Below are 187383 nucleotides of genomic sequence, written 5' to 3'. Positions count from 1 at the left end.
TGGGTTACCTATCTCCAGAGCAGTTTGAAGCTCTGTACAAAAAAAGTATTAGCTAATTGCTCTTATTTAGTGTCCACTTTCTTGACTGAGGTCCATATTTACCACTATTGTTAGGATTTTTGAGGTAGAATGAATGAAATGAAGCCGTTAGAGTGGATGCCTTACGAGACCATTCTAAAAAACTTTAAGGAGGATTCCAGTGAATTCGAAACAGATTGTAATCGGAATTGACGGTGGCGGGACGCATACGCGCGTCATGGTCAGTGACCTTGATGGAAACGTGCTCTCTTACATAGAGCGGGGCTCCGCTTCCATTTACAAAGATGAGCAGGCTACTCAAAATGTACATGAAGCGATCGCCGAAGCGCTGCAAATGGCTGACAGATCATGCGAGCATGCACAAGCTCTTGTAGCTGGTATCGCCGGATACGACGATCCTTCCGATCTGGAATGGATTGCTCCTTTAACGGAGCTCCCCGGACTTACATGTCCGAAATGGCATGTGAATGATGCCGTATCCGCGCATTCCGGTGCATTAATGACAAAACCCGGCATCGTTGTTATTGCGGGAACCGGCTCTATTATTACAGGCATCACAGAGGATGGACAATATATTCGTAACTATGATTTTCACCATTACGCAGCTAGCGCTGCAAGATATATATCGTATGATGCCGTATACGAGACGCTTGCGGGACATACAAACGAAACGGACAGTAAGCTTATACGACTTATGCTGGAGCATTGGAACGTATCATCGATTAACGAATTTACCGCAGCAGCCAAACGGGGATTTACCGAAGATCGAAGAGAACGGGATAAACAATTTGGCGAATTTGCTCCTTTTCTTACGGAAGCGGCGGAGCATGGAAGTTCAGTTGCCGTGCGGGTATGTAATCGGGCGATTGACCAGATGAAGGTCGGTATTGAGCTTATTGCCTCCTCCTTCACAAGCGATGAGGTCGCGGTTACATTCATCGGCAGTGTCGTCAATAGTCCTTATTTCTACCAGGCATTAAGCGGGCAGCTTACCGCCGCCGGGAGCAACAAGCGCTATGCTGTTGTAAAGCCTCAGTTCGCACCGGTTACAGGTTCCGTATTATTAGCGCTGAAAAACCTAAGCATCCCCATTAATGAAGCTATTATCAATAATCTGCGTATAACTGCTCACTCCCTAAATAACAAATAAGGAACTATGATGGGCTCATAGCTCCTGATGAATCCTATGCTTATGATTGCCTAGCTGGGGACTCCTTAACTCAATAACATCACCGAATTGACAAGATAACGGGTTAGCTGGAGTCCCTGTCAAAATAATATCGCCCTTACGTAACGTAGCCATGCTTGAGATATGCGAGACTAGCCAATGTGCCGAAAAAAGCATTTCCGACGTATTATCCTTCTGAATGAGGGAGCCATTCACCCACATTTCCAAATCAACATTGCATGGGTCCTCTATATCTGTCATAGAACCAATGGGTGTCAGCTGATCAAACATTTTGAAGCGGCCGGTGTCAAAATGCGCGCTTGCCGTAATATCGTTGACAATAGCGTATCCGGCAACGATAGACGGTACCTCCTGCTCTGAAACATTTTTGGCTTCTTGACCGATGATGACCGCCATCTCCACCTCGCAAATAAATTCCGTCAAAAGCGGCGATAAATAAATATCCCGCTCAGCCGTTAAACTTTCGGGCGACTTAAAAAATAAGAAAGGATCGTCCGTATGGGTAATCTTTCTCGGCTCGGAAGGCTTTAAAATTCGGACCGACACCGATGATTTTACGCGTTTGCCGCATGTAGTATTGAATATCCATACCCATTTCACCTCCACTTTGCTGCCAGGCTCTAGCCCTTCATCAAAAACTCGTTGCCGTCCTCATCCTTAAACTGGACGAACGTGCCCCATTGCATTTGCTTCGGCTCATCGACAAAAACAACGCCGTTGGCCTTCATTTGCTCGTACGTCGCCAGCACGTCGGCACATTCAAACACTACGGAGGCTTTCATGCTCTCGTGTCCCTGCATCATCGATTTCGGATAAAGGACAAGGCGGGTTTGCGCTTGAGGAGGCGCTACCTCGAGCCAATAAGCGCCAGGCCCCATCGGATGCTCGGCGACAACTTCGAAGCCTGCCTTGCTTGTCCAGAACTGCTTCGCCTTTTGCTGGTCTTCGACATATACTCCGACAGTTGCTACATTTTTGATCACATTTATCGTCTCCTTCGGTGTTTCATATGCCCATATTACCAGAAAGCATCAATGATCATCTTGTAAAAAAACGACATCATGATTCGGGTCCGATGCCCGTTTCATTTTATCCAGCATCCATTTCTTGTATTCAAACGGAGTGAGGCCCAAGCATTAAATAATTGTAAGTATTGACCTTCTCCCAACGGAAAGCTTTACGATAAAGTTCATTCCAAACTAATAAGGAGGAAACAACCATGCCGGATCATTCCGCCATTTATGAGAAAGAAGCGGATCGTTATCATCAATTAATATCGAAGCAGCCGGATCTAATGGAGTGTATCGATGAGCTGCGGCCAATCAGCGGGTTGGAAGTTGTAGACCTTGGAGCAGGTTCGGGGAGGCTGACAGCCGTACTTGCAGCAAAAGCAAAATCTGTTATTGCGCTCGATGCGTCAGATGCCATGCTGCAACTTACTGCGAGGAGATTAAGCCAAGCCGGTCATACCAACTGGACAACACATGTGGCGGATCATCGAAAGCTGCCGCTGGAGGATAATAGCGCGGATTTAGTCGTTTCGGGCTGGAGCATTTGTTATTTAGGCAGCGATGATATTCCAGGCTGGGAACAAAACATTAAAGAAGTCATGAGAGAAATCAAACGAGTGCTTCGCGCTAACGGTACCGTTATTATTTTCGAAACGATGGGTACAGGCTTTGAAACGCCGACACCGCCTGATTTCCTTAAGCCATACTACGCTGCATTGGAGCAGGAATACGGCTTCTCGTACAAATGGATTCGTACGGACTACCAATTCGACAGTGTGGAGCAAGGCGAGCAGCTCACCCGTTTTTTCTTCAGTGATGATCTGGCAGACAAAGTGGCTGAGCAGAAGCTCATTCATCTGCCCGAATGCGCCGGCGTTTGGTGGCTGCAGCTGTAAACGCAACGTTTAGGACAACATCACCCTACGGCTTTCTATATATCCGAATAGTGACCTAACTGGAAAACCTCCCGCTAATTGTGCATTTTGATCGATTTCATCACCATATAAATGGAAAACATCCCGTTAATTTAATGAGATTCGGTCCATTATTATAAAAACCGCTGATTTAGAGGGAGGTTTTCCATTTAGCAGAATTCCTCATGATTTCGAAGACAAATAAACGGGAGGATTTCCCTCTAATAATGCTTTGTTATTAGTGATTGCCGATTTTCATTATTGCGGCGGTCTCCGACATGGATTAAAATAGCCCTCCCAGTCTCTTTAGAGGCTGTGGAGGGCTATTTGTTCTTATTTAAAATTAGAATCTTCTTGCTCCTGCGCCAAGGGACTGTTCTGCAATTTGAATTAAAGTTCTTGTGATGTTTCCACCAATAGTACCTGCATCGCGAGTAGTCATATTCCCATTGTAACCATCTGGAGACCATTGAATTCCAAACTGTTGTGCTACTTCGTATTTCATTTGGTCAAGTGCTGCCTGTGCCTGCGGAACAACTAAACTTCTTCTGCTCATATATGTTCACTCCTTAGTTGGATGTGAAGTTATTTTGTGGAATGTTTTGATATTTATACATCAACTTTTGGAGAAATTTCGAAAATTTTTATTATACTAGCACCATCCACACCCACAGTATGGATATGTGTATAAAACAGCCCAAAATAACAAAACATTCATGCGATTTTCTATCCGAAATACAAAAAAAGATATCCACATGGGGATAAGCAGATTGTCCCGCTTCCGTAGCCGCTATCTATTCGCCTTATGAACCTTCAGCTGCTTGCCCTTAATCGTCGTATTCTTTATGATGTTCAGCACATGCGGCCCTTTTCCGTTCAAAATTTCAACGTACGAGACGTTATCCTGTATCGTAATAATGCCGATATCGTCCGCGGTTACACCTTCCAGCTTAGCGATTGTCCCGACAAAATCGACTGCGCGGAGCTTCTTCTTCTTGCCGCCGTTAAAATACAGCTTCATGATTTGTTTATTTAATTGCTCGCGCTTATCTTTTTTGAGGACCGGTCCCACGTTGATCTTTTGCTCAAATTCGTCTCTCCGTTCTTCAACATCCTCTGCGGACGGGGCGGATGCTCTAGGGATCGCGAACCCGATATACGCTTCAATATCAGCTAACCGTCTGCCGTCATGAGGTGTTACGAACGTAATGGCTTTCCCCGCGTTGCCAGCCCGGCCCGTTCGGCCGGTACGATGTACGTAGCTCTCCTTCTCTAACGGAATATCATAGTTGATCACATGCGTTATATTCGTAATGTCAATGCCTCGAGCGGCTACATCCGTCGCCACTAGATAGCGGAATTGCCCTCTCCGAAAAGCATTCATCACTTCAAACCGCTCATCCTGCTCCATGCCCCCGTGAATGCGGTCACAAGGATATTCGAGCTCGGCTAACTGCCTGAACACCTGATCGACATGCTCCTGCGTCCTACAGAAGATGATGCAGCTATCCGGGTTTTCAATGATGGTCACATCCTGAAGCAAAGCAAACTTATTCGCTTCCTTCACTTCAATAAGAGAATGTTCGATTGCAGCGGTCGTGAGACCGGCAGCCTTAATCTCGATATGTACAGGCTCGTCCATATACTTACGGGATAAGTTAGCGACATCTTCTGGGAACGTAGCGGAAAATAGCATCGTCACTCGCTCGCTCGGAAGCTGTTGAATAATCGCCTGCACTTGCTCAATAAAGCCCATATTGAGCATTTCATCCGCTTCATCGATTACAACGAACTGTATACGCTGCAGAGCCAGCGTCCCTTTCTCTATATGATCCAGCACACGGCCGGGCGTACCAACCACGATATGGGTTCTTTGCTTTAGCTCTGCCTTCTGGATGTGGAAAGGATGCTTGCCATATACAGCAGTCGCTTTGATCCTTTTGAATCGTCCAATATTGGTAATGTCCTCATTCACTTGAACGGCAAGCTCTCTGGTCGGTGTAAGGATTAACGCTTGCGGCTTATTCTCGTTCCAATCCACCAATTCGCATAACGGGATACCATAGGCTGCGGTTTTGCCGCTGCCGGTTTGCGATTTTACGACAAGATCCTTCTTCTCAAGAGCAACAGGTATGACCTCGCGTTGAACCTCGGTTGGCGTTTCATAGGCAAGGCTTTCCAATGCTCTTACGATTTCATCACTTAATGCATAATCTTTAAAAGTCTTTTCACTCATTTATAAACCTCTTCTGCGTCATATTCGTTTATTTATTGATAAACGTTTCCCCGATACTTTAATCGTATACACCAACCATTATACCTGATATTGGATATCCTCAGCTTAGATTGTAACATTATCCACAGGGGGATATAATCATAAGCATTATGATGAATAGAAAAGAGAAAATAAAAGTTATCTTAAAGCTTGCCGTCCCAACGATGATTGAGAACTTTTTATTGACTATGGTTGGATTCGTAGACACTCTCTTCGTATCCAAAATCGGGCTGCACGAGGTTACGGCAGTAGGGATGGTCAATGCCATCATCGCGGTTTATATTGCGGTATTCACCGCTCTCGGCATCGGCACCTCATCGCTTATAGCCCGATCCGTGGGAGCAGGTGAAATCGGTAAAGCGAAAGCAATTGCCAAGCAATCAACCTGGGTTTCCGCCGCAGCAGGACTTTTAATCGGAATGATTACGCTTATTTTTGCCGAGCCGCTGCTGCTTCTCATGGGTACAGAACCGGATATTTTAGCTGATGCTGTTATTTACTTTCAAATTTCGGCCGTTCCTTCCCTGTTTCTCTCGCTGATGACCATTTTCGGGAGTGTGTTGCGTTCTGCAGGGGATAGCCGATCACCAATGATGGTCGGTATCTGGATCAATGTAATCCATATCGGCTTGGATTACATACTGATCTTTGGCGCGGGAGAGTGGGGCGGCTGGGGAATTGCCGGTGCGGCATGGGCAACCACTATTTCTAGAATGATAGGAGCTGCCGCATTGTTCGGATACATAAGCAGGTCTGAGCTGTCTTTTTCCTTGCGTAGAGGCCGTTCCTCTAGCGAATATGTTGTCCCGCTGCTCAAAATCTCAAGCCCTGCGGCTGCCGAACGGCTTATCATGCGGCTTGGACAATTGTTCTACATGGGTCTCATCATTAAAATCGGCACCGACGTCTATGCCGCCCATCTGATTGGCGGAAATATCATTTCTCTCTCCTATCTTCCCGGTTACGGGCTCGGCGTTGCTGCTACCACGCTGGTCGGCCAGCATTTCGGCGCTAACCGGAAACGCGATGCTTATGAGTATGGCGTGTTAACCGCATGGATTGCTGCCGTATTCATGACTACCGTCGGCATTATATTTTTTATATTCTCTCCTATAGCAGCTACTTGGTTCACTGACGACCAAGCAATCGTCGGCATGGTCCGGACGGCTCTTGGGATTGATGCTTTTGCCCAGCCTTTTCTAGCGGTCAGTCTGGTTCTTGCGGGAGCTTTGCAAGGCATAGGGGATACCAAAAGCCCCATGTACAGCACGGCCGTCGGCATTTGGCTCGTCCGCACCACTTTTGTGTATGTGCTGGGCCTGAAGCTCGGAATGGGCATCGCGGGCGTGTGGCTGGCCAATGCCATTGACTTAACGCTTCGTTCTATATATTTAAGCTGGAGATTCAAGAAACAGTTGAAATAGGGTATTCGCTCCTTTCCTCTAGTCCTGTAACTCTCCAAGAACGGTACTACAAAAAGTGAGTACTAGTTGCCTTTTGTACGGGTTATTATAATACAGACATACCTATACGAAAGGCAAGTGAGTGCAATGCTCCGTTTAAATGTTACCCGAGTCGGCTTTCTGATGGGCGTCTCCCTGCTGCTCGCAGCCATTATTTATTTCTTTGCCGCCAACTGGAACGGACTTGGGCGCGCCGACAAAATTCTCGCTTCCGCAGGAATTGTCGTTCTATTCTATGGCGTGTCCTATGCATTTTCCAAAATGAAAATCATGCTCGGCCATCATTCGTTTCTTTCTGCCATCTTTCTCGTGGGGGGCTGCATCTCCTTTGGCGCCGCGGTTGCTCTGCTTAATCAAACCTATAACTCGCACGCGGATAACTATGAGCTATTTCTCGTATGGTCAATCCCGGCACTGCTGCTCGCCTGGATTACCCGATATAATCCGTTCTATCTATTGGCCTATGCACTAGTACATCTAACATTATGGTTATACTTCTTTCCATCATCGATGTATTTCGCTCATAGCGATGAGCGGATCATGCTCATTGGCGGCATGTTCGCTTTACTTAATCTCCTTCTATTCTTCCTCACGGAAACGAATCGTTTAATGTCGATACCGCTGAAGATTGTAAGCTTTATCATTTTCCATGTTGCCTTGCTCGTCTTATCAAACTCATTCGAGTATGAGGACTACGGCGTTTGGATGAATATCCCGATCGTTGCCGCCCTTGCCATCGGATTTTATTATTTTACTCATGTACGTCTGAACAAAACGATGCTCACTCTCAATGCGCTTGCCGCATCCGCCTTTGCCGTAGTTAAGTTTATCGAGCTTGCATCAAGGCATGCTTCAACTTTATTCTTCGTATTTGGACTCGTTTTCGTTGCTCTATTGCTGACGGGAAACGTGCTGTTCTTTCGTTACCTGAACAAGCTTGGCACTGAATCCGCTACTGAGGAAGAGGCTGCCCATGAGCACCAAGGCAAACAGAAGAGCGTTATTGTGGGCAAAATCGTATCCACCATCGTCACGGTAATCGGCGTTTTGATCGGAAGCATCTCTTTAACCGGCTTAGTGTTCATGGCTTCGGGGGATATCGAGCCCCAGCATACGCTGTACGCCTTATCGCTCTTGTTCGTCATTCCCGTAATTTTGCTGCCTCGCGTAAATGCGGTTATTCGTTACACGGTGCTCACGATCGGATACGCGGCAGGGATGATCTCTATTGTATGGATAGACATGGTTAGCTTGTCTCTATTGTTCCTGATCTTAACGGTCGCCGGTTGGTTTCGTTTAAAAGGCCGAGCGCAGCATTTTTTTACGTATGCGCTTTTTAATCTGAACATCGCGATTATTTTGTTCCAGCTGTTCGAATCGGTACGTAATGCCGAGTCATTCATTCTATTTATATTGGGGGCGCTGAATGCTGTCATCTATGCCTCACACTTCCTGCTGCGGGAAAGTTTGATGAGACAGTATGTAAGGGAAAACGGTCTGTTTTTCACCTTGCTGTTCCTGTTATGGTTAACGTTCTTGGATGATTTTTTCCCTTATTCCTATGAAGCGTTTAACTTGCTCAACTTTATCTTTGTAACCATTCTGGTGTTTGTGTTCGTTCGCCGCAACCAAGCGCTGGAGGCCGCCATTAGCTTAGTATTCTGGTTCATCTTCATAGCCTTCAAATATTATGATTTGCTGTGGACACTATTGCACAAGTCGATTACCCTCGCCCTTCTGGGCATGATTGCTATAGCGGTCACATATGTCTATGCCTATCGAACAGGCGCGAGTGAATCTGACAAAACGATCAAGCAATATGGTCTGATGCGCAAAAGACCTCTTTTAATTGCAATCGTAGTCGTGCTGCAGCTGGGTTATGTCGGGTATCATGCAGCCGCAAGCGAATCCTTACTTTCAAACGGAACATCGATCAAGCTTGAGATTGAACCGCTCGATCCGAGATCCTTATTGCAAGGCGATTATGTGACCCTTAATTACAGTATTTCCACTCCGCCAGACTCCATTGCAAATGAGTTGGAATCACGACGGAGCTTGAGCAAGATTAAGGTCGTGCTTCGTCCGGATCAGAGAGGGGTATACATCTTTGATCGCCTGTACAAGAACGGAGAAGCACTAACCGATAAAGAGATTGTCATCAATGGAAAGTTAAGCGGTTGGAACTCCATCTACTACGGCATTGAGACCTACTTTGTCCCTGAGGGCACCGGAACCGAAGTTGAACGTAATGCACGCTTTGCTTATATAAAAGTTAGCGAAGACGGAGATGCGCTGCTGGAACGATTGAGTAACGAATAACAGCGAGAACTTGTATGCACATTCAGCCAATAGGGAATCATATAGCGCGGAGGTGTATATCTTATGCCAAACATCAATTCAAATAATAATTCAAACTTCGATGAAATTTATAACCAATACCGCCAAGAGGGTCAACAACGAGCAGCTCAAGAAATTAGAACGGAGCCGGGTAAAGAACAAATTGTAGCGGTTCGAAAAAATGAAGACGGCGACATCATTGCGATTAAAACGGAATCCGGTAGAGAACTCGATTATGTAACTGCTTTAAACGAAGCGAAAAGTGGAAAATTGGCGCATGTGGATGTATTCCACAAATACGGTCGCGATATCCTTCGCAGTGAACCGGACGGATATGACGGGAACAATTTAGATAACCTTCCCGCTTTTTGATTTTGATTCATATTCAATGTAGAAATCCCGTCGTGAGTAAAAGAAGAGAGTTCTCAGTGTGAGGCTCTCTTTTTTCTTCGGGCTTATACTTGCAAAACCAGTTTGCCGACAGTGTTTTTTGTTCCAAAAGTGTAAGAGCTTCTGCCGCTTTTTCCAGAGGATACACGCCGTGAATCTCAGCATGAATCTCTTTTCTTGCCAGCATGCTTAACGCTTCCCGCGCCGCTTTCCCGGTCTCTGCAGGATTACTTTCGGCGTATCCGCCTAATGTAAAACCAGCGGAACGAAGAACGAGAGCAATAAAACAGCGGCAGGACTTTACTTTCAAGTCCAAGCTGCCGCTGTTCTGATATTTTCTCAATTAGCGAGCTTGCCCAGCTCAGGATACTCTTCCAAATAACCGTTTCTGTAGAGCTCGGATAATGCTTTTCGAATGCTGTGCTCGTCCTCTCCAGACTGATCGGAGAGCATAAGCAGCTCGGCAATCGTAATCTCCTTATGCTCCTTGCAATAGGTGAGTAGTCCTTTGGCGGCCCAAGATAAGCGGTCGTCCTGGAACTCCCCGATCATTTTGCGGAACAATTTATGAGGGATGAGCTGTTGATCCACTAGCGATTGCATCGCTTTAACGGCCTGCTTAGGCGTCATCCGGCCTTTACCGGCTACCTCGGATAGCGTTAGAGAAGCAGAATCTGCGGTGCATGAGCTTAACACTATATAGATCATCTGTGAATAAATATCTAAGCCAGGCTTAAAAAATATTTCGGTGGATACGGTAAAATTGCGTATGCTGCTTGGTGATGTTTCAGTTGTCATATTAATACACTCCCTTCCGATTGTTCTCTACAATCATAAAGGTTCGAATATAGGGTTTCAATTAAGGCTTTATTAAAAATTTATAAGAAATCCTCGCCTTGGATCATTGGATGAAATCGGTATTTCCCCAGGTCGATCCGCCCGTCTTTAGTCGTTTCAATGCCTTCATTGTTTAAGTAGAGTATCTGCATAAACCGGGATTCCTCGTCCTGAAGCGCAATTTCCCCTTTGGCATTCACCACTCTGTGCCAAGGAAGGTTGTGAATGCCGCTTAAAGAATGCAAAATCCTCACGACCTGCCTCGCCCCTCTCGGGCTTCCAGCCAGCTCTGCAATTTGCCCGTAGGTCATCACATAGCCCTCAGGTATTTGCTTGATAATATCAATAACCCTCCGCGTAAACGGCTGCATCCGGTTCCTCCTTTCACTGCCGTTTTAGAGAGATTCGGCTAACGTGATTTTGTTTTTTCCGTTTTTCTTCGATGTATATAGAGCCTTATCTGCCTGTTGGTACAACTCTTCAAACGTCATGCCGTTGCTCTTCGTATAAGCGATTCCACCGCTTACTGTGACGGTAATTTCCTTCTCCTCATTCAACCTCACTTTGCTGTTTTCTATCGTTTCCCGCAATCGTTCGGCAATCGCTTGACTCTCTTCTTCGCTTTTATCTAATAAAAATACTGCAAATTCTTCGCCGCCCACTCTTCCCGCAATTCCTTGACCAGCATAAACTTGCTTCACTATGCTCGAAAATTCAATCAGCACCTGATCTCCCGCTAAATGACCGTGCTCATCGTTAACCTGCTTAAAATCATCGATATCCAGAAGCAGCAGCGAGGTAGCAGCGCTTGTATCATTTAGCTGCTCCCGGACTTTGTCCACGAAGTGTCTGCGATTGTATGCACCCGTTAACCCGTCAATAGTCGCTTGAGCAAACAGCTTTTGTTCCGTTAATCTGGCATCAATGGCTTCCTGGATTTTATGGTCCATCGCTTTCTTCAAACGGTTGAACACATATACGACGGCTATGAGACTGGACATAAAGAGCAGTAAAACAAAGCTATGAATTAACATGGTCGTTGTAAATTGGTTGTATGCCGCTTCTCCTATTTCCAGCTTTTCTACGGAGCTGAGCTTTGCTGCAATGTATACCCCGTTCAGTGTAAATACGCAAGAACATACAATGGTCATAAACCAACGATCAAGATACATACAAAATAGCGTTGCCAATGGAAAAACAAACGTAAATGTAACCGAAGTCGTTGACGTCAGCAATGTAAACAAGTACATGATAAAGAAGCCGCTAAAGGCTGCGTATCTCACGCACCGGGTTAACGGATTTTTTAGGAAGAATACAGTTCCCAGCGCAACAGAAAAAAAACCAACCGATAAGATCGGGAGTACGAAGCTGAGGGCACGGGTTCCTTTAAAATATTCAATCATAAAACCCGCGGATAGGATGAAGATCATCACCCAACAAATGATAACCACAATAAAATTTACAGCGCTTTCATAATGAAAAGCCTTCTGCTGGTTTATCTCTCATGCACCTCTTCGTGGAGTCTGTTATAGCTATATGGTATAAGGAAATACATGACTTGTCACTATTAATCGAAGTACCGCCATATGATTATGCAACACTCGATATAACAAAACACCACCAGGCATCATCAAGTGATGTTCGGTAGTGTTTTGTATTATTAAGTATTACCGAGTATTACTTAGTCTTACCGAAACATGCAGATGATCCTTCACTAAATCCACGCCTCAATATCATCATCGTCGATCTCTTCTTCTGTGGGCGGTTCCGGCTCAAGCTCGGGCTGCCGCCCGGGCTGCTGATCATCCCGACTTCCCGTTGTATCCTCCACAGCTGCCGCCGATTCATGATTCCCTACAGCGTGGGGAACGTATGCGATTTCTTGCGGCATCGCCGCAGAACCTTGCAATACGCTCCTTTCGACCGGGACAAACACCTGCAAATTTCGCACGCCGTTCTGAACAATCTCTCTTTCGATTAGATAACGAAGAGAATCCATGAGATTGGTTTGTGAATTAAGCCATTGCATCACTAACGGATCCTCTGTTTTTTTCGTTTTCAAACTAATATTATCACCGGGCTGCTTTGTCTTTTTCATTCGAATCACCTACCGGAATTCCTTAGATTGCGCGAAAGCATGCTCTCTTAAGCAGGCTGTACCGCTTTATTTTTAAGAGCCTCGTAAATTTTGCCGCGCACAAAGGCATCCAGTCCCATCGCATTTAATTGCACCGCATAGTCAGCCGGTATATACAACAGCTGCATTTCCCGCTCAGCGCATAATTCCTTCAGCTGCGGATATAATACCGAACGCATAAGGATACTTCCTCCTCCGTATACGCAGATCAGGTCAATTTCATTGCGGGCTTTTGTAAGCTGGCGCTTCACGTTTTGAATAATTTGCCTCACTTGGCTCTCGAGCGGCCTTTTCAACGTCTTGAGCGCCCGGGCGTAATATTTGTGCTTAGGATTTTTAATGACGTCGCTGAAAAATTGCCGTGGACTGTCAGGCAAGTGAATCAGGCGATTAAATTCATCCAGTGCTTCCTCGATTGCATATCCCGCTCCATGATGGCTGCCATGCACAAATTGCCGCAAAAATTTATTGCCTTCCGTAATGGGATACTCAGTTGAGCCGTCCCCGATATCGACATGGAGAATTCGTTTCTCCTTAAAATAACTGCCGTTGAATTTCTTCTCGATGCCATAGGACTCAAGGAATTCCTTAAAGATTTCCCCTTCTCTCCAATTACCGTCGCCGTCCTTCTGAAGCGTGAAAATGACGGGTGTCGCTTCCGGCACCACTTTTGCATATGGAAACACGATTTTCACTGCCACACGCAAAATACCTAAATGAACCGTCACATGATGGGAGCCCGTTGTAAACCGTTTCTCGAACTTCGCCGACGTTTCGTCCGTATGCTGCGTGACCGGCAGAGCAGTCGCCATATCTACTTCCACATCGATGTGATCCGGTATCTTCTTCTCTTCCTCGTATGCCTTCTGTACAGCAATAGCCGCAATTTGAGCCAATGTATTTATAACCGGTAAATCCATATCGCTCTTCAAATCGATTCCGATCTGCAGGTTATCTAAAATTTCTCCGCTTTCAAGAGCAAATTTGCCGACATAATACATGCCTGGCCTTGCTGCCGGCGAATCGATCGTTACGACCAATTGGTCCTGAAGGTTTTTGATAAAGCTTTCCGGTGACTGCTCTTCGCTCCATGGGAGCTCGTCCACCGTACAATTGACATTCGGCTGCTGGATCAATTTACCGTCAATAATCAGGTCGTGTTCACTGTTTCCGTTATCGTTGCCTACAAAAAAATGAAAATTCATAATAGCCTTCCTCCTCAAAAGTTTTGTGGGGTTCAAAACTTGCTTCGTAAGCTTATGCTTAAGTTTTGTGGGGTGCAAAACTTGCTTCGTTAGCATAAGCACATTAAAAATGTAACTCTTAGTATTACTTTGCCATACGAAGTGTTAGCCTGCATCCCGCTACAGACCCAGAATTGGGTTAATGTTTTCTCATAAACATGTCGGAATATGCTAGTAAGAATCTTTCAAAAAGTTTACTAAGCGGTTAAAATACTTTATAACCGTTTTCTTTTGGCATGCACAGATGTACATACGGAATAGACTTTCTCAACAAGTCAGAAAGAAGGTGCATGATGGAAAAAAAGAGCCATCCTTATTATTATTTAGGCGGACTTATAGGTTTGGTTTTGGGTTACATAATAGCGAAAATTTATCAAATTTGGGTTGTTGTTTATTTGGGAAGTGATGCGAGCATTGGCGTTTTACCAATGTTTTGGAAAACTGCCTCGACAAATCCGGCTTTGCATACTTTTGGGGTTGTTCTTGTTTTCATGATTATCGGTATTCTATTTGTAAGAATATTATTCAATGTAGCTGAGAAGAAAATTGACAAACTAAAATAGAGCTAATGTCTAGCTCTACTTTGGAAGCTCTGAAGCCAATATTTGTTGTCTTTTTTAATTATAGTGACAGGGGATGAACCGATCATTTTTCTTAATCACTAATTGCTTGTATCAATATAACCTCATAAGAAGCGGCGACGCCTCCAGGAATACTGAACTTATCCTCGTACTTCTTAAACATCTCGGCAAACAATCGCCGGGAACCGAGTCCGCGCGATGCTGCCTCCGATGTGCTTGCTCCAACCGCTTTGACCGAAAGCAGAAAATCCCTTACAGAAGCATGCCTTTCCTGTTCGATAGAACGATCGAAATGTATGCTGCGGAAGCCTGCTTCTCTAAGCATAATTTGCCACTGGGCTGACGGTTGAAAAGAAAGGCCGTGCCGCTGCGGCTCCATCCCGCCGGCACGGTAAGCTTCAGCAAATGACTCATGCAGCTCGCTGAACGTATCCGGCCCGAAAGTCGTGAACGCCAGCATACCTCCAGGGCGGAGCAGACGTCGCAGGAACCCTAGCGTTTCCTTCGGATTTCGGAGCCATTGAAAGCAGGCGTTGGAGACGATGAGGTTGAACGAGGCAGGTGGTGCTTCAGCTGCCCACGTTTCTACATCGGCAGGCAGAAAGCGAACACGGGCCGATTGACCAAAAGAACTGACTCGCTGCTCTGCCGCCTCTATCATTTCCGGGGCAATATCAAGAGCCGTAATGGAAGAACAAGGCCAACCGTTCAGCAAAAGTTCGGTCAAAATACCAGTGCCGCAGCCAATCTCGAGTATGGTGCCCCCGTCCGCTTCACTTTCATCCATCCACCCATGAAGTGACTTTGCAAGCCTGCCTGCCATGCTGCGCTGCACGAGTGCATGGCTATCATACGAGCCCTCTGCGCTTCGATTAAATTGACGTCGGATCGAGTTAATCCTGGTATCCATACCACCATCTCCTTATTTCCCCGGCTATGCCTTCCTCCCTTCCCAGAAACGGCACATGCCCGCATTCCCCGATTGTTATGAGCCTCCCTTGCGGCAGTTGCGCGAGCAGCTCCTCCGCAGCGCCATAAGGACAAATCTTATCCTCGGCTCCATGGATAAGAAGAACCGGACAATGGATTTCCGGCAGGTAGGACAGACACTCCTCCTCGCGCAGTACTTGAAGACCGGCTATTAGTGATGATGTTGTCCAACTGCCGATTGGAGGTAGTACTTCACCGAGCCCTGATTTCCATTCCGCGTCCGTAAACAGCATTTGCCGGAAATTGTTTTCTACGGCATATCGATCCTTTTTAAGTGCTGCGATCATCTGGCGAACATAGACATCCGGCCAACCCCGGTCGTTCTGTTCCTTGGGACTGGTGAAACGGGCGGTTGCAGCTAGCAGTATAAGGCCATCCACAAACCCTTTTGAAGCGAGCCGCAGCGCGAGTAATCCACCTAGCGACCAACCACCGATCAATAACGGGCGTTGCAGCCCCATAAAATCCGAACCAGCAGATACCCGGACTTCCCTTACAGTCGTTTCCGTAATGGCAAGCATCTCAACCATTGAACCGGCTTCACTGTAATTTATAAAACCATGATGAAACTCCGGCAGCAAAGCCTGCAGCTTGTCAAAAACTGAATTGGGCATACTCCATCCCGTAAGCCATAAGATGGTGCCGCTCGTACCCGGCATCGTCATGATTTCAGCACTCCCAGTTTGACACCAATTGTTCGTATAGAAGCTGCCGCATCACTCAGCTCTTCATCGGTGTGGACGGCTGACAAGGAAAAGCGGATGCGCGCTGTACCTTCAGGCACAGTAGGAGGACGAATCGCCACTGCCGCGATGCCTTCCTCAGCAAGAGCACTGCTGAAACGCAGAGCCGTATCGTTATCGCCGACGATAACCGGTACAATAGGTGAATCGCCGGAACCGACTTCAAATCCGGCCTTGCCAAGCAAGGACCGAAACAACCGGCTTGCCGCAATAAGTCGTTCACGGCGCCATTGGTCGGCTTGTACCAAAGCTAATGCTTGTGAAATGCCGCTTACGAGAGAAGGAGGCAGCGCTGTCGAATAGATGAGCGGCCTCGCTTTATTGATTAGCCATCGAATGAGCGTATGGCTGCCGCTGACATAGGCGCCGTAGACTCCAAACGATTTGCTGAACGTTCCCATGTGGACATCCACCTCGTCTGACAGCCCGAGCTTATGGCAAAGTCCCTCGCCTCGCGGGCCATAAATGCCTCCGCTATGTGCCTCATCCACCATCAGCATCGCTCCGTATTCCTGTTTAAGCGCAGCCAATTCATGCAATGGCGCGCAATCGCCGTCCATGGAGAAGATAGTGTCCGTTATAATCAGCTTGCGCCGTTTATCTCGGTGCTTGTTTAACAGCAAGCGTAAATGCTCCATATCGTTATGGCGGTACCGGGCATGCTCTGCGCGGCTCAATGTAATGCCATCCACTATGCTGGCATGGTTGAGCTGATCGCTAAAAACTACATCTCCCCGGCCCGCGAGCGCCTGAATGACACCCACGTTTGCCGCATAGCCGTTGGCGAAAACAAGCGCTGCCTCGCTTTTCTGCCAAGCGGCTAGCGCTTCTTCGAGATGACGGTACGGCAACCGGTTGCCGGTCACAAGACGGGATGCGCCCGAGCCGGCTCCCTCGATGAGCAAAGCCTCACGCATCGCCTCAATAATGACGGGATGCCCGACAAGACCAAGGTAATCATTCGAGGATAAGTTGAGCAGCATACGCTCTCCCCTCATCACATAACCGGGACGCCCCGGAACCGGAGCGCTGGAGGTCAAGGAACGCTCCAGCGCTTGCTCGGCCAATGCCGCAAGTTCTTTCTCCATCCAGTTCATCATTGGTAATACCGCCGCCTTATAGGGCACACATTTCAATCTCAAAGCCCAAATCTTCAATCATCTGATAATCAGCCAATGCTTCTTGGCCTTGAGTCGTCAAGTAATCACCTACAAAAACTGAATTCGCAGCGTACAGAGACAGAGGCTGCAGCGTACGGAGATTAACCTCGCGGCCGCCCGCCACACGGATTTCTTTGGACGGACAAATTAGCCGGAATAAAGCCAATACCTTCAGCGCTTTCATGGCCGGTGTGCGGCCCGCATTTTCCAGAGGCGTCCCCGGTATGGCGTTCAGAAAGTTGATTGGAATCGAATCCGCATCAAGCTCTCTTAGCGCGAATGCCATTTCAACGATTTCCTGGTTCGTCTCGCCCATTCCGATAATGACGCCGGAGCAGGGGGACATGCCGTACGTTTTCACTTTTTCTACCGTTTCCACCCGTTGATCGTATGTATGAGTCGTTGTAATCGATGGATAGTTTGCTTTACTTGTGTTCAAATTGTGGTTGTACCGGTGTACGCCGGCTTCCGCAAGCCGTTTGGCCTGATCATCCTTCAAAATGCCAAGGCATGCGCATATTTTAAGCGGCATCGTATCGGCTATTTCTTTGACCGCTTCGACAACTTGATCAAGCTCTTTATCCGTTGGACCTTTTCCGGCCGCTACGATGCAATAGGTACCTGCTTTGCGCGCCATCGCTTCACGTGCCCCGGCTAATAACGTATCCTTATCGAGCAGCGTGTATTTCTTGACCGGCGCAGTCGACACAATGGATTGTGAGCAGTAACCGCAGTCCTCCGGACAAAGGCCGCTTTTGGCGTTGATAATCATGTTTAGCTTCACTTTTTTACCGTAAAAATGCTGCCGCACCCTATAAACCGCCTGCAGCAGCGGCAGCACCTCATCGTTGTCGGCCTCGAGAACAGCGAGGCCATCCTCTAACGTTAGACATTCTCCGTTCAGCGCTTTTTGGGCTAGAGACAGCCAATCCTTATTTGCGGCAATCGTTATCATCCTAATCAACCTCCCATGTTATGTACGGCAAGCGCCTGTCTAACAGGCCATAATTCAATCGTTTCTCGTACGGCTTGGATTAGCGTTTCCGTATCGGCTGCTTGATGCATGCGCGGGAAACGGCCAAGCACTTTAATACCGCTGTATTGTTCGATCAAATCCGCGTTCGTAGCGATGCTCGGGTCGTCCTGCTGATCTGACAGCTCACCCTCGTTCATGACAATGCCTATGATCGGTATATTACGTTGCCGAAGCATGGACACGGTCAATAGAGTATGATTAATCGTACCGAGCCCGGACCTGGCCACGATTAGAGCTGGTAAACGAAGCTCCGCAATCAAGTCCGCCACCATGGCGTCATCGGTTAGAGGAACGGCGACGCCCCCTGCGCCTTCAACAAACAAGGCATCATAACGTTTCATCAGCGGTTCGCCTGCCGCTAATATTCCTTCCAACGTCAGCTTCACACCAGCCTGCTTGGCGGCGAGCATCGGTGTAAGCGGTTCTGTGAATGTAAATGATGCTACCGTCTCGGGCTGCTCCTCTATACCCGTACTCTGCAGCAAACGTTCGGCATCCGTCATCCCGCTTCCAAGTGACCCGCCTGATTGCACCGGCTTCCAGACACCGACATGCTGCCCCTCGTCCCGAAGCGCAGCGACGATTGCAGCGGTCACAACCGTCTTCCCGACACCGGTATCCGTACCCGTAACGAATATTCCACGAAAGGCCGTTTCGGCTGTCATCCTATTCATGCACCCCAACCATTCTCGGTCACGCTAATGATGGCATCGGCCAAAATATCGGTCATTGCGTCAAGCTCAGCCTCCGTGCTCACGAGCGGGGGAATGAAGACGATAACGTTCCCAAGCGGCCTCGTCAGCATGCCAAGCTCTCTCGCCCGCAGGCTCGTGCGAACGCCGATTCGTTCCGTCCAATCGTATGGCTCGCGCGACACCTTATCTCGTACAAGCTCGATACCCACCATAAGCCCCTTTTGCCGGATATCGCCGACGTGCGGCCTATCTATTAGCGATTTCAGCTTCTGTTCTACAAATGACGCTTTCACCTTCACGCCTTCCACGATGTTTCGCTCTTCAAACAACTCCAAACTGCGCAAAGCAACGGCGCAGCCAAGAGGATTGCCCGTGTAGGAATGGCCGTGGAAGAACGTTTTCTGCTCCTCATAATCCGCATAAAAGGCGTTGTATACCTGATCCGTGGCAAGCGTCGCAGCCACAGGCAAGTAGCCGCCGGTAAGCCCTTTTCCAATGACCATAAGATCAGGTGAAACCTCTTCATGATCGCAAGCAAACATAGCGCCCGTCCGGCCGAACCCGGTGGCCACCTCATCAGCGATGAGCAGTACACCGTGCTTGCGGCACAGCGCAGCCATTTCGCTTAAGCATCCCGGAGGCATGACCATGATGCCGCTTGCCCCCTGAACGATCGGTTCCACAATAAGAGCCGCAATCTCATCGGCTCTCGTCTCGAGCAGAAGCCGCAAGCCGGACAGCGTTTCTTCCATCGCAACCGCTGCGCCTCCTTGACGATAGGCATTAGGATACGGAATGACATGCGAGGGAAACAGCATAGGGCGAAATATCTCATGATACAGCGGAATCGCGCCTACGCTAACAGCTCCAATTGTGTCACCGTGGTACGCCTGTTTCATGGTAATGAACGATGTTTTGCCGCGCACGCCCTGGTTATGCCAATATTGAAAAGCCATTTTCAAAGCAATCTCAACGCCGGTTGCCCCGGCATCGGAATAAAATACCTTATGTAATCCTTCAGGAGCAATTCGTACAAGCTTCTCAGCAAGCTCGATGGCCGGCACGTTGGCCATTCCGAGCAGAGTGGAGTGCGCGACACGCGTCAACTGGTCTGTAATCGCCTGATTAAGCTCCGGTACATTGTGCCCATGAACATTAAGCCAAACCGACGAGAAGCCGTCATAATAAGCACGCCCCTGGATGTCATAGAGCATGATGCCTTCGCCTCGTTCGATGATGAGCGGGTCGGAGCTGTTATAGTCTTTCATCTGCGTGAAAGGATGCCACACATGCGCTTTGTTCATGGCAGCAAGTCGTTCTGAACGCAAAGTCACGAAGTTCCCCCTCCGGTCTTTTTTGTGATATGTTAACCAAAATAATTCTTAATAGGTTAACAATTAGTTGTAGCTATTCTAGCAGACCAAGATCTCCCTGTAAATAAATCAGCTAATAATTTCACGAACATAAAAAAAGAACCTCATTGGATATGAGGTCCTTTACCTGACATGATTAGTTTTCAACTATCGCATTCATTTAAACCGGTCCTGGAATTGCTTGACTATTCCTTCCGTAAGGGTGTCGGCTAGCATAATAATGGTCCTCCCCTTGATCGAAAGCGATAATATCAGCTCCCCAATTTTTGCAATCTTTGCGATACATCTAATTGATCCGAATCACGACCCGCGCCTTCTTCAACATTCATTGTGTAATATTCAGAGATTCCGTACTGGTCGATATCCCAAAAAGAAATAGACTTGTATTACAACATTATTTTTCCTTTAGCAAAGAACGTTCTCTGATGTTTTACGAATTACAAAATAAAATAAATAAATAAATTTGCACAGCCTACAAGAGTACACATTATGCCACCAAAGCGTGTATTCCAAATATAAAGATCTGAGGGCTCAGTACCGTCCTTTGATGTCCAACGTTCTGTTATTTTCCAAAATACTGAGGTCTTAAAAATCATCAATAAACCTCCGATTATAAGAATAACACTCATTAAAATCATTGATATCCGATGCCCCCTACGTCAAATTTATATTTATTACAGCAATTCCTTTACGATTATGAGACTTCACTTTCGAATTTTAGGATAAATGAAGAAAACCACAGACTGTGGTTTTCTTCATTATAATTTATACAATAAAATTCCTGAAAAACGGCAGATATATGACTATGCAGAAAGAACTCTTTGTGCAAGGGTTCAGTACTTTCGAATAATGAATTACATTAGATGCCGAGTTATTGAGGCGTTATGGTTCAGTAGTTAATATCAGAAGAAAACTTAAAAAGATAGTGATGAAAGCAAGTAATTTTCAAAAATATGGCAATGTGTCCTATATCACTGAAATTGCTTATTTAAATAAAAAATTACGTCGTCTGCTCCAAATCTCTCCAAACTTTTCCCGGCAATTGCATGAGCAAATAATAATAGTTTTCCGTTCACAGTAAAATAATCGACATTTAGATAAAAATCTGAGTTGCCAACAATAAAGGGCTCACTTTTATTATCTAAATATGTTGCGACAAACACATGTTTCTCATTATAAAAGTTTTCACCATGGTTTTTCATAATGGACATAGCTGAAGTAGAATATTCACCATTAGTAGGGTTATCGATGACTGATGTCATAGGCTGAATTATCCATTTACCGAATCCTTGTTTCGTAAGGCCAACAATTCCTAATTTATCTCTGTTTGCTAAGAGTATTATTTTAGTTATATGCTCTGCGTCCGAAGAATAACCCTCAACAGTTATAATATCATTTGCTGTGAACCCTTGTCTTTTAAGAACTGAAGAAATACTTGTATTAAACTGGTACCAAACAACTACGCCAATCAAAACTGCAATAACGATGGATACCCCTATTAATCTTCTCTTCATATTAACCTCCTTTGATCCTTGAAATGGGAAAGCAATGTTTCGAAGAGAACTCCGAAACATTGCAAATGAACTTGACGTATATTCAATTAATCGTAATTTGTGTAGGGACTGACGGGTTAAGGACATACGCGGTTATATTTGCTGTTTTATCATGATTATAGAACCTAAAGTAACGAGCAAATGAACTTCTCTGGGTGGAGGTATTAAGGTATGAATCCACAGCTTTATATCCGCTAGAATAATTTTCTGCGTATACCGTGTTATTGGTATCCTTCGAATGAGTAAATGGTAGACCATTCTTAATACCTCGTAAAGTATGCCCTGCAGCAATGGAGAAAGTATTTGAGACGAAGGATAATTTTTGCCAACTATCATCTTTACCAGCTAGCTTTACATATGTAAAGCAAATAGTCGATAGACTACCGTAAGAAATTACGTGGCTATTATTGGTGACATTAGTGTTGTCTTGAAAGAATAATTCCCATGGAGCCCAACCTACCAACGGAACTAAGCTGAATGCGGCACCAACAAATTTTTCTACGTAAATACTACCAACCTCTTTTAAGTTATTTATCGCAATTTGTTTATTAGTATAGAGTGTTGCCCCGTCGCGTGCCACAGATAGGTTGGTATTATAACCAATACCCTGTGCATATAAATCCTGCAAGTCGTAACTTTGATTATTTTTGTAATGCGAATATCTTATCTCATACCATTTAACATTAGCATTAGAATTCGGCACGGTAACCATAGCGCTAACTTCATCGCTATTTGACTGAGAGTAAATAGCCTCAGCTTCACTTTGTGTAAGTTTTTTGACGCCAAGAGCATTCAACTTAGCTTCAAGTTCCATCTCATATCTATCATCGACTAAATTACTGCTAATATCATTTTGTGTCCCCAAACTTCCATCCTGCTTCCGTGCGTTCAGAAGTTTCCTAGTTCTGTATTCAGACAATTGTCTCATTACTTCTTGAATTTCTGCTTTCTTTACCTCAACTTCTTTATTAGCTTTTTCCTGAGCTGCCGTATTTTCTTTTTGATTTTTAGGTGCAGCTGACGTGGAAAATCCAAAAGATAAGACCATTGCAAGTGACAGAATTAAGATTGAAAATTTTTTGATCAAGTTAATCTTCATCCTCTCTTATTTTTCATATTATAATATATTGAACGTTGGCCAGACGATTCAATCTAATTGGCCTATTAGTCTCTCTATGTTATAGTCATAGATGGACTACATCTCTACATGGTAAAGAAGCTAGGCTAAAGGTTGTTATCAGTAGACAGTACAAAGTGAACTAGTAGCAGTTGAATTATTCCATATATTTTCCTCGGTATTCTCAATATTTCATTTCTTCCAGTTTTTTGCAACAAAATCATAATACATGATTTTCCATTGAATGTATATCCATTTTTTTAAAGATAAAATCCTCGAATTTTACGACATCATAGATTTGACTGATAATCAGATTATAAAAGGTAACTTATAACAATAAAAATGGCGTATCAAATTGGTTGTCAATTTGCACGCCATTTTACATGTCAATTTAAATTTTTTACCTCTAAAGTGAACCCATAAATTGGATTTGAGGTTCTTTTCTTCTACAGTATTCATTTAAACCGGTCAGGGAATTGCTTGACTATTCCATCCGTAAGGATGTCTGCCAGCATAATAATGTGGTTCTCCGCTTTATCGAACACCATAATATCGGCTTCCCAATTTTTTGCGAGCCTTGCCGCGACATCGTCTGCAAGTAACTGCAAATGGATGTCCAACTGTTCCTTTAATTGCTTATGCGTCCAGTTTGGGTTGGCGCTGCTAAGAAATTTAGCAATATCATCGGCGTTTTTGTACCATGCTTTATTGAATTTTTCCAAGTCCGCCTGGTTCCCGCTCTTTGCTGCATTTACTATTTTCCCGGCAATGACGATATGGTCCGTTAACAGCTCGGTCAGCTTATTGCCAGCTGCCTCCCCATAATACGGCTTTATTGCATTTCCAATATCCTTCTGGTTCTTCAACAGCCTTGCCAGCACCTGCTCCTGATCCAGCAAGCCTGCAAGATTGCTTACGATGTAACTTCTCGTCCATATCACATGATCGATCCAGAGCTTTCTCATATCGCCCTTTAACTGTACCATGGATGGACTCAAGCATTGCTCATGCGTGTGATTGTGATCATTTTCTGCAGCAACGGCCCTCATTGGAGCCAAGCTCATTATAAGAGTAAGAGCGATACCCAACAAACCTAACTTGAAAAGCTTGCTTTTCATTAATGTATTCTCCTTTTCATGCATGAAATAACCAATCTGTTATATTTTGGACAAATCAATTCATTTCATACACGACGGAGATCCTTTTAAGTTTATATATCGTCTACATGGCTCTTATTTCAAGCAGCTCGTATTTAATGACACCCATAGGAGCGTTAACACTGATAATGCTGCCTACTTTTTTACCGATAAGCTCCTTGCCCAAAGGACTTTCATAGGATATTTTATTTTCGGCGACATCCGCCTCTTCCGTCCCGACAATCTGATATTCGATTTTCTCGGAAAATTCAATGTCATTGAGTATGACAACAGATCCAATGTTGACTTTCGATACATCTAATTGATCGGAATCGACGACACGCGCCTTCTTTAACATTCTTTCGATGGTAAGAATTCTTGTTTCCATGAAGGCCTGATCTTCCTTGGCGGAATGATACTCGCTATTTTCCTTCAAATCGCCAAAACTAATAGCCAGTTTAATGCGGGCGGCTAATTCTCTGCGCTTCACATATTTAAGATCATCCAGTTCAGCTTCTAATTTAGCCAAGCCCTCTTTGGTTAAAATAACTTCATCTTTCGACATATATACAGCTCCTATTTGCTTTGTTACATCCATTTTAACCTATAACCTGCAAACATGCGAAATGCAAAAGCCATTACCGCATGTATTCTTACTTTATTTTACCTATAACGCCCAATCTTAGTTTTGACCTTCTCAAGAATAGGTGCAGCCATAGCCCTTGCCTTTTTAGCACCTTCAAACAGAATATGATCAATTTGTTCTGGTTCTCCCATTAATTCATTGTATTTTTTGCGTGGTTCCTCCAAATAATCATTCATGACCTGAAACAGTTCCTGCTTTGCCTCTCCCCAACTAATGCCGTTTAGATATTTATTCCTTAACTCTTGGATTTGTTCAGGAGTCGCGAATTCCTTATACAATAAGAATACGTTAGATGTGTCAGGATCTCTCGGTTCGTTTGGAGGTGTAGAATCAGTTTTCATTTTATTAATTAACTTTTTAAGATCCTCAGTTGATTCAAAAAGCGGAATCGTATTATTATAACTCTTACTCATTTTTCTACCGTCAAGTCCAGGGATTACAGCGGTATATTCATCAACTACATATTTCGGCAACTTGAAGGTATCCCCAAAATTTCTGTTGAATCCTTCTGCAATATCTCTTGCTATCTCTACATGCTGAATTTGGTCTTTTCCCACTGGAACTTTATCGGATTGAAATAACAATATATCCGCTGCCATCAAAATCGGGTATGTGTACAACCCCATATTAACCCCTGAATCCATATCCACTCCCAATTGTTCATTTTTATCAAGAATTGCTTTATAAGCATGGGCACGGTTCATTAATCCTTTTGGGGTCAGGCATGAAAGTATCCAATTAAGTTCGAATATTTCAGGCACATCCGATTGTCTATAAAAAATCACCCTCTCTGGGTCAAGCCCCATAGCAAGCCACGTCGCAGCAATACCGTATGATAAATGATTATATTCCTCTTTGTCCTGAATGAATGTTAGTCCATGATAATCAGCAATAAAATAAAGTGCTGTACAATCACTGACTATTGCGATTTGGAGAGCGGGTTTTATTGCTGCAATGTAATTCCCAACATGGACTTTCCCCGTGGGCTTAATTCCCGTTAGTACGATTTCTTTATTCATGTTCTCCCTCCTCATGATACATAAAAAAGGGGCTCTCATCCTAGAAAGGACGAGAAAACCCCGTGGTACCACCTTAATTAGCCCGCATTAAACGGACTCACTTAGCGTATCGAAACATACATGATGTTTGAATACGTGTCTCTTGTAACGACGAGACTTTCGCCAAAGCCTACTCAATCTTATTTTTCGGTTTGGATGCTCAGAAGCCCACTTCGGCATAATCTCTACACTGATTCGCACCAACCATCAGCTCTCTGGAGTATTTACTATGCGTACTCTCTTCATCATCGCAAAATTGTTTTTTATTTTATTACTACATTTTTACAACACAAATGGAGGAAAGTCAAATACTCAAGTTATTCCCTTGCATGCAGAGAATGGCCTTCCGATATGTCCACTTCTCGTCACGTGTAGACAAAGGCTTCACGTCTCGGAGCATAAGGATTTTTCCAATTCCTATATTAAGGGGTACACTTCAGTATCGTTGTAAAACTAGATTTTATTTATCATATCGACTATTAACCCTACCCACCCAATCAATGATACCCATAAAGGAATAGATAATGTGGTACCCCAGAATAACCCGATAACTAAACTTCCGTCCTTATTCATAGGCGTCACCTCCTGATTAAGCTGCCGTCCATTTCTTTTCTGTCTGATTAGTTATAGTATATGTAAGCGTTTTATAAAATACAAGTAATTTTTATACTATTCTTAATATTCTGAAAATTTATTCGTAAGTTTAAGAAAATTTAGAATCTCCCATTGGTGGAACGGTTTAAATAACAACTCGGACAAAATCCGGTGTTAAGGGCTGCCGCGATTAGGAATTCGCGCTTTTGCGGCTAGGTGTACGCGGACATAGAATCCGTTATTAATCCGTTTCGCCCCTCTTTTGAGGTACTTGTGGACTATGTCCCCATTCCGCATAAGCATAAGCATGACCTTGATGGCCGGTTTATTCAAGCATAGATTTTTACAACTACCATTAGCTATCTTTCACTACATAAAAGTCCTCCCCTTTTATCCGGCCAGTACTCTATTAACGGCATCAAGAAATCGGTCTATATCAAATGGTTTTACGATAAAATCAGTGGCGCCCGCCTGCATGGCTTGTACAACTAAATGGCCCATCGTTGAGCACATCACGATCTTTGCCTCCGAATCCTCCAGTTTGATCTGAAGAGCTGCCTTAACTCCATCCATAACCGGCATGTTAATATCCATCGTAACCAGATCAGGTTTTAATTGACGGTATTTTTCTACCGCTTCTCTGCCACTGGATGCCTCTCCAATAACCTCATGCCCGCCATTGGCAAGGATAACTTTAATCAAGACTCTCACAGGTACCGCATTATCAACAACAAGTATCTTAGCCATTGTACTTCACCTTTTATTATCAAAATAGGTTTGTCTGCCATAAAGGGTATGGAGATCGGCGGCTTGCCTCCGTTACTCGATGGATGTAGATCTTCAGTGGAAATCGGTTGACAAAGAACTCTCATAAATGACAAGAACTTGACCCTATTTCCTTCCAAAAAACCATCGCCCGGGTTGGGCGATGGTTTTGTTACTTCTACAATTCCTCTATTGCCTCCAGGAATCTGTAAATAATCGATGCAGCCTGATCTCTTTGAGCTAACGTCCCCGGTTCATAGGCAGTCTTACTAACACCATATACTTCCTGATATATATTCTGCGGCTCTTCAGTTGTGATACACGTCAAACTCTGCGACGGACCACCAGTAACCCTCACTGCCGGTGCAGACGACCTTGATGAAGCGAGCTGTCTGCGATGGGAATGTGACCTCTTGGACTGGGCCGCTTCCTGTTACAGAAGTAACCTTGGTCCAGTTGGTTCCATCCGTAGATACGTACACGTCTGAGCTTCGCGCATAGTCATTGCTGCCGCTGCCGGAATCGATCACAATCTTGTTGAAAGTCTCCGATTGCCCCATATCCACTGTAATAGAAAGCCCATTATACTGCCCTATTCCAGAGCTATACCTGGTTGAAGCATTGCCATCCAGCATGTTTCCTGGCACATCGCCCCATGGGCTTACATCCGTAGCCGCTGCGGTCCAACCGGCCCGATAATCAGTATCCTCTGCGTTGTACACGTTAAATTCTGCGACGGACCACCAGTAACCCTCACTGCCGGTGCAGACGACCTTGATGTAGCGAGCTGTCTGCGCCTGGAAGGTGACCTCTTGGACTGGGCCGCTTCCTGTTACAGAAGAAACCTTGGTCCAGTTGGTTCCATCAGTAGATACGAACACGTCTGAGCTTCGCGCATAGTCATTGCTACCGCTGCCGGAATCGATCACAAGCTTGTTGAATGTCTCCGATTGCCCCATATCCACTGTAAATGAAAGACCATCATACTGCCCTGTTCCAGAGCTATACCGGGTTTCAGCATTGCCATCCAGCATGTTTCCTGGCACATCGCCCCACGGACTTACATCCGTAGCCGTTGCGGTCCAACTCGTCCTAGTGTTGTATACGTTAAACTCTGTGATTGACCACCAGGTACCCGCAGTGCCGGTATTGACGACCTTGATGTAGCGAGCAGTCTGCGTTTCTAAGGCAGCCAGTTGGACTTGTTGACCGTCTGAAACTATGGAAGAAACCTTGGTCCAATCGGTTCCATCCGAAGATACGTACACCTCTGAGCTTCGCGAATAGTCACCGGTACTGCTGCCGGAATCCAACATAATCTTGTTGAAAGTCTGCGTTTGCCCCATGTCCACTGTAAACGAAAGACCATTGTACTGCCCTGTTCCGGAGCTATACCGAGTGTTAGTATTGTCATCAATCATGTTTTCGGGATTACCATCGCCCCACGGACTTATGTCTGTAGCCGTTGCGGTCCAACCCGTCTTCGACAGCGCAGCAGGTAGACCTTTGACGTTGAATGAAGATCCGCCTGCATATGATCCATCGCTTCCATACACAGAAACCGCAACCGACCCCGATTGAAGTCCGTCCGGAACGTATGCGCTGATGCTCGAATCTGACCAACTGCTTATGTTGGCCGGGATCGATCCGAAATTGACCGTACCCAGTCTCTGTAAGTCACCGAAGTTAGTACCGTCGATTGTAACCTTATAGCCCACTATGCCTTCGTTCGGCGTCAAACTGCCGAAGGCCGGTGTCGGGAAGCTTGACGAATCCTTAGTTGCGAACATCGCTGAGGTTCCGTCAGGGAGCGTATAGATAAACGAGCTATCAGTGGATATCGGGAAGCTCTGGCTGCTGCCGGTTCCATTGTATACTACGGAAACCTGCGTCCCTTCCGTGCTGGTCCATTTCTGCAGCTGGAGGCCTTTTGATACCTTTGTCGGAGCTGCGATCGAACCGGTTTCAGTCGAAGACCCGTTCACATTGATTTCACCGATGGACCACCAGAAACCGCTTGTTCCGGTACTGACAACGCGAATATACTGTGCCGTCTGCGCGGTTGGCAGTGTGATCGTTATCTTTCCAATGTGGCCGTTGCCGCTTGCAAGCGCGCTGCCCCAATTAACGCCGTCATTTGAAACATATACCTGATATTTAGTAATGTAGTCGAAGGAACTGTTTACGCTGTTATCAAGGACGATTTGATCGAAGCTCGCAGGGCTCCCCAAATCGATCTGATACCAGTCGCCGTTCTTCAGCCCATGCCCGGTGGTCCACCTTGTGTCGAGATCGCCGTCGATAGCGTTCACGGCCGCATCTCCGGTCGCATTCCCGGTCCCATCCCCACCCGAATTCGACGAAGCCGTGACGGTCCACTGGCTACGGTCCAGCAACGTTCCTCCTGTCTGGATAGAAGCTCCGATCGGAAGGGAATATGTGATCAAGCTATTTCCGGTATGGACGGTATTCTGAAAGTCCAGTAATGCCGGATCGTAGGTTATAATCGCCGAATCAGATGCGGATTTCTTCTTCGGCTTAAACCTAAAGTCATAGGTCGCATCCGTGACACCGGCCGCTGCAGGGGTAGTACCGCTCTGCTGAGGTCCCTCCCATTTAAACGTGACGGCATTGCCGGCGTTCAAGGTGTAGTCGAACGATTGTGTTCCGTCTGCAACACTGAAGGTCTTCGAGTCGCTTCCCGAGTTATACGCAATCAGAACCTTCGATCCATCCGGGTTCTGGAACGCAACATTCTCTATGCTGCCTTTCCCAAAGGTATTCGAGTAAATTCGATACGCTCCTGGCTTTACAAACTTGCTGGCATGAGCGAGTGCGTAATAGTCTACATTGTAGGATACTTCTCCGCTATCCGGATCAATAGTAGTCAATCCGCGAACCCAGGCTTCACCATCCGTGTCGCTGTTGAGCGGACCACCATCGGTGTCAAGTGCAATGTTCCATAGAACCACCCCGTCCGCCCAATTGCGCATACCATTGATAATCCAAGTATTAAGTGAATCATAAAACGCTTCCTGAGTGCTTACTTGCCAAATACCACCCGTTGCTTCCGTGATAAAATTGCGTTTACCTGGATAATCGTTGTGGACTAGAGTTTGAGAAATGGGGTCGCCACTATAAATGTGCCATCCAGTTCCATAGGTGTACTCGGTGGCAGAGGGATCGCTAAAAATCTTCTCGGGATACGAAGGTACATCCCAGTTGTGGTCCCAAGCTAAAATCTTCGTGGAAATTTGCTTATCCTCAAATGCCTGGCCGATCTCCTGAATCAACTGGGTTTCCTGGTAAGCGGAGAGGAACATGCCGGGATAGGTAGGAGTGCCCATTGGTTCATTTTGCGGCGTAATATAAGATATTGGCACACCGGCATTATCGAAAGCTTGTACGTACTTTACAAAATAGTTGGCGAGCGCAGAATAGTATTCGCTCTTAAGAGTACCTCCTATCATAGAATCGGAGGTCTTCATCCAACCTGGCGGGCTCCACGGAGTAGCCATGATTTTCATAGAAGGGTTAAGCGAAAGAGCCTCCTTCAATGCCGGAATGATGTACTCCTCATCATGCCCGATAGAGAAGCCCGCCAGCGTCGGATCCGTTTCTCCCGCCGGCATGTCGTCATAGGAGTAGTTCCCGGATGCATTGAAATCCGTGGCGCCCATCGGAGTGCGGAGTAAGCTAAGGCCGATGCCTGACGAGGGATCAAAGAGATTATTCATCAGCTCCGTGCGCTGAGATTCCGACATCTTGTTCCAGATTAGCCAAGCGGAAGAGTCGGTCATGCCCGCACCAAAACCTTGAACTTCTTGATATTTGCGGCTTGCGTCTACATTGATCGTAAGCGGGTTACTCGTTTGCACGGTTTGGAATAACACATCGTTTTGTTGTTCAACCCACTTGTTGCTCGATACGTCTGTCAGCCAAACCTGAACAGAATTGCTTTCTGCAGCCTGGACTGGATAGGATGGTATGAAAACAAAACTCATACACATGACAGATACTAATAGTAGAAGAAAAGATTTTTTTGTTTTGTTCATGTTTGTTCTCCTAACAGTAAGAGATTGTTTGGATATGAATCATAGCCTCAAAGAAATTGAAAACGCTCCCACAGGTCAATGAAAATCGGGAGGCGACGTCCAGATCAAAATATCATCACCCCCAGAACAACTATAATTTAAATATCCTAACTTTATAGGGTAGCTCGTTCTTCCCGTTACAAAAAAATGATAATCCTAATGAGGATGAGGACGGGTAAATTAAATCTGTAATCACGATAAGACCATCGTTCGCAAATACTTCCACCGATGCGCGGTCTACAATAATACGCAGCTGCAGACACTGCATATCTGGCAGCAAGACAGCCTGATGTTTGCCAGTGAAATGCTCATGAAAATCAACGGTTCCCGAACGAGTGCGGTCTACATATAAGGCCGAATCCTTCACGGAATAACCTGCCGCTGTTTCTTCCTGTTCCGAGGTTCTTAATTTAAACCCAAAGGAGTCAATGCCCTCCATAGGCTCAAATTCGGCTACAATTTCATACGTTTCCAGCTGATGGTTCTTCAACAACAAGTTCAACTCGTTTACAGCTTCCCCTTCCGCCTCTACAAGTGGAGTTCTGAACTTTTCCAGTTCCATCACAGGACGTTGAATCAATGCCACTTCACCATTCCTCGATTCCAGTGTAAGCTCTCTTGGAACCGTCATGGCGCCCCTCCAGCTTTCGGTAGGAGTCGATCTCGCATATTTCCAATTACTCATCCAGCCGAGATAAATTCGTCGTCCGTCTTCTTCCGGTATGTCCGACCAACTTACGCCCGCATAATTGTCCCTGCCATAATCAAGCCAGCGAACGGTTTGGGAAGCTTCATCCGGTACGAAGGCACGACCGTCGAAATGTCCGGTGAAGTACTGGGTTCTTGAACCTTCCTTGATGTGAGGCTCGTCTCCAATGCTTACAAGCAAGACCCATTTCCGTTTCGTTCTATCCCCATCAACAGGTAACGCGAACAAATCGGGACATTCCCAGACTGCGTCATGGGAACCGATTCCTTTACCGAATTCGCTGCAAAAGCTCCATTCTTTTAAATCTGGCGAATGGTACAGGCAAACCGTTTGGCCGCAAGCGAGAACCATCACCCATCGCTTCGATTCCTTATGCCAGAAAACCTTCGGATCCCGAAAATCACGATAGGTGTCGGAAGTGACAACCGGATTGCCCTCGTATTTGATCCAGGTCCTGCCACTATCTTTGCTATAGGCAATACTTTGGCTTTCCTTTAGTGCCAGCCCGGGATTATGGTGAGTAAAAATAGCTACAAGGCCAGGCTTTCCGTCGAAAAAACCCGTTGTATCATTCCAATCCACCACAGCGCTGCCCGAAAAAATCATACCCTTCTCATCTGGCGCTAGCGCTATAGGGAGGTGTTCCCATGTCATGAGATCCCTGCTTACCGCATGTCCCCAATGTATAGCCCCAAAGTCCGTTCCGTACGGATGGTGTTGGTAGAAGAGATGGTATTCCCCATCAAAATATACCAGCCCATTCGGGTCATTCATCCATTCAGACGCAGGAGAAAAATGAAACTTGGGACGGTACTTATCAACTTTTATAGTAGACAAAAACTTCTCTCCCTCTCTATCCTTATCGATCATAATACGCTACATTCCAGAATGGCAGGCAAACAATGAGTTCCGTCAAAGACAGAACTCATTGTTACCTATATGGATCTTACTGACCTAACGTGCTTTGAATTTCTTTCGTGATTTTGTCGCCGCCTTCTTTTTTCCACTGCTCTGCAAATGAATCAAAGGTGTCGATCGGTTGCACGCCGACAATGATTTTGGAGAACGTTTCATACTCGAGTTTCTTCAAATTGGCCCAACGTTTATCCATCGTTTCGGTTTTTACATAAGTCAACGTATTGACCCATTTGAACTTTCCACTCACATAAGGCCTCAAGCCTTCGCCAAAGGAATAAACTAATCCGAAATCATTCGCCTTGTCCCCGGAGAAATCCCAGGCCGAGATGTTCGTATTGTCGTACGGCTCTTTTTTGAATGCGATCAACTTGTCGAAGATCGGGTTCGCGCCAGGATCGTAGCTCTCAAAGTTAGCGTGGTGCTCTTCGAGCGTACCCTTGCCATTCTGATAGTCAATCGCTCCCTGCAAGATTAAGGCGGGACCGTCCGCGAGCGAGTACGTCAGGTAGAACGGGTATGGATAATCCGACAAAACCGACCGGTCTTCCTTGGAGACGAATTTATCCAAGCTTTCTGTTTTAATGTTCAGCATTTTAATAATGGCTTCCGGGTTTTTGGCGTCCTTGCTGATGACCGCAAATTGAGAGGCTGCGTTGCCGCCTTTCGCCAGTTGAATACCGTCGGATCCGGGAGCAAAAGTATAAGCCTGCCAGTTGGCGTTATTGTCGTTTCTCCAGCTGTTTCCGATCTCAGTGAAAGGGTTCCACCAAGTACCGAAGAACAACCCCGCTTTGTTATTTGAAGTCAGTTCCTCTGTGTTAGACGTCAATATGCCTTTGGAAATCAACCCTTGTTTGTACATGTCGGCCAACTTCTCAAGAGCCGCCTTTGTTTCGGGCAGAATCGAACCGTAAACCGCTTTGCCGTCGCTTCCATTTGTCCAAAACCCAGGGAAAGCGTTGAAGGCTGAGAAGATTGGATCAAAGTGCAAGCTGAAGTTCTGGTCATCCATATCCTGGTACAGTTTTCCGTCTTTCTTCGGACCTACAAGGCCCACCGTATCCGCTTTGCCGTTGCCGTCCGGATCTTGCTCGACGAACGCTTTCGCCACGGTTGCAAGATCGTCCAGGTTCGTAGGCGCCTTAAGCCCCAATTTATCCAGCCAATCTTGACGAACCCACATGACAGGCAAGAAATCCACAAGCGGTTTGGAGCCAGGAATGCCATACATCTTGCCGTCTTGCTTGACCATGCTGTCGAACAATTCCTTGTTGGAGTCGTATACTTTCTTCACATTCGGGCTTGCGTACTTCTCCCAAACCTCGGAAATGTCCATGGCGAGGCCTGCTTTGACAATCGCTCTGTACTGGCTATAAGTCAGATTCGTTAAGAAATCCGGGATACTCCCGCTTGCGATTGCCAAATCCACTTGCTTCGGATAATCGGATGCGACGAATGCGTTCTGGATCTCAATGTTGTAATCTGACTTAAGCTTCCTTGTGTACGCATTGTCTTCCAAGGATTGGCCGTCAGGGTATTTCGCATCCGGATTCGACCATGTTCCCCTCGTAATAACGGTCAGTTCGGGCTGTTTGCCAAACGGATCCGCTTTCGTATCAGTTGTAGCTGCAGTCTGGTTGTTAGCAGTCTGGTTGTTAGCAGACTTCTCGTTGTCGCCATTACCTGCACATCCCGCGAGCAAGGAAGCGCCAAGCGCCAATGACAAGGCTGCTGCGCTCGCTTTTTTAATAATGATTGATCTCATGCGTTCATTCCCCTTTTTTTTATTATTTATGTCAAAGAATGTTCTCCTCGGACAACAACATCGTGGACACACGGGTTAGCCCTTCACGGACCCAAGTGTAATCCCTTTCACGAAATATCTCTGCAGGAACGGATAGATCAGCAGCACCGGAATCATCGCCACAAAAATCTTGGCCGCATTCAAGGATTCGTTATTCAACTTGGAAATTCGCTCGAGTTCTTCGAGGGTCAAGTTCCCAATATTTGCTTGGTTTGCCGAGGCAACCAACTGTTGAATATAGGTTTGCAACGGATAATTTTCCGCTTGCGTAGACAGGACCATCCCTTGAAAGAATTCATTCCAATGCCCAACCATCGTGAACAATAGCACGGTCGCCAATACGGGTTTCAGGAGCGGCAGCAATACCTGAAACAGTACTCTCCACGGACCGGCCCCATCGATTTTCGCCGCTTCTTCCAGCTCTTCCGGCAGATTCTTGATGAAGTTCGTAATCAGAATCATGTTGAATATCGGAATTCCGCCGGCTAACACCAAGCCCCAGACGCTGTCCAGCAGGTCGTAGTTCCTCATGGTGATATACCAGGGAATCAAACCGCCGTTAAACAACAAGCAGAAGATGAATGCCCACATCAGCAAATTGCGTCCCGGAAATTGCTTGCTTGTTCTGGACAGCGGGTACGCAGCGAGCGACAAGACCAGCATCGTAAACGCCGCTCCAAGAACAACCCGTTGTACCGATACCCAAAACGCTTTAAAGAAATCGAAATCCGACAAAATCGCGTCAAACGAATATAAATTGAAGCCAATCGGATAAAAAGATACAATTCCCGCCTGAACGGCTTCTTTTTCACTAAACGCAATCATCAAGGTATACCAGAACGGCAACAAACACAGCAGTGTCAAGGTAATGAGAAAGATTGAATTGAATGTGTCAAACGCTTTTGATCCCAATGAACGATTCTCGATCACTTTGTTCCCTCCATACTCAGAAAATTCGGTAGCCCAAAAGTTTCTTCGCCAGCCAGTACCCTGAGGTAATGAGAATAAAGCTGACGACCGATTTCAATAAACCAACCGCTGTGCCAAAACTGAAATCCAACCCCTGCAGCCCTGCGCGATAAACAAAAGTATCAATAATATCTCCGGTGCTGTACACGAGCGGATTGTACAAGTTGTATACCTGGTCGAAGCCTGCATCCAGGATGCCTCCAAGCGACAATATGGCTAATAGCGCGATGGTGCTGCGAATGCTTGGCAGCGTTACATGCCACAGTTTTCTCCAGCGGCCCGCCCCGTCCATCACTGCCGCCTCATAGAGCGTGTTGTCAATGCCGGCCAATGCGGCCAAATAAATGATCGCGTTGAAGCCGAAGCCCTTCCACACATCCGATCCGATGATGAAACCCCTGAATAAATCTGCATTTTGAAAAAACAGGAGAGGCTCAAGGCCCATAAATTCCAACAGCTTGTTTATCGGGCCATTAAACGAAAAGATTTGCAGCATAATGCCGGATAAAATAACCCAGGACAAGAAATAAGGCAGGTATACGCTCGTTTGAATCATCTTGACCAAGTACTTTTGCCTTAGCTCATTCAACATCAGCGCGAATACTAACGGAACGAGCAAATTGCCGGTGATTTTGCCAATAGCAATGATCACTGTATTCTTCAAGGCAACTCGAGAATCACTCAACTCGAACATGTATTGGAAATGCTCAAGACCGACAAATTCCGAACGCAGAAACCCGGCCCCCGGGTTGAAATCCTGAAATGCGATCACAATTCCAAACATCGGAACGATTTGAAATAAAATCAACCAAATGAAAGCCGGTACAAGCATGATCAAGTAATGCTTTACATCGGGATTCTTAATCCTGCGCCGCTTTAACCCCACATTTTCATTCTTCAAGTTAGTACTCACTAGCGGGAATCCCTCCACATTCAAAATTCACAAAGTATTGCCACGCTCCCGATAAAACTATTTTATATTTCATTTGTCGCCCCCTAGAGTATAATTCTGTTCTCATTCATGAATATTTATGAATACGTATTACAACAATGGAAGCACTTACAACGAAAGCATAACACTTTGATTTATCAGCTGTCAATACTAATCTAAAGGTTTGAAGTTAAATATCACTGGCATTAACAGGATTGATTTATTCACAATTCAGGAATACGATTTCTAAATTTAAAAAGGTATTCTTGAATATTAAAATTTTTATTCAGAATATATTATTGCACTTGGTTTTATGATATAGTAACTCTGAAAGGAGTTCATCCCGATGGCAAAAATGACAATGAAGGAAATAGCCAAAAAGGCGAAAGTGTCTCAACCGACCGTATCCCGGGTCCTTAATGGCCATAAAGGAGTCAGCGAAGAAATCGTCAATACCGTTATGAAAGTGGTTGAAGAGGTTGGTTATGTTCCCAATAAAGCGGCTCAAACGTTGAAAAGAAGCAGCACGAACATTATTGGCATAAGCACAAGGGAGATCGACAATCCTTATTTTGTGGATATCATTGATTCGCTAGAGCTTGAAGCGAGGAAGAGCGGGTACAATATTTTGTTTCACAACTCTAAATACAATCCGGTGACGGAATGGGAGAATATACAAAACTTTGTTTCCCGGCAGGTGGATGGCATCATCATCGTGCCTTCAAGCGATTTTAACCTTGAGCGGATTTCAAAACTTGATATCCCCACCGTTGTGATAACCAACAATAAAAAAATGCTCGACAGTGTCGGAATCAATCATCTTCAAGCAGGCAAATTGGCCGGCGAAAGCTTCATTCATTCAGGACACAAGACATTTGGATACATTGGATCGATACGAGACGACGAAAAATTTTACGGTTTAGAAAGCGTTTTACAAGAAAACGGCTTTACGTTTGACCCAAATAACTTCCTTCTTGTTGAATCTTCTAATGACAGCTTTATGATTCGCAGATATATCGAAAAATATTTGGATGAGTCGGAAAAGCTTGAATTTACATGTCTTTTCGCGGAAAATGACATCATGGCCCTTGAGTTCATGAAAGCCGCAGAGAAAAGACAAATTCGTGTTCCCGAAGACGTTAGCATCATTGGTTTTGACGATACGTATCTGGCGAAAATCATGGAGATTTCAAGCATTCATCAACCGATTGGGGAAATGGTAAAGACTAGTTTTGAAATACTCCTGAACCGTATCAATCAAGAGGTGCCCTCCAGTTTGGTAAATATTATGATGGAACCCTCCTTGATCGAAAGAAAAAGCTCCAAGTTTAGACGAAGATAATTTACAGTCTAAAAAGCGGTTGTACCGGAGATTATACCGGGACAACCGCTTTGTTATTTGATCGTTGCTTGCACGGCATAGGATACTCGAACTCCTAAGCCTTGGACTGTTCAAGTCTGCTGCGCTCTCTTATACACTCTCTCCGGCCTGCCGACGGTTCCATAGGAGATGTCGGCAACCAATTCACCCTTTGCCACAAAATACTCCAAATACCGCCGGGCGGTCGTGCGGCTAAATCCAGCCCTCTTCCCAAGCTCCTCCGCGGTCAGCACCTCCGGACCGCCATCAATGAAGGTGAGGATCTTCTCGCTCGTTATTTTATCGATCCCTTTGGGGAGATAGGTATCCTTGTCCGCTCTGTCGCTTGCTCCCCAAAGCAGCTGATCGATACCCTCCTGATCCACCTGCTTATTCGCCCCTCCAAGCAGCGCCATTTGGCTATGATACTTTTGATAAGATTTCAGCTTCTCCTGAAAACGTTCAAACACAACCGGTTTGATCATAAAATCATACACGCCGCCGCGGATTGCTTCCCGTACCGTATCAAATTCCTTAGCCGCCGTAATGATGATGACATCCGTTAACGGGTTCTTTTTCTGAATATAATGCAGAAGATCAAGCCCATTCATATCGGGAAAATATAAATCGAGCAGTACGAGATCCGGAGCTAAAATGTCCAAGTGCTCGTGCGCCAGCTGCTCATCCGTTGCAATGCCAACCACTTCGAATCCCTCAATCTTTTCCACAAAACGGCGGTTGATCTGCGCAATTCGAAGATCGTCCTCAATAATGACCACCCGTATCATAGCTCTCTCTCCTTTTCTTTTGGAATAACAACAGTAAATACGGCGCCTTCCTGGGAACGGGAATGGAAGCTGATATGCCCCTGCAGCTGCTGTACAGCCTGTTTAACAATGGAAAGCCCATAACCCCGGTTGCCCTCATGCTTCGTTGAGAAACCAACCTCAAATAGCTGATCGGCCGCTTCATCCGCTATACCGGCCCCATTGTCTTCGATAACGATCATTAAAGCTTTGCCTGCATCGGTCAAATAGACCTTAACTTTTTTATTATCATTGCTTGTAGCGAGAACTGCCTCAAGAGCATTATCGATTAAATTACCGATGATGGTTACGAGATGATTTCTGCTTATGCCGCTCGGAATATCTTTGAACGTACTCTCCGCATCAATTTCTAAACTTACCTTTAGTTCATTCGCACGGTTAAACTTGCCGATTAATATACCGCCAATAATAGGATCCGGAATTTCCTGCAATAAAAAATGGATGAGGTTTTGATGAACGTCTGTTTCATGCGTAATGATATCCATCGCTTCCTGATACGATTCCAGCTGGATGAGCCCGTATATCGTATACAGTTTATTGGAATACTCATGCGTTTGCGAACGAAGCGCTTCGGTATATCGTTTCACTTGCGTAAGCTCCTCCGTTAAACGGAGCAGCTCGGATTTGTTGCGGAAGCTGGATACGGCGCCAACGACCTGATGCTGACGGTCAAAAATCGGCAGACGATTGACCACAACCATACTATCGTTAATGACCATTTCCTGATCCATTTCCGCATTTCCGGATTTGATAACCTCGAGTAAACGGGAATCCGGTATGACGTCCCGTACATGCTTCCCGGTAATCTCCATCCGCTCAAGCGGATCGATCAGCTTTAATGCCGTATGATTGGCGAGTGTAATGGTTCCCTCTGTATTAATAGCGATGATCCCTTCATGTATGGTTTCCAAAATAGCTCTCTTCTCCTGATATAACAAGCCGATTTCCTTAGGCTCGAGACCGTGAATGGACCGTTTAACGCCATTCGCAATCGCGATAGCCCCTGTGCATCCAACCATAAGCGCAATTGCTGCAAAAATAATCATCGCATTCCGGTAGGTCGCGGCCGATTCATGAATGTCTTTTAATAAGATACCCACTGAGACAATACCAATGATTTGATTATGATCATCGTAGATTGGCGTTTTCCCCCGCAGTGAGGGCCCCATCGAGCCGACAGCCTCCGAAATGATCGATTCGCCGTTTAATACCGGTCCGTTGTCTCCGCCGATCATTTCTTTCCCGATCCGGTCCGGCAAGGGATGGGCATAACGAATACCTTCGCGGTTTCCAATGACAATGTATTCGGCATCCGTTTCCATTCTAATTTTTTCAACGATCGGTTGAATGATTTCCGATGGGTTTTCTTCGTCAAAAGCATCCTTTATCACATCCATTAACGCTACCGTCTTTGCTATTTTAAGTGCAGAGGCGCCCACATTCTTTTGCAGCGTAGTCACCAGCATTCTCTCAAAACTAAAGGTTAACGCAATAATAATAATAAACAGCAGCGTTCCAATCAACAAAATAAGTCTGGTTTGTAATCGCATTCAATTACCTCCTTGCAAAGAGAATACCTACCTTACTGAATGGCATTGCCTCTATTGTATTCTACATATTTCCCTGAACATAGCCCCTGAAGCCGATTATGGCCGTAAATTTTATGAACAAAATTCACAATATGATTACTTTTGAACTTATGTCGTTATTCTGGTCAACTCAAATAAGCGATGCTAGTATGAAGCTAATAAGTTGAGTAAGCGCTTTCAACATTTTGCATACGTTTACTTGATTGATACTAAAGGGGGAATTATCGAATGGTTCTCAAAACAAATAATTGGAAAACAATAGTGGCCGCAGCTTTTGTTGCCGTTAGTCTTACAGCTTGTGGAACAGCATCGAATACAGGCGGCTCTGATGCCGCCAAATATCCGGAGAAGCCTATCGTTATCACGGCTCCTTCAGGAGCCGGCGGCGGATGGGATAAAACAGCAAGATCTCTCTCGAAGGTACTCGGTGAAACGAAGCTGGTCGATCAGACGATGACCGTAGAAAACAAACCCGGCGGCGGCGGCACCGTATTTTTGGCTGAATACGTGGCGAAAGACAAGGATGACCCTTACAAGCTGTTTGTAAGCTCACCGCCTATTCTCATTAACAATCTCAAAAAAGAAGGAAACAGCCCGTACGGGTACAAGGATGTCACCCCTCTCGCACAAATAACGAAGGATTACGGCGCAATCGCGGTTGCTGCCGATTCCAAATACAATGACATTCAAGCTCTTATCGACGACATTAAGGCAGACGCTTCCAAGGTTACGCTTGCGGGCGGTTCAGCTCCCGGTTCCATGGACCACTTAATCAGCGTACTGCCGGCCTTCAAGCTGGGCGTCGATCCGAAAACGGTCAAATACCTGTCCTATGATGGCGGAGGCGAAGCCATTGCCGCATTGCTGGGCAAAAATGCCGATGCGATCGGAACCGACATCTCTTCACTCGGCAGTTATTTGAAAGCAGGCAAGATCAAAATTCTTGCGGTTACTTCAAATGAGCGGCTCGGCGGCGACTTTAAGGATGTTCCTACTTTAAAAGAGCTGGGCATTGATGCGGAATTCACGATCTGGCGCGGCGTATTGGGCCCGAAGGGCATGACTGCAGACCAAATCGCATATTGGGACAAAACGTTGAAGGCTCTTTCCGAGAACGAGGCCTGGAACACAGAACTCAAAGCAAACGATTGGGCGAGCGAGTACAAAAATTCCACCGATTTCGCAGCCTTCCTGGCTGAACAAGAAGTTGTTGTTCAAGAGCTGTTAACGGCGCTCGGCATGCAAAAATAAAATGGCCTAGGGAGGGAGCATGTCTCTCTCCCTTTCTTTATTTATTCATTGGAGGTGCAGGACTTTGAACAAAGTATTCGATCGTTACGCCAGTATTATATTTTTCCTTCTAGGAATCGGTTTTATGTGGCAGAGCTCGGCCATTAGTTCTTCGTCATACGGCAGCACCGTAGGTCCTAATATTGCCCCTTTCGGCCTTGGAGCGCTGCTCGTACTTTTAAGTATTCGTTTGTTTTACGAAGTATTGAAATCTAAAGGTCAAAGCAGCAAGGAAGAAAAGCTCGATTACAAAAGGTTTCTTATCATCTTCGCTGCAGCCTTTTTATATGCGTTCTTCTTGGAAACGATCGGTTATATCATCGGGACCTTCCTTTTCCTCCTCGTCAGCTTTCAAGTATTGGAAAGAGGAAAATGGCTGAAGTCGATCGTAATCTCCGGGTTGTTTGCAGTAGGCGTTTATGTCATCTTTGTCGTCATTCTTGAAGGTTCGATGCCGGGCTTTCCGGTATGGCTGTCGTAATAAAAGGAGGTATATGAATGGACACATTACAATTTCTCGCAGACGGTTTTGCGACCGCCTTTCAATGGCATAATCTGCTGTTCGCTTTTATCGGCGTGTTAATTGGAACGGCTGTTGGGGTACTTCCTGGTATAGGTCCCATGAGCGGCGTCGCGCTGCTTATTCCTATAACGGCTTCAATGACCGGCGGATTGCCGCCGGAAGCGGCGGCAACAAGCTCCATTATCCTTCTTGCCGGCGTATATTACGGAGCGATGTACGGCGGGTCAACGACGTCCATCCTGCTCAATACGCCGGGTGAATCCTCTTCCGTCGTGACGACCTTGGACGGCTATCAAATGGCCAAGCAAGGAAGAGCCGGAGCCGCTTTATCGATCTCCGCGATCGGCTCTTTTGCCGCAGGCTTATTTGCCGTCATTGCGCTCATTGTATTAGCTGAACCGTTATCGGAGGTTGCGATTAAGTTCGGGCCCGCGGACTACTTTTCCTTGATGCTCCTTGGACTTTGCGCAGTCAGCGGCTTGGCCGGAAAATCTATTACAAAGGCTCTTATAATGACGGTACTCGGATTGCTTCTTGCTACCATCGGGATGGATACGGTATCGGGTGTCGCCAGGTTTACTTTCGGCATTCCGCTGCTCTATTCGGGCCTCGAGTTTTTGACCGTTGCCGTCGGCCTGTTTGCTTTGGGTGAAGTATTCAAAACGATATTAGAAAAGGACTATTCCGCCGGCAAAACCGCGAAGATCGAACGGATCCTTCCGACAAAGCAAGATTTAAAGGACAGCGCAGGACCGATTGCCCGCGGCTCGGTATTAGGCTTTTTCATCGGCATTCTGCCTGGTGCCGGCGCTACATTGGCTTCTTTCTTCAGCTATATTTTGGAGAAAAAGCTCAGCAAAAATCCTGAATCGTTCGGCAAAGGAAATATCGCCGGCGTAGCTGCTCCGGAATCCGCTAATAACGGGGCATCGGGCGGAGCCATGATCCCTTTGCTTACACTCGGCATACCGGGCTCGGGTACTACAGCTATATTGATGGGCGCCTTAATCATGTATAACATTCAGCCGGGTCCTTTGCTATTCGAGGAGCATCCTCAAGTGGCATGGGGGCTAATTGCCAGCATGCTAATCGGAAATCTCATTTTGCTTGTTCTCAATATGCCCCTTGTAAAAGTGTTTGCTAAAGTCATTCAAACGCCACCGAAATACTTGATCCCGATTATTATCGCTATTTCGATTTTTGGCGTTTACGCCGTACAAGTGCAAATCTTTGATTTAATGCTGCTGCTTGGCTGCGGGGTTGCCGGCTTCCTGCTTGCCCGGAATGATTACCCTTTAGCACCTCTCGTGCTTGGTTTAGTTTTGGGGCCGATGATCGAAAATAATATGCGCAGAGCGTTAACGACTTCCAACGGCGATTTTATGATTTTCCTGCAAAAACCGCTTTCGCTCGTTTTCTTAAGTATCGCGGCACTTTGGATTATCGTTCCCATCTTGTTGAAAAAGAGAGGGAAAGAGGTTGTCGTTAACGAGGAAGGTTAGCAAACAGGTTGTGATAAACCTATCAAATGGAGGTAGCCATGGATAACAATAGACTCGGTGGAAAAAGCGTTATTCTCAGACTCGAGATGAATACGAATGAGGTTCATTTCGGCCAGGTCGCATCCTCCATATTCGAAGCCGGTGGAGATATCGTGGCCATCGACGTCATTCAGACCAGTCAAAATGTGACGGTGCGGGATATTACGATTACCGTAACCGATACGGTCGATATTGGCATTATTACCGAAATGGTTAAGAGCTTAAACGGTGTCCGGCTTGTGAATATTTCGGACCGAACGTTTCTGCTGCATCTTGGCGGCAAAATCGAAACGAAGCTTAAAGCGCCGATTCAGAACCGTGATGATCTCTCACGCGTATATACGCCCGATGTAGCACGCGTATGCATGGCCATTCACGAAGAGCCAAGAAAAGCATTTACATTAACGATCAAGAGAAACACCGTTGCCGTTGTTTCGGACGGAAGCGCCGTCTTAGGGCTTGGCAATATTGGACCTTATGCGGCTATGCCCGTTATGGAAGGAAAATCGATGCTTTTCAAACAGCTGGCAGACGTCGACTCCTTCCCGATCTGCTTGAACACGCAGGATACCGAGCAAATCATTGCCACGATCAAAGCCATCGCCCCCGGCTTTGGCGGGATCAATCTTGAGGATATTTCTTCTCCGAGATGCTTTGAAATCGAACAGAGGCTGCGCGAGGAATTGGATATTCCCGTATTCCATGATGACCAGCACGGCACAGCGGTCGTATTGTATGCCGCTTTAATCAATGCCTTGAAAATCGTAAATAAATCGATTCATGAGATTAAGGTGGTTGTTTGCGGAATAGGAGCGGCCGGTGTGGCTTGCAGTAAAATCCTATTATCCGCAGGAGTTCAAAACATTATCGGCGTGGATCGGCAAGGCGCCCTGGTATCCGGAACCACTTATGACAATGGCATGTGGCAGTGGTATGCGGAGCATACCAATCCGAATCGCGTTCACGGCTCGTTACGGGAAGTGATTCAAGGAGCTGATGTGTTCATCGGTCTTTCCGCGGGCGGACTGCTTCGCCGGGAAGATGTGATGGCAATGGCGGACAACCCGATCGTTTTTGCAATGGCCAATCCGACACCGGAGATTAGGCCAGAGGAAGTGGAGGATATCGTTGGCGTAATCGCCACCGGACGTTCGGATTATCCTAACCAAATTAACAATGTGTTATGTTTCCCGGGTATTTTCCGCGGTGCTTTAGATTGCAGAGCTACGACCATTAATGAGGAAATGAAGCTTGCGGCTGCCGAGGCCATTGCCTCCGCCATCTCCGATGACGAAAGAAGCCGGCATTATATTATTCCGAGCGTCTTCAATCAAGCTGTCGTAAAAGCCATCCGCGATCTCGTCATCAAAGCGGCCATGAAGACGGGAGTCGCCCGAAGAATACCCCGGGAGTATAGATGATTGAGTTTAATGGAATTGAAGTAACAAGTCATGAACGGAGGTTGTTTTATGAAAGCTGAAATTCGATCTATTGTTGACATTAACCAAACGGCAGCCGATTATAAATCAAGCATCGTCCTGCGCATCAGCGATACGAAATTCGTCGACGTCAAAAGCATCCTTGGCCTAAGCATTTCATTATACAAAAACCTTGCGTATAAGCTTGAAATCCATGGTCCCGATGAGGAAGAAGCCAAATCCGCCATGATCGAGGTTTTCAACAAATACCATCTTCAAGTAGAGGTAAACCCTTAGTCGTCTGTTCCTATAATCCAAGAGGTGAGTGGCTTCCCGCTCACCTCTTTCTATTTCTTACACACTTCTCCGGAGCGGCAAGGTCATATGGATCGCGGTACGATTGCTGGGAATCGGGCTATTCAAAGATGTCTAGCTTTTCATAAACTCCATATGTTTGAAACCCCATCCGCACATATCGGTCAAAATAGAACCTAACGTGCAGCCGTACTCAGATATCGAATATTCAACCTTCGGAGGAATCTCCTGATATACCTTGCGCACAATGAGTCCATCCTGCTCCAACTCACGAAGCTGATTGGTCAGCATTCCTTGTGTAATATTGGGAAGCAGACGTCTTAACTCCCCGAACCGCTTGGTTCCATCTTGCAGCAAAATAAACAATATAAGCGGCTTCCATTTTCCCCCGATCGCTTGAAGTGTAGTAAAAATCCCCTGTGTTGCAGGAGATTCATGTATAGCTGTTCGCATACCCTCAACTCCCCGGTTATCTTATTTACATTCCCTTTTCTGATACTTTATCAAAGTATCCCGACTTTAAACAGTACTACACTTTTCCGTACATAGTACGGTTTAACGTACCGCGAAGGAAAAGCAAGCATCGTCTAAGGTTTGTTTTTGAGGACTAAGTATGAATAAAGAGCGTACTTTTCAAGAATGAAAATTCAATTAATAATAGGGGCGTAAACGATGTTTGTTCAAACCGCGGGAGAGGACGATGAAAATGAAAATTATGGTTATAATAGCACATCCGGATCTTAAGCAGTCTCGAGCCAATCAGGCTCTGGCACAAGCGCTTAACGGGCAGACTGACACTTTAGTGCGTGACCTCTATCAGGAATATCCAAATTGGACTATCGATGTGCAAAAGGAACAACAATTGTTGCTGGAATATGACCGGATTGTTTTTCAATTCCCTTTTTATTGGTATAGCTGTCCACCACTCTTAAAAAAGTGGTTTGATGACGTGTTAACGTATGGTTGGGCTTTTGGGCCCGGAGGCGAACATTTGAAAGGGAAAGAATTTGTGGTTGCAATTACAACAGGTGGTCCCGAGAATGGATACCGTTCAGGCGGGGACAATTGGTTCACGATTAGCGAGTTGATAAGACCCATACAAGCTACCCTAGTTAGATGCAACGGTACCTTCCTGCCTATCTTTGTCACCTATAACGCTTCCTTTGGCACGGATGCCTATCTCTCTCAAGAGGCAAGAAGGTACGCGGAACATATTCAAACTTCGTTAATAACGCTTGCCCGTTAAATTTCATAAGCACTTACATGAAAACAAGCATCTGAGCGATTTCGCTTAGATGCTTGTTTAAGTATAAATATGCTTAACCAAAACACTATAAACAGCCTCAGAATAATAGACAAGCCAGCCGAATAGATTCAAGTTATATTAATCCAAATTCTGACTTCTTTGTCTACAAAGGGGGAACCCAGCATGCATCCGGCAAAACAATATGCAGCAACCGTTGATGCTCATACCGTTGCAACTTTCCGGGCGCTTGTCGAAGCGATCGTCCCGAATTCGCCGGCGCTAGCCGTGTATGGAGCGGAGCAGGCGGCGGGAGCTGTAGAGCTGTACGTTCACGAGTATATGATTTGGGAATTGGATCACAGCCTTGCGCTTTTTCTCGGCACACATTTGACCATTGTGCCCTTATCCGCTTCTACCGCCCAATTGCTCAATGCAGGCGCCGTTCAACTCATCGCCTCGGGAAAGACGCAGCATGCTCCGAACCACGCGCTTTGGGGAAGCAGCCCGTTCTCCGCACTTTCACCGGCGGACAGAATACGGACTCTCGCCATGCTGGAAGAGCTCTGTGTAGATCTCGGTTTGCTTCCTCCGCCTTACAAGGACGACGGCGGATTGATCGTATTTATCGTCGATTATTTGAACCGCGGCACCATGTTCGGCTTCTACTCGGAGTGGTCGGCTTACGGAACGACCCGGCTGGCGACCCCAACCGAACGGCGGCTGGAATATTTTCCGATTGGCTGGAAGCAGACGGGATACCCTGGCGTTTCTTTAGGCTATCGCGCTAACCGCGGTTTTTTATTAACCATCGTACGCGAAGGAGGGAAATCCACCATTGTATGATGCAGACGTAATCGTAATCGGATCCGGCGGCGGCGGCGCTGTTGCGGCCAAGGAGCTTGCAGAGAAAGGCCTTAAAGTATTGGTGCTTGAGGCAGGTCCCTTTTATGGAAACAAAAAGTGGCAGAACCCGAACAGCGAGCGCGGCGGAGAGTGGAGCTCCAGTTACAACGATTTGGACGTGGGCATTTATAAGAAGATCTACAATTCGTATGAAAACAACATGAATGATGTAGTGTCAGGCACCTTCCGCTTCGGACCGGCTGATCGCAGGCGCGCGCCTTGGCACCGGGTTATGCGGCAAAAGGGCGATATTTGGCAGGTTTCCGGAGTCGGAGGCACGACACAGCATTACTGGTCGCAATCGCCAAGAGCCTTTCCTGCGGCTATCGATAATGTATGGCCGATCAGTTACCGGGAGCTCGTTCCTTATTACGAGAAAGCCGAAGCCACATTGCCCGTTCAATTTTCACCGACGACTCCCAAGGAAGAGCTTTTTTACTACGGCGCCAAAAAGGCCGGATGGTCGCTGATCCCGACGCTTGATGTCGTTACTCCGGGCTATCGCCCGAACCCCAATGCAATTCTTCGAGCGAACGAACATCTAATGGACCCTAATTATTCCATGGAGCAATTGAGCCATATGGAAGGCTGCACCCTGAGGGGACATTGCGTCAACGGATGCACGACCGGGCCAACCTTAGACAAAATCGCCAAACGAAGTACTCTTGTCAGCTATATCCCGCTTGCTCTCAAAACCGGAAATGTCTCGATCCGGCCCAATTCCTTCACGATCAAAATATTGACCGAGCAGGATCCGAAAGAAGGACTTCGCGCAACCGGCGTGCAGTTTCGGGATACATGGACAGGAGAAATCGGCGAGCTTACGGCCAAAACAGTCGTTATGGCTGCCGGCTGCATCGAATCGCCGCGCCTATGGCTGAATTCAGGACTGCCTCACAACCCGTGGGTGGGAAGAGGACTGACCAATCATTATTTCGATTGGGTAGGAGGCGTATTTGACGAGAAGGATTTGATGAGCATACTGGGAACGCCGTCCGTCTATCCGTATGTCGGACATACGTCAGGGGCCAGAGTCGATATTCCGGGCACAGGCATATTCCAAGTTTCTTGCCTCAGCCCCGGATTAATGGCCTTCCTTACTTACGGCTTCAGCGAAGCTGGATATGACGCCCTTAATCCGCCGGAACCGGGCGAGCCTTGGAATATTCGAGGCAGGGTTGTCGGTCCGGAGCTGAAAGAATTAATGCACAACTACACCCGAACGATGACCATGCTCCTCCTGACCGATGATGAAGTGCGCTTCAGCAACAGAGTCGAGGTCGATCCGCTGCTGAAAGACGAAAACGGGCCGATTCCGATCATTTACTATACGCCAAGCAAAAAAACGCTGCAAAGGCGCGACCGGTTGGCCCGGCATGCATGTGAGACCCTGCAGCATGCCGGCGCCAAAAAAATCATCCGGTCGGATTTGCCTACCGGGTTCCTTCTCCATCTGGAAAGCACGATGCGCATGGGGTTCGTAACGGATACGAACTGCGAAGCCTTTCAAGTTAAGCGGCTTTATATCGCCGATAACAGCGTCCACTTTGACGGGATCGGCGGGCCTAATCCAACCCTTACAACGCAAGCGCTCGCAACGCGCACGGCTGATAAGCTGGCCAATAAGTATTTCGGTCACTCCATTGAAACGGATAAATAAAGTACCGCTCCTGATAAAGCGACAATAAATAAAAAAGCGACAGCCTTTCCAAAACCTTTCATTCCTTCGCACTTCCCTCTGTCTACTATCATTCGATATGCATGTAGCATGCTCGTCAGAAGGAAAACTATTCCTCTGCATGGCTCAAAGCTCACTGGAAGGCAAGCCTGTGAAGGCTTCCTGCCAGTGGGCTTTTGCCTTTTCTAGAATAAATCGGAAAAATAAAGGGAAACTTATCCTCGTATTCATCATGAACCTACTTCACAGGGAGAACCTATATGAATAGAAAAAAAGGCCTTCCAGGACAAATAGACCAAAAGCTGAAGGAATTTGAATATACAATCGATGAAGACATTTCCGACAATTTGGCCGTCAATGAATTGGAGCTGCGGCAAGCCTTTGCCAACTGCAGCGATCTTATCGTACGGAAAATACATGTTTTCGGGTCAAACCTCTGCATGGCGGTTTATCTCGATGTATTGGTTGATGACACCATGTGGGACGATGGTTTGTTAAGGCCATTAGTGAATCAGGAAGCAGTGGATTTCGATAATTCCGCCCAGCTTATCGAGCAGCTGCGGTACAAATTGGCTTCTGCCGTAAAGCCCAGTGTTGTCGAAAATCTGAAAGAAACCATCCAACGCATCGTCAGGGGAGAAGTCGTCCTATTCGTAGAAGCTTCCAAGCAGGCGCTTTCTTTCTGTATCAAGGATCAATTGCACCGTCAATTGGATGAACCGAGCACGGAAGCCGTTATTCGCGGTCCGCGGCTCGGGTTCATCGAGAACCTCCATATCAATATGGCCTTGGTCCGCCAAAGGATCCGAACGCCTCTGCTGAAGATGGAGAAGATCAGCGTAGGCGCGGTTTCCCAGACGGACATGACGCTTGTCTACATTGAGAATAAAGCGCCGCAGACTGTGGTAGAGGAGGTAAAGCAGCGTCTGGCAAAAATCGATATGGACAGCATCCTCGAGTCCGGTTATATCGAAGAGTTGATCAGCGACCATCCCTACACGCCTTTCCCGGTCATGCAGACGACCCAAAGACCCGATTTGGTGGCGGCCTCCCTCATTGAAGGGAAAGTGGCGCTTCTCATAGACGGATCGCCGATTGCGCTGGTCATGCCCATCACATTCTGGTATGCGTTCCAAACCGTTGAAGACTACTATATGAATTTCATATTCGCTACACTGCTGCGCTGGCTGAGGTTTTTGTTTGCCTTTTTGGCGCTGGCCCTTCCATCCATCTATGTAGCCATTACGACCTTTCACTCGGAAATGATCCCGACAAGCTTGACTTTGAGCCTGGCGGCAGCGAGGGAGGTCGTTCCGTTCCCGGCGATGGTGGAAACCTTGATTATGGAGGTTACTTTTGAAGCGCTCCGCGAGGCGGGGGTCCGGCTGCCCCGTCCGGTAGGCCAAACGATCAGTATCGTAGGCGCGCTGGTCATCGGACAAGCCGCGGTTCAGGCCGGCATCATATCTGCCCCCATCATCATCATCGTATCGTTGACGGGAATCGCCTCCTTTCTCATTCCCCACCCGGGCATGAGCCAGGCAGTCAGCATTTTGCGTTTTCCGATGGTGCTGTGCGCCGGAACTTTCGGCCTTTACGGGGTCAGCGCCGCTATGCTCGCTATCTTGATCCATCTGACCAACCTATCTTCCTTCGGCGTTCCTTATTTATCGCCGCTTACACCGCTGGGTCCGTCCGGGCTATGGGACGTATTGATCAGAGCCCCATGGAAGATCATTCATAAGCGGCAGCATCAGATTCGACAAAAAATGGAGTTGGAGAAGAAATGACCCTTAGCCGGATTTTGTATGGGTGCTTGACACTTATCGCCTGCCTTGGTTTACTCACAGGCTGCTGGGACCGTAAGGAGATGGATGATCTTGCACTCGTCATGGCCAGCGGTCTCGATCTTGCGGATGACAACCAAATTGAAGCTACTCTGCAAATTGCTCTTCCAACCGGAATTCCGAGTTCTTTACAGTCCGGGGGGAAAGCGACAAAACCCGTATTGGTTATTTCAGCCAAGGGGAAGGACGGGTTAGATGCATTAGGCAAGCTGCAGCAGCAATTGTCCCGGAGAATCAATCTGGGTCACAGGGGGATAGTCGTGGTCGGCGAAAAATACGCCCGGCACGGCTTTGATCAGATTCTGGATACCTTGATGCGTTCACCGGAAAGCCGGTATAACAGCTATATGTTGACCGCTTATGGAACGACGGCAAAAAAGATCTTAAACGCATCGTACCAAATGGAGATCATACCGGCTATCGGCATCAACAAATTACAATATGAAGACTTTAGCTTATCCGTCAAAATGGACAAATTCGTTGACGCTCTCGCTTCCTTCGGTAAATCACCGGTTAGCGGGGCCATTCGGATCATTAAGCAAAGCTCTGGCGAACAAACCTTCATAATCGATAAAGCGGCGGTATACCAACGCAATAAACTGGTCGGCTTTCTATCTGGTACGGATTTAAAAGCATATCGCTTAATGACAGGAAATATAGACGGTATGAGACTTACCACGCAAATGGAGCCGCCGCAGAATCAATATCATGGAACTATCACGATTCATTTAATGAAGGCCAAGCCGAAAATACGAACCCGCATAAAGAATGGAAAACCGGAAGTATCGGTCTCATTCAAAGCTGCAGGCAGAATCATATCAAACGATACGAGTTTGGATATGAGCAAGGTTATCCCACTCGTTGAAAAGAAATTTTCGGAGGATATAAAGAAAGAAATCGCAAGCACGATCTCGCACACCCAAAAAAAATTCAAATCGGATATTTTCAGTTTTGGCAATCAAATTCATATCGAACACCCTTATGCCTGGAAAACGATAAAGGATCATTGGATTGAGCTCTACCCTAAAGTTCCCGTTCAGGTAAAGACTGAATTCCGGATCGAACGGGTCGGCCGAACGCAAGCCCCCGCACATCAGCAGAAGAAGTAAATGACCGAATGGAGGAGGGTTCAAGATGAAAGTGACCGGCATGCAAGTTTTCTGGATGATCTTCATCATGGATTTGGGAATGACGTTAATCATGACGCTCACGCCAAGCTTGCAGGCCGCTAAACAAGATGTGTGGATTTCCATTCTTGTTGCCGGGTGCATCATCTTGCTGGCCACTGTTTTGGTGACGAACGCGTCCCTTCTCCATCCTGACCAGAATTTAATCCAACTTAGTCAGACCGTTTTGGGGAAATGGATCGGCAAGGTCGTCATTGTCATCTATCTTGTCCAATGGTATACGATCCTTCCGATCGTACTGCGCCAATTTATCGATGTGATTCATACCATGATCCTTCCTGCTACGCCGAAAGCGGCAGTTATGATCATTATGCTCCTATTGATCGTATATGCGACCTATTCGGGAGGGATCGTATCCATCGCCCGCTGCAGCGAGGTTCTTGGACCGATTATTATATTGATGGTTATTCTTGCTCTGGTTGCAAGCCTCAACAATGCGGACTGGAAGTATCTACTGCCGGTATTCGTGGATAGCGGAATGATGGGAGTCATAAATGGTGCGCTTCCCCCCGCTTCTTATCTGGGGCATTCCGTCGAATATCTCATGCTTGCGTCGTTCTTGTATCAGCCCCGCAAAGGAGCGCCTTATGCTTATTGGGGAGTCATTGCCGCCACTTTCTTGGTGCTTATCGCCATGCTGATGGCTACCGTTACGATGGGGACCAATCTCGCCCCAAAAATGTGGTATCCATTTTTCGAAATGTCCCGAAAAATATCCCTTTTCGGTTTCATTGAAAATTTCGACCCGCTTACGATCGTGATCTGGGTAGCCAGCGTATTCATTAAGCTGGCCATATATTTATTCATCACCAGCTATGGTACGGCCCAATTTTTGAAAATCAAAAATTGGAGAACTATGATTTTTTTTATCGCTCCGGTTGTGATGGCGTTTGCCTATTTCCCGAGAAACGTATCGGAGGCAACCGCCAATTATTTGCTTAATTACTGGGTACCGTACGCGCTTCCGATCAATATGATCGGTCTGCCATTGCTCCTGCTCATCGTGGGAAAAATTAGAATGGGGAATACCTAGAGGTGGATGCTATTCATGAACAAATTATTTCAGCTTTTTGTCCGTAAATATCAGGAGATTCCGCAGCAAGGAGAACCGGCAAGTGACAAACCCGAACAAGCTGAATTGCTTTCATGCTGCCTTCAGGAAAATATCGACAGGATCAAATCGCTTACGGGCAACAGCTCGGATTTTATCGTTCGTATGTTTCAAGGGGCAAATGGTTTGTCTATGGCGATCGTTTATATAAACGATCTAACCGATACCGCGGTCATTAACGACAGCATCATTAAGCCAATCCTATCCGGAACGGAAGCAGACACGGCTGAGCAAGGGTCTTTAACCGATTCTTTCAAGGTCACTAACGATATGCTCCTTACCGTTGGCGCCACGAATACCGTAAACAAAATAAATGACTTTGTTTCTGCTCTCTACAACGGAAATACCGTTATTCTCGCAGAGGGCTGGGACCATGCTATATCTGCAAGCACATCCAAATGGCAGATGAGAGGCGTAGAGGAGCCTTCGTCCCAATCCGTTGTCCGAGGTCCCAAAGATGGGTTCACCGAAAATATCAGCACGAATGTCGCGCTGCTCCGGCGCAGGATCAAAAGCCCGAATCTCTGGAAAATAGATCGGAAAATCGGACTCGTAACCCAAACCGACGTTAGCGTTTTGTACCTAAAGGGGACAGCTGATGATTCAGTGGTGAAGGAAGTGCTCAAAAGGCTTGACCGTATTGACACGGACAGCATTTTGGATAGCGGCTATATAGAAGAATTTATCCAGGATCAAACCTTCACCCCGTTTCCCACCATCATTAACTCGGAACGTCCCGATAGTGTTGCGGCCGCCATATTGGAAGGGCAAATTGCCGTTTTGGTGGACGGAACACCGTTTGTTCTAGTGCTTCCTATCACCTTCTTCAAATTTTTTACGGCGAGCGAAGACTATTATCAGCGATTTGATATTTCCACCTTTCTGCGTATTTTGCGCTTCTGCGCGTTTACGATATCTATGATTCTGCCTTCCTTGTATATCGCAATCACGACTTTTCATCAAGAAATGATACCTTCCACCCTGCTGGTCAGTCTTGCCGCGCAAAGGGAGGGGATTCCATTTCCTGCATTCTTTGAAGCATTGCTGATGGAAATCACATTTGAGGTATTAAGGGAAGCAGGAGTTCGGATGCCTAGAGCTATCGGCTCGGCGATTTCCATCGTCGGAGCTCTTGTATTGGGGCAGGCTGCCGTGGAAGCAGGACTTGTATCAGCCGCCATGGTGATCGTGGTAGCCTTTACGGCGATTTCCAGCTTCGTCGTTCCGATGTTTAATATCGCGATTTCCGCCCGGTTGCTTCGTTTTGCATTAATGCTTCTTGCAGCATCCTTGGGCTTGTTCGGGATTATGTCGGGGCTTTTCTTTCTCTTGATCCATATGGCGGCTCTGCGTTCATTCGGCATTCCCTATTTGGCGCCCATAGCGCCCTTTGTACCGAACAACATGAAAGATATCTTCGTTAGGGTACCTTGGTGGATGATGGTTACAAGGCCGCGTCTTTTCGCTAAACAAAATTATATTCGCCAAAAAGTCAATTTGCGTCCGGAACCTTCCGATACAGAAGAGGAGAAATAAGATATGAAACGAGGGCTAATCCTGCTGTTAATCATCGGCCTTTCATTATTTGCAAGCGGTTGTGGGAACCAGACCGAATTGAACAGATTGGGGATTGTCAGCGCAACGGCCTTTGATTTAGACGAAACCAATCAATGGATCCTAACCTTTCAACTCATCAAGCCGCAGTCAACCCAAGGCAAATCCGGCGGGGGCGGCTCCCAATCCCCGGTTATCGTCTTTTCAACGAAAGGAAAAACGATATTGGAGGCGGTTCAAAAGAGTAAATTAGAGTCCTCCCGCCGTCTTTTTTTTTCTCATTCACGGGTCGTTATCATCAGCCAGCGTGTTGCTGAATTTGGTCTTAACCAATTATTGGACTCTTATATAAGAGATAACCAAACGCGGGAGACGGCGAATGTTCTCATTGCGAGCGGAGAGGCAAAGAAAGTGCTGGAGATTCTTACGCCGTTAGAAAACAACCCCGGAATCTCTATTTCCAATTTAATATCTGGACAGGGTGATGGTCAATCCACCTTTATTCCATCCACGGTACATGAATTAATTTTCACAATAACGCAACCTTCCGCGAGCGCCGCCTTGCCGGAAATCAAAATTGCAGGGGATGAGAAAAGACAAACCTCATTAGACGCACTCAAAGAAACCCGCAACCCTGCCGTATTGAAATTGGATAGAGTCGGGGTGTTTAAGCAGGATAAATTCGCAGGCTGGTTAACCCGGAATGAAAGCCTTGGCATTCCTTGGATAACGAATCGCATAAAAAATACGACGGTTGTCTTCCCCTGTGAGGGGGAGAACCGCAAAGATCAGCTATCTTCATTTTTAGTTGAAACGTCCCGCACCAAATTAAAGCCTGCCATTTCGGACGGTAAATTATTGATGACTGTTGATATTCATGCGAAAGGAAATTTGACTGAAACGGCATGTAAGCTGGATATAAAAAAGCCAGAAACGTTAAATAAACTGGAGAAGCATATCCAGGAGCAAATAAAAAAAGATGTGGAGCATTCGTTTCAAGCCTTAAAAAAGCTGAAAGCGGATGCGCTTGGCTTCGGGAACGCTTTCCACAAGGCCTACCCGCAAGCTTGGAAAAAATGGAGCAAAAACTGGGGAAATGAATTTCCAAAGATCAGTATGAACGTTACGGTCAAGGTGACGATCCAGCGGACCGGAATGATTAATGACTCCTTTCCCAAGATATCCGGCAAAACTGAATGAGAATGGAGGCTTCCTATGGAGCGGATAAGTAAATATCAATTGGGAGCGATGATCATCTTATTTCAAATCGGAAGCACTCCATTATTTGAAATAGGGATAAAAGCCAAACAAGACGCCTGGCTGGTGGTCATTGTTAGCATGATAATGGGGCTTCTGCTTCTGCTGCTCTTCTTGGCGATCCAACGCAGGGAACCGGAGAAAAACTTGAGCCAGCTATTGGTTCATTACTTCGGTACATTTGCGGGAAAGATCGTCGTATTGGTCTATGTCCTTTATTTTACTTACGAAGCCTTTCGAAATGTGCGGGACCTTGGGGATCTCACCCTCATGACCATTCTTCCCCGTTCTCCCATTTCCCTAATTATGCTTATTTTGATGAGTTTGTCGGTCTATGCGATATACAAAGGACTTGAAGTCTTCTTTCGCGTGGCTGAATTTATTGTGGTAGGCGTACTGGGTTTTTACTTTATTTTGATTATCATGACCTTTATTTCGGGAATTGTACATTTGGATCGGCTTCTCCCGGTTTTAGAAAATGGAATTAAACCGGTCCTGCAGGAAAGTATGACGGACTTCTGGTTTCCATTCGGACAGATGTTCACTTTTCTTGTGTTTTGGAGCTATTTAAACGAGAAACAAGAAATGACCAAAACGTCGATTCGCTCCTTTTTCATTTCCGGAATGGTCATCCTTCTCACGAATACCATTAACCTTGTCGTACTGGGGCCGCAATTCACGGGCATCAGTACCGTTCCGCTGCTTCAATCCGTTCAGCTGATTCAGGTCGCCGAAGTATTCGAACGTTTTGACGCCCTTGTCATTTTGCTTTTCTACGCCGGGATTTTTATCAGATCAACCCTATGGTATTTAGCCGCCGTACTTGGACTCGCCCAATTATTTCATACCGGTTACCGCAGGTTTGTCCTCCCCGTTGGAGTCGTTGTTTATTCCACTACCTTTCTCCCGCCAAGTTGGCAGTCGCATTTGGAGGTCGGGAAATTGGTAGGAGTAAAATTCATGATGAATCCGATACTCATTGGCATGATTCCAGCTATTCTTTTTATCGTTATGCTGATTCGAGGGAAAGCAAACAAATAACTTTAGCGGCTTGGCCGGCCTTAAGGATATGCCGTTACTCTTTTCAGGAATCTTCATATGCTGGAGGAAGGTGGTTGTCACAATAGATCTCCTCTAGGAGTTCCATAAGGGGGCCGGTTCAACTTGGCGCATCAGCAGAAGGGCGTTTCTATTATTACCTGTACGAAGCGGCAAGACTATATCATGAATCTGTTTAAAAATTACCATAGACAACGATATCCGATAAAAGAGCTTATCATTGTTATAAACAACGACAATATACAAATAGATCTTTATAAAGATATGGCTAAGCAATATAAAAATGTGCAGGTTTACCGGCTGGCGGAGAAAAAGTCTCTTGGAGAATGCTTGAATTACGCTGTAAAAAAATCACAATACAGCTATGTTGCCAAATTTGATGATGATGACTACTACGCACCCTACTACCTCACAGACAGCATACCTGCGTTTGATAAATCAAAAGCGGATATTATCGGGAAACGCGCCCATTTTATGTATTTGCGGGGTTCGAATATGTTGATCCTTCGTTTTCATTTAGACGAGAACCGCTATGTTTCCATACTCCCCGGCGCTACTCTCATTTTTAAACGAAAAATATTTCGCAAGGTTCAATTTGCGGACCAAAGCATTGGGGAGGATACGCAATTTTGTTTGGACAGCATAGCAAAGGGTTACAAAATTTATTCTACCGATAAATACAACTTTGTCGCTGTACGCAGAAAAAATTCCGAAAACCACACATGGGTGATTAACGATAAAGAATTATTAAACTACGTGGAAAATATCAGATACCCTCATGTTTTGGATTATAAAAAATTTGTTCAAAGAAGTCCGGAAGATTCCAACTAATCGATCGACTGACATTTTGATTTCTACTACTGGATTTTTTTTCGAAAGTTCATCGGCGTGGCCCCGTTGACCTTCTTGAACATTGTAATAAAGTGAGATAAATTCATATAACCTAACGATTCAGCGATTTGACTGATTTTCATCTCCGTTTGAACCAATAATCGCTTCGCTTCATTCATTCTTTCCTTCAAAATATAATCGGTAAGCGAAATGCCGGTTTCCTTTTTAAACAGTCTGGATAGGTAAGAGGGATTCAAAAAAACGTATGACGCAATATCCTCCCGGGAAAATTCCTGATGAATATGCTCTGAAATATACTTTTTGGTTTTTATGACGATTTCGGACTCTTCCTTTGCATGAAGCATAAAATGTCCGATTCCTTGCGAAATAACTTTATACATCCACGTACGAAATTGCTCCAGAGTCCGGATGTTAATAGTTGAGTCGATGAGCTGCTTCGACGGAAAGGCCTCGTATACAGACAAGCCCTTTTTATGAAACACGCTGAACAGCAGGAAGAGAATACTGGTGTGCATGGATTCCAAATCCTCCTTGCAAAATCCGCTCTTTTGCTCCATATAAGTACAGCTCTCCGTCATTTGTTCAAGCAATTCCTCTTTTCGTCCAAGCTCAAACAACATAATCCAATCCATGACCGGGAAACTAGTGGCGGAGGAATCAAAAAACGGCCTAACCTGTAACTGTTCATTGGCTAAGATTACCTTGTTGGATGCCGATACATTGTTTCGTTCCATTACCAGCAAATCGCTGTACATTCCAGGTATTTCGGTTATTTTCGTGCTTTCCCCAATATAGCAGGAAAGGCTGCATTTGAAATATTGGTTGCAATACCGAATATATTCCTCACAGATTTTTTGGACTTCATCCCGTATGATAGGATCGGTTGGCTTCACATAGATTAACAGCAGATTTATCCCGTTTCGATCCTGAATAACCGTGCCAGGCCAAGAGGCCAGCATGAGTTCCGAAGCCGTTTTGCGGAGTGCGTATTCCATAATCTCCTCGTCCCTGGCATTGAACTCTTCTTTCCACATCTCTATACTGATTAGAATCGGGAGCACTTGATCGTCTAAAGTAAGCGGAATATTAAGCTGCTGCAGTTTCGCTGCGATTTGCTTAGATTTCGGCAATACCCGCTCACCAAGCAATTCCTGCCAAAACCGTTCGATCAGGTGCGGGAGCTGCTCTTCCCATTGCTGTACATACTGCTTATGCAGCACACTGAATGTTTTTTTCTCCTCATTCTTTTTCCATTGCAGCACGGCCTGCCCGGTAATGTCCTTTAGCTGCTCGTGCTTGACGGGTTTTAAAATATAATCAAAGCTTCCAAGCTGCAGCGCTTTCTGAACATAGGTGAAATCGGCATGCGCCGTCAAAAAAAGCGAAACGGTGTCGGGATAGTGAGTCCTGGTCCATTCCAGCAGTTCAATACCGTTCTGGCCCGGCATTTCGATATCGCAGATCATAATATCGATCTGATGATTGGCAAAGAGCTGTTTGGCCTGCTTTACATTGTATGCCTCTAATATTTCGGTGATCGCGAGGTCAGACCACACAATTCCTTGCTTCATTCCTCTTACTGCAATACTCTCGTCATCAACGATTAGCAAGGTATACATCGTCGCTCACTCCATTCCGGTCGATTTTATAAGGGGATTTTTACAATAACGGCAGCGCCTTGAGGCTCTTCGTTCTGAAACCGAATGGATGCCCGGTTATTGTATTTCATTTGCAATCGGTGGTACACGTTCCACAAACCGATATGTGAATCGGTCGAACCGGTAAAATACGTGATTTGATTCATTAACTCCAATTGATTGCTTGGGAAGCCGATTCCATTATCCGTCACCACGATTTCGAAATAGTGATCCGGATCACTCCTGGATGGCTTCACTTCAATATGAATATGGAGATGCTCGATATCCCCCTTGAACCCGTGAATGATGCAGTTCTCAACAAAAGGCTGTACGATTAACGGCGGCAGGCGATGATCCAAAAATGTTGAATCCATATCAATCGTGTAACTAAGCAATTCCATAAATCTCAGCTTCTGAATCGTCAGGTACCCTTCGACAAACGCAATTTCTTCCTCCAGGCACACCTCATCCCGATTGGTTCGGATACGGAAACGAAAATAATCGGCCAAATGCAAAGATATCGTTTTGACGGTTTCAAAATCTTTAAGAACGGCTGAATTATAAATAATATTCAAGGTATTAAGATAGAAGTGCGGGTTAATCTGTGCTTGCAAATGCTTGAATTCCGCTTCTTGAACTTTGATTCGATCCTCATACATATTAATTTTCAAATCGCGAATATCCGCAACCATCTGATTAAACGTTTTAATAAGAAATGAAAACTCACTGGAATGGTTTTCTTGCAATTTCACCTGGAGATCGCCGCGAACCATTTTTCTCATCCCGGTCAACAAATGATTCATCGGCACGAGCAATATATTTCTCATCATGATGAAATACAGGCAAAGAATAACCAGACAGACGAGCGGAATGATGTAGATCACTTTTTTATAGAATGGAAGCTGGAGAAGCACATTTTTCTCGGGAATGGATATGACCAGATGCAAATCGCTTTTTTCGAGCCTCTTCCACAAGGTTAAACGGTTGACACCCGTATGGGGATCCTTCAAAACTTTATAGGATTGCACATTTTCCCGAAGCGTCTGCTGCAATCGATTCAATCCGGCTTCAGACAATGAGCTGCGCGTGAGCGGTATTCCATCGTTTGAGATCAGGAAAATGTCCCCCTCTTGACCAAAGCGAAACGGCTGAATGATTTCCGTTAAGCTAAGAAGCGGTATCCATGCGCCAATGAACACTTTTGAGTCAAAGGATACGATCTTGGTTAATGCATAATTCGATTCATAAGGAATAATAATCCATGGCGTGTTGAATTCTTTGAAACTCATATGCTGCTTCAATGCGTCCAAGGATTGATAAACGGTTCTATCCCGATAGCTGACAATAAAATGATCCGAATCCTTATGGTATACAAAAAGAGCGCCAGCCACAGGATGATTGTTCAACTCCTGATTCATCTTCTTGATGGTTGATACCTGGGAAAGATCGAATGCCCCGCTCCCGAATTCATATAGGCCAAGCGTTTTAAGATCCGTATCATTCAAAATTTGCTTATATAAGTAACTTGTAATATTGGATATCGATTGATCCATTTGTTGTACATAGGTGGATAACAGGTTTTGATTGGACTGCGCTACTTGAACCCGAACCACATCCATGGAGTATAGCGTTATGTAATACAAAAAAATGATGAGCGGTGCGATAACGAGCGAAAAGGCAGTGACCATCTTCATTTGCAAGGAGTATTTTCGTCTCAGAGCCGCACATCCTTCCCGGCAAGCGTAAACGGCTATCGCTACGCACGAACCGCTAGCTGTGTGAATAAACAGCTCGGTTCTGTGCCGACCTTTGGCGGCAAAAGCTCGTTTCGCGGTGAAATATAAGCCAAATTATTAATGTGAAACTTATAAATTCTTATATTTAAATGTAAACAAATCTGCCCGGCGCTTTCATCCAGACAGACTTGTTTTCACAATGATTTATTTATTTTTCTCTTTGTATAGGACGGTCCAGGCATCCTCAATGGACTTCAGCCCTTGTTTGTCCAGCCTTTTAATGAGGTCATCATACTTGGCAGCGACTTCGTCCCCACTTGCTGCCATAATAATCTGAGTCAGTTCCGTTTCAAGGCTCGCAGAAATATTCGCATAGGCGATTCCTTCTTTCGATTCCCCATCCAGCGTCAAAATACTTAATTGCGTAGCGTCAAAATTAACCGATTCAATGATTGCCCGGTCCGCTTTACGATCCTCGGACTCGGCATCGCGCTCCCAGTTGTATTTTTGGTATTGATTCAAATCCAAGTACCGGACGCCGGTTTTCTTGCCGAAGCCTTCCGCATCCTTTACGATTTCTTCATATACGCCAGGCTTCAACATCGGCTTGCCGCCAACATTCTCCCATGTTTCCCCTTCAATGCCGTAGAAGGACAGGATTTGACCTTCCGGACTCAAATAATAATTGAAAAATTCCATAATTTTTTCAGGATTTTTCGCATTTTTCGTAATAACAGCTACGTTCCAACCCGCTGTATTGTAACCGTCACCATTAGGCTGCACACCGGCAGTACCGGCTGGATGAGGAATGACCTTGTAATAGGAATCAGGATTGGACAGCTTCAAGACCTCGCTTGCTTTCCATAAATCCCAGAAATTCGCTAAAATAATGGCGAATTTGCCCTTTGCGGCCGCTTCATCAAATTGCTCGGATTTATAAGTAAAGTTTTCCGGATCGAGCAATTTTTCCTTATACAGCATATTTAACCATTTCAATGCGCTTAACGTCGTTTCATTCCTGAGGTAATGCTTCACAGTATCTTCATTTGCATCATAATAGCGGCCGCTTGCATTTTGGCTTCCCCAAAGATTGGCGAGGCGCTCAACATTTCCCGTAATGCCTTGGAATCCAATTGGATACATCGCTTTTCCATCATACTTCAAATTGCTTTCTTTCACTTTTCTCAAGAAATTCGTCAAATCATCAATCGTCTTTATTTCAGGGGAGCCCAGCTGGCTGTATAGATCTGCTCTGATGTTGAATGCGCCGCCGACGGCAAACTCGCCCGCTTCGTTAAACCAGTTTGGTATGCCGTAGAAGTGACCGTCAGGCTTCTTCAACGCGTTGATAGCGCTCTCCGGAATGTAATTGCTCGTTATATCCGGGAAATTATATTTCTCCGCAAGCTCATCAATCGAATATAAGGCGCCGGCAGCTATATACTTGTCCAACACCGGCCCTCTATCCATCCACATCACTTCAGGATAATCCTTCGCCAGCAGCATAACGCTTGCTTTTTCGTTTCCGTCGCCGGATATGCCGTTAAATTTGAATTGGACTCCGGTTTTCTCCGTCAATACTTTCGTTACCGGATCGTTGCCCCACTCTTTCGGTTTCCACCATTCGTACATCCAGGAAGCCTGAACGGTAACGGTTGATTGATCCGCGTTCGTTGACTGGTTTGATGTTTCTGTCTGATTTTCTGTCGCTGTGTTCGGTGAACTTGAGCATGCTGCCGCAGCAAAAACCAGAACAATGATGACCAGTACCTTTGGCATTTTTTTGACCAAACTCATCATGAATAGCACCCCGCATATTTTAATTATATTAACGTTTGTCCTCAGAGAGCAACAAACAATAATATCGCTATCAGCCCTTGACGGCTCCCACCATTAAGCCTTTCGTAAAGTACTTTTGAAACATGAGGTAGATTAGTGAAATCGGAATCGCTGTAATCATGACCGCTGCGGCCTTAATCGTCATGTGATTGACCTTCAAGCGATTCATGAGCTGCGATTGAACCGCGTTCGTTTCAGGGGTTTGCGATAAAGCTATAATTTTGAAAAGATAGGTTTGAATCGGCTGCAGGCTTTGCTTATTGTTGAATATATAAGCGTCGAACCAGGAGTTCCATTGATCTACACCCACGAATATACAGATCGTTGCTACGATCGGCATCGAAACCGGCATAATAATACGGTAAAAGGTACTGAAGTAGCCGCACCCGTCAATGATCGCCGATTCCTCCAATTCTTTGGGCAATTGCTCAAAGAACGTCTTCATCAGGATCATGTACCATACGTTTATCATGCCGGGAATCACATATACCAAGAAATTACTGATTAGCCCCAGCTCTTTATAGAGCAGATAAGTCGGTATTAACCCGCCATAAAAAATCATTGAGAAGACACAAATGAGCAAATATCCGTTTCGTCCAATCAAATTTTTCTTAGACAATCCGTACGCGAATATCCCCGTGCAAAATACAGTTAAAATCAGTCCGAGACTCGTTCTTGCCAGCGTAATGAGATAGGCTTGAATGATTGTGGGATCCGAGAACACAACCTCATAGCTGCTCAGAGAAAATTTCCTGGGCCAAAGAAATATGCCCCCGCGCTGCGCATCCAATCCATCACTGAATGAAATGGCAAACGTATTGATGAAAGGGTATAACGTAGTAATACTTAGCAATACCATAATGGTTATATTAACTACATCAAACGATCGTTCCCCAAATGACCTTTTCAACAGCAGCCCTCCTACCAAATCCCCATATTGAATTTTCGTGCAATTTTATTGCATCCCCACACCATTGCAAACCCAATAACACTTTTAAACATCCCAATTGCCGTTGCATATCCGTATCTTCCTTCTTGCAGCCCTGTCTCCAACACGTGAATGTCGATAATATTGGATACATCTTGAATAATGGGGTTTCGAAGCACAAGAATCTGATCAAATCCGGCATCAAGCACATAACCGACCCGGAGGATTAACAGAATGATGATCGTCGTCATGATGGAAGGCAGCGTAATATGGATAATTTGCTTGAATCTGCCCGCACCGTCAATCTTGGAAGCTTCATAGATTTCAGGGTCAATCCCTGCAATGGCAGCCAAATAAATAATAGCCCCCCACCCCATCTCTTTCCAATTCTCCGTAATAAGCAGGATAGGCCAAAAGTATTCTCCCGTTCCCATAAAAAAGACCGGTTCCTGAATGAACCCCATCATCATTAAAATTTGATTCAAGGTTCCATCGTCTTTTCCCAGGACAGTTAATATTAAGCCGCCGACGATAACCCAGGAAAGAAAATGCGGAAGATAGGATATTCCCTGAAATACCGTCTTCAGTCTGCCGGATCGAATTTCATTCATGAGCAGAGCGAAAATAATAGGCAGCGGCGTCAACAGTACGATTTTCAGAAAACTGATCATAATCGTGTTATACATGACATTTGCAAATAATGGCGACTCGAAGAAATCGATGAAATGCTGAAAGCCTACCCAAGGGCTTTGCCATATTCCTTTTGAGACCGACAGTTCCTTGAAAGCGAGCTGCATGCCATATATGGGAACAAATTTGAAAATAATAAGAAACACAATTCCCGGAAGAACCATGAGCTGCAGTTCTTTTTGAGAGAGCAGCCTGGTCCATAGCTTCCGATTGTTTCTAGGATGTACTACCGGCTCCGTTTGCATCAAGTATCAGCCTCCTTTTGAGTGATTAGCTTTCTCTTAGTATGTCATGAGCCTGTTTGCTGTGTCTTTTGTTCTCGTTACATAAAATGTGAGTATTGTGACCTCCTTGATGATTTCAATCGTAGGAACAGAAATAGCCCCAATTCCTTGTAGGGAATTGGGGCTGCTTTGATAAGGCTCATCTGCCAAGGCGGAGAAAGATTAAAAAAAGTAACGAAGATAAACATAAACGCTCGACAGAAGTACGGATAGCAGCATGAGCGGAAACCCGTATTTGATGAACTGGAAAAACCGGATCGGGTAGCCTTCTTTTTCCGACAGACCGGCCACGATCAGATTCGCGCTAGCCCCGATAAGGGTACCATTACCACCCAAGCAAGCTCCGAGCGATAGGCTCCACCATAGAGGCTCCAAATCCGTAATCCCCAAATTCCCCATTTCTTGAATCATCGGGATCATCGTGGCGACAAACGGTATATTGTCAATGAAAGCGGAAGCGATAGCGCTGAGCCATATAATCAGCATGGAAGTGGCTACCGGGTCCCCTCCGGTCCATTCCATGGCTTGTTCGGCCATTTTCGATATGACACCGGTCTCTACAAGTCCCGAGACAGCCACGAACAAGCCTACAAAGAAAAATATGGTCGTCCACTCCACCCTAGAAATCGCCTTCTCCATGGAATGCTCACCGGTCAGAAGAAGGAGAAGGAAAGCCCCAGCTAATGCTACCGTCGCGGATTCCAAATGCAGCATTTGATGAAGGAAGAAGCCCAGAATTGTAAGTCCGAGGATGAAGAGGCTCTTCTTGAGCAACTTTCGATCCGTTATGACCTCTTTTTCGTTCAATTGCATGATGCTTTGTTTCCGTTCCGGTGTTGTCCGGAGTTGCTTGCGGAACAGAAAAATAAATATGGGAATATGTACAGCCAGAATAACGATCACAATAGGCGATAGATTGTTGATGAACGCCATAAACGTCAGTTCCTTGACCGCGCTCCCGATCATGATATTCGGCGGGTCGCCTATAAGTGTAGCCGTACCGCCGATATTGGAAGCCAGAATTTGTGAGAAAAGAAACGGAAACGGGTTAACCTGCAATTGCCGTGTAATGCTGAAGGTTACAGGAATCAAAAGCAGAACCGTCGTTACGTTATCAAGGAATGCCGAAGCAATCGCCGTGATCATGAAAAGCGTGATGAGGATGCGTACAGGATCACCCATTGCTTTCTTGGCGGAGTATATGGCGATATACTTAAAGAGCCCGGTTTCCGCCGTGACATTCACGATTATCATCATACCGATCAGAAGTCCGAGCGTATTGAAGTCGATGTGGTGAATAGCCGTTTCCTGATCAACGATTCCAAGTGTGACCATCAATACACCGCCAAGCATCGCAACAATGGTCCGGTGTATTTTTTCGGCAATGATGAAGCTGTAAATGATCAGAAAAATTCCGATCGCCCAAATAGCTTGCTGTTCCATAAGTTCCTCCTAAGCCGGTTCGAAGCTCGGCTTCTATTCAATTGATTCCAATTATAGCTCAATAGTATACCAGGGGACAAAGGCATATTTCCGAAAAAATACACCTCCTGTTATAATGGGAAACTATTTTCATTTCCGCGCCCATGGTATAATAAACGCGATATATCGACAGAATTATCCAATTTTATTGTAAAGAAAATGTCGAATTTAATGATGGGGGCACCGCATGAAAAGGCTATTCATAACGATTACTCTTGTTATTTTACTAGTATTGCAGACGGGCTGTAGTGAACATACGATGGCTGAGCTGGAAATGCCCGAACCAGCGGAGATTGTAGAAAAACCTAATCTCGATTTGCGGATCGAAATATCCGGCCGAAACGCGACAATTTACGTGACAACCAATATGAAAATAGCGAAAGAACATGTTGGCATGGAGCGTCAATACGGTGAAGGTCACATTCATATGTACGTGGACGACGGGGAGAAAATTTCGGTTAAAGACAACAAATACATGATCCAGAATCTGCTGCCGGGCAAGCACAAGGTGAAGGTATCGCTGCACAATAACGACCACACGCCTTATGACGTTGCCAAGCTGCTAGATTTTGAAATTAAATGACAGGGGTGCGAACATGTTCCGATCCTTCAGCATCCAGTTAAAGCTTATTTTGTTTGTTTCGCTCATTACGGCTGCGATGACGGGCATTATCGTCACCTTTCATGCGCTCAGCCTTGAGCAATCCGTACGCCAAACCTTTTTCAGCCAGCTAACTGCCATAACTACCGCGATAAACGGCAGATACGAGGAGTCGCGTTCTATCGAAGATGTGCAGCAAATATTCGATTATATCCAGCTGCGGAACAGAAAAGTGCTGGGTTTGACCTTACATAAAACGGACGGCAAGGTTTACGCATCTACCGAACGGTCCAAAATCGGCAATGCCTCTCCCTCCTATGTGCAAAGGTCGCTGACGGAGAACAAGGCTTTTGTCGAGCAGCAAACGAAGGAATACGGCATTTCGTCAGTCCGCTTAATGGCTCCGTTGTTCGAGGATGGCGCAACCGTCGGAGTGATCGAGCTTATGTTGGATTCAAGCGGCGAGGATGCGCTTATCCGGGAAAAAGTTCGTACGGACATTGTAACAGCCATCCTTTGCAGCGTGTGCTTTCTGGTCCTGTTCTGGTTCTTTCTCCAAAAGGTGCTGGTCAAACCGCTGTATAAGCTACGCAAGGCTGCGGTTTCAATCCAAATGGGCGGGCGAAGACATAAGGTCAAGATGACTGCTTCTTCCGAGATTACAGAGGTCGCGGATGCGTTTAATGACATGGTCGAAAACTTGGACACGCGTTACATTGAACTGCAGCAAGCTCTTGTGACGCTTCAGACGACGCAGGAGCAGCTCGTACAAGCGGAGAAAATGTCGGCGCTTGGCGGACTGGTTGCGGGCGTCGCGCATGAAATCAACACTCCGATCGGTGTAGGTGTAACGGCTATTTCGTATCTGGAGCAGCGAACGAAAGAATTTTCCGAGCTGTACGGTCAAAATCGCATGAAAAAGTCGGATTTGGAAAGCTTCGTCAAATTGTCGCAGGAGACCGTTGATATGGTTCAAACCAATCTGCGCCGCGCTTCCGAACTGGTCAAAAGCTTTAAACAAGTTTCCGTGGACCAATCAAATGAGGAGAAACGAACATTCCGGTTACTCGATTATATCGAGGATACTTTACGGAGCCTGCAACCGACGATCAAGAAGACAAAGCAGCGGACGGTTGTAATCGGCGATCATGAATTGGAAGTGAACACTTATCCCGGCGCAGTCTCCCAAATCGTCACAAACCTTGTGATGAACTCGCTCATTCATGCTTATGATACCGATACTGAGGGCTATATGATCGTAAACATCCAGCGGAATGAGGACCGTCTCCTTATTCAATACGCGGATGACGGCAAAGGAATGCCGGAAGAAGTGGCGGAAAAGATTTTCGAGCCATTTTTCACGACGAACCGCAGCAGGGGCGGCACTGGACTCGGCATGCATATCGTCTACAATCTTGTTACGCAGAAATTAGGCGGAACAATCCAATGCGCAAGCTTTCCAGGCCGCGGTACAACCTTTTTACTCGAATTCCCTATCAGACAGGAGGAAAATCATGAGCTACAATCCGCATGAGGAAGACGAACTTATTTTTGCCGACGAGGACGGGACCGAATCAGGAAGCCTATCTGAATCGTGGAAGGTCATTATCGTGGATGATGACAAAGAGATTCATCAAGTGACCAAATTGGTCATGAGCGATTTCGAATTTGACGGCAAAGGGATCGAATTTATTAGCGCTTATTCCGCCAGGGAAGCGCGTGAAATACTGCCGCTGCACAAGGACGCTGCATTCATTCTGCTTGATGTTGTCATGGAAGAAGACGATTCAGGCCTTCAATTGGTTAAATACATTCGGGGCGAATTAAAAAACAGCAGCATCCGCATCATGCTCCGCACCGGCCAACCGGGACAAGCGCCCGAGAAAACGGTCATACTTGAATATGACATTAATGATTACAAGGAAAAGACGGAGCTGACCAGCCAGAAGCTGTTTACCATGTTCGTATCTGCATTGCGGGCATATCGCGATATTACCGTCATCGAGAAAAACAAATTAGGACTCGAGGAAATCATCAAATCTTCAGCAAGGCTGTTCGAGCTGCAGTCGCTCGGGAAATTTTCGTCCGGGGTACTGACGCAGCTGACGAGCTTGCTTAATCTGCATCAAAATGCGATCCATGTCGGCAGCATCAGCAGCCTCGCGGCTACGAAAGGCGGCAAGGATATCATCATCATGGCCGCGACAGGCGATTATTCGGGTCTTGTTAACGAGCGGGCCCAGGGCACCATTCCCGCTGATGTCATGCAGGAAATGGAACAAGCCTTCGAAAGCAAGCAGAGTACGTTTAACGATTCGTATTTCGTTGTGTTTTTTGAAAGTAAAACCGGTTCCGAGAACGTTATTTACTTACGCGGTAACAACCGTCTGAGTGAGTGGGACCGTTATTTGATCGAAATCTACTGCGCAAATGTCTCGGTCGCGTTTGAAAATATTTATTTGAACACAGAGATGGAAAATACGCAGAAGGAAATTATTTTTACGATGGGGGAAATTGTTGAGACCCGCTCCCAGGAGACCGGCAATCATGTTAAACGCGTTGCAGAATACTCGAAGCTGTTGGCACTCAAAATTGGGCTGCCGGAAGAGGAAGCCGAACTGCTGCGGCTCGCTTCCCCGATGCACGATGTAGGTAAAGTCGGTATTCCCGATTCCATATTGAATAAGCCGGGCAAGTTGACAGACGAAGAGTTCGAGCTAATAAAAACCCATACGACGATGGGCTACAGCATGCTGAACCATTCGCAAAAGGATATTATACGGACCGCTGCGACTATTGCGCTGCAGCATCACGAGAAGTATGACGGTACCGGCTATCCGAACAGGCTCAAAGGGGACGAGATTCATATCTTTTCACGAATCACGGCAATTGCCGACGTGTTTGATGCGCTTTGCAGCGAACGTGTCTACAAGAAAGCATGGCCGTTCGAGGACGTAATCGACTTGCTCCGTACGGAGCGGGGCCGTCATTTTGATCCGAACCTGGTAGATGTCTTTTTTGCGAATTGGGATGATATATTGGCAATCAGATCCGCCTATGCGGACCGGTAATAAATTTAAACGGCATCATTTATTTTAATATAAAATGAAAAACGAGGCTTATACGAAGCCTCGTTTTTGGTCTTTTGAAAATTTATGAACGGATTTGAAGCGAATAGATATCCGTACGGCGATCCCGGAAAGTCAGCGCATCCTTAGACTTACGATAACGCTGCAAAGTCTCCATATCTACTTCGGCCATGATGACCGTTTCCGTATTTTCACTGCACTCTCCCGCAATACCGTCGCGAGGGAATGAAAAATCAGCAGGTGTATAGATGCCCGACTGAGCGTATTGAATATCCACGTTGTCCACATGAGTCAGGTTACCTACTGTACCTGACGTAACGGTAAACACTTGATTCTCAATGGCGCGCGCTTGCGCACAATACTTGACACGAAGAAAGGTCTGCCGGTCCTCCGCACAAAAGGGCACGAAAATGATTTGCGCCCCTTCCTCTGCGACAATACGGGAAATTTCCGGGTACTCGATATCACTGCTCAATTGAATGGAAATTTTTCCGCAATCCGTATCAAACACTTCCAATTTCGATCCTCCGTTGATGCCCCACCATTTGCGCTCATTCGGGGAAATATGAAGCTTATACTGCTGTGCGATCGTTCCATCCCGGCGGAACAAGTGAGCCACGTTATAGATTCGGTTATTATGCTCTACGAAATGAGAGCCCCCAATTATATTCACGTTATACTTAACGGCTAATTCAGAAAACAATTCGACGTAATCTTTAGTATATGTGCATAATTTTCGGACGGCTAAACTCGGGGAGCGTTCATCCAGAAATGAAAGCAGCTGCATCGTTACATTTTCCGGAAATACGGCGAAGTCCGATTTATAATCGGAAGCTACATCGACATAATGCTCACATTGCGTCGCGAATTCCTCGAAGGAGTCAATCTTTTTCATCATATATTGGATAACGCAGATGCGTACAGGAAATGACATTTTATAATGGGTTTTGTTAATGTTCGGCTTATAGTCAATGTTATTCCATTCCAGTAAGGCAGCATAGTGCATGGAATCTTCATCGTCCGGCAAATAATTGGTAATGATGCGCTTCAGCGTGAAGCCGTTCATCATTTGGAAGGTCAGTACCGAATCGTAAATATTTTGCTGCAATACTTCCTCAGCATAATCCCTAGGCGACATGGAGTCGCTATATTTATGATAACCCGGAATACGCCCTCCGACTATAATACTCTTGAGGTTCAGCTTTTCCGCCAAACGCTTTCGCGCTTCATATAACCGTCTGCCAATTTTCATACGGCGGAAGTTCGGATGAACCATGACCTCCATCCCGTACAAGCTTTCGCCGCGCGGGTTATGATTCCGGATGTAACCCTTATCCGTAATTTCCGAATACGTGTGCTGCTCCAAATAATCGTCAAAATTGACGACCAGACTCGAGCAAGAGCCAATAATCTCTCCATCCAGCTCAACACATATTTGCCCTTCAGGAAAAATACGGATATGACTTTCCAGCTGATCTAATTTCCATGGCTTCATATTCGGAAAGCAGCTATTTTGCAGTTCAATAATCTTATCAAAATCCTCACGTTCGATGTTTCGAATGATCACTTTTTTTTCGAATTGTGAAATTTGATTAGATGTCATAGATTGACTCCTTGTAAAGATGTTTACCCCATCATACGTTTGGAGTTTCATGGTCGTATTAATTAACGTTAGTTGATTTGTAAACTTTTCTTCAAATTCAATTTTTTGATTTATGTTATATAACGTGACACCAAAATGTTGATATACGGCAAAAAGGTCGGTATTGATTATGAGGATGATCAATTTGAAATTTTTATGTTATGTTTCTTGACATGAATGAAAAAGCGAATTATAGTAGCAATATAAGATTTCAACAGCACAACGGCACAATGATGTGCCAGTACCGGCATTGCAGTCTATCCATACAATATTGTAGACGGGTAGGCTTTGTATTCTACATCGATTATTAATAAAGTCAGTCACGACGGCGTGGCTGCAAACGGCAAAGGGGCCGATTAACAGAATTCGCATTTATGCGGTTCTGTCAGTCGGCCTCTTTTTGCCCGATCACTGCCGAGAAATGGAGGGAATACCGAGAATTAAAGAGAGAGGTGTTAAAACAGCACCAGCAACGAACGAACATGAATGATTCCGGCCAAAGCTATGATTTAGCCGGAAAGAAAACCAAGGTTTATTAATTATAGGGGGAATGAAAAATGGAAGCACAAAGTTTTCGTAAGTCTGGCCACTTTCCAAGTTTGTTGTCATCTTTTCTCTATTTTGATGTAAGCTTTATGATTTGGGTATTTTGCGGAGCTTTAGCACTCTTCATTACCAAAGATTTTGGTTTGTCGGATACTCAGAAGGCTACCATGGTAGCAATCCCGATTTTGGGAGGTTCCATTTTCCGGATACCGATGGGGATATTGGCGGACCGTATTGGCGCTAAAAAAGCAGGCCTTATCGGGATGGGGCTTACCACTATTCCTCTTCTCTGGGGTTGGCTCGGCGGAACAAGCCTGGTTCAAGTTCAGTCGATCGGGTTCTTGCTCGGTATCGCGGGTGCAAGCTTTGCCGTCTCGCTTTCCTTGGCCAGCCGCTGGTATCCTCCACAATATCAAGGTCTGGCGATGGGAATTGCCGGAGCAGGCAACAGCGGTACTGCGCTAGCTACATTTTTTGGACCACAGCTAGCGACAGCGTACGGATGGCACACTGTTTTTGGATTGGCACTTATACCTTTGATCGCTATCATGATTATTTATGCAATATTAGCCAAGGATGCTCCGAATGCTCCTGCGCCTAAAACCTTGAAGGATTACCTCAGTGTATTTAAGTTCGCGGACACTTGGTGGTTCTCCCTATTCTACTCAGTTACATTTGGCGGTTTTGTCGGATTTGCGAGCTACTTCAGCATTTTCTTCTACGATGTGTATGGCGATGGCGTAAACCCAGGCGGTTTAACAAAAATACAGGTAGGCTACCTGGTTACTCTTACCGTCATAGCGGGCAGCTTCTTTAGACCCGTAGGCGGTTGGATTGCTGATAAAGTTGGCGGAATGAGATTCTTGACCATATTGTTTAGCGTAGTTACAATCTGCGCGTTTGCGATTGCAACAATGCCTAGTTCATTCCTTGTTATGCTTCTATATACAAGTGTTATGATGGCTTGCCTCGGCATGGGGAACGGATCGGTGTTCCAGATTGTTCCGCAGCGTTTCTCCAAGGAAATCGGAGTTGTTACCGGGATCGTCGGAGCCGCAGGCGGTTTAGGAGGATTTTTGCTTCCTAAATATATTCTTGGTCCATTAAAAGAAACGACAGGCACTCACGTTACCGGATTCCTTGTTATCGGATCAATCGTATTAGTTATGACACTTGTTTTCTACGCAGTATCGCGCTCTTGGAAAAAGTCTTGGGCTACAACAGAATCCGGAGTTAATTTCTAAGTAGACAGAATCTCTTAAGCAAAAAGATAGGGCACCCGGCAGGGTGCCCTTAGCTGTTTCTCATTCTTTACTATCGCTCTATTTCTGGACTTTCACAGTCGTTTCACCGATTACCAGAATACCGTTGACATATCCTCTAAAATGCAGTGTAACCTCGGCAGCCGTCCAATTGAAATCGGAACGTTCGAATTTGAATTGTCCAAGCTTCGCCTGATTGTAGTAGCCATTGTTGCTGGTAAGAGCCTTCACGCCATTTAGAGTTACGGTATTTAGATTGAAGCCTTCAGAACTGTAGCCACTCGGCAAATCTACCCGGACGGTAAACACGCCTTTATTGCCTTTAATGATATTAGGAGTCACCGCTATGGTGGCCGGGATGTATACAACAAATTGTTTTTTCAACGTAGTGCTCAGACCCGCAGCATTAGTAACGGTCACTGTAACGGTATAGACACCCGGCTTGTCCAATACAATCCCGCTGTTTTGCTCTGCTTCCTCGGTTGCTCCGTTTGGACGGGTCACGGTTATCCTATTGGCAACGATACCCGAAAGCGTATCGACTGCCGAGTACGTCAATTGCAGCGTCGACCCTGCCTGATACTCTTCCTTAAGATTCATTGTAATGACCGGTGCGGTCTTGTCGATTTTCACCACAGCCGTATTCGCAGTCTCGATGTTTCCGGCCGAATCAACCGAGTAGAAAGCCACTTTATGAATACCTTCATCACTGACAGTGAACGAACTGCCTTCTTCGTATACTGAACCGTCGATCGAGTAGAACGTTTTGGCTGTGCCGCTTAGCGCATCCATTGCGGTTAATTTAACGGTCACATCTTCTTTCGACCAATCTGCAGGAGCATCCGAATGAGTAACAGGAGCTGTCCGGTCAATCTTCACTTCGATGTCGTGAGCCGCTTCCTTAATACCCGCATGGTCAACCGAATAGAAGCTGACCTTGTTGATACCCTCGTTTTCTACCTTAAACGAGGTGCCTTCCAGATAATCGGAGCCGTTTATCGAATAGTACGTCTTCGCTATACCGCTATGTGCATCCGTTGCGGTTAATTGTACGGCCGCTTCTTTTACCCATAACGCAGGAGCTTCCGAAACAGTCGCCGGAGCCGTCCGGTCGATTTTTACCACAGCCGTATTTGCAGTCTCGATGTTGCCGGCTATATCGGTTGAGTAGAATGTAACTTTATGGATACCTTCTTCACTCACGGTGAACGAACTGCCTTCTGCGTATGCCGATCCGTCGATCGAGTAGAACATTCGGGCTGTACCGCTATGCGTATCTGTTGCAGTTAATTTAACGGTCACATCTTCCTTCGTCCAATCAGCAGGAGCGTCCGAATGAGTAACAGGGGCCGTCCGGTCGATTTTCACTATGATGGCTTGAGCGTCTTCCTTATTGCCTGCTCCGTCAACCGAATAGAAGCTGACTTCGTTAACACCCTCGCCGTCTACTATGAACGAGGTGCCTTCCTGGTAATCAGAGCCGTTAATCGAATAGTACGTCTTCGAAACGCCGCTATGAGCGTCCGTTGCAGTTAATTTTATTGCCGCTTCTTTCACCCATAACGCAGAAGCTTCCGTAACAGTCACTGGGGCCGTCCTGTCAATTTTCACTTCGATGGCCTGAGCTGCTTCCTTGTTGCCGACTTTATCCACCGAGTAGAAGGAAACTTTGTTTACGCCTTCTTTGTCCACCTTAACAGAAGTTCCTGCCGTATATTCGCTGCCGTTCAGGGAATAGAATGTATTCGCGACTCCCGTTTCGTTATCTGTAGCCGATAAGGTGACAATCTGGTTTAGATTCGTCCAGCCGGCGAGTGCCTCCGCTTTCGTTACCGGCGCTTCCGTATCGATAATCAGCTTGGCGAGGACGGTATTTGATGGCTCCGACAGGCCGAACGAGTTGCTGTACGATGTCACAAAGTACTCATGGTTTCTATAAGATAAATCCGTTACCGTGTAGGACAGATTGTTCAGCTTCTCCGTCAGCAAAACTGGTTCTCCGTCTATGATCTCATATACGTTATAGCCGTTAGCGTAGGTTACGAAACTCCAGGATATCCGGGCGCTCGTGCCGCTTAACAGCTTCAAGGTGGCGACCGGAGGCTGCATGACCGGGAACACGATCGTTTCGGTCACACGGTTCGAAGACGCCGATTCGCCGAAACGGGTGCTGAAAGCAGTCACTTCATACTGATGGGTATCCTCTGACAGATTATATACTTTAAAGCTTAAGGCCGTACCCTTATAAATTAATTGCCGGGTACCTCCTGTCAAATCATAAACGCGATATTCGTTTGCCCATGTAACAGCAGGCCAAGACAGCGTAATATTGTTTGCGTTAAAGACGGTCCCTGTCAAAACGGGCGGAACAACAACCGGCCATACAAGCGCAAAATTGGAGGTGCTTCCGATCGGCGATTCACCGAAGCGGTCGCTGTAAGAGTGCACCACGTAACTGTAATCGCCAGCAGGCATATTGACGTAATTAACGGTCGTGCCGGTTAATGTGCTTTTCAGCACTTTTTGCCCATCGACTAATTGGTACACCTTGTAAGCCGTCGCATAAGCTACCGCATTCCATTTCAATGCGATGTCGTTTCCGTTTGAAATGGTCTTCGTTAAATTGCCCGGGGCTAACATCAACGGCCAGAGTAAGGTGAACTTGAGTTCGCTGCCTTCCGGCGAATCACCGAAACGGCTGCTGAAGGAGCGCACCACGTAAGTAAAGTCGCCCTCAGGCTGGTTCGTCAACGTAATACTCGTTGCCGTCTGAGATTTCACCAACACCTCTTTCCCGTCAACAAGCCGATAAAGCTTGTATGCCGTTGCATAGGTTACGGGGTTCCACCTTAAGGTGATGTCATTACCGTTCGCAACGCTTTGAGTAAAGACGCCCGGCGCTTGCATGGTTGGCCAGACTAATGTGAAGTCGAGGTCACTGCTTTCCGGCGATTCGCCGAAACGGTCACTGTAGGAGCGCAACACGTAGTTGTAGTCGCCCTCAGGCTGATTCGGCAACGTAATACTTGTTGCGGTCTGAGATTTCACCAACACCTCTATCCCGTCAACAAGCAGATAAAGCTTGTATGCCGTTGCATAGGTAACGGGGTTCCACCTTAAGGTGATGTCATTACCGTTTGAAACGCTTTGCGTAAAGTTACCCGGTGCCTGCATGTTTGGAATATTAAGCGTAAAAGTCACCTGGCCGCCTTCCGGCGATTCGCCGAAGCGGTTGCTGACGGCATGAACGATATAGGTGTGGGCGCCGCCCGTTATATTCGATTGCGTCGAAGTCAAAGTTGTAACCGAATTCTTCAGAAGCTTCTGACCGTCAACGAGCTCATAGACTTTATAGGAGTTCGCATAAGTAACAGCCCCCCAAGTCAATACGACGTCATTTCCGTTCAAAATTTTGTAGGCAAAATTATTGGGAGCAGCCACCACGGGATGATCCAGTATAAACGTTATTTTTGCACCTTCCGGCGACTCGCCCAAAATGGTCGAAACAGAGTGGATCTCATAGTTTAAAGGACCCTCCGGTTGGTTCGTATAGGTGACGGCCGTGCCGGTTACCGTGCTTTTCAGCATCTTTTGCCCGTCTACCACTTGATAAATCTTGTAGCTGGTTGCGTAAGATACGGCCGTCCATTTTAAGGTAATGTCATTTCCATTAGTTATACTGTATGTCGGATTCAGCGGAGCTTGCATGACTTGTCCGTCAAGCTTCATCGTCAGCTTAGTTCCTTCCGGCGATTCTCCGAAACGGGTTGAAACCGAATGAACTTCATACGTATATTCGCCCGGCGACATGCCGGTATATGTGACGTTTAGGCCGGCTACCGTGCTTTTAAGCACCTTTTGTCCATTTACGATCTGGTAGACTTTATAGCTTGTCGCATAGGCGGAAGCATCCCAGGTCAGGGTAAAGTCCGTCGCGTTTTTAATCGTTTGCACGAGATTGGCCGGCGGTTCCATCGTCGGATAGATCAGCGGGACCAAAACTTGGCTTCCTTCCGGCGATTGACCGAAACGGGTCGAAAACGAATAAACTTCATATGTGTAATTGCCTTGCGGCTGATTCGTATAAGTGACTGTTGTGCCTGCACTCGTGCTTTTCAACACTTTTTGACCGTTCGTGATTTGATAGACTTTATAGCTGTTCGCGTTTGGTGCGGCATCCCAGGTCAGAACGATATCGTTTCCGTTTAACAGTTTATACTGAAAATTGCCTGGCGCAGCCATGATTACGGCCTCCAGCGTCAACGTGACAGAACTGCCTTCCGCCGATTCACCGAAACGAGTCGAGACGGAATGCACCTCATAGACATAATTACCGGCCGGCTGGTTGGTGTAGGTGACCGTAGTGCCGGTTACCGTGCTTTTCAACACTTTTTGCCCATCGATCATTTGATAAACTTTGTAGCTGTTTGCGTTTGCTGAAGTCGCCCAAGTTAAGACGATATCGTTGATGTTCTGCAGCTTGTAAGTTAAGCTGCCCGGAGGCTCCATGGTTACGGCACCTAGCGTAAAGGTGACTTTACTGCCTTCCGGCGATTCACCGAAGCGAGTCGAGACGGAATGCACCTCATAGACATAATTACCGGCAGGCTGGTTGGTGTAGGTGACCGTGGTGCCAGTAACCGTGCTTTTCAACACTTTTTGCCCATCGATCATTTGATAAACTTTGTAGCTGTTTGCGTTTGCTGCAGTCGCCCAAGTTAAGACGATATCGTTAACGTTCTGCACCTTATAGGTTAAGCTGCCCGGAGGCGCCATGATCACGGCATCTAATGCAAAAGTGACTTTACTCCCTTCCGGCGATTCACCGAAACGGTCACTGAACGAGTGAACCTCGTAGGCATAATTACCGGCCGGCTGATTCGTAAACGTAACTGTTGTGCCGGTCACCGTGCTTTTCAACTCTTTTTGGCCGTCGATGACTTGATAGATTTTATAGCTTGTTGCATAAGTCGCGGCAGTCCAAGTCAGGACAATATCATTGACGTTTTGCAGCTTGTACGCCAGATTGGCCGGTGCTGCCATAGCAACAGACCCAACGGTTACCGTGATCCGGCTGCCTTCCGTCGATTCTCCGAAACGGTCGCTGTACGAATATACCTCGTAGACATAATCGCCGGCCGGCAGTTTCGTAAACGCAGCCGTTGTACCGGTCACCGTACTTTTTAAAACCTTTTGTCCGTCAATAATTTGATAAACCTTGTAATTAGTAGCGTAACTGGCGGCATCCCACTTTAGGTTGACGTCGCTGATGTTCGTAATGGTAAAGGTGAAATTTCCGGGTGCCTTCATAGCCGGATAAACAATGACAACTTCAACCGGAGCGGAAAGCGGCGATTCACCAAAAACGGAATTCGATGCGGTAACCGCATACTTGTATGTTCCCGCAGGTGTATTAGTGATCGTATATGTACGTGCCGTCTGCGTTTTGACCAGTGTCGTTTGACCGTCAACCTGGACTTGGTAAAGATTATAGCTTTGGGCATTAGGGGAAGCTCCCCAGCTTAGCATAATATCGTTTCCGTTCTGAATGGCAGAGGCCAAGGTTGGGGCAGTCATATCCGGGTAAGTGATATCCACCGTGATTGGTGCGCATGGACCGGACTCGCCATCCGGGCTTAAGGTTGATACCACATAGGTATACGACCCTTCCGGCAGACTGTTAATGGTAAATGTGGTTGTTGTCGATGTGCCGCGTGTGATGAGCTGGCCGTCCGTAATCTCATAGACCTTATAACCGGTAGCTCCAAATACGGCGCTCCATGTCAGCTTGATATCAGTCGGCGTTAAAGACTGATAAGCCAAATTGCTGGGAGGAAGCATGTTGTTGTTTGTCTCTGCCGCAAATACGCCTGCCGCAGGAGATAAAACCTGAATCAAAAGAAGCAGTGAAACCAGGAAGGAAAGCTTGTTAGCAGCTTGACGTTTTTTCATGTTTGTCCTACCTTTCTTTGTATAAACGGGATATAGGGCAAAAAAAATAAACCTTTGACAAGGTTCATAGTAAACTGCCTATGATTCCTTGTGGCAACCGGCTGCCTTCCACTAAAGCGTGGTTCAGGCCCTTGGCTTTGCGTCTCATGATTTCTCATGATTTGCCTTTTTCACTTGGTTATTTTTAACTGAGACTTTAACTCTATAATAAGCTGTCGAATCTAGTAGTGTGAATAGGTATAAAGAACTAGAATAGGTGATATTGACTATTATTGCGGGGATAAAGGCTTATTTATAACAATAAATCCCCTAAAGCTACAGTGAAAATGTGTTCACTGCAGCTTTAGGGGATTTCTTATGAACCTTTTTAACCATATCGGCCAATCAGTTAATTGTAATATCATCTGCAATTGGCGTTTCCATCATTCTTTTGACCTCTCTGAGATCATTGGTCTTGCCTAACGCCCACATCAATTTAGGAACAATCGCCTCTGTATTCATATCCTTCGATGAAATCATCAGCTCCCCGGCCGTGATTCGCCCTACCTCATAAAGCGTCCGGTCTTCGCCCTCTTCAAGACATTGCGTAGTCATAACGACAGCTACTCCCGATTGGAGAAGCTCATTGATTTTTAGAACAAGGCTTCTCCCTTGGTTTGGCACACCTCCAAGTCCGAAGCCTTCGATGATTACCCCCTTATAATGGTACTTAAGAAAGTCAAAAAGCTCCGGCTTTGTACCCGGGTGCAGTTTCAACAAAAAAACATCCGGGCATAAGGAAACCTCTAATTTCAACTCCGTGCTGCGTACCCTTGAAACGGGTTTATTGTACCTGATTTCGCCCCCTTCAATAAAAGCGGCGTATGGATGATTAATACTTTCAAAGGCATGATAGCTTCGGGTTCTCACTTTTACAGCTCTAGTCCCGTTAATCACCTTGCCGTCAAAAACAATAAATACGCCTCCGATGTCTTCGCAGGCAAAGCGTGCAGCGTCGACAATGTTTTTACCGGCATCGGTATTTTGATAATGAATAGGAACCTGAGAGCCAGTCATGACAACCGGCTTCGCGATATTTTGCAGCATATAGGAAAGGGCTGCAGCTGTATATCCCATCGTATCCGTTCCATGCGTGATGACAAATCCGTCATAATCTCCGTAATTCTCATAGACGGCCTCAGCTATACGCACCCAGCATTCGGGCTGCATATTTGTGCTGTCTATTTCCATCAGCGCTTTACTTTCAATTTTGTACCTGAAATTTTGTTCAAGTAAATAGCTCACTATTTCCGCATCCGTTATGCCCGGAATCAGTCCATTTGCCCCCGAGACCGATGCGATGGTTCCGCCTGTAGTCAGCAAAAGTATTTTTTTCATAAAAGTTTTCCAAGGAATGCTTTCGTACGTTCATGCTTCGGGAAATCAAATATTTCGGAGGGAGTCCCTTCTTCGACAATATATCCCCCATCCATAAAGATTACGCGGTCTGCCACTTCACGGGCGAAGCCCATTTCATGAGTGACGACAATCATCGTGATGCCTTCGCGGGCCAGCTCCTTCATGACCAGCAAAACCTCACCCACCATTTCGGGATCTAAGGCCGAGGTCGGCTCGTCGAACAACATAACACGGGGATTCATTGCTAAGGCTCGAGCAATAGCTACACGCTGCTTTTGTCCACCCGATAAACGGTCAGGGGATTCATCTTTTTTCTCCGCCAAGCCCACTTTTGCCAACAGCTCTACCGCTCTTTTCTCATTGAGCTGCTTATCCATTTTTTTAATGTATTTGGGGGCAAGCATAATATTTTTTAATACGGTTAAGTGGGGAAATAAATTAAAGCTCTGAAACACCATCCCTACATTTTCGCGTAATTTATCAATATTCGTTTTCGTTGAAGTGACTTCCACTTCACCGATCATAACCTTCCCGGACGTTACCTCCTCGAGAAGGTTCAGACACCTGAGGAATGTGCTTTTACCCGATCCTGACGGCCCGATAACGCAAACCACTTCTTTCTCCCGGATCGTTGTGGATATATCCTTGAGCACTTCCAACGAACCATATTTCTTTCTCAGGTTTTGTACAACAATCATTTTAGTTGAACCTCCTCTCAAGCAGACGGAATAAACGGGTTAATATATAGATGATCACGAAGTAAAGAACGCCGACGACACCCCATATTTCAAAAGAGCGAAAATTTGCAGAAATGATAATTTCCCCATTCTGTGTCAATTCCCGGATTCCAATGACAGACAGCAGGGAAGTATCTTTAAGGCTGATAATAAATTGGTTTACAAAAGCTGGGATCATTCGACGTAACGCTTGCGGTAATATAACCAGCCTCATCGTCATAAACCGGCTTAGCCCCAAAGAACGAGACGCTTCCACCTGGCCTTTATCAATGGATATGATACCGCCTCGAACAACTTCCGCAATATATGCGCCTGCATTTAAACTAAGTGCCGCAATTCCCCCAAGCTCTGCCGATATTCTAATGTCCAAAAGAGCGGGTAAGCCCAAATAAATAAAAAAGATCTGAACCAGCAGCGGCGTGCCCCGAATGAGGTCAACATAAAACGTTGCAGCACCTCGAAGGATTTTATTATTGGAGGTATTCATTAATCCTGCAATTAAGCCTATAACAAATGCTATACATAACGAAATGACTGCCAGCTTCAGCGTTATCAGAACACCTTGCAGCAATATCGGTAATGCTTCCAAAATAACTTGCAACGAGGACATCAATATATCCCCCCCTTCTTCTTGTGAATCGGTTATCTATTTTGCCGTTGTTCCTATATAGGTTTTAACAATTTCATCGTATTTCCCGTTTTCTTGCAGCTTTTTCAATCCATCGTTTAATTTTTTCAGCAGCTCTTCATTATCTTTACCGACAGCCATGCCATAAAAATCACCGTTCAACCGGTCTCCGACAACCTTCAAATTAGCATTTGGGTCAACTGCAATCTTGTACGAAATAACCGGGAAATCTTCCAGCGTAACGTCGGCGTTTTTATTGACAACCTCCTGGTACATCGTTGGGCTGTCGTCAAAGTATTTGATATCCGCACCGTATTTTTTCGCCAATTCCTCAGCCATCTTAGCGCCTGATGTTCCTTTTTTAATCGCAATGGTTTTCCCGGCCAAATCTTCCGGACTATTGATCGTCGTGTTGTCGGACCGAACGATAAGCGAAAGTCCCGCCTCGTAATACGGATCAGATAAGCTGACAACCTGTTTGCGCTCTTCTGTAATGCTAATGCCCGCAATAGCGCCATCCAATTGGCCCGCCGTAATAGCCGGGATAATCGCTTTAAAATCCATTGGTTTGAGTTCAACCTCAAAGCCCTCTACCTCGGCAATGGCGTTGATCAAATCGATATCAATGCCGATGTACTTGCCATCCTTTTCAAACTCGAAGGGAGGGTAGGTCGCATCAGTGCCAAACGTATATTTCTTAACCTCTTCCTTATTTGCTGCAGGCTCTGCCGTACCCCCAGATGTGCTTGCAGTGGACTTTTCATTTCCGCAGGCACTAAGCGTTAACGCGATTACGGCCCCCATCAACAGTAAAACGATCTTCTTCATATAACTCCCTCTTCTCTCTTCTTGTTTTTTTGTAAATTCGTTCTCTATCACGTCCTTATAGTACTTCCTCCGCTACAGCAACCTACAGCATCCTACAAAAATGATTACACGAAATGTAAATAAACCTTACACAAAAGCTTAATTTGATCCTCATGACAAAAAAAGAATTCGAACGTTCAATCTGAACCCTGACAGATTGAACATTCGAATTCTTTAATGATGGAATACGAAAAATGATTCAGCTTTTCTTTTTTTCCAGTACCTCTATATAAAAGACCTGCAGAAATTTTTTTATATTTACCTTCCCTTTTTCAGGCTGCTGCTCTTCGTCCATAACCTTCATTTTCATCCGAATATCTTGAAAATCAAAGTAAAGCGGAGCATAATATTCGAACTTCGGGTTACTATAATCAGTTAGACCGATAGAAGCCAAATGATTTAACGCAGCCATTACGGTCCGCCTGATCCGCTGCTCAATCGCTTTACTCTCTTTCTCTATATCGCTCTTGCTTTGTTTATAGGTTCGGGCTATGGACTCATACAATTCTTTTAGCGGCGGAAAGTCGGCAGCCTGCCGGTGTTCAATTAAATATTCCATTAAGGAAATGATATCTTTACTCCCGATTTCACCAATTATTCCGAGATCCATCAGAATAGGCTTCACGACTTCACGGGCTGTCGGTTCTCTACGAACCGGTGTTAATTCTACGGGATCGAACTTCGCTAAAGATTGCTTGATTTCAATAATTTGCCGCTCGTATTTCCGCCGTTCATTGACTTTCAACAAAACAGCTTCCACTTCCAAACGGTTTATCGGCTTATGGATAAAAAATTCAATCCCTCTTTGATAGGCTTGTCCTACCAATTCTTTATTTTCAATTTGCGAAATCATAATAAACTTTCCATTATAGCCTCTATCTTTCAATTGCGTTATCGTCTCGATCCCATCCTGATTAGGCATTAATAAATCAATCAACACAATATCCGGCTTCAGTTCAAGAATGATTTGGGTTCCCTCCATTCCTTCCTCCGCCGTACCTGCAACCTCACCAAGCTTGCAATGCTCAATAATGTTTTGCAGCATCCGCCTGCTAACTGCGTCGTCATCCACGATAACGAAAGATATCGACATCGGCTTCCCCCCCTTTTTGTAAAGCGGTTATTGGAATATGAACGAAAAACCGTGCACCGGCTGACTTCTCCGATGACTCCACTTCGATCTCGCCTCCGAAAGTATGAACAATATCGCGCACATGAGAAAGGCCGATCCCTGTTGCCGCAATTCCCTCTACATTAAATTTTGTCGTAAAACCCGGTTCAAAAATAATAGGAATATCTTTTGCGGAAATGCCTTCCCCTGAATCCGAAACAACAAAAATAAATTCTTTTTCCTTTTCAACAACTTGCACTCTTATTGTACCATGCTTCTCAATGGCTTCTACAGCATTGGATACCAGGTTGTTTAGTACCGTCAATATAGGAATATAATGCGGGGTAAAGAAGTTTGCTTCTACTTCTTTTACGATCACGATTCTTTTCTCCAGCATCTCGCTGTATTTTTGATTTCCTTTTACAACAAAATCGAGAATCTCCGACAGGCTCAGATCAACCACGATTTCAGTGTCATATAATTTCAACAAGCCTGCCAAAATACGCTGGGAGTCCTTCTTCACTTCGTGGATTTGCTGGGCAACCCCTAATGCTTGTCCACTGTAGCCGTTCAAGTTCTCTTCCTTTAATTTGCGTGAAAGATTAAAGCTATTTACGGTAATCGACTCAATCGTGTCCATTGATTTTTTTAAATAAAAGACTTCTCCATATAAACCCGCGCCGATATTTATCATTTGCTCCATCCGTTTTTGCTGCTCTGCGTGAAGGAAACGCATTTGACTAATCGAAATGCTGCTGTACAGTCCGATCACAAAATAACTTCGCACAACCGCTATGGCCAATAATTGAAACCATTCACCCAAATAAAATGCATGTGTATCAAGCAAAACACCTCGTATTAAGAGCTCAGTCACGTTAGAGGCAAAATCAATGACTGAAACAACCGCGCCTAACAGCAGAGGGTGAAACTCGTTTATTCTATTTTGAAACCTGCTCATTCCAAATGCAAAAACGACATAATAAATACCGGCCGCCAAGTTATTTTGTATGCTTTCCAATATAGAAAAAGCATTCGTAGCGATCATCCAATCTGCTGCCTGGAAGACCATACTAAATATTCCTGTCAGGATCCCGATCGTTAAATAAGGCAAGTGGCGCATAAATAGTAAGAAAAATAAAAAGATACTGACACCCAGACCGATACGGAAATAATCGCCGCTGAAGGGGTTAATCTTGAATTGCGCCCCAATCGCCGTAGCCAAAGCTATAACGATCATTTGCAGTCTTTCATTTTTGATAAGATTATTCATCCTTTGATCCGCCCCCGTTGAGAGTCAGACATCAATTCTCTTACATAAACCTATCTTCTTAATAAGATATATTCTAACATAGATTTCACATTTATAGAACAAAAGGACGAACAATAAGCACCTCAATAGAGGTGCCTTAAGTATTTATCTTATCTCTTATAGTTAAATGAATTTAGTCTCAAGCCTTCTTGCAATTAAGGATAACGCATAATTGACCGCGAAATACAGGAAGGCGGCGAGCAGGAGAACCGGGATTACATAATTATAACTTTGCCCGATGACAATTTTCGATTGATTCATCAGCTCCGGCAGTGAGATCACAACGGCCAACGAAGTGTCTTTCAATAAAGAGATAAATTGACTGACCAGCGGCGGCACCATACGCCGAAGCCCCTGCGGCAGCACAATATGCCAAAGGGTGCTTATGTAGCTCAATCCTGAAGAACGCGCCGCTTCGATTTGCCCCTTGTCAATGGAATTCAAGCCGCTGCGGACAATTTCAGATATCATAGCTCCTTCAAATAAGGTCAACGCAACAATCGCCGCGTATACAGGGCCAAGCTGAATACCGATATCCGGCAGCGCGAACCGCGCAAAGAAAATAATAAGGAGCAGCGGCAAATTGCGTAGAATTTCGACGAGTATACCTAGAACCGGCGATAGAACCGGAATCTTCGTATATCGGATGGTTCCGACAATACAACCGAGCACAAAGCTCAAAATAATCGAGATGAAAGCAACTTTTAGCGTCATATAAAAGCCTTCAAGAATAAACCTTAGATTATCGATTGAGAAAGCATTGGCAAAGTCCATCGTCCTCCTCCTTTCTAACCATTTTTAGCCAGTCTCCGTTCCAAATGAAGCGCCATGTAGCTTAATGGAAGCGTCATCACTAAGTAAAATAAAGCAACAAAAATATAGGTATCAAAGGTGGCATACGTTTTGCTGGCGACTTGATCACCAAAATACATGAGATCCAATCCGGCGATAACCCCGAGCACCGATGTATTTTTAACTAAATTGATGAACTGGTTGCTTAGCGGCGGAATGACGATTTTTAACGCTTGCGGAAGAACGACATACCGCATCGTTTGCACATACGTTAAACCGGAAGATTGTGCCGCTTCTGTCTGGCCTTTAGGCACGGACATAATGCCGGCACGGATGGCTTCCGCTATAAAGGTCGCTGTATACACCGTAAGTCCGATCGTTCCGCAGACAAATCCGCTTAATGTAATACCGAGCGAGGGCAGTCCGTAGAAAAAAACAAAGACAACAAGCAGAAGCGGTATGTTTCGGATAAATTCAACATAAACCGTACCCGCCCAGCGCAAAGGCTTAATGGAAGAAATGCGGAAAATCGCAATTAACGTACCCAGCACAAAGCTGCCGATCAAGGCAATAATGCTGGAGTAGATCGTGTTTATAAATCCTTCCATGTACACGTCAAAGTATTCGATTAGGATCGAGAAATCCGGCATGAGTATCCCCCTTGCAGTTCTGACATATAGAAGAAGGGTGGCCTCGGCCACCCGCCCTTATGTTTGGACTGTTTTATTCAGTCGGCGCTTCACCGATCCATTGCTCATAGATCTTAGCGTATTCGCCGCTTGATTTCATCGCTGCGAGCGCTTCATTAACGGCATCCACTAGCGCAGTCTCGCCTTTTTTGATCGCAATGCCGTACGGCTCATCCGTAAACGGTTCACCAACTACTTCGTAGCCGGGATCTTGCGCCATCATTCCGTACAGGATCGCGTTATCCGTTGTTAACGTATCCCCTTGACCCGCTTTAAGCGCGCTGAAAGCATCCTGGTAGTTATCAAACTCGAGCACGGTCGCATCCGGCGCTTTTTCTTTAATGTTATCCACGGAAGTGGAGCCTTTTACAGCCAAAACTTTCGTTCCCTTCGTAATGTCGCCGATACTTTTAATCGCGCTTCCCTTTTTCACAAGCAAAGACTGTCCTGCTTTAAAATACACGTCGGAGAAATCGACTTGTTCCTTCCGCTCTTCCGTAATCGTCATCGTCGCGATAATCAAATCAATCTCATTGTTATTCAACATCGGAATACGGGTTTTGGAGGTAACTTCCTTCAGCTCAACTTTAGTCTCATCTCCAAGAATGGCTTTAGAGAGCGCCTTCGCTATGTCCACGTCAAAGCCTTCGACTTCATTGTTCGCAGGGTTTTTCAGGCCAAACAGCTTGGTGTCGAACTTTACTCCGATAACCAGCTTATCTCTGGTTTTGATTTCATCAAGCAGCGTGGCTGGTGCTGCCGTCTCTTCGCTAGCACCAGCGCCAGCGCCGGAATTACTTTCAGCCGTATTTTTACTGCCGCCCCCGCACCCCGCTAATATAAATACCGACATTACAATCATCATCAAGCTGGCAGTCATCCATTTTTTCAACATCATTCATATCTCCCCTTTTATCTTAATGATTTAATACACGATTTAGAAACAAGCGTGCCCGCTCCTCGCGCGGATTGGAAAAAAATTCAGCTGGCGTTGCCTCCTCAATGATATGTCCTTTATCCATAAATACGACCCGATCGGCTACTTCCCGGGCGAAACCCATCTCGTGAGTCACAACGACCATCGTCATGCCCTCATTCGCCAATGTCTTCATAACGTCCAGCACCTCACCGACCATCTCCGGATCAAGCGCGGAGGTCGGTTCATCAAACAGCATCACTTGCGGCTTCATCGCCAGTCCCCTGGCAATCGCTACGCGCTGCTGCTGTCCTCCCGACAGCTGAGCAGGATACTGGTCCGCCTTTTCACCAATTCCGACCTTCTCCAAATAATACATGGCGGTTTTTTCAGCTTCCTGCTTCGTCAGGCCAAGCACTTTAATAGGGGCTAATGTAATATTGTCGATTACTTTCTTATGGGGATACAAATTGAAATGCTGAAACACCATCCCAATATCCCGCCTGAGCTTGTTAATCTCCGTCTTCTTGTCATTGACCGTAATATTGTTTACGGTCAGCTCACCGCTTGTGATGGTTTCCAAACGGTTAATACATCGCAGCATCGTGCTTTTACCGGAACCGGATGGTCCTACTACGACAACCACTTCCCCCTGCTCAATCTGAAGATTAATATCCTTGAGCACATGAAAATTACCGTAATGCTTCTCTACTTGCCGGAATAAGATCATTGGACCCTCTCCTTCCCCAACAACATCATTGAACTGCTTCGTTAGATATATGTCAGAAAACCTAACTTCAATACTACTGATAAACTACGTAAAACTATAAGATCCTACATTTTTTTAGATATTTTTCTAGCTTCACAAAGAAAAGCGTACCCACATGAATGGATACGCTTCTACTCTATGCCTAAGTTTTTACCCTAATGCTAAATGATTGGATTAAGGTCAAGGTTGTTTTCCTTGGCTTCCTTGATGATCTGTTTGCTTCTTAACTGTCCGCAAGCGGCATCAATGTCTGTCCCGTGCTCCAGGCGGACACTGACGCTAATGCTTTGCTTCTTCAGCGCGTCATAGAAGGCCGTTATGGACTCCTGCTCGCTTCTTTGATATTGGCTGTGCTCATCGACAGGGTTATAGGGGATTAAGTTAACATTGACGAGATCCCTTCTGCCGCTAAGCAGGTCGGCAAGCTCAAGGGCATGCTCCACGCGGTCATTAACATCTTTCAGCAGAATATATTCGATCGTAATTCTGCGCTTCGTCTTCTTCAGATAGTAATCGATGGATTGCATTAATTTCTCGATTGGAATCGCACGGTTTATTTTCATAATCCGCGTCCGAAGCTCATTATTTGGCGCATGCAAGGAGACCGCCAGGTTTACCTGCAAATTCGAATCGGTGAACTCAACGATCTTATCGGCAAGGCCGCTGGTCGATACGGTAATATGCCTTGCGCCAATGGCTAATCCTTTATGGTCTTTGACTACATTCAAGAAGTCGACCATGTTTTTAAAATTATCGAAAGGCTCGCCAATCCCCATCACCACGATGTGACTAACTTTTTCACCTTGCTGCGCTTTATCCAAATGAAGCTGGACCTTCATGATTTGCTCCACAATTTCACCGCTGGATAAATCTCGGCTTTTAGCTAGTAATCCGCTCGCACAGAAGCTGCAGCCGATGTTGCAGCCTACTTGCGTTGTGACGCAAACCGATAAGCCAAATTTATGCCGCATCAATACGGTTTCAATTAAATTGCCATCCTTCAGCTTGAACAAAAACTTATTCGTCCCGTCCACTGACTCCTGCTTCGAGTGCTCAGTTAGCGTTTGGATGGCAAAATGATCCGCTAATAATTGAATGCACTCCTCTTTGACATCAATCATGTCGGAGAATTCCGTTACCCGCTTCCGGTAAAGCCAATCCCACACCTGCAATGCCCGAAATTTCTTATGTCCGCGCTCCATAAGCCACGCTGTCAATTGATCTAATGTTAATCCGTATATGGATTCTTTACTCATTCGTTTTCCTCTTTTCAAAGCTTTTACTTAAGCTGCAGCCGAAGCTAATAATCTGTATCTTATTGTCCCAAAATTTCTTTATTAAAACAAGGGGAGGGGAATTAACGGGAAAACATCCAGCTAATTGATCTAATTGGTCAATATCGAAATCATATTAATGGAAAACATCCCTTTAATTTAATCCGATTCGTTCAATATCATGAAAAACCAAGGATTTACATGGAGGTTTTCCCTTTAAAGGGCACACCACATATTTTTGAAGACAAATGAACAGGAGGATTTCCCTTTAATTAAAGCTAGGGGCGACACCCAACCTATCATAAAGGAGGAGTCCTATCTTCCCTTCGTTCTATACAGCAAGAGATGCAGGAACATTATGATTCTTCTATTTTAAACGACCAAAGAGAATTCAATACTTTATTCTTTCAACATAAAGCTACAGCACATTACTACATCAGGAACTCGATTTTTGTTTGGAATGCCTTAAACCATTCCATGCCGTCAGCTTCCGGAGCGTCATTCTTTATCGCCCGTGAGAACGTTAAAAGTCAACAATATCAACGGTTTCCTTCTATTGCTTTTCCCCCTGCTTTAAGGAAACAGATCTGTTCCAGAGCCGACATACAGACAAAGATTTTTGTCTAAATATTTTTTTGTACTTGGTTCACAACTCGACACAACTTCTATTACAGGCTTGCTATAATCTAGTTAACTCTTAATACTAGTTTGGGGGGAATGGAATAATGGAAGCTATTTTATTCTTCATCTGGAATCTTATAATGACAGTCAAACGGGATCTCGCAAAACAGACTGCAAAACAGACCGATATGGGTAAACCGGCTTGCCTTGGCAAAATCTATTCATTTGAAGCTTATATGGTTAAGAAACAAACGGTATCCGTCCTGCCGGACAGGCAAAAGAATAATGAGACGCTGCAGCCGTTCATCCCTATACAGAAAAGCCCGCTCCGCAACCCGCGTACAGAATGGCAGATTTGGTGCGAGAATAATAGAATGTTATTCCAGAGTTCCGCTTAATTGTCGTATAACACGGCATTGACTGTAATTTGTTGTTGGTATAACGTGGTTAACCTATTATTTAATTGGGAGGAATGGAAAAATGAAAGCGATTTTCTTCTTTTTCTGGAATCTTATGAAGGTACTCACACAAACCAATGTCAAACAGACTGATAAAGGAACAGGACCTCTTGGCCAAATCTATTCGTTCGAAGCCCATATGATTAGGAAACAAACGTTATCCCCGTTGCCGCTGAGACAGAAGCAGCATTACAAAACGATGCAGCCGCCCACCCCTATGCAGGAAAGCCCGCACAATAACCCGCGTACCGACTGGCAGATTTGGTGCGAAAATAATAGAATGCTGTTTCAGAGCTCGGCTTGAGAGGCTATGTTCAGCTTAACATCAATTGGACAACATTGAAGGGCACCCCCATTCGGGTGCCCCGATAAACCTTTAATCATCTTCTAATAGTTCGGCCAATTCCTCGCGGTCCGCATCATCGGCCGTCTTATGAACGGTGCCGTAGGGATGCTCGGAAGGAGCGTAGATGCTGTAGATTTTGAGCGGTTTGCTGCCAGTATTGATGATGTTATGAAACATTCCGGCCGGAACCATAATTGCACTATCCGTATGTGCTTGTTGTTCGAAAGAGAGGTCATCTTCCCGAGGTCCCATTTGCACGAGTCCTTCACCGTCCTCAATCCGAAGAAACTGATCGATATTTTTGTGCACTTCCAGACCGACTTCGCCACCTACCTGAATAGACATGACCGTGACTTGCAGCTGCCGGCCGGTCCAGATTGCGGTGCGGAAATTTTCGTTTTCAATCGTCAGCCTTTTGATATCTTCCACGTACGGTTTGCGGCCAAAATCAGTCTTGCTATTATAATCGCGCTGCTGAGTAAAGAACAGGTAAGCCGCAAGCCCAACTGCCTGTAATCCTGTAATCGCAAAGACAATTTTAGCGCCAAAACCAGTCCATGTTAAACCAATCACGAGAGTACCTATAAGTGTAGCGACAGCCTGAAAGGCCATCATCACGCCAAGGCCCGAAGCGCGTTCTTCCTGCTTAATATGGAGCGACATCCAGGCACTCGTCAATCCTTCGTAAATGCTCTGGAAGACCGCATAAATAATGAAGGAGGCAAAGACGAGCAAGAGCGGCAGTTCATTTTGGCTTAGCAGCATATAGGTTGCGCCAAGCGATAACGCACCGATAGCAAAGGTTTTAGCAAATCCAATCCGATCGCTCAGTGAACCAAGGTAGTAGATGATTAGTGTGCCCGTTAGGTTGTAGGCTACATAGGCGCTAATAATCAGCAGATCACTGAGACCGAGCTCGCGGGCGCGGAGAAGCAGGTAAATGTCGGTGCTTTTAATCAGCGTTATGAGCGTAATGAGATACAGAATGCGTTTATAATTGGGTGAGGCTGCCCTGTAATGAGTCGTTAGGCGACGGTATAAGCCCTTAATACCGCCCTTTTCAGCTGCAGGCAGATCTGTCTTTTTCTTGGATTCCTTAATAAACCATCCGGCAACAACCGCACAGATACCTGGAATGACAGTAAGACCAATAATCAGCGGAATGTTTTCACTGTAAAAATACATAATCGCCAAGGTAATCAATGGACCGAGCGTCGCGCCAAGCGTATCGGCAGCGCGGTGAAACCCGAATACCCGGCCGCGATTCACAGGTGTGGAGACATCTGCGAGCAAGGCGTCACGCGGTGCATTACGCACACCCTTACCGAAACGGTCCAACAGACGGAAACCAAAAATCGCCCAATAGGTTGGAAACAGCCCCATCATCGGTTTAGCGAGCGCGGAAATGCTATAGCCGATATTCACCAGCCCTTTACGCTGCTGCAGATGATCGGAGTAGACGCCGCTTGCCAGCTTAATCACACCGGCAACAAGCTGTGTAATCCCTTCAATCAAACCAATTAGAATAATGCCGTAACCGATATCGCTGAGATAGAGCGGCATAATGGGATAAAGCATCTCGGTAGCGATATCCGTAAAAAAGCTGACGATCGACAAAACAATGACATTGCGGGATAAAAAGGAGACGGTTTTTCGTTTATTGTTTATATTCATCTTTTAATAGGCCAGTACAAAGGCTCCCCCTGCTACAATATTGTTTTCATCAGAAATACTAGTGAGTTTCGGGGTAGAGTTATATTCGGTTGTTTCGATACCCGGCGTTTGACTGTTTTTATTAACCCCCCACGCCCATACACGCCCCTCTTCGTCGAGTGCCAGGGAGAAGTCATGGCCGGCGGCAATACTCGTAATCACCGGCAGGCCCGCAACCACTTCAGGTTCAAACACCCCTTCAAGATTGCCAAGGTTTTTTCCCAGCTGCCCGGAGTTGTCGGCACCCCACGCCCACACCTTCCCGTCACTATCCAGCGCCATAGAGTGGCGTGTGCTGGTTGCGAGTTCCACGATACCTGACAGCCCCGGAATGGTCTCGGCCGGTACAATATCAGCCGTCGGATAGCCCAGCTGTCCATATGCATTACAGCCTTTTGACTTGACTGTGCCGTCTGCTTGCAGCGCCAGTACATGGCCAAAGCCCGCCACAATTTGGGTGCTGCCTGCCAATTCAGGAATTTCAATAGGCGTCAGGCTGCTTACGGCCACAAATCCCTGAAACTCACAAAGCTCCTGCGTGTCGCTGCTGCTCGGGTCGGCGTTCGCATCAACATAATAACTAATACCAGTGGCCGACTGGCCGATCAGCTGCATGAGTTCGGCAAACGTCCGTTTGGTGTCCTTCTCACACTTGGCGCCCCAGCCGTAAACTTTTTCATCAGCAAGCGTCACTAGCGAGAAACGGTGTCCGGCGGTTATGCTGGTGACTTTGCCCGGCAAACTAATTTGGGTTGGTTTGCGCAGATCAGCCCGGTCGCCCGTACCAAGCTGCCCGGCGATATTATTGCCCCAGACCCAAACATTGCCGTCACTATCCAGCGCCAAACTATGTCGAAAGCCTGCGCTAATTGCAGTAATTGGGGGAAGTCCCGCAATCTTTTGCGGACCGCTCACAATACCCTTGGCGCTGTTAATACCGACTTGTCCGTAAGTATTATCGCCCCAGGCATAAACCGTACCATTCTCAGTCAGCGCAAGCGAATGGTCAAAGCCCGCTACCACCTGCGAGACTTTTTCGGGAATATCAATCCTGCTGCTCGTGCCGCTTGTTGAATAATTGGCGAGCTGGCCGTGGGCATTTTTGCCGTTACCCGAGATGACTGTCTCACTGGTTACGCTTTTTGGAAACAAGCTATAAACGACGCCAGCAACCACGGCGAAAGCTGCAACCGCAAAGATAACCGTATACGGGGTAATCTGTCTTCTCATATACTAGTTAGCTGCGATTCGGTAATTAAAGGTAGTAGTAGGCACGCCGTCAACAGTGGTGAAGGTAACTTGGTTGTATGCCGGCAAGCTTTGGGCAATATTATCCTCATCAGCGGTCATATCGTCACCTTCCAGACTTGGAATGATCAGCTGAGTAATCACGCCTTTGTAACCATCTGCCGTTGTGTTGGTATGAATATGGCGCGTACGGCCTCTGTATTCGCCTGGATAAATGGTCGTGTATTCGTAGTAACCGTTCTCGTCGGTCAGTACATAGCCGCGAAGCGATATCTCACTTTCACTATAGCCGCTGGCTGCACCATTGGAATTGGGGTGGTAATTGCCGCTATCGTCTGCATGCCAAATCTCAACCTTGGCGCCCGCGACCGGTGTTGTGCCCGTTTCACCCGCATAGACATAACCCTGCACCTTGATTGCTTCGCCCGTTAGGCTGTCATAGTTCAGATTGCCTTCAGTCAACTCCTTAGTGCCAGTAACATAATAGGGACCTTGGGTAACCTGCTGGGTAAGTCCGCTATCATCGGCTGCTTCTGTTGTGTCGGTTTCTGTAGATGTATCGTTAGTAGATGGTGTGTTGCTGCTATTTGACGGTTCGGCAGAATCGTCGGGAGCTTCTGTTGGAGCATTGTCGGCAGACGTGTCATTAGCGGATGGCGTGTTAGCGCTATTTGACGGCTCAGGGGAATTGCTTGTTGAACATCCTCCAATAATTAGCATCCCTGCTAGGATTGCAATAATAAGTGCTTTTTGTTTTTTCATAGGTAACATTCCTTCCTTTATGTTCATTCTAATAACATATTTTTACATGATTATAGCATGTGAAAAGCTATTTTCACCTGAAGGTTTACTGAATGTTTAGAGCTAATGATTTTGAAGGCACGATCAATAATAGCTAAAAAAAACAGAGCCGCCTGACCGGAATGATCCGATCAAGCGGCTCTGTGTAGTTCTGGCCTGCTCTGCGAGCGGGATGGCTTAAGATGGGTAGCTCATATTCAGCCACTTTTTATTTGACCATACAAGTTTACCTGCACCTGCACCGTCAGCAGCAGTAAGTCTTGCTTTCAAACTATCCGGATCGTCTGCCGTATAACTGTATGGCAACGATGCGAATCCATTCCAAGCAAAAGTCTTGATATCGGCCGGCACAGGTGAGAGCGGGCTATCGGGAGAATCACTATTCCCTCGATACGTTGTTCCATCCAACGAATGAATCGTATCAAGCGCCAAAATTTTACCTGTATAGGCAGCATTGTCCACAAAAGCCTGATTATTACGCAGCGGATAAACGACATCTATAATGACGGATTTCTCAAGCAAAACGGCCCCATTTTCTGTAGAAATTGCTCCGTTGCTCGTTATCCCAAAATGGTACCATTTGGAGGTAATTTCCTTTTCCATATCGTAGGTTATCCGTCTCTTCGCTTCTCGCGCGCCTGCGTTATCCATTACGATATTATAGGCGTGAACATTTCCTGCGCGAAGGCGGGGCATACGATCCTGCACATCTTGATAATAGTTGTGATGCAGAGTCACTTCAAGTTCGGCATTATCCGCTGCGAATTCGGTCGCCCCGATCAGATGTCCCTTCTTTTGGCTTGACGCGACCGCGATGATATCATTCTTGCTTAAACCTACTGCTCCGCTTCGTAAATAAGCATACATTGGGTAAGCAGGTAAATTGGATTCCATTGCATCTATCTGCTGCGTTACCCAGCTGTAAGCGCTTCTGTCATCACCTACAAATTTCGACCATGAGATGGTGACGCCCTTACTGCCTTTTTTTACATCAACAAGTCCGTCATAGGCTTTATTGAACGTACAATGATCGATCCAAACTTTGCTGCTGGTTTCTACTGTTATATAGTCCCAGTCGTTTCTGTCGTAATTGCCTTTTGTCGCTTCATCCCATTCCCACAGTTCATCGAACTCGAGATTACGTAGAATGACGTTTGAGCTTCTTTTAAATGTAAAGGCCGCATGTTTAATTTTGGCGCCATTGGCCGAAAAAATCGTTAAACCATTAAAGCTGTCAATGGTAATTTTGCTGATCCCCGTCTCGATTAATACCGGGTGGGTTAAAGCGCTGTTATGAGCGCTGAAAGGAGACACTTTCGCTGAGACGGGAAGTTCGTTCCACCCCAGGTCGAGGTCATTCATGATTTCAATAACTTTATATCCTGATCCTATCCTTAGTGCAACGGCAAGGTCCGCTGCATCATACACTTTCATATAACGGGAATCCGTTTCTGAAATGGCCCCTCCTCCCGTATTACCATCGGCAAATCCGGTGAGATTGTAATTGTTACCGTACACTTGATCCGTTACTGTTGGTGTTGGTGTTGGTGTTGGTGTTGGTGTTGGTGTTGGTGTTGGTGTTGGTGTCGGTGTTGCTGTCGGTGTTGCTGTTGGTGCAGGTGCAGGTGTTACTGTTGGTGATGGCTCTGAGAAGGCTTCCGAAACGATCACATTATCAAACTTCGCAATTGATTTAAAAGTGACCAAGCCTGCAGCACCGGCTGTTAAGCTGGAATCAACAGCGGAGAGCTCTAGCTTGCCGTTTACATACATATTGATGGACGTTCCGCTCATTTCGAGTTTCACGTTATACCAGTTGCTGGTGGTAAGACTGTAATTGGACTTGCTTGCCAAGGTTGTAGAGGATCCGCTAACCTTTTTTCTAATTTCCAACGTGCCGCCATTGCTATTATACAAGGATGCCGCATAGTAATTGTTGCCGTCTTTGTATCTTCCCGTAACATAGGTCCTTGTCGATCCATTGAAGTTCACGATTTTCATATCGGCTGTCACCGAATAATCCGTCCAAGACGGGCTGCCAGCTGTATTGCGCCCTTCACTAGTGCTGGATTGATAGTAAACATAATTACCATTCTCATTCAATACTGACCAGCTTCCGGTGGTTGGCGACCAATTGTCGGCCCTTCCATCATCGAAACCGTCTTGCAGAAAGGTAGCTGCACTTGCTGGACTAACAAAAACCAGCGATAGAACAAGGGCGAGACTTAGAACTATAATCGAAATTTTATACAACTTCCCAACTTTCATTAACTTTCCTCCAAATATATCTATTTATTTTTTACTATATTAATATCGGTAATACAATTTATAATTTTATATAGTCTATTGGACCTCTTTTCTATCATGAAATTAGGAGTAAATTACTAAATGGATAATTTTACTTATAATTTATTTATTTTAAAATAGTTATCATACATAAACCAATTTCGTCAGTAGAGCCTGGATAACCGGATGTCGATGATTTTCCGTTCGGAGAAAAACATTTTCATCTGTTCGATGGCATCGTCAATATACGACGGTTCCATGATTGATATATCGAGAAGGGAAAAAAACGTTCTGGCATTCTCGTAATGCACCATCGCGCCTCATCCGGTCGGCTTCCGGTTCCGTAGACACTTGACATCCGGATCTGCAGCATTTATTATCTACTTGAACTGTTATGTTTTTATTTACAGTTAGCAACATACATCATAGATTACTTGACTTGCTTCATATCTGTCTGAATGGCTTTACCGCTTAAGAATCATACTAAACAAAAACAATTTGGAGGGAATCATTATGAGTCAACAAGCTGTAAACTCGGAAGTTTTGAAAGTTCTTGCAGAACGTCACTCGGTCAAAGAATACCAAGCCGGGCATAAAATGCCTAAAGAACATCTGGAACAATTGCTCCTTTCTGCTACGCAAGCACCATCCTCTTGGAATTTGCAGCATTGGAAATTCATCGTTATCGAGGATCAAGCTTACAAAGAAAAGCTGCATCCGATCGCATACGGTCAAAAACAAATCGTTGATAGTTCCGTGGTTATCGCTGTTCTAGGCGATCTGGAAGCCAACAAAAATGTGGAGAGCGTATTTGGTCCTCTTGTTGCTGCAGGCCATATGCCTAAAGAGCTTAAAGATACTCTTGCCGGCCAAATCGAAGGTGCGTACCAGCATCCGCAGGTTCCACGCGATGAAGCGATCCGCAACGCTTCTTTAGCTGCTATGCAGCTCATGATCGCCGCGAAGGCTCTTGGTTACGATACATGCCCGATGGGCGGATATGACGCCGCTCGTTTTGCTAAAGAATTCAATGTACCTGAGCGTTACGTACCTGTTATGCTGATCAGCGTAGGCTTAGCAGCCACTCCGGCCAGAGGATCCTCAAGACTTACCTTGGATCAGGTAACAGTGTCCAACACGTTCTAACAGCTCCTCACAAAAAATATTAAACAAAAAAGGCATGAGACTCCTTCTCCAGGATGTCTCATGCCTTTTATATTATCCTTGACTAGTCCCGGCTCCGCAGCTTGGAGAGCAGGCGGAGCATCTCGATGTACAGCCATACCAGTGTGACCATCAAACCGAATGCCCCGTACCATTCCATGTATTTTGGAGCGCCTTGCTGCGAGCCGGTTTCAATAAAATCAAAATCAAGCACGAGATTCAGTGCTGCTACGATGACGATGATGACCGAAATACCGATCCCGATCAAGCTATTATCATGCAGATAAGGAACAGTGACGCCGAATAATCCCAGGATAAAGCTCAGCAGGTAGACAAGAAAGATGCCAGCCGTAGCAGCAAATACGCCGAGCTTAAAGTTTTCGGTCGCCTTTATAATTCTTGTCTTGTAAGCGAGAAGCAATGCGACGAATACACCCATCGTCAGCAGCGCAGCCTGCAGGGTGATTCCATTATAAAGGGATTCATAATTCGCAGAGAGCGCCCCAAGGAAAGTTCCTTCCAGAATTGCATATATCGGCACCAGATAAGGCGCGGTTTTTGGTTTGAAGCTGATGATTAAAGCAAGAATAAAACCAGCGATCGCACCGCCTATGGCATAAGGAAGCACGTTCTGTCCCTTGAAGTACATCGACCAGGTGGCAAATGCGCCTCCCAGAAGCAATGCAAGCATAATGAACGCTTTATTCACAGTGCCGTCGATTGTCATCGCGTCTTGTCCGGAATAATATCCCGATTGTTTGAACGTATTGTCTTTCAATGTTGGATTGCCGCTTCGACCTATCAAGAGTAGATCACCCCATAAGTTATTTTGTCTCTATTCTAACATACTCTAACGCCTTCTCCCTAAAATTTTGGGAGAAACTTTACATATGTCGGAGACGTAAGTATAATGGTCTCAAATGAAATAAACGGATTATCGGAGGAGCCTGCCATCGGTGGGCTTCTCTTTGCTTTTTTTGCCCTCCGAAAGGGATAACTTCATTATAATCCGAGTTTTGGGGATTAATAAAACAATACTTACTTTCAGGAGGGCTTCATGGAACAACAGGCAATTTTAGCAATCGGTATCTTTCTCGTCATTTACGGATTTATTATTGCCGAGAAAATCCACCGCACGATCGTAGCCATGATCGGCGGGACATTAATGGTTGTACTCGGAATTGTAGACCAAGAGACGGCGCTGCATCACATTGACTTTAATACGCTTGGACTACTTGTCGGCATGATGATTATCGTAGGCATTACGGCTGAAACAGGACTGTTCAAATACATTGCCATTGTTGCAGCCAAGAGAGCTAAGGGAGAGCCTACCCGGATTCTGATTTCTTTAGCACTTATTACAGCAGTGGGTTCAGCATTTCTGGATAATGTTACCACTGTACTTCTCATGGTACCTGTCACTTTCAGTATTACGCGGCAGCTACGTGTGAATCCTATACCTTTTCTTATTACGCAGATCATTGCTTCCAACGTAGGGGGTACCGCAACACTGATCGGCGACCCGCCGAATATCATGATCGGGAGCGCGGTTAAAGAATTATCCTTTATGGATTTTATCATCAATTTAGCACCGCTGGCGGTTTTGGTGATGGCCATTTATGTGCCTATTTTCATTTTTCTGTTCCGCAAAGGAATCCAGACGACGGATGATTTGAAACGCGGCATCATGGAGATGGATGAAAGCCAGCTTATTACGGATCGTACGCTCTTGCGCAAGTGCTTGATTGTTTTGGGATTGACGATTTTAGGGTTCTTTACCCATCAGCTATTGCATCTGGAATCGGCAACAGTCGCATTAGCCGGCGCCTTTCTACTTCTGCTGCTTACCGGAGAGCACATGATGGAAGAGGCTTTCTCCAAGGTTGAATGGACTACGATATTTTTCTTCGTCGGGTTGTTTGTATTGGTGTCCGGCCTCATTGAAACAGGTGTGATCGCCCAGCTGGCTGCGCAAGCTATCGAACTGACTGGAGGGGAGCCGGTCGCGACTTCCATGCTTATATTGTGGCTAAGCGCTATCGCTTCCGCCTTTTTAGACAATATCCCGTTTGTAGCGACGATGATTCCAATGATTCAAGAAATGGGCAATATGGGTGTCAGCAATTTGGAGCCGTTATGGTGGAGTCTCGCGCTTGGAGCGTGCTTAGGGGGCAATGGTACGCTTATAGGCGCGAGTGCCAACCTCATTGTAGCAGGCATGGCTGGAAAAGAAGGTTATCCGATTAAATTCGTCCAATTTTTGAAATACGGCTTTCCATTGATGCTGCTCTCAATCGTTTTATCAAGCATTTACGTATACCTTCGTTACTTAATATAGCTTTAGAAAGGATGGCGGCAAAATGCTGAAATACGAATATGACCACAATGTAATTCAAGTGAATGAGATTGAGAATGGAAATGACGTGGAATTTCGTATTCATATTCTTCAGGAAGAGCCTTACCTTGACGGGATAAAGAAGGTACAAAAGGAATTTGAAGAAAACGACGTGTATACAGATGTTTTGTTTTACATCTACGCTAGTCATGAATATCGGGTTATTGTCCGTAGGGATTACTACGAAGATTTTATCCTCGAATTAATGAAGCAGCGCCTGTTGCAGAGTGTAAAATGGTCTGAGTAGATGTTGGCATCAGCATGGACACGTAAAGAGGGAGAGCCGGTTTCATCGGCTTTCCCTCTTTTTTATTGTTGTTCTATGACCCGCCCCGTTAGGGAGTGGATAAAAACTTTTTGATATTCATTATCGGATTCCCGGCTTTTCAAATTCACCACATAAATCAAAGGAGTACCCGCGCGCGAGGGGAGATAATACACTTCTACTACTGGCTCTTCGAGTTGCGCTCTATCCACTTTCGCGAAAGATAAGGCAATTGAAATGGCTTTCTCTTTAGAGAATGCGGCGTGCATTGAACGGTTAAAAGTCTTATTCTCTAAATTAGGGTGCACTCTGCCCATGACGCGGCGGACGATTCCCTGTTTATTGATTTGAATAACCAGCTCATCTTTCCATACAGGCGTGTTATACAGAAAACGTTGAAGTCTTACTTGTATCATGTTGTCGGAGCTTCGGCTAACCTCCGTTACTTGCATATCTCTTCTAGGGTTCTTTAAACCGTATAGCGCTTTTGTTTTATCCAAAAACTCAAAAGCAATCCACTGAGGTGTATGCTTTGACGGTTTTGAGAAATGGCCTTCAAGTAAGGATGGCGTGTTCGTATTTTTATTCCACTGGATTGTGAATGTATCCCCGCTTTCTCTCTTCAGCTTTTGCAGCACCCTTTTTGCAGCACCGGTTAAATCCTCAGCAGCAGCTGACGAATTTATGGGAGATGAGAAGATCGTCGCAACCAACATTATAAGGATGAGTCTCATTGACTACCTCCTTTTTACAATATGTATTATTTGATAGTTTCGGCGAAAAGTGAAATAAATATTCGTTAACGCAAAAAGCCCGATTAGTCTGTAAACAAGCTAAGCCGATTTTTAGGCAAGCCTCTTTTGTATTATACTTTGCTATATGACAAATTGTATTGGAGCTGAGAATGACAATGTCAATGAAAAACGAGATTATGTCCAGATTCATCTCTTATGCACAAGTTGAAACGCAGTCGAATGAAAGCAGCGACACCTGCCCCTCCACTCCAGGTCAGCTGACGCTAGCCCGTATGCTCGTGGATGAATTGAAAGCAATTGGCATGCAGGAGATTACGATGGATTCCAACGGCTATGTCATGGCTACTCTTCCGGCCAATACGGACAAAGAGATCCCGACAATCGGTTTCCTTGCCCATATGGATACGGCCACCGATTTTACCGGCGCTGGCGTGAAGCCCCAAATAATTGAACAATATGACGGGCAGGATATCATCTTGAACGAAGCGCTCCATATCGTTCTGTCGCCGCGTGATTTCCCGGAGCTAGCGGGCTATAAAGGCCATACGTTGATTACAACAGACGGCACCACCCTGCTTGGCGCCGACGATAAAGCCGGCATTGCAGAGATCATGACTGCCATGGCCTATCTAATTCAGCATCCGGAGCTGAAGCACGGCAGAGTAAGAGTCGCCTTCACCCCGGATGAAGAAATCGGCAGAGGTCCGCATAGGTTTGATGTGGCCGCCTTTGACGCTGTATATGCCTATACGATGGACGGCGGTCCGCTCGGCGAGCTACAGTACGAGAGCTTTAACGCGGCGGCTGCCCATATAACGTGCAAGGGCAAGAACGTTCACCCCGGAACAGCCAAAGGTAAAATGGTCAACGCCGCCAAAATCGCTATGGAGCTTCACGGAATGCTGCCTGCGGATGAAACGCCTGAGCGGACCGAGGGCTACGAAGGCTTCTACCACCTGTCCTCCATTCAGGGCGACGTCGAGCAGACGCAGCTCCGTTATCTCATACGCGATCACGAACGTAACCGGTTTAACGAGAGGAAATCCTTGCTGGCTGATATCGTAGAAAAGCTGAGGGCGAAGTACGGGGATGAGCGTATTGAGCTCGAAATCAAAGACCAATACTTCAATATGGGGGAGAAAATCGAGCCCGTAAAAGAAGTCGTGGACATCGCCGAGCAAGCGATGGAGAATCTCGGCATCCGTCCGATCATTCAACCGATCCGGGGCGGTACGGACGGCTCTCAGTTATCCTACATGGGATTGCCGACACCGAATATATTTACAGGCGGGGAAAATTATCATGGCCGGTTTGAGTATGTTTCGGCAGACAACATGGTGCAGGCTGTAAATACTATCATTGAAATCGTTAAGCTGTATGAACAAAGAGCTTAGAAGCATACAACACAAAAAAATCGTACGGATAACCGTACGATTTTTTTTCGATTTCCCGCTTTTATAAGCGGTTACTCATTTATTGTGCTAAGTTCGAGATTTCTGTTGGTGAAAGAGCTCCTTCATAGATGCGCAATTCATCAATCAAGCCCTTGTACGGAGTATCCCACCAGTTAACACCTAAGCTGAAGCTGGCATCGGTAGTCGTAAATAGATTAGGGAAGTTCGTTCCTGTAAACTTCTTTACACCGTTAACATAAACATTAATACTACCGTTATCAACGGAGAATGCTAAATGCGACCATTCCCCTTTATTGATTGTCATACCAGTGACAGCATCATACCAATTACTGCCGGACCAGACCATGGTGTTTCCGCCTACCGGTCCATTCGGAACGAGGCTCACCCAGTTATTGCTGTCTCTGGCACCGAAGAAAGTCGTTGTAAAAGTCGTTAATTCCTCAGGCTTTAACCACAACGATACAGAGTATGAGTTGCTTGAGATTAGCCCGTTCGGTAAACGTACACCGGAGGCTCCATTAAACACGGAAGCTTGACCATTCTTACCGTCAACATAAGAAATTGTGCCGCCTGTATTATCAATTCGATTACCAGTTACAGTTCCTGTGCTAAACTTACCGGTAGTCTCACTCAGGTTATCTTCAAAGGCATAATGAGCCGCTAAACCGGCAGCTTTGTATGGCAGTACAGTAATTGTAAAGCTTTTAGTTGCATTTACGTTACCCTTTGAAATAGTTGCAGTAAGTGTAGCCGTCACAGAGTCAGAGCCTGCCTCCGGCCGATTGATGACTCCTGTCTCCGTGACAACGCCGGAATCTGAAGTCTCCCAAGTAATTCCGGTATGCCTGGTACCTTCTGTAGGGAGTGCCAAATTGGAAATGACGTTCGTTGTATCACCAAGATCCAGATCATTCAAAACAGCAGCTACAATTTCCTCATCTGTTTTACTTTGCAGTTTACTTCCCCAGACGGACACTCCTTCCCCGGACATCGCTGTAAATGTCATCACATAACGTTCTGAAGTCGGATCCCAAAGACGCACGAATATTCCGTTATAGGTGACTCCATCCACGGAAATTTCCGCTTGGTTATGGCCAGTCTTTTTCCAAACGCCATTAACGTCACCGGAAATGGTATAATCATCGTTTAAACGAATGAATACAGAGTTTCTAATCGTTGCGGAATTATCTTTTACATGCGTAATGAATTTGTATTCACCAATCAAATCCTGTTCGTTCACCTTGCCAAGCGTTTCACCTGTATAGCGGTATGGTGCCACCACTGGCCAGCCATCTTTATTCATAAACATTTGGTGAACCCGAACCTCGTGCATCTCACCTGTTTGCGGGAATCGTGAATGGAAAATCAAGAACTGCTGACCTGTTTCAGCATCATAATAAACAGAATTATGTCCTGGAGAAACATACCCGGTGCCGATTCCTGTTCCCGGATCTCCAACTTTTCTCTCAAATAAGAAGTTGCCCATAAGTTTGTTGCCATAAGGAGCATTATCTGTATTTCCTGGTAAAACTGCATTTTGTCCTTTTGCATCTACATAAGGACCATCAGGCGTCTTCGACCTGAACTGTCTCATATTATAGCCGCCGTCTGCGCCTAACCACCCATAGGTTACATATAAGTAGTAGTAGTCAGTATTCTTATCATACACAATATAAGGACCTTCGCCTGATTTGAAATATCCGCCTGCAATCTTTGTTCCGAAATACCGATCGATAAGTCTGCCATCCGCCGTCGTTCCATCTTGGCCTGGATATATGGCTTTACCTGTGGCCTTATCGATTTCAAGCATAAAAATTCCGCCGGACCAAGATCCGTACGTCATCCACAGTTTCCCATTCTCGTCATAGAACAAAGTAGAATCTATCGCATTTGGATAAATATGATTCGCATAAGATCCATTTGCATTAAACCATTCGGATCTTGCTCCTGTTAACGTACCGTTATCCATAAGCTTTTTAATATTCGTATTCGTCCATTTCTTATTGATCACACTATTGTTATCATAGGCGTCATCTCTGGTAAAACCAGAATATACAACCGTATCTCCATACTTATATGGTCCTTCTATATTTTGAGATACCGCAAAACCGATCGCGGAACGTATATAAGTGGAGGATGCGCTATAATACATCATATAAGCACCGGTTGTTCCATCCTCATTTCTATAGTCTTTATTCCAGAAAACATCAGGAGCCCATACGGAATACCCGCCCTTGCTATCAGAATCATTCTCTCCTGCCCAAGCAAAAGAGCCTGCCAGATTCTCTGATAAGTCTCCATATAATACATTGCCGGGCGTCGTGTATCCATTTGTAAATCGAGTCCAATTTATCAAATCCGTTGACTTAGCTGCATCAATATGAGATCCGAACACGTAATACGTATCACCATCTTTTATGATCGAAGGGTCGTGAACAGACACATTTTGAAATTCGGGAGCTGCACCTTGGTAATCAAGATAAGGCATATTACTATGTTCGCTAGGCTGACTAACTGGTTTGTTTGAACCCTCACCAAGAACAAGATTGGGTATTAGCAATACAATCATTAAGAAAAGAAGTGTTACTCTTCGTACCAAACTTTTATTCATTCTAGTGTTCTCCTCTCAATTCTAGCTTTAATGAAAGCGCATCCATTTTGTCGAAGATTGTCCTGCACTTTTCCGATGCATGTAAGTCTGATCATCGCCTCCTCTATTTAACGATTTACTCACTGCTTATAGAGCGCTTACAAATTACGATATTGTTAATGTATTTATCAACATATTAATAATACTATAAGTGATATAAATCTTCAATATAGACATGTTATAATTGTAACACTTAAAGTAATTAATAAATTTATTAAGTACATATGAACAAAAAGTTTAAAATAGTACAGGCTGCCGGATTCTCTCCAGCAGCCTGTTTGTATGTGCGTAAATCGATTCAATCAACTCTCGATATGCATCTTTTTGGATGCAAATATAAAATAAATGAAAAATACACTACAAATGATCCCAATAAAACCGTATCCGCCAAAAATATCATATTTTGACGAGAAGTATCCGAAGCCTAATCCTGTAAGAATTAGTACCGCATTCTCGCCTAAAGACTGAAATGATCCCATTGTCGCTCTCATGGAGGAATCAATTCGGTGATGGAGATAACCTGCTGCGAGCGGTTCGATCATCCCGGCGAACAAACAGATAAAGAACATGGCTGCCAATCCGCTGTAGTCTTTTATTATCGAGAGATAAATGAAGCACAGAGCTAAAACTGCGGTTACTCCCGATAACAATAAACGGTAGCTGAATCGGCTCAGCAGCATATAGGCCATTATATTGCCCGGAAGCCTGATCAGAAACATCGCTGCCGAGAACAAGCCGAAATAGATAACCGGAATTCCCAATCTGTCCAAGTAACTCTGCCAGAATTCATCAATGAAATTTATAGCCGCACCTGTCACCATTCCCGATAGAACAACGAGAAGCACTCCTTTATTATCTCTAAAAAGGCGAAGGGACGCTGTAATATACACGTGAACCGGCATCTGCTGATCATTTTCCCCATGTCTACTCCCGGCAGGCTCAACCAGCATAAGGGTTATACAAAGGGAAACAAGCATACTTACCAAGGAAATCCAATAATTGAACGTATACCCAAAGCGATCTGCCAATAAACTACCGCACAAAGCAGCAAGCATGATGGAGGAAATGTCGAGCGCATTCAAGCGGCCAAGGTATTTCTCGAAAGACTGCTCCTTCCGAGCAGACAATAAAGAATCGTAGAGCAGAGCATTCTCCGCCCCGCTGCTTGCGGAACTGCCAATAGCTGCCAGAAATACAACAAGCGCGAAGTGCCAAAACTCCGTTGCATACACCAAGATTAGAAATTCACAGCAGCCTAATAGGGCGGACAATACGATCATGTGCTTCCGGCCCCACTTATCGGCAATGATTCCTGTGGGAACCTCGAGTAATACAACCGTAATTGCAAAAATAATCTCCGCGTAGACGACCATTTGGATGGTCATGCCTCTCTCTTCCCAAAACAATCTCTCGATGACATACGCGGGGATCAAATTGTAAAAGAAACGGATAGCGTACAGTTTCCAAACATTTGGCATATAACTCATTGTAAATCTGCCCCTCTGCTTTATGGTTGAATGATTTCCAACCAAAATATGGAGGAGCACGTGAGCGATTTAATTCTAATGATTAGCTGGGGGATCTTGAATTGGCATGATATGTCATATCATCTTCTCCTTTGAGCGAGTTATTGACCCTGTTGATTTATTTTTATGCTTAAAAGCCTGGTTCTTGTTACCATACCCGCACTCTCTAAAGTTCTCTTCGAAGACTCATTATAATACCAACATCCGCTAATCGGCGTTAAATCGTGGTTATAACACCAGTTTTTCAATTTGAGAATGATATTTCGCCCAATTCTTTGCTTTCTATATCCTTCATTCGTAAACATGCCTATACTTGCGATTCCACTAAGCATTCTGCTTTTTTCAAGTACTCCAATTCCAAGCAGCATAGGACCTCTATAGTACGTGAAGAGTTCTCCTTTCTCAATCCTTGCTTCATAGCGATCGAGAAAATCTCCGCATAGCTGCTGAATCCGCAGCAGATCATCCAACACCGCGAGGCCAAAAATGTCGCTTTTTAATGAATCACTCACTGGTATATTCACTTGACTATCTTTAAAGAAATAGGCTTGCTTTGTGATAGTAAATTCTTTGTCTAAAGCTAAACTGATAAATAGTTCATCACAGGTTGGAACGAAAAGAGACTCAACGGAATGATTTTCAATGACTTGGCTGAAGAGCTCTTGAGCGTGCTTCTGATAGAATGGACGGATGAAAAATTGGGTAAGTTGATGATTATTGTTAACCGCGTAATAACCGGCTTCCCCTGAATTATCAAGGATAACGTAAAAAGTTGATTTGAGAATATGCTCTTCCAAGAAAGAATCAAAAGGCGAGGATAGCGTATGGATATATTCTTGAACGAGATGTTGTATGTCATTGAAAAGGCATTCTTTTATAATCACCTTAATCACCCTTTCAAGCTATTGGCGGATTCTTATTCACCAGTGACCTGTCTAAACGTCGGGCAAACTCTACGGATAACATACACGTTCCTCTAACATTTACTGCATAATGGGCATCTAAAATATCATTATTTAATTGTCGAAACCCTACATCCACGCTATATGTAGCATTGTTTACCAGAATCGACGGAGTACCAATTCTTGCTTCCACTTCATCCAAGAGTCTCGAAGGGGAATCTAGACTTGATAAATCTAACTCCATATTTTCTACCCGTATATCAAAATTGCGTAATTCTTCAGAGAATTGTTCAGACCAATCATCTTCAACATCATCGTATTGAATTACATTCTTATCATAACTCGAAAAGTGGGTAAAAAATATGTCTGCACCTTCACTAGCCAAAGCTTTACAAATGGCGGTACCAATACCTTTTCGACGGCTTGCTCCAGTAACAATAGCTATTTTTCCTTTTAACCGACTCATTGGATAATCCCTCCGGCGGGTTTGTAAGGTGACACGAATCAAAATTTCCTTTTCCATGTATCTCCAAAAATATTGTATTAGTTGTACATGGACTTTACAAGGAATTATTGGGTTTCGATTAAATTTAATGTCACTTTTTCCTTCAGACGAAAGGATAAGGGTGAATAGATTTCCCACTGACCATCATGAGATTGAATATGATAGTGAAAATCTTTTCCCTGAAATTGAACATTAACGACTTCGCCTTGAATACCCGGTTTATGTGCCGGGGCCAATTGAATTTGATCAGGCCTTACCGGAAACATGCCGGAGGATTTAAAATAGCTTGCCACATGTTTACCCTGCCATTGCAAGGTATCTTCACATCCATTAGGAACGAATACATCATCCTTCCATTTCCCATGGGCAAGGTTGGCCCTTGAAACAAATTTTGCAACAAACTCTGTGTGCGGCGTTCTGTATATTTCCTCAGGTGAACCGACTTGTTCAATGCTTCCATTCTTCATTACAACGATACGGTCAGCCATAGCTAGAGCTTCTCCTTGATCATGTGTCACATAGACGACCGAGGTTCCTGTTTGCCTGTGAAGGGTCTGAATTTCTCGGCGCATTTCCATACGCAGCATAGCATCCAGACTGCTTAACGGTTCGTCCATTAATAAAAGAGCCGGTTCGGCGGCGATAGCTCTAGCAAGCGCAACCCGTTGTTTTTGGCCGCCTGACAATTCATGAGGCATACGTTTTTCGAATTTGGATAGTCCTACCATACTTAGTATCTTGGAAATATGATCTTTCTCGTTTTTACGTATATGGCCTGGAGTTTCTTTATGATGACGTATAGGAAAACGGATATGCTCCATTACATTCATATGAGGCCATAGAGCAAAGGCCTGAAATACCATCCCGATTTTTCGCTTCTCCGGTGGTATTGCAAAGCCTTTTTTGGCGACTTGCACCTGATCCATATAAATTTCGCCCGTTGTAGGCTGCTCAAAGCCTGCCAGCAATCTCAGCAAGGTCGTTTTTCCGCAGCCGGAAGGACCCAACACCGCTACAAATTCACCATCTGCTATCGTTAGATCTACCGAATTCAATGCGCAATATTCACCGAATTTTTTACTTACTTGTCTCAATTCAATGCTCATGATTGAACTCCTTTTTGTTTTTGAGCTTTTTGTAAGACAAGCAGTACTGCCATTCCTAGCATAATTAAAGCTAAAATTAAACTGGATAAAGCAGTTGAATATACGGTATTCCCAGCCTGCTCATAGTTAAATATGGTGACCCCTATCGTCTGTGATCCTGAAGACCAAAGAAGCGCTGATACAGTAAGCTCCGTAAGTGCTGTCAGAAAAACGAGGAACGCTCCGCTTAATAGCCCCGGGAGCAGAAGCGGCAGCAGGACAAATATCCATTTTCCCCACCCATTCGCACCAGAAATATGGGCTGCTTCCTCCATCGAGACATCAATTTGCATAAAGGCAGTAATGCTGGCCCGAACCTGTAGAATGAGGAAACGACAGACATATGCGATAAATAAAATACGAACCGTACCATAAATATCAGGATTCCAGCCGGGTATAGGTTCCATCCAAGTTAATATCATGGCTAAGCCGAAAACAATCCCGGGAAGCGCAAAGGGAATGCCGATTACGATTTCAGCCGTCCTGGTATACCATGAAGGATGACGGACCCGAAAATACGCAAGCGCCGTGCCTAGTATTAAGCAAATCATCAGTGTCGTAACGGACAGAATTAGACTATTTTGAATGGACTGCCAAACCTTTGGGTTCTCAAATAAGATATAGTTATAATGTGAAAACGTTAAATTGCTTAGCTTAAAGGGTAGACCGTATGCTTTTTTAAGTGAGGTCAGGATCATGGAAAATACAGGTACAACCGTTATCAGCATTAAAAAAGACCACAATAATGCCCCAATCCATATGCGATGCTTCCCCAGCTCATAGCGTGGATTTTCATCCATAAGTACGGTATCTGAATTTTTGTTTTTATGAACAGCAATCCACTGAAGGATTATACCGATTACAGCAAAAATACCCAGCATGACAGATAGAGAGGCACCTTTTGCAAAAGCAGACGGACCGAACCCAATAATTTCTTCGTATATTAGCGTACTTAGTACAGAAATGTTTACGGGTATTCCTAAAAAAGCGGGTATTCCAAAATTATCTAAACCTGCCAGGAAAGCGAGTAACCCCCCCGCTGCTACGCCCGGTAAAGCCATAGGAAGGGTAATTAAGAAAAAACACTTTACCTTTCCAGCCCCACTCGCTCTAGAAGCCCACTCCATATCACGCGGTATTTTCTTCAATACATCAACAGTCAACATATAGACAAGAGGGAAATGATGAATGCCCATCACAAAAATAATGCCACCGTAACTGTACATGCTCCAAGGCTTGGCATCTGAATTGAATTGTTGGAGCAAGTCAGCCATCAAGCCTTGGGAGCCCATAAAAGAAGACCATGAAAGAGTTAATACATAGGATGGAAGAATAAAGGAGAGAAGCAGTCCCAAATGTAATGCTCTTTTATGCTTAAGGTCTGAATAGGCCATCAACCAAGCAGTAATGATGCCTAAGAAAACGGACAAAAGAGTAGACCCCATCACAATAACAAAAGTATCCTTTAGAGTTCTCCAGGTACGGGTTTGCTGGATGATTTCCGTATAATAACCAAAGCTGATTCCTGTTTTGGTCATTAAGCTTAAATAAATTAATTTCCCGATAGGCACAAGAAAGAAAAAAATAAGAAGCGCAATACTCAGTAAGATGACAAGCTTTTTGCCGATTAAAAAAGAAACGGACAGGAGGTTGGGATAAACCTCTTGCCCGTCCCTTTTATCCCCGCTCTTTTGCAAACTAGGATCATTCATTGTGTTTCGCTCCACTTCTACTCTCCGAACAGCTGAAGAAATTCCTTTTTGTCAGCATCGCGAGCTTCAGTCAGTTTTGAAATATCATAGGACAATATGTTTAACTCCGAGACCATTTTTAATCCTTCCGGCGCTTTGACTCCTTCTCGAATTGGTGTATACCCGATTTCGGAAGCAACCATTTGCCCTTCTTCTGACAACACGAAGTCAACAAACGCTTTAGCCGCCGCTTCATTTGTTGTATTTTTCATAATACCAATTGGCTCCGTGATGACCAGAACACCTTCTTCAGGGTAAATCAGCTCGACGGGGGAGCCTTTGGCTTTCTCACGTGCAACCAAAAAATCAACAACCATTGCATATGATTTCTCACCGCTGGCAACAGCCTTCAGCACCGCTCCGTTCCCTTTAACTACTGACATGTTATTTGCCTTTAACCCTTTGAAATAATCCCATCCAAAACCATCGGTACGTGTTAGGACGCCTACATTATAAGCAGCCGCTCCGGAATAAATAGGACTTGGCATTATGCTGCTGTCTTTCGTTTCGGAAGAAGATAAAGATTTCCAGCTTGTCGGAACATTTTTAACCTTCTCCGTATTAATGGCCATCGCAGTCGCTATGACCTTGGTTCCGGAATACATGCCATCAGGGTCGACTAGCGATTCTGAAATTTTATTTAATTCAGGTGATTTATAAGGAAGCAGCAAGTCCTGCTTTTTCAATCCTTCAAACGTAACGGAGTCAGCTACCAGAAGAACATCTGCCTGTATTTTACCCGCTTGATTTTCCGCTTGAATCTTGGCAACAACTTCTTCTGTACCTGAACGGAATGTTTCTACCTTTACATCCGGATATGACTTGTTAAATGCAGAAACGAGCTTCATAGCGTCCTCTTCGGGTTGGGAAGTATAAAACGATAGTTTTCCAGCTACTTCGATGGGCGCCGCTGTTGTTGCTGTGTTTGTCGATTCCGGCTCTTGTACTGAATCGGTTGGCGTTGCCGCACCACACCCGCTAAAAATCAGCAATCCTGTTAAGCTCATCAACACGATACCTTTTTTCATGATTAGGTGCTCTCCCCTACATGCTTTATTTTTATTTTCTTGCTCTACCCATACTACATTTTGTCTGTTAAGAGGTTATCAATTTATAATGTATAGATTGTAAACCATTTGTATTTGGGTATGTTTGAAGTTACGACATAACAAAAAAGGAATCCGGCATCAATCCGGAATCCTCCCTTGTGGTATGGTTTGGCCCTATTATCGCTAAGTCGAAATGAGTGGGCGCTTATGGCCTTTGCTTATGTACTCGATTTGCATTTGCTTATATCTGCGTTATCGTATCCCATAACATACAAATAAGTACTTAATGCATGATAGCATGCAATGGAGTGCTTGATCGGAAACAGTGCGGAGTTAATTTCTATTCCTGGCTCGATATGCCGGTAACCGGCTATTTTCGCGGGCACATCAGGAACGATATCCGGGTGGTTGAAAATACGGGTATTCTTAATATTCATCTGCTGGAAAGCTTCAACAAATTTACGATCACCTACTCGTGGCGACGCAAATGTCACCAACTCGACGTCGATCTGTTTGCTTCCTGCAACAAAAGCATGTAAGGTAGCGAGCGAGCTTCCTAAACTATGACCCGTAACAACGAGCTTAGTTCCAGCAGGAAGTTTATCGAGCCCTGAGATTATCGACTCGGAAGGTTTGCCGGAATCTTCATATTCAATCGTCATGCTTCTGTAAAGATTGTGGCAACCCGCTCCCAACCAGATGGGAAATTAGGAGGGGTCTCAGGAGAGACAGGATTTTGCGCATACATTTCAAAGCAACTTCAACGAATTTTCCCCAAAAAATATACGGTTCCATGTTTTCTTGATTGTCCATATAAATTGCATCCCCTTAATTGTATAGTGCCCGCGAAAGAGCAGCACCTCTATGCTTTCTAACCATTAATTCTACATAAGACAGAAAATCTCCTAGCGGGAATCCCTATTTCTGTGATGATTTAATAACGTGTCATAGGGGGAGTTGTTATAAGGCTTAGAGGAATATTTCGTACATTCTCCGGAATGGCGGAATTTTTTCATTTTATACCTATCCCCGTGCTGACAAGGCGCTCTGTATACTTCGATATTATGCTTTACAGCTAATAACGACAGTACGGACTGATCGTGACGATGATCTTTAAATTCCCGGAAATTTTTTAAACCGGATCGGTTTGGAGCATCGCTTATAATGTTTTTATTGCAGCAATAGGCAAGCCATTCCTTAACAAATTTTCTGTTTTTCACATTATTAACGAAAACGGAGAACGAACCCATCAATTGTTCCTCATTCCAGTACTTCGGGGAATCACATTTCATCAAGACGAAGCAATCTCTTTTTGTCCAAGCTTTATTCAGCAGAGAGTGGGTTCTGAAAAGCATAATCCCACCTTTTCGCTTGCAAATCTTAAACAAAGGATCTAACCGCTTGATCACTTCCATCCCGGAATCACAATAAATGACAATATCGTTTTCTTTGATTTTTGACATCACTTTTAAAATAAAATACGGTTTCCAAATCCAGTATCCGCCGCCTCGGGGCTGCCGCAATAATTTTTTGTTTTTGTTAAAAAAGGCTGTTCTTATCAGATCTTTTTCCCTGAAGGACATTACTTTATCTACTCCGAATCGAAGAGCGGACCGTTTTAATTTCTCCTGGGATTTATAAAATCGGCGGGTTGCATAATTAACCATATAGATCATATTTTTCACCTGCTTCGCAGTAAGTTCAATCTTCTTTTGCTATTCCACGGCTGAAAGGGAACGAGCTTTCGTTTCATATGGGGCCTCATGAACGATTTGCATCTTTTATTTAATAAACTGGCAGCAAAGGAAAATGTACTATTGGAAATAGCTAAATGGTCGCACTGGGTCAAAATATAAAAATCAGGGTAGAATGAAGGGTTTAAGCGATGGTATTTAGGTTTTTTGGGAAAGTTCTCAATAACATCAGAGGAAGTAACAGGCCGGTAGCGCTTAAACTTAGACAGTACACTATCAAGATCATCACTTGCAATAAATAAAACCGGATTTTCCAGCGTAGGCCATATTTGTTTCAGCCATTTTATATACCAGCTGGTTGGAACGGGGAAATTTCGCGGATGATTTTTATAATTTAAGAAATCTCCTCTTCTTACATGAAGGCCGACGACCGTTTTCCCCCTCTTTCGAAGTTCGAGCATCCCCTTATTCACTTGATCGTATATTCCCGGAGTTGGCTGGAATAAAGAGCGAAACAGCTTTTTATAGGGTTTGTAACGATTGGCATGCATCATAAACTGTCCCTGGAGGTCTACATTAACAAACGGCGGATTTTTGCTCCCCAAAAGTTTATTTGTCTTTATTTTTGAAATGTCACTAGATGTTAGAATCGGGTATTTGCGAGTTACCGGCGGATCCTGGTGACCGAATAAATACTGGCCTATCCATGGATGAGTTTTTACTTTTAAAGAGTAACGCGAAGCATAGATTTTTAAGAAACCATATTGTAAAACTTGGTTGCCAAAGCGGCCATGCCCTTTCGTTCCCAGAGTCCTCATCGTAATGACCCGTTTTTTATTTTTCAATTCCTATCCCGCCCTCAGAATGATGTGATATGTAATCTATGATTATTGGGTTGAAGATGTGAGCGTATAAAAGTCCAAAAAAAGACAGCCGAAGGGGCTGCCCATTTTGTACTCGTATATATACATCTATCCCTCATAAGCCTGCAATAGAGTTTTTATGTCAATTTTATTTTTCGTTTGCAGCAATGCTTTCATAACTCTTTCTGATTTCTCTGAATCGGGGTCGCTTACCATCTCGGATAGAGTGGTGGGAACTATTTGCCATGACACACCATACTTATCCTTTAACCAACCGCACACTTGCGCCTTTTTGTCCCCGCCCTCAGAGAGTTTCTCCCAATAATAGTCCAATTCCTCTTGGTCCTCACAATTGACGATAAATGATATTGCCTCTGTGAATTTGAATTGCGGACCGCCATTTAATGCTACGAATTTTTGTCCTTCCAGTTGGAATTCCACGGTCATTACTGCTCCCTCTGATATCCCGTGAATTTCATGCCTGTCTTTTCCATAACGCGTGACTCTTCCGATCTTGGAATTTCTAAAGATTGAAATGTAGAACTTAGCCGCCTCTTCAGCTTGTTTATCGAACCACAAGTTTGGTGTTATCTTTTGGATTTTGTTATTCACAATTATCCTCCCCTTCATTTTGGGATTGCTATGTAATCATTACATAGTTACTTTTCTTTCCCCTACTATATAATATTTCAGCTCTTACGCAAGACTATTAATTCAGCTATACTTTTTAAGGAATAGCACGATATAAGCCTATTCACTAAGGAGGCATGAATCATGAGGACTATAAAACTAGGAAACAGCACATTAGAGGTGCCGGTTGTAGCAGTCGGCTGCATGCGTATTAATTCGCTGGATAAGACAGAGGCTGAGCAATTTGTCCAAACGGCGCTGGAAGTAGGCGCGAACTTCTTCGACCATGCTGATATTTACGGCGGCGGAGCCTGCGAGGAAATATTCGCAGACGCCATTCATATGAATGATGATATTCGTGAAAAGATCATTCTGCAATCCAAGTGCGGCATTCGGAAGGGAATGTTCGACTTCTCCAAAGAGCATATTTTAGAGTCGGTAGACGGCATCCTGAATCGGCTGAGAACCGATTATCTGGATATTCTGCTTCTGCACCGTCCGGATACTTTGGTAGAACCAGAAGAAGTGGCGGAAGCTTTCGATCTTCTTGAACGTTCGGGGAAAGTACGTCATTTCGGTGTTTCCAATCAGACTCCTATGCAGATCCAGCTGCTTAAGAAATCGGTGAAGCAGCCGATCGTTGCAAACCAATTGCAATTAAGCATTACAAACGCCAACATGATCTCCAATGGATTTAATGTGAATATGGAAAATGACTCCGCTGTGAACCGGGACGGAAACGTACTTGATTATTGCAGACTGAACGATATCACTATTCAGCCTTGGTCGCCTTTCCAATACGGCTTCTTTGAGGGCGTATTCCTCGGAAACGACAAGTTCCCAGAATTGAATAAGAAGATCGATGAAATTGCGGACAAATATGAAGTTAGCAACACAACTATCGCCATCGCGTGGCTTTTGCGTCATCCCGCACACATGCAGCCGGTCACCGGTACGATGAATATCAATCGGCTAAAGGATTGCTGTAAGGCAAGCGACGTTCATCTGACACGTCAAGAATGGTATGAAATCTTTCGTGCAGCAGGCAATGTGCTTCCTTAACCGCGCGGATCAAGAACAAAGCAATCTCCAGTCCTCAAAGACTGGAGACTGCTTTGCTTTATCTCATAAACCTATTCTTGGTTTGACAGACGATCCTGTGCAAGACGAATCATCTCCCGGACCATCGAACCACCGATCTTGCCGCCAATATGGCCAGCCGATTCTGTCGTCAATTCGCCATTGTCGCCAGGCTTTAGCGGGATACCGAGCTCCTTGGCTACCTCGTATTTCACATCGTCCGGTCTATTCGGGTTAACGTCATAACCTTCGCGTTTCATTACATCTGCTTTGAATGCTTGCATTCCCTGTTCCGCTCCAGGCACAACGTATCTTCTTCTCCTAGCCATTAAGATCACTCCTTTATTTTTCTTAAAGGTTGCCCAATAGCTGACCATAATACCCGCTGCCAAGCTGCTTCAACTAAACGAATAGTCCCTACTCTTTCGAAATATTGATTTTACGGGCAACAGGGGTGTCTTTTTCCTTCTCCATCGTATCGATGACACTGTCGATCACTGTTCGCGAAGCAAGCAGCCATTCCTTGAAGGCGTTTCTTACATGCCGCTTTGCTTGATGGCGCTCCAGGTTTTCTAACAAACGCTCCAATCGAATCAGATTCTCCATCACTCGTTCCCTCCTAAGCCCGGGGCTTCTCATTGATCCTCAACCTTTCCATGCGCAGTCATTTCCCGTTTACCAAAACGGATGATAAGCCGGTCCTCCGCATACCTCGCGCCTACGACTTGGCGGCCCATCAACGGTCTTGGTAAAATGACCTTGCGTTTGTAGGCGCCAGCATCTACCGTCAATTCGTCGCCTGTCTGCGTTAAATCTAAATCAGCCTTGTCGACAAAGGGAATCATAAGCTCCAACAGCATTTCTCCGTCCTCCTCCCGGATCGTCTCCGTTATGCCACGGTAAAACATTGCAGAAGGGGCCTGATCTCCATAAACGATATCCGCTAATTCTTCAAGAATGGGGAGTCCGATAACTTCCTTTTTCATCATAGGCGCTTTCAGAATCGGAAGCGGCCGGAAGTTCAATACGATTTCTTCCTCGTATTTCTTTTGAATATCCCGCCAATGCGCGAAAAATCCATCTCCTGCCTCATCCGGCAGCACCCGGTTAACGATTACCGCATCCGTATTGAACCCGAACAAATTCAAATACGTGAACGAGCGCTTCGCTTCTGCAAGCACCATCTTTTCGGGATTCAATACAATCCTGACCGACGTAATCTCCGGATCCAGAACGATCCTATGCATTTCCTCCAAGGCGCGTGCAAAACGCTCTATACTGTCCAGCACGTTATCCGAAGGAAGCTCTATATCGCTCACGAGCTTGGCGACCGGTCGAACGAGCTTGATCAGTTTGCGTTCGTGCGGGAATATTTTCTCCAACCACCAATTCAATACGTTCGGGTAGCTGAGCAGCCTAAGAGTCTCTCCGGTCGGTGCGCAATCCACCACCAATACGTCATATAGTCCGCTTTGAGCGTGTTCCTTAATTTGCAGTAAACTGAAGAGCTCCTCCATGCCTGGGAACACGAGCATTTCTTCCGTAGTGATATCTTTAAGCTGCGCTTTGTCGAGTAATTTCGTCAGCCAGCCCTGGACGTTTCCCCAATTGCGCTCCGTCTCGCGGATGGCGTTCACCTCCTGCCCCCATAAGTTTTCGCTTATCCAGACCGGATCTGGACCGATCGGTACCGCCAGCGAATCCCCAAGACTATGTGCCGCATCAGTGCTGAGAATAAGGGTTCGTTTGCCTTGTTTCGCCAATTTCACTGCCGTCGCCGCCGCTATGCTCGTCTTTCCCACGCCGCCTTTGCCCGTGTAGATGATGATCCTCATATCCACCGCTCCTTTTAGTACGATTTCGTAGTAAATATTCAAAAAAATCCGGTTTGAACCGGTTATTCCTCGATCTTAATCTTTATTGGATGATTCTTTATCTCTTGATGCTTTACAGGCCCCCCATCCTGGAGGACTCTAGCTGCCTTGAACAGGAGTGTCGTGAATTGCTCCATTTCCTCCGGCGTAAAGGCCGCCTCCAACCTGCCTAGCATCGCCATCATGATCTGCTTCCATTCTTTCGCTAGCTGCAGACCTTCCTGTGTCAGCGTGACGAGCTTAACGCGTTGGTCTTGCGCAGATGTAGCCCGGGCGATAAAGCCCTTACGTTCAAGCCGCTTAGCAATGCTTGTCATAGAACTCAGAGGTGCCCCCATCTCGGCCGCCAACTCCGACATCGTCAAATCTCCACGGAATTGCAGAATAAGCAGCGTTGACAGATCTGAACGGGTCACATTTTGTTCTAGTTGCTGTGTATCAGTCATGAAAGCAAAGGGACGCAGACCGGTCTTGAGGAAGAGGTCGTATAGGTGCTGAATACCGGTCACTCCTTTTAGTACGATTTCGCAATAATAGGTCTGCGTTTATTTTAATACGATTTCGTAATAAAATCAATAACGAATCGTGTTCTTTCTTGAACTCTATTGTGTCCCATGAAAAGTGACACCGCACGTGATGGGGCATTTAGGCTAGCGGGTAAAATTCATTATTGACAGCATTTCATACTCAATGTTAAATTGATCTCCAGTCATTACTACGAAATCGTATTAATAATCACTGGAGGTGTATGGAAATGGACTGGAATAGTATTGCCTTAACGATGGCCGGAGTGATCGGCAGCGGCACAGCAGTAGTTCACGGCCTTCTGATGCAACGGCTGATAATCAAGCCGATAGAGGCGGTTTTTGACCACCCTATCATCTACATGCCGCTACACCATTATAATTGATAAACCCCTTGTTCTATTCGCTGGATACAAGATTCGGCAAACTTGTAGTAATCAAAGTCATGGTGACTTTCCTCCTTCGTAAGTCCGCTGTAAAACATTCCCCATGCAACCTCTCGAACCATCGAAACGAATTTCATGTCCTGAAAAATGTGGAATGTTTCCTCCTCGAAATATCCGAAGTATAATTTCAACCATTCACGCTCATCGTTTTCACTGAACTGGTTTGTAAACGGAATGAGCGTCAATTCGAAAAACACATCTCCGACTCCAGACAACTCCCAATCAATAAATTGCAACTCTTGCCCTGTGTAAATCATATTGCATAAAAAGGAATCATTGTGACAGAACTTGTTGTTATATTCTTTGTCACTACTGCGCTTATGCGCGATTTTCTCTACTCGATGCAAAATTTGGTTTAATCCATCAGGATGCTTAACTTGAAACTGATCTGCGCCTTTCAAATATCCATGAATCAAATCGTAAGGAGCACATGTTCTGCTTTGACCTTCCATACGATGTATTCGTTTGAGGCGATCCATAATCATTCCTTTGATACTATCGTCTTTCAGATCATCTTTCTCAAGCATTCGACCTTCAATAAATTCCGTGACTATAAATTGTTCCGGATAATTACTGGAAATCACTCTAGGAGCAAATCCCTCGCGGTTTGCCTTCTTCATCACTTCTACTTCAGAGCGGCGTGTCAGGTTCAAATACTCATTTTGCCTGCTATTGATGCGAAGAACGTATGTACTCTGTTTGGTTTGCACCTTATAGGTTTGGTTACACAGCCCTCCACTAAGGTTTTCAAAACTTAAGAATTCATGGTTTAGCTCTGGTACTTCGTGAATAATTTCTTCAACTTTCATGTTCAACAGGATCATCCCCACTTAGAATATTCAAAATAGAATCACTCGACAGACAGTGGAAACTTTTACGTAAACGTTTACCTTATAATATATCCTCCTTACATTAAAAGTCAAGGTAAGCCAAATCAAAAAAAATGGTTGGACCGGATGCAATATGCATTCGGCCCAACCATTTTCGCTTTTTGTTTATTACGCTTTATTAGAAGAACCAAACTCGCGCATTTTACCTTGAACCGTTTGTTTAATTGCTTCACGGCCAGGAGCCAAAAATTTACGTGGATCGTATACTTCGGAATCCGAAGTCAAGATTTCACGGGCAACTTTTGTAAAAGCGATTTGGTTTTCTGTGTTTACGTTGATTTTTGCAGTTCCCAGCGAGATTGATTTCTTAATATCAGCAGTTGGGATACCTGTACCGCCATGCAATACCAGTGGAAGCTTGATTGTTTGGCAAATTTCTTCCATCTCTTTGAAGCCTAGGTTTGGTTCGCCTTTGTAAGGACCGTGTACGGAGCCAAGAGCAGGAGCAAGGCAGTCGATTCCTGTACGCTCAACCAGCTCTTTGCATTCTTGAGGATCTGCATAGATAACGCCGTCAGCGACTACATCGTCCTCTTGTCCGCCAACTGTACCAAGCTCAGCTTCAACGGAAACGCCGCGCTCATGCGCGTATGCAACAACCTGTTGTGTTGTTTTCACGTTTTCTTCGAATGGTGAGTGGGAAGCATCTATCATAACGGAAGTAAAGCCTGCATCGATAGCCGCTTTACATTTTTCAAAGCTTGAACCATGGTCCAAATGAATAGCAACCGGAACCGTGATTTTCATTTCTTCAATAAGAGATTTTACGATCGAAGTTACAACTGTAAAGCCTCCCATGTAACGAGCAGCACCTTCAGAAACGCCAAGAATGACAGGTGATTGTTCTTCTTGAGCAGCGCCGAGGATTGCTTGTGTCCACTCCAGGTTATTGATGTTGAATTGACCAACTGCGTAACCTTCTTTTAAACCTTTGTTCAACATTTCTTTCATTGAAACTAATGCCATGTTAAATCCTCCTTCAAAATAATTGCAATTTAATGACTCGACCTTTCAATCATACCCAATTAACCTGCAGTTTAAAATTGCGATCATAAGCTGCAGTTATACTGGCACGAACGGAATGGGCTTATCCACGTTCACGTATTACTCATCGGTCTACATATTATCACAAATTTCAGTATAAGACTACCTGTTTTCGCAGCTAGGACGATGAATGTAAGGTCGAATGTGAAAGAAAAATCCGTGCTGGGAGAACAATCGCTGATTTTCGTCATAATCCCAGTATCAAGAAATCCAATAAATGGCTTATTTATGATATACCCGCTTGTGTTTCAGCCTTTTCATACGAAGCTTGCTTCACATGCATTCGAAACATTGGAATAGTTATTAATGCACTGATCAAGAACAGTACACCTGCTATTTCGTACATCACAAGCACAGACAAAGCATCCTTCAACCATCCTGCGAAGCTCATGGTCAAGACCATAGCCCCCATGAAGAGTGGGGTAAGTATGCCATTAACACGTCCAATAAAAGATTCTTCCGTATTTTTTAAAATTAAGGTTTGAATAGCTACTTGAAAAGCCGGAGTAACAAAGCCAATAAAAAACTCAGCAGAGAATGTTAACCAAAAATAGGTAGACATCCCTGCTGCCATTAAGCATAGGGCATTAACTGCAAACCCTGTGGTCAACAAATAAAGAGGGGAAACACGCTTGCTTAATCCCAGTGATACAGCACCTCCAAGTATCATACCAATTCCTTTTGAGGCGGCAATCCATTGGTAATATTCTTCTGATAGATGCAGACGATCAGTAATAACGAATATCCCTAGCGGTACCACTAGTCCAACTGCTAAACCTGCAATTAAAAAGGAAATTCCAAGATAAGTTAACAGTCTATTTGAAAACAAATAAGTAAGGCCCGCTTTCATTTCTTTCAGCAAATTCGATCCCCTGACTTCCTCAATCTTATGCCCTGAAGGAATAAAGATTAACACGAAAGCCGAAAGCAAAAACGATAATCCCATAAGCCCGATACAGACCTGAATTCCAAACTGCTGATAAACAAAAGTCCCTAATATAGGTCCCAGTAACATAAAAATAGCTAATACGGTTTGAAACATAGACATGCCCGCTTGAATATTATCTGCACTAACATGAAGCTTAAATAACTTCATCCCCGATGGTTGAGAAAACTGTGACAGAATCGAAGATACCAGCGTTGCGAAGAATATCGCTTTCCATGTTCCGAACATAAATGCAAGCAGCACGAACAAGATCGAAATGGAACTTAATAGATCACACCATATCATGGTCTTTTTCGGGTTCCATCGATCTGCGAAAGCTCCTCCAATAAAAGAAAACACGAAGATCGGCAAGAATTCTGCAACAGAAATCATAGAAACCGCAAACCCGTCCCCATTCGTTTGTTCCACCACATATAGTAATATAGCAATATTTCGCACCCATATCCCAAGCTGCAGGAAAAAGGTTGATACTAAAATAATCCCTAGGTAGCGATTAACTAGCATACCTTACACTCCCTTTGATTTAAACGTTTACGCAAACGTTTTCGTATTTGGAGTAATTATATGTATAACTACCATTTACAGTCAAGATAAACCTTAAAAAGCAGTTTCCCTGCATTCATGTTGATACAAGCTACTCATCAAGAATGCAGGACCAAGCCTTTCTTAATAAGATGATGCCGGTTTCCATCTCGGCTTCACTAACTCCGCCAAAACCCAAATAGATTTGGGGATACCCGGATTGACTTCGATTTAACCACATACTGTTAAGATCATATACCCGAACGCCCTCATTCGCAGCCAATGTTACTAATTCTTCTGCAGTTCGGTCCGTTTTTACGCTCATTTGAATGTGGAGCCCTGCACTATGCCCTTTAATATCAACACTTTTCGCAAAATAGGTATGTATCAATTCTATCAATCGGCGATGTTTCTCCCGATATTTTTTGCGCATTTTGCGAATGTGACGGTACCAATGCCCTTGTTCGATAAATGATTGCATGGCCCATTGTTCTATACGCGAGGGACCGGATAGCAGATGCTGTATGCTCTTCATCTTAATTAACAATTCCATGGGTAAAACCATATAATTCATGCGCATTGCAGGTGTAAATGCCTTCGAGAATGTACCAATATAGATGACCCTACCCTGACGGTCAAGACTTTGCAAAGAGGGGATCGGTTTGCCGAAATAACGAAATTCTCCGTCATAGTCATCTTCTATGATGTAAGCATTTCTTAAATTCGCCCAGCTAAGCAAATACTCTCGCTCGGCATAGGGTAGAATGCTGCCGGTAGGAAATTGATGAGAGGCGGTGACATAGACGATTTGAGCTTTACTGTTCTCCAATTCTTCCAGTGAAATCCCTTTATCATGAACGGAAACCGGAATCAATTGATAGCCGTGCTCTATGAACAGTTCCCGTACCGGTGCAAAACCCGGCTCCTCAAATGCAACATGTTGAATGCCTTTCAGGAGTTTTGTAAGAATGCCAATGCTGTATAGAATGCCAGAACCCATCACGATTTGTTCGGGTGAACAGACAACGCCTCTTGCATTTCTTAAGTAATCGGTCAAAACACTCCGTAAACCATATTCCCCCTGTGGGTCTCCACGCTGACCAATGCTTTCTGAATTATTTTCAAGGACAGTATGAAGTATTTTTCTCCAGGTCCGAACAGGAAACATATCTTTGTCTACATTAGTGGTATGGAAATCAATGAGATAGTTCTGAGGTACGTCAGTCCGGACGGATTGCTGCAGGTCTGCTGGAGGATGATCGGAAACATCGTTTTTCCGTAAAGAGGATCTTATCTCATGCGGATTTATCGCGAAAATCCCGGAACGCGGTTTACTGACCACATACCCCTCAGCCGACAACATCTGGTATGCCGTCTCAATGGGCGTTTTGCTTATGTTCAAATGCTGTTGTAACGATCTGACGGAAGGCAGACGCATACCGTCCGAAATGACTCCGCTTCGAATATGATTGCGAATTTGCATATATAGCTGCATGTACAGCGGTCGATCTGTTTGTTCTGTAATTAGGATATCGAACATAAAAACACCTCGCGCCATTGCCTTTTTAAAAACCAAAAAACTGACCATTTATTAAGGGTCAGTTCTGTTTTAAAGTTTATTATAGCTTCCATCAAAATACAATTGTCGAATAGAAAAACGAATCGAGTAGGAGTGATAACGAGTATATGATAACGAAAGAACAAGTTAAAGCATATTTAAACCGAATAGGCATTACGGATATTGAGGCTCCTACAAAATCATATTTGTTTGAACTGCATAAAGCTCACGTAAAAAGCATTCCCTGGGAAACGGTTGACATATTTGCTGGAAAACCCGCCTCTATCGATTTTAGTGAATCCGTTAAACTGATTTTAAACGATAGAAGCGGTTATTGTTTTCATTTGAATGGAGCATTTAGCGTGCTTCTCCGCTCATTAGGTTACAAGGTTTCTTTGCATCGTGCTGGAGTTCAACCGCCTGGAGCCGAGCCAAGAGTTAATTCTTTTCACCTTGGACTCACTGTCCATTTAGTAAATCAACAACTAGAGGAAGAAAAATGGATTATTGATGTTGGACTAGGCGATATGCCGTATGAGCCGCTTCCCCTTCAATACGGTATTTATAATCAGGGTCCTTTTATTTATAAAGTTACAGAGTCTTCTGTAGTTAGGAATGGTTGGCGCTTAGAGCATGATCCTCTGGGATCATTTACTGGAGTGGATTTTGACCCTGCTGTTGTAGATGATCTTGAAGAGTTTAAACCGAAGCATGACCACTACAGCCGATCTGCAGATTCACCTTGGATAAACATGTTTCTGGTCAGGCAAAGGCATGCTGCCGGAAGCAATGAACTCAAAGGTTGTATATGGAGCAAACGAGAGAATAGCGGCGTTGAGAGGACAGAGCTTACCACAAAATCACGATGGCTCGAAGTCCTAGGAGATGTATTTGGCGAGCGCCTGGTTAACTATAGCAGCCATGAACGGGACGAATTATGGAAAAAAGCACGATTCATTCATGAAGAATGGAAAATATCTCTTAGACTTTCCAAAGGCTCTTAGCGGTCGAGTGTCTTGAAATATCGATATATTTTATTTAATTTTTCTTCTTGCCTTCCCTTTGGACTTTCCATATTCCCAAATTCAAAAAACTTCACTTTTTTAATACCGACATAATTAAACAAGGCTCTCTTCATTAATACTTTGTGCGCATTATTCAACCATAATAAAGGATAATGCGCCGGTCCCTTCATCGTTGAAACACAAACAACCGACTTCCCTTTCAATAGTCCTTCTGGCAGAAGTCCGCCCTTATCCTTGTAGGCAAAACCTGAAGCAAACATTTGGTCTATATACCCCATGAGCATAGCGGGAGGCCGCCCCCACCAGATCGGATATACGAAAACGATTTTATCGGCCCATATCATTTGCTCCCGATACTTTGCCAGCCCGGGATCGGCGTGCATATCCCTTCTGCGTTTGTTCTCATTGAAAATCAGGACCGGATTAAACCCCTCCTCATATAAATCCAGCACCTTTATCTCCGTTATATTGGGGTTCTCGCCGCTTCCTTGGATGACCTTTTGCAAAAATGCATAACTTAGACTCTGATGATTAGGATGTGTATAAATAACAAGCGTTTTCACCTTGCCACCTCTTTACTTATCATTTGATAAGCAAATCGTAACATATCTCATTTTTAGTTGTCAAATGATAATTGTTTTATGATAAATATTTTGTTATCGTGTCAATAAGAGGTGATCCCTGTGGACAATAAAGATTTTTTTCATAAATTTGTAGCCTTTTTAACAGCTGTACATCAAGTAACCCATGAAGTGACTAAGGATGTTAAGTCCGATGACCTAACCCCTGTGCAATACAGCATTCTTGAATATATAGCGGTTAGCCAGCCCGTTACCCTTAGCCAAATTAGCGATTGTCAGCATATGTCGATGCCGAATACAAGCCGTGAAATAAAGAAATTAAGCGAAAAAAATCTGTGCGAAAAATTTGCCGTTGCTGAAGATCGCCGCAAGCAATATGTCCGACTTTCCACGGAAGGGGAAGCCATGATGAACGACGCTTTTACCCGAATCGAAGCCCGTTTTATGCATCGGTTAAAAGATGCATCCCAAGAAGAACTGGAAGAAATCGAACGCGCCTTGGATGTGCTCCACACCAAATTGTTTTATTCAGGCAAATCATAACAAGCTCGATGAATCTCCCCCGCCCTTCATCTTGTCCTTGTACTCTGTAGGGCTGCAGCCTGTATATTCCTTGAATACTTTGGAGAAGTAGTGCTGATCACTGAACGATAACGCTTCCGACAGCTCCTTGATTTTCATATCGGGTTTGTCTTCCAAAAGCCTGCAAGCCTCTTTGATTTTCAGGTTCATATAGTAGTGCACAAAGGTATTTTGTGAATATCTTTTAATGATCCGGCTGATATAAGAAGGGCTCACATGAAACTTAAGCGCCAAATCGGTTATGGACACGTGCGAAAACATATTCATCTGTACGAATCCGTCGATTTGCTGGAACAATTCATACCCGCTCTTTCTATTTTGCGCTTGCAGCATTTCGTAGCATTTTTCAGTCCAGATAAGCAGTTCATCGCAGAATTCGGCGTAACTATCCTTCATAAACAGTTGCTTTGATTTCTCTTCCAGCTCCAGCCTGCTCCAAGGATTTCGCTCCGACAATAAGGTGCCGAAAGTATCGGTCATCACCGATATGAACCTTTCCAGCTCGGATATTCGGACATTCTCGCTTTGCCATTTCTTCAACTGCTCTGAAAGCTTCAACGTGAACCGCTCCTTCTGACGCTGGCGGATCATCTCCGCGAAGGATTCCGCATGCTTCTCTACATCACCATTTCCAGCCGTTCCTTGAGAAGCCTGATAGCTGGCATCCAAAAGCAGGGGGGGTACAATGGATAGCTGCCTATTTAATAACCGGGACATCATCTGGTAGGACTCTGATAGCTGGTCATGCGCTACCGTCTGAAATTGGCCGCCAATTGATGCATGAACGCCGTGAGCAAGCAGATGCCGACGGATTGAATCCATACATTCAATGACCGAAGGATAATTTTTCATAATTGAGGCATTGATCAGAACAAAAAACTGCTGATGCATTTTCTACGGTAACACCCAACAGTCATACGGAGCGAAAGCTTCGCTTAAGCGTGCTTGCAAGAACTCCCGCTCCCACTTGACCAATCCTGGAGTAAACGGCTGCTTGCAGAGTATGAACGGAATCTTAGCCAGATTGTGAAAATCCGGCCCTAACTTCAGCTCCAGCCGGAAATGAGGATCAAGAATTTCCTTGAATATTTCAGTGTCGCTAACCTGCCCCTCGTTTAATTGGACAATAATTCGTTCCATTACCTCCAGAAGCTGATGACGCTCGACAGGCTTGAGCAAGTAATCGAAAACCTGTAAATTCAGTGCTTTGCGTGTATACTCGAAATCGTTATATCCGCTGATAAGTACAACTTTCAATTGAGGATAGATGTGCTTAGCCTGTTCGATAAGAGCAAGACCGTCCATCTTCGGCATTCGAATGTCGGTCAATAATATATCCACAGGATGCTGCCTCATATATTCGAGAGCTTCTTCACCGTTGGAGGCGGTTGCTGCGATAGAGATCGGCAAATCCGTTGATTGAAGAAGCGCTTTAATGTTGCGCAGGATCGGCTTGCTGTCCTCAGTGATCAATGCGGTATACATGGTTCTTCCTCCCAATCAGTAGAAATCCTTCGTCAGCGATGCGATAATCTGAATAGTGGCGCCTCCACCTGCACCCGAATTGTTGTATAGATTGAAAAACAATCGGTTTTTGTACATCAGCTTAAGCCGGTTTACCGTGTTGATGATACCCATGTTTCCAATTCCTGAGGTGTACGTATGAAATTCTTGTACTCCTGAATCGGATTCTTGAATATTGGCCAATATCTCCTTGATTTTATCCGCTTCAAACCCGTCTCCATTATCGCTGATTTCGATAACCCATACCCCGTTATATAACTTAACCCTAATCAAAATATGCCAAGGCGTGTCCGTGTTTTTGAAAGCATGTTCGATGCAGTTTTCCACAAACGGCTGAATGACCAGCCGGGGCAGCTGAATAAACGCCGCCGTTTCATCCGCAATGATCTCCCACTGCAAATCATCCTCATAGTTTTGTTGAACCAAAGACAAATAATGTCTCGTATGCTCTAATTCATCGGCCATTGTGACGTGATGGTAAGGAGACGACACAATATAGCGCAGACTGTCCGACAAGTGCTTACACATGTCCGACACCACATTGTTCTTGCCCTCCTGTGCGGCGATACTGATCAGATAAAGCACATTGTGAATAAAATGGGGAGCAATTTGCGCCTGCAGCGCTGAGTTTCTGGCCATTACTTCTTCATGCAAAGCCAGCTTTTCTCTCTCAATGGACTGCTGCAGCCGTTCGAGAAGCTCCTGGAAAGCTACGTTAAGCAATAAAAGTTCATTATTATGAGAACGGCTGTCTACCTTTACATTCATATTGCTGTAATTGATGCGCAGAATCTGACTGCGAAGCTTACGAATCGGCAGGAGCAGATTTCTGGTGAAAAAATAAATGTAAACGGAAGAGAACAGCATTAATGATGTAATAAGCAATATGGAGAGGTATTTGACCGAATTAACGGGTCCAAGTACGGACTGCTTCGGCGTCACAACATAGGTTGTCCATCCCGTGACTGGTGACTTGTAATAGGTGATATAGTTTTGGAGGCTGTCCATATACATCCCGCTGGTCACGGTTGGCTTTAAGAGGCCGGGCACCATTTTATCCGCTTCCGCATTACGCGAGCTCGAGATTTTCTGGCCTTCTTGATCGAGTATGATAACGTCTCCGACCGCAACACCGTCCGCGGACATCTGCAAAAAAGCCTGATCCAGCTGAATCAATAAATAGCCAAAGACCTCCCCATTCTGGTTCATAATCGCGCGGATAAACGACACGAGACCTGATTGCTGGCGGGATAAGATATAACTATTTTCGCTCCACTTTCCTATAGCCGAACCATCCTCCAGGAAAGATTTGAGGGAATGAGGATTGTCATTGTAACCGATAAAAGCTGCGATTTCCGTACCCTGAATATCGTAAATGATCATATCCCGAATGTTCATGCTCGGGCCAAGAGCCTGAAACATAATGTCCTTGAGCTTTCGGTTTCGGGCCAACCCCTCTAAGGGTTGAGAGGTTTGGATTCCACCCGATAAGGAAGTGAAAATCTCCTTGTTGGATAAAATACGTTGTGAAAGCTGATTCTGACTGTTGATATAAATGTCTAACTGGTCGCTTACTTTCGCGGCCATCATTAATTTTTCATTCTCGGTCTTCTCTTTAAGAGGCTTGATAACCTGCCAGTTTACATAAACCAAAAAACAGGCGAGCACAATCAAAAGCAGGAAAATAAACGTCAATATGAACTTCGTTTGAAGGCTGGCTTGATACCTGCCATTCCCGAGTCTCTTTTTCAAAATAGCCAACGTTCTCCTCCTTGCGCACTTAGATTCTAATCCGGTTCAGAATATTACACAACAATGGTAAATGTCAAACATGTACCCCGAGGGGAAGAGCGTCTATAATCGAACCTGTAACCACTTAAGAATAATTCGTTCACATTTCAACACAGGGGGAATTAGCTTTGAACTACAAAATGAAGAGAATGGCAATCACTATGATTGCCGGGTTGATATCGGTTTCACTGTCCGCTTGCGGCTCGGGTAACTCTAAGTCCGAAGATTCTTCAAGCAATGATAATGGTGGCAAAGTAACAATTGAATTGGCTATTTCCAAAAGCTCGCAGGATTCCGCTTTCGTCGCCCAGGATCTGCTTGATGAATTTGAAGCAAAAACGAATATCCATGTTAATCTTCAACTACTTCCCGCCGAACAAACGGCTACCGTGCTTCAGACGAAGCTGGCGGTGAACGAGACGCCTGATATTATCCAGTACAATCTAGCCAGCGCTACAACCGACCTGAATCTCGAGCGGAACTTTGAAATTCTCGACAACGAGCCATGGGTAAGCCGGCTGCTGAACAAAGATGTACTTTCTGCCAGCGGGCATGTTTACAGCTTCCATGTAAGCCAGGATACAGGGATGCAAGGCGTTGTCTACAACAAGGATATGTTCAAGGAGCTGGGCCTGTCGATCCCGCAAAATTTTGAAGAATTTCTAGCGGTATGCGAGAAGATCAAAGCAAGCGGAATCACGCCAGTCTTTATGCCCTTCAAGGATAACTGGGCTGCAAACATTTGGCCGGCGGCAGCATTCGCTGATTATGCAGCAAAAAACGATCCTACATTGTTTGATGACCTGAACGCGAATCGTAAGAAGTGGACCGACATTCCGGAATTCGCAACATTTCTCCAGCAACAATACGATGTGTATGCGAAGGGTTACACAAATACAGATATTCTAAGCGACAGCTACGATATGGCCGTAGGCAAATTCCTGAACAAAGAAGTAGCTATGATGTTCATGGGCGATTGGCTCATCGAGAATGTTGCCGAGAAAGATCCAAGCATTCACCTGGGACTATTTGCAATTCCTTCTTCAGAAGGAGCCAGCCTTGGCGCGAGCCCTCTCGGCGGTCAGTTGTTCATTCCGAAGAAAGCCAAGCACATGACCGAAGCAAAGCAGTTCCTGGATTTTGTAGCCTCGAAGGAAGTGGCTCAGAAGATCGTTGACCAGCAAGGCTATGTATCCAACTTCAATGATGTTACGACACCTAAGCTGCCGGATTATAAGCAGGAGATCGTTGACCAGTACATTACTCCACAAAAAACAGTACTGACAACGGATGCTTACATGTTAGTTGACCGAAGTGAGCTGTACAGAAGCTTGCAGGATCAGTTTGCAGGAGGCAAAACGCCTGAGGAAGTGTTGGCAGATTGGAACGACAAGTTCAACCAGCTGATGAAGGATAAAGGCATTGCCGGTTTCTAATGAACGGAACACCAGGCAGAATAGAGCCCCCGGGCTTTATTCTGCCCCAAGCTGTTATGGAGCGTGAAAAAATGAAGATCTCAAAAAGCCTGTACTCTTACTATTTAATCCTCCCTGCGTTATTCATTTATTCTTTGTTTTTTGTTCTTCCGGCTATCGTGGGCTTATTTTATTCTTTTACAGATTGGCGGCTCGACCGGGAAGCCATTCACTTTATTGGTTGGGACAACTTTAATCGAATCTTTACAGATAAAACGCTCGTTTTGGCGATCAAGAACACGTTTATATTCGCGATTGTCACGGTTATTGGCAAGAATGTATTGGGCATAGCATTGGCCATCGGGTTAAATATGCGGCTGAAGTCCAAAAACTTACTCCGGGCTATTTTCTACTCCCCCTCCATATTAAGCGTCTTGGTCATAAGCATTGTATTTACGCCGCTGCTGCGTTCGGAAGGTACAATCAATAGTTTATTCGAGGCAGTGGGACTGCACTCGTTCAGTCAGGCATGGCTGACCAATCCCTCGATTGTCATCTGGACCATAGCCGCCGTCTCCATCTGGCAGCATACCGGGTTTCAAATGGCCATTTATTTGGCCGGACTTCAGTCCATCTCCAAGGAATATTACGAAGCGGCGACCATCGATGGGGCTGGAGCCTGGATGAGCTTCTCTAAGATTACTCTGCCACTCCTGCTGCCTGCCATTAACATTAATCTGATGCTGACGCTCATAGGCGGACTAAAAGTGTTTTCGGAGGTGTTCGTTCTAACAGGCGGCGGGCCGGGTAACGCTTCCCAGGTCGTGGGAACCATCATTCTTCGGGCATTCGGGGAAGGAAGCTGGGGACTAGGGACAGCCGTCAACACACTTCTTTTTGTGATTGTTACCATCATTTCAATTCCACTGCTTATTTTCATGCGGCGCAAGGAGGTTACAGAATAATGGGCTTCTCACGCAAACTGGCGTTTCGCAACTACCTGGTCGAGGGCTTGCTGATCCTTGCCTCGCTTACGATTATTCTACCTTTATTAATGATGATCTTCGGTTCCTTCATGACAAGTTCCGAGGTGCTTCGTTTCACTCTAAAGCTTCCTGAGAAATGGATGTTCTCGAACTACACGCAGGTGTTCAAGGAGGGTGGTCTTGGCAGAGCATTTCTGAACGGCCTATTAATCACTGGCGTGTCTTCAATCGTCAATATTATTACCTCTTCCGCAGCTTCCTTCATACTTGTGCGAAGAGAGACAAAATGGTCGAGCATGCTGTATCTGTACTTCTTTATGGGGCTTATCGCTCCCATGTCTATGATTACGACGATTCGGGTCCTGCAATGGATGGGCATCTACGGCAGCATTACAAGCGTCATACTCATTTATTCGGCATTAAATACTGCGTTCAGCGTGTTTTTATATAGCGGTTTTATTAAATCGATTCCGAAAGCTCTGGATGAGGTGGCCTTCCTGGAAGGGGCCAATATGTTCGACGTGTTTTTCCGTATTGTTACTCCACTGATCGTTCCCGTTAACGCCACGGTAGCCATCATGGTTTTCATGTCTGTCTGGAACGATATTACAATTCCGCTTTACTTTCTGACCGACAGCTCAAACTGGACAATGCCGCTTTCGGTTTACAATTTCTACGGAAAATACAGTCGAGACTGGAATTTAATCTTCGCCGATCTTGTCCTCACCTCTCTGCCTGTACTTATTCTATATTTATTTGCCCAGAAATATATTGTCAGCGGTCTTACCGCTGGTGCCGTAAAAGGCTGACCTCTTACCCCCTATTCGTGGATTATTCGGGATAGGGGGTTAACTTAATTCGCAGCATGATTTTTCAAATACAAGTTCAACTCCGTATTACCTATTTGTGATAATCACTGACTGTAACGGTTAGTTTTTTGTATTGCTGCACCTGATCGAGACGAATGATAGGAGATATATGTATTATGCGTACTATTGTAATAACGGGAGGAACCGATGGGATTGGAAGACAATTAGCTTTACATTATTTACGTAATGGAGAACGTGTCTTTGTGATCGGGCGCAGTTCCGAAAAGGGTAAGGGTTTACAGAAAGAGGCCGTAAAACTGGTATCCGAAGAAAGATTCATCTTTCTACAAGCTGATTTAAGCATGATCTCTGAAAATATTCGGGTTGTAGAAGAAGTGAGCAAAAGAGTAAAGCACATCGATCTTATCATTTTCTGCGCCCAATCTCAAAAGTTCAGCAAAATATTTCGTGAGACGGAAGACGGAATCGAATTCCACTTTGCACTCTACTATTTGAGCCGGTTTATTTTGAGTTATCAATTCCGGAATTTACTAATAGCCAGTACAGCCCCCCTCATTGTTAACGTCTGCGCTCCAGGTGTAAAGGGGGAAATCAAATGGAATGATTTGCAGTTACAAACGCAGAGGCCTTTTAATAGCATAAAAGCAATTATGCATGGAAGCAGGCTCAATGATATGCTCGGAGCGGCATTTGCTCAATCCAATGGGTATACGAATATCAAATATGTATTGTACAATCCCGGAGCTGTGCAAACAAAAGGCGCTATGGAAGCATTCGATCAAAAGATGATGAAAATATTGGTCAAGTTCATCTATAGAATAATCGGACAACCCGTTGAGAAAGCGGTAGAACCCATTATTAATATCATAGACTTCCCGGCTGAAACTTCTCTTACTGCTTACAAACTATACAAAAAATTGGATATTCCCCAATCTATCGTAAACAATAATCAATCAGAAAAACTGCTTCACATCACATTAGATCTCATCGAGCAAAAACACGGGAAACTCAACTTAAACTAAGAAAGTTCATACCTCAGAACTTGCCGTTACTTGTGGTACGGTTCACCGCGCTATTATAACGAAAAGTTTTAAGGCCATCCATTGCCGGATGGCCTTTTCTTTGAAAGGTTAAAAAACCGCTTTAGAATCCTTTCGTTCTATAATCCCAATTCAGATCAACATAAGTTTTACACGGCATCTTCCGTTACATTGCCTGACTTAGAAGGTTTGTTGCTGGGTGCAAACCACCCAAGAAGGGCTATCGCTACCAATACAACATAGAAGACGGAAGTCCAACCCGTACTGTGGGGAAAATGATGATCCAATACCCCAATATCCTCATGGGCAAGTGTAATGACGGCAAGCTTTACCCCAACCCAGGCAACGATTGCGTAAGCCGTTGTCTCAAGCGCCGGGCGTTGGCCAAGCAGCTTCACAAACCAGGTAGCTGCATATTTGATTAAGACTAAGCCGGCGATTCCGCCAAGCACCACTACAATAAATTGTCCACCGTCCATACCGCCGAAACCTCCAAGCGGCGAGTCTGGTAGTCCAAGCGCAATCGCTACCGCAGCTAGAATGGAATCAATCGCAAATGCGAGGTCTGCCAGCGCAATTTTTCCAACAGTAGGCCAAAAGCCTTTCCCTGCGGCTTCTTGCTTCAAGTCTTTGTGAATATTCTCATTCTTCTTACCGAAACGCGCTTGGATAATGTGCTTTAACCCTAGGTATAGAAGATAGGCTGCACCAATAGCCTGCACCTGCCATACATTCGCGATAAAGGATATCCCAAAGAGGGCAGCAAAACGAAAGACAAAGGCCATAATGATTCCATAGTTGATCGCTCGTTTCTTCTGTTCGTCCGGTAAATGCTTCGCTATGACTGCCAACACGAGCGCATTGTCAGCCGACAGCAATCCTTCCAAACCGATAAGAATGAGTAAAGCCCACGCGTACTCTAACCAAAATGACTCCAACTTGAATTTCTCCCTTCTATAACCATAGTAAGTATAGGCAGCCAACAAAGTCATATGTAGATAATGTTCACTTGCCCGACAATAGGTATACGTAAAAAGTTGTCGATGGAATTCAATTTTTTTCGTATGCCTTCAAGCTGAACCGACAAAAACTTGCCGCTACTTATGGTACAGCAGCAATGAGTAGCTGAAGACCGTAATATCTACAGCCCAGAATTTTGCCATATGGATCCTTTCGTTGAGTAGAACTTATTCCATAGTACTTTCTAAATGTTATATCATCTAAATTATTTAGCAATTCGCCTTCCAATGTTGGTTTGCCCACATCTCCAACCTCTGAAGAGTGCAGCAAGGCATGTTGAGAAAGAAATAATTGAACCGCTCGAGAATGTTCATCGGGTTTTAATAATATTTCTGTTAACAACTTATGTTTCTCATTCCAAGCCTTTCGTTGTTCAAAATCCAATGAAATCAACCAACTTTACTTATATGATAAGTAGTCATTCAACTTGGTTGTTCAGTTCCTTCTAAAATTAACCGTCATTTTTGGTAGGGTTCACCGCACTATCTGAAACGAAAAATTTTCAAACAAAAATGACTCCCACTTAGGAAGTCATTATAGTAGATGGGATTCGTCACCCCATTTAGTTGGACTCTCTCCACCTCTCCTTAAGAGCTATTAGATCATGTACGAAAAACTTCATTAAATTCGGACGTCTTCTTACTGCTAGCGGGTGATAGGTAAACCCAATGGGAATCCCCTGATACTCATGCCATCTCCCTCTTAATTCCTTTACACTGACATTCTCGTTCCGAGGGAATAAAGCTCCCGCCACGACATTCCCGAATCCCAACAATACAAGCGGCTTCTTTTCTTGTAATTGTATCTGTAAATTCGGAGAACACGCTTCTCTGGCCTCCGGCTTATTATAGGACCGGATCGGTCTACATTTGAGCAAATAAGTAACATAAACCGAGTCTGTATCTAATCCAGCTTCCCTCATGCCGCATTGAAGCGTTTCGCGAGTACCGCACAGAAACGAATTTCCTTGTCGATCCTCCCGTGCTCCCGGATTATCCAAAATCATCAGGATAGGAGCTTCAGGGTTTCCTTCACCCCAGATAACTCGATCCCTCTGGTTTGATAGTTCACAACGTTCACAATGCTGCACACCCAGTGGGGCTGCTTCTTCGGGTAAGATCACAAAAGGGTCAACAATACTCTTTGTCATCTTAGGCTCCTCCCAATTGCAAGTAATGTACCCATTATGCCCGTCCATAACCCATACTATAAGAAAAACCTGAGGCTACAGCTCAGGTACTTTGAAAAGGTTCTGTCGAATCTGCCAATTCCTTGGAGAGGAATAGTAAATTGCTCCAAGATGCTCAACAACGAATCAACCGTTTTCTCCCCAAAGACGGAAGCCGTTCTTGTAGTTCTGAAACGTCCGCGGCATATAAGATACACGGTAATCCTTTCATATTAAGAACCTCCGCCTTGCGTTCTGCGAACTTCGAATAAAGCCTGTTCGTGTACAAATTGCTCTTCAAAGCCTTGAGTCTCATCTCCCGAATACCGCTTTCCTGAAGGAATTGTGCAATGATGGCGAACCCCTGGATAAAAGCCATCGATTTCCTGTAATTTGGCATCATCATGGTAAACAATACAAAAGCAACCGTCGGATCCTTATATTGCTCATCCGGATCGCCGAATGTATAGCCGACTAGTCCGACAGGCACTCCCGGCGCCTTTTCCGCCATATAAACTTTGCCCTTCTCAAATGCAAGGCTCATTGCATGCTTAATAATTTCCTCATCAACGGCATTCTCGCCGAAATCCTCTTTCAGTTCTATGAACAATCGAACACATTCATCAAAATGTTCCTTGTATCGACACTCCCGCAAAAACAAAGGCTCCCTCTCCTCTTCGATCCTAAACTTCGCCCTATTTGTGATACGGTTCACCGCGCTATCTGTAACGGCAAGTTTTAGAGCTACCTTTGCAGGATGGCTCTTTCTTGGGTTATCCCACGTGTTTCTTCTTTCATTAACAAATCATACTTTATCAACATAAATAAATATGTTTCCATAGTATTTCATGAATCTTTTATACTCGGAATTTCCTTTCAAAACGATGATGGTCGGATAAGCATTTACTTTGCATTGTCTCAATGATGCCAACAACTCCTGCTGAACGGTGCAATAAAACTTTCCTTCGTCATATTGAATAAGAAGCGGTGGGGGAGTAGATACATCTTCATCACTTTCGCCTGAAAGGTTCTCCCCGGTATCGTATCCTTCGCGCTGAATGAGACGCAATGGAAACTTAACGACTCCGAAATAGAGAGGATCTCCCTTCATGAGATCATCTACAATGGGAGCAGCTTTCCGGGTAAACAGCAAATAGCATTGAATCCATTCTTCGATCAACCCGGCATTCGCATATTTCACAGCCGATTCTACGGACGGAGAATACGTTAACATTTTATCATTTTTCTTCGAGTAGATGATTTTCTTAATGGAATCCAAGGATAAGAAGTATTTGTCCGCAAGTTCCGAAACCGTGAGCCCATGGGCGTACTTATTGCGAATCATTCGATTGCGCCTTCGCAATTGTTCCCGGTAGCCGGACGTTTCGCCCCAAGCCCTTTTTTCCTCCCCTGAAGGAATATAAAGAAGTTTTCCTGCCGCGTATTTCTGGATTTCTTTCAATAATTCCTCGGGGATTATATCGCTGGCATTTTCATATTTCATCCCATCACCATCTATAAGGCGTAAATTCGATCTTTCAGTTCGCTTATGGATTTCATGATCGACGTGCAGGACTCCGTGTCATCAATCGATGCATGCCACCGCAAGACATCGATCCCTTTATAATAAGCCATACATAAGAATCTCTCTTGAAAATCCGGTATGATGATGTCTCTTTTCTTGCAATAATCGAACAACAATTCCGGGATGTGCAAGTACGGCTTATTCAGGTCCATAATTGCAAAATCAAGAAGGAAATCGCAGATGCCGGATCTGCTCCAGTCAGGAAACCCTACCGTCGTCTTCCCGTCCGTGATCATATTTTCGAAAAACGTATTGTTGTAAACCAGATAGCGTTGTCCTTCACAATAAGGAATTCTGTCCTTCATTTCCTTCAAGTACTTCTCGAAGAATTCTCGCTCGAGAACCGTTGTCTCGAACATTTCCCTCCAATTATACCAGTACCCCTCTTTATCTTCTGCGAATGTATCGATCAAAAATTCCCCGCAAGTCCCATATTCCGTTTTACAATCCTCATTAAACTGTCCATAGCCCTCTACTCCCGTTATATCGGAAGAATGAATGTCAAGGATCCTGTCAAAAAACAATTCGTGACAATCAGAAAACTTTTCGGGGTTTAATTGATCGGCAACAAAACCATTCGGCGTCATATTTACCTTTTCGGAAAGCATTGATCTAATGACATTGTCCTTACCCATCTTTTTATCTCCTTTTCCATTCTCAAACTAAGATTCATCAGGTGCGCATCTGATATAGGGTAAGGATATCACTGGATTTGTGTGGAATATAGGCAATGAATAGCTTTAACTAACTTTACACAGTCCCTAAAAAAAGTTCCCGTTACTTGTGGTATGGTTCCCCCCGGTTTATCTTCACAGCCCGATAAACCTGCTCCACCAGCACCAGCCGCATCAGCTGGTGCGGCAAGGTCATGCGCCCAAAGCTCAGCTTCTGCTGGGCGCGCTTCAAAACAGCGGGAGCCAGACCCGTGCTCCCGCCAATAACAAAAGCCACGTGGCTCCGCCCATACGTGGCTAATTTATCGAGCTGGTCCGCGAGATCCTCGCTTGACCAGAGCTCGCCTTCCAGCGCGAGCGCGACAACGTGCGCATCCGGCTTCAGCTGCGCCAGAAGCCTCTCGCCCTCTCGCTCACGCACAATCGCTTCCTCCGCCGGACTCATCGTCTCCGGTGCTTTCTCATCGGGCACTTCCGTGAGCGTAAGCTTCACGTAAGGCCCTAACCGCTTGGCATACTCCGCTATGCCCATAACCAAATACTTTTCCTTCAGCTTCCCTACGGCAGCTATCTGTATATGCATGTGCTGCACTTCCCTCTATAATCTCGGATATTCATATGCACGCGCTCTACATCCCTCTATAATCTCAGCTTTTCAAGCTACACCACCAAAAACGCAGCAGCCTCATCGCACAAATCGCACTTGCGCGGCGGATCCCAATCCGCAAATTGCGTCTCCTTCAAATCCACCACATCCGGCGCATCCTCATACTCGTCCACAAATCGATCCAATGCTCGCTCAATATGCTCTTTACACACACAATACATTGTCTACACGCTTCCTATCCCTAGTTGATTATCGTACAACCTGTCTATACACAGCATATCAGAAAACGCCGCCTCATGTGAAGAACGCAATACTGCTGATTGCTCCTGAGCTAAAGGGATAGTGGACCAAAGGAACAAAATACCCTAGAATGCTCCTTTTTCCAAAAAAAAGCTCCCTGCCCCATACCGCTTCACTGACCGACCGACTTCATCCCACAAAAAAACACCGCAGCACACAAACGGTTTCCCATTCGCACACTGCGGCGCTATCGACGAAACAAGCTATTCCTCGTTCTCCTTCTCGCCAAGCTTGAACTTCGTTACCTTCATTTCCCCATCGCGGTAAAAGGTAACCTCAATCTCGTCACCGATCTTCTTCTTGCCGTACAAATATTTGCGCAGCTCCATCGTGCTGCCAATAATTTGACGATCCAGCTTGACGATGACATCGTTGAAAGCAAGACCTGCATCCATAGCAGGACCAACAGCCTCAAGCACAATTACGCCATCATACACTTCATCCGGCAGATTAAGCTCGGCAGCCCCATCCTCCACAGCATCGGTATCATCCTTCGAAGCGTTACCGTCCGCGTCTGCACCCTTTTCATCCGGAGCGGCGCCTTCAGGCTGCGCGTCTTCCATGCCCTGCTGCTCCCAGTACTGCTCCAAGTCCATCGTATATACGCCAAGATAGGGACGAGAAACGTATCCGAGCTTGATCAAGCTTTCCACGATCGGCATCGCATTGTTAATCGGAATCGCGAAGCCGATGCCTTCTACACCCAAATCCGCTATTTTCATACTGTTAATGCCGATCACGCGGCCGTTCAAATCAATCAGAGGTCCGCCGCTGTTTCCTTGGTTAATCGAGGCATCGATCTGAATGACCTCCTGCTCCCAGTCATACACGCCGTCCTGATTCAGTGAAACCGGCACAATTTGCCGCGTCTTGCTAATGATACCCGAGGACACCGACTCGCCAAGACCAAGCGGATTGCCGATTGCAATGACATATTCTGCTGCCCTCAAAGTCGAAGAATCTCCGATTTCCGCAACGACATCTATGCCCTTCGCATCAATCTCGAGCACCGCGAGGTCAGTGATTTGATCTTTACCAACGATACGGGCTTCCCGCTTCTCGCCATTCATCAGTACAGCCTTCACCGCTTGCGCGTTATCGATGACATGATAATTCGTCACAATAATGGCTTTTCCGTCTTTTTTGTCGATAATAACGCCTGAGCCGACACCCGCTTCCTGCAGTGCGCCTTCCCCTTCCGCATTATCCTCAGAAGCCCCGCCGCTACCTATTTCAAACGGAAACATCTGCTCATTAATGATGCTAACAACGGCAGGCCTAACTTTCGCCGATGCTTGAACCGGGCGCTCGAGCGGATCATCCGTCTGAATGACGCCTGATGCAGTCACTGCGCTTCCCACGCTGTTCGTGCTGTCCCCTCCGCCGAAAAACACGCCAAACAGCAAGGCTGCGGCAATTGCGCTAGTGAAGGAAGACACAAAGGCTATACGAACATTGGACCACTTGCGTCCTCCGCTTCTATATGGAAAAACAAAGTCCTCTCTCTTGCTCTCGCGAGCTGCACGCCTGGAAACTTTGGTCGAATAAAAATCATCGTCGAATAAGCTCATTACTATCTCTCCTCTCGATGCCCCGGACATCAAGACTATTTTTTCATTCTAGGAATGTTTTCGGAATAAATGACTAAAATAATAATAGATTCGGACGATGAAGAACATTTATTTTCAAAATATAAGAACTTATAAGTTTCACACTTATAAATAAGCTTATATTTCACCGCGAAACGTAAGCTGCGCCTCCAAAGGTCGGCGACAGCCGTTTACGCTTGAGCCTCGGTTTATCGTCCAGACGACAAAGGAGAGATGCTGTAATGAAAGCCAAAACGCCCGCCGCTTGGGAGCATGTGCAGCTCGCTGCAAAACTCGCAGATTTGAAGGATGACCACTACCGTACCGTTTTAACCCTGAGCGCAATGCTAGAGTTGTTCATAGACAAAGGGTTGATTACAAGGGAAGAACTGAGCGCCAAGGCCGATGCGCTGGATGCACAGCTGGAATCACTTATTTCCGCTTCACTTCATCCCATGGCGTAGGCTTGTCGTGGTACGTTGCCCGCAGCGGATGCTCTTCTTTCTTATAAAATATTCCGTGATCTTCCAATATATTATTCACGGTCATCATGGCTATATCCATCATGTTATGATCAAGGCTCAAATGAGCCAAATAGACTCGTTTCGTTCGGTCCGTCATGAGCTCGAGCAGCGCTTCGCCCGCTGCCACGTTCGATAAATGACCAACATCGCTGAGTATGCGGCGCTTAGTATTCCACGGATATCTGCCCATGCGCAGCATTTCCGTATCGTGATTCGATTCCAGCACGAGCACATCCGAATCAATAATTTGACGTTTGACCTTCTCGCTGACATACCCGAGATCGGTCGCGAGACTCAGCTTCTCGCCTTGCTCTACAAAGCAGTAACCTACCGGCTCCGCCGCATCGTGGGAGATTGGATACGATTGTACGACCATCGACCCGAACGACACTTCTTCGCCTGTTTCAATATATACCCGTTTCTCCGGGGCAATTGTTCCTACATGCCTCTCCATTGCGCCCCATGTTGCCTCATTCGCATAAATCGGCAATTCATACTTGCGGGCGAAAGCACCCAAGCCTTTGATATGATCGGAATGCTCATGCGTGACGAACAGCGCGTCCAATTCATGGCCTGCTATGCCCCGTTCACGCATAAGCTCATCGAGCTTCTTCATGCTCATTCCCGCATCCACAAGCACTGTCTTCTCGTTTCCTTGCACGATAGTGGCATTGCCTGTCGACCCGCTTCCCAGTACCGTAAACCGCAGTCCCATATTGCTCTTTCCTGTCCCTTCTCCCGCTCCCGTTAACGTAAACCGTTCGCTGCCGCTTCCCCTTGCTCTTCGTCCGTTGCAACTTCCCCGCTAATCGCATGCACATAAAACGGACTTCCATTCTCTAATAATACACGCCATGACGGCGCCGAAACCTGCTTCTCCGAGTCAAAGATTTGACCGTGATAACCAAGCTGGATATCGGTAATGACAGCGCCGTCCGGCAGATATGTTTCAATTAAGCTGGCTACTACTTTCGCTGCCGGCAGCACCTGCCTGGCATCACCCGTTCCGAGCAGCTCGACCCGGTCCTGCTGAAACGCTGTTATTTTTTGACTGCTGTAATACAGCTCAAGCTTCACATCGAACATCGGAAGGCCATCGACCACACGATGCAGGACGAACACGCCATCTCTGCTATTTAGCGAATCAAATTGATATTGATCAAGCTCCGGTATAAAATTGCCGAGCGTCTTCACCAATTCCGATTTTGTGAAAATGATCGTACTATCGGCCGGTGTATTCAGTATAACAGGCTCCGCTTTCTTGCGGCTATCCGATTGAAGCAAATAAGTTAAATCCCCGAGCTTCGGCGTTTCCAGCGGCAGATTGGCCTCCAGCGAAATGCGCTTCTGCTGCATCAGCAGTACCGTGTCCTGCGGCAGCTCAGCCGTATTCACATTCACGTTTAGCTGCACCTTTATATCGAGCCATAGCTGATAGCCCAGCAAAATATTCAGGAGCAAAAACGATATAATAAGCACGTTCTTCGCTCGTCCCCAATCCAACGCCTTTACCCCCATCCGCAGCTTCTTACTCTATTGTACAAAACTCTCTTTATTAGATCGCAGCCCACTCGCTCCGCCAGCAGCCAGCGTACTGACTTCACCCTGCACGGCGCCGACAACGGACGACTCCGCCCCGGCCGAAACTCCGTTTGCCGCGCCTTCCCCTGAAGTAACGTCTTGCTCAAGCTGCTTGGGAGGCTCGTAGCCTTTAGGATAAGCTTCAATCAGCACTTCTTCCGTACCGTCGCTGTACCGCACGGCCCATACGGGTATGAACCTTAGCTTTTTCCCATCAATTGGCGACGCCTGCAGTGCCGGGAACAAGGCAGTCACCTCACCTCGTCTCGCATGCTTTTTCAACCGCTCCTCCAGCACTTCGCCGCCAGGCAGCCATCTGACCGTGCGCGATTCTGATTGCGGCGCAAGCGTAATCATCGACCTCGAATACTCCGTTACTTCGCCTTGCTGCAGCGTCAGCCGCATGTAGCCATATCGGAATGGCGGCGTTTCGATGACGGGATACTGCTCCATATACTGCTTGAATCTTACGTATTTGCCTTCGCCTCCAGGCTGAGGGTTCACGAACCGGTGAACGCCGTCCCATCCGCCATGCTGATTGATAAAATCGACCGATGCGTACACGTTATCACTTAGCAGGTTTTCCATACTTTGCGGCGCAGCCGGATCGGTATAACTAATCCACATGCCGTTCTGCTCCACCTGCAGTCCCCGCTTGCCATCCGTAAATATTTGCGAGCCGCTTCGATCCTCGAAAGCCCTCGTTGTACTCGGGTCGAAGAACAAGCGCTGCATCAAGTCCGGCGGATAGATCTCATACGGAAACACCATATCCGTCGACTGAATCGGCGCGACAGGAATGTACAGCCCGTCTGCCGTCATCGTATATTTCGGCTGAAACTGTCCAAAACCTACGTAATCCTGCACATCGCGTACGGTCAGATCGGCTCGCACCGACTCATACACCATTTGACCGTCCGCGCTGAAGAAGAACGTCCGAATCTCCTCGGTGCCCGACGTCTTGAAAATCCAGATGCGGTCGATCGTCTCATTCAAGAACAACAGATCGCCCTCCAGCTTAAGCAGCTTCTGCAGAAGCTCCACCAGAATGCCATTTTCGAACCGCAGCTCAATCCCGATATCATTTTTCCGAATTTCTTCCCAATTGAGTACGTTGGACGGACTGCGTTGAAATCCTTTGAACTCCCTGCCTTGAATACGCTGGTTGAGGATCATCTCGTAAAACTGCGTACCCGGATAAATCACCGTATGCTGGTTGCCGCCAAGATGAATGATTAGCTCCTCCGGGAAAATAACGCTCTCCACGCTCGTTGCGGGTCCCATGGGCTCTGTATTTACATAATCCTGATCGCTTCTTACCGTTGCTCCGAGCCCTGGCATACTGTACGCGAGCAAGTAGCTTTGCAGAAAGCTTAGCGCCACAAGTACAATGAGCGTTGTCGTCTTCAACTTCTCCATCATGCCGGCTCACTCCCTTCCTGCAGCAGCGGGAGGGTGAACGTAACCGTCGTTCCCTCATTCAGTTCAGAATGGAGCGAGATCGTGCCGCCATGCGCCTTTACAATTTCCCGGGCAATCGAAAGTCCGAGCCCCGTTCCCCCCATATTGCGCGAGCGGGCCTTGTCCACACGGTAGAAACGGTCGAAAATCCGGTTCAAATCCTTTTTAGGAATACCGATACCGGTATCCTTGACGCTAATCGCGAGCAATGCCGAATCGGCCGGCTTCTTCGCCGTTAATTCAATCGTTCCACCGTCCAGCGTGTATTTAATAGCATTGGACAATAAATTATCGAGCACCTGATCAATCTGGTCACGGTCAAGCCAAGCAGACTGCAGCCCGTGTTCTACCCGCACCGCTGCTTTGATGGACTTCTGTCTGAGCTGGAACGAAAACCGGTCAGCAACCTCGTCCAGCATGTCATGCACGTTAGTCTGCCGCCGTCTAAGCGGCGCTTGATTCGAATCGAGCCGCGACAAGTGCAGCAGATCGGTTACTAGCCTGATCATCCGCTCGGTTTCATTGCTGATCACGCCAACGAACCGTTCGGATAGCTCCCGCTCCTCTAGCGCACCGTCATTGAGCGCTTCAGCGTAGCTCTTAATCGTCGTAAGCGGCGTCCGGAGCTCATGCGATACGTTCGCTACGAACTGGCGCCGCGACTGCTCCAGCTTTTCTTGCTCCGTTACATCCTGGAGCAGCGCAATGGTACCGGTAATTCCTTTGTCGCGCCTGTGAATCGGCGTAAACGTTACCTTAAGGATACCTTCGCTGCTGCCGCTTGCCTCCTGCTCGTCTGTATCGTCGCGGGAAACAAGCAGCGTTTGACCGCGGCCCTGCTGCAGCTCAAGCAGCTTCTGCTGAGGCAGGTCGAACAGGTCCGATAATTCGCAGCCTTCGCAGGTTCTCACATCGAGCAGCTCAAGCGCCCTGCGGTTCCAGACAATGACCTTGCCATGCTCGTCCGCCGCAACAACGCCGTCACTCATATTAGATAGAACCGAAGCGAGCTTCTCGTTCTCTTCCTCATTAACCGAGAGAGCTTCCTTCAAGCGTATGGTCATATCATTGAAGGCCATACTGAGTCTGCCGATCTCATCATCGCCCAGCACCGGTACCTTCAGATCGAATTTCCCTTCGGCAACCGCCTCCGCTTGCTTTGTAAGCCCCTGGATCGGACTCGTAATCGTATGCGCCAGCAATATGCCGAGCACGCCCGTCAGACCAAGCGCAATTAACGTACCCGAGAAAAAGATTTGATTGACCCGGTTAACCGTCTCATACAAATCATTCATGGACGCCACTACATATACTGCACCTACGACTTTGTCGCCCAGCGTTACAGGCTGCGCTATCATTTTTTTACGGATATTATCTTCATCTATGATTTCTTCTTCATTATCCCGTATGTTTTGAAGCGCCCTGCTGACGGCAAGCGATTTATTCTTCTTACCGATATACGACTGATCTCCCTGCAGCGAGGTTGCCACCACTTTGCCGTTCGAGTCCAGCACCTGAACCTCGGCTCCGCTAATACTGAACAAATTGCGTACGACCAGGCTCAAATCCTCTGTCGTGCTCTCTATGGAATCGCCTTCTATATCCGGCTTCGCTGCTAAGCTTGGAGCAGCGAATTTAGACAAAATATCGGCCTGCTCCTTTAAGTTGTTCGTGAAGCTGTCGATTAACGAGTTTTTGACCGTACTGATAAAATAAACGCCGATCAGCTGCATCGCTACCAATATGAGCAGCAAGTAGATGATAACGAGCTTGACTTGGATCGTGCGGAAGAAGCTTTTGCCTTTCATCCTCAACCGAAGCCTCCGGATTTGGAATTACGCATCATATATCCGAGCCCCCGCCGGGTCATAATATAATCGGGACGGCTCGGATCATCCTCGATTTTCTCGCGCAGCCGCCGAATCGTCACATCGACCGTCCGCACGTCACCGAAATATTCAAAGCCCCATACCGCTTGCAGCAAATGCTCCCGCGTCATCACCTTGCCGCTGTTGCGCGCCATGTAATAGACAAGCTCATACTCACGGTGGGTCAGATCAAGCGGCTCGCCGTTTTTGTAGACGACATACATATCTGTATCAATAAACAAATTAAACAGCTTGAAGCCCTGCTGCTCCTGCTCCGCAGGACTTTCCAAGGCGGCAGCGCCATTAACGCCGCTATGTCCCGCAATTGCAGCTGAAGGCTTCTGCTGCCTGCGCAAATGAGCTTTCACACGCGCCAGCAATTCCCGCGTGCTGAATGGTTTCGTGACATAATCATCCGCGCCAAGCTCAAGCCCAAGCACCTTGTCAATTTCCGTGTCCTTGGCCGTGAGCATAATAATCGGCATATGCAGCTTCGAACGCACCTCTCGGCATACGTCCATACCGTCCTTCACCGGCAGCATCAAATCAAGCAAAATCAGATCAGGCTGCTCTTCGAAAGCAAGGCGAACCGCTTCGCCGCCGTCGAAGGCGCAAATGACCCGATGCCCTTCCTTCTCCAAATTAAACTTGAGTATATCTGCTATCGGCTGTTCGTCATCGACCACTAATATTTTACCGTGCATCGCTACACCCGCCCGTCGCTAGTCCTTAGTAATGCTTCTATTCTATCACACGTTAATGGTTACTTCACAATGAAACTTCCCTCATGATTGCAAGGATTTTCCTGCGCTTGGCGGCGCTGATGCAAATAGAAAAGGAGCACCGTCTCAGCCGATGCGAGAGCGGTACTCCTTGTTCGCGTATAGGTATAATTTATAAATATTTCAGTGGATTTAGAGCGACGCCGTTTTTAAGAATTTCAAAATGTAAATGAACGCCTGTAGAATGACCAGTGTTACCCATAATACCGATTTTGTCACCTTTTTCTACAATGTCACCCTCACTTACATTATAGGAATTCAGATGACCGTATAACGTTTTGTATCCATTTTTATGATTAATTATAATGGTTTTGCCCGTTCCGGTCCTATTGCCAACAAACTCGACAACGCCGGTATCCGAGGCAAGAATGCTTTTACTGCCAGTCAAGTCAATACCTGTATGCATCCGTCCCCAGCGCGGGCCGAATTTGCTGGTCAAGTTGCTTCCGGAAACCGGCATCGCGAAGCGGCCGGAACCTTCGCCTAAAATTACCTTAGTACCCCTCATGACAACGGTCGGAATCGCTTCCTTAAGGACTTCCTTGCTAACCAGCTCCTCGGTAACGACATAACCGTTCTGCTTTACAATCCGGTACGTCAGCCGTTTTGAGCCTTCCACCCCTTGTGAAATGGTTTTTGATTCACCGACACGCATATCATCGTTCTTCTTCACTTCTACCGGCGGTTCAATCGTTTCGACCTCAACCAGGCTCTCAACCGTCTTCACCGTTATCTCCGGCTGGAGCACCGTTAAATCAAGCACATCGCCGATTGTGAGCTTATCGTCTTCAATCCACCTGTTGTTCTCATAAATAACCTGTGGAGAAATGTCAAATTTCTCTGCGATACATCCGACACAATCGCCTTCTTGCACCGTATACTTCGTTGGCTGGATGCTGCCTTGGACTAGCTTCTTATAAATATCTTCGGCCGCCATAATTTGGGTTGGATCCGTATCGACGGGATCCGTCTGCACGGCCTCCACGAAACCGACATCCGTCACTTCGAGGCCAGGTGTCTTCGCTGCAGATTTTGCTGCAGGTTCCGCTTCTTCGCCCGCATCGAACGATAGCGCCGTAACCTCTTTCGCTTTCTTCTTCGCTGCCGCCAGCTCAGGCGCAAATTTGCTCTGCACCCGAAGTAAAATAGCATCTGCCGTCTGCTGGTCTTTCACTATGCCGATTACCTTACCGTCAACCTTAACTTCGACGCCTACCGCATGAGAGGTAAACATACCTTCTAACTTTTTTAAGGTCGCGTCCGTTTCAGGGGCTGCTTTAAAAGCATTATCGATTTCATATGTAATCTTCCCTGTTTCGAGTACCATGCTGACATTAGGATTGGCTTGCTGGGCTTCCTCGGTTTCTTGTAGAACAAGCTGTTCGACTGCGTCTGGATTGCTTACCGTTCCTACCGGTTTTCCGTTCATATATACATTATAAAATTCAACTGTGTTTGCTTGGACATATTGGATGCCGCTAAATCCGGCTACTGTGAGGAGTACGAGCGCCCCGCCCGTCAGCTGTACCCGCTTCTTCCGCCATAAAGGCGTGCTGGCCTTGCCGCTTACGGATTGTTGCTTTGTCTTGCCATTCAAGTCTTGCGATCGGCTAGTCCGAAAGTACTTAATCGTCTGATCCCATACCTTCTTAATCCGACCCTTGTCCCTGAAAAAGGTCATGATTGTCTCCTTTTCGCGCTTATGCAACTATTTTTCCGGTTTCCGACATGAAAAAAGGCGAATTATCCTGTCGGATCACTCGCCTAATACTTTAACATAACCCCAACAATTGGGGCAACCTTTACACAACGTTCAAAGTATTAATATTTTTTCAGAATCTCCATCATTTCCCCATACTCGGTTTTGTCGAGATGCTGTGCCATAATTTGTTGAATAGTCGTTAATTCTTGCTCCGTTAGACCATTTTCGACATATTGTGATATGGTTTGCCACGATTCCTGCGGTAATTTGCTCATTAATAATCCGAACAATTTTTCCTTATCCTCATCGCTCATTTGCTCTTTCACTTCAGTCAAATCCTCGGTCGTGACTGCCGTTTCCTTGCCGTCTATCCCAGCGGTTCCTTCCTGAACTTCTCCTACATCAGGAGCAGCTCCCCCATTTGCCTGTGTTCCACCACCGATACCTATGTCTGTCAAAGGCGGCTCGGTCGCTTCCCCGAATGCATCGACCGCTACCGGCGCTTCTCCGTGATCATTACCCGCTGCTTCATCAGGCTCGCTTGTTGCATCAATAGAAGCTTCAGTAGATGCTTGAGTATCCTCCTTTGCTGCCGTATCTGTTGCCATGAGCGGATCTGCACCCCATAGCTTGCCCCATACGCCAGACATGGCCATTGGCGGCACCTCAAGCGGCATATTGTACTGCTTTAGCAGCGTTTCTACATAACTGGTTACAATATACCCGGTTGTCCATATCGATAGAAAGCTCAATATGAGCCCAGCTGCGACTAGTTTTGAAAGCCATCCGATTTTTTTAAGCATGCTATCTCATTCCCTTCGACAAACAACCGCTGCACCTTATGTTATTTGGCGATTGTTTCCATAATCTACTACATACCATTATGGTCAACAAAAAGGGAGAACATTCTCTTTTTTCTCTTAAATGATAATATCTCCATTTTTCAGAGCATTTTCAGGCACCTTTGCTGCATGGCAACTAAAATATTACTTTCCTAATCAATAAAAAAAGGATAGCCTGGGCTATCCTTCCTTTTCATTATTTATTTAGCAAATTCCTTCTATTCGTAAATCTGACGAACCGGATTCGTTTGTTCACGGTTACGGCCTACAGAGAAAATCGCAATTGGTATGCCTGTCAGCTCAGATACGCGGTTTACGTAGTTGCGCGTGTTAACTGGCAGGTCTTCAAGCGTCTTCGCACCGGAGATGTCCTCCGACCAGCCTGGAAGCTCCTCGTAGATCGCTTCGCATTCGGATACTAATTTGAGGCTTGCAGGATAAGTCTCGATAACTTCACCGCGCAATTTGTAACCTGTACAAATTTTCACCGTTTCCAGACCCGTTAATACGTCAAGCGAGTTAAGCGACAAGCCCGTAATCCCGCTTACGCGGCGCGCATGGCGGACAACAACCGTATCGAACCAGCCGACGCGGCGCGGACGACCTGTAACCGTACCGTACTCATGGCCTTTGTCACGGATCAATTGGCCGATTTCGTTATCCTGCTCGGTTGGGAACGGGCCATCACCTACACGGGTTGTGTACGCTTTGGCAACTCCTATAACCTGTTGAATCTTAGATGGACCAACGCCGGAACCGATACATACGCCGCCAGCCGAAGGGTTGGAGGACGTAACGAATGGATACGTACCTTGGTCGATATCCAGCATAACGCCTTGAGCACCTTCGAATAAAACCTTCTGTCCCGCATCAATGGCATCGTTAAGAACAACTGAAGTATCCGTTACATAAGGACGAAGTACTTCTGCAAAACCGAGGTATTCGCTAACGATTTTGTCGGCGTCAAGCGGCTCGCTGCCGTATACTTGCTCGATTAGCTGGTTTTTCTCTACGATTATGCTGCGCACACGCGTTTCGAATTCTTCCGCATCCATCAGATCGGCGATCCGGATACCATTACGAGCAGCCTTGTCCATATAGCAAGGGCCAATACCTTTACGGGTCGTACCGATTTTGTTTACACCCTTACGATCTTCCTCAAGCCCGTCCAATACAAGGTGGTAAGGCATGATTACATGTGCACGATCGCTAATTTTCAAGTTTTCCGTCGAAAAACCGTTATCATGAATATAGTTAATTTCGTCAATCAGCGCTTCTGGATTAATAACCATGCCGTTACCGATGACGCAAGTTTTATTATGATTGAAAATACCCGATGGAATCATCGTCAATTTATATTTTTTGTTATCAATGAGGATCGTGTGTCCGGCATTGTTACCTCCTTGGTAACGAGCGACGACGTCGGCTCCTTCTGCCAAGAAATCAGTGATTTTGCCTTTACCTTCGTCTCCCCACTGCGTTCCAACAACAACTACCGTAGACATAATCATACCCCCGTCCGGTGTTTATGAACACCGAAAATTACCGTCCTGAAATCATAACACCCTTTCGCCTTCAATCGAAGACTTGCGTGATAAGAGTCAAAAGACAGCATTAATAGTGTAGCAGTCCAACTGCGAGAAGTCAAACAAAAAACGAACAATTGCACTACTGCCTCTGCAATTGTTCGGATATTCATGATGCGTGCGGATCCTGGTGCGTACGGTCAATACTTACGAATTTATTGAATTGTTTGAGAAACGCCAGCTCCACCGTGCCTACCGGCCCGTTACGCTGCTTGGCGATAATGATTTCGATAATATTTTTCTTCTCCGACTCTTTATCGTAGTAGTCGTCCCGGTATAGGAACGCTACGATATCGGCATCTTGCTCGATCGATCCCGACTCCCTGAGGTCGGACATCATCGGACGCTTGTCCTGCCGCTGCTCGACACCCCGGCTGAGCTGTGACAGCGCGATAACCGGAACTTCAAGCTCACGCGCAATGTGCTTCAATGTACGTGAAATTTCCGAAACCTCCTGCTGCCTGTTCTCGCCGGCTTTGCCGCGGCCAGAAATAAGCTGCAGGTAATCGATTAGAATCATACCGAGTCCGCGTTCCTTTTTCAAACGCCGGCATTTCGAGCGAATCTCAGCAACTGTTATTCCCGGTGTATCATCGATATAAACCTCGGACTCCGACAAGGCTCCGATGGCCATCGTCAATTTCTCCCAATCCTCGCCCTCAAGATGCCCCGTCCGCATCCGCTGCGCATCGACATTGCCTTCCGCACAAACCATCCGCTGTACAAGCTGAGCAGCGGACATCTCCAGACTGAAGATGGCGACTGTCTCGCGTGCGCGTATGCCGACATTCTGGGCTATATTGAGCGCAAACGCCGTTTTACCTACCGATGGACGAGCCGCAACGATAATTAAATCGCTTCGCTGGAAACCTGCCGTCATTCTATCCAAATCGGTAAAGCCCGATGGAATTCCTGTCGTATTTCCTTTATTCGAATACAGCAATTCGACCTTTTCAAACACTTCCATCAGTACGTCTCGAATAGAGATAAAGCCGCTGCCTGAGCGGCGGTTGGATATCTCGAGTATTTTTTTCTCTGCGTCGCCGAGCAATACGCCAACATCGTCCGAGTTAGCGTATCCATCGGATACGATGTTTGTTGCTGTACGGATAAGACGCCGCAGCATCGATTTTTCTTCTACAATTTGCGCGTAATAATCAACGTTTGCCGCCGTCGGTACCGAATTTGCCAGCTTTGCCAAATAACTGACGCCGCCAATTTCCTCAAGCAGATGCTGATCCTGCAAATGAGCGGTCAAGGTTACGAGGTCAACCGGCTGGTTGTTCTCCGCTATCTCGACCATGGCTTCATATATCTGTCTATGAGATCCGCTGTAAAAATCTTCGCTGCGCACCCGCTCCATCGCTGTAATGAGCGCTTCCGGCTGCAGCAAAATCGCACCGATGACAGCCTGTTCGGCTTCCAGGTTTTGCGGCGGAACACGGTCAAACATCAGCTCTGTACTCATGGGTTCCTCCTAATTATAGCTTACCTGTTACTCCTCGGCTGCTTGAACGCTTAGCTTCGCCTTCACTTCAGGATGAAGCTTCACAGACACCTGCGTTACGCCAAGGGTACGGATGGGATCTTCCAGCTCAATTTTCCGTTTATCGATCTTAATGCCTTGCGCAGCCAGCGCTTCAGCAATTTGTTTGCTCGTTATCGCACCGAACAGCCTTCCGCCTTCGCCTGCCTTTGTCTTAATAACGACCGTAAGCTCATCCAAACGTTTGCCTAACGCCTGAGCGTCTTCCTTTTCCTTCTCCTTGCGTTTCTGCTCCGAAGCATTCTGTAACTCAAGTGTCTTCAAGTTACCGTCAGATGCCAGCTTCGCCAGTCCTTGCGGCAATAGAAAATTGCGTACATAGCCTTCGGAAAGATCCTTCACTTGCCCTTTCTTTCCTTGTCCTTTAACATCCTGCAAAAAGATTACTTTCATTCAAATAACCCCTCTTCCGATTCAATTTCGTCTAAAACCTGCTTCAGAAGCTCAGCGACTTCTGTCACAGTCCCTTCAAGCTGAGCGGCTGCATTCGTTAAATGTCCGCCTCCGCCCATTCGTTCCATAACAACCTGTACGTTCATATGGCCGAGAGAACGGGCGCTAATGCCGATTAGTCCGTCTGCCCGCTCCCCGATAACGAACGAAGCCAATATATCCGTCATATTCAGCAGCGTATCCGCCGATTGTGCGATGAGAAGCTGCGAATATTTACGGCCACTTTCCGTTACGGCAATAGCCACGTGCTCGTATAGCACCTCGGCGTGCTTAATAATCTCTGCCTTGCGCACATACTCCTCGAGATCTTCCTTCAGCATCCGCTGAATCATCATCGAATCCGCGCCGTTGCGGCGCAGGAACGAGGCCGCCTCAAACGTTCGCGCGCCTGTGCGCAGCGAGAAGCTCTTCGTATCAACCGTTATTCCTGCAAGCAACGCCGTCGATTCTCTCACATCAAGCACGACACGATCATGAATGTACTGCAGCAGCTCCGTTACAAGCTCGCAGGTCGAAGAAGCGTAAGGCTCCATATATACCAAAATCGCATTCGCAATAAACTCTTCGCTGCGACGGTGATGATCGACAACGACAATACGTTCCGTTAGCGTCAGCAGCTTTGGTTCCTTGACCATCGATACTTTGTGCGTATCAACGACGACAGCAAGCGTCTGCGGCGTTATAAGCGCCAATGCCTGCTCCGGCGACACAAACCGTTTGGACAGCCGCTCGTCTTCCTTGATCAGTTCCATCATTTTCTGGATAGCCGGATTGATACCCTCTAGCACGATATAAGCCTCTTTGCCGAACAATTGCGCCGCCTTCATCACGCCAATAGCCGCACCGATCGCATCCATGTCAGGCATCTTGTGTCCCATAATGACGACATTATGGCTCTCGCGAATCAAGTCGCGCAGCGCATGTGCGACGACCCGCGCTCTGACGCGCGTCCGCTTCTCTACCGCATTGGACTTGCCTCCATAGAACGACTGGCGGCTGCCCACCTTAACCGATGCTTGATCACCGCCGCGGCCAAGCGCAATATCAAGGCTCGTATGCGCCCATTGACCAAGCTCAATAATGTGATCGGCGCCAGCCGCGAAGCCAATGCTGAGCGTAACCGGGATTTTGTGGTCGCCGGTTATTTCTCTTACTTCATCCAGCACGATAAAACGTGACTGCTCCAGCAGCTTGAGAGTCTTCTGGTCGGTCAGGAGCAGGAACCGGTCTGACGTCAGTCTCTTCAAATAGATATGGAATTTCTGCGCCCATTCCGTAATTTCTGCAGTCACTTTCGAGAGCATCGCGCTCCGCTGGTGATCGTCGAGGCCTTGCGAGACCTCTTCGAGGTTATCGATCATAACGACGCCGAGAACGAGCTTTTCATCCTCATATTTTCGGCCAAGCTGCCACAGATCGGTTATGTTTTTGACGTACAGTATCCGTTCCTTCTGTTTGAATATAAGCTGATACACATGTGAGCCGACAGTCGCTTCAATGGTACCCTCGCGTTCCTTTACTTGCTGGAGTGTAGGAAACAGCTCCGTAAGCGGAGCACCAACGACAGATTCCCGCTCCAGAATGGCTGCGATGTAGGGATTATGCCATTCCACCGTACGTTCTTCATTATATAAAATAATTCCGAATGGGAGCTCGCTGACCACATCGTTGCCAGCCTTCTTCACACGATAAGAAAGCGTTCCTAAATAGGATTTTAAATCTTTGCGGAACGCTCGTTCAGCCAGAACCGTATAGACCCCCACCCCGCCCGTCAATAGCAGCCCGAGCAGCCCGAGCAGCCATTCAAACCAAGCAAGCGCAACCGTCATGAGCGCCATTAATATGAAAGCCCATATTTGATGCATTCCGTGCCATCGCGTAATTAAAAACTTCGGCATTTCCGATCCGCTCCTGTGCTATGGTTTCGTAAACGACTTCCGGATTGGAAAAGCGGTATCCAGCACGCCAATCAAGCTAAGCGGCGGGAAGATAAGCACCGGAATCGCAATAAGAATCGGCACCGCTTTGTTCCACCCCCGCTGGTGAGCGAGGAAGAAGAAAAATCCGACAGCCTGTATCGCAAAAACATAACTAAGCAGAGGCACTAAATTCATTAGCGCTATCGCGAAAAAAGACTCGCTAGTCTTAGTCGAGAAAAGTTCAATGGAATAAGCAATTAAATAAATAATGACAAGCATACGAGACAGACGCCAATCTTTCGCCCGCGTAAACCTTGGAACTTCCGGCCCACCGCTCCATTTTACCGCTCTGCGCGCCAAATATTGCGTAATAATCGTGTATCCAAAGGCAATCAAAATAAACGTAACCGGTATCGAGCCCACCATCGTACGAACCATCATTTCCGTTAATTCAGAATTCCACTCTTTCGGAAGCAGCCCTTGTACAACCAGATCATCAACCGTTGTTCTTACTAATGAACTCATTTTCTGAATGAGCGAAATTTTCAATATGACCTCGAAAATAAACAATTCAAGCAGCAGCCCGGCTAGAAATACAACTCCAACCGTCCGAATGACCTTTGAGGCGGGCTCTTGCTTCATATACAAGTGACCCATCACGATTGCCGGTATGAGAAAGAAAAAACCAATTATGAGCGTTGCCGGCCCTCCAATGAAAAATGCAAGCAGCCACACAGTAATCAGATGCAGCACAAACGATTTTGGCGGCAAGGTGGTATACAGCACAACATAAGGCACCATCAAGAGCAGCAGAGTAAGGATGTTTAACAGCGGTAAATGAATGGACAATAATAAAAGGAGTGCCGCACAGCTCCACAGCACTGGTTTCAAGCCGGTTTTCAAACCGTTCACCTCTTGCGTATTTAATCTGGTTTCTTACGAAACTTTTACATCTCATTATAGCATAAGCAAAGCAAAAAGACGGAACATCGTTCTCACTCCGTCTTATTTCATTTTATTTTGTCCATACCGGTTTGAAAATAGTACCCCTGCGCGGCCGTGTCAATCACTCTTTGCCGTTCATTATCGGTCCTGCAGTACGTTATGCTGCTCCATAATAATCTTTTGACAATAATCAATAATCTCGCTTCTGCGCACAATCCCGATAAAACGGTTCATATCATCTACGACTGGCACAAAGTTTTGCGCCTTCGCTAATGAAATCAAATCATCCATGTTCGCGTCTATCCGCACGGTCTTGTTGTTCATCCGCAGAGGCAGATCGCTCAGCTTTACTTTATTCGTTTGCTCAAGCGTCAGATCCGCATGATTTTTAATATACCATAACAGATCACCTTCTGTGACCGTACCGGCATAACCACCGTCATCATTAATAATAGGCACCGCACTATAGCGATGGTATTCCATTTTTTCAAGCGTCTGCCTTAGCGTCGCATCCTGCGTCAAGCATACGACCTCCTGCTTCGGCAGCAAAAAAAACGCGATATTCATTTCCCCAACAACTCCATTCCGTTTGCTCATTCCATTATACTTCGATGAAAGAGGCAGACCGGTTTCACCCTCATTATAGATGTTATTTTGACGAAACAGGTTACAAAACTTTTACAATGTAATAGCACCAAATATGGATATATTATCTGTTTGAAAATAGGTCTATTGCCGACTTTGGACGAATACAATCATTGCAAGAATATGAATAATAGAAAGGGTGAAAGCTCGTTATGCATCCAGACAACTCGTCGACAGGCTTAGATCCAAAAGTAGCAGGCTTACTTTGTTATTTAGGAGGCTTCATCACCGGTATTATTTTCCTTGTTCTGGAGAAACAAAGCCGCTTCGTCAAATTGCATGCCGTTCAGTCTATCGTTGTCTCTGTCGTACTCATCGTACTTAATATTTTGTTCGGCTTCATACCTATTATCGGATGGATTCTCGGTTTGCTGCTCGCACCTGTCGCCTTTATTTTATGGATTGCGCTTATGCTGCTTACCCTGCAGGGCAAACTAGGCAAACTTCCTATCATCGGAGACTGGTCGGAGCAGCAAGCTAATAAGTTTTAAGCTTGTGTAAGTTCCGCTCGAGCCAGCTTCGTTAAGCTTGCAACAACCAGCTCATACGAATGGTCAATCATCGCTTGCAGCTCAAGTTCGGACAAGGTGCCGTCAACGGTTACGGTATTCCAATGCATTTTGTTCAGATGATACCCAGGCTTAACGACCGTGTGCTGCTCGCGCAAATTCTGAGCAATTTCCGGATTACACTTCAATGAGATGGAGTCGGATGAAATAAGCGCGAACATTTTGCCCGCGACCTTCATGACGAGCGGCTCAGGCCCAAACGGGTAATCACGCTGCGCACCCTGCTTCTCTTCGCAATAATAGATAAGTTGCTGCAACCTGCTTCCTCCTCTATTCATTGTCCTGCTGACTCTATTATAACGAAACCTACACCTGTTCTGCATCTTCCTAATAATGATAAAAACCGACGATAGGTATCGTCGGTTTTTATCATTTTATTGCCTATTCACTTATCGACCTATTCAGTCGTGTAAGGAAGCAATGCGATTTGACGTGAACGTTTAACTGCGATTGTAAGCAAGCGTTGGTATTTCGCGCTTGTACCAGTCACACGACGTGGCAAAATTTTGCCGCGCTCGCTGATAAACTTTTTCAGCAAATCTGTATCTTTATAGTCAATTTTAGTGATTTTGTTTACAGTGAAGAAACACACTTTACGACGTTTGTTGCGTCCGCCTTTACGTCCGCTGAACTTACGCTCTGGACGCTCGTCGCCGCCATTATCTCTTTGCTTGAAAGCCATGATAGATATCCTCCTTATCGTTGAAAATTATTGATACTCGTAGAAGCTTCTACTAAAGTATCAAAACGGCAAATCATCCTCTGATATATCAATCGGGCGTCCGTCATCCTGGAACGGATCACGGCTGTCGTTACGTGAGTTATTACCAGATGGCCGGTTACCGCCGCTTTGGGAAGCGTTGCCTCCGAAAGATCCTCCGCCGCTGCTTGCGCCGGCACCGCTGTAGTTGCTTCCGCCTTCTTCACGCGCTCCGCCTTCACGATTGGACTCTAAGAACCGTACGTTATCGGCAATAACTTCCGTCACATAGACGCGCTTACCTTCGTTGTTCTCATAATTCCGCACTTGAATACGTCCTTCAACCGCTGTTAAACGGCCTTTGCGCAAATAGTTGGCACAAGTTTCGGCTAGCTGCCGCCAAGTTACAACCGGAATAAAATCAGCCTCACGCTCACCTTGACCACTCGTAAACGGGCGATCTACCGCAATCGTGAACTGCGTAACCGCAACACCTGCAGGTGTATAGCGAAGTTCTGGGTCTCTCGTCAATCTGCCAATAAGTATAACACGGTTCAACATCGTTTCCGACCTCCCAATCAAACAATCCTGCGTGGACTAAGCAACGTCTCTGACGATCAACGAACGAATAACTTCATCCGTAATCTTCATGATGCGGTCAAGTTCATTCACAACTTCAGTTGTTGCGTTGAAATGTACCAGTACAAAGTAACCATCACGAAGCTTGTTGATCTCATACGCAAGACGGCGTTTACCGATCACGTCTGTCTTTGTGACCTCTCCGCCATTGGAGATGATGCCATTAAATTTATCAACGATAGCTTGAACGTTTTCTTGTTCAACCTCTGGACGAATGATGTACATCACTTCATATTTGCGCATATTGTTTCACCTCCTTTTGGACTAACGGCCCCATAAATGGAGCAAGGAGCGAGCTTCTGCTCGCATACTTGAATACTATATCAAATTGATGGGCCAATGACAAGTAAAGCTTTTAGCCGTTTTCTTCTACTTATGTAATTTAGCTGCCCTGCAAATACTAACGGTCCGGACAATGGAATCGTTGTCCGCTCTTTAAATAAGCGGAGGTGAAAGGTATGGGCGAATGGACGTTGTTCTCACCCGGTGATAAAGCCCCTAATGATGGCACATATATTGAAGAGGGTGTCAACTCTTTTCATATGGGCATTGAAAATCCAAAAAAAGTAACGCTGAACGCGGGCGAGCGTTTTCCTCAGACAACAAATCACGAACGGAAATGGAAACGGATGGGTCATTAATTTTTTGTAAAGCAGCGTGTATAGCTCAAGTTTGCTCTGGTCATGCTATTTATCGACGGTGTAAGAGAGGTGTGGTTCCGTTGAACCGTTTGGTGAAAGGACCTCAAGAGGATTTCGTCCACGCAGGATAGAAGCGGAGGGTTGTGCCAAAGACTACGGTCTGTAACACGCGTGCATTCGAGTTAAAAAGGATTTATTGAAGCGACTTCCAAGGTTTCGCATGCTTGTAGTGAGATTTGATAGACTCAAACCATCAACCACCGTCAAGAGGAGAGCTCGAAAGAGCTCTCTTTTTAAAAAGATTAAGAAAGTTAAATTTGAATCTTATACGTTGCTTATATTTCACCGCGAAACGAGCTTCAAGGACGGCGAAGCCGTTTACGCTTGCTATTTGCGTAATTCATGCCATGCCTTGCTCGGACGGTCGGCCGGATATCCATACTGTTCACGGTAAGCCTTGCGCTCCGTCGTAAAGTCCCACCATTGCTTGTCGCTGCCTGGATGGCTGGCATGATGTACAGCAAGCCGCATAACATCTTCCACACATGGGTCCATCCAAACGCCATGAAGTCTCTCCAGGCGTTCTACAAGCTGTGCTCCGCTCTCTCCCCCACTCTTAATCTGCTCAAGTGAGTAAAACCCTAACTCAACCAAATTATAGGCAAGCTTCGGACCGATAGACGGCACGTTTTGAAACTGTACGAGCGCAATTAATGTGTTAGCCCGATTTTCAGGGACATTCAAGCTAACGCTCAGTTGAGCCGGTGAGTAATTAGTGACTTCAGCAAGCTTAATCTTTGCTTCTCTAAGACGCTTTCGTTCGCCATCCGTTAACGGCAGCTTTGGCGTACCCATTATTGATCATCCTATTCTCGCTATAGAAATAAAAAAAACGATTCGACAACCGAATCGTTTGACTGTTTATGTATGGCGGAGAAGGTGGGATTCGAACCCACGCACGCTTTGACACGCCTAGCTGATTTCGAGTCAGCCCCCTTGGGCCTCTTGGGTACCTCTCCGCATGTAAAAATTATTTTAACACATAGCTTGTCCTCAAGCAAGTGTTTTACAAAAATATTTTTTGGATTTTTGCTGCACTATTGTTACATCTCTGACCCGCTTGTTTCTGACGATTTAGAGCGCAGCACCTTCTTCATATTTTTCTCAAATTTTGCTCTAGGAATAAGGACACTATGCTTACAGCCTACGCATTTAATGCGGATATCCATTCCCATCCGGATGATTTCCATCTCGTTTGAACCGCATGGATGCTGTTTTTTCATTTGAACGACGTCTCCAAGCTCAAACTGCTTACGCTCCATCTTTCACGCCTCCCTTTTCGTTGCGGTGATACGTAACCACTCTCGGATACGGAATTTCAATACCGCTTGCATCTAATGCTTTTTTAATCTCCATATTCATTTTACGCGAAATGATTGGATGGGAGTTCGGAAGGCATTCGGCAATAACCCGAATCGTTACTCCTGTAGGAGCAATCGCTTGTATCCCGAGCACTTCCGGCGCGTTAACGAGATTTTCGTCCTTCATGCTAATCATCGTAGACCGAATGACCTCTAATGCGCGGTCCACCTCTTCTTCAAATGCAATGGATATATCGACAATAGCCAATGAATTGTTGATAGAAAAGTTCGTTACCTCATTGATCATCCCGTTGGGGATGATATGCAATTCACCTGTCCAGCTTTGAATTCTGGTTGTGCGGAGTCCGATCATTTCAACTGTCCCTTTAAACTGACCGGTTTGAATAACGTCTCCTACCGCGAACTGATCCTCCAATACAATAAAAAAACCTGTAATGATATCTTTAACCAAGCTCTGGGCGCCAAATCCAATCGCCAGCCCCAGCACTCCTGCTCCAGCCAGTAACGGGCCCAAATCAATTCCGAACTCGGACAAAATTAGCATGGCCGTAATAAAATAAATGACATACGATACTACGTTTTTCATAAGCTTCGCTACAGTCGTCATTCGTCTTCCATAGGTAGACATCCGCTTGCTCTCACGCTCAAGCACTACCCGATCAATGGTTTTATGTATGACCCACAAAAGAATCCGTCCAATTAACAAGATAAGCAATACCCGCAGTGCAGCGTGTCCAAATCCTTGCCACAGCTTATCGTTAGTCAACCAGCTAACAGCTTCTTCATATCCTTTTTTGATTGGCATGATTTTCCCTCCTTCTCTCCAGGCTCATTCCTGTCCTATATCTCTATTTGCTTATATCCTGCTTGTATCGGTTTAAATATACCCCTAATTTCCACCTGCTCCTGCACAATAACATTCTTCACCATTACCAGATCATCTTCAGGAAAATGTATCGAAAGCGCACACCCTGCCGTTATTTCCTTCGGTGTCGGACAAATATCGATTTCTATATCGGCGTATTCGAGTAACATTTCTGCCCGCAAAGCCTGCTGAGTAGAATCAAATGCAATTAACATGAGCACCCTCCTGGAAAGTTTGCTTTTATTTCATAAGCATAATCTAAATATCAAACTATCTGAAGTATAAAAAGGTTGTCCCATCCATATACTAGTAACATATTAGCAATATCGGAGGGATTCTATGAAGCTTCCATTTATTAAGGATACGCCTTTGAAAGTGCCATACACAACGGCTAATGTTATCGGAATGCTGGTTAACCGGTTGTCATCCATGCTGGAGGATTTGGCCGATAACCGCCCTATCGTCGTCGTGTGCGTCGGTACGGATCGTTCGACCGGCGATTCGTTAGGGCCGCTTATCGGAACTTCTTTATCCAAATACAGAAGCCCTCATTTTGAGCTATTCGGCACACTAGAGGATCCCGTTCATGCAATGAATTTGGATGACACTTTATTAGAAATCAATCGGCGCTTCCATAAACCGTTCGTTATCGGTATAGACGCATGCCTTGGTCAAGTATCAAGCGTAGGCTGCATACAAGTTGGAGTTGGCCCTGTTCGTCCTGGCGCTGGAGTTAACAAAGATTTGCCGCCTGTCGGTGATATCCATATTACCGGTATTGTGAACGTAGGCGGCTTCATGGAGTATTTTGTATTGCAAAATACTCGACTCCACCTGGTTATGAAAATGGCAGATATTATTTCATTAAGCTTGTTTACTGCTATTGCTAACCATGCTCATTTAATAACTGGCGCAAGAGAACAAACGGCTGCTGCCGACAACTCTTGAGACTTTTTTAAAATTCTTATTTATTTGGCATCCAGAATTGCTTTCCGTTCTTCCGGCGTTAATGGATAAGGGGACTCCCCTTTATCAATCGGCTTAGCATAGACGTAAGTATTATCTCTGCTATGAAGACCTGAAAAAACAGCTCCATCTTTCGCTTCATTTATGATTGCAATGGAGAAGCTCAGGTCGCTTCCCCGATCGGAGAATGCATTGTAGCGATGAATGCCTATTTTACCTTTTTGCTGCGGTAACGCAATCTGCATGTCTTTAAGCTGTGCTTTCAATTGCATTGCTTCTTGCTGTTGCCCTGCAAGTCCTTCCCTCAACTCAATAATAACTTTTTCAAAATCAGTAACACCTGTGTTCCCCATTACCGCTGTATATTGTTTTCTTAGTTTTTTTAGCCGTCCTCCGATGACTGCAATCCAAATGAACAAAACAATGACTAATAACACTAAGACCACCGTCACTGCATTCATCGGATTTGATGTCCAATCTTCCATCGTTCTTCTTCCGCCCCCAGTTTGTGACTATGCCCCATATTGCTGTGATATTTCTTTGATGGCTTCCGTTAATGCATCTACCTCTGCTTCTGTTGTATATATGCCTACACTAGCTCGGATCGCGCCTGTCATTGAAGTTCCTGCACAAGCATGTGCGAGCGGCGTACAGTGAAAGCCTGCGCGGACTGCTATTCGATAATGCTGGTCCAAAATAAACGACAGCTCGGAAGGATCAATTCCATCTACATTAAACGCGACTATTCCTGTTCGTTGTTTCCCAAGTTCAGGGCCAAGAAGCCTTACGCCCCGCAGCGGCAGAAGTCCTTGCATGAGCCTTTGGGCCAGCGTCCATTCCTTAGTATGGATGTTCTGCACCGTCTCATTCAGGACATGCTGCACACCCATTTTGAGGCCTGCCAATCCTGGTGTATTTTGTGTCCCTGCCTCATATCTGTCAGGTCTTACGTGAGGCTGCTCACGCGCCTCTGATTGACTTCCAGTCCCGCCATGCAGCAACGGTTCCAGGTCAAGCTCAGGATCGATATATAGTCCTCCTGTGCCTTGTGGACCAAGCAAACCCTTATGCCCTGGAAAAGCAAGCATATGAATCCCCATCGCGCGAACGTCAATTGGAAGGATACCCGCGCTTTGTGCTGCATCAACGAGCAGCTTTATATTGTGTTTACTTGTAAGTTCTGCTATTTCTGCAATTGGCAATATCGTTCCTAACAGGTTAGAGCTATGATTAACGACAGCTAAAGTCGTATTCGGCCGAATCGCTTTCGCTACATCATCCAGTTGAATATTTCCACGATCATCAGCTTCAATATAGGTCACTTCGACACCAATGGTTTGCTCTAAATAATATAATGGACGTCTAACTGAATTATGCTCAACTGATGTGGCAATAACATGATCTCCTGGCTTGAGCCACCCTTTTATCGCCATATTTAACGCCATTGTCGTATTTGAAGTAAACGCGATATCATTTGGGTTTTTTATATTAAAAAGCTTGCTTAATTGTTTTCTTGTATCAAACAATACACGACTTGCCCGGACTGCCATGGTATGACTGCCTCGACCTGGATTGGCTGCATCGTTTAACATGGCTTGTACAACTGCCTCCGTAACGGCTGGCGGCTTCGGCCATGAGGTTGCCGCATGGTCTAAATAAATTACCGATTGTTCACTATTTACCAAGTTTTTCACACCTTCCGCATCAAATTGCTCACAACAATGGCATACCTAGTTTAATCTTTCAAAAGGAAGATTACAACTTAGGTATGCCATATTTAGGTACTGCTTATGCCATGTATTGGAGCAATTCTAGCAGTCGTTCTAAATCTTGTTTACTATAGTATTGAAGTTCAATTTTACCTTTATCTTTTTGCTGTTTAATCTTTACCGTTGTTTTAAATCGTTCCCGCAATGATTCCTCTAAATGATCAATATAAGGATCACGTTTCTTCTGCTTCGGCTTTGTTTTATCCTCCGGTTGCTTTGTATCGAGCTTCTGAATAGCCTCTTCCAGCTCCCGTACGCTCCACTCCAAAGAAACAATTAGATCTGCCAATTCCTTCTGAACACTTTCATCTTTAACACCAACTAATGCTCTTGCATGTCCCATGGAAATTGTTCCACGTGAAACATTATCTTTTATTTCAGCTGGTAAACTAAGCAGCCGAACAAAGTTTGCAATATGAGATCGGGATTTACCAACCTTCATCGACAATTCTTCTTGTGTCAGCTTAAATTTATCGATAAGCGCTTGATAAGCAATTGCCACTTCTATCGCATTAAGGTCCTCACGCTGCAGGTTTTCGATCAAAGCGATTTCCATCACTTGCTGATCTGTAAACGATCTAACTACAGCAGGTACCGTTGAATTCCCGCAGTATTGCGATGCACGGAAACGTCTCTCCCCTGCTATAATTTCATAACCCTTTAAAACAGTACGTACGATAATAGGTTGAATAACGCCGTGTTGTTTAATCGACTCTGCTAATTCTTTTATGGAATCTTCATCAAATGTTTTCCGTGGCTGATATGGATTCGGTCTCAATTGAGATAATGATATCTCAATGACTTTATCATCGTCATTTACAGAAAGCGATGGAATAAGCGCATCCAGCCCTCTACCTAGCCGCTTGCTCATACATGATCACTTCCTTCGCGAGTTCAAGATAAACTTCTGCACCTTTAGATCGAGGATCGTAAGTGATAATTGCTTGTCCGTGCGATGGCGCTTCACTCAGTCGAACGTTACGCGGAATAATAGTTTGATACACTTTCTGTTGAAAATATTTTTTGACCTCTTCAATAACTTGAATGCCAAGATTCGTTCTTGCATCAAGCATCGTCAGTAGAACGCCTTCAATCTGTAGCGATGTATTCAAATGCTTCTGAACGAGTCGAACCGTGTTCAATAGTTGACTCAAGCCTTCAAGCGCATAATATTCGCATTGAATGGGAATAAGAACAGAATCAGCCGCAGTTAATGAATTGATCGTTAATATACCGAGTGATGGCGGGCAATCAATTAAAATATAATCAAACTGATCTTTAACCATATGCAAAGATTTCTTCAAACGAAGCTCACGAGATATAGTTGGAACTAACTCAATTTCCGCTCCGGCAAGCTGGATCGTAGCTGGGATGATTTTCAATCCAGAAACATTCGTATCTAACATGGCATCTTTGGGATGGACTTCGTTTATAAGCACATCATAAATACAATTGCTTACATCCCCTTTGTTGACACCGAGTCCACTTGTTGTGTTCCCTTGTGGATCAATATCAACTAGTAATACTTTCTTGCCTAGCGATGCTAGACAAGCAGCTAAATTAACAGACGTTGTCGTCTTTCCGACACCGCCCTTCTGATTCGCAATTGCAATAATTTTCGACAAAACCGGCTCACCTCTATGTGTAGTACAACTTTATTATGCTGTTTACATGATGTTATGAAATTAATGAACTTTAGCTATAAATGGCATCGCCGCCCTCAACGAGGACGGCACTTAATAAGTATAATTGGAGCGATTTTTCGATAATTACGCTACTTAATATATCTAATTGTGCACTCTCATTTTATCTTTTCGGGATCTGGATAACAATTTCATAATGGTCATCATGATCCTTTTCATTCGTTTTAATCTGCAATCCCGAGCCAGAGACCATTTCGATAGATTGTCGAATTGTATTAAGTGCCAAACGTACATCTTTAGTAAAAGAAATCCGTTTTGCTTTCTTCAATTTCGTAGATTCTTTCAAAAATGCAATCCTCACTTCGGTTTGCTTAACGTTTAAATCCTTTGCAATAATTTCTTCCAGTACTCTATGCTGCAGTTCTTCACTATCAAGCGATAGTAATGCACGAGCATGCCGTTCTGTAATTTTGCGCTCCATTAAGGCAATTTTAATCGTATCACTAAGCACTAACAATCGCAATTTGTTGGCAATCGTTGATTGGCTTTTGCCTAAACGTTGAGCTAAGCTTTCTTGTGTAAGTTGATGAAGCTCAATTAACTTCTGATAGGCTATCGCTTCTTCTATAGCAGACAACCCTTCTCTTTGAAGGTTTTCAATTAAAGCAATTGAAGCGGTCTGTGAGTCATTAAACTCACGAATAATACCAGGTATAGTCTCGTAACCTAGCTTTGTTACCGCACGCCAACGGCGTTCTCCTGCAATGATTTCATACCTTCCATTGCGCATGCGAACAACGATAGGCTGAATGACACCATGCGTCTTGATCGTTTGGCATAATTCATCTATCCGTTCGTCATCAAAGATCGTTCGAGGCTGAAAGGGACTCGGATCAATTTCATGAATCGGTATTTGCCGAACTTCTTCTTGAGCTATGCGCTGTTCAGCCAAACCGAACAAACGAGAAAATTGTTCTTTCATATCGATAATTACCACCCGATCATGAGATAAACCTTGAAATTAGCTAACCTAAGCGCAACAGCTTTAATGACTATAATCAAAAAGCAACTTATCGCTGTTTAAAATAACCAATCTACAAATGTAAAACTTATAAATGGTCATATTTCGCAAAAGGCAGCTGCAAGGTTTGTGCAATAAACTCGCTTCAGCAGCAAGGTTGGTTAGTGTCCATGACTATGCTTATTTGATAGAACTGTAAAAAATGCAAGCCAATGCTTCTGAGCGAATATCTGTGAGAAAAGTTGTTTGGTAATAACTGAAGTGGCTTCATTTACACAATGGCATCGACCATTTTCTTCACTTACCCATTAAATTCGACTTATGCTAAACGATCTCCTGCTTGACACCTGCTGAGATCACATAATTGTTACATATTATTGTTGCGTCATCAATCATCTTGCTCACAAATAAGTTGTAGATGTTTCACGTGGAACATTATTCAAAGCCATTTATAAAAGCGGTTGTTTAAGAGGAGTTCCCGCTTTTCTCGGATATTTACGAGGCGTAGCATCTGTTTTTTCTATTATTACGATATGACGTTGAGATTGCTCATTAGGAAGCGTTAACTGATGTAGTGATTTAATTTTACCTTTTAGCTCTCGCAAGCTGAATGAAGCTTCTCGAACCTCTTCATCAGATTGTGAGCCTTTCATCGCAGCAAATAGACCACCCTTCCTTACGAATGGCAGACAAAACTCATTCAAGACATTCAGACGAGCAACAGCACGTGCCGTTACTAGGTCATAGCTGTCTCGATGAGCAGGCAATTGAGCAATGTCTTCAGCACGGCCATGTACGCAAACGACTTCATCTAGACCGAGCTGCTCCTTCAGATGAGTAAGAAATTGAATTCTTTTGTTTAATGAATCAACAATCATGACTTGCAAATGTGGAAAGCAAATTTTCAGAGGAATACTTGGGAATCCTGCACCTGAACCAATATCCGCAAGTTTTCGCACGTTACTCATATTTGTGAAAAAAGAAAGAGAAACGGAATCGAAAAAATGCTTTTCATATACAGCATCTCTTTCCGTGATTCCTGTTAAATTCATCTTCTCATTCCATTCAACAAGCAAACGAAAATAAGTGTCAAACTGTTCGAGTTGACCGGAAGAGAGCGGAATCCCGCCCTCCTCCATTCGTTTTATAAACCACTGTAGCGTCTCATCCATATGCTTTAACCTCTCGCTGCTGTTACACGATTATAATGCTCCAAGTATACAAGCAAAATTGAAATATCTGCCGGCGTTACGCCAGCTATACGAGAAGCCTGCCCGATCGATAAAGGTCTGATCAAAGCCAGCTTTTGCTTTGCTTCCGAAGCTAATCCGCGAACATCACTATAATCAATATCATCTGGAATTCGCTTCTTTTCCATTTTGTTCAATCGTTCTACCTGTATGAGCTGCTTCTCGATATAACCGGCATACTTAATTTGAATTTCTACCTGTTCCTTCATTTCCTCCGACATTTCCGGTACGGAAGGGACTACCGTTTCGAGCATCGCATAAGTTACTTCAGGTCGACGCAGTAATGACAAAGCATCCGTGCCGTTTGTCATTGGCGCCGTACCAGCTGATGTTAGCATCTCATTCACTTCATCAGGTTTCACCTTTGTTGCACGTAAACGTTCAATGTCAATTTCAACCAGTTCTTTTTTGCGCAAAAATTTATTGTAACGTTCTTCTGAAATAAGACCAATCTCATAACCGGTAGGCGTTAATCGCAAATCGGCATTATCATGTCGAAGCAACAAACGATATTCCGCACGTGATGTAAGCAATCGGTACGGGTCATTTGTTCCTTTCGTAACTAAATCATCGATCATGACGCCAATATATCCTTCTGATCGGCCAATGATAATCGGTTCTTTCCCTTGTACCTTTCGGGCAGCATTAATACCGGCCATAACGCCCTGTCCTGCTGCTTCTTCATAACCTGATGTTCCGTTAATTTGTCCAGCTGTAAATAAACTGTCAATCACCTTTGTCTCCAATGATGGCCACAGCTGCGTGGGGACAACCGCATCGTATTCAATAGCATATCCGGTACGCATCATCTCAACTTTTTCCAAACCTGGAATAGAACGCAAAATGCCTAATTGCACATCCTCCGGCATACTTGTTGAGAGTCCTTGTACATAATATTCGGCCGTATTTTTGCCTTCCGGCTCTAAGAAAATCTGATGCTTTGGCTTATCAGCGAATCGTACGATTTTATCCTCAATGGACGGGCAATAACGTGGACCTGTTCCTTCGATAGCACCCGAGAACATAGGAGCACGATGCAAATTATCATTTATAATTTTATGCGTTTCTTCAGAAGTATACGTTAACCAGCAAGGCAGCTGTTCATTGTCGGAAGACTCTGTCTCATGGGAGAAAAATTTCGGTTTCTCATCACCTGGTTGAATTTCGGTCTTCGAAAAATCAATGGTATCCTTATGCACACGAGGCGGTGTGCCAGTCTTAAAGCGTACCAGCTCAAGGCCATGCTCCTTCAAGCTTGCCGAAAGTCTTACAGAAGGCTGTTGATTGTTCGGGCCACTTTCGTACATCAGCTCGCCCATAATGATTTTGCCGCGCAAATACGTTCCTGTCGTCACTACGGTTGTACGTGAACGATATTCCGCACCCGATTTCGTTACAATACCTACGCACTTGCCATCCTCGACAATCAGCTCTTCAGCCATACCTTGACGTAAAGTTAAGTGAGGGGTCTCCTCAATCGTCTTTTTCATCAAATGCTGATACGAGAACTTATCTGCTTGCGCGCGCAATGCATGCACAGCCGGTCCTTTTCCCGTATTCAGCATCCTCATTTGAATAAACGTTTTATCGATATTACGTCCCATTTCGCCACCGAGGGCATCAATCTCACGTACAACGTGACCTTTGGCCGGTCCGCCTATTGACGGGTTGCATGGCATAAACGCAACCATATCCAGATTTATTGTGAGAAGTAGCGTCTCACAACCCATACGTGCCGCAGCAAGTGCAGCCTCACAACCCGCATGTCCTGCTCCAATGACAATAACATCATATTCACCAGCAATATATCCCATTGTTCTATTCCCTCCTTTAGGGTTTGTGCAACAAACCTGCAATCGCAAGCATTTGTTTTGGTTTGCGCAGCAAACTTCAACTTCAAACATTAGCTAGGGCTCGCAAGCAATCCTAATTCGACAGCATTTACTAAGATTTGTACAGCAACTTACTTCGACAGCATATGCTAGGATTTGCGCAGCAAACCAAATTATCATAGATTTATTTCCCTAAACAAAATTGAGAAAAAATTTGGTCAATCAACGAATCGCCTGCTTCGTCACCGAGTATTTCACCAAGCGATTCCCAAGCTGTACGGGCATCGATTTGAATGACATCAATAGGTATCCCCATATTCGATGCTTCAATAGCATCTTCAAGTGACTGCTTTGCCCTTTTCAGCAAAGAAATATGCCGAACATTGCTTACATATGTCAAATCGCCCGATTCAAGCTGCCCCTCAAAAAACATTTCGCTTATTGTCCGTTCTAACCGATCAAGCCCTTCTTCCTCAACCACCGACATTCGTACTATCGATTGTGGAGGAAAAGCTTCCTCCACCACTTCTATTTCTAATTGACGCGGCAAGTCAGTCTTATTTACGATAACAATAACGGGTCTGTCCTTCAACTGCTCGAGCAGCTCCCTGTCCTCTACTTGCAGCGGTTCATTATTGTTAAGCACGAATAAGATGAGATCCGCTTCTTCAAGCGCATTCCGCGAACGTTCCACGCCGATTCGCTCAACTACATCGCTCGTTTCCCGAATCCCAGCGGTATCGAGCAATCGAAGCGGAATTCCGTTTAAAGCCACGAACTGTTCAATAACGTCACGCGTCGTTCCCGGTATATCGGTAACGATCGCTTTATTTTCTTGCGTAAGCACGTTCATCAGCGAAGACTTACCTACATTAGGCCTTCCGACAATTGCTGTCACAATGCCCTCTCGTAGTATTTTGCCTTCATTCGCCGTTTTTAGCAAACGCTCTATTTCATAAATGGCTAAGCCGCATTGGTCACGAATATAAGCGCTCGTCATTTCCTCTACGTCATGCTCAGGATAATCAATATTTACTTCTATATGAGCAAGCAGTTCAATGACTGTTTGTCTAAGCACTTTGATCCTTTTCGACAAAACACCCTCCGCCTGCTTACGGGCTACAGAGAAAGCCCTGTCAGATTTTGACCGAATCAAATCAATAACCGCTTCTGCTTGCATAAGATCAATTCGGCCATTAAGGAAAGCACGCTTCGTAAATTCGCCTGGCTCAGCCGTTCGATATCCGTCAAGCTGCAATACAACATCAAGAACCTTCTTCACGGCAATCACGCCGCCATGCGCATTTATCTCAACGACATCTTCAGCGGTGAAGGAGCGCGGCCCGCGCATCAGCGTAACAAGCACCTCTTCCACCTGTTCACCAGTTGAAGGATCAACGATATGGCCATAATGGATAGTGTGCGTATCCGCATCCTTCAAATTTATTTTCGAACGAAAAATACGGGCGATCCCTTCAATCGCATCAGGTCCGCTAACTCGTATAATCGCTATTCCGCCTTCTCCGACTGCTGTCGAAATGGCTGCAATCGTATCGTGTACCATTGGCTGTCAGCACCTCTCAAATGGAAAAACAGCAATGACCATTAAGAGCCATTGCTGCGTATAGCATGTCGATTCATATATATTATTGCGCAAGAGCTTATTGCTTAAGCGCAATGACGACACGCCTGTTCGGCTCGTCGCCTTTACTGAACGTCTTCACTTTAGGGTGGTTCTGCAACTGCGAATGAATGACTTTGCGCTCATGCGGCGACATCGGCTCCAGGACAACCTCTTTCCTGGTGCGAATGACCCGGCCCGCCAAACGTTCTGATAAATCTTCTAACGTCTTGCGGCGGCGCTCCCGAAAATCTTCTGCATCAAGCACGATTCGCAAATGACTGTCTGAGTAACGATTTGCCACAATGTTGACTAAGTACTGTAGTGCATCCAGCGTTTGTCCGCGACGTCCAATCAGCATACCAAGGTCTCCGCTCCCCGAAACGGCCAAATGGATTCCTTCCCTCGTTTGCTTTCGATCGATGTTCACTTGCAGCCCCATTGTACCAGCCACTTCACGGAGAAATTGCTCCGCCTCCATGATTGGATCGGGAATAAGCTCAAGCTCGACTTTCGCTTCCTTTGCGCCAAACAGTCCAAAAAAACCTTTGGAGGGCTGCTCCAGCACAACCGTTCTAACGCGATCTACAGTAACTTGCAATTGTGTTAATCCATTACGTACAGCATCGTCTACCGTCTTCCCTGATGCAACGATTTTCTTCATTTCGCAGGGGCCTCCTTACCCTTGTCAGATGAACGAACGTACAGGAAGTAGTTTTGAACAATCGTGTAGATGTTGCTGTATACCCAATACAGCGGAAGCGCTGCAGGGAAAGAAATTGCCATGACAAAAATAAGCACCGGGAATATCGCCAGCATCATACCCATACCAGGCATCGTTTGCGTTTGTTGCTTCTGCATCATTTTCGATTGAATAAATGTCGTTGCTGCTGCAAGGATTGGAAGAATATAATACGGATCCTTCTCACCGAGCTGAAGCCACAGGAACGTATGCTCTCGGATATCCGGGTTCATGTAAATCGAATTGTAGAGCGCGATAAAAATCGGCATTTGAACAACAAGCGGCAAACATCCCGCCATCGGATTTACTTGATGCGTTTGAAACAGCTTCATTGTTTCCTCTTGCTGCTTCTGCGGATTATCCTTGTACTTCTTCTTGATTTCAGCCATTTGCGGCTGCAGCGCCTGCATTGCCTTCGAGCTGCGGTACTGCTTCAGCGTTAATGGTAAAATTAACGTTCTTACGATGATCGTCAAAAGCAATATAGCAAGTCCGTACGAGTTACCAAACCAATTGGCAAACGTATCGAGCGTAATTGCAAAATAGTAGACGACATTTTTCTCCCAGAAATTACCCTTCAATAAATCAGCGGTTTCTGTCGTCTGGTTTGTAGGAGCGGCACAGCCCGCAAGCAAACCTATCAACAGAACAAGACCAAGCACTAAAAGCCATTTCTTTTTTGTAATCCGAAACAACATTAAAACTCCTCTCTGAGAGCCATTGCATTCAATCTAGACTATACCATAATTTATGGGACAAAGAAACAACGAGCCTGTCCCTGCATCCGCTTTCTTTAATCCGACGTTTACCCTAATTCAAGCACACGAATAAAGCATGCAGAATAGCTTAATCTGCTTGCTTTTCGTTTGAATGACTAATGTTCTTCAGCAAACCGGCTTTCTTCAGCACATGAAGAACGCTCTTCTCCATCTCCTTCATCTTCATCTTCGTTGCAGGCTTTCTTACGATAAGTATGAAGTCGGTTTTGGGAGCAATCCGATTCGCCTGATGGCGAACGATTTCCTTAATCATTCTTCGCATGCGATTGCGCACAACCGCATTTCCTATTTTTTTGCTTGCAGATACACCAAGGCGGAACGGATCCGCGGTTGGCTGCTTCGACCAATAGACGACGAATTGACCGTTCGCAAACGATTTGCCGCCCCGGTATATTCGGCTAAAATCCTCACGGTTACGAAGACGCAATTTTCTATGCACGACTGATGGCCACCGTTCTCTTATTCATCTATCTAGTATCGCCAATAATTACGCAGCTAAGCAGCCTGCGTCTTTACCCTTTATCTGTTTGAGCAAAAAAAAAAGACCACCGGACGTGGTCTTCTGCTTATGCGCTCAGTACTTTTCTTCCTCTTTGACGACGCGCTGCCAAAACTTTACGTCCATTCTTTGTGCTCATCCGTTTGCGGAATCCATGCACTTTCGCGCGTTTGCTTACATTCGGTTTAAATGTAGGTCTCATCGTTCTGCACCTCCTATACTGCGTGTTTCCAATTAAAAAACGCTTTTTACATTAAACCACGCCTGTCATCAAAAGTCAATGGCTGGCTGCCAGGGCCGCTTGTTGGTAAATGTTCTCTCACCAGAGCTGTGGATAAACGCATGAAACAGTCCCGTTTTTAAAAAACTAATAACATGTGCACAATTTAGTAGAGCAACTAACGAACTTTGTCGAAATCTTAACAAGATATAAACAATATGTAGTGGTGTAGATAACTTTTATGCACAAGCAGTTGAGAATGTGGATAAATTATGCGAATTCGTTGAAATATAAGGCGTCTTTTGCTATGATAATTATGTTTTCATTGTGGATTACATCGTTATCGCCTCAGTTTTATCAACAGCCTGTGGATAACATTGTGAACAAACTCATCCCCTATTTATAACTCATTCGCTTATTCTGCGTCATAATGTGGATGCTTTCGTTATAATACCCTGGTTTTCGACAATATTCAGCGTAACTGCGCCCTTAGTGGCGATTTGGATAAGGAGTGACAGTCTGTGGACAGCCATACCTATGATTTATGGCAGCAAGTGTTGTCGATCATCCAGACTAAATTGAGCAAACCGAGCTTTGACACCTGGTTCAAAGCGACGAAGGCTTCTTTTGTCGATGATTCCATGCTTGAAGTAACCGCGCCGACAACATTTGCGGCTGAATGGCTGGAGGGCCGCTATACGAAGCTGATTCGTACGACACTGTTCGAGTTTTTAGGCAGACAGGTCGACGTTCGCTTCTCAATTGAAGAACATAAAAGCGCGGAGCCGGCAATTATGTTTCCGCCAAAAGTGATTCACTCACCGGCCGCCAATGAAGAAACGCATACTCATATGCTTAACCCGAAGTATACGTTTGATACATTCGTTATCGGGGCAAACAACCGCTTTGCGCATGCGGCATCGCTCGCTGTCGCTGAAGCGCCGGCCAAAGCTTATAATCCACTGTTTTTATATGGTGGCGTAGGGCTTGGAAAAACGCACTTAATGCACGCGATCGGCCATTACATCATGGATCACAACCCGAATACGAAGGTTCTTTATATTTCATCCGAGAAGTTTACTAACGAATTCATTAACGCAATCCGCGACAACCGCGGCGAAAGCTTCCGAACGAAATATCGTAATATTGACGTCCTTCTTATAGATGATATTCAATTTCTTGCCGGCAAGGAGCAGACGCAGGAAGAGTTTTTCCATACCTTTAACGCGCTGCACGAGGAAAGGAAGCAAATTGTCATCTCGAGTGACCGGCCTCCTAAAGAAATTCCAACGCTCGAAGAACGGCTGCGGTCTCGCTTTGAATGGGGACTCATTACCGATATCCAGCCTCCGGACCTGGAGACGCGAATTGCGATCCTACGTAAGAAGGCGAGAGCAGAAAACCTTGATATTCCGAACGAAGCGATGATCTATATCGCTAACCAAATCGATACGAACATTCGAGAATTAGAAGGTGCACTTATAAGAGTAGTCGCCTATTCCTCCTTAATAAATGCCGACATTACGTCACATTTGGCTGCCGAAGCGCTTAAAGATATTATCCCTTCCAGCCGGCCGAGAATGATTACGATGCAGGATATTCAAGCCAAGGTCGGTGAGTTCTATGGGCTGCGGTTAGAGGAATTCAAAGCAAGAAAACGCACGAAGGCTGTCGCTTATCCGAGACAAATAGCGATGTACTTATCCCGTGAGCTAACCGACTTCTCTCTTCCGAAAATCGGCGAAGCTTTCGGCGGGCGCGATCATACAACGGTCATCCATGCACATGAGAAAATTACGCAGCAGCTCAAGATTGATCAGGACCTGTACAAAATCATTCAAAACCTGACTGAAAAGATCAAAAATCATATGTGAACAACTAAGCAAGCCTATACACACGCTATGCACATGTGGATAGGCTTGCTTTATCGGTATTCCACTGGGTTATCCACATATTCAGTGCCCCTACTACTACGACTACTAAAAATTATTAAAAAACATCATCAAATAAGTGAAAACGGCTGACGCCTTTTTTAAAAGGCCAAACATCATTCTGCATGATCAGCTATGTGGATGAACCTATATGAACGCTAGGAGTGAAACCATGAAATTATCGATCTCAAAAAATGAATTAAACGATGCCATTCAACAAGTAGCGAAAGCAGCTTCATCCAGACCAGCCATACCGATTCTCGGAGGTATCAAGATCGAAGTAACCCATTTAGGCGTTACACTTACAGCAAGCGATACCGATATATCGATTCAAAGCTTCATTCCTGTCGAACGCGACCAATTCGTTATTGCACATGTGGATAAACCGGGAAGCGTCGTGCTGCCCGCTAAATTTTTTGTCGAAATCGTAAAAAAGCTTCCATCTGATCAAGTTGTTATAGAAGTAAGCAGCTCGTATCAAACGATCATCCGATCCGGTTCCACTGAAATTCAAATGGTCGGCCTCGATCCGGAAGAATTCCCTGTGCTCCCTTCTATTGAACAAAACGAAGTGCTGCAAATGCCCGGCGATTTATTAAAAGCGATGATCAGGCAAACCGTGCTAGCAGCTTCGGTTAGCGAACAAACGCCGATTTTAACAGGTGTGCTATGGAATTTGCTCGAGGGCGAGCTCAAGTTTGTAGCAACAGACCGTCATCGTCTTGCCAGCCGTACTTCGCAAGTAGATACCGACGCTCAATATAAATTTAGCAACGTCGTCATATCAGCGAAGACGCTTATCGAGTTGTCTAAGCTTGTGCCTGAGAATAATTCGCTTGTGGATATCGTAGTTGCGGACAATCAAGTCCTGTTTAAGCTCGGAAATGTTCTGTTCTACACGCGTATACTGGACGGGACTTATCCCGATACTTCTAAAATTATTCCGCAGACGTTCAAAACAGAACTTGTTCTTGATACAAAAAATGTGATGGACGCAATAGACCGTGCTTATTTGATGTCGCGCGAAGAAAAAACGAACATCGTCCGCCTCATGACGCTGGAAGACGGATCTATTGAAATATCATCGAGCTCAACCGAGCTTGGCCGCGTTACCGAGCAGCTTGAAGCACAGGAATTTAACGGTGAACCGCTTCGCATCGCATTTAACTCGAAATACATGCTTGATGTGCTTAAAGTAATCGACAGCGAGCAATTGTTTATCGGCTTTACAGGCGCTATGAGCCCGATTATTATTCGTCCGATGGATCATGCGTACAGCATGTATGTCATCCTGCCTTACCGGACTACCGGCTAAACAGAACTTAAGCGAAGAAAGGAATGAGACGTTCCGATGAAGGAAATCGCCATTCAAACGGAATATATAACGCTCGGTCAGTTTTTGAAGCTGTCCGACTGCATTTCCACTGGGGGGCATGCTAAATTTTTTCTCCAGGAAAGTAAGGTACTCATTAACGGAGAACCGGATAATCGCAGAGGCAGGAAGCTTTATTCCGGCGATAAAGTAGAAGTTGAGGGCTGCGGCGTCTTTACGGTTGGTAAAGCGTAACGCACAAACAGACCGGGAGGTCAAAACGTGTTTCTAACGAGCATACAGCTTCAAAATTATCGTAATTACAGTGAGCTTCAGCTGCAAACGCCCAATAAAGTAAACGTATTTCTAGGTCCGAATGCCCAAGGAAAAACGAATTTGCTGGAAGCGATATTCGTGCTTGCGCTTTCTAAATCGCATCGTACATCGAAGGATAAAGAGCTGATTGGCTGGCAGAACGAGTCGGCTCGTATTGCAGGCGAGGTTGATAAGAAATACGGATCGATCAAGCTCGATTTACATTTTTCCGCTCAAGGCAAGAAAGCCAGGATTAACGGACTCGAGCAGCGCAAACTAAGCGATTTTATCGGATCCGTCAATGTCGTGATGTTCGCGCCGGAAGATCTCGAAATTGTAAAAGGAACGCCGGGCGTACGAAGACGATTTCTCGATATGGAAATCGGACAAGTGCAGCCCGGCTATTTGTATACTCTGCAGCAGTACGGCAAAGTGCTTCAGCAGCGGAATAACTTCTTAAAGGCTGCTAGTCCTGGCGGGGCGAATCAAACAATGTTAGATGTGTGGAATATGCAGCTAGCCGAGCATGGTGTTAAAATTATGAAAAAAAGGCAACACTTTATTCATAAATTACAAACGTATGCGGAACAAATTCATGCGGGTATAACGAACGGCGCCGAGAAGCTGACTATTGAGTACCGTCCTTCGTTCGATACGGACGCTCAGCAAGATGAATCTGTTTTATTTAATCAATTTATGATAAAGTTAACACAGGTGAAAGATCAGGAGATTCGCAGAGGCATAACACTCGTGGGACCTCATCGCGACGATTTGGCGTTTTTTATTAACGGCAAGGAAGCGCAAATATTCGGCTCACAGGGACAGCAGCGAACGACGGCCTTATCTTTAAAATTAGCAGAAATAGAGCTCATTAACGAAGAAATCGGAGAATATCCGCTTTTGCTGCTTGACGATGTGCTGTCGGAACTCGACCAGAATCGTCAAACGCAGCTAATTGAGACATTTCAAAGCAAAGTACAAACATTTATTACAACAACCGGCCTTGAAAGCGTGAACGTGGGCAAGCTTCAGGATGCCGGTATCTACCATGTGCAAGACGGCCGGGTGACACGTTAAGGTGCGAATAGGAGAGGTGAAGCGGAGGACATGTACATCCATTTGGGCGGCGAGAAAATTATTCGGGCTGCGGAGCTGGTGGCCATTTTTGATATTTCAATCGAGCAATCCTCTAAACTATCCAAGCAATTCGTTGCTGGGGCACGCAAGCGTAAGGACGTCGAAACGATAGGCGAGGAAGAGCCTAAATCAATCGTTGTGACGAAGCAAAAAATATATTATTCGCCAATATCATCCTCTACGTTAAAGAAACGAGCACATCATTTTGCGGCGAATGGATAGAGTGAAGGCGATCAGGAAGAGCAGTTGAGAGGAGCAGTGAACTTGCATGTCTTTGGAACAGCATACGTATGACGAGAGTCAGATACAGGTCCTGGAAGGATTAGAAGCGGTACGCAAACGTCCGGGGATGTATATTGGCTCCACTAGTGGCAAAGGTCTTCACCATCTCGTTTGGGAGGTAGTCGATAACAGTATTGACGAGGCTTTGGCCGGTTATTGCTCGAAAATCCAAGTTATCGTCCATGAGAATAACAGCGTTACCGTTATCGATAACGGACGCGGTATTCCGGTAGGCGAGAATGCGAAACTGAAAAAATCCACGTTAGAAGTCGTTATGACTGTATTGCATGCGGGAGGCAAGTTCGGCGGCGAGGGCTATAAAGTATCCGGCGGCTTGCACGGAGTTGGCGTATCGGTCGTGAACGCGCTGTCCGAGCTCGTCATTGTCCAGGTTAAGCGCGAAGGCCATATTTTTCAGCAAGAATACCGTAAAGGCGCTCCGCAATATGATATCAAAGTTATCGGCGACACGGATGAGACGGGAACGCAGGTTACGTTTACGCCAGATCCTGAAATTTTTACGGAAACGACTGTTTACGATTATGAGACGCTGCAATCGCGTATCCGCGAGCTGGCGTTTTTAAATAAAGGCATTGAAATTGTGCTCTCCGACGAGCGGACCGGTGTGTCCAATTCGTTCAAATATGAGGGCGGGATTAACGAATTCGTTAAATATTTGAATCGTAACCGCGAAGCGCTTCATGAAATGCCGATTTATGTAGAGGGAGCTAAGGATCATATCCATGTAGAGGTCGCTCTGCAATACAATGACAGCTACAGTGAAAACATTTACTCGTTTGCCAACAACATTAATACGCATGAAGGCGGTACGCACGAATCAGGCTTCAAGAGCGCACTGACGCGTATCATTAACGATTATGCCCGTAAGATGAACTTGATTAAGGATAACGATTCGAACTTCTCTGGTGACGATGTGCGCGAAGGATTGACGGCGATTATTTCCGTGAAAATACCAGAGCCGCAATTCGAAGGTCAGACGAAGACTAAGCTCGGCAACAGTGAAGTACGGGGGATTGTTGAGTCATTTTTTGCTGAGAAACTAACCGAATTTCTGGATGAGAACCCATCGGTGTCCCGGAAAATCGTAGAGAAAGGCTTACAAGCAGCAAGAGCCCGCGAAGCAGCCCGCAAAGCGCGTGAGCTGACCCGCCGTAAAAGTGCTCTCGAGGTCGGTTCTTTACCGGGTAAGCTTGCCGACTGCTCGTCCAAAGATGCATCCATCAGTGAGCTGTATATCGTTGAGGGTGACTCGGCCGGCGGCTCTGCAAAGCAAGGGCGCGACCGTCACTTCCAGGCCATTTTGCCGCTGCGCGGTAAAATTTTAAACGTAGAGAAAGCAAGGTTAGACCGAATTTTGGGCAATGCGGAAATCCGGGCGATTATTACGGCGCTTGGTACCGGTATTAGCGATGATTTCGATTTGTCCAAAGCACGCTACCATAAAATCATTATTATGACGGATGCTGACGTCGACGGCGCACATATTCGTACGTTGATGCTCACTTTCTTCTACCGCTACATGCGCCAAATTATTGATGCGGGATATATTTACATTGCACAGCCGCCGCTCTTCAAAATTGAACGTAATAAGGTTATTCGCTACGCGCAAACAGAGAAGGAACGCGATAGAATTATTGCTGAGTTTGGCGAGGGCGTGAAGGTAAACGTCCAACGTTATAAAGGATTGGGCGAGATGAACGCTACTCAGCTGTGGGAAACGACTATGGATCCTGAAAGCCGTACGATGCTGCAGGTAACGATTGAGGATGCGATTGAAGCGGATGTCGTGTTTGATACGCTAATGGGCGATAATGTTGAACCGCGCCGTGATTTCATTCAAAAGTATGCGAGATATGTAACGAACCTGGATTTTTAAAGGCATGCTCGATAACGTTAAACAGCCGTCCATTATGGACGGCTGCTTCTTTTTTTGTACCTGCCGTATGCTCTGGCATATCGATAGATTTTTTGGAAAACGCTTTGGTCAGAAAGCTTGCGGAAGATGAATGGATCAGGGGATGTGTTTACTTCAAGAATCCACGGATGAAGCTTCGTATCTATCGCAATATCAACGCCGAGTTCCTTGAGGTTCGGATAAGCGGTTTGCAATTGAAGAGCTATCGAAATGCTAAGCTTCCTTAACTTGTTTTTGAATACGGCGAGATCAGAAGAGGATACATGATCGGTCATGAGCCGTTCGACGGCCATCGGTGTCCCTCCGCTATGGTAATTCGTAACGATTTTTTCAGGGTGGGCCAGTCTCCCGATAATGCCGGTAACTTCCCATTCATTGCTTAAGTTTTTTTGAACCATCACGCGTATATCGAAGCGGCGTTTCTGATGGCGAAGCAGATGAATCCCTTTCTGGACGAGGTAGCGCCGTTTCTTTATTTGACGAACAAGCTTTTGGTAGAGCTTCTCAAAGGTCGAATAGAACCGGATTGACTTTTCTAGTTGATAGCGGTATCCGAGTGAAGGAACAGTTGTCCGTTCCACACGAATAACACCATTGCCGGCTGTGCCGCTAATAGGCTTCACATAGACCATCCCGTATTCATTCAGCATCGATTTAATGCTACTGCGGCTGAACAGCTTCGTTTTAGGCATATGTTGGCGCAAATTATCCGATTCTAATATGACATTCGTTTTCGCCCACTTGCTACTAACGCGTTGAATGCTCAACGTTGTTTCTCCTCTCGCAGTCGTTGTTTAGACTATAATGGTTTCAAATGATGCAGGAGACAGACTTGGGATTGAGTGGTATAATGAAAGTTGGGTCTGTTTATTTTATGGCATTTTTTCGTGTATGGAGAGCGGTGATTCACCTATTTTTGGTGATTCATGATGAGATATTCACGAGAATTGCAAAAGCATGAGCAGAGAAGGTTTATATGCCTGTTTTTTGTGAAAGTAATATAATGGTTATACTGATTAAGAGTAGCGATAGATGGCTTCAAGGAGGTAAAACATGGCGGATGAACAACGTATATCTATAAGAGATCGGGATATTGGTACAGAGATGCGAGATTCATTTATGGAATACGCAATGAGTATCATTGTAAGCCGTGCTCTACCCGATGTTAGGGACGGTTTGAAGCCGGTGCATCGGCGTATTTTATTTGCGATGTCGGAGCTTGGCATGTCACCGGACAAGCCGCATAAGAAATCGGCGAGAATCGTAGGAGAGGTAATCGGTAAGTACCATCCCCACGGTGATTCGGCTGTATATGAATCGATGGTTAGGATGGCACAAGATTTCTCCATGCGTTATATGCTCGTTGATGGACATGGGAACTTCGGTTCGGTCGATGGAGACTTTGCAGCAGCCATGCGGTATACGGAAGCGCGTCTTTCGAAAATTGCAATGGAATTACTGCGTGATATCAACAAAGAAACGATAGATTTCGCGCCGAACTACGATGGCGAAGAGTCAGAGCCTGTTGTGTTGCCGGCACGGTATCCTAACCTGCTCGTAAACGGTGTTACAGGTATTGCCGTCGGTATGGCAACAAATATTCCGCCGCATAACCTTAACGAAGTAATTGATGGTGTCCAAGCGTTAATTCGCAACCCGGATATTACGCCTTTAGAGCTTATGGATTATATAAAAGGTCCCGATTTCCCAACAGCAGGTTTTGTTATGGGCCGCCAAGGCATTCGTCAAGCCTATTTGACAGGCCGTGGCTCGGTAACGATGCGAGCTCGTGCGACAATCGAAGAGAACGGCGGCAAAGCGCGCATTATTGTGCATGAGCTTCCATATCAGGTCATTAAAGCACGTCTTGTTGAGAAGATCGCCGAGCTTGTACGTGAGAAAAAGATTGAGGGCATTACCGATTTGCGTGACGAATCCGACCGCAACGGCATGCGTGTTGTTATAGAACTGCGACGGGACGTAACTCCGAGTGTCGTGCTGAACAATTTATACAAGCATACACAATTGCAATCAAACTTTGGTATTAACATGCTGGCACTCGTAAATGGCGAGCCTAAGACGCTTAACCTACGTGACATGCTTTACCATTATTTGCAGCATCAAATCGAGGTTATTCGACGCCGTACCGAATACGATCTGAAGAAGGCAGAAGCGCGGGCGCATATTTTGGAAGGTCTGCGAATTGCGCTTGACCATTTGGATGAAGTTATTGCTTTAATTCGTGCTTCCCAGACAACAGATGAGGCGCGTGAAGGATTAATCGCAAGATTCTCTCTCAGCCATGAACAGGCGCAAGCGATTTTGGATATGCGTTTGCAGCGTCTGACTGGACTGGAACGAGACAAAATAGAAGCCGAATACGCAGAGCTTATGCGGAAAATTGCTGAATATAAGGCCATTCTTGCCGATGAGCAGCTTGTGCTTGATATTATTAGCACCGAGCTTGCTGAGGTACAGGAAAGATTCGGCGATGAGCGCCGCACAGAGCTTATGGCGAGTGATGAAGAGATTTTGGACGAGGATTTGATTCCTCGTGAGGACGTCATCATCTCGATTACACATTCTGGCTACATTAAGCGTCTGCCAGTTACAACCTATCGCAGCCAGAAGCGGGGCGGTAAAGGCGTAGTCGGCATGGGTACAAAAGAAGATGATTTTGTCGAGCATCTGTTTGTATCCAATACGCATCATTATCTATTGTTCTTTACGAACAAAGGTAAGGTGTATAAGCTCAAGGCCTATGAAATTCCGGATCTTAGCCGTACCGCACGCGGAACGCCGATCATTAACCTGATTCAGATCGAACAGGGTGAGACGATTAATGCGGTTATTCCGGTAAAAGATTTCGATTCTGAGCACTTCTTGTTCTTTGCTACAAGACAAGGGGTTGTGAAGAAGACGCCGCTTGACGACTATGTCAACATTCGTAAAGTCGGATTAATCGCCATCTCGCTGCGCGAGGATGATGATTTAATCGGCGTGAAGCTGACAGACGGCAACCAAGAAATCATCATGGGAACGGCGCAAGGGATGTCGATCCGCTACTCCGAGCAGGATGTTCGTTCAATGGGACGTTCGGCTACCGGGGTGAAGGGCATTCAGCTTGATGATGATGACACGGTTATCGATATGGACGTTATCGTACCGGACAAAGATATTCTTATCGTAACGTCGAAAGGATATGGAAAGCGGACCCCAGTGGCTGATTACCGTATTCAAAATCGCGGCGGTAAAGGTATTAAGACGCTTAACGTAACCGATAAGAACGGTCCAATCGTTTCCCTCAAGGTTGTTGAGAATGATGAGGATTTAATGATTATGACAGCTTCCGGTACGATGATTCGTACTAGTATGGAAGGCATATCGACGATGGGCCGCAATACGCAAGGCGTGAGACTCATTAATACACGTGAGGACGACACGGTAGCAACTGTCACTCGGGTGGCGCGCAGCGAAGACAATGAGGCATTGGAAGATAATGAAGAGTCAGACAGCGGCGAAACACCAGTAGAATAACACAAAGCGTTAACAACTGACGCCGCCCTTTGGCGGCGCAGTTTACGTTTCGCAGTGAAATATAAACAAGGTATTTATATAATGCTCCGTCAGCTAAAAAAAATCAGGCATAGGGGAGAGGACACACGTGGCAGCGGTAACGTTATCACATCTTAAGCTAGGCGATAAAATTGGTGAAGATGTCCTCACCCCGCTTGGCGGTATATTATTTCAGAAGGGTAAGATCATTACTCCGAAGGAAATAGAAATTTTACAAGCATTTCTTGTTCAAAACGTTATTGTTGAAGCAAGCAGCGCATCGAATAAATCGAATGAGGATACCGTCGAAGAGCCGGTACAGGAGACGGCCCCTCTGGTTGTCGATTCTGATCTTCATAAGGAATATGACAAGATGCTTGAGGTATTGCGGCAAGTATTCAACTCATTCGTTGCAGGACAAGGCATGCCAGTTATGGATATTCGGAAGCAGCTGGAGAAGCTGCTTGAGCATGTTAAGAGCTACAATGTACTGACGTTTATACCCCGTCGGTTTACGGAGCGCGATTATTTGCTTCATAACGGTATCACATCAGCATTAACTTCATATCTTATTGCACAGTGGACAGGTTTCCCTCAAAAGGATTGGATGCAGCTTGCATTTGCCGGTTTACTGCACGATATAGGAAACGTAAGGATCGACAAGGCCATTTTATCGAAGCCGAACGCGTTATCTGCAGAAGAGAAAGAAGAAATGAAACGTCATACCGTTCTAGGGTATCAATTACTGAAAAATGTAGCTGCTTTAAATGATGGGGTCAAAATGGCCGCACTCCAGCATCATGAGAAGGTCGATGGAACAGGCTATCCACTTGGCATAGACGCAACGAAAATACATCCTTACGCCAAAATCGTAGCTATTGCCGATATATTTCATGCAATGACCTTGAACAAGGCGTATCGCAAAGCGGCATCTCCTTATTTGGTACTGGAGCAGATTCAGAGCGATGCTTTCGGCAAGCTGGATCCAGCCTATGTAAGCACCTTTGTCGAGAAGGCAACCCAGTTCCATAATGGAATCGTAGTAAGACTTAGCGATGAACGTATTGGAGAAATTGTTTTTACTGATCGTACTCATCTCACCAGACCTTGGGTATCGATCAATGGAACGATCGTCAACCTGACAGTTGAGCGACATCTTCACATTAAAGAAGTACTGAAATAAAAGTGAAATCTGCTGCACTTGATGTGTTACGAAACGGTGAGGTAAATCTGGATCGCTTTGAGGCTGTAATGAGCCTAAAGCGAAATTAGATTGATCTCACTGTTTTTTTATTAAATGGCGTATAAAATAAGTTTTTGAAAAAAAGAATAAAAAAAGTACTTGCATTCATATAGGCGAACGTGATATATTATCTAAGTCGCCGCTGAAACACACACGGTTGATGCGAAAGAAAAGATTGTTCTTTGAAAACTGAACAACGAGTGAAACTGCCCCGCAAATCCTAACGGATGAGCGGAAAAAGCGATAAAAAGTATTGAGCAATCAAACACCAATTTGGAGAGTTTGATCCTGGCTCAGGACGAACGCTGGCGGCGTGCCTAATACATGCAAGTCGAGCGGATCTTATCCTTCGGGATAAGATTAGCGGCGGACGGGTGAGTAACACGTAGGTAACCTGCCCGTAAGACTGGGATAACATTCGGAAACGAATGCTAATACCGGATACACAGCTTGGT

The 187383-nt window shown here is 45.4% G+C and carries 174 protein-coding genes, 1 tRNA gene, 1 rRNA gene, 1 riboswitch and 1 other annotated feature; of the genes, 53 read left to right on the top strand and 123 right to left on the bottom strand.

Annotated elements, in window-relative coordinates:
* Positions 1 to 199: 199 nt before the first annotated feature.
* A complete protein-coding gene (locus DFP97_RS21635; RefSeq protein ID WP_245976502.1) occupies positions 200 to 1189 on the top strand; it encodes a BadF/BadG/BcrA/BcrD ATPase family protein in 990 nt (329 codons plus the stop codon).
* 15 nt (positions 1190 to 1204) lie between these two features.
* Here the strand turns inward: DFP97_RS21635 and DFP97_RS21630 are convergent, their stop codons facing one another.
* On the bottom strand, positions 1205 to 1834 hold the full coding sequence (locus DFP97_RS21630) for a fumarylacetoacetate hydrolase family protein (RefSeq protein ID WP_245976501.1): 630 nt from the start codon (positions 1832 to 1834) through the stop codon (positions 1205 to 1207).
* Between the two features lie 14 nt (positions 1835 to 1848).
* Complete coding sequence (locus DFP97_RS21625; protein WP_114382263.1) at positions 1849 to 2211, bottom strand: VOC family protein; 363 nt, start codon at positions 2209 to 2211, stop codon at positions 1849 to 1851.
* Positions 2212 to 2447: 236 nt separating this feature from the next.
* Here DFP97_RS21625 and DFP97_RS21620 point away from each other — a divergent pair, with 236 nt between their 5' ends.
* Positions 2448 to 3134, top strand: a complete 687-nt coding sequence (locus tag DFP97_RS21620) for a class I SAM-dependent methyltransferase (protein ID WP_114382262.1) — start codon at positions 2448 to 2450, stop codon at positions 3132 to 3134.
* Positions 3135 to 3495: 361 nt separating this feature from the next.
* On the opposite strand, the gene DFP97_RS21615 is transcribed toward DFP97_RS21620, so the two are convergent.
* Both DFP97_RS21615 and DFP97_RS21610 read right to left on the bottom strand, forming a co-directional pair.
* The gene (locus DFP97_RS21615; RefSeq protein ID WP_114382261.1) at positions 3496 to 3708 is read right to left on the bottom strand and encodes an alpha/beta-type small acid-soluble spore protein; all 213 of its coding nucleotides are present in this window, start codon (positions 3706 to 3708) and stop codon (positions 3496 to 3498) included.
* Between the two features lie 234 nt (positions 3709 to 3942).
* On the bottom strand, positions 3943 to 5388 hold the full coding sequence (locus DFP97_RS21610; protein WP_114382260.1) for a DEAD/DEAH box helicase: 1446 nt from the start codon (positions 5386 to 5388) through the stop codon (positions 3943 to 3945).
* Positions 5389 to 5537: 149 nt separating this feature from the next.
* Here DFP97_RS21610 and DFP97_RS21605 point away from each other — a divergent pair, with 149 nt between their 5' ends.
* The 3 genes from DFP97_RS21605 to DFP97_RS21595 all read left to right on the top strand — a co-directional run bounded on the left by DFP97_RS21605 (position 5538) and on the right by DFP97_RS21595 (position 9599).
* Positions 5538 to 6851 carry an MATE family efflux transporter gene (locus tag DFP97_RS21605; RefSeq protein ID WP_342773300.1) on the top strand — a complete coding sequence of 438 codons (1314 nt, stop codon included), beginning with the start codon at positions 5538 to 5540 and terminating at the stop codon, positions 6849 to 6851.
* A 126-nt stretch (positions 6852 to 6977) separates the two neighbouring features.
* Entirely contained in the window at positions 6978 to 9209 is a 2232-nt protein-coding gene (locus tag DFP97_RS21600) for a GDYXXLXY domain-containing protein (protein ID WP_181873618.1), read from the top strand.
* A 63-nt stretch (positions 9210 to 9272) separates the two neighbouring features.
* Positions 9273 to 9599 carry a DUF3892 domain-containing protein gene (locus DFP97_RS21595; RefSeq protein WP_114382259.1) on the top strand — a complete coding sequence of 109 codons (327 nt, stop codon included), beginning with the start codon at positions 9273 to 9275 and terminating at the stop codon, positions 9597 to 9599.
* 13 nt (positions 9600 to 9612) lie between these two features.
* On the opposite strand, the gene DFP97_RS31670 is transcribed toward DFP97_RS21595, so the two are convergent.
* From DFP97_RS31670 to DFP97_RS21565, 6 genes are all read right to left on the bottom strand, one after another.
* Positions 9613 to 9927 carry a hypothetical protein gene (locus DFP97_RS31670; protein WP_245976499.1) on the bottom strand — a complete coding sequence of 105 codons (315 nt, stop codon included), beginning with the start codon at positions 9925 to 9927 and terminating at the stop codon, positions 9613 to 9615.
* A gap of 29 nt (positions 9928 to 9956) precedes the next feature.
* A complete protein-coding gene (locus DFP97_RS21585; protein WP_114382258.1) occupies positions 9957 to 10415 on the bottom strand; it encodes a hypothetical protein in 459 nt (152 codons plus the stop codon).
* Between the two features lie 80 nt (positions 10416 to 10495).
* On the bottom strand, positions 10496 to 10825 hold the full coding sequence (locus tag DFP97_RS21580; RefSeq protein WP_114382257.1) for an MGMT family protein: 330 nt from the start codon (positions 10823 to 10825) through the stop codon (positions 10496 to 10498).
* Positions 10826 to 10849: 24 nt separating this feature from the next.
* Complete coding sequence (locus DFP97_RS21575; RefSeq protein WP_181873617.1) at positions 10850 to 11857, bottom strand: GGDEF domain-containing protein; 1008 nt, start codon at positions 11855 to 11857, stop codon at positions 10850 to 10852.
* Positions 11858 to 12168: 311 nt separating this feature from the next.
* Entirely contained in the window at positions 12169 to 12552 is a 384-nt protein-coding gene (locus DFP97_RS21570) for a hypothetical protein (protein ID WP_114382255.1), read from the bottom strand.
* Between the two features lie 47 nt (positions 12553 to 12599).
* Positions 12600 to 13796 carry a ParM/StbA family protein gene (locus tag DFP97_RS21565; RefSeq protein WP_114382254.1) on the bottom strand — a complete coding sequence of 399 codons (1197 nt, stop codon included), beginning with the start codon at positions 13794 to 13796 and terminating at the stop codon, positions 12600 to 12602.
* A gap of 329 nt (positions 13797 to 14125) precedes the next feature.
* Here DFP97_RS21565 and DFP97_RS21560 point away from each other — a divergent pair, with 329 nt between their 5' ends.
* A complete protein-coding gene (locus DFP97_RS21560; protein WP_147275079.1) occupies positions 14126 to 14398 on the top strand; it encodes a hypothetical protein in 273 nt (90 codons plus the stop codon).
* Between the two features lie 91 nt (positions 14399 to 14489).
* Here DFP97_RS21560 and bioC read toward each other — a convergent pair whose 3' ends face one another.
* The 18 genes from bioC to DFP97_RS21470 all read right to left on the bottom strand — a co-directional run bounded on the left by bioC (position 14490) and on the right by DFP97_RS21470 (position 36608).
* On the bottom strand, positions 14490 to 15326 hold the full coding sequence (bioC, locus tag DFP97_RS21555; protein ID WP_114382252.1) for a malonyl-ACP O-methyltransferase BioC: 837 nt from the start codon (positions 15324 to 15326) through the stop codon (positions 14490 to 14492).
* Positions 15310 to 16071 (bottom strand): alpha/beta hydrolase, encoded by a 762-nt coding sequence (locus tag DFP97_RS21550; RefSeq protein WP_245976498.1) that lies wholly within the window; start codon positions 16069 to 16071, stop codon positions 15310 to 15312. The genes bioC and DFP97_RS21550 overlap by 17 nt, the downstream gene beginning before the upstream one ends.
* Positions 16068 to 17246: an 8-amino-7-oxononanoate synthase gene (gene bioF / locus DFP97_RS21545; protein ID WP_114382275.1), complete on the bottom strand. Its 1179-nt coding sequence runs from the start codon at positions 17244 to 17246 to the stop codon at positions 16068 to 16070. Before bioF ends, DFP97_RS21550 begins: the two co-directional genes overlap by 4 nt.
* Before the next feature lie 19 nt (positions 17247 to 17265).
* A complete protein-coding gene (gene bioB / locus DFP97_RS21540) occupies positions 17266 to 18264 on the bottom strand; it encodes a biotin synthase BioB (protein ID WP_114382251.1) in 999 nt (332 codons plus the stop codon).
* A 5-nt stretch (positions 18265 to 18269) separates the two neighbouring features.
* Positions 18270 to 19010, bottom strand: coding sequence for a dethiobiotin synthase (gene bioD, locus DFP97_RS21535; RefSeq protein WP_245976497.1), 741 nt, complete (start codon positions 19008 to 19010; stop codon positions 18270 to 18272).
* A gap of 5 nt (positions 19011 to 19015) precedes the next feature.
* A complete protein-coding gene (gene bioA / locus DFP97_RS21530) occupies positions 19016 to 20344 on the bottom strand; it encodes an adenosylmethionine--8-amino-7-oxononanoate transaminase (RefSeq protein ID WP_114382274.1) in 1329 nt (442 codons plus the stop codon).
* Between the two features lie 506 nt (positions 20345 to 20850).
* Positions 20851 to 21042: a DUF6199 family natural product biosynthesis protein gene (locus DFP97_RS32325; RefSeq protein ID WP_425453551.1), complete on the bottom strand. Its 192-nt coding sequence runs from the start codon at positions 21040 to 21042 to the stop codon at positions 20851 to 20853.
* A gap of 342 nt (positions 21043 to 21384) precedes the next feature.
* Positions 21385 to 21927, bottom strand: coding sequence for a hypothetical protein (locus tag DFP97_RS21520; protein ID WP_114382248.1), 543 nt, complete (start codon positions 21925 to 21927; stop codon positions 21385 to 21387).
* A gap of 82 nt (positions 21928 to 22009) precedes the next feature.
* Entirely contained in the window at positions 22010 to 23053 is a 1044-nt protein-coding gene (locus tag DFP97_RS21515) for a hypothetical protein (protein WP_114382247.1), read from the bottom strand.
* Positions 23054 to 23538: 485 nt separating this feature from the next.
* On the bottom strand, positions 23539 to 24201 hold the full coding sequence (locus tag DFP97_RS21510; protein ID WP_114382246.1) for a glycosyltransferase: 663 nt from the start codon (positions 24199 to 24201) through the stop codon (positions 23539 to 23541).
* A gap of 103 nt (positions 24202 to 24304) precedes the next feature.
* Complete coding sequence (gene greA / locus DFP97_RS21505) at positions 24305 to 24784, bottom strand: transcription elongation factor GreA (RefSeq protein WP_114382245.1); 480 nt, start codon at positions 24782 to 24784, stop codon at positions 24305 to 24307.
* A 98-nt stretch (positions 24785 to 24882) separates the two neighbouring features.
* Complete coding sequence (locus DFP97_RS21500) at positions 24883 to 25884, bottom strand: tryptophan--tRNA ligase (RefSeq protein ID WP_114382244.1); 1002 nt, start codon at positions 25882 to 25884, stop codon at positions 24883 to 24885.
* 42 nt (positions 25885 to 25926) lie between these two features.
* Positions 25927 to 26181 (bottom strand) — a binding site (T-box leader).
* Positions 26182 to 26907: 726 nt separating this feature from the next.
* Positions 26908 to 27264, bottom strand: a complete 357-nt coding sequence (locus tag DFP97_RS21495; RefSeq protein ID WP_114382243.1) for a response regulator — start codon at positions 27262 to 27264, stop codon at positions 26908 to 26910.
* A gap of 326 nt (positions 27265 to 27590) precedes the next feature.
* Positions 27591 to 31337: a discoidin domain-containing protein gene (locus tag DFP97_RS21490; RefSeq protein WP_114382242.1), complete on the bottom strand. Its 3747-nt coding sequence runs from the start codon at positions 31335 to 31337 to the stop codon at positions 27591 to 27593.
* A gap of 130 nt (positions 31338 to 31467) precedes the next feature.
* Positions 31468 to 32922, bottom strand: coding sequence for a glycoside hydrolase family 32 protein (locus tag DFP97_RS21485; RefSeq protein WP_425453548.1), 1455 nt, complete (start codon positions 32920 to 32922; stop codon positions 31468 to 31470).
* A 109-nt stretch (positions 32923 to 33031) separates the two neighbouring features.
* Positions 33032 to 34768, bottom strand: coding sequence for a type 2 periplasmic-binding domain-containing protein (locus tag DFP97_RS21480; RefSeq protein WP_114382240.1), 1737 nt, complete (start codon positions 34766 to 34768; stop codon positions 33032 to 33034).
* Positions 34769 to 34843: 75 nt separating this feature from the next.
* Entirely contained in the window at positions 34844 to 35737 is an 894-nt protein-coding gene (locus DFP97_RS21475; protein ID WP_114382239.1) for a carbohydrate ABC transporter permease, read from the bottom strand.
* A 16-nt stretch (positions 35738 to 35753) separates the two neighbouring features.
* Positions 35754 to 36608, bottom strand: a complete 855-nt coding sequence (locus tag DFP97_RS21470; RefSeq protein ID WP_114382273.1) for an ABC transporter permease — start codon at positions 36606 to 36608, stop codon at positions 35754 to 35756.
* 445 nt (positions 36609 to 37053) lie between these two features.
* Between DFP97_RS21470 and DFP97_RS21465 the strand changes: the two genes are divergently transcribed.
* The gene (locus DFP97_RS21465) at positions 37054 to 38049 is read left to right on the top strand and encodes a LacI family DNA-binding transcriptional regulator (protein WP_114382238.1); all 996 of its coding nucleotides are present in this window, start codon (positions 37054 to 37056) and stop codon (positions 38047 to 38049) included.
* Positions 38050 to 38159: 110 nt separating this feature from the next.
* Here DFP97_RS21465 and DFP97_RS21460 read toward each other — a convergent pair whose 3' ends face one another.
* A complete protein-coding gene (locus tag DFP97_RS21460; RefSeq protein ID WP_114382237.1) occupies positions 38160 to 38855 on the bottom strand; it encodes a response regulator in 696 nt (231 codons plus the stop codon).
* Complete coding sequence (locus DFP97_RS21455; protein WP_114382236.1) at positions 38852 to 40444, bottom strand: ATP-binding protein; 1593 nt, start codon at positions 40442 to 40444, stop codon at positions 38852 to 38854. The genes DFP97_RS21460 and DFP97_RS21455 overlap by 4 nt, the downstream gene beginning before the upstream one ends.
* Positions 40445 to 40711: 267 nt before the next feature.
* Here DFP97_RS21455 and DFP97_RS21450 point away from each other — a divergent pair, with 267 nt between their 5' ends.
* The 5 genes from DFP97_RS21450 (at position 40712) to DFP97_RS21430 (ending at position 45552) form a co-directional block, all read left to right on the top strand.
* Positions 40712 to 41734 carry a Bug family tripartite tricarboxylate transporter substrate binding protein gene (locus DFP97_RS21450; RefSeq protein WP_114382235.1) on the top strand — a complete coding sequence of 341 codons (1023 nt, stop codon included), beginning with the start codon at positions 40712 to 40714 and terminating at the stop codon, positions 41732 to 41734.
* A gap of 64 nt (positions 41735 to 41798) precedes the next feature.
* Positions 41799 to 42254 (top strand): tripartite tricarboxylate transporter TctB family protein, encoded by a 456-nt coding sequence (locus DFP97_RS21445; RefSeq protein WP_114382234.1) that lies wholly within the window; start codon positions 41799 to 41801, stop codon positions 42252 to 42254.
* Between the two features lie 17 nt (positions 42255 to 42271).
* Positions 42272 to 43798 (top strand): tripartite tricarboxylate transporter permease, encoded by a 1527-nt coding sequence (locus DFP97_RS21440; protein WP_114382233.1) that lies wholly within the window; start codon positions 42272 to 42274, stop codon positions 43796 to 43798.
* A gap of 38 nt (positions 43799 to 43836) precedes the next feature.
* Positions 43837 to 45258 carry an NAD-dependent malic enzyme gene (locus DFP97_RS21435; RefSeq protein ID WP_114382232.1) on the top strand — a complete coding sequence of 474 codons (1422 nt, stop codon included), beginning with the start codon at positions 43837 to 43839 and terminating at the stop codon, positions 45256 to 45258.
* Between the two features lie 48 nt (positions 45259 to 45306).
* A complete protein-coding gene (locus tag DFP97_RS21430) occupies positions 45307 to 45552 on the top strand; it encodes an HPr family phosphocarrier protein (RefSeq protein ID WP_114382231.1) in 246 nt (81 codons plus the stop codon).
* Positions 45553 to 45684: 132 nt separating this feature from the next.
* Here DFP97_RS21430 and DFP97_RS21425 read toward each other — a convergent pair whose 3' ends face one another.
* A complete protein-coding gene (locus DFP97_RS21425) occupies positions 45685 to 46023 on the bottom strand; it encodes a winged helix-turn-helix transcriptional regulator (protein WP_114382230.1) in 339 nt (112 codons plus the stop codon).
* 253 nt (positions 46024 to 46276) lie between these two features.
* Here DFP97_RS21425 and DFP97_RS21420 point away from each other — a divergent pair, with 253 nt between their 5' ends.
* From DFP97_RS21420 to DFP97_RS21375, 10 genes are all read left to right on the top strand, one after another.
* Positions 46277 to 46816, top strand: a complete 540-nt coding sequence (locus DFP97_RS21420; protein ID WP_114382272.1) for an NAD(P)H-dependent oxidoreductase — start codon at positions 46277 to 46279, stop codon at positions 46814 to 46816.
* A 183-nt stretch (positions 46817 to 46999) separates the two neighbouring features.
* Positions 47000 to 47659, top strand: a complete 660-nt coding sequence (locus tag DFP97_RS21415; RefSeq protein ID WP_114382229.1) for a hypothetical protein — start codon at positions 47000 to 47002, stop codon at positions 47657 to 47659.
* The gene (locus DFP97_RS21410; RefSeq protein WP_114382228.1) at positions 47652 to 49379 is read left to right on the top strand and encodes a GMC family oxidoreductase N-terminal domain-containing protein; all 1728 of its coding nucleotides are present in this window, start codon (positions 47652 to 47654) and stop codon (positions 49377 to 49379) included. The genes DFP97_RS21415 and DFP97_RS21410 overlap by 8 nt, the downstream gene beginning before the upstream one ends.
* Before the next feature lie 278 nt (positions 49380 to 49657).
* Positions 49658 to 51187 carry a spore germination protein gene (locus tag DFP97_RS21405; RefSeq protein WP_114382227.1) on the top strand — a complete coding sequence of 510 codons (1530 nt, stop codon included), beginning with the start codon at positions 49658 to 49660 and terminating at the stop codon, positions 51185 to 51187.
* Positions 51184 to 52353 carry a Ger(x)C family spore germination protein gene (locus tag DFP97_RS21400; RefSeq protein ID WP_114382226.1) on the top strand — a complete coding sequence of 390 codons (1170 nt, stop codon included), beginning with the start codon at positions 51184 to 51186 and terminating at the stop codon, positions 52351 to 52353. Before DFP97_RS21405 ends, DFP97_RS21400 begins: the two co-directional genes overlap by 4 nt.
* A 25-nt stretch (positions 52354 to 52378) precedes the next feature.
* Positions 52379 to 53464: a GerAB/ArcD/ProY family transporter gene (locus tag DFP97_RS21395; RefSeq protein WP_114382225.1), complete on the top strand. Its 1086-nt coding sequence runs from the start codon at positions 52379 to 52381 to the stop codon at positions 53462 to 53464.
* A 15-nt stretch (positions 53465 to 53479) separates the two neighbouring features.
* Complete coding sequence (locus tag DFP97_RS21390; RefSeq protein WP_114382224.1) at positions 53480 to 55078, top strand: spore germination protein; 1599 nt, start codon at positions 53480 to 53482, stop codon at positions 55076 to 55078.
* A 3-nt stretch (positions 55079 to 55081) separates the two neighbouring features.
* Positions 55082 to 56296 carry a Ger(x)C family spore germination protein gene (locus DFP97_RS21385; RefSeq protein ID WP_114382223.1) on the top strand — a complete coding sequence of 405 codons (1215 nt, stop codon included), beginning with the start codon at positions 55082 to 55084 and terminating at the stop codon, positions 56294 to 56296.
* A 15-nt stretch (positions 56297 to 56311) separates the two neighbouring features.
* Positions 56312 to 57394, top strand: coding sequence for a GerAB/ArcD/ProY family transporter (locus DFP97_RS21380; RefSeq protein ID WP_114382222.1), 1083 nt, complete (start codon positions 56312 to 56314; stop codon positions 57392 to 57394).
* A 123-nt stretch (positions 57395 to 57517) separates the two neighbouring features.
* Positions 57518 to 58243, top strand: a complete 726-nt coding sequence (locus DFP97_RS21375) for a glycosyltransferase family 2 protein (protein WP_342773295.1) — start codon at positions 57518 to 57520, stop codon at positions 58241 to 58243.
* Between the two features lie 26 nt (positions 58244 to 58269).
* Here DFP97_RS21375 and DFP97_RS21370 read toward each other — a convergent pair whose 3' ends face one another.
* The 6 genes from DFP97_RS21370 to DFP97_RS21345 form a co-directional block, all read right to left on the bottom strand.
* On the bottom strand, positions 58270 to 59883 hold the full coding sequence (locus tag DFP97_RS21370) for a response regulator transcription factor (RefSeq protein ID WP_114382221.1): 1614 nt from the start codon (positions 59881 to 59883) through the stop codon (positions 58270 to 58272).
* Between the two features lie 26 nt (positions 59884 to 59909).
* Positions 59910 to 61595, bottom strand: a complete 1686-nt coding sequence (locus DFP97_RS21365; RefSeq protein ID WP_245976509.1) for a sensor histidine kinase — start codon at positions 61593 to 61595, stop codon at positions 59910 to 59912.
* Positions 61596 to 61841: 246 nt separating this feature from the next.
* Positions 61842 to 63437, bottom strand: a complete 1596-nt coding sequence (locus DFP97_RS21360; RefSeq protein ID WP_114382219.1) for an extracellular solute-binding protein — start codon at positions 63435 to 63437, stop codon at positions 61842 to 61844.
* 70 nt (positions 63438 to 63507) lie between these two features.
* Positions 63508 to 64386: a carbohydrate ABC transporter permease gene (locus DFP97_RS21355; protein WP_114382218.1), complete on the bottom strand. Its 879-nt coding sequence runs from the start codon at positions 64384 to 64386 to the stop codon at positions 63508 to 63510.
* Positions 64387 to 64397: 11 nt separating this feature from the next.
* The gene (locus DFP97_RS21350; RefSeq protein ID WP_114382217.1) at positions 64398 to 65339 is read right to left on the bottom strand and encodes an ABC transporter permease; all 942 of its coding nucleotides are present in this window, start codon (positions 65337 to 65339) and stop codon (positions 64398 to 64400) included.
* A gap of 201 nt (positions 65340 to 65540) precedes the next feature.
* Positions 65541 to 66821: an ArsB/NhaD family transporter gene (locus tag DFP97_RS21345; protein ID WP_114382216.1), complete on the bottom strand. Its 1281-nt coding sequence runs from the start codon at positions 66819 to 66821 to the stop codon at positions 65541 to 65543.
* Positions 66822 to 67047: 226 nt separating this feature from the next.
* On the opposite strand from DFP97_RS21345, the gene DFP97_RS21340 reads away from it, so the two are divergent.
* From DFP97_RS21340 to DFP97_RS21330, 3 genes are read left to right on the top strand one after another with little or no spacing between them, the layout of a single operon-like run.
* Complete coding sequence (locus DFP97_RS21340; protein WP_114382215.1) at positions 67048 to 67443, top strand: hypothetical protein; 396 nt, start codon at positions 67048 to 67050, stop codon at positions 67441 to 67443.
* 13 nt (positions 67444 to 67456) lie between these two features.
* Positions 67457 to 68995: a sensor histidine kinase gene (locus tag DFP97_RS21335; RefSeq protein ID WP_114382214.1), complete on the top strand. Its 1539-nt coding sequence runs from the start codon at positions 67457 to 67459 to the stop codon at positions 68993 to 68995.
* Positions 68976 to 70532 carry a DUF3369 domain-containing protein gene (locus DFP97_RS21330; protein ID WP_114382213.1) on the top strand — a complete coding sequence of 519 codons (1557 nt, stop codon included), beginning with the start codon at positions 68976 to 68978 and terminating at the stop codon, positions 70530 to 70532. Before DFP97_RS21335 ends, DFP97_RS21330 begins: the two co-directional genes overlap by 20 nt.
* Before the next feature lie 82 nt (positions 70533 to 70614).
* Here the strand turns inward: DFP97_RS21330 and DFP97_RS21325 are convergent, their stop codons facing one another.
* The gene (locus DFP97_RS21325) at positions 70615 to 72153 is read right to left on the bottom strand and encodes a bifunctional GNAT family N-acetyltransferase/carbon-nitrogen hydrolase family protein (protein WP_114382212.1); all 1539 of its coding nucleotides are present in this window, start codon (positions 72151 to 72153) and stop codon (positions 70615 to 70617) included.
* A gap of 596 nt (positions 72154 to 72749) precedes the next feature.
* Here DFP97_RS21325 and DFP97_RS21320 point away from each other — a divergent pair.
* On the top strand, positions 72750 to 73982 hold the full coding sequence (locus DFP97_RS21320) for an MFS transporter (protein ID WP_114382211.1): 1233 nt from the start codon (positions 72750 to 72752) through the stop codon (positions 73980 to 73982).
* A 78-nt stretch (positions 73983 to 74060) separates the two neighbouring features.
* Here the strand turns inward: DFP97_RS21320 and DFP97_RS21315 are convergent, their stop codons facing one another.
* The 12 genes from DFP97_RS21315 to rlmN all read right to left on the bottom strand — a co-directional run bounded on the left by DFP97_RS21315 (position 74061) and on the right by rlmN (position 90424).
* Complete coding sequence (locus tag DFP97_RS21315; RefSeq protein WP_114382210.1) at positions 74061 to 79952, bottom strand: OmpL47-type beta-barrel domain-containing protein; 5892 nt, start codon at positions 79950 to 79952, stop codon at positions 74061 to 74063.
* An 89-nt stretch (positions 79953 to 80041) separates the two neighbouring features.
* A riboswitch (cyclic di-GMP riboswitch) is annotated at positions 80042 to 80128 on the bottom strand.
* 208 nt (positions 80129 to 80336) lie between these two features.
* On the bottom strand, positions 80337 to 81329 hold the full coding sequence (locus DFP97_RS21310; protein WP_114382209.1) for an asparaginase: 993 nt from the start codon (positions 81327 to 81329) through the stop codon (positions 80337 to 80339).
* Positions 81326 to 82048: an amino acid ABC transporter ATP-binding protein gene (locus DFP97_RS21305; RefSeq protein ID WP_114382208.1), complete on the bottom strand. Its 723-nt coding sequence runs from the start codon at positions 82046 to 82048 to the stop codon at positions 81326 to 81328. Before DFP97_RS21305 ends, DFP97_RS21310 begins: the two co-directional genes overlap by 4 nt.
* Position 82049: 1 nt before the next feature.
* Positions 82050 to 82700, bottom strand: a complete 651-nt coding sequence (locus tag DFP97_RS21300; RefSeq protein WP_114382207.1) for an amino acid ABC transporter permease — start codon at positions 82698 to 82700, stop codon at positions 82050 to 82052.
* A 33-nt stretch (positions 82701 to 82733) separates the two neighbouring features.
* A complete protein-coding gene (locus DFP97_RS21295) occupies positions 82734 to 83543 on the bottom strand; it encodes a transporter substrate-binding domain-containing protein (RefSeq protein ID WP_114382206.1) in 810 nt (269 codons plus the stop codon).
* A gap of 238 nt (positions 83544 to 83781) precedes the next feature.
* On the bottom strand, positions 83782 to 84675 hold the full coding sequence (locus tag DFP97_RS21290) for a response regulator (RefSeq protein WP_181873616.1): 894 nt from the start codon (positions 84673 to 84675) through the stop codon (positions 83782 to 83784).
* Positions 84647 to 85963 (bottom strand): ATP-binding protein, encoded by a 1317-nt coding sequence (locus DFP97_RS21285; protein WP_114382205.1) that lies wholly within the window; start codon positions 85961 to 85963, stop codon positions 84647 to 84649. Before DFP97_RS21285 ends, DFP97_RS21290 begins: the two co-directional genes overlap by 29 nt.
* A gap of 162 nt (positions 85964 to 86125) precedes the next feature.
* The gene (locus DFP97_RS21280) at positions 86126 to 86776 is read right to left on the bottom strand and encodes an amino acid ABC transporter permease (RefSeq protein WP_114382204.1); all 651 of its coding nucleotides are present in this window, start codon (positions 86774 to 86776) and stop codon (positions 86126 to 86128) included.
* Between the two features lie 14 nt (positions 86777 to 86790).
* Positions 86791 to 87444: an amino acid ABC transporter permease gene (locus tag DFP97_RS21275; protein ID WP_114382203.1), complete on the bottom strand. Its 654-nt coding sequence runs from the start codon at positions 87442 to 87444 to the stop codon at positions 86791 to 86793.
* A 73-nt stretch (positions 87445 to 87517) separates the two neighbouring features.
* Positions 87518 to 88381 carry an ABC transporter substrate-binding protein gene (locus DFP97_RS21270; protein ID WP_114382202.1) on the bottom strand — a complete coding sequence of 288 codons (864 nt, stop codon included), beginning with the start codon at positions 88379 to 88381 and terminating at the stop codon, positions 87518 to 87520.
* 19 nt (positions 88382 to 88400) lie between these two features.
* Entirely contained in the window at positions 88401 to 89129 is a 729-nt protein-coding gene (locus DFP97_RS21265; protein WP_114382201.1) for an amino acid ABC transporter ATP-binding protein, read from the bottom strand.
* Positions 89130 to 89329: 200 nt separating this feature from the next.
* Entirely contained in the window at positions 89330 to 90424 is a 1095-nt protein-coding gene (rlmN, locus tag DFP97_RS21260; RefSeq protein WP_114382200.1) for a dual-specificity RNA methyltransferase RlmN, read from the bottom strand.
* 743 nt (positions 90425 to 91167) lie between these two features.
* Here rlmN and DFP97_RS21250 point away from each other — a divergent pair.
* A complete protein-coding gene (locus DFP97_RS21250; protein ID WP_114382198.1) occupies positions 91168 to 91461 on the top strand; it encodes a hypothetical protein in 294 nt (97 codons plus the stop codon).
* Between the two features lie 82 nt (positions 91462 to 91543).
* Positions 91544 to 91825 (top strand): hypothetical protein, encoded by a 282-nt coding sequence (locus DFP97_RS21245; RefSeq protein WP_114382197.1) that lies wholly within the window; start codon positions 91544 to 91546, stop codon positions 91823 to 91825.
* A gap of 72 nt (positions 91826 to 91897) precedes the next feature.
* Here DFP97_RS21245 and DFP97_RS21240 read toward each other — a convergent pair whose 3' ends face one another.
* From DFP97_RS21240 to DFP97_RS21225, 4 genes are all read right to left on the bottom strand, one after another.
* Entirely contained in the window at positions 91898 to 93541 is a 1644-nt protein-coding gene (locus DFP97_RS21240; RefSeq protein WP_114382196.1) for an MFS transporter, read from the bottom strand.
* 3 nt (positions 93542 to 93544) lie between these two features.
* Positions 93545 to 94810, bottom strand: a complete 1266-nt coding sequence (locus DFP97_RS21235; RefSeq protein ID WP_114382195.1) for an RCC1 domain-containing protein — start codon at positions 94808 to 94810, stop codon at positions 93545 to 93547.
* Positions 94811 to 94813: 3 nt separating this feature from the next.
* A complete protein-coding gene (locus DFP97_RS21230) occupies positions 94814 to 95590 on the bottom strand; it encodes a dioxygenase family protein (protein WP_181873615.1) in 777 nt (258 codons plus the stop codon).
* A gap of 216 nt (positions 95591 to 95806) precedes the next feature.
* On the bottom strand, positions 95807 to 97897 hold the full coding sequence (locus DFP97_RS21225) for a pectate lyase family protein (protein WP_114382193.1): 2091 nt from the start codon (positions 97895 to 97897) through the stop codon (positions 95807 to 95809).
* Positions 97898 to 98428: 531 nt separating this feature from the next.
* Between DFP97_RS21225 and DFP97_RS21220 the strand changes: the two genes are divergently transcribed.
* Positions 98429 to 99061 (top strand): nitroreductase family protein, encoded by a 633-nt coding sequence (locus DFP97_RS21220; protein WP_114382192.1) that lies wholly within the window; start codon positions 98429 to 98431, stop codon positions 99059 to 99061.
* A gap of 82 nt (positions 99062 to 99143) precedes the next feature.
* Here DFP97_RS21220 and DFP97_RS21215 read toward each other — a convergent pair whose 3' ends face one another.
* Entirely contained in the window at positions 99144 to 99884 is a 741-nt protein-coding gene (locus tag DFP97_RS21215) for a Bax inhibitor-1/YccA family protein (RefSeq protein WP_114382191.1), read from the bottom strand.
* 252 nt (positions 99885 to 100136) lie between these two features.
* Here DFP97_RS21215 and DFP97_RS21210 point away from each other — a divergent pair, with 252 nt between their 5' ends.
* Together DFP97_RS21210 and DFP97_RS21205 are read left to right on the top strand one after the other, a co-directional pair.
* Complete coding sequence (locus DFP97_RS21210; protein WP_114382190.1) at positions 100137 to 101417, top strand: ArsB/NhaD family transporter; 1281 nt, start codon at positions 100137 to 100139, stop codon at positions 101415 to 101417.
* Between the two features lie 22 nt (positions 101418 to 101439).
* Positions 101440 to 101721 (top strand): hypothetical protein, encoded by a 282-nt coding sequence (locus DFP97_RS21205; RefSeq protein ID WP_114382189.1) that lies wholly within the window; start codon positions 101440 to 101442, stop codon positions 101719 to 101721.
* Between the two features lie 62 nt (positions 101722 to 101783).
* On the opposite strand, the gene DFP97_RS21200 is transcribed toward DFP97_RS21205, so the two are convergent.
* Positions 101784 to 102473, bottom strand: a complete 690-nt coding sequence (locus tag DFP97_RS21200; protein WP_114382188.1) for a hypothetical protein — start codon at positions 102471 to 102473, stop codon at positions 101784 to 101786.
* 182 nt (positions 102474 to 102655) lie between these two features.
* On the opposite strand from DFP97_RS21200, the gene pepT reads away from it, so the two are divergent.
* Positions 102656 to 103888: a peptidase T gene (gene pepT / locus DFP97_RS21195; protein ID WP_114382269.1), complete on the top strand. Its 1233-nt coding sequence runs from the start codon at positions 102656 to 102658 to the stop codon at positions 103886 to 103888.
* 79 nt (positions 103889 to 103967) lie between these two features.
* Here pepT and DFP97_RS21190 read toward each other — a convergent pair whose 3' ends face one another.
* The 11 genes from DFP97_RS21190 to DFP97_RS21140 form a co-directional block, all read right to left on the bottom strand.
* A complete protein-coding gene (locus DFP97_RS21190) occupies positions 103968 to 106520 on the bottom strand; it encodes a LamG-like jellyroll fold domain-containing protein (protein WP_114382187.1) in 2553 nt (850 codons plus the stop codon).
* 341 nt (positions 106521 to 106861) lie between these two features.
* Positions 106862 to 108046, bottom strand: coding sequence for an MFS transporter (locus DFP97_RS21185; RefSeq protein ID WP_114382186.1), 1185 nt, complete (start codon positions 108044 to 108046; stop codon positions 106862 to 106864).
* Positions 108047 to 108186: 140 nt separating this feature from the next.
* Positions 108187 to 108969: a GNAT family N-acetyltransferase gene (locus DFP97_RS21180; RefSeq protein WP_245976496.1), complete on the bottom strand. Its 783-nt coding sequence runs from the start codon at positions 108967 to 108969 to the stop codon at positions 108187 to 108189.
* Positions 108970 to 108982: 13 nt separating this feature from the next.
* On the bottom strand, positions 108983 to 109453 hold the full coding sequence (locus tag DFP97_RS21175) for an SDR family NAD(P)-dependent oxidoreductase (RefSeq protein WP_114382185.1): 471 nt from the start codon (positions 109451 to 109453) through the stop codon (positions 108983 to 108985).
* Between the two features lie 104 nt (positions 109454 to 109557).
* Entirely contained in the window at positions 109558 to 110598 is a 1041-nt protein-coding gene (locus DFP97_RS21170) for an ABC transporter ATP-binding protein (RefSeq protein WP_114382184.1), read from the bottom strand.
* Positions 110595 to 112349, bottom strand: a complete 1755-nt coding sequence (locus DFP97_RS21165; RefSeq protein ID WP_114382183.1) for an ABC transporter permease — start codon at positions 112347 to 112349, stop codon at positions 110595 to 110597. Before DFP97_RS21165 ends, DFP97_RS21170 begins: the two co-directional genes overlap by 4 nt.
* A gap of 17 nt (positions 112350 to 112366) precedes the next feature.
* Positions 112367 to 113416 (bottom strand): ABC transporter substrate-binding protein, encoded by a 1050-nt coding sequence (locus DFP97_RS21160; protein WP_114382182.1) that lies wholly within the window; start codon positions 113414 to 113416, stop codon positions 112367 to 112369.
* Positions 113417 to 113655: 239 nt separating this feature from the next.
* The gene (locus tag DFP97_RS21155) at positions 113656 to 114099 is read right to left on the bottom strand and encodes a lipase family protein (RefSeq protein WP_114382181.1); all 444 of its coding nucleotides are present in this window, start codon (positions 114097 to 114099) and stop codon (positions 113656 to 113658) included.
* A gap of 243 nt (positions 114100 to 114342) precedes the next feature.
* A complete protein-coding gene (locus DFP97_RS21150) occupies positions 114343 to 115113 on the bottom strand; it encodes a hypothetical protein (RefSeq protein ID WP_114382180.1) in 771 nt (256 codons plus the stop codon).
* Between the two features lie 5 nt (positions 115114 to 115118).
* The gene (locus DFP97_RS21145; RefSeq protein ID WP_114382179.1) at positions 115119 to 115976 is read right to left on the bottom strand and encodes an alpha-1,2-fucosyltransferase; all 858 of its coding nucleotides are present in this window, start codon (positions 115974 to 115976) and stop codon (positions 115119 to 115121) included.
* Positions 115977 to 116102: 126 nt separating this feature from the next.
* Positions 116103 to 116606, bottom strand: coding sequence for a VOC family protein (locus DFP97_RS21140; protein ID WP_114382178.1), 504 nt, complete (start codon positions 116604 to 116606; stop codon positions 116103 to 116105).
* A gap of 162 nt (positions 116607 to 116768) precedes the next feature.
* Here DFP97_RS21140 and DFP97_RS21135 point away from each other — a divergent pair, with 162 nt between their 5' ends.
* Positions 116769 to 117686: an aldo/keto reductase gene (locus tag DFP97_RS21135; RefSeq protein ID WP_114382177.1), complete on the top strand. Its 918-nt coding sequence runs from the start codon at positions 116769 to 116771 to the stop codon at positions 117684 to 117686.
* A gap of 71 nt (positions 117687 to 117757) precedes the next feature.
* Here the strand turns inward: DFP97_RS21135 and DFP97_RS21130 are convergent, their stop codons facing one another.
* The 4 genes from DFP97_RS21130 to DFP97_RS21115 all read right to left on the bottom strand — a co-directional run bounded on the left by DFP97_RS21130 (position 117758) and on the right by DFP97_RS21115 (position 120024).
* Positions 117758 to 118033, bottom strand: coding sequence for an alpha/beta-type small acid-soluble spore protein (locus DFP97_RS21130; protein WP_114382176.1), 276 nt, complete (start codon positions 118031 to 118033; stop codon positions 117758 to 117760).
* A gap of 88 nt (positions 118034 to 118121) precedes the next feature.
* Positions 118122 to 118310: a hypothetical protein gene (locus DFP97_RS21125; RefSeq protein ID WP_114382175.1), complete on the bottom strand. Its 189-nt coding sequence runs from the start codon at positions 118308 to 118310 to the stop codon at positions 118122 to 118124.
* 29 nt (positions 118311 to 118339) lie between these two features.
* Positions 118340 to 119539 (bottom strand): ArsA family ATPase, encoded by a 1200-nt coding sequence (locus DFP97_RS21120; protein WP_114382174.1) that lies wholly within the window; start codon positions 119537 to 119539, stop codon positions 118340 to 118342.
* A 62-nt stretch (positions 119540 to 119601) separates the two neighbouring features.
* The gene (locus DFP97_RS21115) at positions 119602 to 120024 is read right to left on the bottom strand and encodes a MarR family winged helix-turn-helix transcriptional regulator (protein WP_281270994.1); all 423 of its coding nucleotides are present in this window, start codon (positions 120022 to 120024) and stop codon (positions 119602 to 119604) included.
* 308 nt (positions 120025 to 120332) lie between these two features.
* On the opposite strand from DFP97_RS21115, the gene DFP97_RS30875 reads away from it, so the two are divergent.
* The gene (locus DFP97_RS30875; protein WP_181873619.1) at positions 120333 to 120488 is read left to right on the top strand and encodes a hypothetical protein; all 156 of its coding nucleotides are present in this window, start codon (positions 120333 to 120335) and stop codon (positions 120486 to 120488) included.
* On the opposite strand, the gene DFP97_RS21110 is transcribed toward DFP97_RS30875, so the two are convergent.
* The 4 genes from DFP97_RS21110 to pdxR all read right to left on the bottom strand — a co-directional run bounded on the left by DFP97_RS21110 (position 120479) and on the right by pdxR (position 125490).
* A complete protein-coding gene (locus tag DFP97_RS21110) occupies positions 120479 to 121357 on the bottom strand; it encodes a choline/ethanolamine kinase family protein (protein WP_245976494.1) in 879 nt (292 codons plus the stop codon). The two genes, DFP97_RS30875 and DFP97_RS21110, sit on opposite strands and share 10 nt — an antisense overlap.
* A gap of 189 nt (positions 121358 to 121546) precedes the next feature.
* The gene (locus DFP97_RS21105; RefSeq protein WP_114382172.1) at positions 121547 to 122404 is read right to left on the bottom strand and encodes a class II fructose-bisphosphate aldolase; all 858 of its coding nucleotides are present in this window, start codon (positions 122402 to 122404) and stop codon (positions 121547 to 121549) included.
* Positions 122405 to 122708: 304 nt separating this feature from the next.
* Complete coding sequence (locus DFP97_RS21100) at positions 122709 to 123932, bottom strand: MFS transporter (RefSeq protein WP_114382171.1); 1224 nt, start codon at positions 123930 to 123932, stop codon at positions 122709 to 122711.
* Positions 123933 to 124062: 130 nt separating this feature from the next.
* Positions 124063 to 125490 (bottom strand): MocR-like pyridoxine biosynthesis transcription factor PdxR, encoded by a 1428-nt coding sequence (gene pdxR, locus DFP97_RS21095; RefSeq protein WP_114382170.1) that lies wholly within the window; start codon positions 125488 to 125490, stop codon positions 124063 to 124065.
* A gap of 146 nt (positions 125491 to 125636) precedes the next feature.
* Here pdxR and DFP97_RS21090 point away from each other — a divergent pair, with 146 nt between their 5' ends.
* A complete protein-coding gene (locus tag DFP97_RS21090; protein WP_114382169.1) occupies positions 125637 to 126512 on the top strand; it encodes an arylamine N-acetyltransferase family protein in 876 nt (291 codons plus the stop codon).
* On the opposite strand, the gene DFP97_RS21085 is transcribed toward DFP97_RS21090, so the two are convergent.
* The gene (locus DFP97_RS21085; RefSeq protein ID WP_114382168.1) at positions 126509 to 127096 is read right to left on the bottom strand and encodes an NAD(P)H-dependent oxidoreductase; all 588 of its coding nucleotides are present in this window, start codon (positions 127094 to 127096) and stop codon (positions 126509 to 126511) included. The genes DFP97_RS21090 and DFP97_RS21085 overlap by 4 nt on opposite strands.
* 120 nt (positions 127097 to 127216) lie before the next feature.
* Between DFP97_RS21085 and DFP97_RS21080 the strand changes: the two genes are divergently transcribed.
* Positions 127217 to 127657 carry a MarR family winged helix-turn-helix transcriptional regulator gene (locus DFP97_RS21080; protein ID WP_114382167.1) on the top strand — a complete coding sequence of 147 codons (441 nt, stop codon included), beginning with the start codon at positions 127217 to 127219 and terminating at the stop codon, positions 127655 to 127657.
* Here DFP97_RS21080 and DFP97_RS31665 read toward each other — a convergent pair.
* From DFP97_RS31665 to DFP97_RS21070, 3 genes are read right to left on the bottom strand one after another with little or no spacing between them, the layout of a single operon-like run.
* Positions 127652 to 128587, bottom strand: coding sequence for a helix-turn-helix transcriptional regulator (locus DFP97_RS31665; protein WP_245976492.1), 936 nt, complete (start codon positions 128585 to 128587; stop codon positions 127652 to 127654). The two genes, DFP97_RS21080 and DFP97_RS31665, sit on opposite strands and share 6 nt — an antisense overlap.
* A gap of 3 nt (positions 128588 to 128590) precedes the next feature.
* Positions 128591 to 129181 (bottom strand): response regulator, encoded by a 591-nt coding sequence (locus tag DFP97_RS31660; RefSeq protein ID WP_245976491.1) that lies wholly within the window; start codon positions 129179 to 129181, stop codon positions 128591 to 128593.
* A gap of 15 nt (positions 129182 to 129196) precedes the next feature.
* Positions 129197 to 130981, bottom strand: coding sequence for a sensor histidine kinase (locus DFP97_RS21070; protein WP_245976489.1), 1785 nt, complete (start codon positions 130979 to 130981; stop codon positions 129197 to 129199).
* A 170-nt stretch (positions 130982 to 131151) separates the two neighbouring features.
* Between DFP97_RS21070 and DFP97_RS21065 the strand changes: the two genes are divergently transcribed.
* The 4 genes from DFP97_RS21065 to DFP97_RS21050 all read left to right on the top strand — a co-directional run bounded on the left by DFP97_RS21065 (position 131152) and on the right by DFP97_RS21050 (position 135264).
* Entirely contained in the window at positions 131152 to 132447 is a 1296-nt protein-coding gene (locus tag DFP97_RS21065) for an ABC transporter substrate-binding protein (protein ID WP_114382265.1), read from the top strand.
* A gap of 71 nt (positions 132448 to 132518) precedes the next feature.
* A complete protein-coding gene (locus DFP97_RS21060) occupies positions 132519 to 133391 on the top strand; it encodes a carbohydrate ABC transporter permease (RefSeq protein ID WP_114382264.1) in 873 nt (290 codons plus the stop codon).
* The gene (locus DFP97_RS21055) at positions 133391 to 134221 is read left to right on the top strand and encodes a carbohydrate ABC transporter permease (protein ID WP_114382166.1); all 831 of its coding nucleotides are present in this window, start codon (positions 133391 to 133393) and stop codon (positions 134219 to 134221) included. The genes DFP97_RS21060 and DFP97_RS21055 overlap by 1 nt, the downstream gene beginning before the upstream one ends.
* 176 nt (positions 134222 to 134397) lie before the next feature.
* Complete coding sequence (locus DFP97_RS21050; RefSeq protein ID WP_181873614.1) at positions 134398 to 135264, top strand: SDR family NAD(P)-dependent oxidoreductase; 867 nt, start codon at positions 134398 to 134400, stop codon at positions 135262 to 135264.
* Positions 135265 to 135431: 167 nt separating this feature from the next.
* Here DFP97_RS21050 and DFP97_RS21045 read toward each other — a convergent pair whose 3' ends face one another.
* The 9 genes from DFP97_RS21045 to DFP97_RS21010 form a co-directional block, all read right to left on the bottom strand.
* Positions 135432 to 136220: a TerC family protein gene (locus DFP97_RS21045; RefSeq protein WP_114382164.1), complete on the bottom strand. Its 789-nt coding sequence runs from the start codon at positions 136218 to 136220 to the stop codon at positions 135432 to 135434.
* 163 nt (positions 136221 to 136383) lie between these two features.
* A complete protein-coding gene (locus tag DFP97_RS30440) occupies positions 136384 to 136686 on the bottom strand; it encodes a hypothetical protein (protein ID WP_147275078.1) in 303 nt (100 codons plus the stop codon).
* A 178-nt stretch (positions 136687 to 136864) separates the two neighbouring features.
* A complete protein-coding gene (locus DFP97_RS21040) occupies positions 136865 to 137452 on the bottom strand; it encodes a uracil-DNA glycosylase (protein ID WP_114382163.1) in 588 nt (195 codons plus the stop codon).
* A gap of 154 nt (positions 137453 to 137606) precedes the next feature.
* On the bottom strand, positions 137607 to 138125 hold the full coding sequence (locus DFP97_RS21035) for a GNAT family N-acetyltransferase (protein ID WP_147275077.1): 519 nt from the start codon (positions 138123 to 138125) through the stop codon (positions 137607 to 137609).
* Between the two features lie 150 nt (positions 138126 to 138275).
* Positions 138276 to 138974 carry a CD3324 family protein gene (locus tag DFP97_RS32140; RefSeq protein WP_342773291.1) on the bottom strand — a complete coding sequence of 233 codons (699 nt, stop codon included), beginning with the start codon at positions 138972 to 138974 and terminating at the stop codon, positions 138276 to 138278.
* 11 nt (positions 138975 to 138985) lie between these two features.
* Complete coding sequence (locus DFP97_RS21025; protein ID WP_114382161.1) at positions 138986 to 139690, bottom strand: hypothetical protein; 705 nt, start codon at positions 139688 to 139690, stop codon at positions 138986 to 138988.
* Positions 139691 to 139832: 142 nt separating this feature from the next.
* Positions 139833 to 140312 carry a 23S rRNA (pseudouridine(1915)-N(3))-methyltransferase RlmH gene (rlmH, locus tag DFP97_RS21020; protein WP_114382160.1) on the bottom strand — a complete coding sequence of 160 codons (480 nt, stop codon included), beginning with the start codon at positions 140310 to 140312 and terminating at the stop codon, positions 139833 to 139835.
* A 77-nt stretch (positions 140313 to 140389) separates the two neighbouring features.
* Positions 140390 to 140557, bottom strand: a complete 168-nt coding sequence (locus DFP97_RS21015) for a CxxH/CxxC protein (protein WP_114382159.1) — start codon at positions 140555 to 140557, stop codon at positions 140390 to 140392.
* A gap of 282 nt (positions 140558 to 140839) precedes the next feature.
* Positions 140840 to 142207 carry a S1C family serine protease gene (locus DFP97_RS21010; protein WP_114382158.1) on the bottom strand — a complete coding sequence of 456 codons (1368 nt, stop codon included), beginning with the start codon at positions 142205 to 142207 and terminating at the stop codon, positions 140840 to 140842.
* A 260-nt stretch (positions 142208 to 142467) separates the two neighbouring features.
* Between DFP97_RS21010 and DFP97_RS21005 the strand changes: the two genes are divergently transcribed.
* Positions 142468 to 142689, top strand: a complete 222-nt coding sequence (locus DFP97_RS21005) for a hypothetical protein (RefSeq protein ID WP_114382157.1) — start codon at positions 142468 to 142470, stop codon at positions 142687 to 142689.
* On the opposite strand, the gene DFP97_RS21000 is transcribed toward DFP97_RS21005, so the two are convergent.
* The 13 genes from DFP97_RS21000 to DFP97_RS20940 all read right to left on the bottom strand — a co-directional run bounded on the left by DFP97_RS21000 (position 142658) and on the right by DFP97_RS20940 (position 158001).
* Positions 142658 to 143464, bottom strand: a complete 807-nt coding sequence (locus DFP97_RS21000) for an MBL fold metallo-hydrolase (RefSeq protein ID WP_114382156.1) — start codon at positions 143462 to 143464, stop codon at positions 142658 to 142660. The genes DFP97_RS21005 and DFP97_RS21000 overlap by 32 nt on opposite strands.
* A gap of 32 nt (positions 143465 to 143496) precedes the next feature.
* Positions 143497 to 144252: a two-component system regulatory protein YycI gene (gene yycI / locus DFP97_RS20995; protein WP_114382155.1), complete on the bottom strand. Its 756-nt coding sequence runs from the start codon at positions 144250 to 144252 to the stop codon at positions 143497 to 143499.
* Between the two features lie 30 nt (positions 144253 to 144282).
* The gene (locus DFP97_RS20990; RefSeq protein WP_114382154.1) at positions 144283 to 145752 is read right to left on the bottom strand and encodes a YycH family regulatory protein; all 1470 of its coding nucleotides are present in this window, start codon (positions 145750 to 145752) and stop codon (positions 144283 to 144285) included.
* Entirely contained in the window at positions 145749 to 147599 is a 1851-nt protein-coding gene (gene walK / locus DFP97_RS20985; protein WP_114382153.1) for a cell wall metabolism sensor histidine kinase WalK, read from the bottom strand. The genes DFP97_RS20990 and walK overlap by 4 nt, the downstream gene beginning before the upstream one ends.
* A 2-nt stretch (positions 147600 to 147601) precedes the next feature.
* Positions 147602 to 148363, bottom strand: a complete 762-nt coding sequence (yycF, locus tag DFP97_RS20980; RefSeq protein WP_114382152.1) for a response regulator YycF — start codon at positions 148361 to 148363, stop codon at positions 147602 to 147604.
* Between the two features lie 190 nt (positions 148364 to 148553).
* Positions 148554 to 150122 (bottom strand): M23 family metallopeptidase, encoded by a 1569-nt coding sequence (locus tag DFP97_RS20975; protein WP_114382151.1) that lies wholly within the window; start codon positions 150120 to 150122, stop codon positions 148554 to 148556.
* A gap of 140 nt (positions 150123 to 150262) precedes the next feature.
* Entirely contained in the window at positions 150263 to 150946 is a 684-nt protein-coding gene (locus DFP97_RS20970) for a hypothetical protein (protein ID WP_114382150.1), read from the bottom strand.
* A 257-nt stretch (positions 150947 to 151203) separates the two neighbouring features.
* Positions 151204 to 152490, bottom strand: a complete 1287-nt coding sequence (locus tag DFP97_RS20965; RefSeq protein WP_114382149.1) for an adenylosuccinate synthase — start codon at positions 152488 to 152490, stop codon at positions 151204 to 151206.
* 190 nt (positions 152491 to 152680) lie between these two features.
* Complete coding sequence (dnaB, locus tag DFP97_RS20960) at positions 152681 to 154039, bottom strand: replicative DNA helicase (RefSeq protein WP_114382148.1); 1359 nt, start codon at positions 154037 to 154039, stop codon at positions 152681 to 152683.
* 27 nt (positions 154040 to 154066) lie between these two features.
* Positions 154067 to 154510 (bottom strand): 50S ribosomal protein L9, encoded by a 444-nt coding sequence (rplI, locus tag DFP97_RS20955; RefSeq protein ID WP_114382147.1) that lies wholly within the window; start codon positions 154508 to 154510, stop codon positions 154067 to 154069.
* Positions 154507 to 156468 (bottom strand): DHH family phosphoesterase, encoded by a 1962-nt coding sequence (locus DFP97_RS20950; RefSeq protein WP_114382146.1) that lies wholly within the window; start codon positions 156466 to 156468, stop codon positions 154507 to 154509. Before DFP97_RS20950 ends, rplI begins: the two co-directional genes overlap by 4 nt.
* An 18-nt stretch (positions 156469 to 156486) precedes the next feature.
* Complete coding sequence (locus DFP97_RS20945) at positions 156487 to 157392, bottom strand: DUF2232 domain-containing protein (RefSeq protein WP_425453544.1); 906 nt, start codon at positions 157390 to 157392, stop codon at positions 156487 to 156489.
* A gap of 180 nt (positions 157393 to 157572) precedes the next feature.
* Complete coding sequence (locus tag DFP97_RS20940; protein WP_114382144.1) at positions 157573 to 158001, bottom strand: CBS domain-containing protein; 429 nt, start codon at positions 157999 to 158001, stop codon at positions 157573 to 157575.
* A gap of 230 nt (positions 158002 to 158231) precedes the next feature.
* On the opposite strand from DFP97_RS20940, the gene DFP97_RS20935 reads away from it, so the two are divergent.
* Positions 158232 to 158570: a DUF4870 domain-containing protein gene (locus DFP97_RS20935; protein WP_114382143.1), complete on the top strand. Its 339-nt coding sequence runs from the start codon at positions 158232 to 158234 to the stop codon at positions 158568 to 158570.
* On the opposite strand, the gene DFP97_RS20930 is transcribed toward DFP97_RS20935, so the two are convergent.
* The 4 genes from DFP97_RS20930 to rpsF form a co-directional block, all read right to left on the bottom strand.
* A complete protein-coding gene (locus DFP97_RS20930; RefSeq protein ID WP_245976485.1) occupies positions 158567 to 158905 on the bottom strand; it encodes an MmcQ/YjbR family DNA-binding protein in 339 nt (112 codons plus the stop codon). The genes DFP97_RS20935 and DFP97_RS20930 overlap by 4 nt on opposite strands.
* A gap of 140 nt (positions 158906 to 159045) precedes the next feature.
* Complete coding sequence (gene rpsR, locus DFP97_RS20925) at positions 159046 to 159330, bottom strand: 30S ribosomal protein S18 (RefSeq protein ID WP_114382141.1); 285 nt, start codon at positions 159328 to 159330, stop codon at positions 159046 to 159048.
* Positions 159331 to 159390: 60 nt separating this feature from the next.
* Positions 159391 to 159909, bottom strand: a complete 519-nt coding sequence (gene ssb, locus DFP97_RS20920; protein ID WP_114382140.1) for a single-stranded DNA-binding protein — start codon at positions 159907 to 159909, stop codon at positions 159391 to 159393.
* A gap of 36 nt (positions 159910 to 159945) precedes the next feature.
* Positions 159946 to 160230, bottom strand: a complete 285-nt coding sequence (rpsF, locus tag DFP97_RS20915) for a 30S ribosomal protein S6 (protein WP_114382139.1) — start codon at positions 160228 to 160230, stop codon at positions 159946 to 159948.
* Positions 160231 to 160445: 215 nt separating this feature from the next.
* On the opposite strand from rpsF, the gene DFP97_RS20910 reads away from it, so the two are divergent.
* Positions 160446 to 160628 (top strand): YjzC family protein, encoded by a 183-nt coding sequence (locus DFP97_RS20910; RefSeq protein ID WP_114382138.1) that lies wholly within the window; start codon positions 160446 to 160448, stop codon positions 160626 to 160628.
* Positions 160629 to 161015: 387 nt separating this feature from the next.
* Here the strand turns inward: DFP97_RS20910 and DFP97_RS20905 are convergent, their stop codons facing one another.
* The 5 genes from DFP97_RS20905 to DFP97_RS20885 all read right to left on the bottom strand — a co-directional run bounded on the left by DFP97_RS20905 (position 161016) and on the right by DFP97_RS20885 (position 163090).
* Complete coding sequence (locus DFP97_RS20905; RefSeq protein WP_114382137.1) at positions 161016 to 161483, bottom strand: helix-hairpin-helix domain-containing protein; 468 nt, start codon at positions 161481 to 161483, stop codon at positions 161016 to 161018.
* Positions 161484 to 161556: 73 nt separating this feature from the next.
* A tRNA-Ser gene (locus DFP97_RS20900) sits at positions 161557 to 161647 on the bottom strand.
* A gap of 84 nt (positions 161648 to 161731) precedes the next feature.
* Positions 161732 to 161950 (bottom strand): DUF951 domain-containing protein, encoded by a 219-nt coding sequence (locus DFP97_RS20895; RefSeq protein WP_114382136.1) that lies wholly within the window; start codon positions 161948 to 161950, stop codon positions 161732 to 161734.
* On the bottom strand, positions 161940 to 162815 hold the full coding sequence (locus tag DFP97_RS20890; protein WP_114382135.1) for a mechanosensitive ion channel family protein: 876 nt from the start codon (positions 162813 to 162815) through the stop codon (positions 161940 to 161942). Before DFP97_RS20890 ends, DFP97_RS20895 begins: the two co-directional genes overlap by 11 nt.
* 35 nt (positions 162816 to 162850) lie before the next feature.
* Entirely contained in the window at positions 162851 to 163090 is a 240-nt protein-coding gene (locus tag DFP97_RS20885) for a putative Se/S carrier protein (protein ID WP_114382134.1), read from the bottom strand.
* A gap of 124 nt (positions 163091 to 163214) precedes the next feature.
* On the opposite strand from DFP97_RS20885, the gene yyaC reads away from it, so the two are divergent.
* Positions 163215 to 163823, top strand: a complete 609-nt coding sequence (gene yyaC / locus DFP97_RS20880) for a spore protease YyaC (protein WP_114382133.1) — start codon at positions 163215 to 163217, stop codon at positions 163821 to 163823.
* Positions 163824 to 163843: 20 nt separating this feature from the next.
* Here yyaC and DFP97_RS20875 read toward each other — a convergent pair whose 3' ends face one another.
* From DFP97_RS20875 to rpmH, 12 genes are all read right to left on the bottom strand, one after another.
* The gene (locus DFP97_RS20875) at positions 163844 to 164326 is read right to left on the bottom strand and encodes a DUF4446 family protein (protein ID WP_114382132.1); all 483 of its coding nucleotides are present in this window, start codon (positions 164324 to 164326) and stop codon (positions 163844 to 163846) included.
* A gap of 27 nt (positions 164327 to 164353) precedes the next feature.
* Positions 164354 to 165526: an aminotransferase class V-fold PLP-dependent enzyme gene (locus DFP97_RS20870; protein ID WP_114382131.1), complete on the bottom strand. Its 1173-nt coding sequence runs from the start codon at positions 165524 to 165526 to the stop codon at positions 164354 to 164356.
* Between the two features lie 103 nt (positions 165527 to 165629).
* A complete protein-coding gene (locus DFP97_RS20865) occupies positions 165630 to 166481 on the bottom strand; it encodes a ParB/RepB/Spo0J family partition protein (protein ID WP_114382130.1) in 852 nt (283 codons plus the stop codon).
* Positions 166462 to 167235, bottom strand: coding sequence for a ParA family protein (locus DFP97_RS20860; protein WP_114382129.1), 774 nt, complete (start codon positions 167233 to 167235; stop codon positions 166462 to 166464). Before DFP97_RS20860 ends, DFP97_RS20865 begins: the two co-directional genes overlap by 20 nt.
* A gap of 181 nt (positions 167236 to 167416) precedes the next feature.
* Complete coding sequence (gene noc, locus DFP97_RS20855) at positions 167417 to 168235, bottom strand: nucleoid occlusion protein (protein ID WP_114382128.1); 819 nt, start codon at positions 168233 to 168235, stop codon at positions 167417 to 167419.
* Positions 168236 to 168723: 488 nt separating this feature from the next.
* Positions 168724 to 169446: a 16S rRNA (guanine(527)-N(7))-methyltransferase RsmG gene (gene rsmG / locus DFP97_RS20850; protein WP_114382127.1), complete on the bottom strand. Its 723-nt coding sequence runs from the start codon at positions 169444 to 169446 to the stop codon at positions 168724 to 168726.
* Positions 169447 to 169451: 5 nt separating this feature from the next.
* Positions 169452 to 171338: a tRNA uridine-5-carboxymethylaminomethyl(34) synthesis enzyme MnmG gene (gene mnmG / locus DFP97_RS20845; protein ID WP_114382126.1), complete on the bottom strand. Its 1887-nt coding sequence runs from the start codon at positions 171336 to 171338 to the stop codon at positions 169452 to 169454.
* 202 nt (positions 171339 to 171540) lie between these two features.
* Positions 171541 to 172920 carry a tRNA uridine-5-carboxymethylaminomethyl(34) synthesis GTPase MnmE gene (mnmE, locus tag DFP97_RS20840; RefSeq protein ID WP_114382125.1) on the bottom strand — a complete coding sequence of 460 codons (1380 nt, stop codon included), beginning with the start codon at positions 172918 to 172920 and terminating at the stop codon, positions 171541 to 171543.
* Positions 172921 to 173017: 97 nt separating this feature from the next.
* Positions 173018 to 173641 carry an RNA-binding cell elongation regulator Jag/EloR gene (gene jag / locus DFP97_RS20835; RefSeq protein WP_114382124.1) on the bottom strand — a complete coding sequence of 208 codons (624 nt, stop codon included), beginning with the start codon at positions 173639 to 173641 and terminating at the stop codon, positions 173018 to 173020.
* Positions 173638 to 174417 carry a YidC/Oxa1 family membrane protein insertase gene (locus DFP97_RS20830; protein ID WP_114382123.1) on the bottom strand — a complete coding sequence of 260 codons (780 nt, stop codon included), beginning with the start codon at positions 174415 to 174417 and terminating at the stop codon, positions 173638 to 173640. The genes jag and DFP97_RS20830 overlap by 4 nt, the downstream gene beginning before the upstream one ends.
* A 148-nt stretch (positions 174418 to 174565) precedes the next feature.
* Positions 174566 to 174937, bottom strand: a complete 372-nt coding sequence (rnpA, locus tag DFP97_RS20825) for a ribonuclease P protein component (protein ID WP_114382122.1) — start codon at positions 174935 to 174937, stop codon at positions 174566 to 174568.
* Positions 174938 to 175064: 127 nt separating this feature from the next.
* A complete protein-coding gene (gene rpmH / locus DFP97_RS20820; RefSeq protein WP_084134421.1) occupies positions 175065 to 175199 on the bottom strand; it encodes a 50S ribosomal protein L34 in 135 nt (44 codons plus the stop codon).
* Positions 175200 to 175738: 539 nt separating this feature from the next.
* Here rpmH and dnaA point away from each other — a divergent pair.
* The 6 genes from dnaA to gyrB all read left to right on the top strand — a co-directional run bounded on the left by dnaA (position 175739) and on the right by gyrB (position 182091).
* A complete protein-coding gene (gene dnaA / locus DFP97_RS20815) occupies positions 175739 to 177091 on the top strand; it encodes a chromosomal replication initiator protein DnaA (protein ID WP_114382121.1) in 1353 nt (450 codons plus the stop codon).
* A 229-nt stretch (positions 177092 to 177320) separates the two neighbouring features.
* Positions 177321 to 178463 (top strand): DNA polymerase III subunit beta, encoded by a 1143-nt coding sequence (gene dnaN, locus DFP97_RS20810; protein ID WP_114382120.1) that lies wholly within the window; start codon positions 177321 to 177323, stop codon positions 178461 to 178463.
* Between the two features lie 36 nt (positions 178464 to 178499).
* Positions 178500 to 178715, top strand: coding sequence for a S4 domain-containing protein YaaA (gene yaaA, locus DFP97_RS20805; protein ID WP_114382119.1), 216 nt, complete (start codon positions 178500 to 178502; stop codon positions 178713 to 178715).
* A gap of 27 nt (positions 178716 to 178742) precedes the next feature.
* Entirely contained in the window at positions 178743 to 179852 is a 1110-nt protein-coding gene (recF, locus tag DFP97_RS20800; protein ID WP_114382118.1) for a DNA replication/repair protein RecF, read from the top strand.
* Between the two features lie 30 nt (positions 179853 to 179882).
* Positions 179883 to 180134: an extracellular matrix regulator RemB gene (remB, locus tag DFP97_RS20795; RefSeq protein ID WP_012772007.1), complete on the top strand. Its 252-nt coding sequence runs from the start codon at positions 179883 to 179885 to the stop codon at positions 180132 to 180134.
* A 46-nt stretch (positions 180135 to 180180) separates the two neighbouring features.
* Entirely contained in the window at positions 180181 to 182091 is a 1911-nt protein-coding gene (gene gyrB / locus DFP97_RS20790; RefSeq protein ID WP_114382117.1) for a DNA topoisomerase (ATP-hydrolyzing) subunit B, read from the top strand.
* A 32-nt stretch (positions 182092 to 182123) separates the two neighbouring features.
* Here the strand turns inward: gyrB and DFP97_RS20785 are convergent, their stop codons facing one another.
* Entirely contained in the window at positions 182124 to 182897 is a 774-nt protein-coding gene (locus DFP97_RS20785; RefSeq protein ID WP_114382116.1) for a YheC/YheD family protein, read from the bottom strand.
* Between the two features lie 286 nt (positions 182898 to 183183).
* Between DFP97_RS20785 and gyrA the strand changes: the two genes are divergently transcribed.
* The 3 genes from gyrA to DFP97_RS20770 all read left to right on the top strand — a co-directional run.
* Positions 183184 to 185667, top strand: coding sequence for a DNA gyrase subunit A (gene gyrA / locus DFP97_RS20780; RefSeq protein ID WP_114382115.1), 2484 nt, complete (start codon positions 183184 to 183186; stop codon positions 185665 to 185667).
* Between the two features lie 127 nt (positions 185668 to 185794).
* Positions 185795 to 186868: an HD-GYP domain-containing protein gene (locus tag DFP97_RS20775; protein ID WP_114382114.1), complete on the top strand. Its 1074-nt coding sequence runs from the start codon at positions 185795 to 185797 to the stop codon at positions 186866 to 186868.
* 330 nt (positions 186869 to 187198) lie between these two features.
* A 16S ribosomal RNA gene (locus tag DFP97_RS20770) occupies positions 187199 to 187383 on the top strand; the annotation flags it as partial.

This window comes from Paenibacillus prosopidis (assembly GCF_003337375.1).
In the GTDB taxonomy this organism is placed as follows: domain Bacteria; phylum Bacillota; class Bacilli; order Paenibacillales; family Paenibacillaceae; genus Pristimantibacillus; species Pristimantibacillus prosopidis.
Note: the sequence above shows the minus strand (reverse complement) of the source record. Positions and strands in the feature narration are given on the sequence as shown.

Excerpts from the sequence above, each read along its gene's own strand:
- DFP97_RS32140 (WP_342773291.1), bottom strand. The coding sequence starts at position 138,974 with ATGAAATATGAAAATGCCAGCGATATAATCCCCGAGGAATTATTGAAA.
- bioA (WP_114382274.1), bottom strand. The coding sequence starts at position 20,344 with ATGAACAAAGCGCATGTGTGGCATCCTTTCACGCAGATGAAAGACTAT.
- DFP97_RS21305 (WP_114382208.1), bottom strand. The coding sequence starts at position 82,048 with ATGATTGTTGTACAAAACCTGAGAAAGAAATATGGTTCGTTGGAAGTG.
- DFP97_RS20875 (WP_114382132.1), bottom strand. The coding sequence starts at position 164,326 with ATGGAAGATTGGACATCAAATCCGATGAATGCAGTGACGGTGGTCTTA.
- mnmG (WP_114382126.1), bottom strand. The coding sequence starts at position 171,338 with ATGGGATATATTGCTGGTGAATATGATGTTATTGTCATTGGAGCAGGA.
- DFP97_RS21315 (WP_114382210.1), bottom strand. The coding sequence starts at position 79,952 with ATGAAAAAACGTCAAGCTGCTAACAAGCTTTCCTTCCTGGTTTCACTG.
- DFP97_RS20895 (WP_114382136.1), bottom strand. The coding sequence starts at position 161,950 with ATGGAGCGTAAGCAGTTTGAGCTTGGAGACGTCGTTCAAATGAAAAAA.
- DFP97_RS20890 (WP_114382135.1), bottom strand. The coding sequence starts at position 162,815 with ATGCCAATCAAAAAAGGATATGAAGAAGCTGTTAGCTGGTTGACTAAC.
- DFP97_RS21250 (WP_114382198.1), top strand. The coding sequence starts at position 91,168 with ATGGAAGCTATTTTATTCTTCATCTGGAATCTTATAATGACAGTCAAA.
- DFP97_RS21015 (WP_114382159.1), bottom strand. The coding sequence starts at position 140,557 with ATGTATTGTGTGTGTAAAGAGCATATTGAGCGAGCATTGGATCGATTT.
- DFP97_RS21370 (WP_114382221.1), bottom strand. The coding sequence starts at position 59,883 with ATGTATACCTTGCTAATCGTTGATGACGAGAGTATTGCAGTAAGAGGA.
- DFP97_RS21245 (WP_114382197.1), top strand. The coding sequence starts at position 91,544 with ATGAAAGCGATTTTCTTCTTTTTCTGGAATCTTATGAAGGTACTCACA.
- DFP97_RS21190 (WP_114382187.1), bottom strand. The coding sequence starts at position 106,520 with ATGAATAAAAGTTTGGTACGAAGAGTAACACTTCTTTTCTTAATGATT.
- DFP97_RS21575 (WP_181873617.1), bottom strand. The coding sequence starts at position 11,857 with ATGATTGAATATTTTAAAGGAACCCGTGCCCTCAGCTTCGTACTCCCG.
- DFP97_RS21205 (WP_114382189.1), top strand. The coding sequence starts at position 101,440 with ATGCTGAAATACGAATATGACCACAATGTAATTCAAGTGAATGAGATT.
- DFP97_RS21050 (WP_181873614.1), top strand. The coding sequence starts at position 134,398 with ATGCGTACTATTGTAATAACGGGAGGAACCGATGGGATTGGAAGACAA.
- DFP97_RS20970 (WP_114382150.1), bottom strand. The coding sequence starts at position 150,946 with ATGCTTAAAAAAATCGGATGGCTTTCAAAACTAGTCGCAGCTGGGCTC.
- DFP97_RS21270 (WP_114382202.1), bottom strand. The coding sequence starts at position 88,381 with ATGATGTTGAAAAAATGGATGACTGCCAGCTTGATGATGATTGTAATG.
- DFP97_RS21130 (WP_114382176.1), bottom strand. The coding sequence starts at position 118,033 with ATGGCTAGGAGAAGAAGATACGTTGTGCCTGGAGCGGAACAGGGAATG.
- DFP97_RS20990 (WP_114382154.1), bottom strand. The coding sequence starts at position 145,752 with ATGATGGAGAAGTTGAAGACGACAACGCTCATTGTACTTGTGGCGCTA.
- DFP97_RS21620 (WP_114382262.1), top strand. The coding sequence starts at position 2,448 with ATGCCGGATCATTCCGCCATTTATGAGAAAGAAGCGGATCGTTATCAT.
- greA (WP_114382245.1), bottom strand. The coding sequence starts at position 24,784 with ATGTCGAAAGATGAAGTTATTTTAACCAAAGAGGGCTTGGCTAAATTA.
- DFP97_RS21115 (WP_281270994.1), bottom strand. The coding sequence starts at position 120,024 with ATGACTGATACACAGCAACTAGAACAAAATGTGACCCGTTCAGATCTG.
- DFP97_RS21435 (WP_114382232.1), top strand. The coding sequence starts at position 43,837 with ATGGATAACAATAGACTCGGTGGAAAAAGCGTTATTCTCAGACTCGAG.
- DFP97_RS21235 (WP_114382195.1), bottom strand. The coding sequence starts at position 94,810 with ATGAGAAGACAGATTACCCCGTATACGGTTATCTTTGCGGTTGCAGCT.
- DFP97_RS21420 (WP_114382272.1), top strand. The coding sequence starts at position 46,277 with ATGAAAATTATGGTTATAATAGCACATCCGGATCTTAAGCAGTCTCGA.
- DFP97_RS30875 (WP_181873619.1), top strand. The coding sequence starts at position 120,333 with ATGGACTGGAATAGTATTGCCTTAACGATGGCCGGAGTGATCGGCAGC.
- pdxR (WP_114382170.1), bottom strand. The coding sequence starts at position 125,490 with ATGTTCGATATCCTAATTACAGAACAAACAGATCGACCGCTGTACATG.
- DFP97_RS20935 (WP_114382143.1), top strand. The coding sequence starts at position 158,232 with ATGCATCCAGACAACTCGTCGACAGGCTTAGATCCAAAAGTAGCAGGC.
- mnmE (WP_114382125.1), bottom strand. The coding sequence starts at position 172,920 with ATGGTACACGATACGATTGCAGCCATTTCGACAGCAGTCGGAGAAGGC.
- DFP97_RS21295 (WP_114382206.1), bottom strand. The coding sequence starts at position 83,543 with ATGAAGAAGATCGTTTTACTGTTGATGGGGGCCGTAATCGCGTTAACG.
- DFP97_RS21185 (WP_114382186.1), bottom strand. The coding sequence starts at position 108,046 with ATGAGTTATATGCCAAATGTTTGGAAACTGTACGCTATCCGTTTCTTT.
- DFP97_RS21000 (WP_114382156.1), bottom strand. The coding sequence starts at position 143,464 with ATGGGACTGCGGTTTACGGTACTGGGAAGCGGGTCGACAGGCAATGCC.
- DFP97_RS21165 (WP_114382183.1), bottom strand. The coding sequence starts at position 112,349 with ATGAATGATCCTAGTTTGCAAAAGAGCGGGGATAAAAGGGACGGGCAA.
- DFP97_RS21440 (WP_114382233.1), top strand. The coding sequence starts at position 42,272 with ATGGACACATTACAATTTCTCGCAGACGGTTTTGCGACCGCCTTTCAA.
- DFP97_RS21480 (WP_114382240.1), bottom strand. The coding sequence starts at position 34,768 with ATGAGATCAATCATTATTAAAAAAGCGAGCGCAGCAGCCTTGTCATTG.
- DFP97_RS21360 (WP_114382219.1), bottom strand. The coding sequence starts at position 63,437 with ATGATGAGTTTGGTCAAAAAAATGCCAAAGGTACTGGTCATCATTGTT.
- DFP97_RS21170 (WP_114382184.1), bottom strand. The coding sequence starts at position 110,598 with ATGAGCATTGAATTGAGACAAGTAAGTAAAAAATTCGGTGAATATTGC.
- DFP97_RS21040 (WP_114382163.1), bottom strand. The coding sequence starts at position 137,452 with ATGACAAAGAGTATTGTTGACCCTTTTGTGATCTTACCCGAAGAAGCA.
- DFP97_RS21385 (WP_114382223.1), top strand. The coding sequence starts at position 55,082 with ATGAAACGAGGGCTAATCCTGCTGTTAATCATCGGCCTTTCATTATTT.
- DFP97_RS21120 (WP_114382174.1), bottom strand. The coding sequence starts at position 119,539 with ATGAGGATCATCATCTACACGGGCAAAGGCGGCGTGGGAAAGACGAGC.
- DFP97_RS21365 (WP_245976509.1), bottom strand. The coding sequence starts at position 61,595 with ATGAAGATGGTCACTGCCTTTTCGCTCGTTATCGCACCGCTCATCATT.
- bioD (WP_245976497.1), bottom strand. The coding sequence starts at position 19,010 with ATGACAGCCGAAACGGCCTTTCGTGGAATATTCGTTACGGGTACGGAT.
- pepT (WP_114382269.1), top strand. The coding sequence starts at position 102,656 with ATGAAAAACGAGATTATGTCCAGATTCATCTCTTATGCACAAGTTGAA.
- DFP97_RS31665 (WP_245976492.1), bottom strand. The coding sequence starts at position 128,587 with ATGCATCAGCAGTTTTTTGTTCTGATCAATGCCTCAATTATGAAAAAT.
- DFP97_RS20965 (WP_114382149.1), bottom strand. The coding sequence starts at position 152,490 with ATGTCTACGGTAGTTGTTGTTGGAACGCAGTGGGGAGACGAAGGTAAA.
- DFP97_RS20940 (WP_114382144.1), bottom strand. The coding sequence starts at position 158,001 with ATGAATATCGCGTTTTTTTTGCTGCCGAAGCAGGAGGTCGTATGCTTG.
- ssb (WP_114382140.1), bottom strand. The coding sequence starts at position 159,909 with ATGTTGAACCGTGTTATACTTATTGGCAGATTGACGAGAGACCCAGAA.
- DFP97_RS21415 (WP_114382229.1), top strand. The coding sequence starts at position 47,000 with ATGCATCCGGCAAAACAATATGCAGCAACCGTTGATGCTCATACCGTT.
- DFP97_RS21210 (WP_114382190.1), top strand. The coding sequence starts at position 100,137 with ATGGAACAACAGGCAATTTTAGCAATCGGTATCTTTCTCGTCATTTAC.
- DFP97_RS21150 (WP_114382180.1), bottom strand. The coding sequence starts at position 115,113 with ATGATCTATATGGTTAATTATGCAACCCGCCGATTTTATAAATCCCAG.
- DFP97_RS21105 (WP_114382172.1), bottom strand. The coding sequence starts at position 122,404 with ATGGCATTAGTTTCAATGAAAGAAATGTTGAACAAAGGTTTAAAAGAA.
- gyrA (WP_114382115.1), top strand. The coding sequence starts at position 183,184 with ATGGCGGATGAACAACGTATATCTATAAGAGATCGGGATATTGGTACA.
- DFP97_RS21560 (WP_147275079.1), top strand. The coding sequence starts at position 14,126 with ATGATGGAAAAAAAGAGCCATCCTTATTATTATTTAGGCGGACTTATA.
- DFP97_RS21600 (WP_181873618.1), top strand. The coding sequence starts at position 6,978 with ATGCTCCGTTTAAATGTTACCCGAGTCGGCTTTCTGATGGGCGTCTCC.
- DFP97_RS21570 (WP_114382255.1), bottom strand. The coding sequence starts at position 12,552 with ATGAAAAAGACAAAGCAGCCCGGTGATAATATTAGTTTGAAAACGAAA.
- DFP97_RS21565 (WP_114382254.1), bottom strand. The coding sequence starts at position 13,796 with ATGAATTTTCATTTTTTTGTAGGCAACGATAACGGAAACAGTGAACAC.
- DFP97_RS31660 (WP_245976491.1), bottom strand. The coding sequence starts at position 129,181 with ATGTATACCGCATTGATCACTGAGGACAGCAAGCCGATCCTGCGCAAC.
- DFP97_RS21465 (WP_114382238.1), top strand. The coding sequence starts at position 37,054 with ATGGCAAAAATGACAATGAAGGAAATAGCCAAAAAGGCGAAAGTGTCT.
- DFP97_RS21225 (WP_114382193.1), bottom strand. The coding sequence starts at position 97,897 with ATGAAAGTTGGGAAGTTGTATAAAATTTCGATTATAGTTCTAAGTCTC.
- dnaB (WP_114382148.1), bottom strand. The coding sequence starts at position 154,039 with ATGAGTACAGAGCTGATGTTTGACCGTGTTCCGCCGCAAAACCTGGAA.
- DFP97_RS21460 (WP_114382237.1), bottom strand. The coding sequence starts at position 38,855 with ATGATACGGGTGGTCATTATTGAGGACGATCTTCGAATTGCGCAGATC.
- DFP97_RS21285 (WP_114382205.1), bottom strand. The coding sequence starts at position 85,963 with ATGAATAATCTTATCAAAAATGAAAGACTGCAAATGATCGTTATAGCT.
- DFP97_RS21230 (WP_181873615.1), bottom strand. The coding sequence starts at position 95,590 with ATGAAAAAACAAAAAGCACTTATTATTGCAATCCTAGCAGGGATGCTA.
- DFP97_RS21615 (WP_114382261.1), bottom strand. The coding sequence starts at position 3,708 with ATGAGCAGAAGAAGTTTAGTTGTTCCGCAGGCACAGGCAGCACTTGAC.
- yycF (WP_114382152.1), bottom strand. The coding sequence starts at position 148,363 with ATGCACGGTAAAATATTAGTGGTCGATGACGAACAGCCGATAGCAGAT.
- DFP97_RS21455 (WP_114382236.1), bottom strand. The coding sequence starts at position 40,444 with ATGCGATTACAAACCAGACTTATTTTGTTGATTGGAACGCTGCTGTTT.
- DFP97_RS21060 (WP_114382264.1), top strand. The coding sequence starts at position 132,519 with ATGAAGATCTCAAAAAGCCTGTACTCTTACTATTTAATCCTCCCTGCG.
- DFP97_RS21580 (WP_114382257.1), bottom strand. The coding sequence starts at position 10,825 with ATGCAGCCGTTTACGCGGAGGGTTATTGATATTATCAAGCAAATACCT.
- DFP97_RS20885 (WP_114382134.1), bottom strand. The coding sequence starts at position 163,090 with ATGTTAATTGCATTTGATTCTACTCAGCAGGCTTTGCGGGCAGAAATG.
- DFP97_RS21400 (WP_114382226.1), top strand. The coding sequence starts at position 51,184 with ATGACCCTTAGCCGGATTTTGTATGGGTGCTTGACACTTATCGCCTGC.
- DFP97_RS21325 (WP_114382212.1), bottom strand. The coding sequence starts at position 72,153 with ATGACATCTAATCAAATTTCACAATTCGAAAAAAAAGTGATCATTCGA.
- noc (WP_114382128.1), bottom strand. The coding sequence starts at position 168,235 with ATGAAAGAACAATTTTCTCGTTTGTTCGGTTTGGCTGAACAGCGCATA.
- walK (WP_114382153.1), bottom strand. The coding sequence starts at position 147,599 with ATGAAAGGCAAAAGCTTCTTCCGCACGATCCAAGTCAAGCTCGTTATC.
- DFP97_RS21160 (WP_114382182.1), bottom strand. The coding sequence starts at position 113,416 with ATGAAAAAAGGTATCGTGTTGATGAGCTTAACAGGATTGCTGATTTTT.
- DFP97_RS21390 (WP_114382224.1), top strand. The coding sequence starts at position 53,480 with ATGAACAAATTATTTCAGCTTTTTGTCCGTAAATATCAGGAGATTCCG.
- DFP97_RS32325 (WP_425453551.1), bottom strand. The coding sequence starts at position 21,042 with ATGAGTGTTATTCTTATAATCGGAGGTTTATTGATGATTTTTAAGACC.
- yaaA (WP_114382119.1), top strand. The coding sequence starts at position 178,500 with ATGAAGGAAATCGCCATTCAAACGGAATATATAACGCTCGGTCAGTTT.
- DFP97_RS21495 (WP_114382243.1), bottom strand. The coding sequence starts at position 27,264 with ATGGCTAAGATACTTGTTGTTGATAATGCGGTACCTGTGAGAGTCTTG.
- DFP97_RS21605 (WP_342773300.1), top strand. The coding sequence starts at position 5,538 with ATGATGAATAGAAAAGAGAAAATAAAAGTTATCTTAAAGCTTGCCGTC.
- DFP97_RS21335 (WP_114382214.1), top strand. The coding sequence starts at position 67,457 with ATGTTCCGATCCTTCAGCATCCAGTTAAAGCTTATTTTGTTTGTTTCG.
- rlmN (WP_114382200.1), bottom strand. The coding sequence starts at position 90,424 with ATGAGTAAAGAATCCATATACGGATTAACATTAGATCAATTGACAGCG.
- jag (WP_114382124.1), bottom strand. The coding sequence starts at position 173,641 with ATGAAGAAAATCGTTGCATCAGGGAAGACGGTAGACGATGCTGTACGT.
- DFP97_RS20910 (WP_114382138.1), top strand. The coding sequence starts at position 160,446 with ATGGGCGAATGGACGTTGTTCTCACCCGGTGATAAAGCCCCTAATGAT.
- DFP97_RS21110 (WP_245976494.1), bottom strand. The coding sequence starts at position 121,357 with ATGAAAGTTGAAGAAATTATTCACGAAGTACCAGAGCTAAACCATGAA.
- DFP97_RS21320 (WP_114382211.1), top strand. The coding sequence starts at position 72,750 with ATGGAAGCACAAAGTTTTCGTAAGTCTGGCCACTTTCCAAGTTTGTTG.
- DFP97_RS21135 (WP_114382177.1), top strand. The coding sequence starts at position 116,769 with ATGAGGACTATAAAACTAGGAAACAGCACATTAGAGGTGCCGGTTGTA.
- DFP97_RS21595 (WP_114382259.1), top strand. The coding sequence starts at position 9,273 with ATGCCAAACATCAATTCAAATAATAATTCAAACTTCGATGAAATTTAT.
- DFP97_RS21240 (WP_114382196.1), bottom strand. The coding sequence starts at position 93,541 with ATGAATATAAACAATAAACGAAAAACCGTCTCCTTTTTATCCCGCAAT.
- rsmG (WP_114382127.1), bottom strand. The coding sequence starts at position 169,446 with ATGGATGAGACGCTACAGTGGTTTATAAAACGAATGGAGGAGGGCGGG.
- DFP97_RS21380 (WP_114382222.1), top strand. The coding sequence starts at position 56,312 with ATGGAGCGGATAAGTAAATATCAATTGGGAGCGATGATCATCTTATTT.
- dnaN (WP_114382120.1), top strand. The coding sequence starts at position 177,321 with ATGAAATTATCGATCTCAAAAAATGAATTAAACGATGCCATTCAACAA.
- DFP97_RS21200 (WP_114382188.1), bottom strand. The coding sequence starts at position 102,473 with ATGAGACTCATCCTTATAATGTTGGTTGCGACGATCTTCTCATCTCCC.
- DFP97_RS21055 (WP_114382166.1), top strand. The coding sequence starts at position 133,391 with ATGGGCTTCTCACGCAAACTGGCGTTTCGCAACTACCTGGTCGAGGGC.
- DFP97_RS21280 (WP_114382204.1), bottom strand. The coding sequence starts at position 86,776 with ATGGACTTTGCCAATGCTTTCTCAATCGATAATCTAAGGTTTATTCTT.
- DFP97_RS21275 (WP_114382203.1), bottom strand. The coding sequence starts at position 87,444 with ATGCCGGATTTCTCGATCCTAATCGAATACTTTGACGTGTACATGGAA.
- DFP97_RS21585 (WP_114382258.1), bottom strand. The coding sequence starts at position 10,415 with ATGACAACTGAAACATCACCAAGCAGCATACGCAATTTTACCGTATCC.
- DFP97_RS21220 (WP_114382192.1), top strand. The coding sequence starts at position 98,429 with ATGAGTCAACAAGCTGTAAACTCGGAAGTTTTGAAAGTTCTTGCAGAA.
- rpmH (WP_084134421.1), bottom strand. The coding sequence starts at position 175,199 with ATGAGACCTACATTTAAACCGAATGTAAGCAAACGCGCGAAAGTGCAT.
- DFP97_RS21125 (WP_114382175.1), bottom strand. The coding sequence starts at position 118,310 with ATGGAGAATCTGATTCGATTGGAGCGTTTGTTAGAAAACCTGGAGCGC.
- DFP97_RS21425 (WP_114382230.1), bottom strand. The coding sequence starts at position 46,023 with ATGCGAACAGCTATACATGAATCTCCTGCAACACAGGGGATTTTTACT.
- DFP97_RS20905 (WP_114382137.1), bottom strand. The coding sequence starts at position 161,483 with ATGGGTACGCCAAAGCTGCCGTTAACGGATGGCGAACGAAAGCGTCTT.
- DFP97_RS21310 (WP_114382209.1), bottom strand. The coding sequence starts at position 81,329 with ATGAAAAAAATACTTTTGCTGACTACAGGCGGAACCATCGCATCGGTC.
- DFP97_RS21350 (WP_114382217.1), bottom strand. The coding sequence starts at position 65,339 with ATGCAAACGGAGCCGGTAGTACATCCTAGAAACAATCGGAAGCTATGG.
- DFP97_RS21005 (WP_114382157.1), top strand. The coding sequence starts at position 142,468 with ATGAAAGCCAAAACGCCCGCCGCTTGGGAGCATGTGCAGCTCGCTGCA.
- bioC (WP_114382252.1), bottom strand. The coding sequence starts at position 15,326 with ATGGATACCAGGATTAACTCGATCCGACGTCAATTTAATCGAAGCGCA.
- DFP97_RS21090 (WP_114382169.1), top strand. The coding sequence starts at position 125,637 with ATGATAACGAAAGAACAAGTTAAAGCATATTTAAACCGAATAGGCATT.
- DFP97_RS21010 (WP_114382158.1), bottom strand. The coding sequence starts at position 142,207 with ATGAGCTTATTCGACGATGATTTTTATTCGACCAAAGTTTCCAGGCGT.
- DFP97_RS21330 (WP_114382213.1), top strand. The coding sequence starts at position 68,976 with ATGAGCTACAATCCGCATGAGGAAGACGAACTTATTTTTGCCGACGAG.
- DFP97_RS21470 (WP_114382273.1), bottom strand. The coding sequence starts at position 36,608 with ATGCTTGTACCGGCTTTCATTTGGTTGATTTTATTTCAAATCGTTCCG.
- DFP97_RS21155 (WP_114382181.1), bottom strand. The coding sequence starts at position 114,099 with ATGACGATTGAATATGAAGATTCCGGCAAACCTTCCGAGTCGATAATC.
- bioB (WP_114382251.1), bottom strand. The coding sequence starts at position 18,264 with ATGATAACGATTGCCGCAAATAAGGATTGGCTGTCTCTAGCCCAAAAA.
- DFP97_RS20975 (WP_114382151.1), bottom strand. The coding sequence starts at position 150,122 with ATGACCTTTTTCAGGGACAAGGGTCGGATTAAGAAGGTATGGGATCAG.
- DFP97_RS21345 (WP_114382216.1), bottom strand. The coding sequence starts at position 66,821 with ATGGAACAGCAAGCTATTTGGGCGATCGGAATTTTTCTGATCATTTAC.
- DFP97_RS21290 (WP_181873616.1), bottom strand. The coding sequence starts at position 84,675 with ATGTCGATATCTTTCGTTATCGTGGATGACGACGCAGTTAGCAGGCGG.
- DFP97_RS21490 (WP_114382242.1), bottom strand. The coding sequence starts at position 31,337 with ATGAACAAAACAAAAAAATCTTTTCTTCTACTATTAGTATCTGTCATG.
- gyrB (WP_114382117.1), top strand. The coding sequence starts at position 180,181 with ATGTCTTTGGAACAGCATACGTATGACGAGAGTCAGATACAGGTCCTG.
- DFP97_RS21405 (WP_114382227.1), top strand. The coding sequence starts at position 49,658 with ATGAATAGAAAAAAAGGCCTTCCAGGACAAATAGACCAAAAGCTGAAG.
- DFP97_RS21065 (WP_114382265.1), top strand. The coding sequence starts at position 131,152 with ATGAAGAGAATGGCAATCACTATGATTGCCGGGTTGATATCGGTTTCA.
- DFP97_RS21265 (WP_114382201.1), bottom strand. The coding sequence starts at position 89,129 with ATGATCTTATTCCGGCAAGTAGAGAAGCATTACGGTAATTTTCATGTG.
- DFP97_RS21025 (WP_114382161.1), bottom strand. The coding sequence starts at position 139,690 with ATGGGTAAGGACAATGTCATTAGATCAATGCTTTCCGAAAAGGTAAAT.
- yyaC (WP_114382133.1), top strand. The coding sequence starts at position 163,215 with ATGAAGCTTCCATTTATTAAGGATACGCCTTTGAAAGTGCCATACACA.
- DFP97_RS21395 (WP_114382225.1), top strand. The coding sequence starts at position 52,379 with ATGAAAGTGACCGGCATGCAAGTTTTCTGGATGATCTTCATCATGGAT.
- DFP97_RS21430 (WP_114382231.1), top strand. The coding sequence starts at position 45,307 with ATGAAAGCTGAAATTCGATCTATTGTTGACATTAACCAAACGGCAGCC.
- rplI (WP_114382147.1), bottom strand. The coding sequence starts at position 154,510 with ATGAAAGTAATCTTTTTGCAGGATGTTAAAGGACAAGGAAAGAAAGGG.
- remB (WP_012772007.1), top strand. The coding sequence starts at position 179,883 with ATGTACATCCATTTGGGCGGCGAGAAAATTATTCGGGCTGCGGAGCTG.
- DFP97_RS20865 (WP_114382130.1), bottom strand. The coding sequence starts at position 166,481 with ATGAGCAAGCGGCTAGGTAGAGGGCTGGATGCGCTTATTCCATCGCTT.
- rpsR (WP_114382141.1), bottom strand. The coding sequence starts at position 159,330 with ATGGCTTTCAAGCAAAGAGATAATGGCGGCGACGAGCGTCCAGAGCGT.
- bioF (WP_114382275.1), bottom strand. The coding sequence starts at position 17,246 with ATGAACTGGATGGAGAAAGAACTTGCGGCATTGGCCGAGCAAGCGCTG.
- DFP97_RS21340 (WP_114382215.1), top strand. The coding sequence starts at position 67,048 with ATGAAAAGGCTATTCATAACGATTACTCTTGTTATTTTACTAGTATTG.
- DFP97_RS21550 (WP_245976498.1), bottom strand. The coding sequence starts at position 16,071 with ATGACGATGCCGGGTACGAGCGGCACCATCTTATGGCTTACGGGATGG.
- DFP97_RS21510 (WP_114382246.1), bottom strand. The coding sequence starts at position 24,201 with ATGAAAAGCAAGCTTTTCAAGTTAGGTTTGTTGGGTATCGCTCTTACT.
- DFP97_RS21500 (WP_114382244.1), bottom strand. The coding sequence starts at position 25,884 with ATGAATAAAGAAATCGTACTAACGGGAATTAAGCCCACGGGGAAAGTC.
- DFP97_RS21175 (WP_114382185.1), bottom strand. The coding sequence starts at position 109,453 with ATGAGTCGGTTAAAAGGAAAAATAGCTATTGTTACTGGAGCAAGCCGT.
- rpsF (WP_114382139.1), bottom strand. The coding sequence starts at position 160,230 with ATGCGCAAATATGAAGTGATGTACATCATTCGTCCAGAGGTTGAACAA.
- DFP97_RS21450 (WP_114382235.1), top strand. The coding sequence starts at position 40,712 with ATGGTTCTCAAAACAAATAATTGGAAAACAATAGTGGCCGCAGCTTTT.
- DFP97_RS21610 (WP_114382260.1), bottom strand. The coding sequence starts at position 5,388 with ATGAGTGAAAAGACTTTTAAAGATTATGCATTAAGTGATGAAATCGTA.
- rlmH (WP_114382160.1), bottom strand. The coding sequence starts at position 140,312 with ATGCATATACAGATAGCTGCCGTAGGGAAGCTGAAGGAAAAGTATTTG.
- DFP97_RS21520 (WP_114382248.1), bottom strand. The coding sequence starts at position 21,927 with ATGAAGAGAAGATTAATAGGGGTATCCATCGTTATTGCAGTTTTGATT.
- DFP97_RS20830 (WP_114382123.1), bottom strand. The coding sequence starts at position 174,417 with ATGTTGTTTCGGATTACAAAAAAGAAATGGCTTTTAGTGCTTGGTCTT.
- DFP97_RS20950 (WP_114382146.1), bottom strand. The coding sequence starts at position 156,468 with ATGCCGAAGTTTTTAATTACGCGATGGCACGGAATGCATCAAATATGG.
- DFP97_RS21100 (WP_114382171.1), bottom strand. The coding sequence starts at position 123,932 with ATGCTAGTTAATCGCTACCTAGGGATTATTTTAGTATCAACCTTTTTC.